This is a genomic window from Deltaproteobacteria bacterium, from assembly GCA_020848905.1.
GTDB lineage: Bacteria > Myxococcota_A > Polyangia.
Map to the genome: position 1 here is coordinate 1 of JADLHG010000005.1, position 230,686 is coordinate 230,686.

174 protein-coding genes and 1 pseudogene are annotated in these 230,686 nt (G+C 71.0%); 93 read left to right on the top strand and 82 right to left on the bottom strand.

The window, feature by feature from the left end:
* Positions 1 to 422: 422 nt before the first annotated feature.
* Entirely contained in the window at positions 423 to 878 is a 456-nt protein-coding gene (locus IT371_03055) for a DUF2059 domain-containing protein (protein MCC6746608.1), read from the bottom strand.
* A gap of 193 nt (positions 879 to 1,071) precedes the next feature.
* On the opposite strand from IT371_03055, the gene IT371_03060 reads away from it, so the two are divergent.
* The 11 genes from IT371_03060 to IT371_03110 all read left to right on the top strand — a co-directional run bounded on the left by IT371_03060 (position 1,072) and on the right by IT371_03110 (position 15,966).
* Positions 1,072 to 2,283, top strand: coding sequence for an esterase (locus IT371_03060; protein ID MCC6746609.1), 1,212 nt, complete (start codon positions 1,072 to 1,074; stop codon positions 2,281 to 2,283).
* Positions 2,284 to 2,392: 109 nt separating this feature from the next.
* Positions 2,393 to 4,522, top strand: a complete 2,130-nt coding sequence (locus IT371_03065; protein MCC6746610.1) for a putative metal-binding motif-containing protein — start codon at positions 2,393 to 2,395, stop codon at positions 4,520 to 4,522.
* A gap of 109 nt (positions 4,523 to 4,631) precedes the next feature.
* Entirely contained in the window at positions 4,632 to 5,540 is a 909-nt protein-coding gene (locus tag IT371_03070) for an AAA family ATPase (GenBank protein MCC6746611.1), read from the top strand.
* On the top strand, positions 5,537 to 6,772 hold the full coding sequence (locus IT371_03075) for an ArsA family ATPase (protein ID MCC6746612.1): 1,236 nt from the start codon (positions 5,537 to 5,539) through the stop codon (positions 6,770 to 6,772). Before IT371_03070 ends, IT371_03075 begins: the two co-directional genes overlap by 4 nt.
* Positions 6,769 to 7,830: a 3-oxoacyl-ACP synthase gene (locus IT371_03080; protein ID MCC6746613.1), complete on the top strand. Its 1,062-nt coding sequence runs from the start codon at positions 6,769 to 6,771 to the stop codon at positions 7,828 to 7,830. The genes IT371_03075 and IT371_03080 overlap by 4 nt, the downstream gene beginning before the upstream one ends.
* 1 nt (position 7,831) lies before the next feature.
* Positions 7,832 to 8,713 carry a hypothetical protein gene (locus IT371_03085; protein ID MCC6746614.1) on the top strand — a complete coding sequence of 294 codons (882 nt, stop codon included), beginning with the start codon at positions 7,832 to 7,834 and terminating at the stop codon, positions 8,711 to 8,713.
* An 86-nt stretch (positions 8,714 to 8,799) separates the two neighbouring features.
* Positions 8,800 to 10,941, top strand: a complete 2,142-nt coding sequence (locus tag IT371_03090; GenBank protein MCC6746615.1) for a thioredoxin domain-containing protein — start codon at positions 8,800 to 8,802, stop codon at positions 10,939 to 10,941.
* A gap of 470 nt (positions 10,942 to 11,411) precedes the next feature.
* On the top strand, positions 11,412 to 13,217 hold the full coding sequence (locus IT371_03095) for a long-chain fatty acid--CoA ligase (protein ID MCC6746616.1): 1,806 nt from the start codon (positions 11,412 to 11,414) through the stop codon (positions 13,215 to 13,217).
* 3 nt (positions 13,218 to 13,220) lie between these two features.
* Positions 13,221 to 14,276, top strand: coding sequence for a M23 family metallopeptidase (locus IT371_03100; GenBank protein ID MCC6746617.1), 1,056 nt, complete (start codon positions 13,221 to 13,223; stop codon positions 14,274 to 14,276).
* The gene (locus tag IT371_03105) at positions 14,273 to 14,896 is read left to right on the top strand and encodes a hypothetical protein (protein MCC6746618.1); all 624 of its coding nucleotides are present in this window, start codon (positions 14,273 to 14,275) and stop codon (positions 14,894 to 14,896) included. Before IT371_03100 ends, IT371_03105 begins: the two co-directional genes overlap by 4 nt.
* Before the next feature lie 194 nt (positions 14,897 to 15,090).
* Positions 15,091 to 15,966, top strand: a complete 876-nt coding sequence (locus IT371_03110; GenBank protein ID MCC6746619.1) for a hypothetical protein — start codon at positions 15,091 to 15,093, stop codon at positions 15,964 to 15,966.
* 18 nt (positions 15,967 to 15,984) lie between these two features.
* On the opposite strand, the gene IT371_03115 is transcribed toward IT371_03110, so the two are convergent.
* From IT371_03115 to IT371_03150, 8 genes are all read right to left on the bottom strand, one after another.
* Positions 15,985 to 17,307 (bottom strand): outer membrane protein transport protein, encoded by a 1,323-nt coding sequence (locus tag IT371_03115; GenBank protein ID MCC6746620.1) that lies wholly within the window; start codon positions 17,305 to 17,307, stop codon positions 15,985 to 15,987.
* 11 nt (positions 17,308 to 17,318) lie between these two features.
* On the bottom strand, positions 17,319 to 18,065 hold the full coding sequence (locus IT371_03120) for a hypothetical protein (GenBank protein ID MCC6746621.1): 747 nt from the start codon (positions 18,063 to 18,065) through the stop codon (positions 17,319 to 17,321).
* Between the two features lie 37 nt (positions 18,066 to 18,102).
* On the bottom strand, positions 18,103 to 20,019 hold the full coding sequence (locus tag IT371_03125; GenBank protein MCC6746622.1) for a hypothetical protein: 1,917 nt from the start codon (positions 20,017 to 20,019) through the stop codon (positions 18,103 to 18,105).
* Positions 20,016 to 20,966 (bottom strand): diguanylate cyclase, encoded by a 951-nt coding sequence (locus IT371_03130; GenBank protein MCC6746623.1) that lies wholly within the window; start codon positions 20,964 to 20,966, stop codon positions 20,016 to 20,018. The genes IT371_03125 and IT371_03130 overlap by 4 nt, the downstream gene beginning before the upstream one ends.
* Before the next feature lie 106 nt (positions 20,967 to 21,072).
* Positions 21,073 to 22,005 carry an SDR family NAD(P)-dependent oxidoreductase gene (locus IT371_03135; protein MCC6746624.1) on the bottom strand — a complete coding sequence of 311 codons (933 nt, stop codon included), beginning with the start codon at positions 22,003 to 22,005 and terminating at the stop codon, positions 21,073 to 21,075.
* On the bottom strand, positions 22,002 to 23,600 hold the full coding sequence (gene xseA, locus IT371_03140; GenBank protein MCC6746625.1) for an exodeoxyribonuclease VII large subunit: 1,599 nt from the start codon (positions 23,598 to 23,600) through the stop codon (positions 22,002 to 22,004). Before xseA ends, IT371_03135 begins: the two co-directional genes overlap by 4 nt.
* A 12-nt stretch (positions 23,601 to 23,612) precedes the next feature.
* Positions 23,613 to 24,674, bottom strand: coding sequence for an isocitrate/isopropylmalate dehydrogenase family protein (locus tag IT371_03145; protein ID MCC6746626.1), 1,062 nt, complete (start codon positions 24,672 to 24,674; stop codon positions 23,613 to 23,615).
* 5 nt (positions 24,675 to 24,679) lie between these two features.
* Positions 24,680 to 25,234 (bottom strand): hypothetical protein, encoded by a 555-nt coding sequence (locus tag IT371_03150; GenBank protein MCC6746627.1) that lies wholly within the window; start codon positions 25,232 to 25,234, stop codon positions 24,680 to 24,682.
* Between the two features lie 84 nt (positions 25,235 to 25,318).
* Here IT371_03150 and ispD point away from each other — a divergent pair, with 84 nt between their 5' ends.
* The 4 genes from ispD (at position 25,319) to IT371_03170 (ending at position 30,769) form a co-directional block, all read left to right on the top strand.
* Entirely contained in the window at positions 25,319 to 26,482 is a 1,164-nt protein-coding gene (ispD, locus tag IT371_03155) for a 2-C-methyl-D-erythritol 4-phosphate cytidylyltransferase (protein MCC6746628.1), read from the top strand.
* A gap of 98 nt (positions 26,483 to 26,580) precedes the next feature.
* A complete protein-coding gene (locus IT371_03160; protein MCC6746629.1) occupies positions 26,581 to 27,807 on the top strand; it encodes a hypothetical protein in 1,227 nt (408 codons plus the stop codon).
* On the top strand, positions 27,804 to 29,312 hold the full coding sequence (locus tag IT371_03165) for a cysteine--tRNA ligase (GenBank protein MCC6746630.1): 1,509 nt from the start codon (positions 27,804 to 27,806) through the stop codon (positions 29,310 to 29,312). Before IT371_03160 ends, IT371_03165 begins: the two co-directional genes overlap by 4 nt.
* 146 nt (positions 29,313 to 29,458) lie before the next feature.
* On the top strand, positions 29,459 to 30,769 hold the full coding sequence (locus IT371_03170; GenBank protein ID MCC6746631.1) for a hypothetical protein: 1,311 nt from the start codon (positions 29,459 to 29,461) through the stop codon (positions 30,767 to 30,769).
* Between the two features lie 116 nt (positions 30,770 to 30,885).
* Here IT371_03170 and IT371_03175 read toward each other — a convergent pair whose 3' ends face one another.
* Positions 30,886 to 33,279, bottom strand: a complete 2,394-nt coding sequence (locus tag IT371_03175) for a hypothetical protein (protein MCC6746632.1) — start codon at positions 33,277 to 33,279, stop codon at positions 30,886 to 30,888.
* A gap of 131 nt (positions 33,280 to 33,410) precedes the next feature.
* Here IT371_03175 and IT371_03180 point away from each other — a divergent pair, with 131 nt between their 5' ends.
* From IT371_03180 to IT371_03210, 7 genes are all read left to right on the top strand, one after another.
* Complete coding sequence (locus IT371_03180; GenBank protein ID MCC6746633.1) at positions 33,411 to 33,998, top strand: DUF1232 domain-containing protein; 588 nt, start codon at positions 33,411 to 33,413, stop codon at positions 33,996 to 33,998.
* Positions 33,999 to 34,006: 8 nt separating this feature from the next.
* Positions 34,007 to 34,831, top strand: a complete 825-nt coding sequence (locus IT371_03185) for a glutamate racemase (GenBank protein ID MCC6746634.1) — start codon at positions 34,007 to 34,009, stop codon at positions 34,829 to 34,831.
* Positions 34,832 to 35,132: 301 nt separating this feature from the next.
* Entirely contained in the window at positions 35,133 to 35,294 is a 162-nt protein-coding gene (locus IT371_03190; protein MCC6746635.1) for a hypothetical protein, read from the top strand.
* Positions 35,295 to 35,339: 45 nt separating this feature from the next.
* A complete protein-coding gene (locus IT371_03195; GenBank protein MCC6746636.1) occupies positions 35,340 to 36,293 on the top strand; it encodes an HD domain-containing protein in 954 nt (317 codons plus the stop codon).
* Complete coding sequence (locus IT371_03200) at positions 36,290 to 37,009, top strand: single-stranded DNA-binding protein (protein ID MCC6746637.1); 720 nt, start codon at positions 36,290 to 36,292, stop codon at positions 37,007 to 37,009. Before IT371_03195 ends, IT371_03200 begins: the two co-directional genes overlap by 4 nt.
* A 9-nt stretch (positions 37,010 to 37,018) precedes the next feature.
* Entirely contained in the window at positions 37,019 to 39,106 is a 2,088-nt protein-coding gene (gene ligA / locus IT371_03205) for an NAD-dependent DNA ligase LigA (GenBank protein ID MCC6746638.1), read from the top strand.
* A 74-nt stretch (positions 39,107 to 39,180) separates the two neighbouring features.
* Positions 39,181 to 40,371 carry an SPFH domain-containing protein gene (locus IT371_03210; protein ID MCC6746639.1) on the top strand — a complete coding sequence of 397 codons (1,191 nt, stop codon included), beginning with the start codon at positions 39,181 to 39,183 and terminating at the stop codon, positions 40,369 to 40,371.
* Between the two features lie 145 nt (positions 40,372 to 40,516).
* Here the strand turns inward: IT371_03210 and IT371_03215 are convergent, their stop codons facing one another.
* Positions 40,517 to 43,018, bottom strand: coding sequence for a hypothetical protein (locus IT371_03215; GenBank protein MCC6746640.1), 2,502 nt, complete (start codon positions 43,016 to 43,018; stop codon positions 40,517 to 40,519).
* Between the two features lie 364 nt (positions 43,019 to 43,382).
* Between IT371_03215 and IT371_03220 the strand changes: the two genes are divergently transcribed.
* Both IT371_03220 and IT371_03225 read left to right on the top strand, forming a co-directional pair.
* Positions 43,383 to 43,793, top strand: coding sequence for a (deoxy)nucleoside triphosphate pyrophosphohydrolase (locus IT371_03220; protein ID MCC6746641.1), 411 nt, complete (start codon positions 43,383 to 43,385; stop codon positions 43,791 to 43,793).
* A 69-nt stretch (positions 43,794 to 43,862) separates the two neighbouring features.
* Entirely contained in the window at positions 43,863 to 48,437 is a 4,575-nt protein-coding gene (locus tag IT371_03225) for a tetratricopeptide repeat protein (GenBank protein ID MCC6746642.1), read from the top strand.
* 8 nt (positions 48,438 to 48,445) lie between these two features.
* On the opposite strand, the gene IT371_03230 is transcribed toward IT371_03225, so the two are convergent.
* From IT371_03230 to IT371_03265, 8 genes are all read right to left on the bottom strand, one after another.
* Positions 48,446 to 49,015 carry a DUF4178 domain-containing protein gene (locus tag IT371_03230; protein ID MCC6746643.1) on the bottom strand — a complete coding sequence of 190 codons (570 nt, stop codon included), beginning with the start codon at positions 49,013 to 49,015 and terminating at the stop codon, positions 48,446 to 48,448.
* A 9-nt stretch (positions 49,016 to 49,024) separates the two neighbouring features.
* Complete coding sequence (locus IT371_03235) at positions 49,025 to 49,612, bottom strand: J domain-containing protein (GenBank protein MCC6746644.1); 588 nt, start codon at positions 49,610 to 49,612, stop codon at positions 49,025 to 49,027.
* On the bottom strand, positions 49,609 to 49,914 hold the full coding sequence (locus tag IT371_03240) for a PilZ domain-containing protein (protein MCC6746645.1): 306 nt from the start codon (positions 49,912 to 49,914) through the stop codon (positions 49,609 to 49,611). The genes IT371_03235 and IT371_03240 overlap by 4 nt, the downstream gene beginning before the upstream one ends.
* A gap of 57 nt (positions 49,915 to 49,971) precedes the next feature.
* Positions 49,972 to 51,486: an Rne/Rng family ribonuclease gene (locus IT371_03245; GenBank protein MCC6746646.1), complete on the bottom strand. Its 1,515-nt coding sequence runs from the start codon at positions 51,484 to 51,486 to the stop codon at positions 49,972 to 49,974.
* A 550-nt stretch (positions 51,487 to 52,036) separates the two neighbouring features.
* Entirely contained in the window at positions 52,037 to 53,284 is a 1,248-nt protein-coding gene (locus IT371_03250) for a hypothetical protein (protein ID MCC6746647.1), read from the bottom strand.
* A gap of 18 nt (positions 53,285 to 53,302) precedes the next feature.
* Entirely contained in the window at positions 53,303 to 54,388 is a 1,086-nt protein-coding gene (locus tag IT371_03255) for a hypothetical protein (GenBank protein ID MCC6746648.1), read from the bottom strand.
* 13 nt (positions 54,389 to 54,401) lie between these two features.
* Positions 54,402 to 55,658 carry a hypothetical protein gene (locus IT371_03260; GenBank protein MCC6746649.1) on the bottom strand — a complete coding sequence of 419 codons (1,257 nt, stop codon included), beginning with the start codon at positions 55,656 to 55,658 and terminating at the stop codon, positions 54,402 to 54,404.
* Positions 55,659 to 55,705: 47 nt separating this feature from the next.
* Positions 55,706 to 57,676 (bottom strand): 3-isopropylmalate dehydratase, encoded by a 1,971-nt coding sequence (locus IT371_03265; GenBank protein ID MCC6746650.1) that lies wholly within the window; start codon positions 57,674 to 57,676, stop codon positions 55,706 to 55,708.
* Positions 57,677 to 57,868: 192 nt separating this feature from the next.
* Between IT371_03265 and IT371_03270 the strand changes: the two genes are divergently transcribed.
* Positions 57,869 to 59,032: a methionine adenosyltransferase gene (locus IT371_03270; protein MCC6746651.1), complete on the top strand. Its 1,164-nt coding sequence runs from the start codon at positions 57,869 to 57,871 to the stop codon at positions 59,030 to 59,032.
* Between the two features lie 113 nt (positions 59,033 to 59,145).
* Complete coding sequence (locus IT371_03275; protein MCC6746652.1) at positions 59,146 to 61,020, top strand: hypothetical protein; 1,875 nt, start codon at positions 59,146 to 59,148, stop codon at positions 61,018 to 61,020.
* Here the strand turns inward: IT371_03275 and IT371_03280 are convergent.
* Positions 61,010 to 61,786: a Crp/Fnr family transcriptional regulator gene (locus tag IT371_03280; GenBank protein MCC6746653.1), complete on the bottom strand. Its 777-nt coding sequence runs from the start codon at positions 61,784 to 61,786 to the stop codon at positions 61,010 to 61,012. The two genes, IT371_03275 and IT371_03280, sit on opposite strands and share 11 nt — an antisense overlap.
* A 342-nt stretch (positions 61,787 to 62,128) precedes the next feature.
* On the opposite strand from IT371_03280, the gene IT371_03285 reads away from it, so the two are divergent.
* The gene (locus IT371_03285) at positions 62,129 to 62,566 is read left to right on the top strand and encodes a hypothetical protein (protein ID MCC6746654.1); all 438 of its coding nucleotides are present in this window, start codon (positions 62,129 to 62,131) and stop codon (positions 62,564 to 62,566) included.
* 6 nt (positions 62,567 to 62,572) lie between these two features.
* Here the strand turns inward: IT371_03285 and IT371_03290 are convergent, their stop codons facing one another.
* The gene (locus IT371_03290; GenBank protein MCC6746655.1) at positions 62,573 to 63,829 is read right to left on the bottom strand and encodes an adenosylhomocysteinase; all 1,257 of its coding nucleotides are present in this window, start codon (positions 63,827 to 63,829) and stop codon (positions 62,573 to 62,575) included.
* A gap of 72 nt (positions 63,830 to 63,901) precedes the next feature.
* Here IT371_03290 and IT371_03295 point away from each other — a divergent pair, with 72 nt between their 5' ends.
* Together IT371_03295 and IT371_03300 are read left to right on the top strand one after the other, a co-directional pair.
* Complete coding sequence (locus tag IT371_03295) at positions 63,902 to 64,993, top strand: LptF/LptG family permease (protein ID MCC6746656.1); 1,092 nt, start codon at positions 63,902 to 63,904, stop codon at positions 64,991 to 64,993.
* Positions 64,994 to 65,086: 93 nt separating this feature from the next.
* Positions 65,087 to 66,784 (top strand): FHA domain-containing protein, encoded by a 1,698-nt coding sequence (locus IT371_03300; GenBank protein MCC6746657.1) that lies wholly within the window; start codon positions 65,087 to 65,089, stop codon positions 66,782 to 66,784.
* Between the two features lie 21 nt (positions 66,785 to 66,805).
* On the opposite strand, the gene lysA is transcribed toward IT371_03300, so the two are convergent.
* Positions 66,806 to 68,083 (bottom strand): diaminopimelate decarboxylase, encoded by a 1,278-nt coding sequence (gene lysA / locus IT371_03305; GenBank protein MCC6746658.1) that lies wholly within the window; start codon positions 68,081 to 68,083, stop codon positions 66,806 to 66,808.
* Between the two features lie 79 nt (positions 68,084 to 68,162).
* Positions 68,163 to 68,969 (bottom strand): Fic family protein, encoded by an 807-nt coding sequence (locus IT371_03310; protein ID MCC6746659.1) that lies wholly within the window; start codon positions 68,967 to 68,969, stop codon positions 68,163 to 68,165.
* A gap of 437 nt (positions 68,970 to 69,406) precedes the next feature.
* Here IT371_03310 and IT371_03315 point away from each other — a divergent pair, with 437 nt between their 5' ends.
* The 3 genes from IT371_03315 to IT371_03325 are packed head-to-tail and all read left to right on the top strand — an operon-like array spanning position 69,407 to position 73,403.
* Entirely contained in the window at positions 69,407 to 71,077 is a 1,671-nt protein-coding gene (locus IT371_03315) for a hypothetical protein (protein MCC6746660.1), read from the top strand.
* A complete protein-coding gene (locus tag IT371_03320) occupies positions 71,074 to 72,675 on the top strand; it encodes a hypothetical protein (protein MCC6746661.1) in 1,602 nt (533 codons plus the stop codon). The genes IT371_03315 and IT371_03320 overlap by 4 nt, the downstream gene beginning before the upstream one ends.
* A gap of 2 nt (positions 72,676 to 72,677) precedes the next feature.
* Complete coding sequence (locus tag IT371_03325; protein ID MCC6746662.1) at positions 72,678 to 73,403, top strand: hypothetical protein; 726 nt, start codon at positions 72,678 to 72,680, stop codon at positions 73,401 to 73,403.
* A gap of 6 nt (positions 73,404 to 73,409) precedes the next feature.
* Here the strand turns inward: IT371_03325 and IT371_03330 are convergent, their stop codons facing one another.
* The gene (locus IT371_03330) at positions 73,410 to 73,730 is read right to left on the bottom strand and encodes a hypothetical protein (protein ID MCC6746663.1); all 321 of its coding nucleotides are present in this window, start codon (positions 73,728 to 73,730) and stop codon (positions 73,410 to 73,412) included.
* Between the two features lie 130 nt (positions 73,731 to 73,860).
* On the opposite strand from IT371_03330, the gene IT371_03335 reads away from it, so the two are divergent.
* Positions 73,861 to 74,754: an SAM-dependent methyltransferase gene (locus IT371_03335; GenBank protein MCC6746664.1), complete on the top strand. Its 894-nt coding sequence runs from the start codon at positions 73,861 to 73,863 to the stop codon at positions 74,752 to 74,754.
* Positions 74,755 to 74,839: 85 nt separating this feature from the next.
* Here IT371_03335 and IT371_03340 read toward each other — a convergent pair whose 3' ends face one another.
* Positions 74,840 to 79,273: a hypothetical protein gene (locus IT371_03340; GenBank protein MCC6746665.1), complete on the bottom strand. Its 4,434-nt coding sequence runs from the start codon at positions 79,271 to 79,273 to the stop codon at positions 74,840 to 74,842.
* A 121-nt stretch (positions 79,274 to 79,394) separates the two neighbouring features.
* Positions 79,395 to 80,462, bottom strand: coding sequence for a hypothetical protein (locus tag IT371_03345; protein MCC6746666.1), 1,068 nt, complete (start codon positions 80,460 to 80,462; stop codon positions 79,395 to 79,397).
* 626 nt (positions 80,463 to 81,088) lie between these two features.
* Here IT371_03345 and mraZ point away from each other — a divergent pair.
* The 15 genes and pseudogenes from mraZ to ftsZ all read left to right on the top strand — a co-directional run bounded on the left by mraZ (position 81,089) and on the right by ftsZ (position 98,992).
* The gene (gene mraZ, locus IT371_03350) at positions 81,089 to 81,541 is read left to right on the top strand and encodes a division/cell wall cluster transcriptional repressor MraZ (GenBank protein ID MCC6746667.1); all 453 of its coding nucleotides are present in this window, start codon (positions 81,089 to 81,091) and stop codon (positions 81,539 to 81,541) included.
* The gene (gene rsmH / locus IT371_03355; protein MCC6746668.1) at positions 81,538 to 82,476 is read left to right on the top strand and encodes a 16S rRNA (cytosine(1402)-N(4))-methyltransferase RsmH; all 939 of its coding nucleotides are present in this window, start codon (positions 81,538 to 81,540) and stop codon (positions 82,474 to 82,476) included. The genes mraZ and rsmH overlap by 4 nt, the downstream gene beginning before the upstream one ends.
* Positions 82,473 to 82,874, top strand: coding sequence for a cell division protein FtsL (locus IT371_03360; protein MCC6746669.1), 402 nt, complete (start codon positions 82,473 to 82,475; stop codon positions 82,872 to 82,874). The genes rsmH and IT371_03360 overlap by 4 nt, the downstream gene beginning before the upstream one ends.
* On the top strand, positions 82,871 to 84,937 hold the full coding sequence (locus tag IT371_03365) for a transpeptidase family protein (GenBank protein MCC6746670.1): 2,067 nt from the start codon (positions 82,871 to 82,873) through the stop codon (positions 84,935 to 84,937). The genes IT371_03360 and IT371_03365 overlap by 4 nt, the downstream gene beginning before the upstream one ends.
* A gap of 24 nt (positions 84,938 to 84,961) precedes the next feature.
* Positions 84,962 to 86,479, top strand: a complete 1,518-nt coding sequence (locus tag IT371_03370) for a UDP-N-acetylmuramoyl-L-alanyl-D-glutamate--2,6-diaminopimelate ligase (GenBank protein MCC6746671.1) — start codon at positions 84,962 to 84,964, stop codon at positions 86,477 to 86,479.
* Positions 86,476 to 87,915 (top strand): UDP-N-acetylmuramoyl-tripeptide--D-alanyl-D-alanine ligase, encoded by a 1,440-nt coding sequence (locus IT371_03375; protein ID MCC6746672.1) that lies wholly within the window; start codon positions 86,476 to 86,478, stop codon positions 87,913 to 87,915. Before IT371_03370 ends, IT371_03375 begins: the two co-directional genes overlap by 4 nt.
* 25 nt (positions 87,916 to 87,940) lie before the next feature.
* Positions 87,941 to 89,056 carry a phospho-N-acetylmuramoyl-pentapeptide-transferase gene (locus IT371_03380; protein ID MCC6746673.1) on the top strand — a complete coding sequence of 372 codons (1,116 nt, stop codon included), beginning with the start codon at positions 87,941 to 87,943 and terminating at the stop codon, positions 89,054 to 89,056.
* Positions 89,057 to 89,060: 4 nt separating this feature from the next.
* Positions 89,061 to 90,419, top strand: coding sequence for a UDP-N-acetylmuramoyl-L-alanine--D-glutamate ligase (murD, locus tag IT371_03385; protein MCC6746674.1), 1,359 nt, complete (start codon positions 89,061 to 89,063; stop codon positions 90,417 to 90,419).
* 65 nt (positions 90,420 to 90,484) lie between these two features.
* Positions 90,485 to 91,837, top strand: coding sequence for a putative lipid II flippase FtsW (gene ftsW / locus IT371_03390; GenBank protein ID MCC6746675.1), 1,353 nt, complete (start codon positions 90,485 to 90,487; stop codon positions 91,835 to 91,837).
* 22 nt (positions 91,838 to 91,859) lie between these two features.
* Positions 91,860 to 92,951 (top strand): undecaprenyldiphospho-muramoylpentapeptide beta-N-acetylglucosaminyltransferase, encoded by a 1,092-nt coding sequence (murG, locus tag IT371_03395; protein ID MCC6746676.1) that lies wholly within the window; start codon positions 91,860 to 91,862, stop codon positions 92,949 to 92,951.
* 8 nt (positions 92,952 to 92,959) lie between these two features.
* Positions 92,960 to 94,342 (top strand): UDP-N-acetylmuramate--L-alanine ligase, encoded by a 1,383-nt coding sequence (locus IT371_03400; GenBank protein ID MCC6746677.1) that lies wholly within the window; start codon positions 92,960 to 92,962, stop codon positions 94,340 to 94,342.
* 233 nt (positions 94,343 to 94,575) lie between these two features.
* The gene (locus IT371_03405) at positions 94,576 to 95,490 is read left to right on the top strand and encodes a D-alanine--D-alanine ligase (protein ID MCC6746678.1); all 915 of its coding nucleotides are present in this window, start codon (positions 94,576 to 94,578) and stop codon (positions 95,488 to 95,490) included.
* Positions 95,487 to 96,455 carry an FtsQ-type POTRA domain-containing protein gene (locus tag IT371_03410; GenBank protein ID MCC6746679.1) on the top strand — a complete coding sequence of 323 codons (969 nt, stop codon included), beginning with the start codon at positions 95,487 to 95,489 and terminating at the stop codon, positions 96,453 to 96,455. Before IT371_03405 ends, IT371_03410 begins: the two co-directional genes overlap by 4 nt.
* Positions 96,456 to 96,468: 13 nt before the next feature.
* Positions 96,469 to 97,692, top strand: a complete 1,224-nt coding sequence (gene ftsA, locus IT371_03415) for a cell division protein FtsA (protein MCC6746680.1) — start codon at positions 96,469 to 96,471, stop codon at positions 97,690 to 97,692.
* 145 nt (positions 97,693 to 97,837) lie between these two features.
* Positions 97,838 to 98,992 (top strand): annotated as a pseudogene (gene ftsZ / locus IT371_03420) (cell division protein FtsZ).
* 988 nt (positions 98,993 to 99,980) lie between these two features.
* Here ftsZ and IT371_03425 read toward each other — a convergent pair.
* The 6 genes from IT371_03425 to IT371_03450 form a co-directional block, all read right to left on the bottom strand.
* Positions 99,981 to 101,372 (bottom strand): sigma-54-dependent Fis family transcriptional regulator, encoded by a 1,392-nt coding sequence (locus IT371_03425; protein MCC6746681.1) that lies wholly within the window; start codon positions 101,370 to 101,372, stop codon positions 99,981 to 99,983.
* On the bottom strand, positions 101,369 to 103,057 hold the full coding sequence (locus IT371_03430) for a sensor histidine kinase (GenBank protein MCC6746682.1): 1,689 nt from the start codon (positions 103,055 to 103,057) through the stop codon (positions 101,369 to 101,371). Before IT371_03430 ends, IT371_03425 begins: the two co-directional genes overlap by 4 nt.
* A gap of 16 nt (positions 103,058 to 103,073) precedes the next feature.
* A complete protein-coding gene (locus IT371_03435) occupies positions 103,074 to 106,196 on the bottom strand; it encodes an efflux RND transporter permease subunit (protein MCC6746683.1) in 3,123 nt (1,040 codons plus the stop codon).
* A 28-nt stretch (positions 106,197 to 106,224) separates the two neighbouring features.
* The gene (locus IT371_03440; protein MCC6746684.1) at positions 106,225 to 107,430 is read right to left on the bottom strand and encodes an efflux RND transporter periplasmic adaptor subunit; all 1,206 of its coding nucleotides are present in this window, start codon (positions 107,428 to 107,430) and stop codon (positions 106,225 to 106,227) included.
* 1 nt (position 107,431) lies between these two features.
* A complete protein-coding gene (locus tag IT371_03445; protein ID MCC6746685.1) occupies positions 107,432 to 108,778 on the bottom strand; it encodes a TolC family protein in 1,347 nt (448 codons plus the stop codon).
* 318 nt (positions 108,779 to 109,096) lie between these two features.
* Entirely contained in the window at positions 109,097 to 110,176 is a 1,080-nt protein-coding gene (locus IT371_03450; GenBank protein MCC6746686.1) for a PD40 domain-containing protein, read from the bottom strand.
* A gap of 52 nt (positions 110,177 to 110,228) precedes the next feature.
* On the opposite strand from IT371_03450, the gene IT371_03455 reads away from it, so the two are divergent.
* From IT371_03455 to IT371_03485, 7 genes are all read left to right on the top strand, one after another.
* Complete coding sequence (locus IT371_03455; protein ID MCC6746687.1) at positions 110,229 to 112,082, top strand: S9 family peptidase; 1,854 nt, start codon at positions 110,229 to 110,231, stop codon at positions 112,080 to 112,082.
* The gene (locus IT371_03460; GenBank protein MCC6746688.1) at positions 112,079 to 113,398 is read left to right on the top strand and encodes a hypothetical protein; all 1,320 of its coding nucleotides are present in this window, start codon (positions 112,079 to 112,081) and stop codon (positions 113,396 to 113,398) included. The genes IT371_03455 and IT371_03460 overlap by 4 nt, the downstream gene beginning before the upstream one ends.
* Before the next feature lie 88 nt (positions 113,399 to 113,486).
* On the top strand, positions 113,487 to 114,416 hold the full coding sequence (locus IT371_03465; GenBank protein MCC6746689.1) for a cysteine synthase family protein: 930 nt from the start codon (positions 113,487 to 113,489) through the stop codon (positions 114,414 to 114,416).
* Positions 114,413 to 114,859: a M67 family metallopeptidase gene (locus tag IT371_03470; protein MCC6746690.1), complete on the top strand. Its 447-nt coding sequence runs from the start codon at positions 114,413 to 114,415 to the stop codon at positions 114,857 to 114,859. The genes IT371_03465 and IT371_03470 overlap by 4 nt, the downstream gene beginning before the upstream one ends.
* A gap of 37 nt (positions 114,860 to 114,896) precedes the next feature.
* A complete protein-coding gene (moeB, locus tag IT371_03475; protein MCC6746691.1) occupies positions 114,897 to 116,330 on the top strand; it encodes a molybdopterin-synthase adenylyltransferase MoeB in 1,434 nt (477 codons plus the stop codon).
* Positions 116,331 to 116,399: 69 nt separating this feature from the next.
* The gene (locus IT371_03480; protein MCC6746692.1) at positions 116,400 to 117,338 is read left to right on the top strand and encodes a hypothetical protein; all 939 of its coding nucleotides are present in this window, start codon (positions 116,400 to 116,402) and stop codon (positions 117,336 to 117,338) included.
* On the top strand, positions 117,338 to 118,936 hold the full coding sequence (locus tag IT371_03485; protein MCC6746693.1) for a cysteine desulfurase: 1,599 nt from the start codon (positions 117,338 to 117,340) through the stop codon (positions 118,934 to 118,936). Before IT371_03480 ends, IT371_03485 begins: the two co-directional genes overlap by 1 nt.
* Before the next feature lie 19 nt (positions 118,937 to 118,955).
* On the opposite strand, the gene IT371_03490 is transcribed toward IT371_03485, so the two are convergent.
* Positions 118,956 to 119,690, bottom strand: a complete 735-nt coding sequence (locus tag IT371_03490; GenBank protein ID MCC6746694.1) for a hypothetical protein — start codon at positions 119,688 to 119,690, stop codon at positions 118,956 to 118,958.
* Positions 119,691 to 119,888: 198 nt separating this feature from the next.
* On the opposite strand from IT371_03490, the gene IT371_03495 reads away from it, so the two are divergent.
* The gene (locus IT371_03495; GenBank protein MCC6746695.1) at positions 119,889 to 120,974 is read left to right on the top strand and encodes a hypothetical protein; all 1,086 of its coding nucleotides are present in this window, start codon (positions 119,889 to 119,891) and stop codon (positions 120,972 to 120,974) included.
* A gap of 37 nt (positions 120,975 to 121,011) precedes the next feature.
* On the opposite strand, the gene IT371_03500 is transcribed toward IT371_03495, so the two are convergent.
* The 12 genes from IT371_03500 to IT371_03555 all read right to left on the bottom strand — a co-directional run bounded on the left by IT371_03500 (position 121,012) and on the right by IT371_03555 (position 137,250).
* Complete coding sequence (locus IT371_03500; protein ID MCC6746696.1) at positions 121,012 to 121,827, bottom strand: DUF4105 domain-containing protein; 816 nt, start codon at positions 121,825 to 121,827, stop codon at positions 121,012 to 121,014.
* 193 nt (positions 121,828 to 122,020) lie between these two features.
* Positions 122,021 to 123,115, bottom strand: coding sequence for a quinone-dependent dihydroorotate dehydrogenase (locus IT371_03505; protein MCC6746697.1), 1,095 nt, complete (start codon positions 123,113 to 123,115; stop codon positions 122,021 to 122,023).
* A gap of 13 nt (positions 123,116 to 123,128) precedes the next feature.
* The gene (gene eutL, locus IT371_03510; GenBank protein ID MCC6746698.1) at positions 123,129 to 123,791 is read right to left on the bottom strand and encodes an ethanolamine utilization microcompartment protein EutL; all 663 of its coding nucleotides are present in this window, start codon (positions 123,789 to 123,791) and stop codon (positions 123,129 to 123,131) included.
* Between the two features lie 61 nt (positions 123,792 to 123,852).
* Positions 123,853 to 124,782: an ethanolamine ammonia-lyase subunit EutC gene (gene eutC / locus IT371_03515; GenBank protein MCC6746699.1), complete on the bottom strand. Its 930-nt coding sequence runs from the start codon at positions 124,780 to 124,782 to the stop codon at positions 123,853 to 123,855.
* Positions 124,779 to 126,140, bottom strand: a complete 1,362-nt coding sequence (locus tag IT371_03520) for an ethanolamine ammonia-lyase subunit EutB (GenBank protein ID MCC6746700.1) — start codon at positions 126,138 to 126,140, stop codon at positions 124,779 to 124,781. Before IT371_03520 ends, eutC begins: the two co-directional genes overlap by 4 nt.
* An 82-nt stretch (positions 126,141 to 126,222) precedes the next feature.
* Positions 126,223 to 128,430, bottom strand: a complete 2,208-nt coding sequence (locus IT371_03525) for a hypothetical protein (protein ID MCC6746701.1) — start codon at positions 128,428 to 128,430, stop codon at positions 126,223 to 126,225.
* Positions 128,431 to 128,587: 157 nt separating this feature from the next.
* Positions 128,588 to 129,406: a matrixin family metalloprotease gene (locus tag IT371_03530; protein ID MCC6746702.1), complete on the bottom strand. Its 819-nt coding sequence runs from the start codon at positions 129,404 to 129,406 to the stop codon at positions 128,588 to 128,590.
* Positions 129,407 to 129,464: 58 nt separating this feature from the next.
* On the bottom strand, positions 129,465 to 130,898 hold the full coding sequence (locus IT371_03535) for a hypothetical protein (GenBank protein MCC6746703.1): 1,434 nt from the start codon (positions 130,896 to 130,898) through the stop codon (positions 129,465 to 129,467).
* A gap of 367 nt (positions 130,899 to 131,265) precedes the next feature.
* A complete protein-coding gene (locus tag IT371_03540; GenBank protein ID MCC6746704.1) occupies positions 131,266 to 132,015 on the bottom strand; it encodes a hypothetical protein in 750 nt (249 codons plus the stop codon).
* Between the two features lie 40 nt (positions 132,016 to 132,055).
* On the bottom strand, positions 132,056 to 135,478 hold the full coding sequence (locus tag IT371_03545; GenBank protein MCC6746705.1) for a protein kinase: 3,423 nt from the start codon (positions 135,476 to 135,478) through the stop codon (positions 132,056 to 132,058).
* 409 nt (positions 135,479 to 135,887) lie between these two features.
* Positions 135,888 to 136,370, bottom strand: coding sequence for a hypothetical protein (locus tag IT371_03550; protein ID MCC6746706.1), 483 nt, complete (start codon positions 136,368 to 136,370; stop codon positions 135,888 to 135,890).
* Positions 136,371 to 136,656: 286 nt separating this feature from the next.
* Entirely contained in the window at positions 136,657 to 137,250 is a 594-nt protein-coding gene (locus tag IT371_03555) for a DUF938 domain-containing protein (protein ID MCC6746707.1), read from the bottom strand.
* 158 nt (positions 137,251 to 137,408) lie between these two features.
* On the opposite strand from IT371_03555, the gene IT371_03560 reads away from it, so the two are divergent.
* Both IT371_03560 and IT371_03565 read left to right on the top strand, forming a co-directional pair.
* Positions 137,409 to 137,939, top strand: coding sequence for a hypothetical protein (locus IT371_03560; GenBank protein ID MCC6746708.1), 531 nt, complete (start codon positions 137,409 to 137,411; stop codon positions 137,937 to 137,939).
* A gap of 131 nt (positions 137,940 to 138,070) precedes the next feature.
* The gene (locus IT371_03565; protein ID MCC6746709.1) at positions 138,071 to 139,783 is read left to right on the top strand and encodes an ADP-ribosylglycohydrolase family protein; all 1,713 of its coding nucleotides are present in this window, start codon (positions 138,071 to 138,073) and stop codon (positions 139,781 to 139,783) included.
* On the opposite strand, the gene IT371_03570 is transcribed toward IT371_03565, so the two are convergent.
* On the bottom strand, positions 139,757 to 141,061 hold the full coding sequence (locus tag IT371_03570; protein MCC6746710.1) for a hypothetical protein: 1,305 nt from the start codon (positions 141,059 to 141,061) through the stop codon (positions 139,757 to 139,759). The two genes, IT371_03565 and IT371_03570, sit on opposite strands and share 27 nt — an antisense overlap.
* A 189-nt stretch (positions 141,062 to 141,250) precedes the next feature.
* Here IT371_03570 and IT371_03575 point away from each other — a divergent pair, with 189 nt between their 5' ends.
* Complete coding sequence (locus tag IT371_03575; GenBank protein ID MCC6746711.1) at positions 141,251 to 141,748, top strand: hypothetical protein; 498 nt, start codon at positions 141,251 to 141,253, stop codon at positions 141,746 to 141,748.
* A gap of 69 nt (positions 141,749 to 141,817) precedes the next feature.
* On the opposite strand, the gene IT371_03580 is transcribed toward IT371_03575, so the two are convergent.
* The 4 genes from IT371_03580 to IT371_03595 all read right to left on the bottom strand — a co-directional run bounded on the left by IT371_03580 (position 141,818) and on the right by IT371_03595 (position 145,977).
* A complete protein-coding gene (locus IT371_03580) occupies positions 141,818 to 142,267 on the bottom strand; it encodes a hypothetical protein (GenBank protein MCC6746712.1) in 450 nt (149 codons plus the stop codon).
* Positions 142,268 to 142,272: 5 nt separating this feature from the next.
* Positions 142,273 to 143,505 carry a M48 family metallopeptidase gene (locus IT371_03585; GenBank protein MCC6746713.1) on the bottom strand — a complete coding sequence of 411 codons (1,233 nt, stop codon included), beginning with the start codon at positions 143,503 to 143,505 and terminating at the stop codon, positions 142,273 to 142,275.
* A 103-nt stretch (positions 143,506 to 143,608) separates the two neighbouring features.
* Positions 143,609 to 144,667, bottom strand: coding sequence for a hypothetical protein (locus tag IT371_03590; GenBank protein ID MCC6746714.1), 1,059 nt, complete (start codon positions 144,665 to 144,667; stop codon positions 143,609 to 143,611).
* 260 nt (positions 144,668 to 144,927) lie between these two features.
* Positions 144,928 to 145,977, bottom strand: coding sequence for a hypothetical protein (locus IT371_03595; GenBank protein ID MCC6746715.1), 1,050 nt, complete (start codon positions 145,975 to 145,977; stop codon positions 144,928 to 144,930).
* Positions 145,978 to 146,169: 192 nt separating this feature from the next.
* Between IT371_03595 and IT371_03600 the strand changes: the two genes are divergently transcribed.
* From IT371_03600 to IT371_03675, 16 genes are all read left to right on the top strand, one after another.
* A complete protein-coding gene (locus IT371_03600) occupies positions 146,170 to 146,622 on the top strand; it encodes a hypothetical protein (GenBank protein ID MCC6746716.1) in 453 nt (150 codons plus the stop codon).
* A gap of 120 nt (positions 146,623 to 146,742) precedes the next feature.
* Positions 146,743 to 147,096, top strand: a complete 354-nt coding sequence (locus IT371_03605; GenBank protein MCC6746717.1) for a nucleotidyltransferase domain-containing protein — start codon at positions 146,743 to 146,745, stop codon at positions 147,094 to 147,096.
* 188 nt (positions 147,097 to 147,284) lie between these two features.
* Positions 147,285 to 149,066, top strand: a complete 1,782-nt coding sequence (locus IT371_03610; protein MCC6746718.1) for a phosphoenolpyruvate carboxykinase (GTP) — start codon at positions 147,285 to 147,287, stop codon at positions 149,064 to 149,066.
* Between the two features lie 101 nt (positions 149,067 to 149,167).
* A complete protein-coding gene (locus tag IT371_03615; protein ID MCC6746719.1) occupies positions 149,168 to 150,247 on the top strand; it encodes a hypothetical protein in 1,080 nt (359 codons plus the stop codon).
* A 298-nt stretch (positions 150,248 to 150,545) separates the two neighbouring features.
* Positions 150,546 to 151,142 (top strand): prepilin peptidase, encoded by a 597-nt coding sequence (locus tag IT371_03620; protein ID MCC6746720.1) that lies wholly within the window; start codon positions 150,546 to 150,548, stop codon positions 151,140 to 151,142.
* Entirely contained in the window at positions 151,132 to 151,572 is a 441-nt protein-coding gene (locus IT371_03625) for a pilus assembly protein (protein ID MCC6746721.1), read from the top strand. The genes IT371_03620 and IT371_03625 overlap by 11 nt, the downstream gene beginning before the upstream one ends.
* A 10-nt stretch (positions 151,573 to 151,582) precedes the next feature.
* A complete protein-coding gene (gene cpaB / locus IT371_03630) occupies positions 151,583 to 152,602 on the top strand; it encodes a Flp pilus assembly protein CpaB (GenBank protein MCC6746722.1) in 1,020 nt (339 codons plus the stop codon).
* Complete coding sequence (locus tag IT371_03635; protein MCC6746723.1) at positions 152,580 to 154,073, top strand: type II and III secretion system protein family protein; 1,494 nt, start codon at positions 152,580 to 152,582, stop codon at positions 154,071 to 154,073. Before cpaB ends, IT371_03635 begins: the two co-directional genes overlap by 23 nt.
* Positions 154,070 to 155,017, top strand: a complete 948-nt coding sequence (locus IT371_03640) for a hypothetical protein (GenBank protein MCC6746724.1) — start codon at positions 154,070 to 154,072, stop codon at positions 155,015 to 155,017. The genes IT371_03635 and IT371_03640 overlap by 4 nt, the downstream gene beginning before the upstream one ends.
* Positions 155,017 to 156,378, top strand: a complete 1,362-nt coding sequence (locus IT371_03645) for a CpaF family protein (GenBank protein ID MCC6746725.1) — start codon at positions 155,017 to 155,019, stop codon at positions 156,376 to 156,378. Before IT371_03640 ends, IT371_03645 begins: the two co-directional genes overlap by 1 nt.
* Positions 156,375 to 157,322, top strand: a complete 948-nt coding sequence (locus tag IT371_03650) for a type II secretion system F family protein (GenBank protein ID MCC6746726.1) — start codon at positions 156,375 to 156,377, stop codon at positions 157,320 to 157,322. Before IT371_03645 ends, IT371_03650 begins: the two co-directional genes overlap by 4 nt.
* Positions 157,323 to 157,332: 10 nt before the next feature.
* Positions 157,333 to 158,184, top strand: coding sequence for a type II secretion system F family protein (locus IT371_03655; protein ID MCC6746727.1), 852 nt, complete (start codon positions 157,333 to 157,335; stop codon positions 158,182 to 158,184).
* Between the two features lie 11 nt (positions 158,185 to 158,195).
* Positions 158,196 to 159,020, top strand: a complete 825-nt coding sequence (locus IT371_03660) for a tetratricopeptide repeat protein (protein MCC6746728.1) — start codon at positions 158,196 to 158,198, stop codon at positions 159,018 to 159,020.
* Positions 159,017 to 159,373 (top strand): hypothetical protein, encoded by a 357-nt coding sequence (locus IT371_03665; protein ID MCC6746729.1) that lies wholly within the window; start codon positions 159,017 to 159,019, stop codon positions 159,371 to 159,373. The genes IT371_03660 and IT371_03665 overlap by 4 nt, the downstream gene beginning before the upstream one ends.
* A gap of 10 nt (positions 159,374 to 159,383) precedes the next feature.
* On the top strand, positions 159,384 to 160,799 hold the full coding sequence (locus IT371_03670; GenBank protein ID MCC6746730.1) for a VWA domain-containing protein: 1,416 nt from the start codon (positions 159,384 to 159,386) through the stop codon (positions 160,797 to 160,799).
* Positions 160,800 to 160,821: 22 nt separating this feature from the next.
* Entirely contained in the window at positions 160,822 to 161,022 is a 201-nt protein-coding gene (locus IT371_03675; protein MCC6746731.1) for a Flp family type IVb pilin, read from the top strand.
* 2 nt (positions 161,023 to 161,024) lie between these two features.
* Here the strand turns inward: IT371_03675 and IT371_03680 are convergent, their stop codons facing one another.
* Both IT371_03680 and IT371_03685 read right to left on the bottom strand, forming a co-directional pair.
* A complete protein-coding gene (locus tag IT371_03680; GenBank protein ID MCC6746732.1) occupies positions 161,025 to 161,663 on the bottom strand; it encodes a hypothetical protein in 639 nt (212 codons plus the stop codon).
* An 82-nt stretch (positions 161,664 to 161,745) separates the two neighbouring features.
* Positions 161,746 to 164,052 (bottom strand): DPP IV N-terminal domain-containing protein, encoded by a 2,307-nt coding sequence (locus IT371_03685; protein ID MCC6746733.1) that lies wholly within the window; start codon positions 164,050 to 164,052, stop codon positions 161,746 to 161,748.
* Between the two features lie 71 nt (positions 164,053 to 164,123).
* Between IT371_03685 and IT371_03690 the strand changes: the two genes are divergently transcribed.
* The 3 genes from IT371_03690 to IT371_03700 are packed head-to-tail and all read left to right on the top strand — an operon-like array spanning position 164,124 to position 166,816.
* A complete protein-coding gene (locus IT371_03690) occupies positions 164,124 to 165,149 on the top strand; it encodes a zinc ABC transporter substrate-binding protein (GenBank protein ID MCC6746734.1) in 1,026 nt (341 codons plus the stop codon).
* The gene (locus IT371_03695) at positions 165,146 to 165,985 is read left to right on the top strand and encodes an ABC transporter ATP-binding protein (protein ID MCC6746735.1); all 840 of its coding nucleotides are present in this window, start codon (positions 165,146 to 165,148) and stop codon (positions 165,983 to 165,985) included. The genes IT371_03690 and IT371_03695 overlap by 4 nt, the downstream gene beginning before the upstream one ends.
* Positions 165,986 to 166,027: 42 nt before the next feature.
* Positions 166,028 to 166,816, top strand: a complete 789-nt coding sequence (locus tag IT371_03700) for a metal ABC transporter permease (protein MCC6746736.1) — start codon at positions 166,028 to 166,030, stop codon at positions 166,814 to 166,816.
* Between the two features lie 44 nt (positions 166,817 to 166,860).
* Here the strand turns inward: IT371_03700 and IT371_03705 are convergent, their stop codons facing one another.
* The 5 genes from IT371_03705 to IT371_03725 form a co-directional block, all read right to left on the bottom strand.
* On the bottom strand, positions 166,861 to 167,508 hold the full coding sequence (locus IT371_03705; protein MCC6746737.1) for a hypothetical protein: 648 nt from the start codon (positions 167,506 to 167,508) through the stop codon (positions 166,861 to 166,863).
* Between the two features lie 104 nt (positions 167,509 to 167,612).
* Entirely contained in the window at positions 167,613 to 168,587 is a 975-nt protein-coding gene (locus IT371_03710; protein MCC6746738.1) for a thermonuclease family protein, read from the bottom strand.
* Positions 168,588 to 168,629: 42 nt separating this feature from the next.
* Positions 168,630 to 170,105 (bottom strand): CapA family protein, encoded by a 1,476-nt coding sequence (locus tag IT371_03715; GenBank protein ID MCC6746739.1) that lies wholly within the window; start codon positions 170,103 to 170,105, stop codon positions 168,630 to 168,632.
* A 209-nt stretch (positions 170,106 to 170,314) separates the two neighbouring features.
* Entirely contained in the window at positions 170,315 to 170,749 is a 435-nt protein-coding gene (locus tag IT371_03720; protein MCC6746740.1) for a hypothetical protein, read from the bottom strand.
* A gap of 72 nt (positions 170,750 to 170,821) precedes the next feature.
* On the bottom strand, positions 170,822 to 172,438 hold the full coding sequence (locus IT371_03725) for a hypothetical protein (protein ID MCC6746741.1): 1,617 nt from the start codon (positions 172,436 to 172,438) through the stop codon (positions 170,822 to 170,824).
* 204 nt (positions 172,439 to 172,642) lie between these two features.
* Here IT371_03725 and IT371_03730 point away from each other — a divergent pair, with 204 nt between their 5' ends.
* Positions 172,643 to 173,032 (top strand): hypothetical protein, encoded by a 390-nt coding sequence (locus IT371_03730; GenBank protein MCC6746742.1) that lies wholly within the window; start codon positions 172,643 to 172,645, stop codon positions 173,030 to 173,032.
* Between the two features lie 83 nt (positions 173,033 to 173,115).
* Here IT371_03730 and IT371_03735 read toward each other — a convergent pair whose 3' ends face one another.
* On the bottom strand, positions 173,116 to 173,676 hold the full coding sequence (locus IT371_03735; GenBank protein ID MCC6746743.1) for a hypothetical protein: 561 nt from the start codon (positions 173,674 to 173,676) through the stop codon (positions 173,116 to 173,118).
* A gap of 174 nt (positions 173,677 to 173,850) precedes the next feature.
* Positions 173,851 to 175,803, bottom strand: coding sequence for an excinuclease ABC subunit UvrC (gene uvrC, locus IT371_03740; protein ID MCC6746744.1), 1,953 nt, complete (start codon positions 175,801 to 175,803; stop codon positions 173,851 to 173,853).
* Positions 175,804 to 175,845: 42 nt separating this feature from the next.
* Here uvrC and IT371_03745 point away from each other — a divergent pair, with 42 nt between their 5' ends.
* On the top strand, positions 175,846 to 176,565 hold the full coding sequence (locus IT371_03745; protein ID MCC6746745.1) for a hypothetical protein: 720 nt from the start codon (positions 175,846 to 175,848) through the stop codon (positions 176,563 to 176,565).
* Between the two features lie 19 nt (positions 176,566 to 176,584).
* The gene (locus IT371_03750; GenBank protein MCC6746746.1) at positions 176,585 to 176,992 is read left to right on the top strand and encodes a cyclic nucleotide-binding domain-containing protein; all 408 of its coding nucleotides are present in this window, start codon (positions 176,585 to 176,587) and stop codon (positions 176,990 to 176,992) included.
* Positions 176,993 to 177,013: 21 nt separating this feature from the next.
* Here the strand turns inward: IT371_03750 and IT371_03755 are convergent, their stop codons facing one another.
* Positions 177,014 to 179,329 carry a hypothetical protein gene (locus IT371_03755; protein MCC6746747.1) on the bottom strand — a complete coding sequence of 772 codons (2,316 nt, stop codon included), beginning with the start codon at positions 179,327 to 179,329 and terminating at the stop codon, positions 177,014 to 177,016.
* A gap of 76 nt (positions 179,330 to 179,405) precedes the next feature.
* Here IT371_03755 and IT371_03760 point away from each other — a divergent pair, with 76 nt between their 5' ends.
* On the top strand, positions 179,406 to 182,426 hold the full coding sequence (locus tag IT371_03760; protein ID MCC6746748.1) for a cyclic nucleotide-binding domain-containing protein: 3,021 nt from the start codon (positions 179,406 to 179,408) through the stop codon (positions 182,424 to 182,426).
* On the opposite strand, the gene IT371_03765 is transcribed toward IT371_03760, so the two are convergent.
* From IT371_03765 to IT371_03775, 3 genes are all read right to left on the bottom strand, one after another.
* The gene (locus IT371_03765) at positions 182,392 to 183,012 is read right to left on the bottom strand and encodes a thiamine phosphate synthase (GenBank protein ID MCC6746749.1); all 621 of its coding nucleotides are present in this window, start codon (positions 183,010 to 183,012) and stop codon (positions 182,392 to 182,394) included. The genes IT371_03760 and IT371_03765 overlap by 35 nt on opposite strands.
* 77 nt (positions 183,013 to 183,089) lie before the next feature.
* Entirely contained in the window at positions 183,090 to 185,075 is a 1,986-nt protein-coding gene (locus IT371_03770; GenBank protein MCC6746750.1) for a protein kinase, read from the bottom strand.
* Positions 185,076 to 185,098: 23 nt separating this feature from the next.
* Positions 185,099 to 187,405: a PAS domain-containing protein gene (locus IT371_03775; GenBank protein ID MCC6746751.1), complete on the bottom strand. Its 2,307-nt coding sequence runs from the start codon at positions 187,403 to 187,405 to the stop codon at positions 185,099 to 185,101.
* 165 nt (positions 187,406 to 187,570) lie between these two features.
* On the opposite strand from IT371_03775, the gene corA reads away from it, so the two are divergent.
* Positions 187,571 to 188,719, top strand: coding sequence for a magnesium/cobalt transporter CorA (corA, locus tag IT371_03780; GenBank protein ID MCC6746752.1), 1,149 nt, complete (start codon positions 187,571 to 187,573; stop codon positions 188,717 to 188,719).
* Between the two features lie 46 nt (positions 188,720 to 188,765).
* On the opposite strand, the gene IT371_03785 is transcribed toward corA, so the two are convergent.
* The 9 genes from IT371_03785 to IT371_03825 form a co-directional block, all read right to left on the bottom strand.
* On the bottom strand, positions 188,766 to 189,065 hold the full coding sequence (locus IT371_03785; protein MCC6746753.1) for a hypothetical protein: 300 nt from the start codon (positions 189,063 to 189,065) through the stop codon (positions 188,766 to 188,768).
* A gap of 231 nt (positions 189,066 to 189,296) precedes the next feature.
* On the bottom strand, positions 189,297 to 192,836 hold the full coding sequence (locus IT371_03790) for a UvrD-helicase domain-containing protein (GenBank protein ID MCC6746754.1): 3,540 nt from the start codon (positions 192,834 to 192,836) through the stop codon (positions 189,297 to 189,299).
* Positions 192,826 to 195,588, bottom strand: coding sequence for a PD-(D/E)XK nuclease family protein (locus IT371_03795; GenBank protein ID MCC6746755.1), 2,763 nt, complete (start codon positions 195,586 to 195,588; stop codon positions 192,826 to 192,828). Before IT371_03795 ends, IT371_03790 begins: the two co-directional genes overlap by 11 nt.
* A 77-nt stretch (positions 195,589 to 195,665) precedes the next feature.
* Complete coding sequence (locus IT371_03800) at positions 195,666 to 196,823, bottom strand: hypothetical protein (protein MCC6746756.1); 1,158 nt, start codon at positions 196,821 to 196,823, stop codon at positions 195,666 to 195,668.
* Between the two features lie 195 nt (positions 196,824 to 197,018).
* Positions 197,019 to 198,128, bottom strand: coding sequence for a putative metal-binding motif-containing protein (locus tag IT371_03805; protein ID MCC6746757.1), 1,110 nt, complete (start codon positions 198,126 to 198,128; stop codon positions 197,019 to 197,021).
* Complete coding sequence (locus IT371_03810) at positions 198,128 to 198,937, bottom strand: tetratricopeptide repeat protein (GenBank protein ID MCC6746758.1); 810 nt, start codon at positions 198,935 to 198,937, stop codon at positions 198,128 to 198,130. The genes IT371_03805 and IT371_03810 overlap by 1 nt, the downstream gene beginning before the upstream one ends.
* A 6-nt stretch (positions 198,938 to 198,943) precedes the next feature.
* A complete protein-coding gene (locus tag IT371_03815) occupies positions 198,944 to 200,686 on the bottom strand; it encodes a hypothetical protein (GenBank protein MCC6746759.1) in 1,743 nt (580 codons plus the stop codon).
* Between the two features lie 138 nt (positions 200,687 to 200,824).
* Positions 200,825 to 201,526 carry an O-methyltransferase gene (locus tag IT371_03820; protein MCC6746760.1) on the bottom strand — a complete coding sequence of 234 codons (702 nt, stop codon included), beginning with the start codon at positions 201,524 to 201,526 and terminating at the stop codon, positions 200,825 to 200,827.
* A gap of 48 nt (positions 201,527 to 201,574) precedes the next feature.
* Positions 201,575 to 202,315 carry an OmpA family protein gene (locus IT371_03825; protein MCC6746761.1) on the bottom strand — a complete coding sequence of 247 codons (741 nt, stop codon included), beginning with the start codon at positions 202,313 to 202,315 and terminating at the stop codon, positions 201,575 to 201,577.
* A 251-nt stretch (positions 202,316 to 202,566) separates the two neighbouring features.
* Between IT371_03825 and IT371_03830 the strand changes: the two genes are divergently transcribed.
* Positions 202,567 to 205,488, top strand: coding sequence for a DNA translocase FtsK 4TM domain-containing protein (locus IT371_03830; protein ID MCC6746762.1), 2,922 nt, complete (start codon positions 202,567 to 202,569; stop codon positions 205,486 to 205,488).
* A gap of 50 nt (positions 205,489 to 205,538) precedes the next feature.
* Positions 205,539 to 206,216, top strand: a complete 678-nt coding sequence (locus IT371_03835; GenBank protein ID MCC6746763.1) for an outer membrane lipoprotein carrier protein LolA — start codon at positions 205,539 to 205,541, stop codon at positions 206,214 to 206,216.
* Positions 206,217 to 206,225: 9 nt separating this feature from the next.
* Here IT371_03835 and IT371_03840 read toward each other — a convergent pair whose 3' ends face one another.
* From IT371_03840 to IT371_03850, 3 genes are all read right to left on the bottom strand, one after another.
* The gene (locus IT371_03840) at positions 206,226 to 206,816 is read right to left on the bottom strand and encodes a DNA-3-methyladenine glycosylase (protein MCC6746764.1); all 591 of its coding nucleotides are present in this window, start codon (positions 206,814 to 206,816) and stop codon (positions 206,226 to 206,228) included.
* 29 nt (positions 206,817 to 206,845) lie between these two features.
* Positions 206,846 to 207,820 (bottom strand): serine/threonine protein kinase, encoded by a 975-nt coding sequence (locus IT371_03845; GenBank protein ID MCC6746765.1) that lies wholly within the window; start codon positions 207,818 to 207,820, stop codon positions 206,846 to 206,848.
* 94 nt (positions 207,821 to 207,914) lie between these two features.
* On the bottom strand, positions 207,915 to 209,876 hold the full coding sequence (locus tag IT371_03850) for a TonB-dependent receptor (GenBank protein ID MCC6746766.1): 1,962 nt from the start codon (positions 209,874 to 209,876) through the stop codon (positions 207,915 to 207,917).
* Between the two features lie 284 nt (positions 209,877 to 210,160).
* On the opposite strand from IT371_03850, the gene IT371_03855 reads away from it, so the two are divergent.
* The 5 genes from IT371_03855 to IT371_03875 are packed head-to-tail and all read left to right on the top strand — an operon-like array spanning position 210,161 to position 217,048.
* Positions 210,161 to 210,667: a DUF4154 domain-containing protein gene (locus IT371_03855; GenBank protein MCC6746767.1), complete on the top strand. Its 507-nt coding sequence runs from the start codon at positions 210,161 to 210,163 to the stop codon at positions 210,665 to 210,667.
* On the top strand, positions 210,657 to 212,534 hold the full coding sequence (locus IT371_03860; GenBank protein MCC6746768.1) for a HAMP domain-containing protein: 1,878 nt from the start codon (positions 210,657 to 210,659) through the stop codon (positions 212,532 to 212,534). Before IT371_03855 ends, IT371_03860 begins: the two co-directional genes overlap by 11 nt.
* Before the next feature lie 7 nt (positions 212,535 to 212,541).
* Positions 212,542 to 214,839 (top strand): response regulator, encoded by a 2,298-nt coding sequence (locus IT371_03865; protein MCC6746769.1) that lies wholly within the window; start codon positions 212,542 to 212,544, stop codon positions 214,837 to 214,839.
* A gap of 3 nt (positions 214,840 to 214,842) precedes the next feature.
* Positions 214,843 to 216,060, top strand: a complete 1,218-nt coding sequence (locus IT371_03870) for a YkgJ family cysteine cluster protein (protein ID MCC6746770.1) — start codon at positions 214,843 to 214,845, stop codon at positions 216,058 to 216,060.
* Positions 216,053 to 217,048, top strand: a complete 996-nt coding sequence (locus tag IT371_03875) for a D-cysteine desulfhydrase family protein (GenBank protein ID MCC6746771.1) — start codon at positions 216,053 to 216,055, stop codon at positions 217,046 to 217,048. Before IT371_03870 ends, IT371_03875 begins: the two co-directional genes overlap by 8 nt.
* 16 nt (positions 217,049 to 217,064) lie before the next feature.
* On the opposite strand, the gene IT371_03880 is transcribed toward IT371_03875, so the two are convergent.
* The 4 genes from IT371_03880 to IT371_03895 all read right to left on the bottom strand — a co-directional run bounded on the left by IT371_03880 (position 217,065) and on the right by IT371_03895 (position 223,868).
* Positions 217,065 to 218,804 carry a fibronectin type III domain-containing protein gene (locus tag IT371_03880; protein ID MCC6746772.1) on the bottom strand — a complete coding sequence of 580 codons (1,740 nt, stop codon included), beginning with the start codon at positions 218,802 to 218,804 and terminating at the stop codon, positions 217,065 to 217,067.
* Positions 218,805 to 218,838: 34 nt separating this feature from the next.
* A complete protein-coding gene (locus tag IT371_03885) occupies positions 218,839 to 221,040 on the bottom strand; it encodes a serine/threonine protein kinase (GenBank protein ID MCC6746773.1) in 2,202 nt (733 codons plus the stop codon).
* A 217-nt stretch (positions 221,041 to 221,257) separates the two neighbouring features.
* Positions 221,258 to 222,490, bottom strand: a complete 1,233-nt coding sequence (locus IT371_03890; GenBank protein MCC6746774.1) for a hypothetical protein — start codon at positions 222,488 to 222,490, stop codon at positions 221,258 to 221,260.
* 295 nt (positions 222,491 to 222,785) lie between these two features.
* Positions 222,786 to 223,868: a hypothetical protein gene (locus IT371_03895; GenBank protein MCC6746775.1), complete on the bottom strand. Its 1,083-nt coding sequence runs from the start codon at positions 223,866 to 223,868 to the stop codon at positions 222,786 to 222,788.
* 432 nt (positions 223,869 to 224,300) lie between these two features.
* Here IT371_03895 and IT371_03900 point away from each other — a divergent pair, with 432 nt between their 5' ends.
* The gene (locus IT371_03900; GenBank protein MCC6746776.1) at positions 224,301 to 225,293 is read left to right on the top strand and encodes an acyl-CoA thioesterase; all 993 of its coding nucleotides are present in this window, start codon (positions 224,301 to 224,303) and stop codon (positions 225,291 to 225,293) included.
* Positions 225,294 to 225,299: 6 nt separating this feature from the next.
* On the opposite strand, the gene IT371_03905 is transcribed toward IT371_03900, so the two are convergent.
* Together IT371_03905 and IT371_03910 are read right to left on the bottom strand one after the other, a co-directional pair.
* Positions 225,300 to 226,709 (bottom strand): hypothetical protein, encoded by a 1,410-nt coding sequence (locus IT371_03905; GenBank protein ID MCC6746777.1) that lies wholly within the window; start codon positions 226,707 to 226,709, stop codon positions 225,300 to 225,302.
* Between the two features lie 13 nt (positions 226,710 to 226,722).
* A complete protein-coding gene (locus IT371_03910; GenBank protein MCC6746778.1) occupies positions 226,723 to 228,618 on the bottom strand; it encodes a M2 family metallopeptidase in 1,896 nt (631 codons plus the stop codon).
* Positions 228,619 to 228,804: 186 nt separating this feature from the next.
* Between IT371_03910 and IT371_03915 the strand changes: the two genes are divergently transcribed.
* Both IT371_03915 and arsS read left to right on the top strand, forming a co-directional pair.
* The gene (locus tag IT371_03915) at positions 228,805 to 229,137 is read left to right on the top strand and encodes a carboxymuconolactone decarboxylase family protein (GenBank protein ID MCC6746779.1); all 333 of its coding nucleotides are present in this window, start codon (positions 228,805 to 228,807) and stop codon (positions 229,135 to 229,137) included.
* A gap of 8 nt (positions 229,138 to 229,145) precedes the next feature.
* Positions 229,146 to 230,156 (top strand): arsenosugar biosynthesis radical SAM protein ArsS, encoded by a 1,011-nt coding sequence (gene arsS / locus IT371_03920; protein MCC6746780.1) that lies wholly within the window; start codon positions 229,146 to 229,148, stop codon positions 230,154 to 230,156.
* 66 nt (positions 230,157 to 230,222) lie between these two features.
* On the opposite strand, the gene IT371_03925 is transcribed toward arsS, so the two are convergent.
* Entirely contained in the window at positions 230,223 to 230,651 is a 429-nt protein-coding gene (locus IT371_03925) for a hypothetical protein (GenBank protein ID MCC6746781.1), read from the bottom strand.
* Positions 230,652 to 230,686 lie beyond the last annotated feature (35 nt).

The following is a 230,686-nucleotide window of genomic DNA, read 5'->3' on the forward strand; positions in this document are numbered from 1 at the left end:
GCAGCGGAGCACACCGGGGAAGCGCTCGTCGACGCAGACAAGAACCTCGCGGCCGTGCAGCGGATGCCACCGATAGTGGACGACCCGCACCTCGGTACGACGCGCATTGTGACGTGTTTGTGCTTCAGAATTCGCGGCATCACAGCGTCGCGCGGGGCAAGTGGGTCCCGCGGCGCGACCTGGACGCGTGCAGCTCGGCTCGCTATTTCAACGGCTGGAAGGACCTCACGCCCGTGCCCCCTGACGGAGACCCGCCCGTGCTCGAGCCGCGGACCTGGCTGCTCAGGACGGGGTGGAAGCTGCGGGGGTTGATTGCTACGAGCGTGGTGCCGGGAACCCGAACATGGTCACCTTGGCCGCGATCCATCCCGTCAGGCGGCCAATGCGACCATGTTTTATCACGCAACAACGTGTTGCGGACGCTACTTGATGTGGCCCTTCTTCTTCAGGTCGCCCATGACCTGCGTGGCCAGTTTCTGGCCCCACGAGCGGCCCACCTCCATCGACTCCGCCACGAGCTGCGGCTGCACCGCGACGAACTTCTTCCCGACGGGGCTCGTGTAGAACGTGATCAGCCCCTTGATGTCGGCGAGCGAGAGGTGCTTGTCGTAGACGGGCACGATCTGCTCGAAGAGGTCCTCGGTCTTGGCCTTCTTCAGGAAGTCGGTCCAGAACTTCTCGGGCACCTTGGGGAAGGACTGCTTAAAGTTGGCCAGCATCTGCTCCATGATCTGGCGCCCGAGCTTGGCCGCGCCCGTGAGTTGGAGCAGCTTGCGGATCTCCTTCAACTTGGCCGCATCGGCGGAGGCCGGCGCCGGCGCGAGGGCCAGCCCCATAACAGCCACCACCCCCAGCACACCCAGCTTCGCTTTCGTCATCGTCTCGTCACTTTCGTCGTAGGGGGGTTCAACAGTGCGTCTCCCCGCGGATGATGGACCGCCGGGCGGCGCAGATATACCAAATGACGCCCCGCGCCGCCAGCGGGGCGGAAGGAGGGGGCCAGCCGAAGGCCACGGCTTGCGCCGAGGCGCCCTCTCGTCGGACGATGGAGGCCCCTTGGGAGGAGCATCGATGGCGCGGCTCTGGTGGACGACGGCAGCGATCCTGGCCCTCGTCGGCGGATGCACCGCCGACTTGACCGTCAGGCCCGACGGAGCGCCGCCGCGCGCCGACCAGGGCGGGCCGCCGCGCGTCGACCAGGGCGGGCCGCCGGACGGAGCGCCACCGCGCGACCTGCCTCCGCCAGCGCCGGACGCCTCCACCGCCCCGGACCAGCGTCACGACGCGCCGCCGCCGGACAGCGGACTCCCGCTCGGTACGCCGATCTCCGCTCCGCGCCGCCAATGGACCTGGGTGGACTTTCCGGACGCGGTCTGCGACGACGGCTCGCCCACGGGGCTCGGTGTGAACCCCGGCGACGGCTCGGCACTCTACGTCTTCCTGCAAGGCGGCGGCGCGTGCTGGGACTACCAGACCTGCTACACGCTCAACATCGCGGTCCACGGCCCCTACGGCAGCCTCCAGTTCGACCAGGCGAAGAAGAGCTTCGCCGGGCCCTTCGACCGAACCGACGCGGCGAACCCCTTCAAGGACTGGAACCAGGCCTACATCCCCTACTGCACGGGGGACTTTCACGGGGGCGACAAGGTGGCGGACTACGTGAGCGGCGCGACCACCAAGCGCCACCATCACAAGGGACACGCGAACATCGTCGCCTTCCTGAAGCGGCTCGCGGCCACCTTTCCCGCGGCGTCGAAGGTCGTGGTAGCGGGCAGCAGCGCGGGAGGCGTCGGCGCGCTCCTCACCTACGACACCTTCCACCGCTACTTCCCGCGGGCCAAGCTGTACCTCATCGACGACAGCGGCCCGCTCTTCGCGGGCAACAGCATCTCGACGGCGCAACGCCAGGCCTGGTACCAGAACTGGAATCTTGGCGCGCTGCTCGACGGGCCGTGCCCCAAGTGCCGCAACGACCTCGGAGAGCTCTACAGCTACCTCGGTCAGCGCTGGGCGACCGACCGCCTGGCGCTCATCTCATCGGTGATGGACGGCATTCTGCGCGGCTACTACAGCCTGAACAAGACGACCTACGAAGCGGCGGTCACCTACCTCTCGCAGACGATCTTCCCCACGCGCCCGGCCTGGCGCGCCTTCCTGCTCCCGGGGGTGCTGCACGTCTTTCTCCCGACGTGGGACAAGACCACCGTCGCGGGCGTCGACCTGCGCACCTGGCTGAACAAGATGGTCGCGGACGACCCTACGTGGTCCTCCGTCGGGCCCTGAGCGCGCGACCGCGCCCCGGCGGATCTCGGTCTGGGGCCTCGACCCCCAGGTTTCTCGCCCCTCTCCGGGCGGTATAGTTGATCCATGGGGCGACCCAGGGAGGTGAGACGTGCGCGTACACCGTGTCGGACTCGTCAGAGGCCTCGTGCTGGGCGGCCTCGTGCTGGGCGGCCTCGGCAGCGTCGGCATCTACCTCGGCTGCCGGGGCTCGGTGGAGGTGGACAACGTCGAGACGCCCCAGTGCACCGCGGGCGACGACAAGGACGGGGACCAGTACGGCAAGGGATGCAAGGCGGGACCCGACTGCGACGACAATAACCCCCTCGTGCACCCCTACGCCCCCGAGCAGTGCAACGGGCGCGACGACAACTGCGACGGCCAGCTCGACGAGGGCCTGCCCAAGAACCCCTGCGGCACGTGCGACCCGAACTGCGGCTGGGTGGGCAAGGAGGCGGCCTTCCCGATGGATCCGGCCAAGGACCCGAACGTCCGCGAGAGCGGCGGGGTGACCCTCGACCCGAACGGCGACCTGAAGCTCGACGGCAAGCGCGTCGACTTCCACTACCTCTGGGTCGCGAACACCTACGACCCGGCCGGCCAGAAGAGCTGCGACGACCGACCCCGGGGGGACCCGCGCTGCCGCGGCACGATCTCCAAGGTGGACACGGTGCGCCTGAAGGAGGTGGCGCGCTACTTCACCGTCACCTGCAAGTCGAAGGAAGGCGCCCAGGGCTGCCTCGACGCCAACGGGCAGCGCATCGCCCGCGACCACAACCACACGCCCTCGCGCACCGCGGTGGACTACAACTTCGACGTCTGGGTGGCGAACCGCAGCGTGCACGGCGGCCAGCCCTCGGCGACCAAGATCGCCAACGACCCGGCCGACTGCATCGACCGCAACAAGAACGGCAAGATCGACACCTCCAAGGACCAGAACGACGACGGCAAGATCTCGCTCGACTGCAACGGCGACGGCAAGGCCGACGATGGCGCGACGGTGTGCGGCGGCGCGCTCGCGGGCAAGCCGCCCGAGTTCCTCGGCGACGACGACGAGTGCATCCTCTTCACCACGAACTACGCCGAGGACAACGACCTCGGGCGGAGCATCTGCCTCGACGGTGGCAAGGCGAACGTGGGGGCCAGCGCGGCGTGGGTCGGGACCTTCAACCGCGAGAAGAATCGCCGCGGCGCGAACCTCTTCTACAAGATCAACGGCGAGAGCGGAAAGATCGAGGCCTCGGTCACGATGCCCGCGGGGCACAAGTCCTACGGCTGCATGGCCGATTCGAACCACATCATCTGGTCCACCGACATCTACGGCTCGCTGGCCTTCCTCTCCACGATCACCAACCAGGCGGGGCCGCTCCTCAAGGCGCCGTGGGTCCCCAAGGCCGGACGCGAGTACCACCACTACGGCATCACCGTCGACGGCGACCAGCGCGTCTGGCTCGGCGGGTACCACTCGTCGTGGGTCCTCCGGTACGCGCCCAAGCGGGACAACTTCGACGCGCTCAGCAAGGGTGTCTGGACGCGCATCGACGTTCCCGACGGCTGGGTCACGCGCGGCATCGCGGCCGACAACCGCGGCAAGGTCTGGGTCGCCATCGAGTCGGGCGCGATTCTGCGGCTGGAGCAGAGCATCCCCGACGGCGTGCACGACATGACCGGCGTGAAGGAGGGCAAGGACTACTGGCCCATCGCGGCGCGCGAGGTGATCGGCGCGGGCATCGACCTGGCGGGTCACATCTGGGGGGTGGGCAAGGACAACGACACCGCCGCGCGGCTCGACGTGGACGCGCAGGGCAACGTCGTCACGCCGGCGACGGGGAACACGAACAAGGTCACCCTCGGACGCAACCCGTACACCTACAGCGACTTCACCGGCTACGGCCTGATGACCTTCCTCCGCCCGAACGGGCGATACGTCTACCACCACCAGCCGTGCAAGGCCGGCGAGAAGGCGATCTGGCAGTCGGTGACCTGGAACGCCACCGCGCCTGCGGGCACCTCCGTCTCGGTGCGCGTGCGCACCGGGGACTCCGAGGCCAGCATGGGCCCCTGGTCCGCGCCGTTCACCAGCTCGCCCGCCTTCTTCGGACCGGGCTCGCCGCGCGCGATCAGCCCGAATCCGTCGGCCGTCATGCACGTGGAGGTGAACCTCGCCAGCCAGATCAAGGACGTGACCCCCATCGTGCACGACTACACGGTCGGGTTCGTCTGCGTGGCCAAGACGGGCTAACGGCCCCGCCCGCTCGACGCCGCCGCGCAACGCCGCGCTTGTCATCGCCTGCCCGAGGGACCACAATCGGCCTCGCTTGGCCGCCGCACCCGCGCCCCACGGAAGAGGAATGCCGAAGAGCCTCCCCCCGGAGACCGATCCGTTCAGCCAGATGTTCGACCGCCGTGACCTGATCCTCGTCACGGGCAAGGGGGGTACGGGCAAGAGCACCCTCGTCGCCGCGCTGGCCGAGCTCGCCGCCCGGCGACGCGGCTCGGCGGTGGCCGTCGAGATGTCCGTGCACCCCCACCTGCCGGAGCTCCTCGGACCGAGCACCCAGGTCCAGACGGTCTGCGTCGACCTGGAGCAGGCCGTCCCGGCGGCGATGGGGCGTCTCCTCCGGCTGCCCGCGCTCGTCACGCGGGTCTTCAACAACCGCTTCATCCGGCTCTTCATTCGCACCTCGCCCGCGGTCCGCGAGATGATCCTGCTCGACGAGCTGCACCACCTCGTGGAGGTGAACTCGCGCCGCAGAACACCGGTGATCGTGGACCTCCCGGCCTCGGGCCACGCGCTCTCCTTCCTCGACACCCCGCGCGCCGTCAACCGCATGCTGCGCGTCGGACCGCTGGCTCAGGTGGCGGCGCGCGTCGAGGCGCTGATTCTGGACAGCTCTCGCTGCGAGCTCGTGATCGTCGCGCTCCCCGAGGAGCTGCCGATCAACGAGACCATCGAGCTCGTCCGCCGCGCCACCGAGATCGGGCTCGCCAGCCGGACCGTGATCGTGAACCAGGTGCCCTCGCCGTCGGTGGATCCCGAGGACCGCCCGCTGCTCGACCTCCTCCATCGAGAGGGAGACGCGCAGATCGGCCACTTCGCGAGCATCGCGCGCAGCGGGCTGGACGGCCTGGACCAAGCGCGCGCGCAGATCGAGCGGCTCCGCTCGGCGCTCGACGACGCCGTGATCGAGCTCCCCTTCCACCTCGACACCGACCCGCGTCGCCGGGTGGCCGCGCTCATCCGGGCGCTCGTCCCATGACGGCCGCCGGCCTCAAGCAGGTGATCGACGGCGCGCCGCTCGTGGTTTGCGTCGGCCCCGGGGGCGTGGGCAAGACGACGCTCTCGGCCGTGCTCGCCCTGCACCAGGCGGCCACCGGCGCGCGCTCGCTCGTCCTCACCATCGACCCGGCCCGCCGGCTGGCGGACGCGCTCGACGTGCCCGGCCTGACCAACGACCCGGTCGCGATCAGCTCCTTCGGCAAGATGCACCCCGGCGGCACGCTCAGCGCGCTGATGCTCGACCCGTCGGCGACCTTCGACCATCTGATCGCGCTGCTGGTCGCGGACCCCGACCGGCGACGCGCCCTGCTGGAAAACCGGACCTACCAGTACGTCTCGCGCTACCTCGCCGGAACGCTCGAATACATGGCCGTGGAGCGCCTGCACGCGCTGACCCAGGGCGGCGCCTACGACCGGATCGTCCTCGACACGCCGCCCACGAGCAACGCCATCGACTTCCTCGAGGCCCCGGACCGCCTGGCGACCTTCTTCAGCGACCAGGTGATCAGCCGCTTCATGCCCAAGCAGCAGACCTCGTGGACCTCGCGGCTTCTCAACCGGGCCAGCTCATCGGTGCTCTCGCTCCTCAACCGCGTCGCCGGAGACACCTTCGTCGAGGACGTCGTCAACTTCGTCTCCACCTTCGGCGACCTCTTCGGCCAGTTCCGCGAGCGCGGCATCGCGGTGGGCAAGACCCTCCGCGACCCGCGCACGGCCTTCGTCATCGTCTGCGCCCCCGACCAGAACCGGCTCGCCGAGGCGCGTTCGATCGACGAGCGGCTCCAGCAGGCCGGCTGCCGGGCGCACGCCTTCATCGTCAACCGGGTCGACGCGCCCTTCCTCTCCACCCCCGGGGACGACGCGCTCGCCCGCGCCACGGTCCTCCTCGGGGGAGCGGCGGAGCGTCCGCGCGTCCAGGCCTTCATCGAGCGCCTCGAGCAGCTGCGACGTAGCTACGACTCCTCCGCCGCGACGCACGCGCAGGCGGTCGAGTCGCTCCGGGCCTACGCGGCGCCGCGGCCCGTCTTCACGGCCCCCCGCGTCCCCCCCGGCGAGAGCCCTCGCGCCGCGCTCCTGGCCCTCTACCTCGGCCTCTTCGCCGACACGACCGACACGACCGACGCGACCGCGGCGGGCGCGCCCCCCCCGCTCCCGCCCGACGACGGAGCGCGCCGCTCGATTTTCGGTCGCCGTCGAACGGACCGGCCGTGACCCTCTCGGCCAAGATCGAGAGCCTCGGCGTCTACCTGCCCGACAAGTCGCTCACCACCGAGGAGCTCCTCGGCGCCTGCCGGCACCGGCCGCGGCTCGACTTCGAGCGCATCACGGGCATCCACGAGCGCCGGGTCGCCGAGGGCGAGTACTCGATCGACCTCGCGGTCAAGGCGGCCCAGCGCGCGCTGAAGATGTCGCGATACTCGGCCGAGGACCTCGACCTCTTGATCTGCACCAGCATCTCGAAGCACCACCGGCAAGACGAGTTCACCTTCGAACCGGCCACGGCCGTGCTGGTGCGCCGAGCCATCGGGGCCCGCAGAGCCCTCTGCTTCGACGTCGTGAACGCCTGCGCCGGCATGCTCAACGGCATCTACGTGCTGCAGGGGATGCTGCGCAGCGGCGCCATCCGCTGCGGCATGGTCGTGAGCGGGGAGCAGAACATGCCGCTCGCCTGGACGGCCACGCGGGAGATCCGGCACCGCCTCGACCGGCAGCTCGCCTCGCTGTCGCTGGGCGACTGCGGCGCCGCGCTCATCCTCGACGGTGCGGAGGACGACGCGCGCGGCTTCCGTCACCTGGAGCTGATCACCGGGGCCAAGCACTCGCACTACTGCCACTCGCAGCCCTCGTCGCGCGGCTCCGGCGGCGTGCTGATCACCAAGGCCATCGGCCTGCAGCGCAAAGGGGCCGAGCACTTCCCCTTCTACTTCAAGGAGGCCGTGCACAAGAGCGGCTGGGGCCTGGAGGAGCTGGACCACATCATCCCGCACCAGGTCTCGGTGCGCGCCATCCGGCGCGGGATCAAGGAGGTCAGTCGCTTCATGGGCTGCGAGCTGCCCGACCGCTACCTCTGCTGCGCCGAGAAGTACGGCAACACGACCACCACCAGCCACTTCCTCGTGCTGCACGAGTTCATCCTCCGCGGCCAGATCCAGCCGGGGCACAAGCTCCTCTTCGTCAGCGGCGCCTCGGGGATCGTGATCACCCATGCGACCTACGCCATGGACGACCTCCCCGACCGCTATCGCCGCGCGCAGGAAGCGGAGAGCTAAGATGCTCCGTTGCCGCATGGCCAGCCTCGGGGCGAGCCTGCCGGGGCCCCGCTGGCGCCGCCGGGGCTCCCTCTGGCACGCACAGAAGGCGGGAAAGGAGTGCCTGGCCCGCTCGCCGTACCGACCCTCCGACGTCGAGGTGCTGATCAACACCGGCGTGAACCGCGACGGCCACACCTGCGAGCCGGCCATCGCGACCTACGTGCTCAAGGCCCTGGGCATCAACACCGACTTCCGCGGGAGCCGGACGCTCGGCTTCGACCTGCTCAACGGCGGCTGCGGGATGCTGAACGCCGCCCAGGTCCTCGCGACGTTGATGCAGAGCGGCCAGGCCCGGGTCGGGATGGTCGTCTCCAGCGAGGCGAACAGCGACCGCGACCCCGACCCTGCCTATCGCTACCCGCCGAGCGGCGCGGCGGTGCTCCTCGACATCGCGCCCCTCTCCGGAACGGGCTTCGGCGCCTTCGCCTTCCGCACCCTCGACGAGCACGCGGACCTCTACTCCTCGGTGGTCAACATGACCGGGAAGCACGGACGCCTGCTGCTCCGTCGAAAGGACGAGCTCGACGCGGCCTATCGCCAGGGCGCCGCCGAGGTGGTCGAGGAGGTGCTCTCCCAGGGCCACCTGGCGCGAGATGACCTGGACCTCGTCATCCCCGCCCAGCTCTCGGGGCCCTTCCTCGCCGAGCTCCCGGCCGCCATCGGCCTGCCGCGCGAGAAGGTGCTCGACCTCTCCAGCGTCCTCGAGGACACCCTGACCACCTCGGTCTTTCTCGCCACGCACCACGCCCTCGAGACGGGCCGGGCGGGCCCCGGAAAGACCGCCCTGCTCCTGGCCTTCGGCTCCGGCGTGACGGTGGGAGCCGCCACCTACCGCTTCTGAGCGGCCCCCGGGTCGCCAAGGGGTGTGGTCGCCTGGCCCTCTCCGTGCTACCTCGTCCGGTGTAAACGCGGCGGACGGAGGGCTAGATGAGCGACAGGACGGGGAGCGACCGCGCACCGAATCGCCTGATCCACGAGAAGAGCCCCTACCTCCTGCAGCACGCGCACAACCCGGTGGACTGGTACCCGTGGAGCGAGGAGGCCTTCGCGCGCGCCCGCGCCGAGCAGCGCCCGATCTTCCTCTCCATCGGGTACTCGACCTGCCACTGGTGCCACGTGATGGAGCGGGAGAGCTTCGAGAACCCCGAGATCGCCGAGCTGATGAACCGCGGCTTCGTGAACGTGAAGGTGGACCGCGAGGAACGCCCCGACGTGGACCGGGTCTACATGACCTTCGTGCAGGCCACGACCGGGAACGGGGGGTGGCCGCTCTCGGTCTTCCTCACCCCCGAGCTCGAGCCGATCGTCGGAGGCACCTACTTCGCGCCGTTCGGGCGCCACGGCCAGCCCGGCTTCATCCAGCTCCTGCAGCACATGACCCTGGCCTGGGAGAAGCAGCGCGATCAGATCCGCAAGGCGGCGACCGAGATCCTCGACCAGCTCCGCGCGGCCGTCGCGCGTCCCGACGAGCCCGAGATGCTCGACACCGAGACGGTCTTTCGCGGCTTCAAGGCCTTCCAGGGGCTCTACGACCGCCACAACGGCGGCTTCGGTCGCGCGCCGAAGTTCCCCCGCCCCGTGGCGCACAACTTCCTGCTGCGCTACTTCGCCCGCACCGGCGACGAGGAAGCCGCGCGCATGGTGCTCGCCACGCTGCGCAAGATGGCCGACGGCGGGATCCACGACCACCTCGCGGGAGGCTTCCACCGCTACTCCGTCGACGGCGAGTGGCACGTGCCGCACTTCGAGAAGATGCTCTACGACCAGGCGCAGCTGGCGCGAAGCTACGTGGAGGGCTACCAGCTCTCGCGCGACGAGCGCCTCGCCGACGTGGCGCGCGCCACCCTCGACTACGTGCTGCGTGACCTCACCGACCCGGAGACGGGCGCCTTCTACTCGGCGGAGGACGCGGACAGCCTGATCGCCACGGGCGGAACCGAGAAGGCCGAAGGGGCCTTCTACGTCTGGACCGAGGCGGAGCTGCGCGCGGCGCTCGGGCCCCGCGCCGAGGCCTTCTGCCGCCACTACGGGGTGCGCGCCGAGGGCAACGCGCACGACCCGCACGGCGAACTCGTCGGCCAGAACGTGCTGCACGTGGTGCAATCGCTCGACGACACCGCGCGGCAGGTGGGGCGAACCGCGCTGGAGGTGGCCGCGCTCCTCGAGGAGGCCCGTGCCATCCTCCGCGAGCGACGCGCGCTCCGCCCCCGCCCCCACCTTGACGACAAGGTACTCTGCGCCTGGAACGGCATGATGATCTCGGCCCTGGCCCACGCCGCGGTCGTGCTCGACGAGCCGCGCTACCTCGCCGCCGCGCAGCGCGCCGCGCGCTTCCTCACCACCACGCTGTGCGACTGCGCCGGGCCCACCTGTTACCGACGCTACCGCGCGGGGGAACGCGCCGTGGAAGGCTACCTCGAGGACTACGTGCACCTCACCGAGGGCCTCCTCGACCTCTATCAGGCCGACTTCGACCTCGCCTGGCTGCTCCTCGCCGAGCGTCTCACCGAGCACCAGCTCGATCTCTTCAGCGCCCCCGAGGAGCAGGGCTTCTACTCCACCAAGGGCGACGACCCGTCGGTGTTGCTCCGGGTGAAGGAGGACTACGACGGCGCGGAGCCCTCTCCCAACTCGATCGCCGCGCAGAACCTGCTCCGCCTCGGTCAGCTCCTCGACCGCCCCGAGTGGCGCCAGCGCGCCGAGCACACGGTGCGGGCCTTCTCGGCCCGACTGAACGAGGTCCCCGAGGTGATGCCTCAGATGCTCGTGGCGAGCGACGAGATGCGCCACCCCGCTGTTCACGTCGTGCTCACCGGCGAGCGCGGCGACCCGCGACTCCTCACGCTCCTCGAGGCCGTGCACCGTGGCTTCCTGCCCCACAAGCTCGTCTTTCTCGCCGACGAGGGAGCGAAGCGCGAGCTCGGCCCGCGGCTGCCGTTCATCCTGCCGATGGCGCTCGACGACGGACGACCGATGGCCTACGTCTGTCTCGAGCAGCGCTGCGAACGACCGACGTCTGACGCGGGCGATCTCCTCGTGCTCCTCGGTGCGCGCACGCTCACTGCGTGAGCTCCGAAAAGGAACGCGCACTTCTTCTTTTGAATGGCCACGCGCATCGAGAGTGCGCGCGCGACGTCTCGATCCGCGAGCCATCTCCCCCGATTCGTGCGAGCGAAGCCGTTGTCACCGCCTGGCATGCTTGGTGCACCTAATCTTCCTGTTCTTGGGCAAGGGGAGTGCGGTGACCTTCAACCAGAGCGTTGCGTAAGTTCGTTGGCAGTTGATTCGATGATGGTCCTTCCCAAACTCGGAACGCTCGCGTTCCCCCTCCATACCCCGACACTCACTCTCTATCGAGAGTAAACAACCGGTGCCTCCTCGCCGGAGCTGCCAACGAACTTATGCAGCGCTCTGCTTCGCAGGGCGCTGCCGCGTCCGGAGGGGTGACCTCGTCTCGGGGACCCGCTCGCCCGGACCCCCTCCCGCGCAATCCCGATCGGCTATACTGCCTGCCACTTGAGAGACGAAGTGCGCACGCCATGACCACCCGCAAGACCATCACCCAGCTCCTTCACGACCAGGCCGAGCGCTACGGCGATCGCGTGAGCCACTACCACTGGGAGCGCGGCCAGTGGCGCAGCATGACCTGGAGGCAGGTGCGCCAGGTCTCGCGCGAGGTGGCCTTCGGGCTCTGGAGCCTGGGCTGCCGCAAGGGGGACAAGGTCGGACTCGTCAGCGAGACCCGCTGGGAGTGGACCTGCATCGACGGCGGGTGCCTCGGCTTCGGCGCGGTCGTGGTGGGCATCTACCCGACGAGCACCCCCGAGCAGGTGGCCTACATCCTCGCGCACAGCGAAGCGAAGGTGGTCTTCGTCGAGAACGCGGCCCAGCTCGCCAAGCTGAACGAGCTCCGCGATCGCTTCCCCGCGCTCCAGGCCGTGGTGGTGATCGATCCGCCCGACGGCGGCAAGCCCGACGGGTGGTTGACCCTCGAGGGCCTGCGCGAGAAGGGACGCGCGCTGGAAGGACAGGAGCCGGCGCTCCTCGACCGCGCGCGCGAGGCCGTGCTCCCCGAGGACGTGGCCACGCTGGTCTACACCAGCGGCACGACGGGCCCGCCCAAGGGGGTCGTCTGCACCCATCGCGCCTTCTTCGACATCGCGGACCTGAGCGTGCGGCACCTCGGCTTCGGCGACGAGGACGTGAGCGTGGTCTTTCTGCCCCTCGCCCACTCGCTCCAGCGCGTCAGCCTCTACGGCGGGGTGCGCGCGGGGATGACCGGCTACTACGCGCCGAGCCTCGACCGCCTGATGGAGACAGTCCAGGCCGCGCGGCCCACCACCATGGCCAGCGTGCCGCGCATCTTCGAGAAGGTGCACAGCCGGATCGTGACCGGGCTGGCTCAGCAGCCCGAGCGGCGGCGCAAGCTCTTCACGGCCGCGATGAAGGTCGGTCGAGCCCGGAGCCGCTGTCTGCAAGAGAGGCGCCCCGTCCCCCTGCACCTGCGCCTCGGCTACGCGCTCTTCGACCGGCTGGTCTTCAGCAAAGTCCGCGCGCGCCTCTTCGGCCCGCGCCTGCGCTTCCTCGTCTCGGGGGGCGCGCCGATCAGCCGCGAGCTGCTCGAGTTCTTCCACGCCATGGGGATCCTGATCCTCGAGGGCTACGGCCTGACCGAGACGAGCGCCCCGGCCACCGTGAATCACCCCGACGACTTCCGCTTCGGGACGGTGGGCAAGGCGCTCAAGGGGGTGGGGATCAAGATCGCCCCCGACGGGGAGATTCTGATCAACGGTCCCGGACTCTTCCGCGAGTACTACAAGGATCCGGCCGCCACGCGCGAGGCGATCGACGAAGAGGGGTGGTTCCACTCGGGCGACATCGGCGAGCTGGACGCCGACGGCTTCTTGCGCATCACCGACCGCAAGAAGGACCTGATCATCACCGCGGCCGGCAAGAACGTGGCCCCGCAGAACATCGAGAACCTGATCAAGACCGACCGCCACATCAGCCAGGTGATGGTGCACGGCGACCGCCGGAACTACCTCGTAGCGCTCGTGACCCTCGACGCCGACGAGCTGGCCGCCTGGGCCAAGTCGAACGGCAAGGCCGGGGCGCGCCTCGAGCAGCTCGCAGCAGACCCGGCGGTCCAGGGACTCGTGGCGAAGATCATCGACGAGAAGAACGCGCAGCTCGCCCGGTACGAGACGGTGAAGAAGTTCCGCGTGCTGGCGGAGGACTTCACCGTCGAGAACGGCATGCTCACGCCGACCATGAAGGTCAAGCGCCGGGTGATCGAGAAGAGGTACCGGAGCCTGCTCGACGAAATGTACGGGGAAGGAGGGTAGACGATGCTTCACCTGACGACCTTGACCTCGTTCCGGCGGGCCCGGACCCTCGCGGCCCAGCTGCCCCCCTTGGGCGCGCGCTTCGGCGTGCGCGGCTGGGAGCAGGTCCAGCGGGACCTCGCGACCGTGGTCCGCGGCTGGCTCCACGGCGAGCACTTCCAGTTCGACGTGCGCTCGGCCGGACTCATTCGCCCGGACCTCTCGCTCCCTACCTACGCCGGCCTGGTGCCCGAAGGGGGGCTCGCGCCGATCTACAACCTCCTCGACCGCACGGGCGGCGCCACGCTCTACACCACCCGCGTCAGTCGAGGTCGCGCCCGCGACTTCCGCGGCGGTCGCCTCTCGTACGACGACCACCGTGGGACGGACTTCGTGACCCCCGTGGGCATGCCCATCGTGGCGGCGGCGCCGGGGATCGTGGCGCTCGTGCGCGACCGCTGGCTGCGCGGCGGGCTCACGCTCTCCGTCGACCACGGCCACGGCGTCGTGACGCAGTACTCGCATCTGTCGCAATCGCTGGTCGAGCTCGGCCAGATCGTGCGCCGCGGCGAGCCCATCGCGCTCGGCGGCGCGTCGGGCTACGACCTCGTGCAGTTCTTCCCCTACGTCCCGCCGCACGTGCACTTCATGGTCTGGATGGACGGCCAGCCGGTGGATCCCTTCCTCGCCCCCGGCGAAGCGCCCCGCCCCGGCTGCTGGTGCGAGGAGAACCGGCCGCTCCCCAGCGGGCCGCTCCCCGACGACCCCCTCCCCGAGGCGAGCCCGGTGGACGAGCTCGCGCTCGAACGCATTACTTCCGCCTGCATCGACCCGCTGCTGCGCGAGGAGCTCGCGCAGGCCGCCGCGAGCCCGGTTTCCCTCGCGGCGCTGCTCGAGGACGCGCTGCACCACCAGTTCGAGTCCTGGCCGCAGGCCTTCTGGCACGAGCGGGTGCGACCGCCGCTCGACCCCGACCGGGCCGCGCGCGCGCTGCGAGTGCGGATCAGCCTGCCGCTACCGTCGAGCGAGTACACGGGGGCCCGCTTTGCCGACGCCCCCTGGACGGCACCTCCCGCGTGAGGCGCGCGCCGGCGCTGGCCCTCGCGCCCCTCGCCCTCCTGCCGCTCCCCGCCGCGGCTCGACCGCTCCTCGAGCTGCCGCTCCGCGTGCGCGTGGCCGAGTGCGCCGGTCAGGCCGTGAAGCCACCCGGCTGGATCGCCGCCCACGTGGCTGCCGCAAATCAGGTCTTGCGCCCCCACGGGGTGCGGCTGGCGGCGCGACTGGACCGCTTCCGGCCTCCGCGCTGCGGCCTGACGGACAGGGACGATCGCCACGCCCTCGCCCGCTTCGTCGACCCGCAGGAGGTGACGGTGCTGGTGCTCGAGCGCGTGCGCGACCTGGACCTGACGACCTACGATCTGATGGGCGTGCACTGGCGCTACGAGGGGTCCGACGCCGCCCTCGCGGGTCGCCGGTGGATCTTCCTCACGGCCCGCGCCGAGCCGCCCGTCCTGGCCCACGAACTCGGACACTACCTCGGCCTCGCGCACGACCCGCGCGGCGGCAACCTGATGACTCCCGGACCCTCGGCCCCGATCTGGCGCCGCCCGGGGAGAAAGCCCCTCCCCTTCGCGCCGCGCTTCACCGCGGCCCAGGGTCGCCGCGTGCGCAAGGCGGTGGCCGCGCTGCTCGGCCGCTGACTGACCTGGCACCCTGCGGACCGGTCAGCGGAGACGCCACCTCGAGCCCCCCGAGGAGCCGTTTTCAGCACTTGTTGTAAGCAAGATCCATAACTTACACGGCATCTTGGCGTGGCATGGGCAGTGCAAACGGGAGGCGTCAGTCCGCAGCCGCGCCGGCGCGCACGCGCGCCGACGCCAGGAGGAGGTCGTTCATGAGCCGTCACGCCGTCGCATGCCTCGGGATCTCCGCCTGCCTCCTGGCAGGCGCCACGAGCACCGCCTGGGCCGCCGACAGGACTCGCGCCGTAGCGGACGCCCGCGTGGTTCGGGACTACGGCAACATCCGGCGCTACGTCGGCAAGCTCGGCAGCGGCCGGATGAGCCACGAAGCCAAGCAGCGCTTCCTCGCTACCGTCGAGGTCCTCTACAAGAACCGGGACGGCTCGTTCAAGGATCGCGACCACGCCCCGACCGTGCGCTTCGCGGGCGGCTCCGGGATCGGCCTGATGGGGATGCTGAAGAAGATCGTCTTCGGCGCACCGAGCAAGATGGAGATCTCCTCGCACGAGAACCGCGTGCGCGCCGAGGGACCGTTCCCCGCCTTCATCGGCACGGAGCCCCAGATGGCCGCGGTCGACGGAACGCTCGCGCAGCTCGCCGAGCGCGTGGGTCGCGCGGCCGCTCCGGATCAGCGCTCGCGCATGGGCCTCGTCATCGGCGATGCCCTTCGCGCGGCTCGCGTGAACGGTCCTCTCGCCGGGCTGGCGGCCGCCTACGCCACGGCCGCGACGATTCGCTCCACCCAGGACGGCGCCTCCCTCATCGGCGTCATCGAGGTGCAGGATGCCGGTCGTCGCGGGGCGCTCGGCGCCGCGATGAAGGTCCTCGAGCGCGAGCATCGCGGCTTCGTGGACCCGAAGGCCGCGCTCACCGTGGTCGAGACGACCTGGCTGTGGAAGAACACCGCCATCGGACGGCCCAGCATCGGCACTCAGGACGTGACCCTGAAGGACGGCACCACGCACTCCACCTTCCAGTACTACAGTGCCGGCGCGGACGGCGCGCTCTTCTGGACGAACGGCCGCTGACCCCCCGGCCACGCCCCCTCAGAGCAGGATCAGCTCGATCCCCGAGAACATACCAAAGACGTGTCCCCCGACGTCGCTCCCCTGCACCGAGCGCGTCACGTACCAGAGCTCCTGTACCGAGAGGTCGAGGTGGAGCCAGCCCGGGATGACCCCCCAGGGGCGCAGGAAGCTCGCGCGCGCGCCGAGCGCGAAGGTGTGGCGGTCGCAGTCGTAGGTCGGCAGGTCGGTCGATCGGATCGGCGAGCGCTCGAAGGAGTACCCCGCGCGCCCCGTGAGCCACGAGACGAGCTTGTACTCGGCACCGACGCGCGGGACGAGCATGTCGGTCCAGCGGATCTGCGGCTTGAGCGGGTCGAGGAGCTTCGCGTTGGGGCCGAGGAAGAGCCGGAGCCCGGGGTCCTTGGCGAGCTGCTCGATGTCGAGCGAGATCTTGGGGTACGGGATCTCGAAGTTGGTGTAGTCCACCCAGGTCAGATCGGCCGAGACGAGGAGCCGCCGCCCGCGATACGACACCCCGAGGCTGACCTGCTGCGGATGGTACTTCGAACGGATCGTCGCCTTCGCCTTGACGGGCATGTTGATCTTCGTCGTGTCGGAGACCGAGAGCCGCGTGTACAGATCGAGGGGGAGCTCGACGGAGACGAACTGCGGACCGCGGTAGGTCGCGCCGATGCGGAAGCGCCCGAGGAAGGCCATCGCCCCGCCGGTGAAGAAGGCGTCGGTCGGCACGTCGGCGTTCATCCAGGCTTCGAGCCGCAGGTCGGGGTCGGCCGCGCCTCCCCCTCCGCCACCCGGCTGGAAGGGGGCGTAGAAGCTGACCGCGCCGTAGACCGCTCCGGCGAGCTGGAGTCCGGCGCCGAACGCCAGCCAGCGCAGGGGTCGCCACGGAACGCGGCCCCCGAAACCCACGCGCAGCTGAAAGACCTGCACCGCCGAGTCGTACATCACGAAGTAGGGCTCGCTCTTCTGATAGAGCCGCGACTCGAAGAGCTTGCCGGTGGGCAGGTTCAGCGAGAAGCCGAAGGCCAGGTACTCCTTGAGTCGGCCCGAGAGGGGCAAGCCGAGGTGCAGGTAGGTCGAGGTCTCGGTGGGCATCCCGACGCTCGCCCCGTTCTCGACGAGCCGCGGAGCCCCGAGGAGAAAGCCCGCCCCGATGGTCATCCCCTGGAGCTGCACCAGCCCGGCGGGGTTGTAGTAGAGCGCCGCGACGTCCTCGGCCACGGCGGTGTACGCGCCCCCGAGCCCCATCGAGCGCGGGTGCATGCCGAAGTGGCTCGCCAGGTCGGCCCGGGCGGTATGGGCCGCGAAGAGCAGCCCCAGAACGACGGGTACACGACGCACGGGAACCTCCCTCACTTGCCCTTGGCGGGTACGTACTGGACCTCGTCGCTGAGCTCGCTCTGCGTCGCTCGACGAAAGGCCTGTACGGCGAAGTAATAGGTGCGGCCCGGAACCAGGCCTTGCAGACGAAGTCGCGGGCGCATGGCCGGCGTCGGAGAGGGGACGTCGCCCGCGTCGGTGTAGCTCGGTACCCGATCCAGACACCAGGCCTCGGGGACCTCGAGCGGCGACGCGGCGGGCATACCGGGCAGTCGCCCCGGCTGCGCAGCGGAGCTGTCCTTCGCTCCCGCATCCCGGGGTGTTCCATCGGAGCGAGCGTCGCTTGCACCGAGGTCCACGCGGCCATCGCGCGCTCCGCCGTCCTGCGACCGCCCGTCGCGCGACGTGCCGTCTCGGGGTCCCGCGTCGCGCGGGCCGTCCGGCAGCCGCAGATCGGCCGCGATGGTCGTCGTGGGGCCGATGCTGCCGTCGAAGTCGCCGCAGCCCGTCGGCCACGCTACCCAGGAGAGTCCGCGCCCCTCGTAGGGGACCCCCGCGCGATCGTCGTCGAAATGCAGCCGATAGCCGTCCACGCGCACCACGAGCTTCCAGGAGAGCTCCACCGTTCCCGGCGCCGCCCCTACGACCGGCGCCACCACCAGCTCCGTGGGTTTGGGCAAGGGGATCGTCTCGCTGCATCCCGCGATCCCGACGAGCGCGAGCAAGACCGCGCCTCCGGCTGCCTCGCGAGCTCCCCCGCTTGCTGCGTGTCTTTTCATGCGACGTGCTCGTTCCAGGCCGCGAAGGCCCTCTGTCCTATTTCACCTGGCGAAGCGCGAGCTGATACCGCCCCGCCCCGTCGGCTCCATCCACCACGACGAAGTACGGCCCGGGCTTGGGCGAGGGGACCGACAGCACGAGCGGGGCCCCGGCCGCGCCGACCTTGCACGCGAGCTCGGTCTTTCTGTCGGCGCAGCTCCCCTGACGCACGTAGGCCACCGGCGCGAAGCCGACGGCGTTCACCGTCACCTCGAGCGCCTTGAGCCCGGCGGTCTCCAGCCGATAGAGGTGCACGCGCTCGCCGCGCTGGCCGCCCCCGCAGCTCCCCGCGAGGGCCGACGCCGCCTCGAGCGTCCCCGTGGCGAAGCCCCGCGAGGCGTCCACGCCGAAGATCCCCTTGCCGCACACGTCCGGGTAGAGCGATTGCGCGAGCCAGGGGCTGGCCCGCAGGATGCGCACCTGCCCCTCGGTGAGGCTGAGCGGGTCGCTCGTCGGAAAGAAAGGAAACATCAGGTTCCGGTAGTCCGGGCAGTCCTTGATCTGCGTCCCGGTCGGACAGCTCGGCGTGTCGCTCACGGGGTCGCTCGCGCCGTTCGACTCGGTCGTGTGCCAGAGCCCGAGGAAGTGTCCGACCTCGTGCGCGGCGAGCGTCCCGGTCCCCTGCGGCGTCCCCTGCTTCTTGAGCACGATCCCGCTCCCCGGCCCGCCGAAGACTCCGGGGGCGCCGGGGATCCCCCCCGCGAAGCCCCCCGCGAAGGTCAGGTTCCCGACGAGGTAGAGGTTCACCGACAGGCCGCGCGGCCCGGGCTTCGAGTACTTGGAGCAGATGGCCTGCGCCTGCGCGCCGCTCGACACCTCGTTCTCCGCCGCCGTGAGGTCGCCGTAGGAGACCTCTCCGAGCGCGAGGCCGGCGAGCTGTCGGTAGAGCTGATCGAAGCGCGACAGGAGCTGCTGCACCTGCGGGTCGCTCTCGGCCGTGGCGGCCTTGAGCCCCGTGCTCGGGGCGAAGTGCAGCGCCAGGTCCACCGTTCCTCCGTCGAGGAGCCGCGGTCTGAGCACCACCGCCACGCGCTCGAGCTGTCCGGCGACCGGCGCGAGCTTGTCCGGCTGCGCCGGGTCGTAGGTGGCGAAGGTGGCCTGGTAGCGCCCGGCTCGCAGCTGGGCCTTCGGGTGGTCCGTCCCGGGGACGAGCACCGTGCCGACGCTCACGTCGATCGACGGCCGCGCGAGCGACTGGGCCGCGTTCTCGGCATCCACCACCACCGTGCCGTCGGGCCCCACGAGCCTCTTCACCGCCACCCGCAGCCCCTGCTTGTCCTCGCCGAAGAGGATGAAGGCGCCGTGGCGCGCACTCACCTCGAAGGTCACGGGAGCGCTCCCGCCGACGGGCGTCGGCACCGCGCCGAGCTCCAGCACCTCGCCCGAGGTCGAGAAGCGGCAGAGGCCCGCCCTGACGGTCAGCTGACTGCGCGTGACGGTTCGCTGCTCGCAGAGCCCCGGCTCCGGACAGGTCCCGCAGGCCTCCGTGCAGCGCCCTCCCTCGCAGAGGCCGCTCGCGCACTGGGCGTCGCCCGCACACGCCTCGTCGAGAAAACGCTCGCCCGGCGTCCCCTTCTGGCAGACGAAGCGCAGCGTCTTCTCCGCGGACCCCTGCACCGGCGACGGAAGACAGAGTCGCCCCTCACCACAGCTCGCGCTCGCCTCGCACGCGAGCAGGCAGACCTTCCCCGCCCCGACGTCCCCGCAGAGCTTCGTCTTGCACGCCGCGTCCCCCGCGCAGCTCTTCCCCTCGTCGAGGAGCTCGCTCGGCGCGACGCAGCGCCCGTCGGCGGCGCAGATCGCCGGGGCCTGGCACTGCTCGTTCGTCGTGCACCGCTGCCCGCTCGGCGTCTCGCCGCAGCCGAGGAGGAGGAGTATCGCGCCGCAGGTCGCGAGCCGTGGGAGGAACGTCACGACTGGATCGACGGAGAGGACGTGCGCTTCATGACCTTGTCGCCGCCCTTGAGGTGCGCCGCCTTCAGGGCCGCCGTGGCGTTGCGGATGAGCTTCGAGAAGGTCAGGTCGTCCCCTGCCGTGACGCCCGCGATCCCCACGCTCGCGGTGAGCTGGGCCGTCCCGTGCTCGCCCCGATAGGTGATGCGCTTGATGCGCCGCTTGATGCGCCGCCCGACCTCCACCGCGCCGTCCAGCTCGGTGTGCGGCAGGAAGACGAGGATCTTGTCGTCGGCGTAGTGGATCGGCAGATCGATGACCCGGATCGACTGGGCGATGGCCACCGCGAGCCCGGCGGTGATCTCGCGCTGCAGCTCGGAGGGCCGGTCGGGCTGGCCCTCGGCGGTGGGGTCGAGTCCGACGAGCAGCACGGAGAGCGGATACCCGTAGCGCTTGGCCCGCCGCACCTCCACCACGAGCAGGTCCTTGATCTCGTCGAAGCGCCGGAAGCCGGTGCGCGTGTTGGCCGGCGCCGCGCGCGAGGCCTGGGCCTGCACGAGCACGAGCGACTGCTCGGCCTGCGCGAGCTTGTTGCGCGTCGCGATCAGCGTCTTGCCGAGGGTGACGAAAGCCTCGAGCGCTCGCGGGTCGAGCGGCTGCCTGAGCACCGCGTCGGCCCCCATCTCCTCCTGGGCCGCCGCGGGCGCGCTCTCGTCCTCGGCCACGAGCACCGCCAGCGGAGCCCGCAGGTTCGTGAAGTCCCGCACGTAGCGCGCGAGCTCGATCCCCGCCGCGCTCTGCGCCACGACCAGCGCCTCGAGGCGCCCCTCCTCCTCCAGCATGCCCGTAGCCTCTTCGATCGTGGCCGCGGGCAGCGGGACGCACCCGGCCTTCTCCACCACCTGCACGTGTCGCTTCAGCGCCGCCGCTACGGAATCGAAAATGAAGACGCCAGGCCCGGTTGCCATGGGCACCCCACCACGCAAACTGCCCTTTTAGCCCCGCCTCCCGGGGCGGTCAAGGCCCGCGAAGACCGAACACCAAGGCAGCGGCGACCGGGCGAGGTCGATACCCTCACCCTGGCGTCTGGTACGGCATCTTCGCCCAGTAGGCGTAGAAGCCGTCGTCCGCCTTCCTCCAGCCGGCCGCCACCTCCGGCAGGTTCTCCTCGAGCCACCGCACGAAGTGCGGCCGGGTTCCGTCTGCGTCGTTGACGCCGTACTCCTCGGCGAGGTCCCAAGACGCGAACACCCGACCATTCTTCTGCGCCACGTCCGGGTCACCGGCGAGGGCAGCTACGCACCGGCCGACGAAGAGCGGCGTCTCCGAGGCGATGAACTCCTTCACCTTCGTCGCGGCGTCGCGCCAGTTCGCTTCGGTGACGCCGAAGTGATCGAGCATCCACTCCGAGCGGAGGAAGCCCGGCGTCACGGCCACCGCGGGGATGCCGCGCTCCTTCAGCTCCTGCGAGAGCGCGAAGGCCATGCGGATGACCGTGGTCTTCACGAGGTCGTAGAAGAAGTGCCCCCGGTAGAAGAAGGCGTCGCCGTCGGTGATCTCGACGACGAGACCGCCCGGCCGCAGGCGCGGCAGCCCGTAGTAGCTAGTGATGATGTGCGTCTTGATCGCGCGGTCGATGAGCAGGAGACCATCCTCGAGCTTCGTCTCCCAGAGCTTCTTGCCCCACTCGACGAGATCGTCGCCGCCCCAGATGTCGTTCACGAGGATGTCGAACTCGCCGACGCGCTCGAACAGACTCGCAACCTCTGCCGGAACCGTGTGGTCGACCCGGAGGGCGATCCCGCGGCCGCCACGCGCGGTCACGAGCTCGGCCGTCTCGTTGATCGTCTCCGGACGGTTCCTCATGCCCGGGCTGCCGGGAACGCTCCGGCCGGTGCAGTAGACCGTCGCCCCAGCCTCACCGAGTGCGGTGGCGATCCCACGCCCGGCTCCGCGGGTCGCGCCGGCGACGACGGCAACCTTCCCTTCGAGGTGCAAGGAGGTCATGTGTCCGCGCCAGCCCCCTCGTCCTCGTCGGCCGCATGGACCTCCGTCACCGTGCAACCCAGTCGACCTCGGTGCAGCCGCACCGTCAGCGCTTCCCCCACCGCCAGCGAACCGGCCTCGCGCACCACAGTGCCTCGCGCATCCTGCACCACGCTGTAGCCGCGCCCGAGCACGGCGAGGGGACTCAGCGCGTCCAGACTCGCCGCGAGCTGGCCGAGGCGCCGCCGACGGGGCTCGAGCAGTCTTTCCCCCATGAGCTCCAGCGCCGCGACGAGCTGCTCGAGGCGTCTCCGGCGCGGCTCGAGCGCGCGTTCGGCCGCGGCCTCGAGGCGCGCCGCGACCTCCACCAGCGTCGCGCGGTCCCGGGCGAGTCGCACCCGCGGCTGCTGCGCCTCGAGCCGCAGACGCAGGCCCCCGAGCTCCCCCTTCTGCCGCGCGAGGCGGCGGGTGAGCAGCGTCTCGAGCCGCCCCGCGAGCTCGTCGAGGAGCTGTCGCTCGCGATTCAGTCGCTGCGCCGGAGTGCCGAGCCGCCGCAGCGCCCGCTCGAGCGCGAAGTTCGCGTCCGTCAGGCGCTGGCGCAGCGCGCGCCCGAGGCGCACCCCCAGGACCTCGAGCTGCGCCTCGAGCTCCGCGAGCACCGGCACCGCCATCTCCGCCGCCGCCGACGGCGTGGGGGCCCGCAGGTCGGCCACCCAGTCGGAGATGGTCACGTCCACCTCGTGCCCCACCGCCGAGATGCACGGGGTGCGCAGCGCGAAGATCGCGCGCGCCACCTCCTCGGTGTTGAAGGCCCAGAGGTCCTCGAGGCTCCCCCCACCGCGCCCGCAGATGATGAGGTCCGCGCCGAGCGCATCCGCGCGCCCGAGCGCCGCCACGAGCTCGGCCGGCGCCTCGACCCCCTGCACGGCCGTCGGGCAGACCACCACCCGCACCGGGCAGCGCGTGTGCAGGACGCGCAGGATGTCCTGCAGCGCCGCTCCCGTCGGCGAGGTGACCACCGCGATGGTCCGCGGCAGGAGCGGCAGGGGCTTCTTGTGCCGCGCCTCGAAGAGCCCCTCGGCCTCGAGCCGCCGCTTGAGCTGCTCGAAGGCCAGCTGGAGCGCACCGAGTCCGCACGGCTCCGCCAGGTCCGCTAGGAGCTGAAACTTCCCCTGCGCCTCGTAGATGCTGAGCCTCCCGCGGAGCCTCAGGCTCTGGCCGTCCTCGAGCTTGAAACGCAGCCGCGAGATCGCCGACCGGAACATGGTCACCGAGAGCTGCGCCCCCGCGTCCTTCAGGGTGAAGTAGGCGTGCCCCGAGCTCGGCACGCGCAGGTTCGAGACCTCCCCCTCGACCCAGACCTGCGGGTACTCGCGCTCGAGCTGCCGCGAGACGCGCTGCACGAGCTCGCTGACGGTGTAGATGTGCGGCTCGGCTGGCGCCTCCACGGGCTCGGCTTGGACCGCGACGACCTCGGAGTGCGCCTCCACGGGCTCGGCTGGCGCGACCGCCGGCGCCGAGAGCTCCGGCGACGGCACCCTCACCCGCTCGAACCCGAACGCGCCCTGCGCCGGTCCCTCGGAGTCCGCCCCCTTGCCGCGCCCCCGCCCCGCCATCGTCCGGACGCCCTACGCCGCCCCGCCGTCGTCGCGCAGCCGCGCCGCGACCCGGTCGCCCACCTCCCGCGTGCTCAGGTGTCCCCCGAGGTCCGCCGTCGTCTCCCCCGCCAGCAGCGCGCGCCGCACTGCCGCCTCGATGCGCCGCGCCTCCGCCGCGTGGCCAAGGTACTCGAGCAGCATCCCCGCCGCGAGGATGGCCCCCATCGGATTCGCCTGCCCCTTGCCCGCGAGGTCCGGGGCCGAGCCGTGCACCGGCTCGAAGAGCGAGACCTGCCCCGGATGGATATTCGCCGACGCGGCCAGCCCGAGTCCCCCGACGAGTCCGGCCCCGAGGTCCGTGATGAGGTCGCCGAAGAGGTTCGAGGTCACGATGACCTGGAAGCGCTCGGGCTGCTGCACCATGCGCATCGCCAGCACGTCGGCGTAGAGGTGCTCGGCCTCCACCTCGGGGTACTCGCGGCGCAGCTCGGCGAAGACCCGCCGCCACAGGCCGTGGGCGTACTCCATGGCGTTGCTCTTGTCGCTCATGCAGAGGCGCAGCCCGTGGGCGCGCGCGTGCCCGAAGGCGGCCCGCTGGATCCGCTCCACCCCCTTGCGCGTGTTCAGATCCTCGTTGATCGCCACCTCGTCGGCCGTGCCAACCTTGAAGTTCCCGCCCATCCCCACGTAGACCCCCTCGGTGTTCTCGCGGAAGCAGATCATCCGGATCTGCTCCTCGCTCTTGTCGCGCAGGGGGGTCAGCCGCCGGTCCAGCAGCACGACGGGGCGCAGGTTGATGTAGAGGTCCAGCTTGAAGCGCAGACCGAGCAGGATGTCGCGCGCGTGGCGGTTGTCCGGAACGCGCGGGTCCCCGAGCGCCCCGACGAGGATCGCGCGGTAGTCGCGGCGAAACTCCTCGATCGCCGCGTCGGGCAGCGTCACGCCGTCCCGCAGGAAGCGGTCGGCGCCGTAGTCGAAGGTTCGAAGCTCGAGTCTCACCGCCGAGCTGGCCTGGATCGTCTCCAGCACCTTCGTCGCCTCGGCGGTCACCTCGGTCCCGATGCCATCCCCGGGAATCACGGCCACGCGCATCGTGCTCACTTGCCTCTGAAGGTTTCCACCGCTTCCCGCACGCTCGTGAGGTCGCGAATCGCGCGCAGCTTCTGCTCCTCGAGCTGCTCCCGCCAGCCGCAGTAGACCCACCCGTCCCCTTGCTTGCAGAAGGGCACCGCGCGGTTCCCGGCGCGCATGGTCACGCGCTCCCCGCTCCCCTCGGCCCTGGCTCCCTCGGGGAGACCGGTCAGCGCGGCCAGCGCCCCCGTCTGCTTGACGTACCCGACGAAGAAGACGTTCACGTCCGGCGACTGGCGCGCGAGCTGCACCCGCTCGAGCTCTCGCGCCTGCCGCTCGGCGGGGTAGCCGGAGCGCACCAGCTCCGCGATGCGCCCCTGCGCCTCGAAGATCGACATCACCGCATATTGACTGTCCCGGTCGACGAGCTCGAAGACCCGCACCAGGTTGCCCTTTTTGATCGCCCCCGCCACCTCCCGGTAGGCCTCCTCCGGGCTCTTGGGCAGCTGGAGCTTCCCCCGCGTCCGGCAGCCGACCGGAGCGAGCGCGACGAGCACGACGAGCAGGAGACGCATCCGCATGGTGCCTCGCTCGTAGCAGCAAAGGCCCGCTGTCGTCAACGCGAGCGCCTTGTCTCGCGGCGCGGCGTGGGCTACAACGCGCCCATGCACTGCTCGGGGCTCATCGTCGCCGCGGGGAAGGGACAGCGCATGGGCGGCCCGCTGCCCAAGCAGTTCCTCACCCTCGGCGACCGCCCCGTCCTGGCCTGGACGCTCCAGGCCTTCGAGGCGTGCGACGCGGTCCACTCGGTGGTGCTCGTGGTAGCCCCCGGCTCCGAGGAGGAGGTGCGCGAGCTCCTCCGTCCCTTCGGGCTCACCAAGCTCGTCGCCGTGCGCGCGGGGGGCGCCGAACGCGCCGACTCGGTCCGGCAGGGCCTGGACGCGCTCCCCCAATCGGCCACGCACGTGGCGATCCACGACGCGGCCCGGCCGCTCGTTCGCCCCGAGCAGATCGCGCGCGCGGTCTCCGCCGCCGTCGAGACGGGCGCCGCGCTGCTCGCCTTGCCCGTGCGCGACACCGTGAAGCGGGGCGAGGGCGGCCTCGTCGCGGAGACGCTCGACCGCCGCACGCTCTTCCTCGCCCAGACGCCGCAGGTCTTCGCCCTCCCGCTCCTCCGCCGGGCCTACGCGACCTGGAACGGCGACCCCGTCACCGACGACGTGCAGCTCGTCGAGCGCCTCGGACACCCGGTACGCCTCGTCGAGGGCGACCCGTCGAACCTCAAGATCACCGTGCCCGAGGACCTGCCGCTGGCCCGGGCCTTTCTGCCGGAGAGTGCGATGAAGGAGCGCTGGCCCCGCGTGGGCGTGGGCTACGACGTGCACCAGCTCGTCCCCGGCGGGCCGCTGATCCTGGGTGGCGTGGAGATCCCCTTCTCGCACCACCTCCTCGGCCACTCGGATGCCGACGTGATCTGTCACGCGGCGGGGGACGCGCTCCTCGGCGCGGCGGCCCTCGGCGACCTGGGGAAGTTCTTTCCCCCCGGCGACCCACGCTACAAGGGCGCCTCGAGCCTCGACCTCCTGGCGGAGATTCGCGCGCGCGTGGCGGAGCAGGGCTACCGCGTGGGGAATCTGGATACGATGGTGATCTGCGAGCGCCCGAAGCTCAGCCCCTTCGTGCCGACCATGCGCGAGAGGATCGCCCGGGTGCTCGAGGTGGAGCCCGAGGTCGTGAGCGTGAAAGCCACCACCAACGAGGGGCTCGGCTTCACCGGCCGGGGGGAGGGGATCGCGGCGCACGCGACGGCCCTCCTCGTCCCTAGATAGACGGCGGCGGCAGCCGTGACCAGCGGGCTATGAACCCCACCATTAATGGTATGATGCCGACCGGTCGCCGCCAGAGCATCATGTCCGACTAGAGAATCATGTCCGACGAGCCCCGCCCCACCGACGCCCCACGACCTCCGGACCCGGGCCGCCCCGCCGCCCCGGCCGAGGAGCCCGACGTGGACCCGGAGCTCCTGCTCCTGCCCCGCCGCCGACGCGGGCGGCACCCGATCCTGAGCGTGGCCGTGATCGCGCTCGCAGCCTACCTGCTCTTCATCGTGCGGCTCGAGTTCCTGTACTTCTTCCAGCCCCGCCGGCCGCTCGACCTCGGCGACGTGAGCGAGGCCGTGCAGCGCGGAACCTTCCGGCCGAACACCTACGTCACCGTGAACGGGGCGCCGGACCGCAAGCACGCGCTGCTGCTGCAGGGCCGGCTCACCGGCTACGACAGCTTCTTCCGGCTGCTGCAGAGCCGCAGCCGCCTCTTCGTGCAGCAGCACCGCACGCAGCGCACCACCGACCGGACGGTCTCGGGCTCGCACAGCGGCCGCCTGGTGCAGTTCGCGAGCCTGCCCTACAAGGAGGCCCTCGCCGCGACCTTCGCACAGGCCATCACCACGGCGCACGACCTGGAGCTGGCGACGCTCAAGCAGGTCGCCCCCGGCTCCTCCGCGCGCGTGAAGGATCGCGCCGGCGAGGAGGTGGCGCTCGCCCCCGACACGGTGCTCTGGATCAACGCCACGTACCCCGAAGAGTGGATCGTCCAGGTCCCGAAGCGCACGCACCCCGCGGCCGAGAGCGCGGCCAAGCTGGTCGCCGGCCTCGGGCTCCCCTTCGCGACCGACGACGAGAGCTCGCGCACCTTCCACCGCTTCGTGGTGCTGGCCAGCGACGCGGAGGCCAGCCAGCTCATGGCGCGCTTCAAGGGCCCCGACGCGGCGGCGGGCGTGGTACGCCGCCAGGTGAGCTACACCGCACGCTGGGACCAGGTGCGCTTCGAGAAGGACGCGCTCGTCGTCACCTCCGAGGATGCGTCGACCTCCCCGCGCTACCGGCGGCGGCCCGGCGACAAGACGAGGCTCGAGGCGGTGAAGGAGAAGACGGTCTCCATCCCGGCGGCGTCGGTGCTCTACCTCAGCGTCGGGGCGAAGTTCGTCGTCCCCGAGGACGCCCTGGTGATCGTCGCCGGCGAGGAGCCGGCCGATTACTGGCACTACGTCTTGCTCTACGTCGTGCTCGCCACCTTCATGCTGATCAACGTGCTCGCCCTCGCGGCACGGTGGCGCGAGCACGCCGCCAGCCGCCGGAGCTCCGCCGCTCGATGATTCGCATCTACGACACCCTCCAGCGCCAGAAGGCCCCGCTCGAGCCGCTCGAACCCGGCAAGCTCTCGATCTACGTCTGCGGCCCGACGACCTACGACTACTGCCACGTGGGGCACGCCCGCTGCTACGTGGCCTTCGACGTGATCGTGCGCTTCCTGCGCGCCGCCGGCTTCCATGTGAAGTACGTGCGGAACATCACCGACGTGGACGACAAGATCATCGCGCGCGCGAAGGAGGCGGGCGAGGAGCCGCTGGCCCTGTCGGCGCGCTTCACCGAGGAGTTCTGGCGCGACATGGACGCGCTCGGCAACGTCCGCCCCGACGTCGAGCCCAAGGTGAGCGAGCACCTGGCCGAGATCGAGACGCTGATCCAGAAGCTCGTCGCGCGCGGGCACGCCTACCAGGCCGCGGGCGACGTCTACTTCCAGGTGGACACCTTCGCGGCCTACGGCCGGCTGTCGGGGCGCGACACCGACGAGCTCCGCGCGGGTGCGCGCGTGGAGGTGAACGAGCGCAAGCGCAACCCGCTCGACTTCGCGCTCTGGAAGGAGGCCAAGCCCGGCGAGATCGCGTGGTCGAGCCCGTGGGGGACGGGGCGCCCCGGCTGGCACGCCGAGTGCTCCGCGATGAGCCACCGCTACCTGGGAGAGCGCTTCGACCTGCACGGGGGTGGGATGGACCTCGTCTTCCCGCACCACGAGAACGAGCTCGCGCAGTCGCGCGCTGCCGACGGAGAAGGCACCTTCGCCCGCTACTGGCTGCACAACGGCTTCATCAACGTGCGCACGGAGGAGCAGGGGGGCGAGGAGAAGATGTCCAAGTCCCTCGGCAACTTCTTCACCATCCGAGAGGTCTGCCGGCGACACGACCCCGAGGCGCTCCGGCTCTTTCTCCTCGGCACGCACTACCGCAAGCCGATCAGCTTCGAGATCGCGCGCAGCGGCGAGGCGGTGAGCTTTCCGGGGCTCGAGGAGGCCGAGGCGAGGCTGGCGTACGCCTACGCCACGCTGGCGCGCCTCGACGAGCTGCTCTCGACGGGAAAGAGCGCGGGCCCCGGCGAGGTGCTCCCGCCGGTGGACACCTTCGGCGAGCGCTTCACCGAGGCGCTCTCCGACGACTTCAACACGGCCCAGGCGCTCGGCCTCACCTCGGAGCTGCTGAGCCTGGCGAACAAGCTCCTCGACCAGCCGAAGAGCGCGCCGAAGGACGTGCGGCGACGCACGCTCGAACGGCTCCGCGAGGAGGTGGGTCGCGTGAGCTCGGTGCTCGGGATCTGGGCCCAGGCCCCGACGGTGTTCCTGGCCCGCCGCCGCGAGAAGCTCTGCGCCGCGCGTGGAATCGACCCGGCGCAGATCGAGGCGCGCATCGGCGAGCGAAAGGCCGCGCGCCAGGGTGGCGACTACGCCCGGGCCGACGAGATCCGGCAGGAGCTGGCCGAATCGGGGGTGGAGCTCATGGACGGGCCCTCGGGCACGACCTGGTCGGTGTCAGATAAGCCAAGCTGAAACAAGCACTTTCCGCGCATAACGGCACCCCTGCCATCATCGCTCGTATCGCAGATCACAAAAAAGTCAGTGATCGTTCTTGCGTCAGCGACCGTCCTGGCGGATTCTTGATCGGTCCCCCTGGAACGCAGAGCGGAGGGTAGATCATGCAGCTTATTCGGCTAGCTTGCGTCGGCTTTTGCATCCTCGCAGCCGCCTGCGACGGCGCCACGACCGTCTATAACGGTCCCGCGGACGGCGGCGTCGACGGCACCGTGGACGGCTCGGGGGGAACGCGCGACGGCGCGCAGCCCGGCGGCGACGGGATACGCCCCGACGGAGCTTCGCCCACGGACGGAGCCGCCCCCGCGACGGACGGGACCGCGCCCACGGGCGACGGCGCGCAGCCGGGAGGGGACGGCCCGAAGCCCACTGGGGATGGCGCTGCGCCCGGCAAGGACGGAGCCGCACCCATCCCGGATGGCCCGAAGCCCACCGCGGACGGCGCGACGCCGAAACTAGACGCCCCGACTCCGACGCCCGACGGCCCCAAGCCCGTCGTCGACGCGGCGCCCCCCACGCCCGACGCGCCCGTGACGGTGCGCGATAGCGCGGCGCCGGCCCCCGACACCGTACGCATCGGGCCGGACGCGAGCATCACCTGGGGTGAGGCCGGCATCACGGTGAAGGCCGGCCAGTGCTCGGACGGCATCGACAACGACGGCGACGGAAGGATCGACGCGCAGGATCCCGAGTGCTCGGGCCCCGCGGACAACGACGAGTCGAGCTACGCCACGGGCATCCCGGGCGACAACATGGACGGCTGCAAGCAGGACTGCTTCTTCGACGGAAACTCCGGGGCCGGGGACGACAAATGCGAGTGGAACCTGAAGTGCGACAAGACCGGCTGCCCGGCTGTGCCGAACCCGCAGAACTGCGGCCCGGGCGCGCTCCTGCCCAAGCCCTGCCCCTACAACGAAGCCTACGCGACCAACCCGAACGGCAGCATCAATCTGAACAACTGCCCCGCCACGCAGAAGGCCGAGTGCCTCCAGCGCTGCCGCCGCATCACCCCGAACGGCTGCGACTGCTTCGGCTGCTGCGCCTTCCCGTATAACGGCGGCACGGTGAGCGTGATGCTCACGGCCACCTGCAATCCGTCGGTGCTCGGCGACCCGGTGAAGTGCCCCCGGTGCACGCAGGTCGCCGCGTGCCTCAACCCGTGCGACCGCTGCGAGGTTTGCGTGGGCAAGCCGGCTCCCGACCCGAGCTGCTTCAATCGGACCGACGCCGGCACGGTGGTGCTCAAGGACTCGGGCACCGCGACCGGCGATGGCGGAGCTGGAACGACGGACGGCGGCGGCGGAAGCGCGCCCTGCCCCTTCGGCTGGCTCTACTGCGGCCCGGGCGGCATCGACCCGAACCAGTGCCCGGCGCGGACCTACTGCGTGACCGGCTGCTGCGTGCCGACCGAGTAACCCGGCTCCCGGAGTAGACCGCACCTCCGGCTGCATCCCGCCGCGGGGCTCAGCTCATCGAGGCGAGCCCCGCGCGTCCCGCGCGTCCCTCTGCCGTGGCTCGAACGCGTCGCGCGCTACTTCGGTCGGTTCGGGTCCGTGTCCTCGGCCAGGTACTCGAGGATCACCTCGTCCAGGCTGCGCTCGGTGATCAGGTCCGAGCCGAATAGGCTGGGCAGGCTGCGCGAGGCCGCTCGCGGGGCCTGGCGCGCGGACCCGGGAGCCTGCCGCGCAGGAGCTCCGGTCGGCGCCTTCTGCAGCGGGCCGACGACGTCGCGCGGCGGCGGGGTCTCGGAGCGAGGCCGGTCGAGGATCACGGCGGGACGGGCGATCACCGGGGCCTGCCCCCCTTGCTGTCCGGGGCGACGCCGCGCGGGCTGGGCCGCACCGCTGCTCAGGATCGGGTAGACGCCGGACTTGGGAATGTTGCGAGCGGCCGCGGGCGGCGGAGCCACCGCGGGCTGAGGCGGCGGCGTGGGCTCGCCCGGCGCGTAGTCGAGGTCGCCCGGCGAAGGCGTGTACGAGCCCGTCGTCCGCCGCGGCCTGGGCTGCGTCCACGGGTCGGGGGGGGGGTCCACCGCCGGCTTCTTGCGCGTCGGCGCCGTATAGCGCTGCGGCGTCGACGCCTGCGGAATGCGCGAGAAGCCCGCCGGACCCGCCAAAGGTCCCTTGGCGCGCACGCGCGGGTCCGGATGCGCCGCCCGCCCCGGACCTCCCCCCGTCACCTGGAACACTCCCGAGGAGCGCTGCCGCGCCGGATGCCCCACGGCGGGAAGCATCTCGTCCGGGGTAGGAAGCTGGGCCTCCTTCGGGAGCGGCTTGTCAAAGATCCCCGACGACTGCCGCTTCGGCCTGTCCAGCGCAATGGAGCCCAGCGGCTCGGGGACCGGCATCGCCGTGGGGGCCTGAGGCCCGATCGTGCCCGTGCTGGCGGAGCCGGTCCCGCTGTACCGACTCGGATCGATGGGCCCCTCGGCCACGATGGGCACCATGACGCGGGGCGGGGACTTGTCGGGCGCGCCGGGCCAGCGCGTCGCCGGCGGGGGTGAGGGCTCCGGCGGCACGGTGGTCCGCAAGGTGTCCTCGACGTCGTGCAGCCCGGGAATCGGCGAGGCGGCCGCGCTGATCCGTCCGCGCGAGGGCGTCGACGGTGCGAGCGGCTCGGGCGCGAAGTCGGGCGGAAGATCGACGCGGTCGGTGCGGTCCTCCTCCTCGGGCGCGAGCGGCAGCTCAGGAGACGAGACGGAGGCCAGCAGGGCAGCGAAGCCCGGCGGCGGCTCGGCGGTCTTCTGAACCGACGGCGCCGACGGCGTGCTTGGCGAGGCCTCGGCGGAACGCGCTACCGGCGCACTCGGCAAGGACGCGCTCGGTCGTGCGCTCGGCAGCGGCGCGCTCGGCCGTGCGGTCGTCGCGCTCGCCGGCGCCTCCGTGGATCGTGCGCTCGGCAGCGGCGCGCTCGGCCGTGCGGTCGGCACGCTCGCCGGCGCCTCCGTGGATCGTGCGCTCGGCAGCGGCGCGCTGGGTCGTGCGCTCGTCGCGCTCGCCGGCGCCTCTGTGGATCGTGCGCTCGGAACGCTCGGCAGGGGCGCGCTGGGTCGTGCAGTCGGCACGCTCGCCGGCGCCTCCGTGGATCGTGCGCTCGGCAGCGGCGCGCTCGGCCGTGCGCTCGCGAGCGGAGCCGCAACCGGAGGAGCCGCAACCGATGGAGCCGCCGCCCTCGGAGCTGCAACCGGCAGCGCCGGAGTAGGTGTCGCGGCCACCGGCGAAGCGTCGGCCTCCGCAAGAGGCGCCTCGCGCAGGGCACCGGTCGCCGCGGCGCGCTTGACCACGTCCTCGTCGGTGTCCTCGGGCGCGCTCTCCTCTCCGTCCCCGAGCTCGAGGTCCTCCACCTCGGCGAGCTGCAGGTCGATGCGCTCTTCCAGGCTCAGCATCGCCCGAGGCAGCGGCGTTCGGCCCGCTGCGCTCGCCCCCCCCGCTTCGGCCAGAGCAGCGGCCGCGGATGACGCGCTGACGGCCTCCGTCGCGGCCAGCACCCCCGGCCCGGCCCCTTCGTCGGCGCCGGCTCCAGCGCCACGTCCCTCCTCGAGGAGGGAGGACTCCGGCGGCTCCAGCACGCCCAGCCGGACCGTGATCTTCTCGTCCAGGTCGCCGCGCTTGAGCTGACGCATCAGCTCCTTGTGCTGCGCCTGCATCACCTTGCGAACCTGGACCTGATGGTCCGGCAGCTCGATGAGGTGGGTGTAGTCGCTCTTCGCGCTCGCGAGAATCACGCCGCCGTGGAACAGGTGCGTGTAGATGTGCGGATTGTCGACGCCCGAGTCCTCGGTCTGGACGTGATAGATCCGGTTGCGGTAGCGAACGTTGTGGTTGTAGCCGTGGAGCGGCGCCCGGGAGGCCATAATCCCCTTGCCCGCGGCCGGCGTCCCACGACCGCCCGCGACGACCATCTTCACTGATCGACTTGCGATCATGGTATCATCGAGAACCAGAGGTCGCCAATAGACGCGCACCACGGCCGGCACTGGCGATCCGTCAGCGTGCGGTTGCTTTTGCAGCGTCCCTGTGCCTACAAGGGTTGCTCTTTTTTTCGGAGAAGGAGGAGATGGCCGCAGCGGTCGATGAGAAGCAGTTTATTGAGCGATTACGGGAACTTCTTGTCACTTTGCCGTACGACTTGAAGGTCCTGCACGAGATCCTGTGCGATGAGGATCTCCCGAAGGAGGCGCGCAGGCTGGCCGCGGGAGCGGTCGTCTACTGCCTTTCTCCGTCGGATCCAATCCCCGATCAGACGGGCCTCGTGGGCTTCGTGGACGACGTCGTGCTCGTCCGGTCCGTGCTGCATCGGGTGCTCGAGATGGGGGGCGACGACGCTGCGGACTACCCGGCGCGCTTCGGCGACCAGTTCAACGGCCTCGCGGAGGATCTGTCCCTCTTCCGCTCACAGCTTGGAAGCAGCATGAACTGGATCGACGCGCGCCTCGAGCGCCTCACCGAGCCCAAGTACAAGGGCAAAACGATCGCCATGCTGGTGGACGACGACGAGGCGCGTGAACTCCTCTACGAGGACAGCCTCGCCTTCGGCACCGAGTACGAGATCGACGACGAGAAGGCGCGCCGACTCGCGAGCGCGAAGCCCGTCGTGGACGCCTTTCGCAAGCGCCAAGAAACGGAAGACCTCCGACGGCGCTGACGCGCGACATGTCTGACCTTCGAGCAGCGCCGATCGGCGTCTTCGACTCCGGTCTCGGCGGTCTCACGGTCGTGCGCGCGCTCGAGAGGGCCCTTCCCGACGAGAGCATCTGCTACCTCGGGGACACGGCGCGCGTCCCCTACGGCACCAAGTCCCCCGCCACCGTGGTGCGCTACAGCCTGCAGGTGGCGCACTTCCTCCTCGACCGCGGGGTGAAGTACCTCATCATCGCGTGCAACACCGCCTCGGCGCATGCGCTCGAGGCGCTGCAGCGCGAGCTCCCGCTCCCCGTGATGGGCGTCGTCGAACCGGGCGCGCGCCTCGCGGCGCACCTCACGCGCAGCGGCCAGGTGGGGGTCATCGGCACGCTCGGCACGGTGGCCTCCGGCGCCTACCAGCGGGCGCTGCAGGCCCTCGACCCGAGCCTCGTCGTCTTCACCCAGGCCTGCCCGCTCCTCGTCCCCCTCGCCGAGGAGGGCTGGATAGACCACCCCGTCACGACGCAGGTGGTGCGGCACTACCTGCTCGAGCTCCAGGCCGTGGCCGGGGACCTCGACACACTGGTCCTCGGCTGCACGCACTACCCGCTTCTGCGTGGCGCGCTCACCCGGCAGGCCGCCGAGATCTTCGGGCACCCGGTCGAGCTCGTGGACTCGGGCGAGGCGGTCGCCGCCGCTGTGGCCGAGGACCTCGCGGCCCGTGGGCTCCGCCGTACGACCCCCGCACCGCCTGAAGAGGACCGCTTCCACTTCACGGACGTGAGTCGCTTCTCGGAGCTCGCCACGCGCTTTCTAGGCCGCCCGATCGGCCACCCCGAGCTGGCCGACCTCTGACGAGGAACCAGGCCCTCGGGGCCCCCCAACGCCCGCTGCGCCGCCCGGCCCCACCTTTTTTCGCCGCACGATCTTGACTTTGTACCAATACCCTTTATAAGGCTCCCTGACTGTCGATGGGGAGAGGGTAGTGGGGAGTCATTGGTCGCAGAGGGAGTGGATGGATTCGGACGATACGAAACCTCCGTTGTGTAGCTCACAACCCTAATCCCCCGCACGCCGGCCCAGGCATCGCCCCCGGTCGCGGGGCTTGATGACCGAGGAGAAGTCCCTTGGGGAGTACCGGCGTAGTACCCAAACTGTGATTTTTTTCGGCAAGGACCGCGTAGACACCAAGCGGCGGGCGCTGGACTACTGGTACCGTGCGCCGCGGCGCGCCGGTGTCACGCTGCGCGAGTTCCTCGAGCACTGCCGCATGGCGCCGAGCGAGCGCGAGATCACCTTCTACCCGCTGGGTAGGTAGGCGGAGGCGCGAGCGGCGCATCGGGCTTCGAGGCCCACGGTCGCCATGGAACAGATCATCGCCCAGCGGCGCGAGGCCGAGGAGGCGCTCAGGTTCGCCGCCACCGTGGCCCACGGCGGGGCATCTCCGTCGGAGGAGCTGGCCCGTCGCGCCCGCGAGGTGGCGGCCGACGCGGGCTCGCTGCCCGGTCCCCTGGCGCAGGGGCTGCTCGAGCAGCTCCTCCTCGGACCGCGCGTGGACGAGGGCCTGGAATGGCTGCAGCAGGCGGGGCTGCTCGCCGTGCTCCTCCCCGAGCTCGAGGCCACCGTCGGCTTCACCCAGGAGATGGGGCGGCGGCACAAGGACGTCTGGAAGCACACCAAGCAGGTCGTCGCGCAGTCCGCACCCCTGCCGGCGGTGCGCTGGGCCGCGCTGCTCCACGACGTCGGCAAGGTCCCCACGCGGGGCAGCACTCCCGACGGAAAGGTGACCTTCCACGGCCACCCGGAGGTCGGCGCGCGCATGTTCGACCGACTGACGAAACGCCTGCCCTTCCCGTCGGCGCTGCGGACGCGCGTGCGCTTCCTCATCCTGCACCACCAGCGCGCGAACAGCTACGCGAGCGGGTGGACGGACTCCGCGGTGCGGCGCTTCGCCCGCGAGATGGGCGAGTCCCTCGACGAGCTGGTCCTGCTCGCCCGCGCGGACATCACCTCCGCCCGGCAAGAGAAGCGCGACCAGGCGGCGCGCCAGATCGACGAGCTCGTGGAACGCATCCGCGTGATCCGCGAGCTCGACGCGCAGCGGCCGCCGCTGCCGTCGGGGATCGGCGACGTGCTGATGGAGAAGTACGCGCTCCCTCCCGGCCGCTGGATCGGCGACCTGAAGCGCGAGCTCGAAGCGGCGATCGACCGCGACGAACTCGAGCCGCACCAGGAAGCCAGCTACTACGTCGAGCACCTCGAGCGCACCGGTCGCGCGGAGGCCCTGCGCGCCGACGCCGCGAAGGCTCCGCGGTGACCCTGGCTCACGCCGCGCGCGAGCTCTGTCGGGAGGTGGCGCGGCTTCGCTTCGCCCCCCCCGTGACGCACGTCTACAACCCGCTCGCCTACGCCACCGAGCTCCACGAGGCCTACCTCGCGCGCTACGGCGCGGGCCCCAAGGAGGTGGTGCTCCTCGGCATGAACCCGGGCCCCTTCGGCATGGCCCAGAGCGGCGTCCCCTTCGGCGACGTGCGCCTGGTGCGGGAGTTCCTCGGCCTCGACGGCAAGGTGGGCCGTCCCGCGGTCGAGCACCCGGAGCGACCGGTCACGGGGCTCGCCTGCCCGCGCAGCGAGGTGAGCGGCACCCGCCTCTGGGGAGCGGTGAGGGACCACTTCCGCACCCCCGAGGCCTTCTTCGCGCGCTTCTTCGTGGCCAACTACTGCCCGCTCGCCTTCATGGAGGCCTCGGGCCGAAATCGCACGCCCGACAAGCTGCCGACCGAGGAGCGCGACGCGCTCTACGCCGCGTGCGACCGACACCTCGTGCGCGTGGTCGAGACGCTCGCGCCCCGACACGTCGTCGGCGTGGGCGCCTTCGCCGAGCAGCGCGCCCGCGCCGCCCTCTCGGGGCACGACCTCCGCGTCGGCCGCATTCCGCACCCGAGCCCGGCAAGCCCGGCGGCCAACCAGGACTGGGCCGGCGCCGCCCGCCGCGCGCTCGAGCAGCTGGGCATCTGCGGCGAGAAACGATAATTTCGGCGCATGGTGCGCCCCCGCCCCCCGATCCCCGAGGCCGAGCTCGAGGCGATGGACCTTCCCGCGCTCGAGGCGGCGATCCGGCATCACAACCACCTCTACTGGGACCTCGACCGCCCCGAGATCTCGGACACCGACTACGACCGCCTGGTCGAGCGGCTCCGGAAGCTGGCTCCTGCTTCCCCGCTCCTCGAGAAGCTCGGCCCCGCCGAGGAGGAACGCTACGGCCAGCCCGTCCCGCACAGCTCGCCGATGCTCTCGCTCGACAAGTGCTACACCGACGGCGACCTCGAGGAGTGGGCGGGCAAGTTCGCCGGGGAGGTGCTCGTCACGCCCAAGATGGACGGCATCGCCGCGGCCCTCCGGTACGATCGCCAGGGACGGCTCGTCCTCGCCGCCACGCGCGGCCGCGGGCACGAAGGGGACGACATCACGGCCAACGCAAAGACGATCGCCGACATCCCACACCGCATCTCTCTGGGCCTGCTCGCGCCGGGTCTCCTCGCAGCGAAGGGGCAGCGCTCGCTCTTCGAGCCCGCCGCCGGCACGCCCGAGCTGCTCGAGGTGCGGGGCGAGATCTACCTGCGTCTGAGCGTCTTCCGCGTCACGAAGAAGGACCCCGACTCCGACGAGAGCTTCGCCAACCCGAGGAACCTGGCGGCGGGCGCCATCAAGCAGAAGAGGCCCGAGGGGTGCGCGCGCTACCAGCTCTCCTTCTTCGCGTACGACCTGCTCTACGCCGGACTCCCCACCGAGCAGGCGAAGCTGGACGCGCTCCACGCCCTCGGCTTCCCCGAGCTCGAGCACCGGCTGGTGGAGCGCTCCGCGCTGCGAGAGGCCTACGCCCACTACGCCGCGAAGCGCGACAGCCTCGACTTCGAGATCGACGGCGTGGTCTTCAAGGCCAATCGCGTCGACGAGCAGGAGCGACTCGGGAGCACCGCGCACCACCCGCGCTACGCCATCGCCTACAAGTTCCAGGGGGAGTCGGGGACCACGACCCTCGAGGCCGTGGAGTGGAGCGTGGCGCGCACCGGAGCGGTCACCCCCGTGGCGCTGATCCGGCCGATCACGCTCTCGGGGGCGCAGCTTTCGCGCGCGTCGCTGCACAACGCGGGCTTCATCGACAAGCTCGGACTCACCCTCGGCGCCGAGGTCGTCGTCACCCGGCGCGGCGGAGTGATCCCCAAGATCGAGGAGGTCGCCAAGCCCGGGCACACGAGCGTGACGCTCCCCGAACGCTGCCCCTCCTGCGGCGGCCCGCTCGAGCGCCGCAAGGACGTCCTCTACTGCGTGCGCCCCAGCGCGTGCCGGCAGGCCCAGATCGGCGTCGTCGCCGACTACTGCCGCGCGCTCGACCTCGACGGTCTCGGCGACGTGCTCCTCGGCGTCTGCTACGACAGCGGCATCCTGCGCACGCCCGCCGACCTCTATGCGCTCGAGCCCGCGGCGCTCGCACCGCTCAAGACGGGCAAGAAGTCCAAGACCGGCAAGGACCTCACCGTCGGCGCGAAGGTCGCGGAAAAGATCGTGGCCGACATCCGGAGCAAGCGCACCGTCTCCCTCCCCGTCTTCTTGCGGGCCCTCGGCATCGACGACCTCGGCCCGCAGGTCTCGCTCGCCCTCGCGCGCCACTACGGCACCTTCGAGCGGCTCGCCGAGGCGCGCCCCGAGGAGATCGAGGCCCTCCACGGCTTCGGCGCGATCATGGCCCAGTCGATCGTCGAGGGGCTGCGCGAGAAGGCCGAGCTCGTGGGCGCGCTGCGACGGCACGTCACGGTCGCGAGCGAGGAACCGGCCGGCGCGGCGGCGGAGGGGCCGCTCGCGGGGCAGAGCTTCGTCTTCACCGGCGCCCTCACGACGTGCGACCGCAAGACCGCGCAGCGCAAGGTCCAGGCGCTCGGCGGAGAGACCCCGTCGGGAGTCAGCCGCGAGCTCACCTACCTCGTGGTCGGAGACGGCAAGGGGGAGGGGGAGAAGGGGGAGGGCACGAAGGGGAGCAAGCTCACCAAGGCGGAGAAGCTCGTGGCCGACGGCGCCGCGCTGCGAATCATCTCGGAGAGCGAGTTCCTGGCCTTGCTCGGGGAGAAATGACCCCCTCGCGTTGACGCCCCTTTGGGCCGCGTCTACACTCTCTGGGCTTCGGCACAGCAAAGGAGAGTCCGCACATGGGCATTGGCGATTTCCTCAAGCGCGGCGTCGCGGAGATGATGGTGGCCCGTCCCGACGAGGCCAAGAACCAGATCATCTACAAGCACCCGGACCGCACCATTCCGACCAAGGCCCAGCTCACCGTCGACTCCGACGAGGTGGCCCTCTTCTTCAAGGACGGCAAGATCGTCGGGCTCGTGCAGCCCGGGCGCCACACCCTCGAGACCTCGAACATCCCGTTCCTCTCGAACCTCATCGACAAGTTCACCGGCGGCAACGTGCTGATGGCCGAGGTGTTCTTCGTCACGCTGCGCGAGATGACGGACTTCAAGTTCGGCGGGCGCATCGGTTCGATGGAGGATCCGAAGTCGGGCGTACCGGTCGAGACGATGGTGCACGGCACCTACTCGCTCAAGGTGAGCGACCCTCAGAAGCTGCTCCTCGGCCTGGTGGGGATGCAGAAGGCCGACAACGCCACCTTCACCGGCTGGTTTCGGGATCTGCTGCTGAAGGTGATCCGCGACCGCATCGCCGAGCTGCTGGTGAAGAAGAAGTGGCCGCTGCTCGACGTCACCTCGGGGGCCTACACCGAGGAGGTGGAGGAAGAGGTCCTCACCGGCTGCAAGCGGCACATCGACGACTACGGCCTGACGATCATGCGGCTCGGCAACTTCGTCGTCTCCATCAAGGAGGAGGACGAGGCGAACCTGAAGAAGCTCTACACCGACGCGGCGTACATCCGCATGGCGGGCGGGATGCAGGGCTACCAGCAGTTCGCGGCGGGCAAGGCCATGATGGGCGCCGGGGAAGGGATGGCCAAGGGCGGGGATGGCGGCGGAGGTGGCGGTGGTCTCCTCGGCGGTGCGGGGCTCGGCGTGGGTTTCGGCCTGGCCTCGATGTTCCAGCAGAACATGGGCGGTCACGGCCAGGCGGCCCCCAGTGGGCCGGGCGGCGGGTTTCCGCAGGGGAGCGCGGGGGGCGGCCCGGGTCAGGTCCAGGGCTCCGCAGGAATGCCCGCGCCGGGCGGCGGAGTCGCAGGCTCCGGCGTGGCCTGCGCGGCCTGCGGTGCCACCGTCGCGCCGGGTCGCTTCTGCTCCGAGTGCGGCCAGACGCTCGCCGCGCCCAAGAAGTTCTGCACCAACTGCGGCGGCGAGCTGGCCAGCGCGGCGAAGTTCTGCGCCGGCTGCGGCACCGCGGCTCCTCGGTAGCTCGCCCCGACGCGAGATCCTTCCCCGCGGACAGTCGTCCGCCCTTCATTCGACGCTGAGACCAGAACCAAGCAGGGAGCTACGAGCGAGGAGGGGAGAACGACGCCCCCCGGCGAACCGAGGGGCGTCTCTCGTCGAGGCGACCTTAGCTCCGGCGACGCCGGCGGCCGAAGAGGAAGAAGAGGCCCAGCACGAGCCCGAAGGTGGACGCCGAACCGGTGTCCGCCACCTCGCAGCCGCAGCCGCCGGAATCCGTCGGCGCCACGTCGCCCGCCGGCGGAGGACCATCGGTCACGCCTGCGTCGCTCGTCGGCCCGGCCTCGGCCCCCGGCCCGGCATCGACCGCCCTGGCGTCTGGCTTGCCGGCATCCGCCTTCCGCGCGTCAGAGCCCGCATCTGCCTTCCGCGCGTCGGGCTGAACGGCGTCCACGATCCGCGCATCCGCCGGCCGGGCATCCGCCGGCCGAGCGTCCGCCACCCGCGCATCCGCCACTCGCGCGTCGGGGGTCGGCGGCGCGCTCACCGTGTAGGCCGCCGAGCGGCTGTTGTTGGTCTCCGTGCTCTCGGAGACGCCGCACTGCGAATCGGCCAGCGCGTGCGCCGTATAGGTCCCCGGCGGTACCGTGACCTGCGTCCAGGTCTTCGTCTCGCAGCCCTGCACGAAGAGCTGGCCCACGCTGGCCGTCACGTCGGGCGTGTCGAGGCAGGTGGTCGACGGCGCGGTCGTGCGGGAGTACCAGAGACCCACCTGCGACGCCGGCGAGAGCGCCGTGCCCTCGTTGCAGACCTGCGCCGAGTAAGTGACCGTGCTGCCCGTCACGGTGGCCGTCAGGTTGCGGACGACGAGGTCCGGATTCGTCGGAGGCAGGACCGTGTAGTAGTCCGAGGCCGTGTTGTTCACCTCGCTGAACTCGGTCACAGCGCAGCCGCGGTCCACCATGGCCCAGGCCTGATAGCTTCCCGACGTAGCGCCGGTTCGCACGTGCGTGAGAGTCCGGCACGCCCCCTGGCCCAGGCCGCCCGTCACCGTATCCGCGTGGTCGAAGGTCGTCACGCAGCCCGGCACCGACGAGCCGTTGAAGAGCAGCCCCACGCTGAAGTCGGAGCTCACCGCCGTGCCCGCGTTGCAGACCATCGTGGTGTAGGTGACCTGGCTCCCCACCACGACCGCGTTGATCGACGCCACGAAGAGGTCCGGCTGCGACGGAGCGATCCCGTAGGCCGAGAAGTCGGTGTTGTTCGCCTCGTCCGCCTCGGAGACGGCGCAACCGCTGTCCGCCAGGATCCACGCCGTGTAGCTCCCCTGCGGCGCGGCGTTTCGCACCCAGCTCAGCGTGGTGCAGCCGCCGTTCGAGAGGCCGGAGACGGCCCAGGTGTGGTCCGGCGTGAGACCGCAGACGGGAGCGGAGCTCCCCGAGTAGTAGAGCCCCACGAGGAACGAGAGCGTCGTGTCCGAGCCCTGGTTGCAGACGGTCACGTCGTAGGTCACGTCGGTGCCCGATACGGTCGAGGTGAACGACTGGACGTAGAAGTCGGCCCGCGGCACGGCGTAGGACTTGGAGCGCACGTTGTCCCCCTCGTTAGCCTCGGTGACGGCGCAGTCCGAATCGGCATAGACCCAGGCCAGGTAGCCGCCGCCCACCGCGTTGGTCCGCGTATGGGTCAGGGTCGTGCAGCTCGTCGCCGGCGTCGTGCCGAGGCTGCCCACGGTCCAGGTGTGGTCGGGCGCCGTGCTCATCGAACAGGTCGGCCCGGTGGCCATGTTGTACCAGAGCGCGGTCTTGAACGAGCCCGTGCTGGTGCTCCCGAGGTTACACACCGAGACGGTGTAGTTCACGGTGCTGCCGTTCACCGACACGATCACGTCGGGGGAGACCCAGATGTTCGGTCCCACGCCGTAGGCCGACGAGGCCTGATTGTCCCCCTCGTCGCTCTCGGTGAGCGCGCAGCCCGAATCGGCAAAGGCACGGGCGGTGTACTGCCCCGCCGCCACGCCAGTACGCGTGATCGTGAAGTCCTGCGTGGCCTGAGGCGCGAGGCTGGAGATGGTCCAGCTCTGGTCGGCCGCAGCACCGCACGCAGGCGCGCTCGCCGCGTCGAAGTAGAGACCCACGCCCACGGAGGAGGTGATGGCGGAGCCGAGGTTTCGCACCCGGAAGCTGTGCGTCACCGTCGTGCCGCTCACGGTGGTCGTGAAGTTCTGCACCTGGAGGTTCGGCCGCACGCGGTAGTAGGCGCTGACGTTGTTATTAGCCTCGTTCTCCTCTACGACGGCGCAGTTCCAGTCCGCGCGGGCCCAGTTGGTGTAGTCCCCCGGGGCCACGCCTCCGAGCGAGAAGGCCAGCGTGGAGGAGCAGGCCCCCGGGGCCAGCGCGCCAATCGTCGCGGTCTGCGCAGGCGTGTCGCTGCAGCCCGGCGCGGTCCAGGTGTTGAAGTAGATGCCGAGCGTGGAGGAGGGAGCCGAGGCCACGGAGCTGCCGTTGCAGACGCGCGCCGTGACGGTCACCGTATTGCTGCCGCCGGCACCGTAATTCACGCTGGTCCCCAGGATCTCCGCCCGGAGGTCCTGCGCCAGCGCGCGTGCAGGCAACGCCCCAAGCGCCCCGATGATGCACAGCTTCAACCACCTGCTCCCGTTGTGGCTCATTCTGTCCCTCCTTCTACATAAGCCAAGCTTCAGGCTCGTCAGGCCCCCGTGCGCGGGTGCCGGCAAGACCTCAGGTCCAACGTCGATGGACTAAGGCGTAGACGACTTTATCCCCATTCCTCTTCCCGCGCGCAAGAGAAAGGCCCGCATTTTTTGTGTACTCTGCCTGACTGGTGGTGCGTGTACCCGATCAGCACCGCCCACCCTACATCCGAGGGGGCAGACCAGCGGCGCCCGGCCCGTGGGGCAGAAACGCGCTCCAAAGGCGTCACCGGGGCCGTGCGAGAAGCGACCCGGCTTGACGCCCCGGTGCCCCCGGCGGCAAGCTACGCCGCGTTCGTCCCCCCCCGCGGAGCTCGAGGAAATGCCCAAGTCCATCCGAGTGGTAGCCGCCGTGATCGAGCGAGACGGACAGTTCCTCATCACCCAGCGACGCCCCGAGGCCGTCCTGCCCCTCCTCTGGGAGTTTCCGGGAGGCCGCGTGGAAGAGGGTGAAACCGACCAGGGAGCCCTCGTCCGCGAGCTGCGCGAACGGCTCGACGCGGAGGCCGAGGTGGGAGACCAGCTGGCCAGCATGGTGCACGACTACGACGGCTACTCGGTGACCCTCGTGATCTTCAAGACGCAGCTCGGCACGGGCGACCTCCGGCCGGTACGGGTGAACGACTTCCGCTGGGTGGCCTCCGGCGACTTCGAGAGCTACCAGTTTCCGCCCGCGGACCAGGCGACGATGGACAAGCTCCTCGGCTTCCCCGCGGAAAAGATGACCTCATGACCCGCAAGCGCCGGCCGCCTCGGTTCCCACGCGCCTCCCGGCGGTCCATCCGGTCTATGATGGGAGTCGATGTCGGCGTCGGCTGAAGGAGCGCGCGGGGTCCAAGACGACGGCGCGGAGCACCTCGGGCGCGTCGAACGCGGGATCGCACACCACGCCGCGGGAGGCGACCCCACCGTCCTGGCGAGCCTCCACTTCCAGGCGGCGCAGCTCATGCTTGCGCGTCGCCGCGATGGGGACATCGACACCGCGATTCGGCACCTCTGGGAGGCCTGGCGCGCGCAGCCGGGGAACCTGGACACCCGTCTGCTCCTCCACCACTGCCTTGCCGAGGCCGGTCAGGCGCGACCCCTGGCGGAGCTCCAGGTGCAAGCGGCCGAGCTGGCGACGGACGGCGAAGAGCGCGGAGCCCTGTTCCTGAGCGCCGCCGAGCTGCTCGCGGCGACCGGCGACCCCGACGGAGCGGTTCGCCTCTACCAGCGCACCATGGGCCTGCGCGGCGAGGCGCTCCGCCGGATGCGCGTCACCGCGGCCCGCCGTGCAGAGGCCCTGCTCGACGACGGCGGGAGCCTCGAGGGGCAGGTATGGACCCTCTCGCTGGTCTTGCCGGACCTGCAGGACGACGACCCCCTCGAGTGCGCGCTGCGCATGGCCGAGCTCCAGCACCGCCTGGGCCGGGAGTCGGACGCCTACGCCTCGTACCGGCTCGCGCTCTCCTTGCAGCCCGGCGCCCCGCGCGCCCTCGCCGCCGCCCGACGCCACCTCGAGACGCACGAGCAGTGGGAGGAGCTGGCCGAGCTCCTCGCCACGAGCGCCCCGGCCGCCGCGTCCTCCACAGAGAGAGCTGCCCTCTGGCGCGAGCTCGCGCGCCTTTCGGAGCTGCGCCTCGGAGACCGCGAGCGCGCCTGCCAGGCCTGGTGGCACGCGTGGGACGAGGAGCAGCTCGGAGAGGAGCCGACCGAGCTCAAGCGGCTCTACGCGCAGGGAGAGGACTGGGGGCGCTACCTGCAGGTCCTCCAGCGCGAGACACTGCGGGCCGTGGAGGTCCCGCGCAAGCTCGCCGTCTATCGCGAGCTGGCCACGTTTCAGCGCGAGATGCTCGAGGACGAGCTGGCCGCCGCCGAGACGTACGGGCTGATGCTTCAGCTCGACCCCGACGACCTCGCCGCGTTGCGCGAGCGGGTCGAGATCTTCGAGCGCAGCGGGCGCACCGAGCAAGCGGTGATCGCCCTGCGGCGCTACGCGAACCAGCAGGTGGTCCCCGAGCACCGCGACGAGGCGCTGCGCCGGCTGGTGGAGCTCGAGCGCACGCGCGGACGGCTCGACCAGCTCGAACGCCTCGTAGCCCGTCTGGACCCCACGAATCCAGCGAATCACGCCTTCGCCGCGGCGCTGCTCGCCCGTCTCGACCCGGCGTCCCGAGAGCGCCACGCCATCGGCCTGCGCCTCATGAGCATGCGGCAGGCGGCGGGACTTCCGGCCGGCGAGTACCTGGAGCTGCTGCGCGACCTCGCCGAGCAGTCCCGGGAGCGTGGCGAGACGGGGGCGGCCGCCGAGCTCTACCGCCGGGTGCTCGCGGAGCGGCCCGAGGACCCCGCGGCGCTCGCGGCTCTCGCCGGCTTGCGGGCCTCGGAGCGCGTCGAGGACCCCGGGGTGGCCGAGCTTTCGGGCCGCGCGGAGGCGCTCGCTGCCGCCCATCCGGAACAGGCGGTGCGGCTCCTCATCCAGGCCGCGCACCGCGCCGACGCCGAGGCCGACGACGCGCAGGCCGGACGCAACGAGCTGCTGAAACGCGCGCTCGACCTGTGCCCGCCGTCGGCCACCGCCGAGCTGCGGCTCCTCGAGGACGCGCTCCGCGAGGCGGGCCTACGCCTCGAGCTCGGAGAGCTGCTCGCCACGGCCGCGCGCCACGAGTCGCGCGCCGACCGCAAGAAGGACCTGCTCCAGGCGCTCGCGCACCTCTTACGCGACGAACTCGGCGATCCGGTGCGCGCCGTCGAGGCCTTCGAGCAGGCGCTCACGCTCGATCCGCGCGACACCGCCGTGGCGCAGGAAGTCCGACGGCTGCATCGCGTACTCGACAACCACGCGGCCCTCGCCCGGACGCTCGAGGACCTGCTCCCGCGCACCACCGACCGCGAGCGCATCCAGCTGCTCGAGGAGCTCGGGGGGCTCTACGCCGGGCCGCTGCGGGACGCGGCGGGCGCGCTCCGGCACTACGGCGACCTCCTCTCGCTCGTCCCGGATCACGACGAGGCCCTCGCCTACTGCCGCGCCCACGACGAGGCGAGCGGCGACTACCGCTCGGTGGCCGTGTTGCTCAGCCGCGCGGCGGAGGCCGCCGACGACCCCGTGTCGCGCGCCGAGCTTCACCGCAACATCGCGCAGCTCGCCGAGCAGCACCTGCACGACCTCGATTTCGCCGCGGCGCAGTGGCGTCGCGTGGTCGAGCTCTGCCCGACCGACGGCGCCCCGCGGAGCGAGCTGAGGCGGCTCCTTTCGGCCCTGGGCCGCCTTCGAGAGCTCGAGGCTCTCCTCCTGAACGACATCTCCCGCTCGCTGAAGCCCGAGGAGAAGATCCCGGTCTACCTCGACCTGGCGCGGCTCGCCGCGGACCAGATGCAGGACCTCCGCACGGCGGCCGGGTACCTGCGCAACGCCCTGCAGCTCGCCCCACAGCACCGCGAGGTGCTCGGCCGCCTCGTGGAGGTCTACGAGAAGCTCTCCCAGTGGCGCGAGCTCGCCGCGATCCTGCGGCGCTGCGCCGAGCTGGAGCCAGACCTGGAGCGGAGGAGCCGGCACCTCACCCGCGCGGCGCGCGTCCTTGCCGCGCACCTCGGGCGGGACGACGACGCGCTGGCTCTCTGTCAGAAGGTGCGCGAAGCCCGCCCCGGCGATCGCGCCGCGGCCACACTCCTCGCGGAGATCTTCGCGCGACGTGGAGCGTGGCGCGAGCTCGCGCTTCTCATCGGCGAACAGATCGGCGTAGAGAGCGATCCGCTCGAGCTCGCCCGGCTGCACCTCGACATGGGTCGCCTGCTCCTCGAGCGGCTGAACGACCCGGAAACCGCGGCCACGCACTTCGAGCAGGCGCTCGAGCTCGACGCAGGTCGCGGAGACATCCTCCCGCTGCTCCGTCGGCTCTACACGGCCCTCGGCCGCTGGGACCTGCTCGTCGCGCTGATCCGCCGCCGCGCGAGCGCCGACGAGCTGCCCCCTCTCGAGCGGGCGGCCGCGCTCTGCGAGATCGGCCGCATCTGCGCCGAGCAGCAGTCCGACGTCGAGGGGGCCAAAGAGGCCTTCGAGCGCGCCGTGCACCTCGCCCCCACCTATCGCCCGGCCGTTACCGCGGTGCGGCAGCTCGCTCTGGCCCAGCAGCAGTGGCGGGACGCCGTGGCCGCCGCGCGCCTCGAGCTCAAGCTGATCGAGGACCCCGCCGAGCGCACGGAGCTCCTGCTCCAGACCGCCGACATCCTCCTCAAGCAGCTCAACCGGCCGAGCGCCGCCGCGGAGGCCCTCGAGGAGGCGCTCCAGGCCGACCCCAAGAACGCCCAGGCGGCGGAGCGCCTCTCGGCCATCTACTTCGAGGCCGGCGACTATCAGCGCGCGGGAGACCTCCTCGAACAGGTCGTCAGCTCGGGGGCAGAGCTGCCCGACCTGCACGACTACTTCTACCGGCTGGGCTTCGCGAGCGAGCAGCTTGGCGACGAGGACCAGGCCTTCTCCTATTACGTGAAGTCCTTTGGTCGCGAGCCGATGTACCTGCCGACGTTGAACCGGCTGGTGGAGCTCTGCTACCGCAGGCGGCAATGGGACAACACCCTGCGCATCGCCGAGGCGTTGATCGAGACCTACACCGATCAGAAGTCCCCCGAGGAGATGGCGGAGCTCTGGCTGAAGGTGGGACTCTGCCACCTGCACCTCGCGCAGCGCGACGTGGCCGTGCGGCGTCTGCAGGAGCTCGTGCTCCGCCCCGGCGAGGTGCCGCGCACGCCGCTGCAGGCCTGGCAGGACGTGGCCGAATCCTGGGCCTCGACGCCGCTCGAACCGCAGCTCCTCGGCCAGGTGGATACCAGCGTCCTGTCTCGCGTGATCAAGGCCATGGAGCAGGTGCTCGTGTCCGTCCCGCAGCACGGAGGAGCGCTGCAGGTGCTTGCCGCGCTGACCCTCTCGCGGGCCGACTGGGACCGGAGCCTCCGCTACCTCGAGCGCGCCGCGGAGGTGCCGCGCCTCGACCGCAAGACGCAGGCCGCCCTGCTCCTGTCGGCGGGGGACGTCGCCGCGCGCCGCCTGCTCTCGGCGCAGCGCGCGGAGGGCTACTACCGTCGCGCGCTGGCCCTCCTGCCCGGCTCGGTGCGAGTCAGAGAACGGCTCGAGCAGCTCACCGAGGGTCGTCGTGCACCGGGCCGACCCGCAGCCGGAGGTCTCGGGGCGGTCTCGACGCTGCGGCGCGAGCTCGGGCCGCGCCCCGGGCCTTTGCCCCCGTCGCCGGTTCCGCTCGCACGGCGCGCGCCACCGCCGCCCCCTCCGCCCCTACCCATGCCGCCGGTCCCCGCCGCCGAGCCCGAGGACGAGGACGCGACGCGCCCGAAGCTGGACGCCCGCTCGTCGCAGCCCCGCATTCGCCGCCCGCCCGAGGATTGAGCTGCCGATCACGCGGGCAGGATCTCGAAGAGGTGCCGCGCCACGCGCTCCCCCGCGAAGCACCGATAGTAGCGGCCGAAGCGCCGGATCCAGATGCGAGAGGCCCCGACGCGCGCGTACTCCCAGTAGGCCCCTTCCCCCGCCGAGAAGCCGACGGCTCCGGCCACCTCCACCTCGGCGTGGCCGCTCCGCTGCAAGCGGTAGACAGCCCCCTCGTGCTCCAGCATCTCGGGCGGCTCTCCCGCCGCCACCAGGCCTGCCACGAGCCGCCCGACGAGAGCACCGTCCTGATCTTCGGCGTGCACGACCACCCAGCTCTCGCCCGAGCCGTCGTCGGCGCGCACCTCGCACCAGTGTCGCGTGCCGTCGCGCAGCACGGCCACGCCCTTCACGATCAGGTCCCGCCCGTCGAGGACCAGCACGTCCTCGGGCTTCAGCGCCGCCAGCGAGGGCTCAGAGGGCTCCGCAACCACCGCGACCGCCTGAACCTGGGTCCCGCCGCGTCCCCGTCGTCGCGCGAGGTGCACGCCGAGCGACAGGCACCCTCCGGCGAGGAGCATGGCGACCAACACTTCCATGCGTTCAGCTTAGCGCGTGGAGAGGAGGCGGCGCAGCTCGTTGTAGGCCGTCGTCAGGCGCTGGCTCAGGTCGGTCGCCAGGCGCTGCTTCTCGGGGTCCCCCGAATGCATATCGGGGTGGTACTTCCGCATCAGGACCCGGTACTGCTTGCGCACCGCCTCCTGGTCCGCGCCGTAGGGGCATTCGAGCTGCGCGTAGAGCCGCGCGATGCGCTCGTCCTGTCCCGCCGGCCGGGGACGCGCCGCCGCCTGCGGCCCCCCGGCTCCCCCGCGACCTGCGCTCGCCGTGCTCCCGGCGTTCCCGGTGCTCCGGGGCTGCGGCCCGGCCTCGCGCCGGGTCTCCGCGCCCGGTCGGCGGCCGGGCTGCCGTAGGGCCTCCTCGACCTCGTCACGCGCTTGAGCGTCCACCGATCGCGCCGCCCCTCGCTCGGCTGCCTCGCGCCGCTGCCGCCGCCGCGCCATCTCGGCCTCCAGCTCGCGGTCCGAGAGCTCCTCGAGAGCTCGCCCACCCGGGGCGTGGCCCCCATCCCCCGCGCGGTCGAGGAGCGCGTTCAGGTTCGAGCGCATCAGGTCGACGAAGCGCTTGCCGATGCTCACGGCTTCCTCGCGAGCAGCCGCTCGATGAGCCGCTGGCTGTAGGAGGTCAGCTCGACGAAGGCCACGCCCATCCCCGGCGGGTTGTGCGAGACGCGAACCACCTCGCCGATCCCCTCGATGGTCTCGATCTCCTCGATGATCACGCTGAACCGCAGGTTGACCTTCGTCCCGGGAGGGAGCGGGTCTTTCGAGCGGATGAAGACCCCGCTGCGCGAGATGTTCGTGACGTACTCGCTGATGAACTGCTCCACGCTCGCGAACTCGTGGTTGATGGTCACGCGCTGGTCCCGGGGCACCCTCATCGCACCACCCCGCCGCGGCCAAACATCAGAAAGCTGATTAATCCCAGGCACATGATTCTACTTAACATGGATCTCGAATTGCTCAAGGTGAAAGTTCTGCTGCGCCTCCACCTGCAGCGCCTTGCCGTAGCGCCGCTCGAGCACGAGCAGGTGATCCTGCTCGGATTCGGCGAGCAGGTCGGCCACGTCCGGATGCACGCAGACCAGCACCCCCTGCCCCGGCAAGGTCGGGGCCTGCCGACGGATCTCGCGCAGGACCTCGTAGCAGACGGTGAGGGCGCTCTTCACGAATCCGCGCCCCTCGCAGTACGGACAGGCCTCGGTGAGCTGCCGGCTCAGGCTCTCGCGCACGCGCTTGCGCGTCATCTCCACCAGGCCTAGGGCCGAGATCTCGAGCACGTTGGACTTCACCCGGTCGGCCTGCAGGGCCTGCTCGAGCGACCGGCCCACCTTCTGGCGGTTGGCCTCCCGGTCCATGTCGATGAAGTCGATCACGATCAGGCCGCCGATGTTGCGCAGCCGGAGCTGCGCCACGACCTCCTTCACCGCCTCGAGGTTGGTCTTGGTGATCGTGTCCTCGAGGTTGCGCCGCCCGACGAAGCGCCCGGTGTTGACGTCGATCGCGGTGAGCGCCTCGCCCTGGTCTATGATCAGGTACCCCCCCGACTTGAGCCACACCTTGCGGTCGATGGCGCGATCCAGCTCGAGCTCCACCCCGTACGCGTCGAAGAGCGGCTCGTTGCCCTGGTAGAGCTCGAGCGCGGGCAGCCTTTGCGGCAGAAACGCCGAGACGAAGTCCGTCACGCGCGCGTACTCGCCCTGGTCGTCGATGATCAGCCGCTCGACGGCGTCGGAGAAGAGGTCCCGCACCGCCCGCAGCGAGAGGTCGAGGTCGCTGTAGAGCAAGGCGGGCGCCTTCGCCCCTTCGGCCCGGCGCTGGGTCTCCTCCCAGAGCTTCACGAGCAGCTCCATGTCGGCGCGCAGGCTCTCCTCGGAAGCTCCCTCGGCGACCGTCCGGACGATGGCCCCCGTCCCCGGCGGTCGCATCCCCTCGACGAGCTCCTTGAGCCGCCGCCGCTCCGCCTCGCTCGTGATGCGGCGCGAGATGCCCACGTGGTCCACGGTGGGCATGTAGACCAGGTGCCGCCCCGGCAGCGAGATGTAGCTCGTGACCCGCGCTCCCTTGGTGCCGATCGGCTCCTTGGCCACCTGGACGAGCAGCTCCTGCCCTTCGCGCACGCGGTGCTGGATCGGCACCTGCTCGACGACCTCGCGCTCGAGCTCCTCTCCCTCGGGCGCGCTGTCGGAGCCGACCGACGAGCGTCCCTTGCGCGGCTCGTCCTCGCCACCGGGGGCGTCCCCGGCGTAGAGGAAGGCCGCCTTGCTGAGCCCGATGTCGACGAACGCGGCCTGCATCCCCGGAAGGACGCGCACCACGCGCCCCTTGTAGACGTTCCCCACGATCCCGCGGTCCCGGCTCCGTTCGACGTAGACCTCCGTGAGGTCCCCGTTCTCGAGGAGCGCCACGCGCTTCTCGGGCCCGTCGGCGTTGATGAGGAGGAGGCAGCTCATGGTGCGTGTGGCCTGTCGGTTCGGCGGCGCAGGGGCTCTGCTGGAGGAGACGGGCTCCCCGCCGCAGAGGTACTCCGTCGGCGGCGAGACGTCTACGACCTTTCGCGCAGGGCGCCCGGTGGGAACGCAGGGGGGGCGCGCCAGCGCGTCACACAACGCAATACAGTGTTAATTCAACACTATAAACAGTAATCCGCGTCCTCTCCGGGCCTCACCCGACCCCGGGTGGCTGACACGGATGTCGCGCTCCGGCCGGCCCCGACCTGCCCCCTCGCCGGCGTTAGTTTTTTAACTGTGGGGACTTAGCGAACCGGCGCCCCTGTGGCACATCCGTTGCTAATTTGTTGCCCCGTCAACACGGTACGGTACGCTCCCTTACGACCCATACTGAGCGACCGGCCGTGTCCGTGGGACGGGTTGACGGCTTAGACTTTGGATAGACTAGCTTTTTCTTAGACTTCTCGCTTAGCTAAATCTTCAGGTGTTGGTGAACCCCCCAGGACAAGAGCCGGGGGGTTCCGCTTTTTTGGGGGCTAGCGCCAGGCGCGGGCTACGACGGTGAGGCGACGCTGCCGTGGGCGTGCGGGGCGTCGGCCGTGCGCGCCACGATCCCCTCGAGCCAGACCGTTCCGGCCGCCACGCACTCCTCGCTGAACCCCGCCACACGCTCGAGGTAGCTCGTCGCGCTCCCCTGCTCGAGTGCGCGACGAAAGCGCTCGAAGGCAGGGCGGTCGTGCTCGCCGCGCTCGACGTAGGCCTCGAGGTGCGCCCCGAGGGCCGGCCACGCCGCGGCGAAGGCACGCTGCTCGCCGAGCTCGGTCTGGCCCCGACCGGTGTCGGCCTCCAGCTCGGCCATCGACTCCCCCATCCCGTCGGCCAGATCGGCGAGGCGCTTGATGCGCTCCTTGATGCCGCTCGCGATGGCCGCCTGCGCCCGCCGGTACAGCGCGCGGCGCAGCGCGTCTCCCCCGGCGAGGGGGAGACGGACGGCTTCGTACCAGTGCCAGAGCGCCGCCAGGTTGCCGATGTAGCGCAGGTTCTTCTCCACCTTGGCGCGCACGCGCCCGTAGCGCTTGGGAGAGAAGGCCCGCTTCATGACGGGCAGCGATTCGCCGACCACGAGCTCGTTCGGGCCGTAGTCCCGCCGATAGACGAACCCGGCGGCCAGGACCGTGCCGTAGTCGATCGTCAGCGGACCCACGAGGCCCCCCTGCCCGCCGAGAAAGACCCGAGGCGAGCGGAGCATCACCCCCCGCGGAACATCCCCGATGAGCGACGCCGTCGCCTTGTCGCCGTGCTTGCCGAACGGCGTGTAGTTGAAGTGAATGAACGAGCTCCCGACCTCGCTGTGGTCCTTGCGGCTCGTGCCGCCGGCCATGAGCGCGTCGCAGAAGTTGATGAGGCTGCCGAGCGTCACGAAGGGCAAGAGCACCGTCTGCTTGAGCCCCACGGTGTGCGCGCCGTTCGCCTGCTCCTCGAGCAGCGTTCCCCCGCGCACGTGCGCCCCCGACCCCATCGACGCCCCGTCGAGGAAGACCGCCTCGGAGAAGTACCCGCCGTGCAGCGAGACCCCGGGACCCACGGCGCAGTTCTCCACCGTCGCGGGCGCCTCGAAGCCGATCCGCGCCCCCGGGCAGATGAGCAGGTCCTTGCCGAAGAGCTTGGTGCCGGCGTGCAGCACCGTGCCCGGCCCATGGAGCTGTTCGAGCCGCACCTCGGGGCCGAGCTCCACCGCCTCCGGCGCCGGCAGCTCCACGCCCTGCGCCCTGAGCTGCGCCACTCTCTCGGTGTGTTGCATCCCTCCCCACCTCCATGCTCAGAAATAGATCTGCGCTCCGTGTTGGCGCTCGCGTCGCGCCACATGTTCCAGCAGGCGCCGCTTCTGCGCCAGGACGATCGCCACGTGCTCCCGCTCGACGAGCCAGCCTCTGTTCGGCCGGTGCCAGAGCGTCACGAGCTGCTCCTCGGTCAGGTGCCGGATCCGCTCCACGAGCGTGCGTCGGAAGAGCCCGAGCTCGGCGAGGAGCGCCTTGCACAAGCGCTTCTTGCGCGGGCTGGCCGACAGGCCGTCCCCGAAGTCGATGGCGAAGAGCCGGACGCCGTCCGGAGCGTGTCGCACGCTGCCGAGGTTACGCCGCCGGTCGTTGTTGTAGACCAGGAAGTCGAGGACGAACACGTCGGCGATCTCCTGCAGCAGGGCGCTCCTTCGCACCTCCTCGCGCCGCGCAGGGGCGAGGAAGGAGGCGAGCGCGAGGAGGTTCTGGCGGGTCGCGCGGTGCGTCCCGAGCCGGTCCACGTAGGCGGGAGCCCAGACGCGGAAGAAGCCGTAGAGGCTCGGCCCCTCGGGGCCCTCCTCCCAGAGCAGGTTCTCGCGCAGCTGCTCGGGGACCCGGGGGAGGGCCGCCTCGAGCGCCTTCCGGGGGACCACCCGCTCGTGGCAGGGGGCGATGCGCACCCTGAGGTGGCGCGCGAGACGGCAGACGGCCGTCTCCGTGGCCCAGTCGCGGTACCCGCGCTGTCGCGGCTTGAAGAACACCTCCACCGGGGGATGAGGTGGAAGCTGCACGCCGAGCCGGAACATCACCGACGGCTCGGTGGGCTTCTTGCGCACGAGAGCCTTCACCGCCGGCCTCCCGGGGGGTCTCACGAGCTTGCCGCGCGCGAGCACCTCCTCGGCCAGGCCGGGGTCGTCCATCAGCCGCAGCACGAAGGGGTTCTCGAGCGGCTGCTCGCTGCCGGGACGAAAGCTCGGCGGTCGCGTGGCGGAAATGGTGGCGGGCGGGTCCGGCTCCTCCGCGCGCACCCCCGGCGGCGCGACGAGCGGCGCGCCCAGCAGAACGACGGCGATTACGAGAATGGCAGGGCGGAACGAGCACTGCCCCTGGGGGCATCGGCGAGGCACGGCGCGGCGCGGACTAGTGCTCGTCCTTGTACTTCGCCACCTCATCCAGCACCGCCTTGCGCGCCTCGCGGTACTTGACCCACGCCTGCCCGACCTCGTTCAGATCCTTGTCGAAGAAGCCCTTGTTGGCCCGCTTGAAGCAGTCCTCGAGAGCCGAGCGGTCGCGGTCGTCGCCGGCCATCTTCTTGTGGACCGCCGCGTGAGCCGGGTGCTTCTTGCCCCCCTCGAGGCCGGCGTAGCACTCCTTGCGCAGCTTGTCGGCGTAGCTCGGCTCGGCCTTGCAGGTCTTGAAGATGTGCTCGATGAGCAGCTGCGTGTCGGGCGCCTTCTGCACCTTGGCGGCCATCTTCGGCAGGTCGGGCACGGCGCAGGCGAGGAGACTCACGTAGCCCCACGACTTGGTCTGATCCGACTGCTGCGCATCGTGGAAGGCCGCGCTCGCCGCGAGGATCGCCTGCTCGTTCGCCGCGAGCTGCTTGCGGCTGTCGAGCTTGTTCGCGTAACCGTCGAAGACGCTCTTCACGGCCGGAAAGACCGCCTTCAGGGCATCCAGTCGGGCCGCGAAGCCCGACGGCGGCTTGACCTGGCCGAAGCTCGCCGCGATGGTGTCGAGGAGCGGCAGGCACTTCTTCTTCAGGTGGTCGGGCTGGCTCTTCGGGAAGGACTTGAAGGCCTGTTCGAGCCCGTTCGTGAGGAGCATGTTGTCGGGCGCGAGCCGCACGTCCACGCCCTTCGACCGCACCACGCACTTCCAGAACTCGTCCACCTCGCCGTCGTCCACCTTGCGGAAGGCCGCGACGAACTGGCCGACCTCCTCGCGCAGCGCCTTCTTCTGCGAGCTGCGGTAGCCGAGGAAGCCGAGCACCGCCACCACCAGACCGACCGCCACCACCCAGACCATCGCCTTGTTGCGCTTCTTGGCCTTCTGCGCCTGCATGAAGGCGCTCACGTCGGCGGACCCGGCGTCCAGGCCCACCATCCCCCCGAGGCCACCGGCCGGCGCGTAGCCGAACGACCCGTCCGGTGAACCGAGGGCCGACGCGTCGCCGTAGGCCCCTTGCCCCAGCGTCGGGGCAGGGGAGGCCGGGAGGTCGGAGGGCGCGGGGGCGTAGGCCATCGGCGCGGCCGACGGTGACGCCTGCGGCGCGGCGGGCGCCTGCGCCCGGTCGAGCGCCTGCGCGAACTGCTGCGCCGCGAGCGCGGTGCCGCAGGCCATGCACGCGGCGCTGCCATCCGGATTGGGAACGAGACACTTGGGACAGGTGATCATGCGAGGCACCCTATCATAGTCCGCGCGCGCGTCGCCACGACGGCGGGCTACGCGCTCTGCCCTCCCTGAAGGCGGGAGAAGGTCTCGGGGCCGTGGCGCCTGATGGCCTCCACGATCCCTCCGTGTTGCGCCAGCGCCTGGACCATCGGCGAGAGCGGCCGCGCGCGGAAGACCTCGCCCGTCGCGAGGGCCGTGACCGTCCCCGCGCCGAGATCTAGCTCGAGCTCGGCCCCCTCGGTGGCGAGGGCGTAGAAGCGGTCGTCGGTGACGACCATGTACGGAAGCGCTTCGTTGACCAGGTTCCGCTTGTGGATGAAGGCGAAGGATCGCGCCACTACCGCGCGGATGCCGGCTCCCTTGAGGGCCCACACCGCCTGCTCGCGCGAGCTGCCCGACCCCCACCCTTCCCCGGCCACGACGATCGCCCGTCCGCCACGCGCGCGTTCGGCGAACTCCGGACGCACGTGATGGAAGCAGCGCGCTCCGAGCTCGGCCACGTCGGTGAGGTGGCAGAACTCGCCGGGGATGATGGCGTCCGTATCGACGTGGTCGCCGAACCGCTGTACGGCGCCGCGGAGCCTCGCGGGTGCAGCGTCGCCGCCGAGGGTGGCCGCGCCGACCGCCCCCGTCACTGCCGTCGCCGACGGAGCAGGCTGGTCGCGACGCACCTCCGGAAGCGCCGCGCCGGTCCGGCCGAGGAGCCGGTCGTAGCGCGCCCGATCCACGCGTTCGAGTACGGGGCGCGGGTCGGCCACGCGCAGCTCCAGCGCCGAGGCTGCCACGGTCGCCGCCGAGGAGAGCCAGGCCAGCGACCCGCGGCCCATGCGGTTCTCGAAGTTGCGGTTCTGCGAGCTGAGCCAGACCTCGCCCTCGCCCGCGCGGTCCGACGCCACGCCGAGGCACATGCTGCAGCCGGGCGGCCCCACGCGAAAACCGGCCTGCTCGTACGCGGCAAGCAGCCCCGCCTCGCGCAGCCGACCGGCGATCTCCAGGTTCCCCGGCACAACGAGCCGCTTCCCTTCGGCCGGCACGGGCCGCTTCCCGTCGGCGAGCAGCCGCTCGAGCACGAGCGCCCCCAGCACCAGCTCCTCCTCGGTCGTGGTGCACGCGCCGATGAACGCGCCGTGGAGGGCGGTCCCCGCCACCTCCTCGACGGCGGCCACGTTGTCCGGCGCGAAAGGCTTCGCCACCTGGGGCCCGAGCCGCGCGAGGTCGATCGGGTAGCGCGCCACGTACGGCGCGTCGGGGTCCGCCGCGAAGAAGAGCCCGTCGCGATGCTCGGCGCGCCGGCCGAGCAGCTCGCCCACTCTGCCGTCGGGGGCGAAGATGCCGTTGAGCCCGCCGAACTCGGCCGTCATGTTGCAGATCGTGAAGCGCATGTCGGTGGAGAAGCCCCGCGCCGCGTCGCCGCCGAACTCCACCGTGCGCTCGAGGGCCACGGTGTTGCGGCCGAGCTCACCGAGGGTCCGCAGGATCACGTCCTTGCCCCCGATGCCGAAGGGGAGGCTGCCGCGGTAATCCACGGCGATCGCCTCGGGGACCTCGATCCAGGTCTCGCCGAGCACCATGGCCACCGCCACGTCGGCGCCGCCGAGTCCGATGGCAAAAGCGCCCACCCCACCATGCGAGCTGGTGTGCGAGTCGGCCCCGAGCACCAGGTCCCCGGGACGCACCAGGTCGCGGTAGAACGTGGTGTGCATGATCGTGACGTTGGCGTCGTAGAAGTAGCGGAGCTTCGCCTCCTTCGCGAAGTCGCGGGCCAGCTGGGCGAGCCGCTGCGTGCGCGGATCCCGCGCCAGGGTCACCGGATCCACCGTGTGGTCGAGGGCCAGATAGAAGCGGTCGGGGTCGGCTAGCGTGGGCCGGCCGAGCTCCTCGTAGGTCCGATTCATACCGTTCCAGGCCAGCTCGCTCGCGATGGTCCAGTCCACGCGCACGCGCAGGAGGTCCCCCGCTTCGACCCAGGGCCGACGGGGCGCGATGGCGTGGTGGTAGAGGATCTTGCCGGTCAGGGTCATGGGGGGGATAGGCGTCGTCATGCGCGGCGTACATTAGCCGCCCCGCGCCGCCCGATCAACGAGTGGCGACAGGCCACGCGCGAGGCGGCCCGGAGCCCCAGCACGGGCGCGCGGCGCCTCGTCGGGTCACAATTGACAAATTCGCGGCCCACGCTATCTAATGCCGCGTCTCAACCACGGAGAAGCACCATCATGGCGAATTTTCTGTTCACTTCGGAGTCAGTGACCGAAGGCCATCCCGATAAGATCTGCGACCAAATCTCGGATGCGGTCCTCGACGCGATCATCGCCAAGGATCCCACCTGCCGCGTGGCCTGCGAGACGCTGGTGAAGACCGGCTTCGTGCTCCTCGCCGGCGAGATCACGACCTCCGCCGCCATCGAGACGCAGGAGCTCGTGCGCAAGGCCGTGCTCGGCATCGGCTACAACGACAGCGCCATGGGCTTCGACGGCAAGAGCTGCGCGATCCTGACGGCCCTCGAGCGACAGAGCCCCGACATCGCGCAGGGCGTGGACGGCAAGGGCGCCTACACCAAGGACGACCAGGGCGCCGGCGACCAGGGAATGATGTTCGGCTACGCCTGCGACCAGACGACCGAGCTGATGCCGCTGCCGATCATGCTCGCGCACCAGCTCGCGCGCCGGCTGACCGACGCCCGCAAGAGCGGCCAGCTCCCCTTCCTGCGCCCCGACGGCAAGAGCCAGGTCACCGTCCGCTACGTCGACGACAAGGCGGCCATGGTGGACACGGTGGTCATCTCCACCCAGCACGCCGAGGAGGTCTCCCACGAGCGGCTCAAGGAAGCCGTGATGGAGGACGTGGTCCGCAAGGTGGTGCCGGCGCAGCTCGTGACGAAGGAGACCAAGTTCTTCATCAACCCGACGGGCCGGTTCGTCGTCGGTGGCCCCCAGGGGGATTCGGGCCTCACGGGCCGCAAGATCATCGTGGACACCTACGGTGGCTGGAGCCGCCACGGTGGCGGCGCGTTCAGCGGCAAGGACCCGAGCAAGGTGGACCGCTCGGCCTGCTACTACGCGCGTTACATCGCGAAGAACATCGTGGCGGCCAAGCTGGCCAAGGAGGCCGAGGTGCAGCTCGCCTACGCCATCGGCGTGGCGGAGCCGGTCTCGGTGCTCGTGCAGACCTTCGGCACGGCCGCCGTCTCCGAGGAGAAGCTCACCGCCGCCGTGCGACGCGTCTTCGATTGCCGCCCGCGGGCGCTCGTGCGCGAGCTGAACCTGCTCCAGCCGATCTACCAGGCCACCGCCGCCTACGGGCACTTCGGGCGCAACGAGCCGGGCTTCACCTGGGAGCGCACCGACAAGGTGGACGCTCTCAAGGACGCCGCGAAGTAGCCTCGCGCCTCCGCTCTCCTCGGCCGCAGACGGTGCGGCCGCCCCAGTGATCGTTTTCCCGTCCTCGACCCACCTCCTCCGTGCGAGGCCCAGCTCGGCCCGATGGAGGACGGATGATGCGCGGCTCCCTGTACGCCCTCGTGGCTCTCTCTTTGTCCCTCCTCGGCTGCTCGCCGCCCTCTGCGCCGTCCGCTGAAGAAGGGGGGACGCGGGGCCGCTTCCTGCGAACCTCCGGGATCGTGGTCGACCACACCACCGTGGCCCTCTTCGATCAGATCCCCCCCGAGTATCTGGCTGCCGCGAGCGCCCTGCGAATGCACTTTTTCGACCGCTCGGTGGGGGACAACATCAGCAACGCGCTGAACTGCTTCCCCTACCCGAGCTACGAGGCCGCCCCCTCTCGGTGCAAACGGAACCTGGCCGAGGTGGGCGAGACCTTCCGGCCCAGCCTGGCCTACGACCGCTCGCGCTGGGCCTATTCCTTCTCGGGCGGTAGCTACTGGCACGAGAAACTCGCGGACTTCATCGCGGTCACGACCGCCGAGGCGGCGAGCTACGACGTCTTCAACCTGCAGCTCAGCTACCTCGAGGTCTCCGAGCAGGACGACATCGCGAGCCCCACCACGGGCTACTTCGTTGACCAGCCGAACCGGCCGGACGTGCACGACCTGGTCGCGCACGAGGCGCGCCTCCCCGGCAAGGTCTTCATCTATTCGACGAGCAGCCTCTCCCGCGGGATCGGAACCCAGGTCTCGGAGCGCTTCAATAGCGACCTGCGCGCCTGGGCCCGCGCGAACGACAAGATCCTCTTCGACATTGCGGACATCGAATCCCACGCCCCCGACGGACGCCCCTGCTACGACAACCGCGACGGGGTCTACTACTCGAACGGCAACGCCTGGGAGAACCACCCCGACGACGGGCTCGACCTGGCCGCGATCTGCCCCGAGTACACGAGCGAGGCCGACGGCGGACACCTCGGGAACCAGGCCACGGGTGGCATTCGCCTGGCGAAGGCCTTCTGGGTGGTCATGGCGCAGATCGCCGGGTGGACTCCCGGCGGCGGGCCGGCGGCCAACCAGGCGCCGGTCGTGAACGCCGGCTCGGACGCCTCGGCCCAGCTCCCGAGCGCGACGCTGCGCCTCGCGGGCGCGGCGAGCGACGACGGACGCCCCACCGGCACGCTCACCACCACCTGGAGCGTCTCTTCGGCCCCCGCCGGCGGCAGCGCCGTCTTCTCGAACGCAGGGCTCCTCGACGCGACGGTGACCTTCGGCGCGGCCGGAACCTACGTCCTGCGCCTCGCCGCGAGCGACGGCGCGCTGACCAGCCACGACGAGCTGACCGTCACGGTGCACCTCGCCGGGAGCGGCGGCGGCACGCTCACGCCGAGCGCGCACTGGCCCTTCGAGAGCGGTTCGGTGGCCGACGTCATCTCGGGCTGCGCCGACTGCCAGAATCGGGGCGCCACGCCGCTCTCGGCCGGCAAGGTCGGCGGGGCCTTCGACCTCGACGGCGTGAGCTCGTACCTGGACCTCGCCGCGCAGAGTCGGCTCGAGGGGCGCAGCGCCTTCACCTTCGTGGCGTGGATCAAGCCGGCCTTCGGCACGACGGCGTCCCGTCGGCACCACCTCCTCGCGGATGGCGACGCGATCCAGCTCTTCTACCTGGACGCAACGCGAGGCTGGCGCGGCGCGGTGCGGACGCCCACGGGCACCTACCGCGTGGATGCCACCGGAGCGAGCTGGACGGCGGAGACCTGGCACCAGGTGGCGCTCGTCTTCTCGAGCTCGGGGCTCAGCATCTACTTCGACGGCGTGCGACGCGCGACGCGCGCCTCCTCGGGCGCCGCGGTGACGCACAACCTGCACGTCAGCCTCGGGCGCTCGGGGGCCGGGGGGGACTACTTCGACGGTGCGGTGGACGAGGTCAAGATCTTCGACAGGGCGCTCACCGACGCGGAGGTCGCGTCGCTCTTCACTCCGTGAACGCCATGTCCGACCGGTAGGTGAGCGACAGCTCGGAGCTGGCCTCGCGCTCGAGGCGCCCGAGGTCGCTCACCACGTAGAGGTCTCCCTCGCGGGCGACGAGCCCCTGGGCCCGCCAGAGCCGCATCGTCTTGGCCACCGCCCGCCGCGTCACACCGAGAGCCCCGGCCATCTCGTCCTGCGTCACCGGTAGGCGCGCCGCGTCCCCCTCGCGCGCGAGCCCGTAGAAGTGCGCGTACGAGACGAGGAAGGTGGCCAGGCGCTTCGGCACGTCGTAGAAGGCGAGCGCCTTCTCGTTCGCGCCCGAGATGCAGAAGCGGTGACACACGTCGCGGAGCAGGGCGAGCGCGAAGCCGTGGCAGCTCTCGAGCGCCTCGAGGAAGGCCGCGCGCGGGAGCAAGAGCAGCGTCGCCGGCTCGAGCGCCGAGACGTGCTCGAGATGCCGAAGGCCCGCGAGGAGCTCCATCTCGCCGAAGACGGCCGGGGGCCCGAAGAGCTTCGCCAGGACCTCGAGCCCGTCGTCGTCGAGGTGGTAGACCCGCACGCTCCCCGCGAGGAGGACGTAGAACCAGTCCGCCGCGTCGCCCTCTTGCAGGATGCGCTCGCCCGAGGCGTAGAGGCGAACCTTGCCCTGCGCGGAGAGCCGGCGCCGGGCCTCGGCGTCGAGCGCCGAGAAGACCGGGTTCCCGCGCAGGGGGTCGCCGAACGGAGGCCGCACGGGGAGGTTACGTTCGGCGGGTCGCTTCGGGTTGAGCTGCGGAGCCACGGCGGTACCTCGGGCTAGACCGGGGCCGTGGAGGTGCAAGGTCGGTGCCCGGGCCAGGGCGCGAGGCTACCCGCAGGACTGGAAGGCCCGCCGAGCCGTGGCCCCTCGGCCTGCGTTCCCGCAGCCGGACCTTGGTTGTCGCCCCTGGCGCCTCGGGCCGCCTGGCCTTCGATTTGCGGAGGGGACGCCGAGACTACAACGGTTGATGGGCTCCGCTCTCGCGCCGGCCCCTGCGATCCAGCGCCCCTGGCGATCGGCACGACGCGTGCTTCGCTCCGCCCGGTTCACGCAATCGTCACGCGGTACAACATCCCGGTCAGGGAACAACGAGGGAGGATGGTCATGGTGCGGTTTGGGATCGCAATGCTCACGGGCGTCGCCTTGCTGGCGGTGGTGGGGCTGGGTTCGGCGGAGGCCACGGGCCGCCTGTCGGATAATGCACAGCGCACGGCGAAGGCCGCGGCGCTCAAGGGCGCGGCGTTCTACCTCAACCACGGAAAGTACGGCAACGTCCTGCGGGCGTACTTCGGCCGGGAGATCCACGCCAGCCAGCTCGTGAGCGTGAAGGTCCTCTCGACCTCCGCCACCGGCGTTCAGCGCTGGCTGATCAAGACCCAGCGTCAGATCCCCGGCCAGAACGTGGCAGTGGCCAAGGTGCAGGTGAGCGTGAAGCAGCTCGCGAACGGCAAGTGGGCGGCGTACACGGGCGGCACCGGCAGCAAGAACGTCACGATCGGGCTGCCGTTCGGCGGCGTGGGCCAGGGACTGCAGGGATCGTAGTGCGGCCTAGGTGCCCGCGGAGTAGTCCGTGGCGTACTTCACCTGCTCGGCGGTCAGCTTGTCGATCGCGACCCCCATCGTGCCGAGCTTGATCGCCGCCACGTCCTGGTCGAGCTGCTCCGGCAGCACGTAGACCTCGTTCTTCAGCTTCTTGCCCTCCTCGGCGAGCGTCTTCAGCGCGAAGAACTGGTTCGCGAAAGACATGTCCATCACCTCGGAGGGATGGCCCTCGGCCGCCGCCAGATTCACGAGCCGTCCCTTGGCGAGGACGTAGACCCGACGCCCGTCGGAGAGCGAGTACTCCTCGTTGTTCGGCCGCATCTCGCGAACCCGCCCCTTGCAGAGATCCTCGAGGTCCTTGAGGTTGATCTCGCAGTCGTAGTGACCCGTGTTGCAGACCACGGCGCCCTCTTTCATGGTCTCGAAGTGCCGCTTGACGATGATGTCCTTCATGCCCGTCGCGGTGATGAAGATGTCGCCGAGCTTCGCGGCCTCGTCCATCGGCATGACCTCGAACCCGTCGAGCACGGCCTTGAGCGCGGTCGTAGCTTTCACCTCGGTCACGATCACGCGAGACCCCGCGCCACGGGCGCGCATCGCACAGCCGCGGCCGCAGTGGCCGTAGCCGGCGACGACGAAGGTCTTGCCGGCGAAGAGAATGCTCGTCGCGCGCAGGATCCCGTCGAGCGAGCTCTGCCCGGTGCCGTAGACGTTGTCGAAGTCGCACTTGGTGATCGAATCGTTCACGGCGTAGACCGGGTAGAGCAGCGCGCCGTCCGACGCCATGGCGCGGAGCCGCTTCACTCCCGTGGTCGTTTCTTCCGTCCCGCCGATCACCGTCTTGGCGAGCTCCTTATGCTTGCTGTGGACGGTGAAGATCAGGTCCGCGCCGTCGTCGAGCGTCAGCGTGGGCTTGAACTCGAGCGTCTTCTCGATGCACCAGTAGAACTCCTCGCTGTTCATACCGTGCCAGGCGTAGATCGAGGTCCCCTCGGCAGCCAGCGCCGCGGCCACGTCGTCCTGCGTGGAGAGCGGGTTGCAGCCCGACCAGCTCACCTCGGCCCCCGCGGCCTTCAGGGTCCGCACGAGCACCGCGGTCTCCTTGGTGACGTGCAGGCACCCGGCGATGCGCATCCCCGCCAGCGGTTTGGTCTGGGCGTACTTCTCGCGGATCGCCATCAGCACCGGCATCCGGGATTCGGCCCATTCGATGCGACGTCGGCCCGCGTCGGCCAGCCCGAGGTTCGCCACCTTGTAGTTCATCTCTCGCTCCTTCGCCTCAAAGAGCCTGGTGAGTACAGCGGATCGAATTCGCAAGTCAAGGCGTTGATCCCTGTGCGGATCTTGGCTACACCGGCAGGCGTGGTGCTCGCACGTTATCTCGCGGCGCTGGTGCTCGTGCGGCTCGCGCTCGCCTGGCCGGTGCTCACCGCGATCTACCTGGCCTTCGACCTCGGAGATCAAGGGCGGCGGCTCGCCTCCGAGGTGGGCTGGCCCGCGGTGCTCCGGGCCGCCCTGCTCCACCTGCCACACATCGCCGTCCAGCTTCTACCGGCCGCGCTGCTGCTCGCCATCGTGCTGGCCCTAGGCACCCTGCGCCGACGCCACGAGCTCCTGAGCCTCTACGCGGCCGGGGCCTCTCCGCTCCGCCTCGGGCTACCGCTCCTCGGCATCGGCCTCGGGTGCGCCGCGCTGGCCTACCTCGTCCTCGAGTTCGCCGTACCGCCGGCCGAGCGCCGCGCCGACGCCCACTACGCCGGACGGCGCGCCTCCGCCCTCCTCGGAGCGCACCCCTCCTCGACCTGGACGCGCTCGGGATCCTGGCTCGTGCAGCTCACCCGCCGCGCAAACGAGCTCCACCTGCTCGCCCTCGAGCGCGACCCCCGCGGAGCCATCGGCCGCCGCCTCGAGGGACGCGTCTCCCCGTCGGACCCGACCCGCGTGCTCGAAGCGCGCGAGCTCCGCCCGTCCCCCTCCGGGGGCTGGACCGTGGCCCACGCGCGCGAACGGCGCTGGCCGCTCCTCGCCGAGCTCGGGCCCCTCGTCGTCGCCGCCCCGCCGCGCCCCGAAGCCCTCACCTCGCGCGAGCTGGCGCAGCTCATCGCCCGCGCTCGAGCCGCAGACCGGCCTAGCGCCGCGCTCGCGGTACTCCTTCACACCCGCGTCTCCTTTCCCCTCTTCGCGCTCGTCGCCGCGCTCCTCGGCTGGAGCTTCGGCCTCGGCGGCGCAGCCCGACCGCTCCTGCGCGACCTGACCCTCGCGGTCGGCTTCATCGTGGGGCTCTGGCTACTTCTCGCGACCGGGTGGCTGCTCGCGCGCGCAGGCACGATCCCACCACCGCTCGGCGCGTGGCTGCCCGTCGGCCTGGCCCTCTCCGGCGCGATCCTCGTGCTGCGTCGTCGCTGGCCACGCCTGACTGCCAGCTAGGCCAGCTAGGCCAGCTAGGCCAGCGTTGCCGTCCGCCCGAGGGCGCTGCTATCCTTCCACCTCGGATCCTCGACATCCCGCGAGCGAGTGGACGTGCCTTTCCTGCTCTCGATCACCGGACCGGACGGCAAGACCCGCGAGTTCAAGCTCGTCGAGGGTGAGACCACCGTCGGCCGGGATGCGACCAACGCCCTCGTGCTGGACGGTCGCGGCGTCTCGCGGCACCACGCCACGCTGGTCGTGGACAGCGACCGGGTAGCCATCGTGGACCTGGGTTCGACCTACGGCACCAAGGTGAACGAGCTCCCCGCGGTACGCCGCGAGCTCTCGACGGGCGACCGCGTGAAGATCGGCATGCACCAGCTCACGATCCGCCGCGTGGAGCGCACGAGCTCGGCGGAGCTGCGTCCCGGCGCGCTGGCGCCGACGGGCTACTCCGTGGACGACGTCACGCTCGACCCCGCGCCGAGCATCCACGAACGCAAGACCGTGCAGGTCAACCGCGCGGCGGTCCAGTTCGTGCTCGACAACCCCGACACCAAGGGGCACGCCGTGACGGTCCTCTCCCGGCGAGAGAGCTCGCTCGTCGAGGCCGTCGAGCGGCTCGGAGCCGACCGTCCGACCCCCGTGGTCGGGATCCCCATCTCCGGCCTCGAGACCCCCACCGCCGACTACCAGGCGCTGATCCTGATGTATCGCGTCAGCCAGCAGCTCGCCGCGGCGGCCGACCTCGACGGCTTCCTGGCTCCGGTGGCCGACATGGTGATGGAGGAGGTGGGCGCCGACACCGTGGTCGTGCTGCTCGTCGACCGAGCGGGCGAGCTCAAGCCGCGCGTCGTGCGGCACCGGGGCGAGCTCGGCCCCGACGAGCTCCCGGTGAGTCGCACGGTCGTGGACCTCGTGCTGCGCGAGAAGGAGACGGTGCTGAGCACCGACGTCGGCCACGACCGCCGCATCAACGCCGGCGACAGCCTCGCGCTCTACAACATCCGCTCGGTGGTCGCGTCGCCGATCCTGGTCCACGGCACGGTCCGCGGCGTGCTCTACCTGAATCGCGCGGGTGGCGTCCCGTTCGCCAGCACGGAAGGCGACCTCGTCACGGCGCTCGCCTCGCTCCTCTCGAGCGGCGCCGACCGCGCCGAACTCAAGGAGAGCATCGCCGCCGAGAGCCTGCGGCGAAAGGCGCTCGAGCGCTTTCACCCGCCCGAGGTGGTGGACCGCATCTTCCAGCGCGGGGGTCGCGTGGGCGACATGGAGGAACACCACGCCACGGCGCTGGTCTGCGACCTCCAGGGCTTCGACGCGCTGGTCGGGCAGGTGGACCCCCAGGAGCTGGCCACCGTCCTGCACGACTACTACGGCATGGTCTACGAGCAGGTCTTCGCCAACGGGGGCAGTCTGGTCAAGCTCCACGGCGGCTACGCGCTCGCGCTCTTCGGCGCCCCCGAGTCGCGCGACCGCGACGCCGTCTGGGCGGCGGAGGCGGCGCTGCGCCTCTGCGAGGAGCTCACCTCGGCGGCCGCGCTCTGGCCCCGCGGCCAAAGCCTGGCTCTCCGCTGCAGCCTCGATACCGGCTCGCTCGTGGCCGGCATTCTCGGCCCCGCGGACCGCCTCGAGTACGTGGCCATGGGCGGCCCCATCGCGCTGGCCTCGGAGCTCGCGCGCCGGCACAGCGGCACGGCGGTGCTTGTCACGGAAGCCACCCTGCGGCAGCTCCCCTCCGCCCGCTACCACGGCGACGAGCTCGCCCTGCTGCCCGACCGGCGGACCTATAGGCTGCTTCAGCGGTAGGGGTGTTTCCGACGACGCGAATCAGGCGGGGTCGCGGACCCAGGCCGGCACGTGCTCGCCGCGCGTCAGGTCCTCGAGGGATTCGCGCTCGCGCACCACCGCGAACTCCTCTCCCTTGACCATCACCTCCGCGGCCCGGGGGCGCGAGTTGTAGTTCGACGACATGACGTAGCCGTAGGCCCCGGCGGACATCACCGAGAGCAGATCGCCCACCTCGACCGCCGGCAGGGGCCGGTCCTGCGCGAGGAAGTCGCCGCTCTCGCAGATCGGGCCCACCACGTCGACCACCACGTTCTCCGCCCCGGCGCGCCGCCGCACCGGCCGAATGCTGTGAAACGAACCGTAGAGCGCGGGACGGATGAGGTCGTTCATCGCGCCGTCGATGATCGCGAAGCGCTTCTGCTCGTTGTGCTTCTCCCCGATGACGCGCGTGAGCAGCACCCCGGCGTTGCCCACGATGACCCGCCCCGGCTCGCAGATCAGCGTCACGCCGAGCCCCTTGAGCTCGCCCACCACCTCGGCCAGCGCTCGCCCGTACTGCTCCGGGGAGGGAGGCGTCTCCTCGGAGTAGCGGATGCCGAGCCCGCCCCCCACGTCCAGGTAGCGCAGCGCCACGCCCTTCTGCTTCAGCTCCTCGGCCAGCCGCACCAAGCTGCCGAGCGAGTCCACGAAGGGCGAGACCGAGGTGAGCTGCGAGCCGATGTGGCAATCGATCCCCCGCACCTCCACCGACGGGAGCGCGAGCGCGCGTTCGTAGACCGCCCGCGCGCGGCCGAGCGGGACGCCGAACTTGCTCTTCCGCAGCCCCGTCGCGATGTACGGGTGCGTGCCCGGATCCACGTCGGGATTCACCCGCAGCGAGATGGGGGCGCGCTTCCCCATGCGGTCCGCCACCTGCGCCAGGAGCTCGAGTTCCCCCTCGCTCTCGACGTTGAACATCAGGATGCCCGCCTCGAGCGCCCGCTCCAGCTCGAAGGCCTGCTTACCCACCCCGGAGAAGACGATGCGGTCGGCGGGTATCCCGGCCCGGAGCGCCCGCACGAGCTCCCCCGCGCTCACGATGTCGGCCCCCGCGCCGAGCGCTCCCAGCGCGGCGAGGATCGCGCCGTTCGTGTTGGCCTTCACGCTGTAGCAGATGAGGTGGGGCATCTCCGACAGCGCGTCGGCGAAGACCCGATAGTGCCGCACCAGCGTCGCGTGGCTGTAGACGTAGCACGGCGTCCCCACGCTCTCGGCGATGCGCGCCAGCGAAACGCCGTCGCAGAAGAGCTCCTCGCCACGGTAATGGAAGTGGTCCATGGGAAACCTGCTCCGAGAAGAAAGGGGGCGAAACGGGCCCGCGCAGGCCGCGAGGGCTCAACCCAAGCGAGCTCTGGGCCTAGGACGCGGCGCGCAGCCCTTGCGCATCCACCTCTTCGAGGTAACGCAAGGCGGCGTCCAGGGTGCTGTTGAGGCTCTCGGCCACGAGGGTCGTCAGCGCTCCCGGCGGATGGCGGAGCACCTCGTAGTAGCGCTGCCGCTCGATAGCGTGGATCACCGCCGGCAGGTACCCGTCGCGCAGGAGCATCGCGTTCATCAAAAGCCGCGCGATGCGCCCCGAGTGCTTGGGCCACGGATAGATCCCGATCAGCTTGTGATGGGCCTGCGCCGCGCGCCGCACCGGATGCAGGCGCCGCACCTCCTCGGTCGCCAGCCACTGCCCGAGCTTTCGCATGTGGTACCCGATCTTCTCGGGCGGCGCGATCTCGTGGAAGTAGAGTCGATGAAGCGGGTTGTCGCGGCGGTAAAGCCCCACGGTCTGGACCGCGCTCGGCGCCTTGGCCTTCTCCTTCGTCGCCTTCGGCACCGGCTCGTCGTTCAGGAGCTGGTAGATGCGCTTGAGGAACTCGAGCCCGATCGGCGGCTTGCGCTTCGCCGCGGACTGCCGCACGAACTCGATGGACGCCTTGTGGTGCTTCACGTCCTCGTACGACGGGATCAGCGTGGCATCGCTGATGATCTCCTCGTCGATGGAGGCCCGGAGCTCGTGGTAGGTCAGTACGACCCCCTCCAAGGCGTTGTCATGGTAGATCCACGACACGTCGAGTCGGCTGTTGAAGTCCTGGAGCAGATTCTCATCGCGCTCGAGCCGAGCGCGAATGAGCTCCATCTTCCGATCGATATCGCTGTAGACTGCAGAACTCATGGCATGCAACTCCGCCAGTTGAACGTCCCCGAGCGGCTCCCGTACGACGCGCCGCTTCGGCCCACGCCCCTTACCCCGATCCGCAACGGGCGGGGCACCTTAGCTCCACCAAGGACGTTAGTCAATGGAAATTAACATGTTAGGGCTCTCGGCGCGGCGCCCGGCGCAAACCTCCTGGCCCTTATCCCTGGCGCCTTCGCGAGCCTCACCCCTCTCAATACGATCCGTCGGCGCGGTATTCCCCGCCTCGCTTCGTACGTCGGCGTGAGCCTGGCCCAAGTCTGACATGAATGTCCGGTGGCGGCCCGCCCGGGGAGCGGCGAAAAACCACCGGCCCACCCGCCGCATGCGATCTTTTACCTAGCGATATAAGTGGCTTAGTCGAAGCGCCACGGGCCGGCGCGCCCCTTGCTACTCGCCGAGCTGGAGGAAAGCTGATGCGACTCGTGATCCTGACGTCCATCCTGATGACCTGCGGAGCGGGCTGCGGCGCCGCCAAGAGCGCAGAATCCTTTGGAGGCGACCGCGCGGCCTCGCCGGACAGCGGGACCACCCGGGGGAGGCAGTGCGTCGCGCCGAACGATTGCCCGCCGGGCCAGACCTGCAACCAGTTCGGGTTTTGCATGGCCCCCTCACGGCAGGGGGATGGGGGCGCCGGGGACGGGGGAGCGCCGCCTCCCCCCGAGGTGGAGGTGAAGCGCGAGTCCCCCGCCAGCGGCAAGCGCTACGTCTACGTGGCCATCGCCGCGCAGGACACGGTGGTGAAGATCGACTCGCAGACCCTCGGCGTGCGGACGGTGAAGGTGGGCGAGAATCCCGGCGCCCTGCGCACGGCCCCCGGCGAGGACCTGGCCGTGGTCCTGAACCGGGCCGCGGGCAGCGCGTCGATCCTGCGCTCGCGAGCGGACGGAACGGACGAGGTGCTCACCCTCCGTACCGCTGCGGGACTGAACCAGCTCGCCATGGCCCCCGACGGACGGCACGCCGTGGCCTTCTTCGACGTGAGCCTCACGCAGGGGCAGTTCGGCTCGCAGGTGACCTTTCAGGAGGTGACGCTGCTGCGCCTCGTGGCCGGCCAGGAGCAGGCGGTGGATCTGTCGGTGGGCTTCAACCCCCGCGAGGTCCAGTTCGCGGCCGACGGCTCGCGCGCCTACGTCGTCACGGACCACGGTGTCTCCACGCTCGACCTGACGAAGAAGCTGGAGCCGAGCATCGTCCCCGCGATTCCGCTCGTGCGGGACCTCCTGACCGAGGCGCGCCCGTCGGAGGTGGCCATCACCCCGGACGGAAAGCTGGCCCTGGCGCGCATCCCCGGCCTCAAGGCGCTGCGCGTGGTGAACCTGGAGACGCGGGCGCTGACCGACCTGCCGCTCGGCGCGGAGCCCACCGACCTGGACATCGCCCCCGACGGCGCGCTGGCCCTGGCCGTATTGCGCGACGCGAAGGAGGTCGCCTTCATCGACCTGCCCGCGGACCTGACCGACCCGAGCGGCGTGCAGCGACTCTCGACCGGCAGCTACACCGCCGGGCAGGCCGCCCTCACCCCGGACGGTCAACGCGCGCTCCTCTTCACCAACGCCACCAATCAGGAGGTCCTGCTGGTGGCCGAGCTGAAGAGCCGCGAGCTGCGCACCGTGCGCCTCGAGAAGGGGGTGCGGACGGTGCTCCCCGCGCCGGACAGCACGACCGCGCTGGTGCTGCACAACCGCCTGCCGGGCTCCCTCTCGCCGGCCGACCCCGTGGAGGTCCAGCTCGACAAGCGCTCCGGCTACAGCGTGCTGCGACTCCTCGACGGCTACGTGAAGCTCCAGCTCACGGCGGTGGACCCGGGCCCCGTGGCCTTCACCGGCGACGGTGGCGCGGCGTATCTGCTCCTCAGCGGCTCGGCAGGCGCCATTCGCCTCGCCGAGGCGATCGACCTGCGGTCGTTCCTCACGCGCGCCATCCCCCTCGGCTCGCCGCCCGTGTCGGTGGGCGTGGTTCCCGCCACGAAGCAGGTCTACGTGGCCCAGGAACATCCCCTCGGGCGCGTGACCTTCATCGACACGCAGTCGAGCAGCCTCCGCACTCTCACGGGCTTCGCCCTCAACAGCCAGGTGATCGAATGAGCGCCCTCTTTGCGCGAAGAACCTTCTTGCTGGGCGTCGCGACCCTCCTCGCGAGCGGCTGCCCCGCCCGACCCGACCTCTGGTCCACCGACCTGAAGGTCGACGGCCCCTACAAGCTCAAGGAGCGCGTGGTCTGGGTGGACAGCACCCGCGGGCTGGCCTTCGGCCTCGACCCCACCGCCGCGCCTCCCACCGTCGGGAGCGTACCGATCGGCCGCAACGCGACCTTCGTCACGCCCACCGCGGACCGCCAGCGCCTGCTCGTGCTGACGGCGGGGAAGGAGGCCCTGAAGAAGGAGCAGCTCACCGAGGAGCCCGCCCTGTTCGTGCTCCGCGCCGCGCCCGGCGGGCTCGAGGTGGTCCGCCGCTACGCGCTGCCCGCCCCGTTCGACCGCATCGCCGTCTCCGCCGACGGCGCGCTCGCCCTGGCGCACTTCAGCGAGGACGCCTCGGGCAAGAACACGAGCGAGTCCTTCCTGCGCAACCCGAACCAGGTGGCGCTCCTGCGGCTCGATCAGGATGCCGGCCCCACGAACCCCGCCCCCCGCACCGTGCGGTCGTTCGGCTCGTCCCCCATCGGCGTGGTCTTCTCGCAGCCGCTCGCGATCCCGGCGAAGAGCGGCCCGAAGCGCACGCTCGCGGTGCTCCTCTCCCGCGGCTACCTGACGCTCCTCGACGCCACGAACCCCGGGCGCCGCGAGATCACCGTCCCCTTGAGCGGGGCCGGCCAGCCGAGCAGCGTCACCCCGCGCCAGGTCCTCTTCGTGGACGAGCCGCCCACCATCTTCGTGCGCGCCGACGGAGCCGCCGACGTGTTCGCCCTCACGCTCGAGCCCAAGGCCGCCGCGGGCGCGGGCGACAACGACTTCGTGCCCCGCATCAACCAGCCCAGCACGGGCCGCGCGATCCTGGACATGCAGCTCTACCAGGAAGAGGGGAAGACCTTCCTCCTCGCGGCCACCGGCAGCCAGGAGGCGGCGGTGATCGATCCCTCCACGAGCCAGTACGGGATCGTCCCGCTCGGAGCGAGCGTCGACACCGTCGTCGGGATCCCCCAGGCGAAGCCGACCACCGCGCTCCTCTACAGCCGCACGCTCCCCCAGGGCCGCGTGCACTTCCTCAAGCTGGAGCGACTGAGCCAGCTCCTCGGCCAGAACCACTCGCAGGTGGTGCTGGAGCAGCCCGTGCGCGAGCTCCTCGTCGCCCCCGGCGACCGCAAGGCCCTCGTGGTGCACAACAGCAGCCGCACCGTGATCTCGGTGCTCGACCTCGTCGGCAAGTACCGCACCGAGACCCCGATTCACGGGCAGGTCGGGCTGACGAGCTACGACTTCGTCGGCGAGACGCACCTCGTCGGGGTCGCCCCCGGCGTGGACCGCCTCGGGATCCTGGACCTCGAGACGCTCAGCCCCGTCGCGCTGCGCCTCGACTTCGCACCGCGACAGGTGATGACGGTGGGCGAGCGCGTGATCGTGGACCACGGACAGCAGCACGGGCTGGTGACCGTCCTGCCGAAGGCGCTGGCCCGCCGCGACGAGGCGCTCCTCCTCTGGGGCTTTCTGCTGCGCGACCTGCTCGACACGGAAATGAGGGACTGACCATGCAGCGATCCAGCCAGCGACGATGGAACGTAAGACTCCTGCGGTTCGCCCTCGTGGCGGCGGCGCTCGCCCAGGCCGGCTCGGCGCGCGCGCACAACGAGGTCTCCGTGCGGCTCAGCACCACGCGGGTGCTCGATGCGAGCTACGGCGGCTTCTCGAAGAGCGCCGGGCTCCTCCAGGCCGAGCTCGGCTACGCCCGCTCGCTCGTCGAGCTGGGCCGCGGGGCGCTCTGGGTCGAGGGGAGCTGGACCGTGGGGGCGAGCCGCACCGAGCTCTTCGGCGGCGAGGCCAAGGTGGACGCCCTCTTTCACTCGGTGACCGTCGGCGCCCGCTACGCGGTCCCGATCTGGCCGTGGCTCGTGCCGCACCTGCGCCTCGGCGCCGGCGCGCTCTTCGGGGCCGCGCGTCTGCAGCCCGCCGCGTCGGGCGTGGGGAGCAGCCTCACCGTGACCGAGGCGGACACCGACCGCACCGCCGGGTTCGCCGGCTATGCGCTAGCGGGGATCTCAGCGCTCGTCCCGCGACGGTGGATGCGCCAGGGCGGCAGCGGCTTCACGGCCGGCATCGTGATCGAAGGCGGGATGAGTCTCGCCTCGGCGCTGCGTTTCGAAGCGCGCCCCAAGACCGACCCCGAGCTGCTGGCTATACCGCGGGTCGCCTCGCCTCTCGGCGGCGTCTCGCTCTCCGGACCCGTGTTGCGTCTCGGCGCCGTCGTGCGCTTCTAGACCGCGCTACTGGTACGCCGCCACGTCGGTCTTCTTGATGCAGCGGGGCTTCGCCGACGTCCCCTTGAAGGTCACGCACTCGTAGTCCGCGGGACAGACGTCCGGCCCGCTCTCGCAGGTCTTCGTGCAGTACTTCTCCGGCAGCGTCGAGAGCGGACGCTCCTGACAGACGCCTTCGCCGTCGCACTGGCCATCGTGCCCGCAAGCCTTGCCAAACTCGAACCCACCGCACCCGAGACCCCACCCGGCAAGCACGACCAAGAGCGCCGCCGCGGACCACCGACGGCCGATGACTACGAGCTTCTCGAACATGGAAATGGGTCGCATGGTGTTCACCTCAGGGTGAGGCAGTTACAAGATAACCGCCGGTGAGTCAACGCAAAAGGCCGCTGGCCCGGCCCGCGCCGTGTAGTAGTCTGGGCCAAGCCCCCCATTCACGAGAGCCCCCGGCTACCCCATGAGCAAGCAGGCCAAGAGCCGCCCCCGAGACGCCGCCTTCCGGACCACCCTGTCGCCGCTGGAGCTGCGAAAGAGCCTCCAGCCGGGCCAGTCCGTCGAGCTGCTGCAAGAACTCGGGCTCGTCAACCGCGACGGCAGCGCCACCGCCAGCGCCAACCGCAAGCTCAAGCAGATCTCGCATTTCCTTCGCCTGCTGGAGCCCGCGCTCGCGGACCTCTTCGAACGCCACCCGGACCCCGTCCTCGTCGACGCCGCGGCGGGGAAGAGCTACCTCGGCTTCGCGCTCTACGACCTGCTCCTTCGCGACCGGGAGACGGGCCAGGTCAAGGCCATCGAGAGCCGCGCGGAGCTCGCCACGCGCGCGACGGCCTTGCGCGACCGGAACGGCTACGCCCGCCTCGAGGTGCTGCAGAGCTCCATTCTGGAGGCCACGCTGCCCGAGCGGACCCACCTCGTCCTCGCGCTCCACGCCTGTGACACGGCCACCGACGAGGCGATCGTGCGCGCGGTCCGCACCAACGCCGATCACGTGGCCCTCGTCCCCTGCTGTCAGGCGGAGCTCGCCCGCCAGCTCGGCGCGCTCTCCGCGCCGGCCCTTCCCGCCCCGCCCCTGTCCGTACTGTGGCGCCACGCATGGCACCGCCGCGAGTTCGGGTCGCACCTGACCAACGTCCTCCGCGCGCTGCTTCTGCAGGCCCACGGCTATGCGATCAGCGTGACCGAGCTCGCCGGCTGGGAGCACAGCGTGAAGAACGAGCTGATCCTCGGGCGGCGCGTGGGCCGGTACCACGACCCCGCCCGGAAGGAGCTGGCGGAGCTGCTGCGGCAGATCCCGGTGCGGCCGTGGCTGGTGGAGCAGCTCCTCCCGGAGCTCCTGCCGGAGGCGGCCTGAACGAATCGTAGTTGGAGAGGGGGAAGGGAGGAGACTGGCCCGCCGGAGCCGACGATGCGGTCGGCGGGCCTCTCAGCGCGGAGCCCTACGGGTGGTAGGGGTTCCACTCCCAGTTGGAGGAGACCTTCACGTACTGCGTGACCTTCAGCACGACGTCCATCAGCTGGCGGTACTCGTAGAGCGCCTGCTCGGCCCGCGGGTCGGCGGCCACGCACGCATCCGGACCCGTCCCACCCTTGTCGCAGTACTTGGACTTCGACTTGAGCGTGTTCGCGTACTTGATCATGCGCTGGGCGATGCCCCGGTTGTCGCGGTACGCGATGGCAGCGTAGGTCGTCCCGTTGAACGGATCCTCGAAAGTCGTGAGGCCCGACGCCTTCTCGTTCGGCTTGATGTCCCAGCCCTCGCCAGCTCCCACCTTCCACATCAGGCTGCGCTCGGTGAAGTCGTTGTCGTAGTTCTCCTGGAAGAGCAGCATGCCCATCACGGCCATGTACAGCTGCACCGTGAACTTGGTAGCCGGCTCCACCGGGCCGCCGTTGGCCGGACGCGGCGCGTCGTGCGCCGGCGTGGCGTAGTTGCGGAACGCCAGGCCGTTGACCCACTCGGTCGTGACCTGCCGTCCGTCCTTGAAGGCCCGCGCCACCTGGGTCTTGTCCTTCGGCTTGTCCGCGTCGTACCAGGGGGCGTACTTCTCGTAATCGTGTGCGAGCACGGAGCCGAAGAAGTCCACGAGCTGCGTCTGGTAGTTGTCGAAGAAGCTGATCTTCCAGAGCCGGATGTCCTCCGCCGTGTCACGCGCCACGAAGTAGGTATTCGCGTCGGTGATGGTGAAGAGGGCCATGATCTTGTCCAGGTAGAAGCCCATGTGGTGCAGGCACTCCCACCAGTACAGGCCGCAGCTACGACCGAAGTTCGTGTCGTTCCACGAGGTCGTGAAGTAGCGCGCGTTCACGAGGTCCGTCGAGAACTTGCTCGAGAACACCGCCTCCGTGTAGAGGTCCTGACCGCCGACCTGCGTCTTCTTGTCCTCGAAGCCCTTCAGGTCCGGCATGGCGATGGTCCGCAGAGCCATGTTGAAGGCGTCCTGCATCGCCACCGTGTACGCACCGTAGCCGAAGACCGGATCGGTGTAGAAGTCGCCGATCTGCTTGTCGTCGTACCACTGACGGAAGAGCGTCTGGTAGAGCGCGTAGGTGTTGTTGAAGTCCTTCAGCTTGCGATACATGCGGCTGTGATTCCGCCGCACGTACCCGTCCGGCGACGAACCGAACTGGTAGCGCGTGAAGGCTCGCATCGGGTACCAGGTGCCCCAGTTGTCGATGTGCCCCTTCATGCGTTCGTACTGATCGGCACCGAAGTCACGCGTGTTGCAGCTGTCCGAGATGTCGCCCTTGGTGAAGCTGCAGAAGATGTAGGGCACGCGCGGGTACTTCTTGTTTCCCTCGGTGTAGAAGTAACCGACGCTGCGGTTGCTCTCCTTCACGTCCTTGACCTTGTCCACGTGGACGAGCATGCGGTTGCTCTCGTTGAACAGGTCCTTGCCCATCTGATTGAACCACGCCGTGTAGTGGTACGACGACGGCCCCAGGTTGAAGAGGAAGAGGATGTCGCCCTGGGTGCTGAACCACTCGTCGAAGAGGTCCTCGCGCTGGACCCCCTTCATGCTCTTGAAGACCTCCACCTTGTCGGCGTGCCCGTACATGACGGCTGCCTTGTCGTACTTGCCGAGGCCGTTGCCGTCCAGCGTGTACTGACCCGCGTAGTCCATCACCGAGGTGTACGAGTACTCGTACATCGCCTTCACGTTCTGCTGGGCGTTCTGCGCCGACCGGCCGAGCTGGTAGTCGTTCATCGGTTTGACGAAGAAGGGGCAGAGCTGGTCCTTCTGCGGATTCGTCGAGTCGCAGAGGGCCGTCTCGGTGTAGTTGTTCGTCCGCAGACGCCAGTACTCCTCGGGGAAGTTCAGGGCGTCCTGCGACCCGCCCCAGTTGTGGTGCAGGCCGAAGGTGTGGCCGAGCTCGTGCGTCAGCACGGCGCGGATGATGATGTCGCGCGCCTTGTACCAGATCTGCTCCGGGTTCTGGTCCTTCAGGCGGTGGGCCAGACCCACGAGGGCGTCGTCCGCCATCTCGATGAAGTAGGCGTTGCGGCGGTTGGCCAGGTCGAAGCGCCACCGCGCCGCCGCGTCGAGCATGGTGATGAAGCCGCCGCGCGCGAGCGAAGCCCGGTTGAGCACGTCCTCGTTGAGGCCCGAGACCGAGCCGGGAGCGAAGCCCGACGCGAGCAAGACCTCGTTGTTCATCATCTGCTTCTCGACCGGCGTCCCCTTGAGGACCGAGAGGCCGAGCCCCGACCGCGTCGGATCGAAGTACCCCGCCTTCGCCACCTCGCCGATGAGCATGCGCTTGAGCTGACGGTTGTTGATGGGGTTACCCATCGAGTCCTTCATCTCGGCCATGGCTTCGGGCGAGCCGAGCTTCTTGATGCGCTTCATCCACGGCTGGACCGTCGCGCCGTAGATCTCGCGGAGCTGGGTCCGGTTGTAGGTCGGCTGGTGCGACTCGGTCGTGGCCTGGCTGTTGGCCCGGCGAATCCAGTTCTGCAGGTTCACGCCGTCCACGTAGTCCTTGGAGCTGATGCTGCCGTTGAGGAGCTGCACCATCTCCTGGACGTTCGTCGCGGCCCAGTCGTTGAGGGCGTAGATGTTGGCCACGCCGGCCAGGTTCTCGCCCGTGCGCGGGTCGGTGTGGCTCGGCCCGAGGCCGAGGAGCCCCATCCCCGCGTAGTAGTCCTTCACGTAGTGCACCTGGCTGAAGCGGAGGTCACCCGCGCGGATGTACGGCCGCGCCTCGGGCTTGTCCTTCCCCGCTTCCATCAGCTTCTTCGCCTCGGCGAAGGACTTGCGGTTGAAGCGGCAGGGCCACGGGTCGGTGTCGAGCACCGGGTTGTTCGGGCAGATCGTGTAGGCGTAGTAACCTTCCTTGGAGTCGCCGAACTTGCCCAGGACGGCCTGCTGGTCGGCGCTGAACTTGCTCGGGTCCTTCGTGTTGATCCACTTCTGGTAGTCCTCTTCGGACCAGTTGTAGCCGCCGCGGAGGAAGACCTTCCAGAAGAGCTCGTCGTAGTCGTTGGAGACGTGGTGCGTTGCGGACCACTTGTCCTCGCGCTGCTTCTTGTCGGCGAGCCACTGCCAGGGCTTGCAGGCCCCCGTGCCCTTGTCCTCCTTGTCGCAGAGGATGTCGCGCGGAAAGTCGCCCGGGTTGAAGTACGCCACGGGGACCGGGTCGCGCTTTTCGGTCGGGATCGTGCAGCGGGTCTCTTTGCTCTTGCCGATCCAGACGTAGTAGTCGAACAGGTCCGGCTGGCCGTTCTTGTCGCCGTCGTCGTAGGCGTCGACCGTCCCGTCCTGGTCGCTGTCCGCGGTCTTCGCGTCGAGCGGCGTCTCCGGCGCCTTCTGGGCCATCGCGGCCTCGAAGCTATCGGGCAAGCCGTCCGCGTCGGTGTCGGTCCAGACGTCGTTCTTGTGGAAGCCCATCAGCTTGTCGCAGCGCGAGCCGGCTTCCTTGCAGTCCTTGTCGGTGGAGCAGGGCTGGTCCTCGTAGTGGTGCTTGGCCCAGATGTTGTGCTTGTTGATCAGTTTCTGCCGCGTCTTCTGGGTCACGCCGTAGTGGCTCTCCCAGGTCAGCTTGTCGGTGACGAAGTAGCCGAACCACTCCGACTGGTCGCCCTCGTGCCGACGGGGCTCGAAGTCCCGGTTCGGATGGCGACGCATGAAGGAGTTACGGATCTTGATGATCTCCGTGTTGCACTCGGCGTTCTCGCTGTGCGAGAGCCAGCACACGGGGTAGCTCTTCTGGATCTCGGGGAAGTAGTGCATGCCGGGGCGGATCGCCATCGCCGTGACGAAGTCGATGTAGCCGCTCGACGGGTCGAAGATCGGCTTCCACTTCGGGTCCTGCGGGTCCTGCGGCTCGAAGGGCACGGCCTCCTTCTGCATGTCCTCCTCGGCGTCGAGGAACATGAAGTCGGTGGCGTTGTTCTTCGACCAGTCCACGCGGATGTACTTGCAGTCGTACCACTTGCAGTCCCCGGCGTTCTCTTCGAGGACGTTGCTCTCCTCGCCCGTGCTGGGGTTGTAGCCGCGCTTCACGTCGAAGTGATTCGTGATGCGCCAGGCGCCGACGATCGCGCCCTTGTACTCGCCGCTGTCCGGGTCGGTGTTCTTGGCCCCCTCGACGAGCTCGTACGCCTTGCGGGCGTACAGGTAGTTCTCCTGCACGTCCCAGCGCACGCGATACGCGCCCGTGTAGTTGGTGTTGCCCACCATCGTGACGGTGAGCGTGCCGGGCACGTCCACGACCGTCTGGGTGTAGTACCACTCCCCGGTAAAGAGTGACTTGGGAAGGGCGTAGGCTTCCGTTCGATCGATCGGAGCCCGTTGCTCGGCGCAGCTCGTGCCTATCGCCACAAGTCCGGCGAGCACGAGCAGCGATCCCAGTGAACGGCGGCGATGCATTCCTCTCCTCCTCTTCCGCGAGTGTTCCGCGAGTGCTGCTGCTTTCGGAAACCCTGAGGGCCCACCGCGGCGAGCCCCATCCATTACGTTGTGTCGGTCTTCCCTGCCGTCGGACCCGCTCTCAGGTCCCCTGCCGGCCCTTACCCGACCAGGCCTTCACCTGGTCCACGAAGCCATCGATCGGAATCGTCATGTCGAAGTAGAACGTCGTGTGACGGTTGAAAAACGGCGTGTAGTACGACGAGTCGGGCGCGAGCTGCGGATGGTAGGTGGACGCGCCGAGGGAGAGGCTGAGCCAGCTCATCACCTCGTAGCTCACGTCGAAAACGGCCCAGAGCGCCGCCTTGTGGTTCACCTCGGAGGCCGGCAGCGTGACCACCACGCCCCCGTTGGTCGGCACCGTCTGCTCGGGCAGCCCGTAGAGCAGGTCGTTCATCACCGAGAAGCTCGCCGTGAAGGAGAGCTTGGGGTGCACGTGCAAGAGCGCGGAGAACATGTTGGTGAAGCGCCAGTTCACGTTACGCAGCCCGCTGTGCTGGCACTCGGGGCGGTCCACACCCACGCAGCCGAAGCGGTCGCTGTCCACCGAGGCCTGCGCGTACCGGTGGAAGTTCTTGGCGACGCGGAGGCCGTACATGAGCTCGATCTTCTTCAGCCAGGTCCCCTTGCGCAGGTCGAAGCCCCGCTTGAGGTTCACGCCCGGGGTGAAGCCGAGGATGAGGCTCCGCCCCTGCGACACGAGGCTGGTGGGGGCCGAGAGGCGGATGCTCGGCGTGACCTTGATGTCGAGCAGGGGGATCTTCATCCACTTGGGCTCGTACACCGCGTCGAAGAGCAGGTCGCTGATCACCCACTGCCGGGCGTAGTCGGTGGTGTCGGACTTGGTGAGCTCGATCTCCACGTCGAAGCGCGCGCGGAAGCTCAGGTCGTCCGTCGGGTAGAAGCGCGGCTGGAAGGAGAAGCGTTGGGAGTAGTAGGGATTGAACTGCGGCTCGGCGGCCTTGGAGAGCGAGACGGCGCTCAGGCTATTCGAGTAGACGAACGCGCTCCCCCGATAGAACGGCTTCTTCTCGCTGGGGGCGGCCACCTCGGAGATCTGGGGGGTCTTCGCCGTGGATCCTTGCGCGCGCACCGTCGCCGGAGCGACCAGCATTCCCAGGAGCCCGACCAGGATCGGAATACGCCTCACGTTGCACCTCGACACGTCAGCCGTGCGGTTGTCGTCTGGCGCGGCAGATTCACACACACGAAAGAAAAAATGCAAGGGGCACATGCCTTGGTCCCAGGCCGTTTGTGGGCGCAGAATTCGCCGCAGCTGTCGCGGCGGCGAAACAAACTTCCGGCTTAACGGGCTAGGTCTCCCTAGGGCTCCGGGCGCAGGTCTCCCAGGTCGAGAGGAATTGCGACCTGGTTGTTGCGATGCGCCTCTGAGCTACGTGGTTGATGCTGCTGCTGCTCTCCGTGTAGCAGACCTCCGCTCCCCTGAGAAGCATTTTTTTCACACCGATCATTATTCGTAGAAGACTGGGCCCCGCGGCCCGCGAATCCCCGGCGGCGGAGGTCGGGCGCGTATCCCGGCCGGCTCGGAGCCGCGCCCCACGTTTCCCCACTGCGAGGATGCCGCAATATCTTGTAGGTAGGACAAGAGCCTTCACCTATTTGTAGTGAGCATCCCGATATCCTCAACGCATTCTGAAGGTTAAACTTGACCGACCCATCGGCCGGTGCTCTATTGGTGGGGTGGAGTGGAGGAAAATGGGGACCGGTGGGGGCCGCGGCACGGCCTCGGATCACGACCTGCGGAAGTAAATCAACGTGTTCCTCGGGACCTACGAGCACAACCTGGACGATAAGGGGCGCGTCAACCTGCCGGCGCGCTACCGGGAGATCCTCTCGGCCCAGGGGGAAAGTCGGCTGATCGTCACCACGAACGTGGATCCGGCCGGACGCTGCCTGGTGGCCTACCCGCCCAAGGAGTGGCAGGCCTTCCAGGAACGCATCGCGGGCCTGCCGCAGTTCGACGAGAACGTGATCCGACTGAAGCGCCTCCACATCGCCGGCGCGGCCGAGTGCACCCCCGATCGGCAGGGGCGGATCCTGATTCCGCCCACGCTCCGGGAGTACGCCGCCCTCGGAGGCGCGCTGATCTTCGCCGGACTCGGCAACAGCATCGAGCTCTGGGGGAAGGCGCACTGGGAGGAGGAACGTCAGCGGGCGAAGGAAGCGCTCCCCGAGATCAACGACGCCCTGGCGCGGCTCGGGCTATGAGCGAGACCTACCGCCACACCTCGGTGCTCCTCGAGGAGACGCTCGACCTCTTGCGCGTGGTGCCCGGCGGCACGTATTGCGACGCCACGCTCGGCGGAAGCGGCCACGCGCGGGCCATCCTCGAACGCTCGGCCCCGGACGGGCGGCTCGTCGGCATCGACCGCGACCCGGCCGCGCTGGCGCACGGGCGACAGGCGCTCGCCTCCTTTGGCGAGCGGGTGGTGCTCGAGCAGGGGAACTTCGCCGACGTGGTGCAGATCCTGCGCCACCTCGGCCTGAGCCCCGTGGACGGCCTGCTCGTGGACCTCGGCGTCTCGTCGCACCAGCTCGACACGGCCGACCGGGGGTTCAGCTTCAGCGCCGAGGGGCCGCTCGACATGCGCATGGACCCCACGCAGGGCCCGTCAGCGGCGGAGCTCATCGCCACGCTCTCCGAGGCGGAGCTCGCGCGCGTGATTCGAAACTTCGGCGAGGAGCCCGCCAGCCGGCGCATCGCGCGGGCCATCAAGCGCGCTCAACTGGGCCAGGCGCTCGGCAGCACGCGCGAGCTCGCGCGCGTCGTCGCCGGTGCGGTAGGGGGGGAGAAGCGCGGTCGCATCCACCCCGCGACGCGCACCTTCATGGCGCTGCGCATGGCGGTCAACGACGAGCTCGGCTGCCTCGAGCGCTTCCTCGAGACCTTCACCGAAGCGGTGCGCCCCGGAGGGCGGGTGGCGGTGATCGCGTTCCACTCGCTCGAGGACCGGGCCGTGAAGCGGCGGTTCGGCGCGCTCGCCAGCACCTGCGTCTGCCCGCCGGGCCTACCCATCTGCGCCTGCGGGCGGGTCCCCGAGGTCACGCTGGTCGCCCGCAAGGCGGTGCAGGCCTCCGAGAGCGAGGTGAACGAGAACCCTCGGGCGCGGAGCGCCCGGTTGCGCGTGGTGGAGCGACGATGAAGCTCGTGCGCGGCATGTTGCGAGAAGGGACGCGGCGAAGGCTCCTCGGCCTGATGGCGGTGCTGCTGGTCGTCGGGACGGGCGCGTCCGTGGCGCAGGTGTGGACCAACCTTCGCGCGATCGAGCTCGGCTACAAGATCTCCGAGGCCACGCGGCGGCACGGCCAGCTCGTCGAGACGAATCGGCGGCTACGGATCGAGATCGCGGTGCTCAAGGATCCGGCGCGTATCGCGCGTCTGGCAGGGGAGGAGCTGGGGTTGCGACCGCCCGAACCGGAGCAGATCCGTCGCCTTCGCAAACCCGGCGGCGGGGGACTGCCGTCGCCCGGACGCCCGTCGCTCTCCGGGCGCGGGACAGAGCACCCGACGGGAGGTCCCCTGGCGAGCCGCGTTCCATGAAGCAGGAGACGAGCCTGCCCGCGACGGGCGAGCGCGCCGATGACGGCGCAGCCCCGGTACCCTTCAGCCTGCGCTGGCACCGGGTGCGGATCGGCATCACGGTCCTGCTCACGCTCGGCGCGTTCGCGCTCGTCGGGCGGCGAGCCTACCGGCTGCAAGTCGAAGAGACCGGACGGCTGCGCGGCATGGCCGAGCAGCAGTACCTGAAGGAGATCGAGCTCCCTCCGCGACGCGGGACGATCCTGGACCGGCACGGGGCGCCGCTCGCGGTGAGCGTCGACGTGGACTCGATTTACGCCAACCCGCGCATGGTGGGCGAGCAGGCGCCGGTGGTGGCGAAGAAGCTGGCCGAGCTCCTCGAGCTTCCCACGAGCACGGTGGCGACGCAGCTCGCGTCCCCGCGCTTCTTCGCCTGGATCAAGCGCCGCGTCCCGCCGCAGGTTGCGAAGCGGGTCCGCGAGGCGAAGCTGCGCGGCGTGTTCCTCACCCAGGAGAGCCGACGCTACTACCCTAACCACGGGCTGGGGAGCACGGTGGTCGGCTTCGCGGGCGCCGACGCGCGCGGCCTCGAGGGGGTGGAGCTGGCCTACGACGCCTGGCTGCGGGGCAGCCGGCTGCGCGTGGCGGGGCTGCGCGACGCGCTCGGTCGTCGCGTCTTCTCGGAGGGGACCACCGAGCAGTCCACGGGGGGCCACGACGTGGTGCTCACGCTGGACAAGCTGATCCAGTTCGAGACCGAGCGCGCGCTCGCGGTGGCGGTGAAGGACGTGCGCCCGAACACGGGGTGGGTCGCGGCCGTGGTGATGGACCCGGCGACGGGGGACCTGCTGGCCATGAGCAGCATGCCCTCGTACGACCCGAATCGCTACGCGCAGGCGAAGCCCGGCGAGCGGCGTAACCGCACCGTGGCCGACGCCTTCGAGCCCGGCTCGACGATGAAGGCCTTCAGCCTCACGAGCGTGGTCCAGGCGGGGCTGACGCGCGAGGAGGAGCGCATCCACTGCGAGAACGGCCGCTACCGCGTGGGCCGCTACACGATCCACGACGCGCATCCGCACGGGATCCTCTCGATGGCCGAGGTGTTCCAGAAGTCCTCGAACATCGGCACGGCCAAGCTGGCCTTCCGCCTGGGCAAGCAGCGGCTCTACGACGCGCTCAAGGGCTTCGGCTTCGGCGAGCGGACCGGCCTCGACCTCCCTGGCGAGCGGGTGGGGATCCTGCGCCCCCCCACGCGCTGGGCCAACATCACGCTGACCAACGTGGCGTTCGGGCAGGGGGTCACCACCACGATGCTGCACCTCGCGCGAGCGCTCTCGGCGCTGGGCAACGACGGCAAGCTGATGCGACCCCGGCTGGTGACGCGCATCCGCCACGGCAAGGGGCACACGGTGCGCGAGTTCCCCGTCGAGGGACGGCAGATCCTGGCCCCCGCGGTGGCGCAGCGCATGCGTCGCATCATGGTGGGGGTCACCGAGAAGGGCGGCACCGGGACCGACGCGGCGCTCGAGCGCTACACCGTCGCCGGCAAGACGGGGACGGCGCAGAAGGTGGACCCCGTCACGGGGACCTACTCCTCGGACCGCTGGGTCTCGTCGTTCATGGGGCTCGTTCCCGCGTCCAGGCCACGCCTGGCCATCGTGGTCGTGATCAACGAGCCGGCCGGGGTCAAGCACTACGGCGGCGAGGTGGCGGGGCCGGTCTTCAAACAGATCGCGCAGCAGGCCCTCCACTACCTGGGCGTGCAACCCGACAAGGACGCCGCGGTGGCGAAGAAGGACCGGTCGAAGGATCCGGCGAAGCAGAAGCCGACCGCGAAGGAGGCGCCGACGCCGGAGGGGCCCGCCGAGGAGGAGAGCGACTCCCCGGAGGGGGCGGCGGAGGGCCCACAGGTCACGGTGCCGGACTTCACCGGGTTGAGCCTGGCGGAGACGATCCGCCTGGCGCGGCAGAGCGGGCTGCGCCTCGAGGTACGCGGCGGGGGCAGGGCCACGGCGCAGAGCCCGGGACCCGGTCCGGCGCCCCGACAGACGGTCTGTCGCGTTTCCTTCCGGCCGCCGGGGTAGTAAGAAGAGGAAGGAAGCGCCCCGATGTCTGAACGCCCAGCCGCCACCCGCACGCTCGGCTCGCTGCTCCCCGAATGGACGGCGGCGGGGGCGCCTTTTGCGCAGCTGCCCATCTCGGGCGTCACCGACGACTCGCGCGCCGTGAAGCCGGGGCATTGCTTCGTCGCGCTCAAGGGGCTGACGGTGGACGGGCACGCCTTCGCCGAGGCCGCGGTGGCCGCCGGCGCGGTGGCGGTCGTCGCGTCGCGCCCCCTCGAGCTCGGCGTGCCGTGCGTCGTGGTCCAGGACCCGGCGCGGGCGCTCGGGCTCGCGGCGAGTCGCCTCCTCGGAGAGCCGGCGCGCAAGCTGACCCTCGTCGGCATCACGGGGACGAACGGCAAGACCACCACGACGTATCTGCTCGAGGCGATCCTGGCCGCGGCGGGCCGGCGACCCGGCGTGGTGGGGACGGTGAGCTACCGCTTCGGCGGCACGGTCGAGCCGGCCCCCTTCACGACGCCGACTCCCGTCGCGCTCCACGGCGTCCTCGGGCGCATGGTCGAGGCCGGCTGCACCGACGCGGTGATGGAGGTGTCGTCGCACGCGCTCGACCTCGGTCGCGTCTGGGGGTGCGAGTTCCAGGTGGCCGCCTTCACGCACCTGACCCAGGACCATCTGGACCTGCACGGCAACATGGAGGCCTATCTGGCCGCGAAGGCGCTCCTCTTCCGCAGACACCTGCGCGCCGGAGGCACGGCGGTGGTGAACGTGGACGGCGGCGGCGCCGAGAGCATCGTGCGCGAGGTACGGAGCCGCGCGGACGTGACGCTCCTCCGCTGCAGCACGCGCGGGGCTGAGGCCGAGGCGACGCTCGAGGACCTGCGCTACGACGTGGACGGCCTGTCGGCGCGCCTGGTCGTGCGGGGCACATCGGTCCCGCTGAGATCCCCCCTCGTCGGCACGTACAACGCGGAGAACGTGCTGCTCGCGGCGGCGTGCGCGCAGGCGCTCGGCGTCTCGCTCGAGACGATCGCGCGCGGGGTCGCCGCGCTGAAGGGCGTCCCCGGGCGACTCGAACGCGTCGAGGGAGCCCCGGGCTTCGCGATCCTCGTGGACTACGCGCACACGCCGGACGCCCTCGAGCGCGCGATGGCCGTGCTGCGCCCGCTCTGCGCGGGGCGCCTGATCGTCGTCTTCGGCTGCGGCGGAGACCGCGACCGCACCAAGCGCCCGCTCATGGGCCGAGCCGCCGCGCGCGACGCCGACCTCGCCGTCGTGACCTCCGACAACCCGCGCACCGAGGACCCGCTGGCGATCGTCGAGGAGGTCCTCGGCGGCGTGCGCCGCGAACCGATCCCGGCGCTCTCCTCGCTCGAGGGGAGGCGCGGCTATCTCGTCGAGCCGGACCGCCGCAAGGCCATCTTCGCCGCGGTGACCGCGGCGCGTGAGGGCGACATCGTGCTCATCGCCGGCAAGGGGCACGAGGACTACCAGATCCTCGGCAAGCAGAAGATCCACTTCGACGACCGGGAAGAGGCCCGCGAGGCCTTGAAGGCGCGATGAGCTGCATTCGCTTCACGCTCGCCGAGGCGGCGCGCAGCTGCGGGGGGACCCTCGTGGGGGCCGAGGGGCGCGAGGGAGAGACCTTCCGGGGTCTCTCCACCGACACCCGCTCACTCGAGCGCGGGCAGGCCTTTGTCGCGCTCGTCGGCGACCGCTTCGACGGGCACGACTACCTGCCGCGGGCGGTCGAGCTGGGCGCCGCGCTGCTGGTCGTCGAGAAGGAGGTCGCGCCGCCGTCGCACGCTCCCGTCCCGCTGCTGCGCGTCGCGAACACGCGCCTCGCGCTGGGTTCCCTGGCGCGCGCCTGGCGCGACGCGGTGGGCCGCACGGTGGTGGCGATCACCGGCTCGATGGGCAAGACGACCACCAAGGAGCTGACGCGGCAGGTCGTCGCCACCCTCGGCGCGACCCAGGCCACGGCCGGCAACCTGAACAACGACATCGGCCTGCCGCTGACCCTCTGCGGCCTGGAGCAGGAGACGCGCTACCTGGTCGTGGAGCTCGGGATGAACGCCCCGGGCGAGATCGCGTACCTCACGGGCCTCTGCCGCCCCGACGTCGCGGTCGTGACCAATGTGGCTCCCGTGCACGTGGAAGGGCTCGGCAGCCTCGAGGCGATCGGCCGCGAGAAGGGGGCCATCTTCGGCGGTCTCACGGCGTCGGAGGGAGCCCGGCCGGAGTGGGCCATCCTCCCCGCCGGAGAGGGCCTGCTCACCGCGTCGGTAGCGAGCGTCCCGCGCGCGCGCCAGCTCCGCTTCGGCACCGCGACCGAGGCCGACGTGCGCCTGGTCTCGACGGAGAGCGCGGGCGTGGCGGGGACCCGGGTTGCGCTCGAGGTGCGGGGGGAGCGCCTCGAGTTCCTGCTCCCACTCGCCGGGCGGCACAACGCGCTGAACGCTGCTGCCGCAGCCGCGGTCGGAGTCGCCCTCGGCGCGCCGACGGAGGCCATCGGTCGCGCGCTGGCCGAGGCGCCGCGGCTCCACCACCGGTCGGTGCTCGCCCGCATCGGCCCGTGGCAGGTCCTCGACGACTGCTACAACGCGAACCCGGAGGCGATGAAGGCCGCGCTCGGGACCTTGGCCGAGCTGGCACAAGAAGCGCCGGCCTTCGCCGTGCTCGGCGAAATGCGCGAGCTCGGGGACGAGGCCGAGGCGTTCCATCACGAGGTGGGACGTCACGCCGCCGGGTGCGGGCTCGCGGGCCTCGTGACCGTCGGGCCCCGCGCCCACGCCCTCGCGGAAGGGGCGCGCCAGGCCGGCATGCCCGCCGCGCGCATCGTGGAGGCGGCCGACGCGGAGGAGGCGGCCCGCGTCGTGACCGAACGCCTCTCCCCGAACGGGTGGCTCCTCGTGAAGGCATCCCGTGGCGCCCAGCTCGAACGCGTGATCGACGCCCTCCGCCGCACCGTCGGCGAAGACGTCGTCGCCCCATCGTAGTAGGACGAAGAGAGACCGCGCGCGCATGCTGCTGCACCTGCTCTATCCGCTTCGTCGCTTCCGGGGGCTGAGCTGGCTCAACGTCGTGCGCTATCCGTCGACGCGCATCATCGCCTCGACGCTGACCGCGATGCTCATGAGCTTTCTCCTCGGGCCGTGGTTCATCCGCAAGCTCCAGTCGCGCCAGATCGGCCAGACGATCCGCGAGGACGGGCCCCAGACGCACAAGAAGAAGGCCGGCACCCCCACCATGGGCGGGAGCCTCATCCTCCTCTCGCTCGTCATTCCGACCTTCCTCTGGTGCGACCTGCACGACCGGCTGGTCTGGCTCACCCTGGCGGTCACGGTGGGCTACGGCGCGATCGGCTTTCTCGACGACTCGCTGAAGCTCCGCTTCAAGAACAGCAAGGGCCTCCCCGGCAAGCTCAAGATGCTCGGCCAGTTCGTGATCGGCGGCGCCGCGGTGGCCTACATGATCTACGGCGACGCGCTCCCCGAGGCCGTGCGGCTGCGCTTCGCCCTGCCGTTCGTCAACTTCGACCGGCACCCGCTCGTGCTCCCCGCCGCGCTCTACTTCGTCCTCGGCCTGATCGTGGTGGTGGGCAGCTCGAACGCGGTGAACCTCACCGACGGGCTGGACGGCCTCGCCATCGGTCCGGTGATCATCTGCGCCGCGACCTTCCTCGTCCTCTCCTACGCGGCGGGCACCGTGCTCGACAAGTTCAACATCGCCGACTACCTCAACATCCCCCACATCGCCGGCGCCTCGGAGCTGGCCATCTACTGCGGCGCGATGGTCGGCTCGGGGGTGGGCTTCCTCTGGTACAACACCTACCCGGCCTCGGTCTTCATGGGAGACGTGGGGTCGCTCTCCCTCGGCGGCGGCCTCGGCATGCTGGCCCTGCTCACCAAGAACGAGCTGGTCTGGGTCGTGCTCGGCGGGGTCTTCGTCCTCGAGGCCGTCTCCGTGATGGTGCAGGTGCTGTCGTTCAAGCTCACCGGGAAGCGCGTCTTCAAGATGGCCCCGATCCACCACCACTTCGAGCTCAAGGGGTGGGCCGAGCCCAAGGTGATCGTCCGCTTCTGGATCATCTCGATCATGCTGGCCCTCGTCGCGCTGGCGACGCTCAAGCTGAGGTAGCGTCATGGAGCTCACGGGTAAACGCGTGCTCGTCGTCGGTCTCGGCCGCTCCGGCACGGCTGCCGCACGCCTCTGCGCGAGGAGGGGCGCCCGGGTCACGGTCACCGACCAGCGGAGCGAGGGGGCGCTCTCCGACGCGGTCGCCGCGCTCGGCGGCTGCGCCACGCTCGAGCTCGGCGGACACCGCGAAGCGAGCTTCACGGGAGCCGAGCTGATCGTGCTCAGCCCCGGGGTCCCGCCCATCCCCGAGCTCGAGGCCGCGCGCCGCGCCGGAGTCCCCGTGATCGGCGAGATCGAGCTCGCCTATCGCTTCGTCCGCGGCCGCGTGGTGGCCATCACCGGCACGAACGGCAAGTCCACCACCACGAGCCTCCTCGGCGCCATGGCGGAGGCCTCCGGCGCCCCCACCTTCTGCGGCGGCAACCTCGGGCAGCCGTTCTGCGAGGCCGTGGACACGCCGGCGGCAGGTCCGGACGGGCTGCTCGTCCTCGAGCTCTCGAGCTTCCAGCTCGAGACGGTGGAGACCTTCCACGCCCGGGTGGCGCTCCTCCTGAACCTCACCGAGGACCACCTGGACCGCTACGCCACCTTCGCCGAGTACCAGGCCGCGAAGGCCCGCATCTTCGAGCGCCAGACGGCGACCGACTTCGCGGTGGTGAACGGCGCGCCGGACCAGGAGCTCTGCCGCACGCTCGCCCGCGCCTCGAGGGCCCAGCTCCTGACCTTCCGCCTCGACGACGGGCGGGAACCCGGCGCCTGGCCCGAGGAGGACGCGCTCTGCGTGCGGCTCCCCCGGGGAGAGGTCGAACGCTACCCGCGCTCGCTCCTCGCCCTCGCGGGGCAGCACAACCTGCAGAACGCGCTCGCGGCGCTGCTCGGCGCGCGGCTCGCCGGGGTGCCGGCCGACGCGTGCACCCGGGCGCTCGAGACCTTCCGCGGGCTGCCGCACCGCATGCAGCTCGTCGGGGAGACCCGCGGCGTGCGCTACTACAACGACTCGAAGGCCACGAACGTGGGCTCGGTCATCGGCTCGCTCACCGGCTTCGAGCGGCCCGTGGTCCTCATCGCCGGCGGCAAGGACAAAGGGGGGGACTACGCCCCGCTCGTCCCCGTGCTCGCGGAGGTCTGCCGGCACGCCGTGCTCATCGGCGCCGCGGCGCCGCTCATCGAGCGCACCCTGGCCGGGCACCTCCCCTTGCACCACGCGGGGACACTCCCCGAGGCGGTACGCCTCGCCGCGAGCCTGGCCCGGACCGGCGACGCGGTGATCCTGTCGCCGGCCTGCTCGAGCTACGACATGTTCACGAACTACGAGGAGCGGGGACGCGTCTTCGCCTCCGCCGTGGCGGCCCTTCCCGACTGATTTTCCACCGCGCTCGCGTAGCGAAAAATTCGCCTCCGTCCCTCGGTGCCGCCAAGATGGGCTCGATGGGAAATCGGCGCATCTCCCCCACGCGCGCACTGCTCCAGCGGGCCGGTGACCGCCTGCGCGGCCTCCGCCTGCCCAGGCTCCGTCTGCCCGCGCTTCGCCTGCCGCCCCTGCGCCTCCCCTGGCAGAAGGCGCCGTCGGTGCTCACCGCGGCCCCCCCCGAGGGCGCCCCGCGAGGGCTCGACCTGGTGCTCCTCGGCGCGGCCCTCCTCCTGGTCTGTTTCGGCGCGGTGATGGTCTACAGCTCGAGCGCGCTCTTCGCCTCGGCCAACTACGGCAACGGGACGTACTTCCTGCGCCGCCACCTGATCTACGCCTTCGCCGGACTGGTGGCGCTCTACGCCGGCTGGCGCATCGACTACCGGCGCTACGCCCGCTGGGTCTACCCCATCCTCGGGCTCAGCCTCCTGTCGTTGCTCCTCGTCGTGATCCCGGGGATCGGCACGCGCGTGGACGGCGCCGTGCGGTGGTTTCGCCTCGGGGGCATCTCGGTCCAGCCCTCCGAGCCGGCCAAGATCGCGCTCGTGATCTACCTCGCCTACTCGCTGGCGAAGAAGCGCGCGACGATGCGCATCTTCTCGGTCGGCTTTCTACCCCACCTCTGCGTGGCCGGGATGATGGCGCTCCTCATCCTCAAGCAGCCCGACCTGGGGAGCGCGGGGATCCTGGTGCTCGTGACCCTGCTCCTGCTTTTCGTGGCCGGCACCAAGCTCTCGTACCTGCTCATCTCGCTGCTCGTCTGCGCCCCGGTGGTCTACCAGCTCATCGTCGGCACCCCGTGGCGCATGCGACGCCTGCTCGCCTTTCTCGACCCGTGGGCCTACCGCCAGGACGCGGGCTATCAGGTGAGCGAGTCGCTCATCAGCGTCGGCTCCGGGGGGCTCTTCGGACTCGGGCTCGGCGACGGCAAGCAGAAGCTGTTCTTTCTCCCCGCGGCGCACACGGACTTCATCTTCGCCATCACGGGCGAGGAGCTCGGGCTCCTCGGCGTCCTCGGCGTGATCCTCGCCTTCCTGGTCATCCTGTGGCGCGGCGTCCGCGCGGCCGTGGGCGCCGCCGACCTCTTCGGCACCTACCTGGCCTTCGGCATCACGGCCATCTTCTCGCTGCAGGCGCTCCTGCACATGACGGTGGTGCTCGGCATGGTGCCCACCAAGGGGATCACGCTCCCGCTCGTGAGCTACGGCGGGTCGGCCCTGGTCGTGGCCATGTACGGCATGGGGATCCTGCTCAACGTGGCGGCCCGACACCCCGCCCCGGTCGCGGAGCCTTCACCCGCACAGCCGTCGAGCGCTCGCGGCAGCTCCAACCGTCGTCGTCCGCAGCGCGTCGTCGTCGCCGATGGGGGTTGACCCGGAAGGAGGGAGTCCGCCCTTGCGGGTGGCGATCGCGGGGGGCGGGACCGGGGGGCACGTCTTCCCCGCGCTCGCCGTGGCCGAGGAGCTCCTGGCCCGCGCTCCCGGCAGCGAGGTGCTCTTCGTGGGCAGCTCCGGGGGACTCGAGGAGCGCCTGATCCCGGCGCACGGCTACCGCCTCGAGCTGCTGAAGGTCGGCAAGCTGAAGGGAGCGAGCTCGGTCGTCCGGATGCGCACGCTGGCCGGGCTTCCCGGCGCGCTCGCGCGAGCGCTCGGCATCCTGCGACGCTTCGACCCGCAGGTGCTGGTCGGCGTGGGGGGCTTCGCCTCGGGGCCCATGGCTCTGGCCGCGTGGCTCCGCCACTGTCCCGTGGTGCTCCTCGAGCAGAACGCCATCCCGGGGCTGACCAACCGCGTCCTGGCGCGGCTCGCGAGCCGCGTGGTGGTCAGCTTCGCCGAGGCCACGGCACGCTTTCCCCGAGGCAGGGCCGTGCTCCTCGGCAATCCGCTCCGGCGCCCCCTCGTCGCGGCGCTCGCGCGCTCGGGTCCGCCCCACGGCGCGCCGCGCAGCCTGCTCGTGCTCGGCGGGAGCCAGGGGGCCCGCCGCGTCAACGAGCTGATGGTCGCCGCTGCGCCGGCCATCTTCCGGGTCCACCCGGGGCTCCGCCTGGTGCATCAGACCGGGGCCGCTGACGAGACCTGGGTCGCCGAGCGCTACCGAGAGGCGAAGCTCTCGGTCGAGGTGCGCCCCTTCATCGACGACGTCGCCGCCGCCTACCGCGAGGCAAATCTGGTAATCAGTCGCGCGGGGGCCACGACCTGCGCCGAGCTCTGCCTCGCCGGCAAGCCGGCGCTGCTCGTCCCCTACCCCTTCGCCGCCGACGACCACCAGCGCGCCAACGCCCGCGCGCTCGAGAGCACCGGCGGCGCCCTGGTCCTGTCGCAGCAGGAGCTCGAGCCGGCGCAGCTCGCGGACGAAGTGATCCGCCTCTTCAGCGACCCGCAGCTCCTTCTGCGGATGGGCGCGGCCCTGCGCACCGCCGCCCGGCCCGACGCGGCGGCCCGCGTGGTGGCCCTCCTCGAGGAGCTGGTCTATCATCCCGCGCCATGATGCGCGGAATGTTCAAGGGCCGCATGCACCAGATCCACTTCGTGGGGATCGGGGGCATCGGCATGAGTGGAATTGCCGAGGTGCTGCTGAACCTGGGCTACGGAGTGAGCGGCTCCGACCTGAAGGAGAGCGAGACCACGCGGCGCCTGGCCAGCTTCGGCGGCCGCATCGCGGTGGGACACGCGGCGGCGAACCTAGGCGCGACCGACGTGGTCGTCATCTCGAGCGCCGTGCGCCGGGACAACCCCGAAGTGGTCGAGGCGCGGCGGCGCGGCATCCCGGTGATCCCTCGCGCGGAGATGCTCGCCGAGCTGATGCGCCTCAAGGTGGGCGTGGCGGTGGCCGGGAGTCACGGCAAGACCACCACGACCTCGATGGTCGCCACGCTCCTCGACCAGGCGGGGCTCGACCCCACGGTGGTGATCGGCGGGAAGGTGAACAGCCTGGGCAGCAACGCCCGGCTCGGCCAGGGAGACTACCTGGTCGCCGAGGCCGACGAGAGCGACGGGTCCTTTCTGAGCCTCACGCCGACCCTGGCGGTGGTGACGAACATCGATCCGGAGCACATGGATCACTACGGCAGCCTCGAGCACCTGAAGGAGACCTTCCTGGCCTTCGTGAACAAGGTCCCGTTTTACGGACTTTCCGTTCTTTGCCTCGATTGCGAGAATGTCCAGAGTCTCTTGCCGCGGGTCGAGAAGCGGCACGTGACCTACGGTGGCCGCCCGCAGGCCGACTACAGCCTCCAGGACGTGGAGGTCCGCGGCTTCACCACCTCCTTCCGGCCGGTCCGTCGCGGCAAGGTGGGCGAGCGCGTCACGCTGCAGATGGTGGGCCGTCACAACGTGCTCAACGCCCTCGCGGCGCTGGCCATCGCGGACGAGCTGGAGATCCCTCTCGACGCCGCGGCGAAGGCCCTCTCCAGCTTCGGCGGCGTGCAGCGACGCTTCACCGTGCGCGGCGAGGTCGGAGGCGTCACCGTCGTGGACGACTACGGGCACCACCCGACGGAGATCAAGGCCACCCTCTCCGGCGCGCGCGAGGCCTTCGGCCGCCGGGTCGTGGCGGTCTTCCAGCCGCACCGCTACAGTCGCGTGCAGCACCTGTTCGACCAGTTCGCCACCGCCTTCTACGACGCCGAGGTGGTGCTCGTGTCGCCGATCTACGCCGCCGGCGAGGAGCCGCTCGACGGGATCACCGGAGACCGCCTCGCGGAGGCGATCCGGGCGCACGGGCACCACGACGTGACCTTCGCCGCCTCGCGCGAGGAGCTCCAGGCCGCGCTGGGGGGCCGCGTTCGGGCCGGGGACCTGGTCGTGACCCTGGGCGCGGGAGACATCTGGCAGGTGGGCGAGACCCTGCTTCGCGAGCTGTCGCAATCTCCACGCTAGAGCGCGTGGGGTGATCGCCCCGCCGCATTCCCGCGCGCCGATCCCGTAAACCTCCTCACCAAAACGTCTTACGATTTGGGGCCTTGGCCGGGCCCCGCGCGGGGCCCGCTCGCCGGCCAATTTCCCGAGAAAATTCCGGCCAAAAAGTTGCCCACGCGATCGTGGGCTGGCTCTATGGAACCGCACACTCGACGAGGCGCGGGAGCGAGCGCGTGACAGGCACCGTAGCGGAGCTGAAGCGTCAACGAATCGGCGTGCTCTTGGGCGGGCTCTCCGCCGAGCGGGAGGTCTCGCTGGAGACCGGCCGCGCCGCCCTGGGCGCCCTGACCGAGCGGGGCTACGCCACCGTGGCCATCGACGTGGACCTGGACGTCGCGGCACGTCTCCGCGCCGAGGGGGTGCAGGTGGCCTTCCTCGCGCTGCACGGACGCTGGGGCGAGGACGGCTGCATCCAGGGCCTGCTCGAGTCCCTGCGCATCCCGTACACCGGCTCGGGCGTGCTGGCCTCGGCCCTGGCGATGGACAAGGTGGTCAGCAAGCGCATGTTCGTGGCCGCCGGGCTCCCGACCGCGGCGTACGGCTTCCCCGCGACCGTCGAGGAGGCGCTCGGCCTCGGCCTCCCGGTGGTCGTGAAGCCGCGCGCGGAGGGGAGCAGCGTGGGCGTCACCGTGGTCCACGACGAGGCGCAGCTCGAGGCTGCGATCGCCCGGGCCAACCAGGGAACCCGCGGTGGCGCGCTCGTCGAACGCTACGTCCCCGGGCGCGAGCTCTCGGTGGCCGTGATGGGCTCCGGCGACAGCGCCCGCGCGCTCGGCTCGGTCGAGATCCGCGCCGCCGTCGGTCACTACGACTACGAGGCGAAGTACCAGCGCGACGACACGAGCTACTTCGTCCCCGCCCCCCTCGACGACGGGCCCCGGCGACGCCTCGAGGAGATCGCCGTCGAGGCCCACCGGCTGCTCGACTGCGCCGGCGCGACGCGGGTGGACCTGCGCTGGGACGGCCTGAACGACCCGGTCATCCTGGAGGTCAACACCCTCCCCGGCATGACCAGCCACAGCCTGCTGCCCAAGATCGCCGCGCACCTCGGCTGGAGCTACGGCGAGCTCGTGGAACGCATCCTTCTCGACGCGGCGCTCAAGGCATGAAGCGGAGCAACCGGCGCAAGACCCTCGAGCGTCCCGGCGGCCTGACCGGCCTGCTGCGGCGCCTGCGCTCGGGCAAGGGGAACCGTCGGGTGGCCCCCGCCAAGCCTCCCCGCGCCGTCGCCCCGACCTCGACCCCCGTCGAGAGCGCGCCGCTCCCGCGTCCGGCCCGTCCCCCGCGTCCTCCGCGCGACTGGCGCGCCGCGGGCAGGCGAGCCCTCGCCGTCGGTCTCACCGGCCTCAAGGTGCTCGGCGTGGTCGTCCTCGTCGGGGGCCTGGGGACCGGCGGCTTCTTCGGGTACCGCAAGGTCATGGCCTCGACCTACTTCCGCGTGAAGGAGCTGCGCCTGGAGGGGACCTCCCGCGCGCCGACCGCCGAGCTGCTCCGCCTGGTCGAGGGCGCTCGCGGTCAGAGCATCTTCCGCGTCTCGCTCAACGAGCTGGCCCGGACCCTCGTCAGCCACCCCTGGATCCGGGAGGCGCGCGTCGAGCGGCAGCTCCCGAGCACCCTGAAGGTCCGGCTGGTCGAGGAAGAGCCCAGGGCGCTGCTGGCCCTCGGGCACCTCTACCTCGTCAACGCCGAGGGCCAGGTCTTCAAGAAGGCCACCACCGAGGAGGCCGACGGGCTGGTCGCCATCACCGGCATCTCCCGGCTGACCTATCTGAACGAGCCGGCCACGGCGCAGGCCCGTATGCGGACCGCCCTCTCTGCGCTCGCCCAGTACCAGACCGGGCCGCGCCCCCCGCTCAGCGAGGTGCGCGTGAGCGCCACCGGCGAGGTCAGCTTCTTCCTCACGGAGCGCGGCGCCGCGCTCCGGTTCGGGACCCACTTCTCCGACGAGCGGCTGCGTCGCCTGGACGCGGTCCTCGCGGCGCTCGGCCCCGACGTTCGACGCATGCAATCGCTGTATCTCGACAACGACGTGCGGCCCGACCGAGCGGTCGTCCGCATGGCCAGCCAGGAATAGGGCGAAGAGACGGATGCCAAAGCGCGACGAGCTGATCGTAGGACTCGACATCGGCACGACCAAGATCGCCGCCATCGTCGGAGAGGTCTCCGACGAGGGGATCGACATCATCGGCATCGGCACCGCCCCCTCGCGCGGCCTGCGCAAGGGCGTGGTGACGCACATCGATCACACCGTCGCCTCCATCAAGCGCGCCATCGAGGAGGCGGAGCTGATGGCGGGGTGCGAGATCTCCAGCGTCTACGCCGGCATCGCGGGCGGACACATCAAGGGCTTCAACAGCCACGGCATCGTAGCGGTCAAGGACGGCGAGGTCCGCACCTCCGACGTGGGGCGCGTGATCGACGCGGCGAAGGCCGTGGCGATCCCGATGGACAAGGAGATCATCCACGTCCTGCCCCAGGACTTCGTCGTCGACGGTCAGGACGGCATCAAGGAGCCCCTCGGCATGAGCGGCGTGCGCCTCGAGGCGCGAGTGCACATCGTCACCGCCGCCGTGACCAGCGCGCAGAACATCGTGAAGTGCTGCCAGCGCTGCGACCTCCAGGTGGCGGACCTGGTGCTCCAGCCCCTCGCGAGCGGCCACGCCGTGCTGCACGAGGACGAGATGGAGCTCGGCGTGGCGCTGATCGACATCGGCGGCGGCACGACCGACATCACGATCTTCTCCGAGGGGTCGATCGTGCACACCTCGGTCGTCGCGGCGGGCGGAAACCACATCACGAACGACATCGCCGTGGGCCTGCGCACCCCGTCGATCGAGGCCGAGAAGATCAAGCAGCGCTGGGGCTGCGCGATGACCTCGATGGTCGACGCCGACGAGGAGATCGAGGTGCCGAGCGTCGGCGGTCGTGCCCCGCGCCGCGTACCGCGCCGGGTCCTCTGCGAGGTCATCGAACCCCGCGTCGAGGAGATGTTCATGCTCGTCCAGCGCGAGGTGGCCAAGACCGGTTACGAGGAGCTCCTGGCCTCGGGCGCGGTGATCACCGGCGGCACGACGATCATGGAAGGGATGCCGGAGCTGGCCGAGGAGGTGCTCGGACTCCCCGTGCGTCGGGGGGCCCCGCGCGGCATCGGCGGGCTCGTGGACGTGGTGCGGAGCCCCAAGTTCGCCACGGGCGTCGGGCTCGTGCTCTACGGCGCGAAGCAGCTCGAATCGGCCGGCGCCCACCGCGCGCGCCCCGAGAAGGTGAGCCTGGGGCACCGCGTGAAGGATTGGTTCTCGAAGGTGTTCTAGAACGTTCTTTCTAGAGCGGGCGGGACCCCGCTCTGGAAGATAACCCGCGCGCACCGGAGGCGCGCTTTCACGGGCGACGCGTGGTGGCAACTCGGTGAGGCCCGAGTGGGGACCACGCGACGCGAAAACGAGGAGGGACCGGAACATGCCATTGATCGAACTCGCGGACGACACCCCGAACCAGGCACGCATCAAGGTCATCGGCGTGGGAGGTGGCGGAGGAAACGCCATCAACACCATGATCGCGGGCGGCCTCGAGGGTGTGGACTTCATTGCCGCCAACACCGACCTGCAGGCGCTCGAGAGCAACCTGGCGCCGACCAAGGTCCAGCTCGGAGCCGCTCTCACCCGCGGACTCGGCGCCGGGGCCAACCCCGACGTGGGGCGCAACTCGGCGCTCGAGGACACCGCCCGCATCCAGGAGGCGCTGCAGGGGGCCGACATGGTCTTCGTCACCGCCGGGATGGGGGGCGGGACCGGGACGGGCGCCGCGCCGGTGATCGCCCAGGTGGCGAAGGACCTGGGAGCGCTCACCGTGGGCGTGGTGACCAAGCCCTTCCGCTTCGAGGGGAAGCGCCGCATGCGGCAGGCCGACGTCGGGATGGACGCGCTCGAGCAGGCGGTGGACACGCTGATCGCCATTCCGAACGAGCGGCTGCTCACCGTCGCGGGGCAGGCCACGAGCATGCTCGACGCCTTCCGCAAGGTTGACGACGTCCTGCTCAACGCGGTGCAGGGGATCTCCGACCTGGTCGTGATCCACGGCTTCATCAACGTGGACTTCGCCGACGTGCGCACCGTGATGAGCGAGAAGGGCCACGCCCTGATGGGCTCCGGCTACGCCCTCGGCGACCGCAAGGCGCTCGAGGCCGCCAAGCAAGCCATCAACAGCCCACTCCTCGAGGACGTGAGCATCGACGGCGCCACCGGCATCCTGATCAACATCACCGGCGGACCGGACCTCACCCTGGCCGAGATCAACGAGGCCGCGATGCTGATCCAGGAGGCGGCGCACGAGGACGCCAACATCATCTTCGGCTCCGTCGTGGACGCGAACATGGAGGACCAGGTCCGGATCACCGTCATCGCCACCGGTTTCGACGGCCGACTCCGTGTGCAGGAGAGCCCGCGATCGACGCACGCGGCCCGTCCGCGGACCCAGACCGGCAGCACCAGCACCTCGCATCACAGCGCCATGCAGGAGACCCGTCGGGGCCCCGCCGAGCCCGCGTACGCCCTGGCTTCCAACCCGGGTGGAGGGGGACGGGCGGCGGCTTTCGGCGCGGCCGAGCCCCCCGCGCGGCAATACCCTGCCACGAACATGATGCCGCCTCCGACCCCGCAGGCCGCGGCGCCCCTGCCACAGACCTCCCCGTACGGGGTCTTCCCGACGGCGCCCGCCCCGCTCCCGCTGGCGGCCAGCGCTTCGCAGGAGACCTACGCACCCGCTCCGCTCCAGGCTCGGCCGGTGCAGGCGCCCTACTACGCTCCCGCGCCCGTCGCGCCGCCGGCGATGACGGCGCAGGCCCCGAACCCCTACGCCCCTTCGGCGCCGCTCGCCGCCCCGGAGGCCGCCGTCTACTACACCGACGAGCCGGAGGCGCTGCTCGTCGAGGAGCCGCAGTACGCCCCCGCGCAGAGCATCGCCGCGGCCTTCGAGGCCGAGGCGGGGTACGCGGGTCAATCCGACGGTGCGGGCTACGACGGTGCAGGCTACGGCAGCTCCCCCTACACCGCCGCTGGAACCCCCGGGACGGCCTTCGTGCATCCGACGCCCTTCGCGCCGGCCGCCCCCGTGGCTCCGAACCTGGGGGAGGCGACCGCGTCGCCGGCGCCGGCCGCTCCCTCCGCCACCGAGATCGCGCGTCAGCACCAGCAGCGCCTGGCGCAGCTCCCCGCACCCGCGCCGCAGACGAGCTTTCCGTATTCCGAGGCCCCGACGGCCGTGAGCGACCCCGGTGACCCGACCCTCTCGGCGCGCCCGCGTCGGATGAGCGGCCAGCACGCCTCCGTGCCGCGCCTCCATCCGAGCCTGCAGGTGCCCGAGGAGAGCGAGATCGACACCCCCGCCTTCCTGCGGCGTGGGCGTCACCCGCTCGTGTCGGACTAGCGACGTGCTTCGGGCGGCGCTCCAGCGGCGGCCTCACCCGACGGCGAAGTCGGCCGCACGGAGGAGAGTAGCTGCGGCGGGCGCGTCCTCCCCCTCCTCGGGGGTGCGTCTCGCGTCGCTTCCGCCTTCGGCGACCGCTGTCGGCGTCTGCTGGAGCGCCGCCCGTCTTTTTCTCCCGCTACCCCTTATCCTCTCGCTCTAGCCCCAGCTCCCGCAGCCGCTTCAAGAAAGTGGGGTACGAGACGCCGAGCGCCTGCGCCGCGGCCATCCGCCGGCCCCCGAGGTGTCCGAGCACTCGGCCCACGTACTCACGCTCGACCTGCTCCAGCTCCGGCGGTGCGCCCCCCTCCCCGAGCTCGACCACGAAGAAGCCCGGCCGCGCGGGAGACGCCGCCGCGCTACCCGGCAAGACCAGATCGTCCTCGGTGATCAGGGGTCCTCGGGCGAGGATCATGGCCCGCTCGATGATGTTGCGCAGCTCGCGAACCTGCCCGGGGTACCCGTAGTGCGCCAGGGCCGCGCGAGCCCCCGTGGTGAGCCCCCGCACGTTCTTGCGCAGGCGCCCGGCGAAGAACTCCACGAAAGAATCCGTCAGCTCCGCGATGTCCTCGCCGCGCTCCGCAAGCGACGGGATCGCGACCACGAAGACCGCGAGCCGGTGGAAGAGATCCTCCCGTAGCCGCTCGGCCCGCCCCGCGTCGTGCAGGTTACGATTCGTCGCCGCGACCACGCGTAGTCGTACGCTTCGCTCGCGTTCGCTGCCCAGTCGCCGGAAGGTCATCGTGTCGAGAAACTTCAGCAGCTTGGCCTGCGAACGCAGCGGCAACTCGGTGACCTCGTCGAGAAAGAGGGTCCCGCCGTCGGCGAGCTCGACCAGCCCCCGGCGCGCGGTCTTGGCGTCGGTGAAGGCGCCCTTCTCGTGACCGAAGAGCTCGCTCTCGAGGAGCTCCTCCGGAATCGCGGCGCAGTTCAGCTCGACGAAGGGGGCGTCCGCGTCCGTGGCCTGGTAGGTGAGCGCGTGCAGCAACTCCGCGGCGTATTGCTTCCCCGCCCCCGAGGGGCCCGTCAGAAAGACTGGCGTGGTCGGGCTCTGGGCCACGCTCGAGATGCGCGACACGACCTCGCGCATGGCCGCGCTGCGAGGCTCCACGCGCGAGGGCTGGGCCGCGCTGCTCTTGGCCAGGGCCAGACGGTCGCGCAATCCCCGGGCCTCGATCGCCTTGCGCAGCTTCACCACCAGATCCGTGAGCTGCACCGGCTTGGTCAGGTAGTCCCAGGCCCCCGCCCGCAGCGCGTCCACAGCGTTCTCGACGTCGCCGTAGGCCGTCACGACGATCACCAGGGGTGCGGACGAGCCCGAGGCGCGAAGCACCGGCAGAAAATCGATCCCGTCCCCGTCCGGAAGACGCCGATCCAGGATCACGACGTCGGGGGCTGTACGATCGACCTCGCTGCGGGCCCTCGCCAGAGTAGAGGCGGTGCGCACGTCGAAGCCGTCCGCAGAGAGCGCCTCTTCCGCCATCACGCGAAAGACCGGTTCGTCGTCCACGACCAGAACGCTCGCGCTCATGGTGACTCCTTCGGCACCGTCAGAAGAAACGTCGCGCCCGCGCTTCCTCCCTCGAGCACCAGATCGCCGCCGTGCGCCCTCGCGATCTTGCGCGAGAGCGCGAGGCCGATTCCCACCCCGTTCGGCTTGCCCGTGACGAAGGGCTCGAAGAGCCTTTCGCGCACCGGCGCCGGCACTCCCGGTCCGTTGTCCGTCACCCGCAGCTCCACGAGGCCCTGCCGGCACTCCAGGCGCACCACCACGCGCGGGTGGTCGTGCCCGCCGCCCGAGACCGCGTCCAGAGCATTCCCCACCAGGTTCGTGACCACCAGATGCAGCAACGTCGGGTCGGCTGTCGCGCGAAGGTCATCGGAGGGAACCTCCACCGCCAGCTCGACCCCCAGCTCGCGCGCCTGCTCCTCCGCCAGACTCGTCACCTTGCGCACGAAGTCGCTCAGGTCGAGCGCCACCGGTCGCGGGGCGATCCCCTTGGAGAAGATCAGCAGCTCGGAGGTGAACTCCGTGAGGCGCTCAATCTGCTTGCGCAGCGCCGCTGCCACCCGCTCCTGGTTCGGCGCCGGCGCTCCCGGCCTGGCCCCGAGGAGCACATCCAGACCGAGCCGCAGACCGTTGAGCGCATTCTTGACCTCGTGCGCGATCACGTTCGTCGCCTCGCCGAGGAGGCGCAGACGATCCTCGCGCACCGCGAGCTCCTCGGTCTGCCGAAAGACGCGCAGCGACCGCCGCAGGAAGAGGACCAGGAGCGCGAGCGGCGCGAGAGCCAGCACGAGTCCCCCCGCCAGGCGGCCGTACATGCGCTGCCTCGCGGGTCCGTAGATCTGCCCGCGCTCCGCGAGAGACAGGAGCACCAGTCCACGCGACATGGGCGCAACCGCTACCACCGTGGACCGTCCGTCCAGCCGCACCTCGCGCACCTCGGCCTGCGCCCGCGGCCGCGAGCCGAAGAGCTCCTTCCACGCGCCCTCACGCGCGAACGAGGGCGGACGCGCGGGATGCACCACCGAGCCCTCGCGGGTAGCGAGAATGGTCGCAGCTCGACTGCTGCCGCTTCCCGCGACCGTCACGCCGCCGATGCGCGTGAGGTCGATCGCGCCGAGAAGCGCTCCATCGAAGCGCCCCTCACGCTCCACCGGACACACCATGAATAAGATCGCGTCATCCCGATCGGGCACCACCGGAACCAGACTCACCCGCCGGCGAATGTGCAGCTGGCGAAACCAGCTTCTTCCTGCGAACGACCGCTCGAGTCCGACGATCTCCGGAGGATCCGCCCAGAGGAGGTCTCCCGACGCCGCGAGCACTGCCACCCCGGCGGTGAAGAACGGACTTCGCCGATGCGCTTGCTGTAGCAACGTCCGCTCTGGCTCCAGGTTCCCGTCGGTCAAGTTCACCTCCGCCCGCTGACTTAGGCGTCGGAGCTCCTGCGACAGGAGCTTGAGGTGTTCCGCGACGCCCTGGGCGCGCACCTCCGTCTCCAGGAGCAGCGTCTCGCGCGCCTGCTGCTCGTCGTGGCTCCGATCGGTAGTCAACGCCACGACGAGGAGCGCTCCCGCCACGACGGCGGCGGCGCCATAGATCAGGAGCGCCGCCCGCGCGAACCGGGCGTGCGCGCCGGAAAGGCTCCGCGGCCCCCGGCCGAGAAAGTGCGATTCCGCCTCCGCTCCCCCACGTGCTGCCGCACCCATGAAGTGCCCTCGCCGTTTACGCCTGCTCCGCCGCTCCTTGCCTGACCGGCGCTCCGCCGCGCCAGCGGGCCCTGAGCCAACACGCCCAATAATAGGTCACCGGCAGCACGACAAGGGTCAGCGCCGCCGCCGAGATCGTGCCCCCCACGACGACCACGGCGATCGGTCGCTGCGTCTCGCTGCCGATAGCGTGCGACAGCGCCGCCGGTAGGAGGCCGAGCGACGCGAGCAGCGCGGTGACGAGGACGGCCCGCAGACGATCTTGCACGCCGCCCGTTACCGCCTGATAGAGACCCTCTCCCCGGTCGAGCCGGCTCCGGATGGCCGCCACGACGAGGACGCCGTTGAGCACGGCCTGCCCGAGGAGGGCGATGAAGCCGACCGCGGCGGAGACCGAGAGCGTCAGACCCGCCACGGCCAGCCCGAGAATCCCCCCGACGAGCGCGAAGGGGACATTGAGCAGGATCAACGTCGAATCGAACACAGATCCAAAGGCCGAGAAGAGCAGCAGGAAGGTGATCGCCAGGGCCAGCGGAATCACCAGCTGCAACCGCTTCATCGCCCGCTGCTGGTTCTCGAACTCTCCCCCCCACGTGAGCTCGTAGCCCGGCGGGAGCTTCGTCGTCGAGGCGACCTTGTCTCGCGCTTCGGCCACGAACGAACCGAGGTCCCGGTTGCGCACGTTCATACGCACGCCGACGTAGCGGCGACCGTTCTCGCGCGTGATCGCCGCGCGCCCGAGCCCCATATCGACCCTCGCCACGGCGGTCAGGGGAATGAGCGCACCATCCTTGAGCGGCAGCATGATCCGTCGAATGCTCCCCACGTCCTCGCGCGTGGCCTTCGGTAGCCGCACCGTCACGTCGAAGCGGCGCTCCCCTTCCCACAGCTCGCTGGCGACGTGTCCGCCCATGGCCGTCTCGAGGTAGTCCTGCACCTCCGCCAGGTCCAAGTCGTAGCGCGCCAGGGCGTCGCGGTCGAGCCTCACCGCCAGCTGCGGGGATTCGCCGGCCTTGACGATGCCCACGTCGGCCGCACCCGGCACCTCCTGAATCACGGCCTTCGCCTTCTCCGCCGCCTGCTGCAACGCCTCGAGGTCGTCGCCGTAGATCTTCAGCGCGATTTGCCCGAACTGGCCAGCGATGTTTTCCGCCACGTTGTCCCGGATCGGTTGGGAGAAGTTGTACTCGAGACCCGGGAGCACCTTCAGGTTGCGATCCATCTCGGCGATCAGCTCGTTCAGTCCATGAATGCCCTCGCGCCACTCCTCCGGCGGCTTGAGCTGCACGAAGACCTCGAGGTTGTTCGGCAGCGTCGGGTCCGTGCCGTCCTCGGGGCGACCGAGCTGGCTCAGCGTCGCCGTCACCTCGGGGGTGAGCGCGAGGCGCTGCTTGATGCGTGGCACGAGCCGCCGCCCTTCCGTCAGCGACAGGTTGCTTGGCATCGAGAAGGTGACGTAGAGCGCGCCTTCGTTGAGCTCGGGCAAGAACTCCGAGCCGAGCTTCGGGGTCAAGACCAGCGTCGCGATCATCGCCCCGGTGGCGAGGGTCATCACGGTCCAGGGGTTCTGCATGGCGAAGCGCAGAGTCGGGGTGAAGGCCCGTCGCGACCACCTGAGCAGCGGGGATTCGCGATGCTTCCCCGGCTTGCGCAGGGCGTAGTAGGCGAGCACGGGGACCAGGGTGAAGCTCACGAGGAGCGCCCCGACGAGCGCCGACACCACGGTATTGGCCATCGGCGCGAAGATGCGCCCTTCGACCCGCTGCAGCGAGAAGATTGGGATGTAGGCCGCGATGATGATGAGCAGCGAAAAGAGCGTCGGGCGAGCCACCTCTCGCGCGGCGTCGTAGATGCGATCCACGAACGGCCGATCCACGGGAGCGGCGCCCTGCTCCTCCTGCTCGAACCGGTGGAAGAGGTGCTCCACAAGGATTACCGCGCCGTCGACGATGATGCCGAAGTCGACCGCCCCCATCGAGAGCAGGTTCGCGCTCATCCCGCGCGCGTAGAGGTAGACGAACGACGCGGCCAGCGAGAGCGGGATGACGGCGGCCACGATCAACGAACCTCGCACCGACAGCAGGAAGGCGAAGAGCACGAGGGTGACCAGCGCCGCCCCCTCGGCCAGGTTCTTGAACACCGTCTTCAGGGTCGTGCTGACGAGCTTCGTGCGGTCGTAGAACGCGTCGACGCGCACCCCCTTCGGCAGGATGCGCCCGTTGAGGTCGTCGATGCGCGACCGCAGCGCCTCGAGCACCACGGTGGGGTTCTCGCCGCGCCGCATGAGCACGATCCCCTCCACGGCGTCCTCGTCGTGCTCGCGGGTCACGATCCCCTGCCGCGGCGCATAGCCCACCGCGACCTGCGCCACGTCCTTCAGCCGCACCGGCACGCCGGCGTGAAACCCGACGCGGACCTGTTCGATGTCCTTCTCCGACTTGAAGATGCCGAGGCTGCGGATCACGAACATCTCGGCACCACGCTCGACGTAGCCGCCGGTGGCGTTGGCGCTCGCTTTCTTGAGCGCCTCGAAGAGGGAGGAGAGGCCCACGCTGAGGGCCGCCATGCGCGCCGGTTCGGGCTGGACGTGGATCTCCTTGAGCAGACCGCCGTACGACACCACCTCCGCCACGCCCTGCACCCGCAGGAGCTGCGGCCGGACGACCCAGTCCTGCAAGGTGCGCAAGGTCATGGGGTCCGCGCCGCCGCCCGTGAGGGTGTAGCGGTACACCTCCCCGATGGGCGTCGCCATCGGACCGAGCGCTGGCTGCACTCCCTCGGGAAGCTCGGCCTGCCGCATGCGCTCGAGCACCTGCTGGCGCGCCGGCAAGGCCTCCACACCGTCGTTGAAGGTCAGCGTCACGAACGACAGGCCGAAGAGCGAGATGCTCCTCAGTCTGAAGAGGCCAGGCGTGCCGTTGAGCGCCCTCTCGAGCGGAAGCGAGATGCGGCGCTCCACCTCCTCGGCGGGCTGCCCGGAGAAGATGGTGATCACCTGAACCTGCGTGTCGGTGGGGTCGGGGAAGGCCTCGACCGTGAGGTTCACGTAGCAGTAGTAGCCCGCGCCGAGGAGCGTGACGGCCACCACGAACGCCGCGAGGCGGTTCTTCAGAGCGAAGTGGAGAAGGCGGTCGAGCATCGTCTCGGGCTCGCGCGTACGGGCCGCGCTAGCGCATCAGCGCGAGCTGGTTGTCGAGCAGGACGGCCCCTTCTTCCACCACGGTCTCGCCCGCCTTGAGCCCGCTCAGCACGGGAACCAGGCCGGCGCGGGCCGAGCCCGCCACGACCTTGCGCTTCTCGAACCGCCCTCGGGAGGGCTGGACGTACACGTACTGGCTCGCCCCGTCCGAGACGATGGCCGAGGCGGGGAGCTCCACGATCCCTGCCTGCGCCTTGAGAGTGAACGTGACCTGCGCGTACATGTTGGGCCGGAGCTGATGGCGGCGGTTCTCGAGTCGCGCACGGATCGGCACGGTGTGGCGCTCCGGATCCACCACCGACGAGACCATCTCGACCGTGGCGCGCAGTCGCGCCAGCGGCAGCGACGGTGAGGTGAGCCAGGCCTCGCTGCCGGTCTCGATCTCCATCGCGTCCGCCTCCGGGAGGTCCGCCACGACCCAGACCGCGTCGAGGTCGGCGATCATGATCAGTGGCTTGGCGGTGTCGGGACCCACCTCCTGGCCGGGTAGGACGTTCTTCTCGACCACCACGCCGTCGCGCGTGGCCATGGCGACGAACTCGTTCTCCCCGCTCGGGGCGACGCGCAAGGAGGCCAGCTTCGCCCGCGCCAACGACACGGAGAGCTCGGCCTGCCGCACCTTCTGCGTGGCCATCACCTCGTCCTTCGCCGGCACGGCTCGGGCGGTCACCATGGCTCGCACGCGGTCCAGGTTGGACTTCGCGAGACTCAGGTCCATCTCCGCCCGCGCGCGGTCGGCCTTGAGCCCCGCGAGCTCGGGGCTCGAGACGGCGAAGAGCGGGGCCCCCTTCTTCACGCGCTGCCCGAGCTCCACGAGGACGCGCGTCATCCGCCCTGCCAGCGGCGAGCCCACGCGGGCCGCCCGCGTCTCGTCGATACGCACGCGGGCGGGCAGCGGATCGGTCTGCCTCGCGCCCGCGGTGCGCGCGAGACAGAGCTTGATCAGCTTCCACTGCGGTGCGTCCGCCGCAAGCGCGAGCGCGTCTCCCTGCAGGGTGACCCCAGGGGCCACCGCGACGGGAGGCGGGGCCTTGCGCGTGAAGAGCCGGGCAGCGGCCCAGACGGCGAGCCCCGACAGGAGCAGCGCCGCGACGAGGGCGGCGATGCGCACCCGGCGGGGGAAGCCTGCGTAGAGCTGGCCGTCCGCGGACGGGAGGGTCTCTTCCGAGGTCATGTCACGGCCCCTTTCTGGCGAGCGCCTGCCGGGCCAGCGACGCGTCGAGCCCCAGCACCCGGCGGAGCTCGCTGCGCGCAGTGAACAGGTCGAAGCGCAGATCCATCGTGTTCAGCCGCAACGCGAGGTGCGCGCGGCGCGCGAGCAGGAGGTCGGTCAGGCTCACCTGGCCCCGACGAAACGCCGTGAGCGTGGTGGCCAGCACGCCCGCCGAACGCGGCACCGCCTGGCGAAGCAGCCTGTCCAGGGTGCGCTCGAGGAGCGCGCTCCTGCGCGTGAGCCCCTCCAGGTCTGCCACGGCGCGGTGACGAAGCGCGTCCGCAGCCGCCTCCAGCTCGCGCTGACGCCCGTGGGCGCGTGCGGCGTCGTGCTGGCCGCGATCGAAGACGGGGAGCGTCAGGGCGAGGCCGAAAAAGAAGCTGTTCGCCTGATTGCCCGCCACGGTGAGCTGGTCCCGCGTGAAACCTACCGTCAGCGTGGGGTCGGGGACGGCGCGTCGTCGGGCGAGGAGCGCGTCCCAGCGCGCGGCCTCGCGGGCCTGCGCCACGGCGCGAAGATCTGGCCTTCGGTCGAGGAAGGCGCTCCCCCCTTCCGCAGAAGCGGAAGCGGGGACGGACGCGGCGAGGTCGAGGTCCTCGGCCTGGGTGCCGGTGACGGGACAGCTAACCGCCGCCAGGGTGGCACGACAGCTTCCCCGGACCGCCTCGGTCTCGGCCTGGGCCCGAGCCAGGTCGGCCTCGATCCCCATGGTGTCCAGGTTCAGCCGATCGAAGTCGTTGCCCGAGATGTAGCCCTGGTCGAGCCGGGTGCGCTCGATCGAGACCACCTGACGGGCAGAGGCCAGACTCTCCCCCAGCAGGCGTTCGCGGGCCGCGAGGTGCACGAGTCGCCCCAGCACCTGCCGAGCCTCGGCCACGCGCTGCACCAGCCCATCGACGCCTTCCTCCATCGAGGAGGCGTGGCGGGCCATCGCCGCGTCGATCCGCGGGCCGCGCTTGCTGAGGTCGAGCGGCTGCGAAAGCCCGACGGTGTAGTTCGCGGTGTCGCCGAAGCCGAGGCCCGGGGGATTCGTGGTCCCCGCGGTGACCGTCCCCAGGCTGAACGAGAGCTGCGGATTCGGGAGGAGCCGGCTGGCGGCGAGCTCCGCGGCTACCTGCTCGGAGCGCGCGCGCGCCGCGGCGACGTCGGGGCTGCGACCGGCGAGCCAGCGCGCCAGGGCCCCCGGATCGGCGAGAAGCTGTCGGACGGGTGCCACGTGCGCCGTCTCGCCGCGAACCGCCGGGGCGAGCGACAGGACCCCCACGGCGAGCAGGGCGGCGGCGAGGCGTGAGGAGGGTTCAAGGACCATCGGGCACAGCGTCCGATCAGCGAAAGTGGCGCGCCGTCGCCAGCCAGGGCTAAGGCGTTTCCGCGTGGCGTGTAAGCACCGGGCGTGCCACATGTGGGGGGCGACGTGGCCCCCAATGATCTTTGCCGTCTATCGGCCCGTGCGTCGGGCGTCAGGCCGGTCGCCACCCCCAAGGCGCGGAAGCGCTGAAGAGATCTTGCAGCGCCATGAAAGCTTCTTGCGCCGCTCCGGTCGGCCGCATGGCTGCGACCCGGACCGGTTCGTTCTATCTAGGGTTCCTGGCGGCGGGGGCCTTCGACCACCCGCGGCGCTGAGCGGTCAGTACCGCGCCCAGAAGAGATCGGACCCCGCCGAGGATGCGCGGCTGAAGAGAAGCAGCCGCTGCGGGGCGCAGACCATCGGATCTTGATCGTCGCTCGCGGTGGCCAAGGCCGCGAGCCGCACGGGCGCGCCAAGAGCCGGGCTATTGGGCACCCGGTAGGACACGTACAGGTCCAGTCCCCCCGCTCCGCCGGCGCGGTTCGAGGAGAAGACGAGGCCGTCCGCCCCGAAGAGGGCCGGGTTGCGCTCGTCCGCGGCGGTGTTCACCCCTTCCAGCGGGGCGGGCGCGTCGAAGGGGGACGTTCGGTTCACCCGGCGGCTCGTCCAGAGGTCCATCCCACCACCCCCTGCCCAGGCGCGTCGCGTCGCGAACACGAGCGTCAGACCGTCGCCGGAGATCCCCGGCTCGAAACCGTCGTCCTTGACGGTGAGCTCTCCCACAGGCCTCGGAGCTCCGAAGGGCAGCCCGCGTTGCGACCTGTTGGCCAGGTACAGGCGCCGATCGCCGCGGGCATCCGGCCGGTCGAAGACGATCGTGAGCTCGTCCTCCGTCAAGGTGGGAGCCGCGTCCGCCTCGTCCGTGTTCAGCTCCTTCAGCGCCTCGACCTGCCACACCGTGGCGGTGGCCGACGCGCGGCTCGCGACCCAGAGGTTCAGCTCGGCCGTCCCGGTGGGGCGGTAGCTCGCGAAGTAGAGTCGGAGCCCGTCGCTGCTCAGGTGTGGATCGTAATCCCCCACGGCGACGTTCACCCCGGGGATCGGCTGCGCGCTGGCGAAGGCGAGCGGCAGTTGCGCTGCGCCCCAGTCCGGGCCGGCCGCATCCCGTGGCGCGTCGGGGCGACCGTCCCCGAGGCGCCCCCTCTCTCCGGCCACGCCTCCGTCAGCCACCGGCGTCGCGTCGGAGACGGGCCCATCGCCTCCTCGCCCCGCGTCCCCCGCGCCAGCTCCCGCCGGTGCGTACCGCGCAATCCGGTGACACCCCGCCGCCAACAGCAGGAGCGCGCAGCCCGCGGTCACGAAGCCCGCCCCGCGATTCACCGATGCGCCGGCGCGCGCCCGCCGATAGACTGGCCCCATGACCGCCATCGCTCCATATGGTACCTGGACTTCTCCCCTCGCTGCAGATCTCGTGGCCGGCGTCTCGACGCGCCTCGGCTTTCCCACGGCCACCGACGACGGGTCGCTCTGGTGGCTCGAGAGCCGTCCGTCCGAAGGCGGTCGCGGAGTCGTCGTGCGCCGCGACCCCGGCGGGCGCACGGAGGACGCGCTGCCGCCACCTCACAGCGCGCGCAGCCGCGTACACGAATACGGCGGCCGCCCCTACCTCGTCGACGGCGCGACCTTCTACTTCGTGCAGGACCGGGACCAGCAGCTCTGGCGGAAGCGGCCCGGCGAGGAACCCACGCGCCTGACCGATGCCACCGGCTATCGCTTCGCCGAGCCGATCCTGGACCGCGAACGCGGCCGGCTCATCGCGGTCGCCGAGCGCCACGCGCCCGAGGACCAGCCGGAGCCGCCCGAGGCCGAGAACCTCCTCGTGGCCATCTCCCTGGCGGACGGAGCCGTGACGCCGCTCGCCCGAGGCCGCGACTTCTACGCCGCGCCGGCGCTCTCCCCCGACGGGGGACGCCTGGCCTTCCTGGCGTGGGACCACCCCCACATGCCCTGGGATGCCGCGGAGCTCCACCTCGCGGAGCTCGACGGGGACGGCGCCTGTCGCGCCGTGAAGCGCGTCGCGGGAGACACGCGCGGCTCCGCCTTCCAGCCCGTCTGGTCTCCGGCGGGCGACCTCTATTTCAGCCTCGAGGTGGACGGGTACTGGACGCTCCACGTCGCAGCGGCGGAGGGCCCCCGGCTGCTGCTCCGCACGGACGCGGAGTTTGGCGCTCCGCTCTGGCAGCTCGGGACCGAGCTCTTCGCCTTCTCGGGCCCGCGCGAGCTCGTGGCCGCCTGCTTCGAACGCGGCCTCTCGCGCGTGGGACGCATCCTGCTCGACCCGCCGCGCTTCGAGCCGCTCGTCGAAGACCTCCTGCACGTCGGCCAGCTCGCGTGCCACGGCCCCCACGCCGCGCTGCTCGTCGGCTGGGCGGGCAGCGGCACGCGCCTTCTGCACCTGGACCTGCGCGGAGGCGCCATCGAGATCGCGCGCGACACCGTGCCCGACGCCCTGGGAGAGGCGGACATCTCGTCCCCCGAGGCGGTCTCCTTCCCCACCCTCGACGGCGAGACCGCGCACGGCTTCTTCTTCGCCCCGAGGCATCGCGAGTTCGTGGCCCCTCCGGGCGAGCGCCCGCCGCTGCTCGTGATGGCGCACGGCGGACCGACGGCCTGCACCTCCCCCACGTTGAACCTCGGCGTGCAGTACTGGACGAGTCGCGGCTTCGCCGTCCTCGACGTGAACTACCGCGGCTCGACGGGGTACGGTCGGGCCTACCGGGAGCGCCTCCGGGGGGAGTGGGGGATCCTCGACGTCGGAGACTGCGTGGCCGGCGCGCGGCACCTGGCGGACACGGGGCGCGTGGACGGGCGCCGCATGGTGATCCGCGGCGGGAGCGCGGGCGGCTACACCGTCCTTCAGGCCCTGGCGAACCACGACGTCTTCGCCGCCGGCTCTTGCCTCTACGGCGTCACCGATCTCGAGGGCCTCGCGCGCGACACGCACAAGTTCGAGTCGCGCTACGACCGCTTTCTCGTCGACGGGCCTGGCGATCGGGGCGAGCTCCTGCGCTCCCGCTCGCCGCGCAGCTACCCCGAACGCATCCGCCGCCCCGTGATCTTCTTCCAGGGCATGGAGGACAAGGCCGTCCCGCCCGAGCAGGCGGACACCATGGTGGACGCGTTGCAGCGCGCCGGGGTGACGGTCGAATACCACCTCTACGCGGGAGAGCAACACGGCTTCCGTCGGCGCGAGACCCTGCGCCACGTGCTCGAGGCCGAGCTCGCCTTCTTCCAGCGCGTCCTGGGCCTGGCAGAAGGGAGATGAAGGGGCGCGCGGCACGCGGACGACCGCGCGGCACTGCCACGCGACCCGCGACCCTCCTCGCGCTCCTCGGGTTGGCCTCCGCGCTCGGGGGGTGTGACCGCCTCTTCTCGTACGCCTCGCGTCGCCCTTCGGGGGCGGACGGCAACCTCCTTCTCGACGCGAGCGCGGACCTGCGCTCGCAGGAGACGCGCGGCCCCGAGCTGCGTCCGCCGGATGCGCGGCGCCACGACGCCAGCCCCTGCCGCGGACCCACGCTGGGCCTCGCCGTAGCGGCGAACTACGCCCACGCCTGCTCCGTCGCGATCGACCGGCGGCTCTATTGCTGGGGCAACAACGACAACGGCCAGCTGGGCCTCGGGGATGCCACGTCGCGCGCAGTCCCCAGCCCTGTCGGCACGGCCACCTGGTCGCGCACCTCCCTCGGCTGGTGGCACACGTGCGGCATTCAGTCCGACGGAAGCCTCTGGTGCTGGGGCGCCAACGACGACGGTCGCCTCGGCCTCGGGGACACACAAGACCGCAGGCTGCCTGTCCGCGTGAACGGCGGGCCGTGGCTCGTCGTCACCGCCTCGAACGCGCACACCTGCGGCCTCCGGACCGGCGGGGCGCTCTCCTGCTGGGGGGGCAACACCGAGGGGCAGCTCGGACTCGGCCACCTCAAGAACGTCTCGGCCCCCACCCCCGTCGGGACGACGACCTATGCCTCTGTCGCCGCGGGGGCCCACCACACCTGTGCCGTCGCGTCGGACGGCTCGCTCTCCTGCTGGGGCTTGAACAACGCGGGGCAGCTGGGCCGGGAGGGCAGCGCCACGGAGCCCGCTCCGCGCCGGGTCGGTGACGCGCGCGATTGGGCCACCGTCTCGGCCGGGGCCTACCATAGCTGCGCGCTCACGACCTCGCGGGCCCTCTATTGCTGGGGTTCCGACAGCAGCGGCCAGACGGGTCTCGGCGTCGGCACCACCGTGAGCGCGCCCCAGCAGGTTTCGCCGGGCACCCGGTGGCTCGCCGTCTCGGCGGGCAGCTTCCACACCTGCGCGCTGCGCGACGACGGCGGGCTCTACTGCTGGGGTCGGAACACCCGCGGAGCGCTCGGCACGGGTGACCTGGTCGACCGCCCTGCCCCGACGCTGGCGAACAACTCGCGCGCCTGGCTGGCGGTAGCCGCCGGCTCGGACCACACCTGCGCCACGGTGGCCGACCTGGTCTATTGCTGGGGCGCCAACGAACTCGGACAGCTCGGTCTGGGGGACTCCCTGGACCGCCCGCGACCCGTCCCGATCTGCCCGGTCGCGCCGCCCCCCTCCCCGGCCCCCTGACCGCAGAACGGGGGGGGCGACATCGGGACTGGTGCGAGACCCTCCCGATTACCTATACTCTGGTCCCTTTCGCACGGAGCAGACGCGGCTGGCCACGGAATCGCCACAGCTCGCCGTCGCACGACCTGGCGCTGCGCCAGGCGGCACGCCCCTCGTGCGCCTGCGGCGCGTCCCCGGGCCAGAGGTGCGCGCCGCGGTACACGTGAAGTGCGAGTGGACGAACCCCGCCGGGTCGGTGAAGGACCGGGCGGCGTACTGGATGATCCGGGACGTGGAGACGCGCGGGCTGCTCGACGGCACACGGGCCATCCTCGACTCCACGAGCGGCAACACGGGGATCGCGCTCGCGCAGATCGGCGCTTCCCGTGGCCACCACGTGACGCTCTGCTTGCCCGCCAACGCGAGCGCCGGCCGCAAGCGCCTGCTCAAGCTGCTCGGGGCCGAGCTGATCCTCACCGACCCGCTCGAGGGGGCCGACGGCGCGCGCGCGGTGGCCCGGCAGATGGCCGCCGATGCGCCCGAGCGCTTCGTCTACCTCGATCAATACAGCAACCCGATGAACTGGCGGGCCCACTACGAGAGCACCTCGCTCGAGCTCTGGGAACAGACGCGCGGCAAGCTCACCCACTTCGTGGCCATCATGGGGACGAGCGGCACCTTCACCGGCGTCAGCCGCCGGCTCCAGGAGCTCGACCCCGCCATCCAGCGCATCTGCGTGCAACCCGACGCGGCCTACCACGGGATCGAGGGAACGAAACACTACGCCTCGACCGAGGTGCCGCCCATCTTCGACGCGAGCCTCGTGCACCGCCAGATAGAGGTCTCGACCGAGGAGGCCCAGGAGATGGCGCGTCGGCTGGCCCGGGAGGAGGGGCTCCCCACCGGCACGAGCGGTGGCGCCGCGGTCGTCGCCGCGCTGCGCGTCGCTGCCGAGCTCTCCGAGGGGCTCGTCGTGACCATCCTTCCCGACAACGTGATGAAGTCGATCGGCGAATCGGCCTGGGACGAGAAGCCATGAAACCACCATCTATGGATAGGCTCGCCCCAGAGCTGGAGGGCCGCCTGCGGCGCCACTGCGAAGCGCAGTATCCGAACGAGGCCTGCGGCGCGCTTTTCGGCGCCGGCGACGGAACGCTCTCCGCGTGGCAAATCACCGAGGTCCTCGAGGCGCCCAACACCCACGGCGACGATCAACGGCGGCGCTACCTCGTGCCCCCCGACTTCCAGCTCCAGGCGGAAAGGCACGCCCGCGCCACCGGGCAGGACGTGGTCGGCTACTACCACAGCCACCCCGACCACCCCGCGCGGCCGTCAGAATACGATCGCGCCCACGCCTGGTTCGGCTATCTTTATCTCATCTGCTCGGTCCAGCAGGGTCGGTCGACCGAGCTCAACGCCTTCACGCTGGACGAACAACCCGGCGGGGCGTTTCGGGACGTAACGCTTCACGACGCGTCCTAGCCGACCAGGCACTGTCAACCCGAACGGAGTCTCATCGATGGCCGTCTCGATTCTGATCCCCACTCCCCTGCGACGCTTCGTCGGGGGGGCCAACAGCGTCGAGGTCGAAGCGCAGACCGTGGAGGGCGCCCTGGCCGCCCTCTCCGCGAGGAGCCCCGAGCTGAAGCGCCAGCTCTTCGACGACGCGGGCAAGCTGCGGAGCTTCGTCAGCCTCTACCTCGGAGATACGAACGTCCGGGACCTCGCCGCGACGCTCGATGCGATCCCGGTGAAGGCGGGAGACGTGCTCACGATCATCCCGGCCATCGCGGGGGGCGCCTCGACGACCTCGTTCTCGCGCGAGGAGATCCTGCGCTACAGCCGCCACCTGATCATGCCCGAGGTGACGCTCGAGGGGCAGAAGCGGCTCAAGAGCGCGCGCGTCCTCTGCATCGGCGCCGGCGGGCTCGGCTCGCCGCTGTCGCTCTACCTCGCGGCGGCGGGGGTCGGGACCCTCGGCCTCGTGGACTTCGACACCGTCGACCTGACGAACATCCAGCGGCAGGTGCTGTACTCCACCGCCGACGTGGGACGCCCGAAGCTCGAGGCGGCGCGCCAGCGACTGACCGAGCTGAATCCGGAGATCGAGATCGTCCCGCACGCGATGCACCTCGCCAGCTGGAACGTGCTCGACCTCTTCAAGGACTACGACATCGTCGCCGACGGGACCGACAACTTCCCCACCCGTTACCTGGTCAGCGACGCCTGCGCGCTCCTCGGCAAGCCCAACGTCTACGCCAGCATCTTCCGCTTCGAGGGCCAGGTCAGCGTCTTCGACGCGCGTCGCGGACCCTGCTATCGGTGCCTCTTTCCCGAGCCGCCCCCTCCGGGCCTCGTCCCCTCGTGCGCCGAGGGCGGAGTGCTCGGCGTTCTACCCGGCATCGTCGGTACGCTGCAGGCGCTCGAGGTGCTGAAGCTGATCCTCGGCGTGGGCGACCCGCTCGTCGGACGGCTGCTCATGTTCGACGCGCTGGCCATGCGCTTCCGCGAGCTGCCCATCCGCAAGGACGCGAGCTGCGCGGTGTGCGGCAAGTCCCCCACCGTCACCGCGCCGGTCGACTACAACGAGTTCTGCCAGATCCGCGGCGCCGAGGCGGAGGTGGACGCGCAGGGGGTCCCGACCCTCACGGTGGAGGAGTTCCACGCGCGGCGGCAAGCCGGCGAGGCCTTCCAGCTCCTCGACGTGCGAGAGGCGCACGAGTACCAGATCGTGCAGATCCCGGGGTCGCGGCTCCTGCCGCTGAGCGAGCTGCCGGCGCGCATACACGAGCTGGACTCGACGCACACCTATACGCTGCACTGCAAGCTGACCGGTCGCAGCCTGCAGGCCTATCATCTGATGCGCAAAGCGGGCTTCGGGCGGCTTCAGGTCCTGGCCGGCGGAGTCGACGCCTGGGCCGAGCGGATCGACAAGGCCCTGCCCCGCTATTGACCGAGTACCGAGCACAATTCGCGTGGAGTAGACACTCGTCAACAGTCGTTACGGGAGGAGAGGAAGAGCATGGCTGAGGGGACCACGGGCCGTAGAACGCTCGGCGACGCAGCAGCGCGCCAGCTTGCGAACACCACCAAGACCATCGTCCAGACCCCGATCATCACGCCTCGGTGGCTACCGCGCCTGCTGTCCTGGGTGCCGGTAGAGGCCGGGACGTACCGGGTCAACCGCGCGAAGGCCACCGATACGGCCGTCGCCGTCGTCTGCTCGCAGAAGGGCGAACAGGAGATCCCGACCTCATTCGTGGACTACGTCGAGAAACCGCGCGAGTACACGCTGAGCTCGATCAAGTCGGTGCTGGGCGTGCACACGCGCGTCTCCGACCTCTACAGCCAGCCGCACGACCAGATCAAAGAGCAGCTCCGCCTGACCATCGAGAACCTGAAGGAGCGCCAGGAGCACGAGCTCCTGCACAACGCGGACTACGGGCTCTTGAAGAACGCCGCCCCGTCGATGCGCTTCCCGACGCGCGGCGGCGCGCCGACCCCCGACGACCTGGACGAGCTGCTGGCTCGCGTCTGGAAGGAACCGGCCTTTTTCCTCGCGCACCCGCGCGCCATCGCGGCCTTCGGGCGGGAGTGCACGCGCCGAGGCGTCCCGCCACCCACGGCGATGATGTTCGGCTGCCCGTTTCTGACCTGGCGGGGCGTGCCGCTCGTGCCGAGCGACAAGCTCCCCGTGAGCGGCGACAAGGCCGGCGCCAAGACGAGCATCCTGCTCCTCCGCACCGGAGAGGCGAAACAGGGGGTGGTGGGCCTCTTCCAGCCAGGGCTCGCGGGCGAGCAGGCGCCGGGGCTGTCGGTGCGGTTCATGGGGATCGACAACACCTCGATCGCCTCCTACCTCATCTCGCTCTACTGCTCCGCGGCCGTGCTCACGGAGGACGCGCTCGGGGTGCTCGAGAACGTGGTGGTCGACGCCTACCACGACTACAAGTGGCCCTAATGGACACGCCGAACGCAGGGCTCTTCGATCCCGCGTGGCTCTCCGAGCTGGCCAACGGCTACTTCCGCGCCCCTCCCGGCGCGGAGGTGCCGTCCCCGGCGCACGCGCAGCCGATAGCACCGACGGCGATGGCACCGGCGGCGATGCCAGCGACGGCGCCCATCGCACCGGCGGCGATGCCAGCGACGGCGTCCATCGCACCCGCAGCCCCTGTCGCACCCACGGCGTCCGCCGCGGGCTTCTATTTTCTCGACGAGGCGGCGTCGAGCGCGACCGCCTCGCCGCCCACTCCTCTCGTCGCCGCGCCGAGCCTCGAGTTCCTCGAGGTGCGCCCCGAGGTCGTTCCGCAGCTCGATCGCGCCGGCGGCCCGTTCGACGTCTGGGCCATCCGGCGCGACTTTCCGATCCTCGCCGAGCGCATCCACGGCCAGCCGCTCGTCTGGCTGGACAACGCCGCGACCACGCAGAAGCCGCAGAGCGTGATCGACCGCATGTCGCGCTTCTACGAGCACGAGTACTCGAACATCCATCGGGCAGCGCACACGCTAGCGGCCCGCTCGACCGACGCCTACGAGGCGGCACGCGCGAAGGTGCAGCGCTTCCTCAACGCGCCGTCGGTGCGGGACATCGTCTTCGTGCGCGGCGCGACCGAGGCGATCAACCTGGTCGCGCAGGCCTGGGGGCGACGCCACGTCGGCGAGGGCGACGAGATCGTCATCACCTGGCTCGAGCACCATTCGAACATCGTGCCCTGGCAGCAGCTCGCGGCCGAGAAGGGGGCGCGGCTCCGCGTCGCGCCGATCGACGACCGCGGCCAGGTGCTGCTCGACGAGTACGAGAAGCTCTTGAACCCCCGGACGCGGCTCGTCTCGCTGACCCACGTCTCCAACGCGCTCGGGACCGTGAACCCCGTGGGCGAGATGGTCGCGATGGCACACCGCCACGGCGCGCGCGTGCTCGTCGACGGGGCGCAGGCGGTCTCGCACCTGCGGGTCGACGTGCAGGCGCTGGCGGCCGACTTCTACGCCTTCTCGGGGCACAAGGTCTTCGGACCGACCGGGATCGGCGTGCTCTACGGGCGCTCGGAGCTGCTCGACACCACCCCGCCCTGGCAAGGGGGCGGGAACATGATCGCGGACGTGACCTTCGAGCGCACGGTCTACGAGGCGGCGCCGGCCCGCTTCGAGGCCGGCACCGGGAGCATCGTGGACGCGGTCGGGCTCGGGGCGGCCATCGACTACCTGAGCCGCATCGGCCTCGAGAACGTGGCGCGCTACGAGCACGAGCTGCTGGAATATGCGACCTGCGAGCTGTCACGGGTCCCGGGCCTGACCCTCGTTGGGACGGCGCAGGAGAAGACCAGCGTGCTCTCCTTCGTGCTCGACGGCTTCCGGTCGCAGGACGTGGGCGCCGCGCTCGACCGCGAGGGGATCGCCGCGCGATCGGGGCACCACTGCGCCCAGCCCGCTCTCCGGCGCTACGGCCTGGAATCCACCGTCCGCCCGTCGCTCGCGCTCTACAACACGCGCGACGAGGTGGACCGGCTGGTCCAGGCGCTGCTCCGACTCCGCGGGGGACAGGTCGTTCCGCCGCTGTAGAGCGCAGCCCGCCTCGCGCCTACCTTTCGAGAGCCAGCCACACGTACCAGTCGGCCGCCTCGGGGTCGAACTCGCCGATCGCCGGCGAGTAGCTCACGACGAGCGCCTGATACGGCTGGCCCGCCGTGAAGCGCGAGGTCAGGTTCAGCCCGCGCACGAGCTCCCAGGCCTCGGCCGCGGTCGAGGGCGGCGCGCTGCCGAGCGGCACGCCGGTGTTGAGCAGCCGCTTCTGCGTCGGCTCGGCGGCCGGCGCCTCGCACCCTAGCGGCGCGGGGTCCAGAAAGCCCGCCGGGAGCGGGGGGTCGTGTCCGCGCGTGGCGTCGTCGGCCCAGGTCTCCTTGCCGGCGAAGAGCACGTGCCCCGTCGGCGCGTGGAGCACCACCACCCAGCCGTCGCTGTTGCGATAGCCGAGGAAGCAGGCGAAGAAGTCCCCGGCCCGCACCACATCGGTCAGCTCGGGAGCCGGCGCCTTGAGCACCTCCGTGACATGGCGGAGCGCCGCGGCCTCGGCACTGGCCTTGTCGGGGATCGCCCGACCGTCCAGCGTGAAGACCCGATAGCCCCGCGGGACGAGGCGCTTGTAGTCCACAGCCACCGCGGCCACGCAGTAGGGGCCCGCGCAGTCGAGCTCGAGCGGCCCTTCGGCCTTGCACCAGGCGGGCGGAAGGGCGGCCGGGGGAGGCTCGCAGGCTGCAAGGAGCCCGGCCAGGAGCAGGCCCGGACCGAACTGACGACCGATCATCGCGTAACGCATCGACAGATCATAGCAAAGCCCGGCCGCGGGCGCGCCGACGGAGGTCGGGGCGCGGCCTTTGCCGCCTGCGGGTCCCCCGGCCAGGCCCGGAGGGGCTTTGTGGCGCCGCCGGACTGTGGTATGCCCCGCCCACCCTAAGCCGGTTGGGCCAAGAGGGCGACCGGACGGGGTTCAACCTCTCGCGGTACGAGGTGCCACATGGGTCAGGGATGGATCGCGCGACGCACGGGGTTCGGGCTGGGGACGTTCCTCGCGCTCACCCTCGTCGGTTGCACGAGCGACAACAACGCGTATCAAGCGGACGGCGGCGTAGCGGACGGAGCCGCCGCGAGCGGCAGCGACGGCGCCAGGCCGGGTAGCGACGGAAGCCGCCCCAAGGGGGACGGCAACGTGGTGCGCTCCGACAGCGGCGCGCCGGTTTCCGACGGCAGCCCGACGAGCCCCGACAGTCAGCCGTGGCCTACCAAGCCCTGCGGCTTCAAGCTCGGCGACAACCCGGCCTTCACCATCGGCGGCGTGAGCCGGCGCTTCTTCGTCGAGATGATCAACGTGCCCGCGGGCTACCAGGGCAAGCTGCCCATCTACTTCGCGTACCACGGGCTCGGCAGCTCGGCGTACAGCTTTCGCGGCTGGATCGACGCCGTGGCGCAGAACAAGCCCTTCATCAAGGTCACGCCGCACGCTCTGACGCCGAGCCAGTACCCCGTCTGGGACTTCAAGACCGACCCCTCGAAGAGCGTGGACATCAAATTCTTCGACGAGATGATCGGCTGCCTGAACGCCGAGTACAAGGTGGACCTGAATCGCATCCACGCCCTCGGCTTTTCGATGGGCGGCCACTGGGTGGATTATCTCGCCACGCACCGCGGGAACGTGCTCGCCTCGTTCGCGCAGGCGTCGGGCGGCTTCTTCGGCTTCGAGAAGGGCTCGCCGCTCTACTTCGAGTGGCCCGCGATGGACCTCATCGGCAAGCTGACCAACCGACCCGCGGCGCTCGTGGCCTGGGGCGGGATCAACGACAACCCGACGGGGCAGTTCTCGTTCCACGACGCGGCGCTCGAGACGATCAAGGTCTTCCGGGCCGGCAAGCTCTTCGTGCTCGCGTGCATGCACGACAAGGGGCACAAGTGGCCACCCGATGGGATCGCCAAGTTCATGTTCATGTTCTTCGAGGACCACCCGAAGGGCGTGAACCCGGAGCCCTACGCCAAGGGCCCGCCCAGCACGACGCCCTTCACGGGCACCTCGAAGGCGTGGCCGACCTGGTGCTCGGTCGCGCCGTAGACCCCGCCCGCCGTCGGTCCCGCCTTCGGCCTCCCGGTCAGTCTCGCTCGAGCAATCCCTTCAGACCCAGCAGCACCGGCGCCGCCGGCGGCAGCCAGGCGAGCGGACTCGGCAGCAGCCCGCCCAGGACGCTCCGACGGAGCTGCTGCGCCTCGGGGAGCACGCGGTTGAGGAGCGCGAGCTGGTTCGAGTAGCAGTTGTTGGTCAGCGTACTGAACCGCTCGCCCGACCGGTCGGCGACGGCGCCGGCCACGGCCTCCCGCAGCAGACCGTGCTTCTGCGCTGGGGTGAGGCGCAGCCGATGGCGGGTCAGGCGTCCGTGGTGGCGCTCGGCCTGCTGCTCGGCGTCCTGCCAGCTCGTGAGCTGATAGACCAGGCCGTAGCTGCGGCGAAAGACCCCGTCGAAGAGGGTGAAGCGTCCCCCCTTCGGCAACCGCGCGTCCACCGAGAGCACGAGCCCGGGGCTCGCCTCGCGGCCGGCGCGAACGGGTGCCGTAGGCGCGAACTCGAAGTAGAGCTGGGCGTGCGCCGCGAGCCCGAAGGGGCCCTTCCCTTCGAGGACGAAGTACACGTCCCCGAGCGCGCGTTCGGAGAACTCCGCCTCGCGGAAGATCGCCTCGCGCCGCCCGTCGGCGAGGGGGCGAAAGCCCCACCGGACATTGCCGAGGCGCAGCGTGCCGCCCGGTCCCCCGGACACGACGTAGGTCCGTTGCTGGGACGGGTGCCAGCGCGCGGCCTCGGCGGGGGATTCCCGACCGGCCGTCTCGGCCCACCCCCGCGCCGCGCCGAGCAGGCAGAGCGCGAGAGCCGCGAGGCGTAGAGGCCGCGGAAGGGTGCGCACGGTCGACCGCATGGGTAGCCCGCCCTCGCAAGCCCCGTGCCCCACGCCCCTCCGCAAGCGGACTCGCTAGTGCCGGGCCAACCGGGCGTAAGGACGAGGACCGCCCGGAAGAGGGCCCCGCGCTCGCGAGACCTCCTCCTCCGAGAATCGGGGACACGGCCAGCCGGGTCGCCCCACCCGCGCGCAGGCGGGCCGCGTCCCGTCCTCAGGCGTCGCGACCGACGAGCTCGCCGATCGAGGTCCACCCCTCGCGATCCGCGATCGCGGAGAGGTCGCGCAGGAGTCGCGCGGGGAGGCCCGGTCCTTCGTAGATCATCGAGGTGTAGAGCTGGACCAGCGAGGCCCCGGCACGCACACGCCGCACGAGCTCCTCCGCGCTACCGACGCCCCCCGCAGCCACGATAGGGAGCGCTCCGTCGAGCCGCCGGTAGAGGAGCCGCACGGCTTCCGTCGCGCGCGCCGCGAGGGGCGGCCCGCTGAGCCCGCCGGGGAGCGCCACCGCCTCGGCCCCGAGTCCCGCGCGCGAGGTCGTGGTGTTGGTCGCGACGATCCCCGCGGCCCCTGCGCCGCGCGCGACTTCGGCCACCGCCTCGAGCTCGGCGTTGGTCAGGTCCGGCGACACCTTCACGAGGAGCGGCCGCGGCTGCGACCCCGTCCGAGCCGCGACGCGCTCGGCCTGGTGACGCGCCCGCTCGAGAAGCCGCCCGAGCTGGTCGCCGAGCTGCAGGCTGCGCAGCCCCGGGGTGTTCGGCGACGAAACGTTGATCGTCAGGTAGTCCGCGAGCTCGGCGAAGCGTTCCACGAGCACCGCGTAGTCCTCGCCCGCCCGCTCGAGCGGCGTATCCCGGTTCTTGCCGAGGTTCACGCCGAGCACGCCGCGCCGCTTCAGCCCGCGGCACCGCTCGGCCACCTTCTCCGCCCCCTGGCTCGGAAAGCCGAGGGCGTTGACCACCGCGCGCTGCTCGACGAGTCGCCAGACACGCGGCCGCGGATTGCCGGGCTGCGCGCGGGGCGTGACGGTCCCCACCTCCACGTGCCCGAAGCCGAGGGCCCAGAGAGCGGGCACGGCCTGCCCCTCCTTGTCGAGCCCCGCCGCCGCCCCGAGCGGATTCTCGAAGGCGAGGCCGAAGACGTTCACGCGTAGCCGCGGGTCGGGGCGCGGGCGAAGGCGCCGAAGCGCCTCGAGCGCCGGCGGCAGGTGCGACGAGAGAGAGAGCCAGCGCACGGCCATGCCGTGGGCCGCCTCGGGGTCACGGCGCGAGATGAGCGTGCGGAAGAGGAGCGGGTAGATGCCGGGCATTGGACGGGTCGTTCTAGAACAAACGTTTCGGTTGAGCGGCGATCTGCACCACCGCCTGCGCGAAGGCCTGCGCGGCCGCCTCGCACGCCTCGAGCGTCCCCGTCAGGTAGGCCCCCGCGTAGTTCGTCTCCGTCGGCGGCGGGAAGTTCCGGACCAGCCGGACGTCGGCGGCCTTCAGCGCCGAATCCACCCCGTAGATCGCCTCGAGCGGCGTGGCGATGAGGTAGGCCATCGACTCGCCCACGGACAGATCGGCCTCCTTCGACAGGTAGTAGCCGAGCGAGGAGATCACGTGCGGAAAGAAGGTGAGCTTCCCCTCGGGGTCGGCCTGGTAGAAATGCGCCTCGCGCTCGAGACACCCGATGCACGCCGACAGGCCGCGCTCCACGTCGGCCGGGTCGCGCGCCGCGAACATCCCCAGGATCTCCCCCGAGGTGGGGCCCGAGGCGCTCGCCGCCCCCGCGTAGAACGAGCGCGCGAAGACCACCTCCACGGGCGCCTGCTTGGTGGCCTCGTCGAGCGCGGTGTAGAGCGCGTCGTCCAGGTCGCAGGTGATGAGCCCCACGGCGGGGAGCTCGTCGCCGTCGAAGCCGTACGCGCGCGCGAGGCTCGCGTCCACGCGCGGGATGATGCGCGTCGCGAGCACCTGCGGGATCACCGGGTCCAGCACCGCCATCGTCGTCTCCCTCTCCCTAGAAAGTGCGCCAGACCGGGGGGGCCTACCGGGCCCGACCGGCCTACCGGGCTCGCCCGGCCGTCGGGCTCTCCAGTCGAGTCAGGTCGAGCTTCACGCCGGAGGTCCGCTGCTCGAGGATGGCCTGGATCACACGGGCCGCGTGGAGCGCCGCCTCCTCGGGCGCGATCCCGCGCGCGTGGATGTTGCTCACCGCCTGCTTCTCCGCGTCGGTGCGCGCCACGTGGGGGTCATGGACCAGGTAGGCGCTCATCCCGTCGCCGGTGCCGAGCCCCGGTCGCTCGCCGATCAGGATCACCCCCACCCTGGCGCCGACCGCCTGCCCCACCACATCCACCAGCCGAGACCGCGCGTGGCGCACGAAGACCAGCGTGCCGACCTTCAGGCCGCGGCGCTCGAGCTCCGGCACGAGCCGCGCCAGCATCGCGGGGGCGTTCAGCATCACCGCGTTGGCCGAGAGGCCGTCTCCGACGACGAGCTGCACGTCGGGCTGCTTCGCGCACCTCTCGGCCACCGCACGCATCGACGCCGCCGAGAGCTTGCGGCCGAGGTCCGGGCGCGCGAGGAACTGCTCCGGCGTCTCGGCCTCCGTCTCGAGCGGCAGCATCCCGTGCTGCTCCGCCCAGCCCGCCGGCACCTGGCTCTCGACCGCCGCCTTGGCCACCGCGAAGCGCGTGAGGAAATCGAGGAGCGTCTCGGTCCGGTAGCGCAGGCCTGCGCGCCCCACCCCGACCAGCGCGGGGGTCGCGCGCCTCAGCTCCGCGAGCGCCGCCGCGTTCTTCACCGGCAGCGGGGGGGGCAAGACGAAGCGCGCGGCGGAGTCGCCCTTCCGCACGGTGTCCCGCGCCAGGCGGCTCCCGGGCGCGAGCGGCCGGTGCACGAGCGGCGCGGGCGGCGGGACGGCCCCCGGCGTGGGTCGCCCGTCGATGCGCGCGCGGAGCTCCTTCATCAGCCGCGAGGTGGTGGAGCTCATCCGAGCACCGTCGGGTCCCCGAAAGCCGCCGTCGGCTGCCCGTCACGCAAGAGCCCCAGGCGCTCCATCCACTGCTCGAACTCGGGGGCGGGCCGGTAGCCGAAGACCGACCGCACGGTGGCGTTGTCGTGAAAGCTCGACGAGTTGTAGTTGAGCATGATGTCGTCGCCCATCGGCAGGCCCATGTAGAAGTGGCACCCCGCCGCGGCCAGCACCACCGCCAGGTTCTCGAGCTCGTTCTGATCGCACTTCGCGTGGTTCGTGTAACAGACGTCGCAGCCCATCGGCAGGCCCGCCAGCTTCCCCGCGAAGACGTCCTCGAGGCCGGCGCGCGTGATCTGCGGCCCGTCGTAGAGGTACTCGGGGCCGATGAAGCCCACCACGGTGTTCACGAGAAAGGGCTTCCAGCGCCGCGCCAGCGTGTAGTTGCGCACCTCGAGGGTCTGCTGGTCGCCGCCGTGGTGCGCGTCCGACGAGAGCGCGGACCCCTGCCCCGTCTCGAAGTACATGCGGTTCGGCCCCGTCGCCGCACCGAGCTCCTGGACCATCTGGGCCGCCTCGTCCATCAGCTTGACGTCGATGCCGAAGGCGCGGCAGCCCTTCTCGGAGCCGCAGAGCGACTGGAAGAGCAGGTCGAGCGGCGCGCGGCGCCGGAGCGCCTCCATCTGGATCGTGACGTGCGAGAGGAGGCAGTTCTGCGTCGGCACCTCCCAGCGGCGCATGTGCTCCTTGGTCACGGTGAGCAGCTCGACCGTGCGCTCCACCGTGTCCGTCGCGGGGTTGATGCCGATCACCGCGTCTCCCGTGCCGTAGACCAGCCCCTCGCGGATCGAGGCCACGATCCCCGCCGGATCGTCGGTGGTGTGGTTCGGCTGCAGGCGGAAGGACATGCGCCCCGGCAACCCGACCGTGTTATTGCAGCGCACCACGAGCTGGATCTTCTTCGCCGCCACGACCAGGTCGAGGTTCGACATCAGCTTGGCCACGCCGGCGATGATCTCGGCGGTCAGCCCCGGGGAGAGAGCGCGCAGGTCCTCCCCGCGCGTGCGGTCGTCGAGGATCCATTCGCGGAGCTGGCCCACGGTCCAGCTGCCGACCTGACGGAAGGCCTCCTCGTCGAGGTTGTCCTCCGTCTGACGCGTGACCTCGTCGAGCTCGTACGGCACGACCGGGTGCTCGCGCAGCTCCTTCAGCGTGAGCCCCGCCAGCACGGACTTCGCCGCCACGCGCTCTTTCGGGTCCCGCGCCGCGACCCCCGCGAGCTCGTCGCCCGACTTCTTCTCGCTCGCCTTGGCCAGCACCTCCTTCACGTCGGAGAAGAGGTACCGCTCGCCGAGCAACGTGGTGGATAGCGCCATCGCGGGCGCAGTCTAGCTCGCGCGGCGCAAAGGGATCAAATCACAAACGCCGAGGCCGTCACGGGGAAGGGTCTCTCGAACACTACCGCCGGCGCCTTCCGCTCCGCAGGAGGGCGCACGCCGCGAGCAGGAGCAGCGTGACGCCGCGCAGCCCCGGCCTTCGCCCGCCCGCGCTGCAACCTCCGGCCTCACCGCTGTCGTCCTGCGCGGCCGAATCGGGCGTAAGAGGCGGAGCCTCCGGCGTGGGTCCGTCGGGGATCGGGCCGAGCCCCTCGGCCCGGAAGGTCAGGGTCACCGGCTTCGACACGTTCCCGGCCTCGTCCCTGGCCACGAGCGTGACCGTGTACTCCCCGTCGCCGGGGACCGGGATCATGAGGGGACTCTCGGCGGGGGCGCGCGGGGTGTCCTTCACCAGCCGCGCCGGACGCCCGTCGGCGGGCTTCGCCTCGGCCTTCACCTCGAGACTCAGCTCCGTCCCCTTGCTGCGGTCGTCTTCCGCCTCGAAGCCGATGCGGACCTCGCGCTCGGTCACCACCGGCGGCGGAGCGCTGGTCACCCGCAGCGTCGGCGCCACCCCGTCGACCTCGACGACCGACACCGCAGGGGTCCCGTCCACGTTGCCCGCCAGGTCGTGCGCGCGCACGGCCACCTTGTAGCGCCCCTCCTTCAGCTCCACCGAGCGCATGCGGCCGAAGCTCACCTCGGACCAGGCGCCGTCGTTCACGCTCCAGCTGTAGCGGAGCAGCTCGGTCGGGATCTGGCCGTCCCTCCCGGTCGCCTCGTAGAAGAAGCGACCGGGCTGCACCACGCGCCCGGGTTGCTTGGAGAGGTCCGTCGAGGGTGCGCTCGTGTCCTGGACGGGCGCGCGGTGGAGCTTGGTGTAGAGCGTCAGGTAGTCGCCCTGCACGGCGCTCCGAGCGATGTAGATGTAGTACGGGTCGAGGATTCCCCCCTGCTTGTGGAGGATCTGCGGCAAGAGCTCCATCTGGCCCAGCTTCGCCTGGAGCAGCGGCATCACGACGCTCTGCAAGAGCGCCTTGATCGCCGTGGTGTCGAGGTTGAGCCCCGCCGGGTCGGTGGCCTTGGCTTCGAGCGCCGTGATCTCACCCGAGGTCATCGCGAGCTTCACCTCGCTCGTCCCGGGGTCGAGCTCGAGGCGGATCTTCAGGGCGGCCTGCACGGTGAGCGTCACGGTGGTGGGCCCGTTCTGCCCCTCCGCCTGGATCGTCGCCTGGTAGTCCTTGACCTTCAGCTCGAGCTCCGGCGTGCTCCCCGGCAGGAAGCGCATCTCCGGCGCGCGGTGCCCGTGGGCGTCCACGCGCTGCACCGACCGCATCCCGAGGAGCGAACACCCGGCCGCTACGTTCGCCTGGTTGTTGTCCTTCTTGATCTCCTCGTAGGTCACGCAGAAGCGTCCCGACTTCCACGCGGCGACCACCGCCTCGCCCACCGTCTTGGACGAGATCCCGAGGCCCAGGTGCTCTCCCGTCGCCCAGCTGAAGCTCGGCGCGCTCGCAGCGGGCGTGAAGGCGGGTGCCGCCTGGAACGTGCACTCCTTCGTCTCGGGACCCTTGACCCCCACGTCGGCGCCGAGGAGCAGCCCGTTCGACTGGGCCTGCACCTGGCTCAGGGTCCCCGTCACGAAGAAGCCGTTCCCCGACCCGCTGAACTGCGTGAAGCTGCCGAGCGCGCTCTCGACCTCGGGGGGGATGCTGCGCTGCGCCAGCCCTTCCAGGTGGCCCGACACGGCCTTCACGATCTGCCCCTTCGCGTGCGGCAGGATCACGTTCGCCACCGTGCCGACGAAGCCGCAGGAGGGGACCTCGAGCTGCACCTGGCTCTCGGGCACCTCGATCTTGGCCTGGGTGTTCTTGAGCTTCACCTTCCCCGCTTCGAGCTGCGGCGTGAAGGTCACCCGGAGCTGCCCCTCGGCCACCGAGTAGTTCACCCGGCACGCCACCGACGGACCGACGCAGGGGACGGCCTTCGCGTCGAGGCTCCCCTTCACCGACACCTTCGCGGTCACCACGAGCTGGGAGCTCGCGCTGGAGAGCGTCATCGACCGGACCTGCACGTCTCCCTTGATGTTCGTGGCCGAACCCGAGAGGCAAGGCCAGCTCCCCGAGCCGCCCGGCATGGTGAAGCTCTTCGGCAGGTGCGGCGGAAGCTGGCTCGCGACGAAGTTCAGCCCCTCGGGGGAGACCTGCGCCGCCGCGTCCTTGGCGTGCGCGTTTCCGGCAAACCCGGACAAGAGCAGTACCGCCAGCAAGCGTGTGGTCAGGCGGCGCATGTGCACAGGGCTCCCACGATGGAGCCGAGTACATCCAAGAATCGTTCCTACTCGCGGCCCACTGGTACCACGCACTTGGGCCGTGCCGGTGGTGTGTGCCGGCCCCACGTGGCCCCAGACAGCGGCACAGCTGTCCCCAGAAGAAGGGGCCGCCCTTCTACGCGCCGAGCCGCGCCAGGCGACGCAGGCCGACCCCGAGCAGGCTCAGCAGCGCGAAGAGCGCGAGCAGCATCCCCCAGGGAGGAGCCTGGCCACCGACCGCGCAGCCCCCTTGCACGTCGATGGACGGGACCTGTTGGCCCTTGCCCGTGGGGGTCGTCCCCGCGAAGGGATAGACGAAGCACACGCCCGCGACGTCATCCGCCTCGAGGCTGCGCTTGTCCGTCTCCCCTTGCGGCGTCTTCGTGTACATCGTGGCCTTGTCGTCGTCCACGTGCCCGAGACCCAGGATGTGCCCCACCTCGTGCGTCACCACGTTCTGGATGTCCGTGGTGATCTTGGTCTTGTCCTCCGTCGAGGACCAGAAGAAGTTGTAGCCGTTCAGATCCATGTCCGCGTCGACGAGCTCGCCGGTGTCGTTGTTGTAGATGAGGATCGTGATCGCGGCCATCTCGGTCGTCACCGAGGCATCGGTGACTCCGGTGGGGGGCCAGCGCTCCTCGCGCCAGACGAGCACGTTCTTCATGTCCGGCTTCTCCCCCTTGCCGAGAGAGATGTTGGTCCGGTTGAGGGGCGTCGTGCCGCCGAAGTCGAAGGTGATGTCGGTGCATGAGGGGCTGGCCCAGGCGTAGAACGACCGTTTCACGGCCCCGAGGGTCTCGCGCAGCGGGACATCACCCGAGCCCTTCTCGTGGACGTAGTAGGTCAGGCGGCGCGCGGGCCAGTACAGGAAGACGTTGGGCTTGCCATCCACCGCCGCGCGAACGAAGGCCGCCGCGGGGGCCGAAACCCCCGCGGCGCCGAGAGCAACCACCATGAGAAGGAACGGACGGACCCGCGGATCACCAAGGAAGGAGCGAAAGCTCAGCACCCAGTTACTTTACCACCGAGAAGCCCTTTGCAATGGAGTCGTCGATCTTCGTCGGGTCGATCGGGTGGCTCGAGCTGTTGTTCACGTTCAGGTCGAGCAGCGAGGTGCCCGGCACGTAGATCAGGCGGTTCGTGTCCTTCTGGTTGGGGAGGAACACGATATCGAAGTCCTTCACGTCGGCGCCGTTCTTGTCCACAGCGCGCGAGGTGGCGTTGAGCAGGCCCACCGGGGGCGCGTTCATGCAGCCCGGCTGCGCCGGCACCACGAAGTCGCCCGTTCCGCCGCCGGAGGTCACGCTGTAGGGCGTCAGGTCGCGAGAGCCCCGCACGTTCGGGTCGGCGTCGAGCGCGGGGTCCGGGTTGTTCCAGAAGTTCGTCCAGCTCTGGTGCTTGATCAGCACGTAGATGCCGGTCCGGTGGTAGTCGTCGCGGTAGTTGAAGGTCGGCGGGTTGACGTACGCGTAGACCATGCCGGTCGCGTACATGTTCTGGTACTGGCCGTTGTCGCGGCTCGCGTTGTTGAAGGCCAGGTTGACGATGACGTGCTTGCTGGCCTGGCTGCGGAGCCATGCCTGCGAGTACTGCACGGTGAGCCCCACCTTGTTCTCGCCGTCGGCCGCGTCCTTCGTGGAGGCCGACCAGTCGAAGACGCCGTTGCGGTCCACGTCCACGATGATGTCGTAGACGCCCAGGTCCTGGCTCCCCTTGGGGGCGAAGCCCGTGTTCGTCGCGGGGAGGCGCCCCTCGGCGTCGGTCTTCGCGGTCACCGGGCCCGCGAGCAAGTCGGTCTCTCCGCGGGCCGGGAAGGGCCGCCGCTTCCACTGATCGCGGTCGCGCACCACGTAGATGCTGACGGTCGCGTTCCGCGGGAAAGAATCGCCCGCGGCGTAGACGGGCCCGGCCACTTCACCCGGGTCCGCGCCGCCCACCACGAAGGCGTTGATGGCTTTGCCGCTCGCGTCGGCGGCGTACACGTTCGGCGGCGCCACCTCGTCCACGGCGAAGCCGGGACCCTCGAGGAAGAGGTGCCCCTTCACGGCGATGGCGCCGTTGATGCGGTTCGTGCCGTCGTCGAGCGTCACGGTCAGCAGATCGCCGACCTTCACGCCGTCGGAGAAGAGCCCGATGTCGTGGGCCAGCGTCGAGGCGGGCACGCGGCCCGTCGTGTCCGTGAGGAGCCCGCCCACGAACTGGTACGAGGCCCCGTTCGTGACCGTGAGCTGGTACTTGGTGTTCGGGCGCAGCGCGTCGCTGACCGCCTCGCTCTCCACCAGCAGGGCGTCGTTCAGCCGCAGGACGTTCAGCCCCTGGGAGCTGGTCAGGGCCAGCCGCGCCGACTGAAAGGTCACGTCGCCGGCCCGCCCGTACTGGGTGCCGTCCGAACCGCAGGCCGCGATGCCGAGCGTGGTGAGAATGACACCAAGGGTTCGACGATACATGGGCAATGCTCCCTCGCTGGTAACAGGCCGAAGAGTAGCAAGTCCAATACCAACTGTGGGCATCGTTCTGGATCCACGGTTTATCTCGTAATCGCAGCCACTTGTGGGCCAAGTGAGGCGATGTGCGTGCGTTCATCACGGAAACGGCTGACCCTAGCGCGACGCGGAGAGCCTCCGCTGCGTCGCGCTACACATTTGTGATTATTTAGTAAAACGAGAGGGAGGGACGTGCCTCGGCCGTCCCCCCCTGGGGTCCCGTCCCCCGCCGGATCTCGCCTCTGCCTGGGGCCAACTGTCCTTTGCGGCCCGTCGTCCGGACGAGGATCCGGCGCCGGGCCGAAGGTAGGGGACCGCCCCCGGAAAGCCGCTACTGCGGGCGATGCAGGCCGATGGTCAGGTAGCCCGCGCCGAGGGGCGCCACGAGGTAGGGGAACTGCAGCCCCTTCGCGGCGGCCGCGATGGTGTAGTCCTGCAGGTCCGGCTTGGTGATCACGATGAACTGGCCGAAGACCCCCGTCGCCGCGCGCGCCGACTCGAAGAGGGTTTGCTGGCCGGCGTTGAAGCGCGGGTTATCGCGCACGTAACGCACCGTGGACCCGGGATTGGTGCGCGCCGACGCCCCTTCGAGGGCCTTCATCGTCCCCTCCTTCAGCGCCACCACCTGTCCGAGGTAGAGCGCGTGCGTCTCGACCCGCGCCTTGGCCTCGGCGACGACGCCGTCGTAGAGGCCGCCGCGCATGGAGAGCGCGAAGGCCTCCACCCCGAACACGTCCCCAGCATCGGTGCGTACCGGCTGCGCCTGCAGCGCCGAGAGGTACTTGAACTCGCCCGACGCGTCGCTGATGAAGACGTACCCCGGGCCGCCGACCGGCACGCCCTTCAGCGTGAAGCCGCCGTCGGGGCCGGTCTTCTCGGACGCGACCGCGGTGTCGTAGAAGAGGGCCACCTTCATGTTGGGCGCACCCTTGCACCCGGCCGCGCTCAGGCAGCTCTCGAAGTCCACCACGCGCCCCTTGACGGTGAGGGTCGGCTTGGTGCCCGGAGTCGTGCCTCCCGTGGAATCCACGCAGCCCACCATGGCGGCGGCGAGGAGCCCGAGGGTGCAGAACGCGCGCATGCTCGTCCTCTGGACCACGCCGGTCTCCCGCGACGCAACGTCAGGGAGCGACCGGTAGAATCTGTGCCAGCTTGCTGGTCTGTCCCGGCCTGATCTCGACGGTGAAATGAAACCGCTGGGTCCCGACCACGAGAGTGATCTTGTGCCGGCCCGGTGCGAGTTTCAAGGGGCTCACCGGCGGCACGGGGGTCTTGAGTCCCGTCGCGCGGCCGTCCACGAGCACCTTCGCCGAGGGACGCGAGGCGACGATCAGGTACCCGGGCTTGCCCTTCGCGGCGGTCCCATCGCCCGAGGCGGCGTCCTTCTTTTTTCCCTTCGCCGAGGTCCCGGCAGGGCGCGAGCTCTTGGGCGAGGTCCCCTTGGGCTTCTTGCCGGACCCCGAGGCCGCGCCCTTTGCCGTCGCGGCCCCCTTGGGCTCGGCGCTCTTCGTGGCCTTCTTGGTGGCGACCGCGGGCTGGGCCTTCGGCTTGCGCAGCTTCACCGTCGCCGCCGCATCGGGTGTCGCCGTCGCAGGCTCGGTGGCCGAACCCGCGTCGCGCGCATCGTCTGGCTCGTCGCTGGCCGCCGCCGTGCCCTCTGCGTCTCGGGCCGTCTTCGGGGCCGCGTCGAGAGACGCGACCCGCGCGTCGGGTGCGCTCGACGGGCGTGTGGCTCCATCCGCCGAGCGAGCCAGCGCAGCCACCCCCACCGCGCTGCCAGCCGTCGTGGTCCGCGGCTCCGCGGAGCGTCGGCCGAGCACAACGTACAGCGCGGCGGCGGCCGCGGCGAGCGCCAGCAGCACGGTCGAGAGGACGACGGGTAGCACCCAGACCGGCCGGCGCGACGGAACAGCGGCCGGGCGGCCCGAGAGAGGCACGGCCGGAAGCTCCACCCCCCACGGCGTGACGGGGCGGTCGATCACCGCCTCGGGCTCCTCCTGGCTGTCGGACGCGAGCGGCACCGGCACACCTCGCGGTCGCGAAGGAAGTCGCGGCCGACGGCGCTCGTCCACCGTGTGCTCCTCGGCGGAGAGGCTAGCGAACTCGAGCCCGGCGGCGCTCGGCTCTTCGAAGCCGGCCCGCCCGTCCTCGCGCGACCCCGTCGGCGCGTCCACCTCGGCCGTGTGCTGCTCCTCCTCGGGCTCCACGCTCTCCGACAGCCGGCGCCGGGGCAGCGCCAGGCTTTCCTTCGTCGGACCCTCCACGCTCGGACTCGTCCGTGCGCTCTGCGCCCCACGTGGGCCGCCAGCCACCGCCGTCGGCTCCGTGTCCCGCTTCCGGGAGCGCGTCGCCAGCAGAGAGATGCGCTCCTGCGCCTCGACGGTGTTGGCGTCCGGATCGTACGGCTCGCCGACGTCGCCCGTGTCGAACTCGGGCAGGCTGTCCATGCTCGAGGAGGCGACGCTCTCGGCCGTTTCCGCGCGGTCCACCGCCGCTGCGTCGTCCTCCGCGCCGCCGGAAAGACCGCCACCGAGCGAGCCGGCCAGCGGATCGATCGTGGTCGGATCGTCCTCCGCGTCCTCCCCGGCGCGGGGGCTCGAGTCCTCGGCGCTCGGGCGCGGCAGCTCCTTCTCGCGTGGGGCGCCCGACGCGGTCGAAGTCCCCAGCCGCGCGAGCAGCGCCGGATCGGTCGGCAGCTCGTCGGTGGAGAGCGAGACGGGCCCGGCCTCCGGGTTGGCGGCCTGAAAACCCATCAGCGTGCGCCGGTTGCCTGCCGGGCGCAGCTCCTCGAGCTCCGCGAGCCCCCACCCCTGGATCGCGCTCGGCAGGCCACGCGGGACCTCCTTGGCCATCGCCACGGGGTCGGTGCGCTGCGCAACGGTGGCCACGGACGAGATCCCGGGATCGCCGCCGGTCGCCTTGCCGACGTCCTTCTCCTTCGCCTTGTCGGCGGCGCGCTCCTTGTCGGCGGCGCGAGCCCGCGCGCTCGAGTCGGCCGCCGTCGCCGCGGAGGGAAGCTGTCCGGGGCTCGAAGCGACTGGCCGCGCTGCTCCGGGGCCACCGCTCGGCGGAAAGAGGGTGCGAGCCTGGGGGTCGATCTTCGCCTGCGCGTCCTTCGGCGCGACGACCATCCCCGACGGACGAGCGGCAGGCATGGCCTTTCCTGACGGCGCGGCGACCACGATCGCGGCCCCCGGCGGTCGCTCGTCGAGCACGGTGTTCGACGCGTCGTCGAGCTCGGCCGCGGTCGGCGCTTCGGCCAGGGCCACGGGGGAAAGCGCCTCGGCCTTGGCACGGCCGGCAAACGGCTCCAGACGCCCGCGCGGGCGACCGCTCGACGGCAGCGCCGCGTCTCCGCGAGCCGGAGGCGCGGAGGGTGCGGCGGCGGGGCCCGCGGGAGCCGCGACCGGCGTGCGCGGGGAGGGCGTGACCGGCGTGCGCGGGGAGGCTGCGACCGGCGTGCGCGGGGCGGGCGCGACCGGCGGGCGTGGGGCAGGCGCGACCGGCGTGCGTGGGGCAGGCGCGACCGGCGTGCGCAGGGACTCCAGCGCCAGCTCCCGCTGGACCGGCGCGCCCCGCGGGGGCGAACTATCTCCGTCGACAGGCTCTCCATCGGGCCCGGCCAGGTCCGTCGCGAAGGTGGACTTCATCCAGCGCGCGAGCTGCATCGCGCTGAAGGTGAGCTTGTGCGCCTGCGCGAACTCCTCGAGCGCCTCGTGGAGCTCGGAGGCCGTCTGGTAGCGCTTCGCCGGATCTCGCGCGAGCGCCTTGAGCAGGATGGCCTCGAGGGGCTTGGGCACGAACGGGTTGACCTTCGTCGGGGGCGGAACCGCGGCCCTTCGCACCTTGTCCAGGATGGCGAGCTCGTTATCCCCGTCGAAGAGGCGCTGCCCCGTAACGCACTCGTAGAGCACGATGCCGAGCGAGAAGAGATCGGTGCGGGGGTCGACCGCCTTCCCCTCCACCTGCTCCGGGGACATGTAGGGGTACTTGCCCTCGAAGCCCGTGTTCTTGCGGCTCGACCGGTTCAGCGCGCGCGCGATGCCGAAGTCGATGAGCTTCACCTCCCCTTCGTAGGAGAGGAGCACGTTCTGCGGGCTCACGTCGCAGTGCACGATGCGCAGAAGGTTGCCCGCCGCGTCGCGCTGGTTGTGCCCGTACTCGAGCGCGCCGCAGACGCCCGAGGCCACGAACACGGCGAGCGGCACGGGCAAGGTCTTCCGGCTGGCCTTGATCTGCCGCTGGATGCGCCGCAGATCCTTGCCCCGGATGAACTCCATGGCCAGGAAGTACGTCTCCTCGATCCGGCCGAAGTCGATGACCTGCGCGATGTTCGCGTGGGAGAGGTTGGCCGAGATGCGGGCCTCCTCGACGAACATGGAGACGAACTCGGCGTCGTCGGCGACCTGCGGCAGGACGCGCTTGATAGCGACGATCTTCTCGAAGCCCGCGAGGCCCGAGGCTCGGGCTTTGAATACCTCGGCCATCCCCCCGCCGCCGATGCGTTCGAGGAGCTCGTACTGACCGAATCGTACCGGACTCATCTCTAAAACACCGAACGGGTTGGAAAGCCTACTGCAACGCGACCTTGCGGCCTGCGCCGGGCAGCCTCGTCGCTGCGCTGCTCAAGATACCGCAAGTATCTCTCCGCTGCTCGCTCCTCGGGTGCCCGGCTCGTCACGCAATCTCGCGTCTCGTTACGACTTCCAACCCGTTCGGTGTTCTAGGCTGCGGTCGCTCGTCGTTGATCGGCCCTCGCACGTCCTCGCGAGGCAGGCGCGGAATCCATCAATGGTAGCCCAAGGCGTCCGAGCGCAGCAAGTTGACGCCTCGCGCGGCGCCAGGAGCGGCACCCGCACGAAGCCCTCCGGCTCCTAGGTCGGTGCGCCCCGGCTCCTTCCTCGATGGCGTCAGGTAGGCGCGAAGTGTACTGGGCGTTCCGGAGGCAGGGTCTCACCGAGCGGAGGCAGGGCGCCCCGTCCGCGGGAGTCTCCGGAAGGCGTAGCCGTCGCGCTGTTTGACGAGCGTCAGCCCGAGCTCGTGCAGCGCACTACGGATCTGCGGAGTCACCTTCGCGCTCCTGAGGTGCGATTTCCCCCCGAAGTAGCTCGCTCCGACGCGTCCGTTCTGCTTCCAGTGCACCATCTTGTTTCCGGTGGCCGCGTAGACCCTGTCGTTGAGGTCGCCGATCTTCAGCTGGAAACGCGCCTGGGGGCCCGCCGACACGTCGAGGGTGGCGGCCGGCGAGGCGTCGAGGACCCTCTGCTGCGCCTCCAGTCGCTTCGACGCACGAAGCTGCGCCGCTGTGGGATTCCCTTCCAGCGCGACCATGCCGCTGCCGCCGCGTGCCCAGGCCGCGGCCGGAAGCATCCCCACGAGAAGCGCCACGATCACGCGCGCAACGTGCACGCCCTTCCCGCTTGCTGGACGAAACATGACGAACCTCCGCGCGTGCTGCCCGGTTATCTGTCCTACACGACGCGCAGCGACAGATGGTTGCATCGCCCGTGCCACGATGAGGCTCGGCCCGAGACGGGGCGCGGGCGCCACCTCGAGGAAGCAAGGGCCTGGGATCAATGACAGTCCCGAGCTCCCGGGACGCGCGGCAGCTCCGCCCCTCTCCGCAGCGTCGGCACGCCGCGTGGCAACGGCTGGCGCGGTGACCGGAACAGGAAACCCCAGCGCGGGCGGCCGCCGACCTGCACGCGCCGTGGGCCCGGCCTCACGCGCGCCGGAAGATGAGGGAGAAGTTGTTCGCCGGCATGGGGACGCGCTCGACGAGGTGAAGGCCGTTCGCCTCGGCCGCGGTCGCGACCTCGGCCAGATCGCGCAGGCCCCAGAGGGGGTTCTCGCCCCGCAGATGAGCATCGAAGGCGGCGTTGCTCTCGGCGGTGAAGGCGCCGTCCACGTTGTAGGGGCCGTAGAGAAAGAGCAGCCCCGCGGCGGGGAGCGTGCGGCCGGCACCGGCCATCAGCGCGAGGGTGGTCTCCCACGGGGAGATGTGGACCATGTTGATGCAGAGGAGCGCGTCCGCCGCCGCGATCGGCCAGAGCGGCGCGGTGACGTCGAGGGGGATCGGGGGCAGCAGGTTCGGCAGACCCGCCTCGAGGCGCCAGGCCTCGATGCTGGCGAGCGCCTCCGGTCGCAGGTCCGAGGGCTGCCACCGCAGCCTCGGCCAGCGCGCCGCGAAGAACGCCGCGTGCTGACCCGTGCCGGAGGCGAGCTCGAGCACGAGACCGGCCTCGGGGAGATGACGACCGAGCACCTCGGCGATGGGCTCGCGATTGCGCTCCGTGGCGGCGGCGTGCTGCTTCATCCCACGGACCGTAGCAGGGTTCGCAAGCGGCGCGCGAGGAGGTTCGGGCCGGCGGCGGCGTATGAGGATGCATCAGACACTCCCGCAACCAGGTCCTCCTCACGCTCCTCGTCGCCGGCGCGAGCTCTGTCGCGCTCACCTCGAGCCCGCGGGCCGAGGTGCGACAAACGGCCACCTCCGTCCCGCGCGGTGACGGCACCTGCGGTGTGCTCTTCGGCGACGCGGTTCAGCGCGCGACGAACGGCCGGCAGCGTAGCGCCTCGCTCTACTGGATCGACACCCGCGGAGCGCGCGTGCTGGTGGCCCACGGCCACGAGCGCTGGGACACGCCGAGGCGGCTCGAGCTAGCCGGGCTGACGCTGCTCAGCGTAGCGCCCGAGCGCGGCGACGCGACGGTCGTCGTCTCGACGGAGCTGGCGCGACGGGCCGGCTGCACCGCGGGACGCTACCGGGTGGCCATCGACCACGCGCTCGGGCAGGGCACCGCCGTGCTGTCCGTGCTCCCCTCAGGACTCCTGGTCTCGCGGGGCGACCGCGTGCACTTCCTCGCCGCGGCGGGCCGACGCGCCCCCGAGTGGATGATGGTCTGGGGCTCGCCCTTCGAGCTCAAGCCCCTCTCGGAGGGCGGAAGCGGAGACGCCTACGCCCGCTACGGTCGGCACTACCTGCGGCACGCCAGCATCGACTAACCCGGCGGGCGCCTCCGCCAGCCTGTCACGCGCCAGCCATCCTGCCCCGACAATCCGTCCCTCGCGCCCGTAGCGCCGCGAGCAACCGCGGGGTTCTCCGTCGCGGCACCGTCCTTGCACTCTCCCCCGGCATGCCCCCGTCGTGGTTCTTCACTGCCCTCGCCGTAAGCTGCGCGAGCTACCTCGCGTGGCGCGGCCTGCTCGTCCTGCTCCGCGTTCGCCGCGCGCGGCACGCGTATCTCTCGCCAGGCGCCGGGGCGCCATCGACTGAGGCAGCATTCACCGACGCACCGTCTTCCGGCGCACCGTGGGCGCAGGCACCCTCCGCGTTTCACGACCGCTGCCGCGGAGCCCTCGTCGGAGGCGCGATCGGTGACGCGCTCGGCCTGCCCGCCGAGTCGCTCCCCCGCTGGCTCGTCCGCCTCCGCTACCCGGGAGCACCTCGCTTCCGCCGCGGCCTCGTCCGCTTCCTCCGCCGGGCCGGAGACATCTCCGACGACACCCAGCTCACCCTCTGCGTGGCGCGCAGCATCGATCCCGCGGGAAGCTACCTGCACGGGCGCTTTCTCGACGAGCTTCGCCTGTGGCACGGACACCGCATCGGGGCTGGCCGGGCCTCGAGCGTGGCGGCAGGTCGCCTGCGTCGCGACCCGACGACAGCCTCTGGCGTGCCGAGCGAGGGCAACGGCGCCGCCATGCGCGTCGCGCCCCTGGCCATCGCCCACGCGAGCGACGCCACCCCCGAGGCGCTCCTCGACGCGGTCGAAAAGAACGCCCGCTCCACGCACACCGCCCCCGCGGCCATGGGCGGCGCGAAGCTCGTGGCGCTGCTCGTCTGGCACGCGCTCCGGACGCCCCCGGGCACGCTCTCCGCACTCCCCCTTCGCGAGCTCCTGCCGACGCTCTGCGCGCAGGCCGGCTTCACCCCGCCGCCGGAAGTCGCGCCTCCCGGTCCCCCCTCCGGCCACGTCGCGAGCTCGCTCGGCGCAGTGCTGCGCGTCCTCTCAGCTGCCCGCGGGAACTTCGCGACCGCCATGGCCCTCGCGGTGCAAGGCGGGGGCGACACCGACACCGTGGCAGCCATCGCAGGCACGATCCTCGGTGCCCAGCTCGGGCTGCGCCAGCTCCCGGCCGAATGGGCCACGCGCGTGCAGCACCGCGAGACGCTGATCGCGCACGCCGATCGCCTGGCCTCGCCCCGCGCGACGCCGTGCTCCGCCCCTCGCGTGAGGTTGCCCGAAAGGCGCGCCCTCGAGATTGCCGAACCCGAGGGTGCCGCGCTCGAGCGAGCCGCGCCCGAGGCTGCCGTCATCGAGATCATGGGCGACGTCGCGCTCCGCGAGGTGGACATGGTCGTGAACGCGTGGAACCGCAACGTCGTGCCCCCCTGGCTGCTCCTGCCCCAGGGAGTCTCCCGCGCCATCCGGCGCGCCGGCGGAAGCGCCGCGATCCGCGACGTCTCCCGGCGCGGCCCCATGCCCCTCGGCTCCGCCTGGGAGACCCCCGCCTACGGCCTTCGCGCCCGCTTCGTCATCCACGTCGCCGGCATCGACCTGCTCTGGCGCGCCTCCGAGCGCTCCGTGCGCTGGTCCACCCGCCACGCGCTCCTCCTCGCCCGCACCCTCGGCGCCTCGAGCATCGCCCTGCCCCTCGTCGGCGCCGGCAGCGGCGGTCTCGACCCGGCGTGCGTCCGGCGCTGGATGCTCGAGGAAATCGTCGCCCAGGCCCACGCCTTCGACCGCGTGGAGCTGGTGGTACCGGGGGTGCGCCAGCAAGACGAAAAGCTGACCGGCGATGGCTCCGGCGACAACCCGCACTCAGCCGACGGCGGGTGCCGGCGCTGACGGCCCGGCAAGATACGCGTTAGCAATCTCCTCCAGCCAGGGGTGGCTTCCCTCATCGCGAAGCAGGAACTCGACGAAGAAGTCCTCGACCGCGGGCGAGCGCACGGTGGCGAGGAGGCGGAAGGCGTCGGTCCAGAGCTTCGGCAGGTACGCGCGTCCGATGCGCAGGGCCAGCTCCACGGCACGAGGGCTCTGCTCCGCGACGAGAGCGTGCAGCACGAGCCACAGGTTCCCCGCGGCCTCTTCGCCTCGCGCGAGGAGGAGTTCGACGCGGGCATTGCTCAGGTCGCCCGCGACCTGCCGCGCCGCCACGCCGCGAACGTCGGAGAACCGGGAGCTCGCCGCCTCGAGCTCGGCCCAGCTCGGAGCGCTCGTACGTTCACGCGTGGTCCCCTCGCTGGCGGGCAGGACCAGCGCGCGCCGCGGGGGCTCCACCCACCTGCCGGGACCCTCGAGTATCCGGACCGCTTCGCGCGGCAGCGTCGCGAAGGGCACGACCGCGTCCCAGACGCGGAGCGACTTCTGGCCGTCCAGGCTACCGACAACCGCCTGCCGCATCACCGTGAGACAAGGGAGCGGCACGCCCTCGAGCAGCGCGGCCGTGGCGCGGTGGTGGCCATCGAGGAGCGCCGAGAGGAACCCGTCGGTCCAGAGCGCGAGGCCGCCGAGAAGAGTGCCCTCCCGCAGCGCCATGCGGTATTCGTCCACGCGGTCCCCATCGCAGCATTCGAGCCCTTGCGTGGGCAAGAGGAACGCGGGGTAGCCCGTGGCGTGCCGATAGAGGTCGGTCTCCGTGAAGAGCCAGTCCTTCGAGGCCTCGAGTCGCGCGAAGCGTCGGGATAGCGCCCAGAAGGGTCGTCCTTGGCCGTCCGTCGGAACGTGTGGGACCCAGGAGACGAGGTAGAGCCCCTCCTCGAGCAGCCGCAGCACGGGCTCTAGGTCGGCCACCCGCGAGGCGAGCGGCGCCGGCGACGGATTCGAGACCCGCCGCAGCGTCTCGAGGACCGCGCTGTCTACGTTCTCGCGGCCATCGGCCAGGGCGACGAGCTTCTCGCAGGTCGGGCACCAGTACTCTTCGGCCTGCGCGTAGAGGAGCGGCGTCTCACCGCAGAGCAGCGTGCGGGTGAGCACCTCGTCCTCGCCCCGCACGGCCGCCCACCGCAGCGTGCCCAGCCCGCGCTCGACGAGCACGAGCACGCCCTCGCCGCGCCAGGGAAGCCCCTGCGCCTCGATCGTCGTGAGGATGCGGACGCTCGAGGTCCCCCGGTTGCCTGCCATCCGGAAAGCCTACGGAGCCTGTTGCCGCGTGTCGAGCGCCCTTGGTCAGAGGTCGTCATTCCCACCCGACCGTCCGGCAATGGACCTACGGCGCGGGAAGCGGGCGAGCGGCATGGTGATCGCGGCCGCTACAGGCTATGGTGACGGAAAGTGGACGCCGCTAACCGAATACCACTTGAGGTTACGGAGATGAAGCCATTGCCGAGCCATACCTTCCTAGCAGCTATGGTCGCTCTTCTCGTCGCCCTCCCGTCACACGCCGCTTATCCAGCAGATCCTGACGCTGCCGTCGTTCGGCTCCTCGCGGAGCTGAAGAAGCAGGGGCTCGAGTTCTCTGCCCTCAAGGACAACCGGCGGTCCATCGAACTTGCCGTGCCCAACGCCACGAACAGGACGCACGTGGTGTATCTTTTTGCGCCTCGAGCCGCCGTTATCTTCGGACAGCGGTATATTACGTTGTATGGGTTCGCCGCCCCTTCCAAAGGAGTCGACACGCTGAAAGCCTTGAACCAGGCCAACGCTTCCACCGTGCTTGGAACGTGGTTCGTGGGCCAGAACGGGCTACTCACCTACAAGATGGTCGTGCCGGACAGCATCCAGCCCGCAGGCTTCAAGAACTTGGTACTTCTGGTGGCGGGAGCCAGCGACGCCAAGGAAAAGGAAATGAGCGCGAAGGACCAGTACTGAACGAGGGCGCCTCCCCTCTTCGAGCACTGAGGCGCCGATGGGGCAGCCGCTTTAAGGAAACCGTCCCGGTCAGTAGTCGTCCTTGCCGTGTTCCTTCTCGTAGCTGTCGGCGGCGACGGCGACGAAGAACATGCTGGCCTTCAGCTCGGCGGGGTCGAGGGTGTCGAGGAGGTGATCGACGCTGGCGACGATCATCTCTTCCTTGTCGGAGGTCCAGAGGCCGTAGCGGGCGAAGAGCATGCGCTCGTTGCGCATGAGCAGGTCGGTCGCCTGCTGCTTCGATATGCCGCTAAACATGCCTTTCTTTAGCCGCAAACAGGGCGAAAAGAGCGTCACGACCGGATTGCCTTCCGGGTCCTTGGCCGTGAAGCGCATGTAGACCGCCTGGCTGCGTCCTCCGTCGAGTCCGCAGACGGCCTCGACACGCATGGCCTCCTCGTTCACGTGCACCTTGAGGCCGGCCAGGGTCGCCACCTGCGACAGACGCTCGAGCTGCTCCAGCTGTTCGCGAACCGACATGTTCGTCACCGTCCCTTGAGGAAGTTGGACATCAAGAGGTCACAGGCCTCCGGCGAGACCTTGAGCTCCTTGGCCACGGCCTTGACCGCGACGAGCTCCCTTTCGTCGATCCGATTCTCGGCGTGGGCCACCAGGAAGAGCGCCTCGAGAATCCGATGCGTCTCCATGGACGAGAGCTTGCGGTGCCGCCGCCCGAGGCATTCACGAAATCGGCCGAGGCAGGCCTCGGCCTGAAGCTGGAGCGTGCCGAGCGCCCCCTGGACCTTCTCGAGCGAGGTGAGCTTCACGAGCTGCTCCACCTCGGCCGGCGAGAGCGTCCCGTCGGCGAGCGCCACGTACAGGCCACCCCAGAGGTGGAAATCGACAAGCAGAGGGTCCGCCGCGCCCGGGGTCTTGCGCGCCAGCGGGTCCATGAGCGCGAGCAGGGTCGAGACCTGGCCGTCGAGCCCGCGCCGCTGCTCCGAGGGAGGAGCTCCGGGCGCCTCTCCGAGCTCCCGGTAGCGGGGCGATTCCCAGAAGAGCTTGAGCGCGCGCATGCGGAGCGGCGGAAACGGGTGCGAGAAGTCCCAGTCCTCGAGGCCCCCACCGTCGATGAGCTCGGAGGAGAGGAAGTCCCACTGCTCGGCGAAGACGGCCGGGTCGATCTTCGCGCCGGGAAGCCGCAGCCCCGAGAGGGTCTTGTAGAGCGCCGAGGCCGCCGTGTCGAGCGACCCGCAGCAGACGAGGCCGCAGCGGTCGGCCGAGATCTCCGACGCGCGCTGCCAGGCGCGGATCTGCATCGACTGCCGTTGCTCGAGCTCGTTCGACTCCACAAGCCTCCCCGCCCCCACGTCGAGGTGGCCGAAGACCGCGTGGCCGAGCTCGTGGCCGATCACGAACTGGAGCTCGTCCTCCTCGAGGGTGTTCACGGCCGCGCTCGAGAGCACCACCAGCGTGTGCGTGCGCCCCTTGGTGACGAAGGCGTTGATGGCAGCCTCTTCGTGGACGTAGGCCTCGAGCGGATCGCCGAGCCCCGCCCGCTGGCGCACCTCCTCGAGGCATCGCGCGATGGCGGGCATCAGCCGCGGCTCGACGCGTACCGCGGTGGAGAGGAGCTGCGCGCGGATCCAGTTGCGTCCTGCGCCGCCGGCCTGCGCCGTGAGCTTGGCCGCGAGCTGCGGCTCGGCCTTCAGGCGCTCCAGCAGCTCGAGGTCGGGGAGAAAGCGACTTGCCAGAAGCTTCGATGACGACGGAAGCACGCGCTGCCCCTCCCTTCGTGACCCTCAGCCTGGTGCGTGAACGCCCGTCAGTATGCGGCCAGCGGGGGTTAGGGGTCAACGGCGCCCGCGGTTCACCTCGCCCTCAGTTCACCGGCCCCCATTCGAAGACGGAGCCATGGGTGCCGAGGACGATGGCCGTGCCGAAGTCCAGGCGCACGATGCGCTGCGGCTTGCCGAGGTGGGTCACGCCGTTGGTGCTGGCGGTGTCGAGGGCGTAGAGCGCGCCGGCGAGCTCGAGGAGCAGCAGGTGCACGCGCGAGACGGTGTAGTCGGCGTGGAAGAGCCCGCGGCCGTCGCAGCGCTCGTAGCGCCCGAAGAGGAGGCCCCGACGGAGGACGGAGGCGCCGAGGACGAGCTCGCCCCGCTGCCCCGGCGAGAGGAACCGCAGCCGCCCGGCGGGCTCCTCGCCGTCGGCGACCAGGTTCTCGAAGGCCTCGACGGGGGGCTCGATCGGCGTGATGAACGTGCTGTTGCGCGACGACGACAGGGGAACGCCACCCACGGGTGTGCGCACGTTGCGGCGCGGGGCCCCTCTGCCCACGGGAGCGACCGGGCGCGCCCCGGCCTCCTGCTCGCCGAAGTAGATCCGCTCAGGGAGGCAGCTCCAGGCCTCGGCCGCGTCGTCCGGCCACAGGCCGCCGAAGCTGTCGGAGGTGAGAAGGAAGAGGGCGTAGCGGCCGCAGGAGACGAACATCGGCCCCTCGGCCTCGAGCGCCTGCATCTTCCGGCCGTGTTCGTCGAGAAAGCCGATGCCGGTGCGCAGGTCCATCAGGCGAAAGCGGAGGTCGCCCCCCTCGGGCCGGGGCAGAAGGACGGCGAGGAGGTGCCGGAGCGAGAGCGAGGGATCGGCGCCAAGGAGGATGTCGGCCTGCGAGTGCCGGCCGAGGACCACGGAGGTCACCGTGTCGCGCTTGACCTTCAGGTAGGCGGTCGCCACGAGGCCGGTGCCATCCACGGCGGCGACGGCCAGACCCGGCACCCCTGCCTGCGCCGTCAGGTGCCGCAGCCCCTCGTAGGCGGACGCGAAGGCCTCGGGAAAGGGAGGTGGGCAGAGCCCGAGGGGCAGGATCTCGGTGCACGCGTCCTCGGGCTCCCCGCCCTTGGCGACCTGGGGTCCGTAGATGATGGTCCGGTTGTTCAATCGTTCCTCCCGCGCTGGTTCGTGCATCCCATGGACGCGCCGCTCGCCTCGAATCTGACAGGCCCCCCGGACCTCGCCCGCCCGCCCGCGGCCCGCGTGCCGTCCCCGACGGGCACACGCGTACCTTCCGCGGGGGAACGACCACCCCCGAGCTTCACCACACATAACTGGGTCTTAAGGATTCAGATAGCAGGCCGCGCGGGAAGTGCCAGGGGGGGTATGCGAAATGATCGAGGCCGCGCCCGCCGAGCGGGTCGGCCTCAGTCCTTGCAGCAGACGACGCCGGTCATGCGCTTGTCGTAGTTGCAGCCCACGCCGTCGTTCTCGCTCGAATCGATCCGGCCGTCGGCCAGGCACGAGGCGTAGCCGCTCGCGAACTTGTAGGGGCAGCCGCTGCCCATCCCGGCCATGTCGATGTTGCCGGCCGTGTCGACGCCCGCCGTGACCGCCTTGGAGCAGCCTTCGTAGCAGGCGCCGTTGTCCTGCGCGGCGTCGAAGGCGAAGCAGCCGGCGAAGGCCGAGGCGGCGGCGTAGGTGACCTTCTTCACGGCCGGCTCCTTCCCGCGGCAGACGTGCCAGCCCGCGGCGCAGATCGAGCCCGCCGTGGAGACGTCACCGGTCCACGTCCCGCTGCAGGCCGCGATGGCCGGGTAGATCACGGGATCGGTGAGGCCGTCGCGGGTCCCGTCGGCGCAGCCGATGGGCGAGACGCCCTGGTCTGGCTTCGGCGCGTCGGGCTTCAGCGTATCGGGCACGACCGCGTCGGGGATTTGCGCATCGGGACGCGCCGCGTCGGGAACGCCAGCGTCCGGCCGAGGCACCGCGGCGTCCGGCGAGCCGCCACAGGCCGTGGTCCCGCCCGTCAGACTCCAGCTCGAGACGACCGCGCGGTAGCAGGTCCCGGCCGAGCTCTGCTCGAGGTGGTAGCTCGAGAAGGTGAAGGGGGCCTCGCAGAGCCCGCTGACCTTCAACGTGCCGCTCGCCTCGACGGTGGTGCGGCCGGAGCTGCGCACGACGCCCGCGGTGATCGTGCCCTCGAGCGTGACCCTCCCGATCTTGCAGGCGGAGAAGCTCGCCTTCCCCGCGGCGAGGTCGATCGTCGCCGTACCCCCGGCCGGGCAGCTCTGGGCCGGCACGTCATCCTTGCCGGCGGCCTCGAAGAGCTTGCCGACGTCGATGCTCACCTCGTCGAGGATGGTCTTCGCCAGGTCCTGGTTGTCGATCGCCGAGCAGACCTTCTGCGTCGTGGAATCGTTGCAGGCCCCCGCCGCGAGCAGCACCACCCCCACCAGCCACCGTCTCGTTCGCATCGTTCGCCTCCCGAAGGTTGAAAGGTCGGCTAGGGTAACCGCGACCGACGCCGGCGACAATCGCCTGGGTCGGACACCGCCTGCGTCGAAGGTCCGCTCTCGAACCGCCGGAACGCCGCCGGCGAGCCCTCGAGTCCGACGCCCTGTGCTACGTTCCTGTGGACGAGCGACGCGCCAGCCAAGGAGCACCCCGTGGACGACTTCGACGATCTGGATGCCGAGCGAGAATCCCGCCGCGCTCACCTCGAGGCCCGCTTCCGCGAGCTCGAGGAGCAGGCCGAGCTCGACGAGCTGCGCCGCCGAGCCGGCATGCCGCCCGGCGAGCGCCCGGCCCGCTCGTCGCCTCCGCCGCAGGGCGCGTCGCAGGCCCCCTCCCCCGACGAGACCTCCGACCCCGGCGCCGACCCGCTCCACGAGCTGAAGTCGCGCGTGGCCGGCGCGAAGGCCAAGAAGGCGCACGACCCGAGCGCGCCCGCCCCGGAACCCCCGGCCTCCTCGGAACACCCCGGCTCCGCCCCGCGCATCGAGCGCTTCCTGCTCGTCGTCTGCCCCCACTGCGAGGCCAAGAACCGGACCCGCCTCTCGCGCCTGCGCACGCAGCTCCCCGTCTGCGGAGCCTGCAAACGGGACCTGGCCTTCGAATAGGCGAATCGGGGCTCGGACACCCAAGGGCCCGTTTGCCGCAACCCACCCACCGGCAGTAGACTCTTTCATAGATCTGGTTGCGCCGCCGACGGGGCGCGCACGGAGAAGTCGACAGCGCCGATGACGGTCACCGCCGAACAGACCCTGGCGCACCTCCGGGCCCGACACGCGGCCGCGGCCGAAGCCGCGCGCCTCAGAGCGGATCGCCTCACCTCCCTCTTGCCGCAGGCCGGCGCGCTCCTGCGGTCGCGCTACGGAGCCCGCGAGGTGATCCTCTTCGGCTCTCTGGCCAGCGGCGCGTCGAGTCCGACGAGTGACGTGGATCTCGCCGTCCGCGGTCTCGCCCCCGCGAGCTACTTCCCGGCGCTGGCCGACCTGATGGAGCTCTTCTCGGCTCCCGTGGACCTGGTCGAACTCGAGAGCGCCGGCGAAAGCCTCCGCGACCGCGTGGCCGAGGAAGGCGTGCCGCTATGAACGGGGCACTGCAACGCCTGCGCGCCGACGCGGCCGCACTCGACGTCTTCCTGCGAACCCTCCTCTCCCCCGCGAAATAGCCCATATCTACGCATCGTTCGCGAGCCGCGGCGCCGCCCGCCATTGCCCTTTCCTCTCTTTTTCGCGGTGCTATAGTCCGCCCGGCCGCAACGAAGGAGCCGAGGACCATGACGAACAATCAGCAGCTCATCGCGTGGGTCAAGGAGATGGCCTCTCTCTGCAAGCCGGAGAAGGTCCACTGGTGCGACGGCACGCAGGGGGAGTTCGACACCCTCTGCCGACAGATGGTCGAGGCCGGCACACTCATCAAGCTGAGCGAGGAGAAGCGGCCCGGCAGCTACTACTGCCGCTCCGACCCCGCGGACGTGGCGCGCGTCGAGGACCGCACCTTCATCTGCGCCAAGAACAAGGACGACGCCGGGCCCACGAACAACTGGCGCGACCCCGAGGAGATGAAGGGCCTGCTGCGCAAGCTCTTCGACGGGGCGATGCGCGGCCGCACGATGTACGTGGTTCCCTTCAGCATGGGCCCGCTCGGCTCGCACATCGCGCATATCGGCGTGCAGCTGACCGACTCGCCGTACGTGGCGGCCTCGATGCGCGTGATGACCCGCATGGGGCGCGCGGTGCTCGACACGCTCGGCGAGGGGCACTTCGTCCCCTGCCTGCACTCGGTCGGCGCGCCGCTCGACAGCGGCAAGCGCGACGTGCCGTGGCCCTGTAACGCGGAAAACAAGTATATCGTTCATTTCCCGGAAGAGCGGGCCATCTGGTCCTACGGCTCGGGCTACGGCGGAAACGCGCTCCTCGGCAAGAAGTGCTTCGCGCTGCGCATCGCCTCGGTGATGGCGCGCGAGGAGGGCTGGCTCGCCGAGCACATGTTGATCGTGGGGATCACCTCGCCCGCCGGCGTGAAGCGCTACGTCGCGGCCGCCTTCCCGAGCGCCTGCGGCAAGACGAACCTGGCCATGCTCTCGCCGACGCTCCCGGGCTGGAAGGTGGAGTGCGTGGGCGACGACATCGCCTGGATGAAGTTCGGCGCCGACGGTCGGCTCTACGCCGTGAACCCCGAGGCGGGCTTCTTCGGCGTGGCCCCCGGCACCTCGATGGACTCGAACAAGAACGCCATGCTGGCCATGACGCGAAACAGCATGTTCACCAACGTGGCGCTCACCGCCGACGGGGACGTCTGGTGGGAGGGGATGACCAGCCAGCCGCCGGCGAACCTGACGAGCTGGCTCGGCACGCCGTGGAGCCCCGACTCGGGCAAGCCCTCGGCGCACCCGAACGCGCGCTTCACGACCCCCGCGTCGCAGTGCCCGGTCATCGACCCGGCCTGGGAAGACCCAAAGGGGGTTCCCATCTCGGCCATCCTCTTCGGCGGCCGCCGCCCGACGGTGGTGCCGCTCGTGACGGAGGCCTTCAACTGGCAGCACGGCACCTTCCTGGGCGCGACGGTGGCCTCCGAGACGACGGCCGCGGCGGCCGGCGCGGTGGGCCAGCTCCGGCGTGACCCCTTCGCCATGCTCCCCTTCTGCGGCTACAATATGGGGGACTACTTCGCGCACTGGCTGAAGACCGGTCAGCGCACGGGGGTTCAGCTCCCGCGCATCTATTACGTCAACTGGTTCCGCAAGGACGACAAGGGGCGTTTCCTCTGGCCTGGCTACGGCGACAACATCCGCGTGCTGAAGTGGGTCTTCGAGCGACTCGAAGGGATGGAGCACGCCACGAAGACGCCGATCGGGATGGTCCCCTCCGAGGGCGCGATCGACGTGAGCGGCCTCGACCTGCAGCGGGACGCCATGACGGAGCTCCTGAACGTGGACCCGGCCGCCTGGCGCAAGGAGCTGCCGGGGATGCGGGAGTACTTCGGTCAGTTCGGCTCGCGCCTCCCCGCCGGTCTCTCCGACGAGGTGAACGCCCTCGAGGCACGCCTCGGCGGCTGACGCGCGCACCGCGTCCGCGCCGTTTCCACCCCGCTCTCGTCCTCTTCGCGCTCGCCCTCGCGGCCTTTCTCGCCTCCGGCTGCGCCCCGAAGGCCTCGACGGTGCTCCTGCACCTCGAGGGGGCGCCGGGCCTCGCGCCGCCGGAACTCCTCCGCCTGAACGTCTACGACGAGGACGGCCTCACCGTGGACGGGCAGACGGTCGAGCTGAAGAGCGCGGGCGAGTGGAAGAAGCTCCCGCAGTCGATGGTCCTCACCCCGGCCCGTCGCGAGGGGCGGCTGCGCCTCCTCGTGCGCGCCGCGGCGGGGGGAAAGACCGTGGGCGAAGGGGCGACGGAGGTGGCGCTGATCGCGGGGGCCGAGACCCCCTCGCTCCTCACGATCGTGCCCGGTGCGCTCGCCGACACCGACCGGGACGGCGTCCCCGACGTGATCGATCGATGCGTGGACCGCCCGAACCCGCGCCAGGGGGCGTGCACCGAGCGCGACGGAGGCAAGCCGACCGATGGAGGGCCTCCGGACGGCGCACCCCGCGACGGCGCCCGCCCGGATGCGCCGCGACTCGACGGCGCGCTGCCCCCGGACGGGCCGCGTCCGCCCGACCCGATCCGCATCATCACCTTTGAAGACGGGCAGCTCGTGCACCCGCTCACCGGCGTCGAGAGCACCTCCGGGACGGTGGACCTCGAGTCCACCAAGCCCCTCCGCGGGAAGTTCTCGGCCCTCGTCCCCGGCAACAAGGACAGCTACCTGCACCAGAGCCTCGCCCCGGCGAAGGACCTCTACGTCACCTTCACCATGCGGCTCGAGGAGCTGCCGCCGGGGACGACGCGCTTTCTGAACGTGAGCGCGAGCGGCTCCAGCCTCGGAAACCTCCAGCTCCGCAGCTCGGGCAAGATCGTGCTGCGGCTCTCCTCGGACACCGTCGGATACGAGGTGGGCCCGCTCGTGGTCGGGACGCTCTACCGGCTGGGCCTGCACCAGCGCGCCGGGAGCGGCAAGGACGGCGTGCTCGAGGCCTACCTGGCCGTCGGGGACGCCCCCTTCGGCGCCCCCTTCGCGGGGCTCAAGGACGGCAAGTGGACCTCCGCTGCGGACGGGGTCCGCCTCGGAGCCACCTCCGGGGACGAGATCGACGCCACGTTCGACGACCTCACGCTGGACCGCGCGGCGCTGCACTGAGCTGCGCAGGAGCCCGTGCCGCGGCCGGCGCCCCCTCGCGCGTCGCCGTGGTTCTCCTTGCCGACCCCCAAATTTGAGATTAGTCTTGAAGTATTAGGATCGTCAGTCCACAGGCGCGACCGGTAGCAGGAGGGAGGGGGGCCGGTTGTCCCCGCCCCGAAGCTCCCGTGCGCGCGGCGAGCCCGGACGTGGGATCCATGATTCCCGTGGCCTGGACGCCGCGCCCCGCGCCGGACCCCCTGGCACAGGTTCTGCTTCGACACGACCGCATGTGGTGGCCTGGCCGTGGATCCTTCCGATGCGCTCCGCGGCCCTCGACCGGCCCGTTCGCACGCTCCCGGGAAGGTGTCCCTGCCGGAGGAGCCAGGTGCTGAAGCTCTCCATCGCCGCGCAGCTCTGCTTCTTCGGAGGGCTCGGCGCCGCGTGCCTGTTCGACCTGCGGAACCGGCGCGTGCCGAACGCCCTGACCGTGGGCCTGGCCGCGGCCGGGCTGGTGGCGCGCGGGCTGGAGCTCGGGCTGGGGTCAATCGTCCCCGGCCTCGGCGGCGCCGCGGCGGGACTCGCCCTGCTCTTTCTCCCTTTTCACCGGGGCTGGGTCGGCGGCGGAGACGTGAAGCTCCTGGCCGCGATCGGCGCCTGGCTCGGCCCGCTGGCCCTCCTTCGCGCCTGGCTCGCCGCGGCGGTCCTCGGCGGCCTCCTCGCCGGTGTCTACTGGCTGCGCAGCCGCCCCGAGGAGCGGCGCACGATCGGGCTCAACGTCCGCCTCTCCCTGGCCCTGGGGAGCGTGGTGGCCGAGACCGACCGCCCCCGCCAGGCCTGCCCGCCCTACGCGCTGGCCCTCGCCGGAGGCGCGCTCGTGCAGGTCTTCTTTTTCGGAGGGGGCCATGCCCTCTAGAACGCCCCGGCAGACGCACCGCCGGGGCCTTCGCCGCGAGGACGGCTCCGTGGCGGTCGAGGTGGCGATCGGCATGCCGATATTGCTCATGGTGCTCATCGGGATCACCATGGTGGCCCATGGGCTCACCGTGCGCTTCGTGATCACCGGCGCCGCCTACGACGCCGCCCGGGCCTGCGGCCTGGCCAAGACGCCGACGGTGGACTGCGCGCAGGCCGTCGTGGACGCCAAGCTCGGGGGCACGAGCAACCGCTGGTGCAACGCGACGGCGGTGAGCGTGCGACAGAACGCCATCCCCGACGTGCCCCTCGTGCAGAGCCTGCAGGTCTTCGTGGTCTGCGAGCTGAAGGCCACGCTCGGCACGGAGATGCTCCGGCCGTACAACGCAGAGATCACCCAGGTGCGCGCGAGCGCAGAGCTGCCCTACTAGGAGACCGGCCATGGAGCTCGACCTTCAGAAATCCAGGCGCCGCCCGAGCGGGCTCGCGACCGTGGGCTTCATGGTGGGCGCGGTGCTCTTCGCCGCGCTGGCCGGCGTGCTCGTCTCGTCGATGCTCGGCAAGAAGTACGCGACCGAGCCCGTGGCGCCGGTGGTGGTGGCGCTCCGCGACCTTCCCTCCGGCCGGCCACTCACGGCGCAGGATCTGAGCCTCGCGAACTGGCCCATCTCCGCCATGCCGCGCGGGACCGCGTCGTCGGTGGCCGGGCTCCTCCGCACCGCGGGCGTGACGCTCGTGCCCCTCGCCAAGGGGCAGCCGGTCCTCGCCAGCCAGCTCGCCGAGAAAGGGAGCGGCCTCGGCGTGGCCTCGATGATCCCGCCCAGCATGCGCGCCATGGCCATCCGCACCGACGACCCCGTCGCCCTCGGCTCGCTCCTCTATCCGGGCGCCGTGGTGGACGTGATCGTCACCCTGCAACGCTCGTCGATGCGCGAGGAGAACTCGGTGACCACGCGCACGGTGCTGCAGCAGGTGAAGGTGCTCGCCGTGGGCGAGGACACCGACCCGGTCACCTCGGCCCAGCGGCTGCTCGCGCGCCGCACCGCGACGCAGGGCAACATGTCCATGCTCAGCTCGTCCGCGAACGACATGAAGGGGGTCGTCACGTTGCTGGTGAAGCCCGACGAGGCCGAACGTCTCGCGCTCGCCTCGCGGCAGGGGCGCGTGAACCTCGTGATGCGGAGCCCGGACGACCGCAACCGGGTCGACACGCAGGGGGCGACGCCGGGGGTCCTGATGGGGCAGAATCCCCAGGCCCAGGTGGATGGCCAGCCGGACGGCCCCGGCGCCATGGCCTCGGGCGCCGCGGCGCACCCCGAGCCGAAGTCGCGGCGGAGCAGCAAGCCCGTGCGGCGGGTGAGCCGGCGCATCATCACGCCCCCGCCCACGGCCAAGACTCCGGAGCAACCCAAGAGCTCGAGCGGAATGGTGATCTATCGTGGATCGGCTCCTCAGCAGTGAGCGCGTGCGCGCTCGCGTGGCAACCGTGAGTCGGAGCGCGCTCGTCCGGAGCGCGGTCGGGCTCCTGCTGCTCCTCGTCAGCGGCCCGGCGCAGGCCCTCAACATCGACGTGTCGCTGCGCGGGACGCGCGTGGTGCGCCTGCGCCAGCCCGCCACGCAGCTCAGCCTCGGGGACGTGGAGGTGGCCGAGGTGAAGCTCGTCGCCCCGACGCAGCTCCTCATCAGCGGGCGCAAGCTCGGACAGACCGTGCTCACCATCTGGCAGGGAAACCGGCCCACGAACCACGTGATCCGCGTGACCGTGCCCATCGACGGGGTCGAGGAGAAGCTCGCCGCCATCCTGCCCAACGAGCAGATCAAGCTCGAGGCGATGGGGCGCACCATCGTGCTCACGGGCCGCGTGAGCGACCCGGTGGTCTCCGAGCGCGCGCAGAAGCTCGTGGACGCGCACCTGCAGGGGATGGGGCAGCAGGCCCGCGTGCTGAACTTCCTCACCATCCGCGGGCGCCAGCAGGTGCAGCTCCGGGTGAAGATCGCCGAGGTCTCGAGGCAGGCGCTGCGCCAGATGGGGGTGAACCTCTGGGGGCGCCGCGGGGACTACTCGGGGGGGCTCACCTCGCCGGGTAACCGGCTCGCGACCGAGCTCGCCCCCGACCTCGGGCCGCGCGGGAATCAGCTCCAGGTGGGCGGCGCGAGCGTCCCCGGCACCCCCCAGGCCGCGGCGCAGGCCTCGGACACGCTGCCGCTCCTCATCGCCCCTTTCGCGGCCGACTCCTTCGGCCTCTTCTTCGCCGCGGGCGGGGCGCTCCCGCTCTCGGTCGCGGTCAGCCTGCTCCAGGGCTACGGCCTGGCCAAGATCCTCTCCGAGCCGACGCTCGTGACCTACTCCGGGCAACAGGCGCAGTTTCTCGCCGGCGGCGAGTTCCCGGTCCCGGTCCCGCAGGCGCTCGGCCAGACCTCCATCGAGTACAAGAAATTCGGTGTGCAGCTTTCTTTCTCACCGACCGTGCTGGGGGGCGAGCAGATCCACCTCAAGGTCTCCGTCTCGGTGAGCGAGCGCGACCAGGGCGGGGCCGTGCTGCTGAACGGCGTGAGCGTACCGTCGCTGACCACGCGCCACACGGAGACCACCGTGCGCATGAAGAACGGCCAGGCCTTCGCCATCGCCGGGCTGCTCCAGGACCGCATCGAGGCGCAGAACTCGAAGATCCCGCTCCTCGGCGACCTCCCCATCCTGGGCATGTTCTTCCGCAGCAAGAGCTTCGTGCGCCGCGAGGCGGAGCTCGTGATTCTCGTGCGCGCGCAGCTCGTGCAGCCGCTCAACCCCGGAGAGGTCCCGCCGCTCCCCGGCGACGACGAGATCTCCGACCCGGGGGCGCTGGCCTTCTTCCTGCTCGGCAGCATCGATCCGCGCATCAAGGTCGAAAAGAAGGAGACGGGCCCGGCGGGGCCCTATGGGTATTCGCAATGAACGCATCGAAACCACGTCGCGGCGGCAGCCGCCAGGACTCCGGTCGCATCTCGCTGGCGAAGACGAGCATCGTCTCGCCGGAGCAGGTCAAGCAGCTCCGCTCGAAGCGCGGCCTGCGGCCGGTGCCGACCTCCGAGAACCGCGGCATGCTGGTGGTCTTCTTCTCCGCCCACGGCGGGACGGGGAGCACGACCCTCGCGACCAACGTGGGGGCGATCCACGCGGCGGCCGGTCGTCCCACCTGCATGGTGGACTTCGACCTGCAGTTCGGGCACGTGCTGACGCACCTCGGGCTGCACGGGCACCGGCCGCTCTCGCACTTCGCCGGGCTCATGCAGGGCGAGGACGACGAGATGGCCACCGCCACCTTCCCGCGCCACCACTCGGGCCTCTGCGCCCTCTCGCAGGTGGGGCACATGGAGGAGCTCGGCCAGCTCGACGCGCAGATCATCGAGGGGCTCGTCAACAAGCTGACGAACAGCTTCGAGCTGACGATCATCGACGGCATCCGCGACTTCTCCGACCACGCGCTGGCCGTGCTCGACCGCGCCGACCGCATCGTGCTCGTCGCCACGCAGGACGTCCCCGCGATCCGCGGCGTGCAGATGCGGCTGAAGATCCTGCGCCAGCTCAACTACGACACCTCGAAGGTCATGCTGGTGCTCAACCGCTACAGCAAGGGGAATCAGGTCACCCTGAGCGCGATCGAGGAAGCCCTCGGCATCGCCCCGAGCATGACCATCGTGAACGACTTCAAGCGCGTGCACGGGGCGATCAACGGGGGTCAGCTCCTCGCCGAGGTGAGCCGGACGGCGCCCGTCACGCGGCAGGTCGAGCGGCTGGCCCAGCTCTTCCTCGTAGCCGACGCGCCGATCCCCGCGCCGCGCAGCGCCCGCGGCAAGGATCGCTCGCTCTGGTCCCGCATCGTCAGGAGGCATAAGTAATGAAGGTCGCAGGGCGGCTCTCGGGCCGCGGTGGGGCCGGCGGAGGCCCCACGGACCGCGAGAAGGGGGGGGCCGAGCGGGGGCTCGCGCCGGGGGTCGTCGCCGACCTCGACGCCGTCCTGGCCAGCCTGCACGACGAGGTGGTGGACCGCCTCGACGTGGCGAGCCTCCGGCACCTGGAGCCCGCGCAGCTGCGCGAGCGCGTGAGTCAGCTCGTCCGCCAGCTCCTGCAGTCGCGGCACACCGTGCTCTCGGAGCGCCAGCAGGATCAGATCACCACCTCGATCGTGGACGAGATCACGGGGCTCGGGCCGCTCGAGCCCTTGCTCGCGGACCCGTCGGTGAGCGACATCCTGGTCAACACCTTCGCCGCCGTCTTCGTCGAGCGCGGCGGAAACCTCGAACGCACCAACGTGCGCTTTCGCGACAACGAGCACCTGATCCACACCATCAACCGCATCGTGGGGCGCGTCGGGCGTCGTATCGACGAGGCCTCGCCGATGGTCGACGCGCGGCTCCCCGACGGCTCCCGCGTCAACGCGATCATTCCGCCGCTGGCGCTCGATGGGCCGCTGCTCTCCATCCGGCGCTTCGGCAAGCACCTCGTCTCGGTCAAGGAGCTCCACCAGCACGGGAGCCTGACCCGCAACATGGCGCTCTACCTGAAGAGCGCCGTGCGCGCGCGCTGCAACATCCTGATCAGCGGCGGGACGGGGGCCGGCAAGACCACGCTGCTGAACGCGCTCTCGGGCTTCATCCCCTCGCGCGAGCGCATCGTGACCATCGAGGACTCGGCGGAGCTCAAGCTGCAGCAGGAGCACGTCGCGCGGCTCGAGACGCGTCCGCCGAACATCGAGGGGAAGGGCGAGATTGGGATCCGCGAGCTCGTTCGCAACGCGCTGCGCATGCGTCCCGACCGCATCATCGTGGGCGAGGTGCGCGGCGCCGAGGTGCTGGACATGGTCCAGGCCATGAACACCGGCCACGAGGGCTCCCTCGCGACGATCCACGCCAACGCGCCGTCGGACGTCTCGACGCGCCTGCTCTCGATGTTCGGCTTCGCCGCCACCAACATCTCGGAGCCGATGGTGCTGCAGATGGTGGCGCGCGCGATCCACCTCGTGGTCCAGGTCAGCCGCATGACCGACGGACGGCGGCGCGTCACCTCGATCAGCGAGGTGGCCGGGATCAAGAACGGCGAGATGGCCCTCAACGAGGTCTTCAGCTACGAGCAATGGGGGGTGGACCCCAACGGGCGCGTGCAGGGGGACTTCGCCTGCTCGGGGCACTCGATCCTGGCGGCGCGTTTCCGTGCGGCGGGGGTCCCCTTCGACCTCGAGGAGGGAGGGCCCCCCCGATGACGCTGGCGCAGGCCATCGGACTTCTCGCCGCGCTCGCGCTCTTTTGCGCGCTGCAGGCCCTCTTCTGGATCTGGCGCGGCCAGCGCAGCCAGCGCAACTGGCTCATCCGCGAGCGGCTGCAGGGGGCCGCCGAGGAAGACGTCTCGCTGCTGCGCCAGGAGCGCGCGCACGTGAAGGGCCTCCTCGGCCGGCTCGACGCCATGCACCGCCTGCAACGGGCGCTGATCCAGGCTGGCATGACCATCTCCGTGGGGAGCTTCCTCGTCGCGGGCGGAGTCGCCGTGGTGACCGTGGGGCTGCTCGCGACGCTCATCTCCGGCAGCGGTCTTTCGGGGTTCGTCTTCTCGCTGCTCGTGGTGCTGCTCACCTGGCTCTACCTCGTGCGCGCCCGCACCCAGCGCCTCGAGCTGCTCGAGACGCAGCTCCCGCGCGCCCTCGAGCTCATGATCTACTCCCTGCGCGCCGGCCACAGCCTCGAGGAATCGATCCGCTTCTCGTCGCTCGAGCTTCCCGACCCGCTCGGCGCCGAGCTCCAGCGCGTGGCCGAGCAACAGCACCTCGGGCGTCCCGTCGAGCAGGCGCTGCTCCAGTTCGGCGCGCGGTACCCGCGAAGCGATGCGCTCCGCACGCTCGTCGAGGCGGTGCTGGTGCTCAAGCAGGCCGGCGGCAACGTGGTCTACGTGATGGAGCAGCTCATCCTGACGCTGCGTTCGCAGGCGGCGTACCAGGCGCGCTACCGCGCCCTCACCGCCGAGGGGCGCACCTCGGGCGCGATCCTCGGCCTGCTCCCCGTGATCATCGCGCTGACCGTGCTCCTGATTCAGCCCAACTATCTGGACGCGCTCGTAGCCGACAGCTCCGGGCGCTCGGTACTCATGGTGGCCGTGTCCCTGTGGCTCGTCGGGGTGCTCTGGCTCCGCCAGCTCGTACGTCCGGCGCTGTAGAGGAGAAGCCGTGCCGACCTTCGTCACCGTCGCTGCCTTCGCCGCCTGCGGGATCAGCGCCCTGCTCTTCCTCCTGCTCGGCGTGCGCCACTACCTGCGCCAGCCACGCGAGGAGAAGGAGGAGGCCCCGAGCGTCGCGCTGCGCGCCGTGGCCGGAGGCGGCAAGCCCGGCAGCACGGCGAAGCAGCTACAGGACCGGCTGGTGCGCGCTGGCATCTACACGCAGGAGTCGGTGGACCTCTTCTACACCGTGCGGATGACCGTCCTCGGCGTCGGCGTGGTCCTCGCCGCGATCGCCGGCTTCGTGGTCGGCAACGTCGGCGGCGCTGCGCTGCTCTGCTCGGCCGTCGTCGCCCTCGCGGTCCTGGCCCCCGGCTGGTGGCTCGACCAGCGCTCCGCCGCCCGGCAGCTTGCCCTCTCGCGAGCTCTGCCGAACTTTCTCGACCTGCTCGTGATCTGCCTCGACGCGGGGCTCTCGCTCGAGCAGTCGCTCCTGCGCATCGTCTCGCGCGCCACCGCCGAGGGGGACGTCCTGCGCAGCGAGCTGGCCATCACGCTCGGCGAGATGCAGGCGGGCGTGCCGACGGCCACCGCGTTTCGCAAGTTCGCCGCGCGGGTGGGGAGCGAGGACGCCAACAGCCTGGCCGTGGCCATCGCGGGTGCGACCCAGCTCGGCGCCAGCATCACCGAGGTCCTGCGCGGCTACGCGCTCAACCTGCGGCAGAGCCGCCTGACCCAGCTCGACGAAGGGGCCGGCAAGGCCAGCGCGCGGATCAGTCTGCCGCTCGCGGTGTGCCTCTTGCCGGCGATCCTGATCTTGCTCGTGGGGCCCGCGGGGCTCCTTCTTTACCGCTCGTTCTAGAAGGAAGCGTCATGATCGTTCTCTCGCCACGCACGCTCCGTCTCTTCTCCGCCCGCGGCGTGGCGCTCGCGGCCTTGCTCGGCGGCTGCGCCTCGAGCACGACCCAGGGCCCGCGCGAGGCGACGGCCCAAGAGGTGCGCGACATGCGGCAGACCATGGCCGAGTCGCTCGTGGCCCAGCGCTACTACGACCAGGCGCTGCCCTACCTGAAGGAGCTCGTGACGCGCACCCCCCGGCAACCGCGCGTCCACCTGCTCCTCGGCATCGTGCTGCGCGAGAAGGGGATGCTGGCCCCGGCGGAGGTCGAGCTCCGGCAGGCGCTGGCCCTCGCCCCGCAGAGCGCCGCGGTGCACGCCGCGCTCGGCAACCTCTACAGCCGTCAGCGGCGGCTCCTCCAGGCCGAACGGTCGCATCGGCAGGCGGTCAAGCTCGCCCCCGGTGAGGCGCAGTACCACAACGACCTCGGCTTCTGTCTCATTCTAGAACGAAGGTTCGCCGACGCCCGGGCGGTCCTGCTCGAGGCCATTCGCCTGGACCCGGGGCTGCGGCGGGCCTACAACAACCTCGGCCTCGCGCACGGACTCGAGGGGGACCTCGAGGCGGCCCTCAAGGCCTTCAGTCAGGCGGGGAGCCGGGCCATGGCGCTCACGAACCTCGGCTTCATCGAAGAGATGCGGGGCCGGCCGATGTCGGCCCGTCGGTACTACGAGCGCGCGCTCCAGACCCAGGCGGGCTACGGCCCGGCGCTGAAGAACCTGCGGGCCCTCGAACGGAGCGCGGCGGCACCCCCGGCCGAGCAGCCCGAGCGGCCACGCGAAGAGGAGATGGAACTATGAGACGTGGACTTCTCTGGCTCGGCGCGGCGGGGCTTCTCGCGGCCTCGGGCTGCGGCACGACCCATCTCGCCCCCGACACGGGGGAGGCGTTCAAGGCCGTCTTCGCCAAGCAGAGCAAGCACCGCGAGAAGGACGACGCGGAGGGCGGCATGGAGGCGGAGCTAGGGCAGGTCGCGGCCACGAACCTGTTGCGGCCGGCTCGCGGCGCAGGCGCCGGCCTGACGGGCGGCGGCGGGGGCGGGATGCAGGGCTTCCTCCCCACGCCGACCCTGCCTCAACCGGGCGCCCCAGCCACCTCGGCGCCCCCCTCCACGGCCACCACGCCCGACCTCGGGCTGCCGATCATGAGGTAGCGGCGAACGCATGCAGCAGCCCACGCCCCACGCCGCGCGACGCTCTCGACGACGACCCGACCTCGCCGTCGACGGGGAGCGCGGGGCCGCTCTGGCGGTGATCGCGGTGTGGATCTCCGTCAGCGTGGGCTTCACCGTCGCCATATCGGTGCTCGGACGCGTGATGGCCGAGCGGCGCGCGCTCCAGTCGGTGGCCGACGGCATGGCGCTGACGGGAGCGCACCTCTTGCAGAACGTGCCCGGCCCCTTGAATGCCGAGGCCATGATGGCGATCGCGCAGCGGAACCTGAGCTTCCCGGTCACTCCGCTCTACAACGTCTCGCGCGACACGACGAACCACACCGTCTCGATCCAGGTAGATCTCGTGGGCCAGATCCAGGCCGGCGGGGCGTGGCTCCCCGAGCCGCTCGTGCGAAGCTGGTTCCCGGCGGGGATTCCGCGCATCACCGCCAACGCGCGGGCTCAGTTCAACGAGGTGGAGGTCTTCGAGGACTGGCCCGCGGTGGTGCTGGTGATCGACTCGTCCTCGTCGATGGCCATGCAGGTCGCGGGCGACGACACCCGCTCGACCTTCGAGGTCCTGAAGCAGCTCGTGGTGGCCTACGTCGGCGCCACGCTCCCCGTGCGCAACGGACTCGTGATCTTCAACGAGGGGGTGCGGCGGACGGTCGAGGTCTCGGCGGAGCACGCGAACAACGTGGCCGCCGTGCAAGAGGCCATGGACAGCGTTTCGCCGGGCGGGAGCACGAACACGAAGGAGGCGCTCAACCGGGCACGCGAGCTGCTCTCGGGGGTGCAGGGGGGCCGAAACATCATTCTCATGACCGACGGCGATCCGACCGACGGAGGCGGCATCCTCGGCAGCTTCATCTGCTGGCCCTGGGACTGGGACTGCCACTACCGCGCGGCACGCGAATCGGGAAGGAACGTGCGCCAGATGCCCCCCAACGGCGCGGCGCTCTTTGCCGTGGAGACCGCTCGCGAGGGGGCCCCGGCCGACGCCTCGCGCCTGCTCCAGCAGATCGGCGGGTGGGCCATGAGCGAGGGAAGCGACCCCAGCATGTACTTTCGGCTGACCAACTACGCCGACATCGCCGGGTTCATTCGCGCGCTGACCCGCGCCATCTGCGCCTTCGGTCCGCTAACTGCGGGTCCGAACCCGGCCGACCTCGAAGGCCCGAACCCCAAGGTCACCGTGGCCATCAAGGACTCGACGGGAGCCGAGATCCTGCTGCCAAAGATCGAAGACCGCAACACCGTGCCCGACACGACGCCGGGCTACCAATACGTCATCACCGCCGAGGGAGCGCGCGTCTTGCTCACGCTGAAGTCCTGCGGCGAACTCGGGGCGGATCCGGCGCGGCGCCTGATGGTGCGCTGGAACTCGCCTCACATCGTAGCCCCCCAACTCGTCACAGCACCCTGACCGGGGAAGAGGAGGAGACCGAATGCTTCGCAGCTTGAAGCGCCTGTGGAAGAACGAAGACGCGGCCTCGGCGACCGAATACGGCGTCGTGGTGGCCATCGTGGCCCTCGGCCTGATCATCACGCTCATCGCCTTCCGCGACAAGCTGGCGGCGATGTTCACCCGGGCAGGTAACGCGGTGGACGGAGTCGGGCCAGAGGGAGGGGGCGGCGGCGGCAGCTAGCGCTACTTGCTCGCGAACTGGTCTTCCTTGTCGCGAAAGAGCACGTTGAAGGTGGTGAGCGTGCCGTAGCACTTCGAGATGTACTGCTGCAGCTCGACCTTCTCCTGGTCGGTGAGCTTGTCGTGGGCGTTCAGCTTCGCCTCGAGCACGCGCAGGCGGTCTCGGAGCATCACCACCTTGTGGAAGAAGGACTCGAGCGGCACCTCCTTCGCCTGTAGCGACGGGTCGGCTGGCTTCATCACGAGCGAGCCCCCCTCCCATCGGCCGCCCATCGGCGGGTAACCAAAGAGCGTCTCCTCTTCGAGGAGCTCGCGCAGCACTTGCTTCAGGCCGTTACGGTCCACGCTGATCTCTCCGTCGGTGTCTCCGGTAGTGGGGCGCGCGAGGGTCGCGCGCGCGGGGCCAGCCGATTTCTGCACGGCCCGCGGTTGCCGCGCCGAACGCGCCTTCTGGTCCGGGACGCGCACCTGCTGCGCCCGGCTGCTCCGCACCTGGAAGACGTGGCAGTAGGGGAGCGATTCGGGGATGAGGCCGAGCTCGGGGCGGAAGCGGCAGCGGCCGAGGATCTGGCCGTCTGCGTCGCGTCCTTCCCCGGAGAAGGAGATGCAGTCGGCGCACACGGCTTCGGGTAGGTCGCTCATCGGGCCGGAGCATAGCGGCACCCTCGGGGGCAGGGCAAGGAGCGCGGCGGACAGGAGCGCGGCGGGGCTTGTCGGGCGACGCTCACCGCGGCTGGGGCTCGCCGAGCTGCGCGCGGAAGAAGTCCACCACCGCGCTGTAGAGGCGCACGGTGAAGAGCGCGTCGGGCACGAGGTGGGTGAAGTTGAGCAGCGGCAGAAAGGCGTGCGGGCGCGCCGCGCGAAAGAGCGCGTCCGAGAGGCGCAGGCTGTGGCTAAAGGTCACGTTGTCGTCGCTCGTGCCGTGGACGAGCAGGAGCGGCCGGGAGAGCCTCGGCGCATGCGTGAGAAGCGACGCCTCGCGATAGACGGCGGGGGCCTCGGCGGGGAGGCCGAGGTAGCGCTCGGTGTAGTGCGTGTCGTAGTCGAGCCAGTCCGCGACGGCCGCCACGGCCACGCCGGCGCGATAGACCTCCGGCCGCTTCAGCACCGCAAGCGCCGCGAGGTAGCCGCCGAAGGACCAGCCGAAGACGCCGACCCGAGCGAGGTCGAGCTCGGGGTAGCGCGCCCCGAGGGCCCGTAGCCCCGCCGCCTGGTCCTCGAGCGGGAGCGTGCCGAAGGCCCCCTTGAGCGCCCGCTCGAAGGCGCGTCCGCGTGCCGGAGTCCCGCGCCCGTCCAGACAGACCACCACGAAGCCCTGGTCCGCAACCCATTGATAGAGCAGGTAGCGCGACGGCGAGGCGGTGACGGTCTGGTGGTGCGGGCCGCCGTAGACGTAGGCCACGACCGGATACCGGAGCGCGGGGTCGAAGGCGCGGGGTCGGACGAGCGCAGTGTGGAAGCGATGCGGACCCACGGTCACCGAGGTCAGCTCGAGCCGCGGGGCGAAGGGAGGTCGCTCTGCCACGGAGCGAAGCCGGCCCCGCTCGCCCCCCTCGGGGGAAAGGACGGTGATTCGCCGGGGAAGCTCCGGCCCCTCGCCCGTCACGACGAGCGTGCCGCTCTCCTCGCTCACCGTGGCGCCGTGCTCTCCCGGCTCGCGGGTGAGCCGCCGTACCTCCCGCGTCTCGCCGTCGAGCGGAACCGCGTAGAGGTGCTGCTCGGTGGGCGTGGGGCTGGCCTGGACGAACGCCACGCGCCGGCGCCGGTCGAGACCGAGGAGCTGGCGATAGCCGAGCTCGGCGGGCACGAGGGTGCGCAGCCGGGCCCCTTTGCCATCGCGGAGCTCGAGCGTCCAGGCCCCGTCCCGTTCGGTCGACCAGAGGAAGGCGCGTCCCCCGTCGATCCAGCGGGGGACCGAGGGGTCGAGGTTGAGCCAGGCCGGGTCGCGCTCCTCGAGGAGGAGCTCCGTCGCGCCGGTCGTCGCATCGACCGTGAGCACGCGGAGCTCGGTCTGGCGCCGGCTCTGCACGACCAGCGTCAGGGGGGCGCCCTTCTCCCAGCGCGCGGCGGCGAGGTAGGGGAAGCGCGCGCGGTCCCAGCTCACCCAGCGGAGGGTCCCGCCGTGCGTGGGCAGGATGCCGAGCCGGACCTCCGCGTTCTTTCGTCCGGCCCGCGGATAGGCCGCGCGATGCGGCTCCTGCGTCGGCGCTCCGAGGTCCCCGAGGTGCACGGCCTCCATCCCGTCGGTGCGCGTCTCTTGCACCGCGAGGGCCTTGCCGTCGGGGGACCACCAGAAGCCGCGCATCCGGCCCATCTCTTCCTGGGCCACGAACTCGGCCAGGCCGTAGGTCACCGACGGCTTCTCCCGCGTGGTGAGGCGCAGCTCGAGCCGTCGCGCCACGTCGTAGACGTAGACGTCTCCGCCGCGGACGTAGGCCACGCGCTCTCCGTCGGGCGAGAAGCGCGGGTCGAGCCGGACGCCCCGCGGACCGGCGAGCTCTTCGACGCGACCGGTAGCCCGCTCGACCAGAAAGAGCCGGTTCGAGAGCGGCACGAGGAGGCGCTTGCCGTCGGACGAGAGCTGGAAGCCGACGATCCCGCGCGTCACGAGGCGCATGCGCTCACGTCGAGACCGCTCCTCGGCGCTGAGCGCCTCGTCGGCGCCGCGAAGCAGCTGTTCGGCGGTCAGGAGCACCCGCTCGCGCCCGATCGAGAGGTCGTGCTCGTAGAGGCTCTGCACGAGACTCCGCGCCGGCGCGCGCAGAAAGAGCACGGCCCTTCCGTCGGGGGTCACGGCGAAGCTCGTCGGGTGCCCCTGGCGGAAGCGAAAGGTCGCCGCGTACTGGGCGAGAAAGCCGACGTCGCGAGGGGTGACGGGTGACGGACTCGACGCGCGCACCGAGGCCGCGTGCTGCACGCCGGGAGGTCGGCAGGCGAAGAGCGCCGGAGCGCAGGCGAGGCAGAGCGCGACCACGGTCCGGAACAGGTGGAGCGCGCGACGGGCTTGCGATGGCAGAGCTACGCGATTCATGGGGGCTGCGGCTCTCCCTCGAGGTGCTGGCGTATCGTGTATCATGGGTGGGTCCGTTCAAGGAGGATCGGGTGAGCGACGGCGGGCGTAGCAGGCAGCACCTCGGGTTCGCCGCGGCGGTGGCCCTCCTCGCCCTCGGAGGGTGCAAGACCCAGCCGACCACCGCGAAGCCCCAGGTCGCCGCATCCATCTTTCCGATCTACGACCTCGCGCGACAGGTGGCCGGGGACCGGCTGGAGGTGGCCCTGATCCTGCCGGCGGGGCGCTCGGAGCACAGCTACGACCCGTCGCCGAAGGAGATGGCCCGGCTCGCGCGCTCGAAGCTCGTCGTGGCGGTGGGCCTCGAGCTGGACCGCTGGCTGGAGCGCCTGGTGGGGAGCGCGGCCGACCACGCGGTCCCCGTGCTGGAGCTCGGGCCCCGGGCCGAACCGCGGCGGTTCACGCACGCGGAGGTCAGCGCCGAGGAGCCGGCCGGGAAGGCGGGCACCGAGGAGGAGGGCCACGAGCACGGCGAGAAGCACGCGCACGGCGAGAAGCACGCGCACGGCGAGAAGCACGCGCACGGCGAGAAGCACGCGCACCATCACGGGGCGGTCGACCCGCACTTCTGGCTGGACCCCGTGCGGGCCAGGCAGGTGCTGCCCGCTCTGGCCGAGGCCTTCGCGAAGCTCGATCCCCAGGGCGCCGCGGGCTTTCGCGAACGCGCGCGGTCCGTCGGCGCTCGGCTGGAGGCGCTGCACCAGCGCATTCTTGTAAAGGCCAAGAGCTGGAAGCACCGCACCATCGTCACCTTCCACGGCTCGATGGGCTACTACGCGGCCCGCTACGGCCTGACCATCGCCGCGGTGATCGAGCCTCTGCCCGGCCGCGAGCCGACCCCGCGCTATCTCGCGGCGGTCCTCGGAGCCATCTCGCGCAGCAAGGCCGCCGCGCTCTTCTCGGAGCCGCAGCTCGACCGCCGCCCGGCCGAGGTCATCGCCAAACAGGCGCGCGTGCCGCTCTTCGAGCTCGACCCCGTCGGCGGCTCGGGCGCACGCGACAGCTACGAGAAGCTCCTCGACCACGACACCGACGTGCTGTCGCGAGCCCTCCAGTGAGCCACGCGAGCGCCTCGTGCCGCTGCTTCACCCTCCCCGAGGCCAGCCAGCCCAAGGTCTTCGAAGCGCGCGCCGTGACGGTGGAGCTCGGAGGGCGCCGCATCCTGGACGACATCTCGTTCTGGATCCCGAAGGGGGAATTCGTCTGCCTCTGCGGCCCGAACGGCGCGGGCAAGAGCACGCTCCTCAAGACCATCCTGGGGCTCATCCAGCCCCTCCGCGGATCGATCCACGTCCTCGGCGAGCCGCCGCACCGAGGCAGTCGCCAGGTGGGCTACGTCCCCCAGCGCAAGAGCTTCGACCGCGACTTTCCGGCGACCGCGCTCGACCTGATCGTGGCCAACCTGCGCGGCACCTGGCCCTGGCGCGTGCGACCGGCGGAGCGCGAGCGTGCCGTGCAGGTGCTCCGTCGCGTCGGCGGCGAGAAGCTGCTGGAGCGCCGGCTCTGCGACCTCTCGGGGGGCGAGGCCCAGCGCGTCTTCCTGGCCCGCGCGCTCGTGACCGACCCCGCGCTGATGATCCTCGACGAGCCCACCGCCGGGGTGGACGTGCGCGGACGCGCCGAGTTCCTCGAGCTGCTCGCCGAGATCTCCGCCTCCGACGAGCTCGCCGCCATCCTGGTCACGCACAACCTGGCCGCCGTCTCCCGCTGCGCCGAACGCGTGGTCTATCTCGAGGGCAAGCTCCTGGCCTGGGGCCTGCCGCACGAGCTCCTCGGCGACCAGAGCTACGCGGGGCTGACCCATCCGAGCTCGCCCGGGACGAGCCAGCCGGGCGTGCAGCCCGCGCGCGAGCCGAGCGCCCCGAACGCCCTCGCCTACCCCGACGAGGACTGAGCGCCCGTGACCTGGCTCCTCGAACCGCTGTCGCAGGGCTTCATGGTGCGCGCGCTCGTGGCGGGCATGCTCGTGGGCGGGCTCTGCGCCACCATCGGCGTCTTCGTCGTGCAGCGCGGAATGGCCTTCATCGGGGACGGCCTGGCCCACGCGGCCTTCGGCGGCATCGCTCTCGGCCTCGTCCTGCAGCTCGCCCCCGAACGCGCGACCTGGATCGCCCTGCCCTTCACGGTGCTCATCGCCCTCGGCATCGGCTACGTGCTCCGCCGCGGCAAGCTCCGCGGCGACGTGGCCACGGGCGTCTTCTTCTCCGTCTCGTTCGCGCTCGGCGTGCTCCTCCTCGGGCTTCGCCCCACCGACGCGCCGCCGGTGAACGTGGAGAGCGTGCTCTTCGGCAGCATCCTGGCCATCTCGCGCCAGGACCTGTGGGTCATCGGCGGGGTCGCCGCCGCCACCGCCCTCGCACTCCTCGCGCTCTGGAGCCGCCTGGCCTATGCCACCTTCGACCCCGAGCTCGCCTCGCTCTCGGGGGTCCCGGTGGCCGCGCTCGACTACACGCTCCTCGCGCTCACCGCCGTCGTGACCGTCGTGTCGGTCAAGACCGTGGGGATCGCCCTCGTCAGCTCGTTCGTGGTGATCCCGGCGGCGACCGCACGCATGCTGGGGCGCAGCATCGGCCGCGTAGCGCTGCTCGCCGTGCTCGTCGGCGTCCTCGGCGCGGCGGCGGGCCTCGTCCTCTCGTACCACCTGAACGTGGCCAGCGGCGCGACGATCATCCTCACGCTCGGCGCCGTCTTCGGCCTGGTGCTGGCGACGCGCCGGGGGGGGTGAACTGCGGCCCGGAGCCCTCGAGCAGCCACTCCCCCTGCGCCCTGCTACGGCAGATGCATGCGCTTACCCGCCGTGTGGCAGGAGTTGCAGGAGCCGTCGTTGGCGGCCTGCTTCATGGTCGAGATCTCCGGGCACTTGCTCGCGAGGATGGTGATCGGGAAGGTCACGGCCGTCAGCGTGTGAAAGCTCCCGTCCGCGGCCGTCACGAGGTCTAGCTGCTTCTTGGCCGCGTCCACGATCCGGATCGTCGCTCCGCCCACGGGTTTCGTTCCGTTCGCGTCATTGTAGAGGTTGCCCGCGATGGTCCAGCGGCGACTCGCCGGCTGACTCTTGTGGCAGCTCAGGCAGTCCTGGCCGGCCTTGTGCGAGCTCTTCGTCGCGGTCTTGCCCGGCAGGCACGCCCCGGCATCGGCGTTGGTCCCGCCGCCGTCGGCCTTGGTCCCGCCGCCGTCGGCCTTAGTCCCGCCGCCGTCGGCCCTTGGCCCGCCACTGTCGGAAGTCGGCGCCTGACCGTCGGAGGTCGGCGCCTTGCCATCGGCCGCGGGGCCCGCGCCGTCGGCCATCGCCGACTGGTCCCCACCGGCCGCGCCATCGGTGGCCGCGCCCCCGTCGCCGGTGGTGCTGCTCGACCCGCCACACGCGGCCAGAAAGAGCACGGCAACTCCAGCCGTGATGCCTCGCACGAACGTCATGTCTATGGTCCCTCCGTAGTGATACTTCACCATCGCACTCCGCCCGGCGACGGAACAACCCGGGGGTGGAGGCCCCAGGAGTGCCGACCCCAGGCGCCAGGGTGTCACTTGGTGGTGCACTGTCCCGAAACGCAGACCGCCGCGTCTCCCACGGTCTGACTCAGGCACCGTGGACACCCCAGGGCGCGGCACGCACCTCGCGCGGCCTGGCGTTTCAAGATCGCCGCGTAGGCCGCGCGATTCACGGCCCCTCGGCGGTGCACTCCGCAGGGCGGGCAACGGCACGCGTCGAGCGGCTCGAGCACGCAGTCCACGTCCACGCGACACGCGGTCTCCGGACCGCGTCGACCCGCCGGGCGCGCCCCCCGGCCGCACTGGCCACACGCGCGGTAGCCGGCCTTCACGGCCTCGGCCTCGTCGCGAAAGAGCACCGTGCAGTGCTTGCAGGCGTAGGCCGAGCACCCCGGGCGATGAAAGACCTTCGCCCGCGTGTTCCCGTGCAGGGGGCCCACCGCGCTCGGCACCGGGGTGCGCGTCGGGTCCGCACCCGACCGACCCGGCCTCGTCGCGGGAGTCGCCTCGGGCGCCGGACCCTGTCCCCGCTTCGCCCGCCGGAAGTTCCAGGGAGGCGTGGGACTCGCGTCCGCCCACAGCCCGCGCCGGGCGGCCTTCGCTTCCGCCTCCAGCCGCGCCAGCGCCGGGCTCTTGTTGTAATGGGTGTAGTGCCAGGCCAGCCCGGCCCTGAGGAGCGCCTCGTTCACGCTCTTGCCCTCTACGAAGACCCAGCCCACCGTACGCCCGTACTTGTCGGTCGTCGCGACGCGCACGGTGACGCTCTTGGCGAAGACCAGCCCCGAGGTGAAGAGCTTCGCCTGCGTGCCGAAGGGCTGGTCCTTCTCGGGGGCGTCCACCGCCTCGAATCGAATCTTCACCGGCCGTTGATCCCGGAGCACGGTGATCGTGTCCCCGTCGGCCACGCCCACCACCTTGCCCTGGAATTCCTCGGCGCGTGCGCTGGTGGCGCAGCCTACGCCGAGGAGCGCGGCGACGAACCCGAGGTACCTTGGATGGGGAGACATGACCTCGAGAGTACCACGGCGAGGGCTCCCCTCAGAGAGATGCTACCGGGGCGACGGCGTCTTCGCCGCCCCCGCATCGCGGCGCACATCGCGACTTCCGGCATCGCGCGCCCCCGCCTCGGGTGCGGCCACGCCCCCATCGCGACCCCCGTCCATCCCCGCGCCAGCGTCCGTGCGCCGCGGCTCGCTGCACCCGCCCTCCGCCTCCGGTCGCCGCGCCGTGACCACCGGCTCGTCGGGCTGCACGAGGTTCGTGACGCCGCCCATCAGGTTCGTGATGAAGGGACGCAGGTGCTCGAGCTTCTTGTCGCGGTCGACGGCCACCGCCTTGCGGAGCCAGCGCTTATAGGTCTCGTCGTAGACGGTGTTCACGTAGACGGGCAGGTACCGCACGCCGTTCAGGAAGGCGCGCCCCGCCACCGGCTTGGTGACCCCGAGGTAGAGGATCACCGTCGAGCGCTTGGCCGTCCCCACCTGTCCCGAGAAGAAGTTCCCGAGGCTGTAGATCACGAAGGTCTCGCGTCCGTCGGCGGTCACGTGGCGCTCCATGGGCTGGAGCACGTGCGGATGTCCGCCGATCACCGCGTCGGCGCCGGCCTCGAGCGCCTCGAGAGCCAGGGTGCGCTGCGCCTTGGTGGGCGCCGTCATGTACTCGATCCCCCAGTGCGGGGCGACGATCACGAGGTCCACGTCGGGGCGTGCGCGCCAGGCGGCGACGTCGGCGAGGATCGTCTCGCGGTCGAGGAGCGAGACCTGCCGGTAGGGATCCTCGAGCCCGTTCGTGTCGTAGGTGTACGCGAGAACCGCGATCCGGATGCCGTGGCTCTCGAGCAGCACGCCGCGATGCGCGCTGTCCAGGGTTTCGCCCTTCACCACCGTCCCCACGTGCGCCAGCCCGACCGCGTCCAGCGCGGCGATCGTCGCGTCCGCCCCCGCCGAGCGCCGGTCGAGCGCGTGGTTGTTCGCCGTGGTCACGACGTCGATCCCCAGGGACTTCACCGTGCGCGCGAACGAGGGGTGGGCGTTGAACATCGGCCAGCCCGAGTAGACGGAGCCGTCGTAGAGGTCTTTCTCCTTCAGCACCTGCTCCTTGCCAGCCGAGTTCAGGTTGCGCGCGAGCGGCACCTCGAGGTTGGCCAGCGTCAGATCCGCCTCGGCCAGGTCACCCTCGATCTCGCCGAAGAAGACGCGGTACGCCGCGGCGCCTCGCGCCTCCGCATCCGGCTCTTCCGGGTCGGCCAGCGCCTCCGCCATGGTCTGGATCGAATCGTGGAGCAGGAGGTCGCCGACCGCGGCCAGCGTGATGCGTCGCCCCGGCTCGCAGGCCCGGTCGAAGAAGATCGGCCCCACCGTCAGCCCGTCGGCCTTCCCACGCGCGAGCGCGTCGATGACCTCGCCCCCCTGCTCGTCATCGCGACTCGGGCCGCTCCGACCGAGGCCGTCCTCTACCGCGCGACAGCCAGCCCCTACGAGCGCGAGGCCCAGCACCAGCCCGCGCAGACTCCATCGTCGCCGCACCGCTCGTCGCATCCGCCTGGCAGGCCTCCCGTACGGCGAGCCCTACTCAAGCTTCGTGCCACGGCGCCGCACCCCCTAAGTCCTCGGCGACCCTCGACTGTGGTGTGCGACGCGCGCGGCTGGGTGCCGCAAATGCGATGGTCGGGGCCCCGCCCCTCTCGATCCCGGACACCCCGTCGCTCTCTCGGGCCCGGCGGCGCGCCGTGCGATCAGGGGAGCGGCTCGGCGGCGGGTAGCTCCTCCCCTCCGAGGGACCGGACCCGCGTGAGGAGCTCCTCCTCGGTCAGCTCGTCGACCCAGACGTTCTCGTCCTGTTCGTTGAAGCCGTGGGTGATGCCGAGCAGCAGATGGACCGCGCGCTCCCACTGCTTGTCGCTCGACGAGAAGCGCTGGACCTCGAGCCCCCCCGCTGGTGTCGGAAAGATGACCACCGGCACGCCGTCCACGAGAAGAAAACGCGCCCGCCGTCGATCCGCTGCCTCCTCGGCGGCGGAGCTGGCCGGAGCGCCGTTTCCCTGCCCCGGCAGCCCGCTTGGCAGCGCGAAGGAGGGCGGCCTCGGACGCCCGGGTGCAGGCTCTCGTCGCTCCGAGGCTGCGTCGTGGTTTGCTGGTCTGGCGATCGCCTTCTTGGGAGCCTGCTTCACCGTCGTCGACCTCCACCGCTCTCGCTCTACGGTATCACAGGTCCGACCCGGGCCGGGGGCAACGCTCGGCCCCTAGCGCTCGCTGAGCGCGTCGCGGATCGCGTCCGGGAACTGGTCCAGGTCGAAGGCCAGCCCGTAGAGGAAGCGGAAGTCGCGCGGAACGCGGTCGCCCTTGCCGTCCGCCGTGAGCCTGAGCTTGCCGCGGTAGCTCGTGCCGTCGAAGAGGAGCGCCTCGACGGCGCCTTGGTCGAGCGAGCGCAGAGGCACCACGACCGCGCGCCCGCCGGCATGATCCTCGTGGATCAGCAAGGGGCCCTTGCCGGAGACGAGCGTGCGTAGCTGCTCCCGGTCGTTCTCCACCTGGTAGCGGTCCCCGATGCTGAGCGTGTCGTCGTAGTCACCGAGGGAGATGGGCTCCCCGGCCTTCCGCACCGACGCCACGACGGAGCGGAAGTAGCCGAGCACATCCTTGCTCCGCAGGAAGCGGACCGCCAGGTCCCGGTGCTGCTTGCGCCAGCGCGCGTAGTGCGACCGAATCGCCTTCGCGTCGCGACCGGCGTTGAGCGCCAGGTCCGTGACGCGAGCCAGCTCGGCCACGAGACCCCAGTCGGTGCCGCGTTGGAAACGATCGTTGACCTCCTTGGCGCTCGGACCGGGCTGCTTCTTCGTGCCGCCCAGCCGCGCCTGCGCCTCCGGCAGGTCGTCGGCGTAGATCTCCTTGAACACGCGGAGGCGCCCCGCCAGCCGGGGGTCCGCCTTGGCCTGGGCCTTGAGCTCCTTCCAGGCCTCCGCGTTGCGGGCGAAGATGCTCAGGCGCTCGTACTGCACGCCGTCGTAGCGGCCCCCGATGAGGAGCTCGTTCGCGTCTCCGACGACCTCGAAGCCGTTCCCCCGCCCCTTGCTGATCCGCACTCCCGTGCGCCGCCCGTCGGCGTCCTGGACTTTCTCGAGGCGCGTCCCGTCGGCGAGCACCCGCGGCCCGTCGGCGACGAGGGCCACGAGCTGCGGCAAGCGCTCGAGGAGCTTCCACCGCTCGATCGCCCCGTGGTGCGCCCGCTTGCGCACCATGGGCAGCGAGCGCTCGAAGAAGAGGTAGTGCTCCGTCGATCCCTCGGGGAAGGCGGTCTCGAGCGCGGCGTCGTAGTACCGGCTGGACCGCGCCCTGTCGCGAGCCTTGCGCCATACGTAGCGCGCACCCGCGGGCAGCGACTTCGCCGCGACGCGGGTGACCCACTTCTTGCCGCCCGCCGCCTGCGCGAGGCGCTCGGTCGTATCGGCCCGGTACGCCTCGAGGAGCTCACCGCGGCCGACCTCGCCCCCCTCGGGGCGAAGTCGCCGGTAGGTCGCCTGCACGTCGGCGGGCAGCGTGGCGAGCTCCTCGGCGGTCACGGTCTCTTTGCCCGACGGGAGGTGCAGCTCGGCCCGGACGTAGGCCTGCGCCAGGCCCACCGGCACTCGCACGGGGCGGCGGCGGGTGGTCATCGGGGTCAGCCCCCACAGCGGGCCGCCAGCGGGACGCAGGGTGACGGGCGCGCCGTTTCTTCCCGGCGCGAGCGGCACCTCGACCACGCCTTCTCGGCGGGACGCGCGCGGCCTCGGCTCGGCGGCCTGCGCCGCGGCCCCGGCCAGCGTGGCCATCACGGCGGCAACGATCCCTGCCCAACTCAGCTGTCCCCGACGTGACCACATGGCGGCCTCCTGCGGCTGGCCAACTGCACCGCTTGTGCCACGGCAAACGTTCATCATCACTGCTAGTTGTGTAATTCGTGGGCCATCGAGATCCGCATACCGGGCTGGCTTGCGGGGTCGCCATCGCCCACAAGACACCCCTCCCGTCGCCCGCCTTGCACCCACCGGGAGCGGCCAGTACCATGCCGCCCCAGGAGAAGAGACATGCCGCCCAAGCTGAAGATCGAAGTCATCCACGCCGCATCGCACCCGGACAAGCTGAACGAGGAGTGGATCGAGCTGCACAACGAGGGGGACGCCCCGTTCAACGGCGAGGGCTGCTCCATTACCGTAGCGCGCGGCAACGGCCGCCCCCGCGTGGTCACGACGATGAAGGCGGGCCTCATCATCAAGCCGCAGGAGCGGGTGCGCATCGTCACCGGCAGCTCGGGCAAGAAGACCCACGGCGAGGCCCCGGGGGGCGACGTGCGAAACTTCCACCTGTTCCTGAAGGCGCCCTACGTGGAGAGCAGCGACGTGACCGTGCGCGTCGTGAACCGGCAGCTCGAGATCTGCAAGGCCAGCTCGGCGACTGAAGCCGCTTCAGCCGGTTGAAGGTCGTTCGAGGGGGAGGCTCGGCGGAGACGCCGTAGCCGTGAGAGAGGGGCCCCGGACCGAGGCCCCTCGAACCAGCGTCTCTAGCAGCCGCTGCCTTGCGAGAAGCTGTACCCGCCGACGGTGCCGCACATCGAGTAGGCGCCCGCGCCGCTGTACTTGATCGTCAGGTCGTAGGTCGCCGTGCCGCTGACCGCGCCGGTGACCGAGACGTCGCCCACGTACTTCACGGTCCCGTTCGGGGGCGCGAGGCTCGCGAGGTCATAGGAGAGCTTCAGCGTCCCGTCGAGGGTGATCTGCTGCGCCTGGTCCTTCCAGCCCTTGAAGGTGAAGTCGATGTCCCACTTCCAGGAGTTCGTGGTCCGGCTCCCGCTGCCCTTCACGTCGACCGAGCCGCCGGCCGGGCTGTTCACCGTACCGTTGATGGTGAAGCTGCTCTGCGTACCGGAGACCAGACCGCCCGAGGGGGTGTCGGACTTGAGCGTCATGACCTGCGACATGACCTGGCCCTGCACGGTGCCGGCCGCGGTCATGGCCGCGCCCATGGCCTTGCTCGCGCCGGCTTGATCGAGCGAACCGCCGCTGCCGCCGCACGCGGCGAGGAAAAGACCGAGCGAGAGAAATCCAACACGCTTCATGTTCATCACGTCTCTTACTCCTAGGCTTAGGGTTGAACCCTCTTTTGGTACACGCGGCGGGAGGGGTCGGGCAAGGTTTTTGTCGCCTCGGCGCGGCAGATCCCGACGCGCGAGTTGATCGCGCGCACACTCTCCCACCCGCGCCACGCGCGCCGACGGAGAGCGCGCCTCGCTCACCGGCTAACTGTCCTCGTCGGGGTGTGGCGGCGTCGCGCCTGCGAAGTGGAGCAGCACCGCCTCTGCCGCACGCGCCGTGATCCCCGGCACCGCCAGGAGCTCCTCGCGGCTCGCCGCGCGCACGCGCTTCACGCTGCCGAGGGTGCGCAGGAGCTGTCGCCGCCGCTCGGGACCTATCCCCGGGATGTCGTCGAGCTCCGAATGCAGCGCGCGACGTCTCCGCCGGTGCTTGTGATAGGTGATCGCAAAGCGGTGGGCCTCGTCGCGGATACGCGAGAGCAGAAAGAGCTCCGCCGTGTTGGCCCGCAGCCGGATCGGGTCCTTGACCCCGGCGAGGAAGACCCGGTCCGGACGGTCGGGCTCCCCGCGCGGACCGGCCGAGGAGCCCGCCCCCTCGGACGCCTCGGGGCTCTCCTCCGTCGCCCGCTCCTTGGCCAGCGCCACGAGGTCGGGGAGCGTGACCTCCGGCGGGAAGGAGGCGTCGCGAAAGGCGGCCTGCGCGACGGAGAGCTGCCCCTTGCCTCCGTCCACGACAACGAGCTCCGGCAGCGCCCAGCCGGCGTCACCCTGCCGCGCGCGTCGCAGCCGACGCGCGAGCACCTCGTAGAGCGCGGCGAAGTCGTCCTTCGCCCCACGCACGGCGAAGTGACGGTAGCTCTTCGGCTCGGGGACGCCGTCCTGCAGCACCACGAGCGACGCCACCACCTCCTGCCCCTGGAGCTGCGAGACGTCGTAACACTCCACCCGCCGCGGAAGGCGCGCGAGCTGGAGCCGCTGCTGGAGCTTCGCGAGCGCGGCCTCGAGGTCCGCGTTCCGCTCCCGCCGGCTGTGGAAGTTGCTCGCGGCGTTGCGCTGCGCGAGCTCCAGGAGCCGCCGCTTGTCGCCGCGCTGCGGGACGAGGATCTCCACCTTCGCCCCGCGGAGCTCCTCGAGCCACTGCGCCTTCGCCGGCGCGTCCTCGAGCGCGACCGGCACCAGCACCTGCTCGGGCACCGCCTCTCCGCGATCGTAGTAGAGGTTCACGAACGAGCTCAGCAGCTCCTCGTCGGGGAACTCCTGCCCCGAGAAGGAGAAGGGCTGCCGCCCGACGAGCCGGCCGCGCCGCAGGTTCAGCACGACGAAGTCCACCGCCGTCCCCTCGCGGTGGAAGCCGAACACGTCCTGGTCGCGGAGCTCGGTCCCCACCGCCTGCTGGCCGACCAGGCTGCGACGGATCGCCTCGAGCTGGTCGCGCAGGCGCGCCGCGACCTCGAAGTGCAGCTCGGCGGCGGCCGCGCGCATCCGCGCCTCGAGCGCGGCGAGGAGCTCGTCTCCGCGCCCCTTGAGGAAGAGGCTCACGTCCTCCACCTGCTCGGCGTACTCGGTCGGGTCGACCTCGAGGACGCACGGCGCGGGGCAGCGGCCGATCTGGTACTGCAGGCAGGGTCGCGTGCGGCTCTCCATCACGCGGTCCGTGCAGGTGCGCAGGCGGAAGTACCGATTCACCACGCGCAACGTCTCGCGGCACGCCGAGGCCGAGTGGAAGGGCCCGAAGTAGCGCGCCCCGTCGGAGGCCATGCGCCGCGTGACCTCGAGCCGCGGGAAGCGGGCCCGCGGGTCGATCCGCAGCACCAGGTAGCTCTTGTCGTCGCGCAACATGACGTTGAAGCGCGGCCGGTGCCGCTTGATCAGGTTGTTCTCGAGGAGCAGGGCCTCCTTCTCGTTGCGCGTGACGATCGTCTCGACGTCTCCGAGGAGTCGATCGAGGAGCGCCACGAAGGCCCGGCTGTCCCCCGACCGCGTGAAGTAGGAGCGCACGCGACTGTGCAGGTTCTTGGCCTTCCCCACGTAGAGGATGACCCCCTGGCGGTCCTTGAGCAGGTAGACCCCCGGCTCCCGAGGCAGCCGCTCGAGGATCGCGCGGCGCTCGTCATCGAGGGTTTCCAGCGCCGAGGGGAGGTCGCGGGGACGCGCCATCGAGGGGAGTGTAGCGCACGCCGTACGTGCTAGGATGCGGCCATGTGGCGCTCCTGGCCGGTCTTCGTGGTCGCGATGGCGCTCGGCGGCTTCTCCTCGGCCCGCGCGCAGGAAGCGCCGGAGCCCGACATCCCGCCCCCTCCCGATGCACCCGGCGCCCGGGCCAAGCCCGCGCCCCCTTCGGCCGCACCTCGTGTCGCACCTCGCGTCGCGCCCCCCGTGGCGTCGACCAAATCCGCCGCACCTCCGCGCGTATCTCCCGCGCCTTCGACGGCCCCCGCGCCGGGCGACGCCTCCCCATCGGTACGCTGGCTCGCGGGCGCGAATCGCCGGCCCAACTACGTCTACCTGCAAGGGGGCGGCACCGGCCTCTTCTACGGCGTGGGCTACGAGCGCACGATCCTCGGCCACCTGGGTCTGGGCGCGAGCTTCTCGGCCCTGCCGAGCGTTTCCCTGGGACAGCCGGGGGCGGCGATCCTCTTCATCGCCCCGCACGTCACGGGACAGGTGGGGGTCGAAGCCTTCGGGATCCTCCACTCCGCGGTGCTGCAGGCCGGCCCCGAGATCGTCGTCTTCGCCGCCAGCGAGACCTTCGCCAAGACCTTTGGCCTTCTCGGCACGGACAAGACCACCGTCGGCTTTCACTGGTCCGTGGGCTACGAGCTCCGCTGGGCCGTGACGGTGCGCGCGCTCTTCACCTCGTTCTACATCAGCGGGAGCTACCAGCCCTGGTTCACCCTCTCTCTCGGCTGGGCCTTCTGACCCGCCTCGTGCGGCACGCGTGATCGGGACCCTCGAAAAGACCGCGCTGCTCCGCGGCGTCCTCTTCTTCGCTTCGCTCGAGGAGGAGCAGCTTCGCGCGGTCGCGCAGCTCGCCGAGCCGCTGCACGTCGAGGCCGAAACGACGGTCTTCGCGCAGGGGGACCCCGGAGAGCACCTGTTCGTCGTCGTGGCGGGGCGGCTGCGCGTGCTCGTGGACGGCCGATCCACGGCGGAGCTCGGCGAGAAGGAGATCTTCGGCGAGCTCGCGCTGCTCGACCACCAACCGCGCACGGCGACGGTCGTGGCCCTGACCTCGGTGGACCTGCTCCGCCTGAGCCACGACGCCTTCGAGGAGCTCCTCGACGAGCACCCCAATCTGGCCGCGGCGCTCATCCCCGCGGTGCTACGCTACGTGCGCCGGAGCTGACGCGCGGTTCCGGCTCTGCCTTCAGCGTGGCGTCGTCGGGGTTGACGGCGTCGCCGGGGCGAGGAAGACCTCCGCCCCGCGCAGCGCTCCGGGGAGCAGGCGCCCCGTGAGCGGATCCCCGAAGCCGCGCAGCCGCTTCTCGACCACCCACACCGCGACCGGCGCGTCGCGATCCACGGCCGCCACGGGGATCATCGGCAGGTCCTCGAGCAGCCGGCGCTCGAGCCGCCGGTAGAGTCTCACGCGCTCGTCGGCGTTCAGCTCCCAGGCCACGCGCTCGACGAGCGCGGAGACGGCCGGGTTCTCGTAGCCGAACTGCCGGAAGGCCGCGCCGAACATCCCGAGCAGGAAGAAGGGGTCCCACCCGACCAGGCTGCCGCTCAGATGACCGAACAGGGCGTCGAAGGTGGGCCGCTTCAACGAGTCCTCCACCATCTGCGTGGACAGCTCGACCAGCCGCACCTTGAAGCCGACGGCGCCCAGCTCGCGCTTCAGCTCGAGCGCGAGCTCGTCCAAGCGCTCGACCCCGATCGCGAGCTCCGGCAGGCCGCGCCCCCCGGGGTGCCCCGCTGCCGCTAGGAGCGCCGCCGCACGCTCGTGGGAAGAGGCGAGCTCGGGGAGCTCCGGGTCGTAGCCGAGGAGGTGGGGCTGGAGGATCCGGCCGCTCGGCGAGGCGCGTACGGGGCAGAGCTTCGCCAGGCGGTCGCGGGCGAGGGCGTAGGAGACCGCGCGACGCACCGCGGGCCGGTCGAGCGCACCGCCCTTGCGGTGATAGACGACGAGCCCGTAGAGCCCCGCCACCCGCTGGTGTCCCTCGGCCACCACACTCGCCCCGACGTGCGAGAAGCGCGCCTTGAGGGCCGGGCTGGTCTTCGGCTGGTCGAGCAGCGTGGCCGCGTGCCCCCGCTCGAGCGGCAGGAGCTGCAGCTCTCCCCGGGCGAGCTGCGCGAAGGCCTCGAGGGGGTCGGGACGGTAGACGTACTCCACCCCGTCGAGGTAGGGGAGCCTCTCGCCGTGCGCGTCCCGCCGCCAGTACTCGGCGAAGCGGTCGAGGCGCACCGTCCCCCCTTTCTGGCGCACGAAGCGAAAGGGCCCCGTCCCCACGGGGTGCTTCAGGTTGCGCAGGTCCTCGCACCCTTCGAGCTCCCGGGGCACAAGCCGCACGCCGGTCAGGAGCTCGGCGGCGTAGGGCAACGCTCGCTCGAGTGCGATGACGACGCTCCGCGGCCCCGCTTCGCGCAGCCCCGCGAGGTGCGCGCTCCGGCGGTCGCGAAAGGCCGCCGCCCCGAGCGCGGGCAGGTCCGCCATGCGGTGGCGCATGGCGACCTCGATCGAGTAGCGCAGGTCGGCGGCGGTCGCCTCGCGGCCACGCCCGCCGGCGAAGCAGGGGTGGTCGTGAAAGCGCAGCCCGGCGCGAAGCGTCAGCGCGAGGGCGCGTCCGCCCTCCGACTCCTCGAGCCGCTCGAGCGGACCCGGCGCCTCTCCCTCTCGCTGGGCCGTCAGCCGCTCGGAGAGGAGCGCCATCACCTCGCGGCTCGGCTTGCCGACGATCGCGAAGAGGTCGAAGGTGCCGAGCTGCTCGGCGTAGGCCACGCGAAGGACGCCTCCGCGCGCCGGGCGTAACAGGTTCGCCTCCCGCGACGCGCTCCTCTCGGTGATCGGGCGCGCGGGTCCCCGCCTGCCGCGGAGCCAGAGAAACCCTCCCGCCGCCAGCGCGAGGGCCACGAGCAGCGCCGCTCCCGCCCAGAACACGGAGCGCCGACCTCCCCGAGGCGCGTGGGCGTCGCCGGCCACCGTCGGCTCCTTCGGCCCGCCGGTAACCGTCGGGCCGACCTGATAGAGGTGCAGCGCGTAGGGAAGGTTCTTGAGCTCCCGCGGGCCCAGGCTCGTCACGGGCCGCGTCAGCTTGCCTCGGACCTGGCTGTAGACCTCCTGGGTCAGGCAGATACCTCCGGGCTCGGCGAGCGGCTCGACGCGGGCCGCGATGTTCACGCCGTCGCCGTAGACGTGACCCTCGTCGACGAGGATGTCCCCGAGGTGGATGCCGATGCGCAGCAGGAGCTCGTCCCCGGGAGCCCGCTCCGCGTTGCGCGCCGCGAGCTCGTCCTGCAGCTCGACCGCGCACGCGACGGCGTCCACGGCCGAATCGAAGAGCACCATGAAGGCGTCCCCCGCCGTGTCGTGCTCTCGCCCACCGTGCCGGGCCAGCGCCCGACGCACGATCTCGCGGTGCTCCTTCACCGACGCCACCGTCGCCGCCTCGTCGCGCGCCATCATGCGCGAGAAGCCCGCGATGTCGGTGAACACGATCGCCTTGAGCTCGCGATGACCGGCCATGACCGGCGGACCTTAGCCCGACCGGCCGGCACGGGGTAGTGGCCTCGGGCGGGCGGAGGTGGTACGCCTGCCCGCGATGCGGCGTCGCCTCTCCGAGCTCCTCGGCGTGCTCCCCGAGGAGGGAACCCTGGCCGCCGTCGCCACCACCTTCGCCGCGCTCACGCTGCTCCTCGGGGTGGTCCTCCGAAGCACGCACACGGCGCTGCTCCTCGGCGCCGTGCGGCCCACCGCTCTCGGCTCGTTCTACGTCGCGACGGGCCTCGCGCTGATGCTCGTCTCGCTGCTCTACGCGCGCAGCTCCCCGGCGCACCGCGGCCGCATCGACGCGCTGCTGCTCCTCGGCGCGGCGGGGGCACTGCTCCTCGGACGCGTGGGCCTGCTGCTCGTGCCGCACGCCGCCATGGCCTTCGCGGTCAGCGGACTGGCCTTGCTCGTAGCCCAGTTCAGCATGCTGCTCTGTTTCTCTGCCGTCCTCGAGCCGCTCGACAGCCGGCAGGTGCGCCGGCTCCTCCCCCTCGTGGGCGCCGCATCCACCGTCGGCAGCCTCGCGGGTGGCGGGCTCGTCAGCGTGCTCCTCCTCTGGCTCCCGAATGACGACCTGCTCTGGGTGGCCGCCGCCCTGCTCGCCCTGGCCGCCCTCTTCCCGCCCCTGCTCGCGCGTCACGGCAGCGCGGTCGCTCATGAGGGGAAGCCGGTCGAGGCCACGCCCTGGCGCACCGGGATGATCGATGGGCTCTCCACGCTCGTGCACCATCGGCACCTCGGGCGCATCGCCCTCCTCACGGTGCTCGTGACCGGCGTGGCGCTGCTCGTCGACTTCTCCTTCAAGGTCAGCCTCCAGGCGCGCTACGACAAGCAGGCCCTGGCCCACTTCGTCGGGCGGTACTACCTGCTCTCGAACGCGGCCCTGCTCCCCGTCCAGCTCTTCATCGTGCGCTGGCTGACCCAGCGCCTGCGTCACGGGCCTCTCCACCTGCTCACCCCGCTCGCGCTCGCCGCGGCCGCGACGCTGGCCGCCGTTCTCGGTCTGCTCGGCCAGCCGTCGCTCTGGGCCTTCGTCGCCCTGCGCGGGCTGGCCGACCTGCTCGTTCCCACGATCCTGAGCCAGGCGCGGGACGCCTCCTACGCGGTCGTGCCCCCTGCCTCCCGACGCCGCGCCAACGTGCTCGTGAAGGGCGTGCTCCGACCTGGCGCCACCCTCGGCGCGGCGCTCTGCATCGCCGGACTCGCGCACCTGCCGCTCTGGGCCACCTCCGCGGCGATCCTGCTCCTGTGTCTCCTCTGGCTCCCCGTCGCGCGCTCCCTGGGCCGCTCCTATCTCGACGAGCTGAAGGGAGCGCTCAAGCGGCGTCAGCTCGACCCCGAACCGGCCGACGACCCCGTGCTCGACCGCGATGGCCGGCGCTTCTTCGTCGAGCAGCTCCGCCAGGAGGAGCCGACGGCGGCCTCCTTCGCGCTGGAGGTGCTCGCGCGGGGAGCCCCCGAGCTCGCGCACGCCGAGGCGGAGAGGCTCCTCACACGTCCCGAGGCGGAGTTCGTGCGCATCGGCGCGAGACACCTCGCCACCCACTCTCCTCACGACGCCGAACGGCTGGCTCCGCTGCTCTCCCATCCCGACGCGGGGGTTCGCGCCGAAGCCGCCGCCGGTGTGACCGACGGGGCCTCCGCCCGCCTCGCCGCCGACGGAGCGCGGGTCCTGGCAACGCTCGCCCGAGAGCGCGATCCGGTTGCTCGACGTGCGGCGAGCGTAGCCCTCGCTCGCCTCTCGAGCGCCTCGAGCGCGGCGTTGCTCGTCGAGCTGTGCGGCGACCCGGACCCCCTCGTGTTGCGCGAGGCCCTCCTCGCGGCCGGCGCGCGGCGGCTCGAGGAGGCGATCCCCGCCCTGCACGCCGCCCTCGACCACCCCCACCTGGCCTCCGAGGCTGCTACGGCGCTCCTCGCCTTCGACGACCGTTTCGCGGCCGAGCTCGCCCGACGCGCCGCCGGCCCCCTCGCCACCGCCCTTTCCGTCGTCGGAGCGCTCGGACGCGCGCCCGGTGCGGTGCCGGCCTCGGCGCTCGCCCACGCCCTCGCCACGACCGACTCCCCCACGCTCCTCGACCGCCTGCTCCGCGCGCTGCACGAACGCGCCCGCCGCGGGGAGGCGCCACCTCGTGACGTCGTGACGTCGCGCCTCGGGCGCGAATGCGACCGCGCGCTGCTCCTCACCCAGGCCCAGACCTCTTGCGCCGACGACGAACGAGGCCGCGTGCTCCGCTTCGAGCTCGACCACCAGCTCGAGGGCTGTCGGAGACGGATCCTGCTCCTGCTCGCCCTCCGCGGCGAACGGCAGACGCTGCTCCGCGTGGAGCGCAGCTATCGCAGCGGCGAGCCCCACCTTCGCGCGGCCGCCCTCGAGACTCTGGAGGCGCTTCTGCCTCCCGCCGACCGCGAGGTGTTCCTGTCGCTCCTCGAGGAGAACGACCCCGCCCGTCGACTCGACCGCGCGCTCGACGCGCTCGACCGGCGGCCCCTGCCGCAAGACGCCCTGGACGACGCGCTCGACGCGACGGCGGGCCCCTGGCTCTCCTCTCTCCTCGCCTCGGCTCGAGAGAGCCACGCCCCGGCCGGCGACCACGCGAGCGACGTGCCGTGGTCTCGCCTCGATCAGCTGGCCGGTGTCCCGCTCCTCTCGCAGCTCTCGGGCCCGGCCCTCGCTGCCGTGGCGCAGATCGCCGAGGACGCGCGCTTCCCCGAGGGCGCGGTGGTCTGCCGCGAGGGCGAGGCGGGGGACTGCCTCTTTCTGCTCCTGCGTGGGCGCGCGGCGGTTCACGTCCGCTCCTCGTTCGTCTGCGAGCTCGGTCCTGGCGAGCTCTTCGGCGAGATCGCGCTGCTCGACGGCTCACCCCGCACGGCCACGGTGATCGCCCGCGAGGAGCTGGGAGCCCTCCGCATCCGGCGCCAGGCCTTTCAGGAGCTGCTCGTCGCGGAGCCGCTCGTGGCCCGCGGGGTCCTGTCCGGTCTCGTGAGGTACCTGCGCCAGCGCGCGAGCCGCCCTGCCCCACCACACCGCGGGGCCCTCATCAACTTGCCGCCACGCCCCCAAGAGCCGCGTTGAACTCCCGGACCGCTCGTCCAACGTCCGGGGCGAGCAGAATGCCGCGACTCACGGCCACGCCGTGGGCCCCGAGCGACCGCAGCTCCGCCGTCTGCTCGGGGCTCACGCCGCCGATCGCGTAGACCGGCACCGGGCAGCGCCGGCAGAGCTCGCGCACGAGCCAGGGCCCAGCGCCAGGGTGGCCGGGCTTGCTCCTCGACGGAAAGATCGTGCCGAGCTCCAGGTAGTGCGTCCCCGCGGCCAGGGCCTGCGCCGCCTCCTCGAGGGTGTGCACCGACCGCCCGACCAGACCGATCCCCGAGGCGTCCGCGCCGAGGAGGCGCATCGGCAGGTGGACCCCTACGCCGAGCTTGCGCGCGAGGGTCGGCCGGCCGTTGAGCGTGACGAGGAGCTCGGGGGCCTTCGCGCACAGCTCGCCGACCAGCGCCGCGACGTGGTGCTCCGCCAGCTCCGGCTCGCGGAACTGCACGAACCGGAGCCCCGCTGCCGCCGCCTCGAGCACCGTGTCCATCAGGTCCACCTCGGGGCAGAGGCGCTGATCGGCCACGAGCAGAAGCCGAGGGAGCAGGGTCTCGAGCGACGACATGGACCGGAGGACCTCCGACGACGCGCCTGCCTCTGACTATGCAGCCGTTGGCAGCGCCGTCAATGGCTCGTCCCTCGTCACGGTCTCGCGCCGCGCGCTAGTACCCGGCGCGCGTCCTTGCCCACGCAAGGCTGCGCGGCCAGGTACGAGACGAGCACCTGCACCGCCGGGTGCTCCGCGTGCGCCTCGAGCGTCGCCACCGCCGCCCTGCGCTCGGGACAGCGGCGCGCTGTCGAGAGGGCCCACAGTCGCCGGCTCACCTCGTCGCGCGGTCGGCCTCGACGCTCCGCCTCCTGCCGGAGCGCTGCCCGCAGGCGATCGTCGCGAATCGCCGCCGCGGCCACGAGGAGCGCCTGACCCACCTGCTTCGCCTCGTGGCGCTTGAAGATCGCGCGCGCGCGGACCTGCGTCGCCGGCCGCAGGGCGAAGGCCACCGCCACCAGGTGGTCGAGCTCCAGACGCCGCTCGGGAGCCAGACGCAGGCCGCGCTCCACCAGGCGCAGCCCGTCGGCCGCCCACTGCGCGCGCAGGAAGAGCTCCCCCACGAACAGATGCGCCGCGGCGTCCTGGGGATGGGCCTGCAGGTAGCTGAGAAACGCCTTTCCCGCGCGCCGTCGCCCCGCCGCCCCCTGGCTCCAGAGCCGGCGTCCCACCACCAGCTCCGAGGCCAGCTCGGGGGCGCGGGGCGTTCGCCTCGGCGGCGTCGTGGTCGTCGAGCGAGCCCGCTCCCCTCCTCGCGCCGGGTCGGTCGTTCCTCCCCTGTCGGAAAGACCTCCGTCGGGCGCTCCGCGGTCCGGTTCGCCGACCTTCGCATCGGGCGCCGCCACCGCAACCGTGCCCACCCCGCCCGGTCGCGCCACCTGCACCGGTCGCCGCAGGTGCAGGTAGAGCGCACCGCCGAGCACGACCCCCACCGCGACCAGGCCGAGCGGAAACCACGCCGCACGCACGCCGCCCCTGTGCGGGGACGGCACCCCCGACGGCTCCGCCCGCGCTCCAGACGACGACGACGGCACCCGCTGCTCCGTCGGCCGAACCGAGGAGGGCGTTCCCGGCGGAGCTCCTCCCGCGCGCGGGGGCCGTTCCTCGGCGAGCTCGTCGGGGAGGGGCAGGATCGCCTGGAGCGCCTCGCGAAAGGCCTCCGCCGAGGGATACCGATCCTGCGGGCGCTTGCTCAGGGCTCGCAGCAGGATCACCTCGAGCGCGGGCGGCAGCGTCGGCCGTAGCTCGCGCGGCGGCGGAGGATGCTCGCTCCGATGCTGGTCCAGGTAGTCGAGCGCCGTCGGCCCGAGGAAGGGCCGCCGCCCGCAGCAGAGCTCGTAGAGCATCACCCCGACGGAGTAGAGGTCCGCCGTGGCCTCCACCGGCGCCGCGCCGCTCAGCAGGACCTGCTCGGGCGCCATGTAGGCCGGCGTGCCGATCACGATCCCCTTGCTCGTGAGCGCGGTGGTTCCGCCCCCCGAGGCCCATCCGGCGCGAAACGCGGCCAGCCCGAAGTCGAGGATCTTGGGCATCAGACCCGCGCGCACCGCGGGGCTCGGCACGAGCATCACGTTCTCCGGCTTCAGGTCGCGATGGACGATCCCCTGCGCGTGCGCGTGCTTCAGTCCGGTCAGCACGTGGCTCATCACGTCGATCGCCTGGGCCAGCGGCATGCCGGCCTTCCGCGTATAGCTCGCGAGCGCGCGCCCCTCGACGAGCTCCATCACGATGTAGGGCCCCTCTGCGGTGTGCCCGAAGTCCGTGACCGAGACGCAGCAGGGATGGTGCAGCCGCGAGAGCGCCCGCGCCTCGCGCTCGAAGCGGGCCACGAACTGCGGCTGAGCGATCAGGTTGCGGTGGAGCACCTTGATCGCGAAGGGCTTGCCCATCTTGACGTGATGGGCGCGGTAGACCTCGCCGAGCCCGCCGGAGCCGATCCGCTCCTCGAGCGCGTAGCGGTCGTCGAGGACGACTCCGGCGAGGTTACCGCGCTCCTCCGGCGTCGCCAGGCTGACCCCGTCGTGGGGGCAGTGCGTGACCTCCTCGGGTAGGTTCTCGCCGCATTCGGCGCAGACGCGCATGCTGTAACGACGCCCGAGCTACCCTACGACGCCTGTCTCAGGATCGACGCCACAAAGGCCCGGATGCGCCCCACTTCGAACGGCTTCTCGAGGCATCGCGCCCTCACGCTCCGCAGGAACTCGTGCGCGCTGGGGGCGAAGGCGCCCCCGGTCATGAAGGCCATGCGCGCCGCGAGCGCGGGCCTACGAGCGAGGACCGCGGCGTAGAGCTCGGCCCCGCTCATCTCGGGCATCATCACGTCGCACAGGATGAGGTCGTACTCCTCCGTCTCGAGCTTCTCGAGCGCGTCCGTCGCGCGCGTGGTGCACCAGACCTCGTGGTCGTCACCGAGCACGCGCTGCACCGTCAGCCCCACCGCCTCCTCGTCGTCTACGACCAGGATCCGCGCGCGCCTCGGCTGGTCCACCGACGGGTCGCTCGCGCGCCGCGGGTCCTCGGGGCGCCGCTCGCTGGCCATCGTCGGACGCTCGTCCGCCGCGCTCGGCAGCTCGATCCGGTAGGCCGGTCCCTGGTCCGGACGGCTCTCGGCGACCACCGCGCCCCCGAGGGCCTCGACGATGGCGCGGCAGACGCCGAGCCCCATCGTGGCCGTATCGCCCCCGTCCGGCACGTCGAAGAGGCGTGCCCGCTGCTCCGGGGCGAGCGGCGGACCGCTGCTCTGCACCTCGATCACCACGTTCCCTCGGCTGTCGGTCCGCGTGCTCACCCGCAGCGCGGTGCGCGTCGCCTGGCCTTCGGGGATGCTCTGCGCGGCGTTCAAGAGCAGGTTGAGGAAGGCCTGCCCGAGCTGCGCCTCGCTCCCCGCGACACGCGGCACCGGTCCGTAGTTCAGCACGATCTGCGCGCGGTGGCGGACCTCGTTGCTGACCATGTTGACCGCCATCTCGAGGATCGGCACGACGTCCAGCAACATCTGTTCGCGGTCGTCCCCCCAGGCAAACGACTTGAGGTCGCGCACGATCTGCCGCACGCGCCGCGCCCCTTCCAGCGCCTCGCGAAGCCCCTGCTTGAGCTCGGCCCCCGCCGGCCCCAGCCCCTCGGCACCCAGTCGATCGATGGTCTTCGCCAGGTACCCCAGGTTTCCGATCACGCACGAGAGCGGGTCGCTGATCTGGTGCGTCACCGCGCGCGCCAGCGAGCCCATGGCCGTCAGGCGGTTGGCCTGGAGCTGCCGGTCGTGCACCTGCCGGCGGTCGCTCACGTCGAGCATGGACCCGATCATGCGCTGCGGCTCGTCGCGCTCGTCGCGCAGCAAGTAGGCCCGGTCGATCACGGTCGCGTAGCGTCCATCTTTCACGCGAAATCGATACTCGGCGGACCAGGACTGGCCGCCGCCCTGAACGACCGCCTGGCGACTCGCCACGATCCGCTCGCGGTCGTCGGGATGAACGCGCTCGCTCCACCACTGCGGCGTCCGGCCCACGTCGCCCGGGCCGTAGCCGAAGACGGTGCGCAGCCCGTCGTTCCAGGTCATGAGGTCGGCGAGCAGGTCCCAATCCCAGATCGCATCGTTCGTCACGCGCGCCAGCAGCTCGTAACGCTGCTCGATCGCTCGCAGGGCCGATTCGGCGCGCTTCTGCTCGGTCACGTTCCGGCTCACGCCGAGCTCGCCGATGAGATGGCCCTGGTCGTCGAAGATCGGCCGCGAGCGCGTCTCGGTCCAGTAGGGTTGGCCGTCCGCGGTGATCCAGCGGGCCACGAGCGGCTTATCGCGGTGGCTCGAGCTCCGCATCAGCTCGGCTACCCGTGGCAGGTCGTCGGGGTGCGCGAGCTTCAGCGGCATCATCGGGTCGCCGTAGAACTGCTCGAGCGGGTATCCGCTCTGCTCGGTCGCGGCACGATTGACGTACTCGAACCCGGGCGTGGGAGCGATGCGGTAGCGGTAGATCACGTCCGGGGCGTCGTCGAGGATCTGGCGGAAGCGTCGGGCCTCGATCCGGGCGAGCTCCTCGGCCTGATGGCGCTCGGTGATGTCCACCCACAGGCCCACCAGCTCGAGACCCGCGCCCGTCGCGGCCTCCGCGGAGCGCGCGGCGTCTCGCACCACGCGGTAGACGCCGTCGCCGCCGCGCAGCCGGTATTCGGCGGGTCCGCTCGGCTCTCTCGCGACGCGTCGGCGCCAGGCCAGGGCGCGCTCGCGATCCTCCGGGTGCACGCGGTCGATCCACGCCGTTCGCGACCCCGTGAGCTCGTCGGGAGCGCAGCCGAGGAGCGATCGCACCCCCCGACTCACATACGTCAGGGCGAAGCCGTCGTCGGGGCGACACCGGTAGATGACCCAAGGGCCCGCGTCGATCTGCTCTGCCGTGGGCGGAGTTGCCGTCCCCATCCGTCACCCACATCCAAGGGAGTCTCGACTCCCGCACGGAGAAGATTAGACGCCCGTGGACCGGATCAGGTCAAGGGCGCGCGCCGCGAGGAGCGGCGTGTTACGCTCCGGCCTCCACCGCGAGGGTCGTTGATGTCACGCACCAGGGCGCCTACCACTGCTCCCGTGGACCAGCTGCATCGCCGCGTGCCGCCCGGGTCCCCTCCGGGCACGCTCGCCCCCGACCCCGAGGCCTCGCGTCCCGAGATCCGCGTCTTCGCCTACGGCCCGGAGCGTCTGCTCGAACAGGTGCTCACCGACCCGGCCGAGCTCGGCGCAATTCTCGCCGCCTGGCCCATGGTCTGGGTCGACGTGGACGGTCTCGGGGACGCCCACGTGATCAGCGAGATCGGCAAGGTCTTCGGGCTGCACCCGCTGGCCATCGAAGACGTGATCAGCGGCCACCAGCGCGCCAAGGTGGAGCCCTACGGCGAGCACTTCTTCGTCGTGGCCCGCATGGCGATGTACGAGGAAGCGCTCTACACCGAGCAGGTGAGCCTCTTTCTCGGCCAGAACTTCGTCGTGACCTTTCAGGAGATCCCAGGAGACTGCCTGGAACCGGTGCGCATCCGGCTCCGCAAGGGGAGCGGGCAGATCCGGTCGAGCGGCTCCAGCTACCTGGCCTACGCCCTGCTCGACGCGATCGTGGACGGCTACTTTCCGGTGCTCGAACGCTACAGCGAACGCCTCGAGAACCTCGAGGACGAGGTGGTCAGCCAGCCCTCGGCCCACGTGGTGCCGCGCATCCACCAGGCGAAACGAGATCTGCTGCACCTGCGGCGGTCGATCTGGCCGCTGCGCGAGTCGCTCAACTCGCTGGTCCGCGACCCCACGGAGCTGATCTCCGAGCACACGCGCGTCCACCTGCGCGACTGCTACGACCACACCGTGCAGATCATCGACCTCGTCGAGACCTATCGCGAGATCGGCTCCGGCCTCCTCGACGTCTACCTGTCCAGCATCAGCAACCGCACGAACGACGTGATGAAGGTGCTCACCATCATCTCGACGATCTTCATCCCGTTGACCTTCATCGCCGGGGTGTACGGAATGAACTTCGACCGGTCCAGGTCGCCGTTCAGCATGCCCGAGCTGGGCTGGTACTGGGGCTATCCCGCCTGTCTCGGCCTGATGGCGATCATCGCGGCGGGGCTGGTGGCGTTCTTCTGGCGGAAGGGCTGGATCGGCGGCGGCGGACGGCCAGAGGAGGCCGACCGCGAGACGGAGGCGACCAACAGGTCACCGGCAGAGGAAGCGCGGCGCCGAAACGTCTGAGGGACGGGACCTCTCGCCCGGTAACTGAGAGCGGGCGAGCGGAGGACTAGTCGTCCTCTTCCTCCTCCTCCTCTTCCTCGTCGTCGTCGTCATCGTCCTCGTCGTCGTCCAAGTCGTCCTCGTCGTCGAAGTCGTCGTCTTCCTCGTCGTCGTCGAAGTCCTCGTCGTCGTCTTCCTCGTCGTCGTCGAAGTCCTCGTCGTCGTCCAGGTCGTCGTCCTCCTCGTCGACTTCCTCCTCTTCGTCCTCATCCTTCGGGCCTTCGAAATCTGCCTCGAGGAATCTGGCGTCGTCATCGGCCGCCGGGTGCCAGCCGCTCTGGTTTTCCGTCCGCAGTTGTCGACTCATAGCGTCCTCCGCTCGGATGGATGATGTCGTGGGTCTACCGCCAACGTGCGGCGGAAAGGGCCTTATTCGTCAGGTCTCGCGCCGTCGCTTGCGCGAGTCAATCGCCTTCGCCCGCGCCCGCAGTGAATTCTCAGCGCGTCGTAGCGTCGAATTACACCGGGCAGCGGGAGGCTCGTCAAGCCAAAATCAAGACGCCCGTCGCACCGGAACGCCCGGCGTCGCGATGGCGAATCACCCGGCGGAGCGTTCCCCGTCGCGGCCCCCGAAGGCCCACTCCCTCCAGCCTCCAAGCAGCGGAAAGTACAGCCCCAAGCGGATGGGGCGCGCCTCGACCAGGCGCAGGAGCTCCGCGTACCGTTCGAGCTGCGGACGGTAGAGCGCTTGCTCGTTGTCGAGGAAGGCCTCGCGGTCCCCGCCCCTGTGCTCGCTGGTCTTGTAGTCCACGATCCAGCGCACCCCGTCGCGATCCACGAAGGTGCGATCGATGATCGCCCGTTCGAGCTTGCCCTCCGCGACGGCCACGAGCTCCAGCTCGTTTTCGGCCTCGGCGTGGGCGCCATCCAGTACCCAGCTTCCGCGCTCGTCCTCGAGGGTCAAGGTCAGCGCGGCCTCCACGCGCACCGCAGCCTCGGCGCAGGCCTCCGGGCTGAGCCCCTCCTGGAGGAGCGCCGCGCGAAACGAGGGGCGGAGCTCCTGCACGCGGCCTGCGCTCCACGCCGCGCGACCGTCGCGCCCGACCAGTCGCAGGTACCGGTGCACCACGGTCCCTACCCGACGGGCCCGCTCCCCGGCCCAGTCGAAGCGCCGCTCGACGAGCTTCCGTTGCGACGCTCCCCCGACCGCGGAGGCACCCGGCACGGGCGCGGCCTCGGGCAGGGGCGGAAGCGTCCACGTCGCGGGGAGCCGCACAAGCGGTGGGCGTTCCGGCGCCGCCGGCTGCACGAGCGCCGCCCCGGACGCGCGCGCGTCGAGGAGCCCCTGCTCGTCGAGCGCCGCCGCAAAGCGCGGCTCCACCGCGTGCCAGAGCAGCGCGAGGAGGGAGCCGTTGGCGGGACGGCCGAGCGCGCGCTCCCCCGCCTTGTCGACAGTCGCGCCGACGTGACCGAGGAGGTGCAGCGACGCCTTCGCGCGCGTCGTGGCGACGTAGAGCAGTCGCCCCGCCTCTCGCTCCCCGCGCTCGCGCTCCACCGCGGCGAGGTAACGATAGATGGCCTCCTCGGCCTGGTCGGCAGCCCGCACCGGCGCCAGCAGGAGCTCTCCGGGCGCACGTCGTCCCGGCCGCTCGAGCCAGCGCAGGAGCTGCGGCGATTCGCTCCGCGGCGTGCGCCCGAGGCCGGGCACGATCACCGTGTCGAACTCGAGCCCCTTGGCCTTGTGGATCGTCATCACCTGCAACGCGGGGCTCGCCGCGGCGTCGGGTCCCGCGTACAGCCGCCGCATCCCCTCCTCGAGCGGATCGAGGTCGGGGAGGTCCCCACCGACCTCGTGTTCGGCCAGCAGCCCGAGGTAGGCCTCGGCGTCCTCGAGGGGGGCCGGGCCGCCGAGCGCCTCGTCGCCCCCCAGACAGGCCGGGCCGCCGAGCGCGATCCAGGTCCCCTCCACCCAGCGACGCAGGGAGCCGCGCCGCGCGTCGGCCACCCGGGGCTCGAGCACCTCCCAGAGTCGCGACAGGCGGCGGCGACCGTCGTCGGTGAGCGCGGCCCGACGCTCGGGGTCGGCGAGGAGCGTGCACACGGGCACGCCCGTCGCGCCCGCCACCAGCGCGTGCAGGTCCCCGAGCGAGAGGCCACAGGTGGGTCCCCTCAGCAACGCGAGCCAGGCCACGCGGTCCGCCGGGTGGAGCAGCGCCCGCGTGAGGGCGTAGAGGTCCTGCACCACCGGGCGCTCGCCGAGCTGGTCGATCTCCACGGCCTGGAAGCGGAGCTGCGCGGCCTTCAGCGCGGGGACGATCTCCGCGAGGTGCGTGCGCGCGCGCACCAGGATGGCCACCGTGCGCGGCGTGCCGTCGCCCCCGCTCGGCCTCTCGAGGCTCTCGCGCACGAGCCGCACCACGAGAGCGGCTTCGCGCGCGGGGTCGTCCTCGAGAAACGGGTGCACGACCGGGGAGACGAGCGACGTGGCGGGGCGCGCGAGCGAGGCGCTGTAGGAGACCGCGCCGGCCTGCGGATCGTCCTCGGCGGCCAGCACCCCGGGGAAGGTGTCGTTGACCCAGCCCACGATGCCGGCCGAGCAGCGGAAGTTCTGCTCGAGACGCAGGCTCTCGAGCGCCACCGACTCGACCCCCGTGCGCTGCGCGCGCAGGAAGAGGCCGACCTCGGCCTCTCGGAAGCGATAGATGGACTGCATCGGATCGCCGACGAGAAAGAGCGTGCGACCGTCGCCTGGCTCCCAGCCGGCGACGAGCTGCTCGAGGAGGTGGTACTGACTCCACGAGGTGTCCTGAAATTCGTCGACGAGGACGTGACGGAGCCGGTAATCGAGGGCCAAAGCCAGATCTGTGGGGTGGTCGGGATCGCCGAGCGCCCGGCGCGCCGCCAGGCCGAGCTCGATGAAGTCCACCTGCCCCCTCTCGCGGAAGAGCTCGGTGAGCTCCGCCGCCGCGCGGGGCAAGACGCCGAGCAGGACGCGGAGCACGGCCCACTGCTCGTCGGTGTAGGTCGAAGGCGGCAGCGTGCGCACCGCCGCGAGCCGGGTCAGAAAGGGCTCTTCGTCCTCGAGCGCGGCGAGCAGGGCCACGGCGCGCGCCTTGCGGTCCTCGCGGCGCGCCTTCTCCTCCGGGTCCTTGGTGCTCGACGCCGCCGGAAAGCCGACACGCTTGTCCACCTGCTTGCGACGGGAGCCGTCCAGGATCAGGAAGAGCGCCGCGAGCCCGCGCCACGCGGGAAGGCCGGCCGGTGTCGGCTCGGGGACGGCGGTCAGCCCCGCGCAAGCGCAGAGCGGGTGCCCCGGGTTCTCGGCTGCGAGCTGGGCCGCGGCCTCCCGCGCGAGCGGAACCGCCTGCTCGAGGAGCTGGCGCGGGGCGCACGCGAGCACGAGGCCGAGAGAGGCCTCCACCTCGTGGGCCAGCGCCGCTTCGAGCTCGGCGCGCAGCGGGTCCCCGGCCAGCACCCGACCGGAGGCGCGCGTCGCGTCGGTCGCCGCGCCGAGCTGCGCCAGGTGCCGGAGCCACTGGTCCCGGCGGGCCAGGATGTCGGCGAGAAGTCCCTCCAGCCGGAGGAGGTCGTTGTCCACGTGCAGGAGCAAGGGCTCCGCGGCCAGCGACAGCTCGTCCTCCTGCTCGAGCCGGGCGAGGGTCCTCGCCGCGGCCTCGCGATAGAGCGGCGCGGCGTTCTGAGTAAGGTCCGGCTCGGCGCCGAGTCGCGAGAGGAGCGGCGTCCGCTGCGTGAGCGCCCGACAGAGCGCGTCGAGCGTGAGGATGCGCAGCCGGCTCGGGTGGGAGAGGAGCGACCAGCCGGCCGCGGCGTCGCGCGCGAGCACCGCCCGCGCGAGGTCGTAGCTCCGGCGCTCGTGCGCGGCCTCCGGCGGGGTGGGGTCCCCCCCGCGACGCAGAGCCTTGCTGATGCGGCCCCGCATCTCCGCCGCCGCCTTCCGCGTGAAGGTGATGGCCAGCAGCTCCTCGGGGTGCTCGACCGTGGCGAGGAGCGCCAGGAAGCGCTGCGCGAGCAGCTCGGTCTTCCCCGACCCGGCCGGCGCCTGGACGACGAAGGAGCGGTCGGTCTCGAGCGCCCGCGCCCGCTCTGCCGCGTCGGTCGGGGCAAAGCTATCCTTCACGGCGCCCCCCGTTCTCCTCGTCCGGCCCGTCGTCGGTCTCCGCACGCAGGGCGATGGCCGTGCGTTCGTGCAGCCGGCAGAGCGAAAGAAGCTCGCAGTACTCGCAGGTCGAGGGGGGCCGCTTCGGGTCCACCGCCGCTTCCCCGCCGAGGAAGGCGCGCGCCAGCCGTTCGAGCGCGGTCCTCCAACCCGTCGTGAGCGCGTCCCAGTCCGCGGGCCGCGTCCGGTGGCGGAGCTCCTCGAGCCGGGCGATCCCCTCGCCCAGTCCGTCGCGCGCGGCGACCCCGTCGAACCGCAGGCCGTCGGGGCGGAGCTGCGCGAAGGTCACGGCCACGATCGGCTCGTCGCGCGCGGCGAGCCAGTAGAGCGGAAGCTGCGGCTCGTCGGGCCGCTCCCCGAACCATGCCGCGGCGCTCACCTTGGCCGTCTTGTAATCGACGATCACCTCGCCTCCGTCGGGCAGCCGGTCCTTGCGGTCGAGGCGCGCCTCCACGGCCAGCCCCGCCACCTCGAAGCGCAGGGTCCCCTCGATGCGCTCGACGGTGAAGTCGGAGCGGCCGAGCTCCACCTCGAGCCAGCGGTCGAGGAGTCGCTCGAGTCGCCGCGCCTCCCGTCGCAGAAAGGCACGCCCGGGGCGCACGGCCTGCCGCGCGAGCCCGCGCGCGAGCCCGCGCTCCACGGCCTCGCGCACCGCTCGCTGTCGCTCCTCCGCCGACAACGATCGGAGCTGCGCCGAGGAGCGGACCGCGTCCCAGAACTCCTCGAGGACCGCGTGCACGAGGCCCCCCCGCAGCCGGCCGTCGGGCGCCGCGGTGGGCCGGGCCAGGTCCGCGGCTCCCAGCCGGTGGCGCGCAAAAGCGCGAAACGGGCAAGCCGCCTGGTCCCGAAAGACCTCCGTTCCCCCTTTGATCGGGGTAGCGGCCGGGTGCGGCGGGCCGAGCTCGTCGGCGATGCGCTCGAGCGGGGCCTGTCCGCAGAGCTCTTCGACCGCACGTCGGACGTCGCTTCGGCGCGGCGCCTCTCGCAGCGGTTCGGGAGGCGCGGCGATCAGCGGACTCGGCCGCAGGTCCTGGTCGTCGGCGCGGCGCGGCCAGGAGAGGACGACCTCCGGCGCGGAGGCGAGCAGCCGCTCGGTCGTTCGCCGCGCGGCCCAAAGCTCCCGCTCGGGGGAAGCGTGCGGCAGGTCGAGCTCGCGCTGCAGGGCGAGGGGCAAGAGCGCGTTCGGGCGCGGGGGCGGCGGCCAGGCCTGATCGTGCAGCCCCGTCACCCAGAGCCCCGCGAAGGTCAGCCCCGCGGCCTCGAGCAGCCCCAGAAGCTGCACCGGCGCGTCGGCCGCCTCGGGGGCGAAGGTTCGCTCCTCGGCGAGGTCGCGGAGCTGCGCGAGCGCCTCCTCGCGGTCGAGCACGCCCGTCACGGCATCCAGCCCCGCGAAGTCGGTGAGCAGGTCCTGCCACGCCTCGAGCGTCTGTTGCTCGACGCTGGTCCGGCTACGCTCTCCGGGCCAGCCGAGGGCATCGAGCAGCGCGGCGAACGACGCGGCCCACGAGCTCGCGGCCTGGCGCGCGGGGAGCGTCTCGAAGGCAGCCGTCCATTCCGCCACCCGCGGGCCAAGGAGCGGGCAGGCGAAGGCCTGCGAGCCCGCTCGCCCCACCTCCGGCACCACGGCGGGGAGGTCCACCACGAAGCGTCCCGTGCGACGCAGCTCCGCCTCCAGCGCGGCTCGCGAGGCGCCTTCGAGCGCGGCTCCCCCGACGAAGGGAGAGCGCAAGAGCCCCCCCGTCGCCTCCAGCGGGGCCGCGTGCGGCTCGAGCCCGAGGAGGCCGAGCGCCGTGGCTACCAGCGGCGCGTCCGCGAGCGACTCCCCGAGCGAGACGTCGAAGAGCCCCTCTCCGGCGCGGCGCGCGGCGAGAGCCCAGCCGGGATCGAGGAGGTCGGCAAAGGTCCACTCCACCTCGCGCCGGCGCTCGACGAGGTCTGGCACCACGATTCCGAAGGGACCGGCCTCGCCGGCCTCGAGCCGTGCCCGCGCCCAGCGCGCCGCCTCTTCGAGCTCGCCGCGAGGGTCGGCAGCGGCGACGTACTCCACGCTGGCCCGCCCCGCGGACGCACCGTCGAGGCGGGAGACGCGCACCCCCCGCGTCTCGAGCGCGCCGAGGAGCTCGAGCTCCGCCGGGGTCAGCTCGTCGAAGCCCGCCAGGCCGAGCTCGGCCGGGAAGCGGAGCGCACCCGTACGCACGCGCTCGGTCAGAGCCCCGCAGAGCCGCGCGCGATCCAGCCAGCCTCCCTTCCGGCAGGCCGCCTCGAAGGCCTCCGCCCAGCCCGCGAAGGCCACCCCCTCCTCGTCGGCCAGGCGCCGCACGCGGGGCAGCGATACCTGATGGTGCTGCACGAGGTGCCAGGCCTCCGCCGCCACCTTCGCCGTGGCCCGCCGGCCGAGGAGCTCGGGGCCGAGCGCACTCCTTCGGATCGCGCGTTCCCAGAGCGCGAGCTCGGCCGCCGCCGAAAGCCGCGCGAGCGGCGCCGCTCCCCCGCTCCCCTCCTCGAGGAGGGCGCTCCAGAGCCCCTCGAGCCAGCCGCTGAGCGAGCGAAGCTGCGGCCGCGTCCAGAGCCTTCGCCCCGCCGCCCGCTGCGCCTCGTTGAACTGCCGTTCGAGCTCTCGGGCCAGCCTCTCCGTGGCCGTGACGATCGCCGCGTCTCCGCGCGCAAGCGCGGCAAAGAGCTCGGGTCGGGTCTCGAAGAACGTCGAACGCATGGTCTAGGTGGATGCCGCGCCATGGTGCAGCAGATGGCGCTCGGTTGTCGAGCGCGGGCGGGGACGGAAGAAAGGGTCTAGCGGCCGTCGGCGAAGGCCAGACCGAGGAAGCGGTTCACCTCGCCAGCGATCCCGTCGAAGGTCGAACGGATGCGCAGGTAGGCGTCCTGCTGCTGGCTCAGCGCCTCGTTGCCGGTGAGCGCGAAGAAGCGGTCCAGGCTCGCCGCGAGCTGGGCCGTCGCCGCACGCTGCTCCTTGCGGGCCCCGACCTGCCAGACCTTCAGCTCGCGCTCTGCGGCAGCGAACTGCACGTCGATCGTCTCCAACAGGCTCCGCACCTCTTTGAGCGTCGTGTGGTAGCGGTGCGTGTAGCGCTCGTCGAAGGCGTACTGGCGGCCGCGCTCGTAGCGGAAGGGCTGCCCCAGGTCGAGTCCCGCCGTGGCGAGCCCCCGCTGCACCAGCCCGAAGAAGGTGTCCCTCGCCGCCGTCTCCTCGGACTGGGCGCGCTGCACGGCCCGGCTGGTCTCGCCCTTCTTCGTCTCGATCTGTCGCGCGTAGCGCGCGCGAATCGGCGCCGCGTGCTGACGCTCCCAGCGGTCCCAGCGGTTCGCCTCGTCGGAGAGCGCGGCGATGGCGCCCTCGAGGCGCCCTACCTCGCGGCTGGACTCTCGAATGATGCGCGGCGCCACCGTCTCGGCCGTCTCCTCGTCGGCGTAGTACGCCTGCCAGGCGATGCCGCTCTTCTTCTGCCAGGCGCGCGACTCCTTCGTGCGCGCCCAGTCGTCGATCACCCACTCGGCCTTCTTGACCTTCTCCTCGGCCTTCTCCTTGTCGCTCCGCAGCGCGGAGACCTTGCGCTCGAAGGCGCGCCAGGCTCCGTACCCCTCGAGCGCGGCGATCTCCTGGGAGCACCGCGCCTCGAGCTCGACCACGGCGCGATCCCCTTGTCGCCGCAGCTCCACGACCTGCGCCTTGGCCTGCTTGGCCTGCGTACCGAGCTCCACCGTCCGCTCGGCCCCCGGCATGCGGTACGCCGGGGCGACCGGCTGCCGCTCCTGGTGCGCCTTGAAGAGCTCGCGCGCCGCCGCGACGCGCGCCCGCTCGCCCTCGCCGATCGCCGGCGCGGCCACGAGGAAGCCCTTGCGCCCCGCGGCCCGGGCCTCCCCGCGAACGACGCCGAGCGTGGCCACACCGAGTACCGCCACCCCCATCAAGACCGCGCGCTGTCGTCTCATGCCTCGTGCTCCTCGCAGGGCGGCAAGTGCAGCCGCCGTGCCGCGCAAAGGGCCCGCCCCGACGCAGGTATTACACGTATTTCCACGGCTTTGGATTCGCCTGGACCGCCATGGGCCAAGACATTGGCCGGCGTCTCGGGGCGAGCCGTTCAGGAATCGGTGGGGGCTACCCGAGGGCGCCCCCAGAGCGCTGCTCTACCTGCATTCCTGCGTGCGATTGGAGGAGTTGGTCTGGCAGCTCCCCGCGTTCCAGTTGCACGACAGCCAGGTGGCCCGAACGCCGCACCCCGCCACGGCGGTCTGCCAACCCGACGAGGTGTTGTTGCACCTGCTGGGTGGCTGCCCCGCGCAGGTGGCCACCACGGGCCAGCGCTGCTCGACGGTGGTGTTGCAGTTGTAGTCGAAGGTGCCGGTCCCGTTGCTCCCCGAATCGAAGTAGCTGGACTGGCCCGGGTGCGCGTCGCGGTCTCCGTCGTCGCAGTCGTCCTTGTTCGGGACGTAGCCTTGCGGGGCCGTGCAGGCGAGGGTCGTCTTGGTCGCGTCGCCGTACCCGTCGCGGTCGGAGTCCCGGTAGAACGTGGACTGCACGCCTTCGTCCTTCGTGCCGTCGCAGTTGTCGTCGGCCGTGTTGCAGACCTCGACCCCCCCGGGGTGGATGTTGCCGTTGCTGTCGTTGCAGTCGGGTCCCTTGCACGCGGGACCCACGCCGTAGCCGTCGCCGTCGCCGTCGAGGCAGCCCGAGCACGCGTTCCCCACGCAGCCGAGCGAGCACGGCGTGGCCTGTAACAGGCCATCGGAGGTGCAGGCCATCAGGTTGCTGCCAGAACAATAGGGGGCAGCCGCCGGGTCGCACTGGCTGCAGCGCTTCGCCGTCGCGTTGCAGCCCGAGGCCCCACAATCCACTGTGAGCGTGCCGGTGCCGAGCGTGTTGCACCGCACGAGCAGATTCCCCTGGCAGCCGAGCGCCGCGCCCGGAGTACAGCCGGTATCGGGCGTCCCGACGTCCGCCGGTCCGCGGTCGGCTGGCAGGGACCCATCGGCCACGCCCACGTCGCGCGACCCTCCATCGCCTGGCCAGGCATCCCTTGGCCGTCCGTCCGGCCGCGGCCCGTCGAACCGGGCCCCGTCGGTGCCGACGGCCCCATCCGCGCGCGGCCCGTCCCCTCCCGGCTGGGCCACGTCCTGCACGCCGCCGTCCGCCTGCGAGGGCGCCCCATCTCCCTGGAGCAGCCCCTCGGGCCAGGACATGAAGCATCCGCTCGCCCCGAGGGCGAGGGCGAAGAAACTCGCTGCGACCGCGCGCATCAGAACGCTCCACTCAGGCTGAGCGCCGCGCCGCCGCCGTAGAGCGGTGTGGCGGACACCTCGGTTCGGCTCCGTCCCTTGAAGTCCGTGAAGAAGGCGAGCACCACGGCGGTCACCGCCATCGCTCCGCCCGCGATCAACGTCCCGGTGCAAATCGTGGACAGGGTGCGCCCCGAATCCCTGAGCTCGAGCCGCCGCGCGACGGAGGTCGTGGGCGCTTTGTACTCGTTGTTGCGCGACAGGGCCATCGCGCCGGTGACCGCGCCCGCGCCGAGCAGGGCCACGCCGAGGCTCGCCGTGGTCCAGAACCACGCCTGGTGCACCTTGCCCCCTTTCGTAGGACGGTCGTCGCCATCCTCCCCGTCCTCGTCGCCGGACCGCCGCGGCACGCGTGCCCGCAGGGCGGGTTTCTCGGCTGCGCGGGCTCCCACCGCGCGCTGCGTGGCCTCCTGGTCGGCCAGCGCCTTCTCGCTCACCTCGATCAGCTCGAGCACCTTCTCCCGCTGGGGCGAGCCGGGTGCGCGCGCCAGAAACTGCCGGTAGTGGAAGACCGCCTGCCGATGATCCCCGAGCTGGCGATGGCACTGCCCCATGTTGAACTGGAAGGCCGCCATGGGCAGCGTCCGGTACGCCTGCTGGTAGAGCTCCAGCGCGCGGCGGAACTCCCCGAGGCCGTAATGCGCCTCGGCCTGCTTGAACAAGGCCTTCGCGCGCTCCATGGTGGCGAGGTCCGGCTCCGCACCGAGCGCCACGTGCGCGACGAGCTGAAGAGCTGCGGCGAAGACGAGCGCTACCAGACGTCTGGGCATGGCTTCCTACTTGGCAAAGGGGTCCATCGTCGTATCGAGATCCGCCGCGCGCTCCTTGCTTCCCTTCGCTGGCCGTCGGGAGGGCGTCGCGCGCCGGGGACTCGTCGCCGCAGCACCCTGCGGCTCGGGCTTCGCTCTCGGCGGCGACGGGGCCTCGCGCACCGCCCCGGCCGTCACAGCAGGAGACGGCCGACCGACGGGGCTCGGAGCGCCACGCCGCGCCGAACGACGATGCTGGAAGCGACGCGAGCTCCGCTTGCCGTGCGCCTTGTTCCGATCCGGCGAGGGCGCCTCCGCCGACGGCGTGGGCGCGGACTCCGGATCGGGCGGTTGCGGCGGCTCCGCGGCGCGCGCGGGCTCTTTCGCCGGCTCGGGCGCCGACCGGGCTTCGGCCGCGGGCTTCGGTTCGGGCTTCGGTTCGGGCTTCGGTTCGAGCTTCGGTTCGAGCTTCGGTTCGAGCTTCGGTTCGGGCTTCGGTTCGGGCTTCTGGGACTCCGCAACCGCCGGCTTCGCCACGTGAACGGGGCCGGCTGACGAGCGCGTGAAGTGCCACGTTGCGAAGGCACCGCCGCCGAGCACGACCACCGCCCCCCCCACGAGCAGCCAGCGCAGCCGTCTCAGCCCCGAGAACGGCGTCTCGAGCCACCCGTCGAAGTCGTCGTCTCCTCGGGCGCTCGCTCCGGCGCGTCGGGGCGTGCGGCGAGGCGCCCCCGCGGCCGGCCCGTCCTCCGCCGCCTCGTCGAGAGGTGGAGCGGAGGCGAGCGTCGAGGGCGAAGGCGCCCGAAGTCCCACCGCACCGCTCAGCGACAACATGGGAGCCACGACCACCGACGGAGGCGGGGCGGCCCGCGCAGGGTCGGCCGCTCGCGCTGTCCGCGCGTCGTCGCCACCGCGATCCGGCGCGGGCGCCGTCGGCGCGCCGCTCCCTGCCGCCGCCTGCGGAGCCACCACCACGCCCACCGGAGCCGTCGTGCGACCGATCGCCGGGGCCTCCCTGGAACCCTCGGTTCGCGCGGGCGGACCCAGCGCGGCGATGGGGGCTGTCCCGCGCGGAGCAGGATCCTTGGGCACCGGTGGCGCCGGCGCCTTGGGGATCGCCGGCGGCGACGCCACCCCGCCCACGCTCTGCGTCGAACGACGGAACGGGTGCCGGGGAACGCCGTCGAGGGGCACCTTCGGCAACCGTGGAAGGGACTTCGCGCCGACCCGTCCGGCGTCGGCCTCGTCGGCCCTGTCGCCGAAACCCTGTGTCGCCTGCCTTCGCCGCGCGGGCAGCGGCGCCTCCCCGGTCCTGGGCACCGGAGCTGGCGCTTCTGGCACCGTCGGCACCGGGGGCGGGACCGCGCCCGTTGGTGGGCGGGGGCTCGTCTCCGTCGCCGCATAGCGCCGGTCGCTGCGCGCGAACAGGGCGGAGGCCTGCTGCGTCGTGCGCGCCACCGGAGCCGAGGGGCCCGGAGCCGCGGCCCCCGGAGCCGCGTTCCGGGGCGGAGCCGGATCCTTCGCCGCCCGCGCGCCCGTCGCCGCGTCGGGAACGGCCATCATCTGCGCCGCGTCGACGGTCGTCTCCACCGTCTTCGCGCGGGATGGGCTATCGAACTCGAACTCGAGCGGCGCCTCGTCGTCGGAGGCCGCCGCGGGCGCACCGGCAGAGGGCGGATCGGTCAGTTCGGGCCGCAGCCAGGACCCTGGCCGCTCCTCCAGCCCGCGCGTCACCGGCCGCCGGCGCTCGTCTTGAGGGGTCTTGCTCATCGTGGGGCGGACTTCCTTCCACGATATCACAGCGGCAGCGTTTCGGCCTGCCTCGCCCTCGGATCTTCTGCAGGATCGTCGACGGTGCGGGCGTGGCGTGGGCTACGAACCGCCCTTTCCCCACATCGCGCCGGGCTCTCAGTCCGCGTCCTCGCTCGAGTCGGACGGCAGGGGCCCCGTGGGGGTGCGACGCGCAGCGAGCGGATGCCGAAGCGAGAGCCCCACGCCGTCGCGCACCGGCAGGAGGCTCGACAGGTACTCGGGGTCGGCCCACATGAGCCGGATGTACTCGCGAACACCCTCGGTGTCGGCGTCGGTTTCCCCGGCCGCCACGCGCCCGCTCCAGACCAGGTTGTCCACGATCACCGCTCCGCCGACCCGCACGCGTCCGCGAAAGAGCTCGTACGCCGAGGGGTACTGCTCCTTGTCGATGTCGCAGAAGACGATGTCGAACTGCCCCGTGGCCTGGGTCAGGTGCTCACGCGCGTCGCCGGTGAGAAACATGACCCGGTCGGCGAGGCCCGCACGCGTGAGGAAGTCCTTCGCGAGGCGCGTATTCTCGGGGTCGCCGTCGGTGTGGTAGACGCGCCCGTTCGGCCCCACCGCCCGCGCGAACCAGAGCGTGCTGTAGCCGAAGCCCGAGCCCATCTCGAAGACGCGCCGCGCTCCGGTCATCGTCGTGACCTGCGCGAGCAGGCGCCCGACCTCCGGCCCCACGATGGGAAACCGGCGCGCCGCCGCGAGCGCGTGCATCTCCGTCAGGATCGGGTCGTCGGGGAGCTCGGCGAGGCCGCGTAGCCAAGCGGCCACGTCGGGGCGAAGGGGAGGAGCGTGGGTCACGGGGATCACGACGCGGCGCGCGCCGCGTGGCTGGACGTGGGTCGAGGCCTACTGCTCGAAGGCCGGCAGCTCTTCGATGTTGGGCATGAGAACGATCTCGATGCGGCGGTTCGTGCGCTTGCCGTCGTCGGTGCTGTTGTCACCCACGGGGTCGTACTCGGAGTAGCCCGACGCGCCGAGGTGCTTGGGGTCCACGCCCTGCTCCTGCAGGAACTTCACGACCTCCACCGCACGCGCCGTGGAGAGCTCCCAGTTCGAGCGAAAGACCTTGGTCTTGATCGGAACGTTGTCGGTGTGGCCCGCGACGAGGAAGTCGCGGTTCGAGATGTCCTTGAGCACGCCCGCGAGCTGCTCGAGCGCCGACTTGCCGTCGTCCTTCAGCTTGGTCTTTCCGGGGTCGAAGAGGATCTTGTCGCTCATCTTGACCAGCATGCGGCCCTTGCGGACCTCCACCTGCAGCTTGCCCGCGTCGATCATGGACCGCAGCCGGCTGAGGAGCTGCTTGAAGACCTTCGCGCGCGCCTCGGACGCGGTCTGCGCGGCCCGGAGTTTCTCGAGCTCCTTCTTCGTCGCGCCGAGCGACCGCGCGAGCTGATCCTTGCTCCCGCCGAGCTGCGCGATCTTCTGCTTCAGGTCGGCCTCAGTGCTGGCCAGCGAGGTCTTCGTGTCGGCCAGGTCCTTCTTGCACTTCTCCATGTCCTTGATGACGGCGTTGTGCTGCTCTTCCGGAATGCCGCAGGCGCCCAGTAGTGAAATGGTAAGGGCGGCGGCCATCAGCGCTCGGTGCATCTGGGCCTCCTTGGTCTGAGCCCCCGAACTCCTCGGGAGCTATCGCCTTACTGCAGGGTAACGGCCGGGGACGTTACCGAAAACTGCCTTGCAGTTCAAGTGCTTTACAGCTTGGGAACGCCGTTTTGACAGGGCCGACCTGGCCCCGTATGATGATGTCGTACCAGTCGTTCAATGTGAACATATGTAGGCTCACAACCTACCGAAGGCGCGACGTGGCCCAACCGAATATCAAGCGCAAGAAACGATTAGTGAAAAAGGCAGCACGCCCCGCCTCCCCCGAGGAGACGCGCGAACCGGACAACGGCTCCGAGGCTCCGCACCGCCGCACCCACGAGGTCTTCGGCATCCTGGTCCTCGCTGCCGGCCTGCTCCTCGGCCCGAGCCTGGCCTCGGTGCAGTTCGGCGGGGGGCGCCTCATGGGCCCCTTCGGTCAGGCCCTCGGCAGCGCCCTCAACTGGGCGCTCGGCCTCTTCGGCTACCTGGCGGTGGCCGGGTTGCTCGCGGTGGCGGTCCGCATCTTCGCCGCGGCGCTCGGCCGCGGGCGCGAGCTGCGGGCCGCGGCCCATCGCTGGCGCACGCGGATCGGCGCCACCCTCGGGACGATCTTCGGCGCCGCGCTGCTGCACCTCGCGCTGCATCCACGCCGCCTCGCCGGAGCGTCGGCAGGCGGCCTACTCGGTGAGACCGCGGCCGAGCTCTTTCGCGGACTGCTCTCCACCATCGGGGCCTGGCTCCTCTGCCTCCTGGCGCTGGCGCTCGGCGTGGTGCTCGCCACCGACCTCTCGTGGGCCCGCATCGCAGTGAGCATGTGGCAGACGATCCGTCGAGCGGGCGCGGCCCTGCGCGAGCTCGGGGCCCGCACCGGCGAGCGCCTCCGGGGCCTCGCCGAGGGAGCACGAGAGGTGATGGCCCAGCTCCGCACCCAGCCCGAGGTGAGCGCCTCGGGCACGGCGGCCATGCCCCCCGTGGTGCGGCTCGACCTCTCGAAGCCCCGCGAGCGCGCCTCCGCACCACCGCCGAGGGAGATCGCGCCCATGCCGGCCGACCTCGAGATCGGTCGCGTCGCCGAGCCGAACCCGCTCTGCGCGGAGAGCTCCGCGCCTCCTGCGGTGGGCGAGGCGGCAGGGCCTCGTCGCCGTCGCCGCGCCACGCGGTCGCTTCCGGTCGAGGCGGCCGTCGCGGCCTGGATGACCGACGCCGTGCCCGAGACGGCGCGCCCCGCCGAGGAGGTCGAAGAGCCCGCCGAGGAGATCGAGGAGCTCACCGCCGAGGACATCATCTCCGACGAGCCGCTCGGCCTCGCGACCGAGGACGCGACGGAGGTCCTCAGCGATGGTGCTCGCGCGACCCGCGACGGCTCCGCGAGCCCCGACGCGCTGACCATCGTGGAGTCGCAGTTCCGCCGGCAGCTCGAGCTCCCCGAGATGACCGAGGCGCCGCACTCCAAGGAGGTCGAGGCCCCCGACGGTCCCGGCTTCGTTCTCAAGGGAGACGCGTACACGCTCCCGCCCCTCTCGCTCCTCGAGCTCCACGACACCGAGCAGGCCAAGGTGGACCACGACGCGATCCACGAGCAGGCCAAGCAGCTCGAGAGAGCGCTCGCGAACTACAAGGTCGTCGGCAAGGTGACCAAGGTGCACCCGGGGCCCGTGGTCACGATGTACGAGTTCGTCCCGGCCCCGGGCACCCGCGTGAACAAGGTGGCGAACCTCTCGAGCGACCTGGCCATGTCCCTCGAGGTGCAGCGGGTGCGCATCGTGGCTCCCATCCCGGGAACGGGCGCGATCGGCATCGAGGTGCCGAACGAGCGCCGCGAGACGGTCTCCTTCAAGGAGATCATCGCCGACGAGTCGTTCCGCGCGCACAAGTCGCGCCTCGCGCTGGCCCTCGGCAAGAACATCTTCGGCGCCCCGGTGGTGATGGACCTGCAGAAGATGCCGCACCTGCTGGTAGCCGGAACCACCGGCGCCGGCAAGAGCGTCAGCATCAACGGCATGATCTGCAGCCTGCTCTACAAGAGCACCCCGGAAGAGGTGCGGCTGATCATGGTGGACCCGAAGCACATCGAGCTCGTCGGGTACAACGACATCCCGCACCTGCTCCTCCCCGTGGTGACCGACCCGAAGAAGGCGAACCTCGCCCTCCGCTGGGCCGTGGCCGAGATGGAGCGGCGCTACCAGCTCCTCGCGGACGCGCGCGTGCGCGACATCTCGGCCTACAACCGCAAGGTGGAGCAGCAGCGTGGCGAGACGGAGGGCGGCGAGGTGGAGAGCGCGGGCGTCGAGCGCGCGGCGGTACACGCGGCGGAGCCGACGCAGGTGCTCGTGGTGCGCAAGAACGCCGACGGCAGCGAGGTGGCGCTCGTCGGCGCCACGGGCCTCTCCGACGACGGCGCGGCGGACGGCATCCCGATCGACGTCGAAGCCGACGAGGAGCTCGCGGCGGAGCGCGCGACGGAGAAGGCGAGTGCGCGCCGGCCGCGCCGTGGGTCGGGCAAGGAGCAGAACCTCAAGCGGCTCCCCTACATTGTAGTGATCATCGATGAGTTCGCCGACCTCATGACCGTGGCCTCGAAGGAGGTGGAGACCTCGGTGGCCCGGCTGGCGCAGAAGGCCCGCGCGGCGGGGATCCACCTCATCCTGGCCACGCAGCGGCCGTCGGTGGACGTGATCACCGGGCTCATCAAGGCCAACTTCCCCTCGCGCATGGCCTTCTACGTGCGCACGGGCCACGACTCGCGCACCATCCTCGACGCGCAGGGGGCGGAGCACCTCCTCGGCTGCGGCGACATGCTGGTCGTGGACCGCGGGGTGGCGATGGATCGCGTCCACGGCGCGTACATATCCGACGAGGAGATCCACGGCGTGGTGGAGTGGCTGCGCGAGCAGGGGCGGCCGGTCTACGACATGGACATCCTCAAGCCCCCCGAGGACGAGGAGGACGCCGAGGGGGGCGGAGCCGCCGAGGACGAATGGAACGACCCGGTCTACGACCAGGCGGTGGCGCTGGTGGCCGAAACGCGCAGCGCCTCGATCTCGATGGTGCAGCGCCGGCTGCGGGTCGGCTACAACCGCGCCGCGCGCATGGTGGAGCGCATGGAGCGGGAAGGGATCGTGGGCCCCGCCGACGGCGTCCGGGGGCGCGAGGTGCTGATCCAGGACCACGGGTAGCGCGTCGATCCGATCTGCGGTATCAGCAAAGGATCGACCCGAGAGCCCCGATGCGACGACTCGCTCTGCCCCTCCTGCTGCTCGCCCTCTGCGGTCCCACCCTCGCCCGGGCCGCGGCTCCCCAGCCCCCGGTGACCGAGGTGGTGGCGAAGATGCAGGCCTTCTACGCCAAGACGAAGGACCTCAAGTCGGCCTTCAAGCAGGTCTACACCGACACGCTCTACAACCGGAAGCGCACCAGCTACGGCTACCTCTACGTGAAGAAGCCGGGGATGATGCGCTGGAACTACGTCCAGCCGGAGAAGAAGGCCTTCATCGCCGACGGGAAGGAGCTCTGGGTCTGGGAGCCCGAGGACCGGCAGGCCTTCCGCAACCCGCTGAACACCCAGAACCTCTCCACGGGGCTGACCTTCCTCCTCGGTACCGGCGACCTGCTGAAGGAGTTTCGCGTGGCGTATGCGACGGACAAGGCCGAGCTCCTCGGGGGACCCGACGACCTGGTGGTCAAGCTCACCCCGCGCAAGCCCACGGCGCAGTACACGCACCTCGTGCTGGCGCTCCGGCCCGCCGACTTCGCCGTGGTGGAGTCCATGGTGGTGAGCAAGCACAGCCAGAACCATTTCGTGTTTACCAAGATGGAGGTGAACACGCGGGTGCAGAAGAGCCGCTTCGCCTTCGCGCCGCCGCCCGGGACCAAGGTCGTGGACGGGGCGAAAATCAAGCGCTAGCGAACGCCTTCAGCGCAGCGGCCGAAGCTCCTTGCGCGCGCTGACCCAGAGGCTGTTCGCGACGGCGAGGCGCCACGGGGCCCGTCGGTGGCGCGGCTCGGCGTAGTCGATGCCGACGCGCGGACCGGCAAGCACCGCGGCCGGAGGCTCCCCGACCACTACCTCCAGGTTCCCCGGCTCGTAGACCGGGTGGTGGTTGAAGGCGAGGTCGAGGCCCAGCGCGGCGGCGACCTTTCCCGGGCCTGTGAGGAGCACCGGCCCGGCCTTGCCACCGCGGCGCGCGCGCACGACCTCGAGCCCCAGGACGGGCTCCGCCGCTCGAACGAGCACCGCCGCCGCCTCCCCCTCCTCGCCCGTGACCAGATTCAGAAGGTGATGCATCCCGTAGCAGAGGTAGACGTAGGCGCGCCCGGGAGGCCCCCACATCGGGGCGTTGCGGGCCGTACGTCCGACGCGCGCGTGGTTCGCGGAGTCCTCGGGGAAGCGGTAGGCCTCGACCTCGGTGATGCGCAGGGTTACCTCACCGTGGCGGAGGTGCGCGCCGAGCAGGTCGCGCGCGACCTCGAGCGCGTCCCGCGCGTAGAAGGCCTGCGGCAGCAGGGACGCGGCCGAGCTCCGTCGCGGTCGCCTCAGCCCCACCCCTCTTCCTCGGCGAGAAGGGCGAGCTGTTCCTGCAGGTCGACGTACTGCCCCTCCCAGTAGCTCTCGGTGCCAAACTGGGGGAAGGCGCGCGGGAAGGAGGGGTCTTCCCAGCGCGCCGCGATCCACGCCGCGTAGCGCACGTAGCGCAGGCCGCGCAGCACCTCGATGAGCCGCAGCTCGCGCCGGTCGAAGGGGCGGAACTGCTCGTAGCCCCTGAGCAGCGCGTCGACGTCGGCGGGACAGTGCACGGGGCGCGCGGGGAGCACGAGCCAGAAATCCTGCACCGCGGGCCCCCGACCCATGTCGTCGAAGTCGAGGAAGAAGAAGCCTTCCCGGCCGCGCAGCAGGTTGCCTCGATGGCAGTCCCCGTGGACCACGAAGGTCGTGAGCTCCTGCCATCGCCGCTCGCCGTGCTCCACGAGGCGCTTCACCGCGTCGGCGTAGCGCGCGCGCAGCCCGGCGGGCATTTGCGTTCGCTCCTCGATCACCGCCAACGCCTTGCGGCCGTAGACCTCGGGCGAGATGTCCGGACGATTCCGGAGCACGAGGTGCGCCGAGACGTTGTGGATGCGGCCGAGGAGGCGCCCTATCTGCTCGAGATCGCCCTCCGGCAGCTCGTCGGGGCAGCGTCCCCCCGTGCGGGGAAAGAGCGCGAAGAAGATCCCTTCCGGGGTGGTGCGGAGCGTCCCGCCGTCCTCGAAGGCCGTCGGCGCGCACACCGGGATCTCGGCCTCGACGAGCGCGGCCAGGAGCCGGTGCTCGTCGAGAATCGTCTCGCGACTCCAGCGCCCGGGCCGGTAGAACTTGCCCACCAGGCGCCGGCGGTCCTCGAGCTCCACCTCGTAGACTCGGTTCTCGAGGCTGTTGAGCGCGTAGCAGAGTCCGGTCGTGGCGTGCCCCGATTGCTCCACGGCCTCGAGCACGCGCTCGGGGGTCAGGCTGAAGAACTGTCCGTTTTCCATGTTCCGGCAACCTAGCACGGAACGGCGCCCCGCGAGGGCCGGCGCCTCGAGGGGGCGCACCGCCGACCCGCGCGCGACTTCACCAGAGGCGACTTCACCAGAGGCGGTAATCGGCCTTGAGCCAGAAGGTCCGGCCGTTCTGCTCGAGCATGGACTGCACGTGCTCGGCGCCGCCGAGGTGAAAATACCGCGCGTCGAGCAGGTTCCTCACGCAGGCCGTGATCACGAGTCCCTTCGGCAGCTCGCGCGAGAGGAGCGTGAGGTCGACGAGCGAGTGGCCGAGGACCACCGTCTGCTCCTTGCCGGTCCGGCGCGAGACGTACCGCGCGGCGAGCGACACGAAGAGGTTGTCGCGATAGAGGGGCACCGACAGGTTCAGCTGCGCGAGGTGCGCGGGCGAGTTCTCGAGCGGCCTCTCGGTGGCCACGTCGTGGGTCCGCTGCGCGGCGTAGCTGACACGCAGGTGCACCCCGCGGATCCGCCCCTCGAGCTCCGCCTCGAGACCGTAGGCGTGCACCGTGTCCAGATTGGTGAAGCGCACGTTTCGAAGGGCGTCGAGCGTGGCGAGCCGGATCAGCTCGTGCGCGCGGTAGTAGTAGCCCCCGAGCTGCCCGCGCAGGTAGCGCCCGAGGTGCTGCTCCAGCACCGCCTCGTAGGTCTGGATGCGCTCCGGCCCGAGGTCCGGGTTCCCAAGCTGGGCGTCTCCCTGGGCCGGGTCGCCGGCCGCGTAGAAGCGTTCGTAGGCGCTCGGCGCGCGAAAGGCGGAGCCCACCAGCAGCTTGAGATGCGCCCGCGACCAGGGGCTCACGATCACCGCGCCGCGCGGGCTCAGGCTGCCGCCGATCGGTCCGACGTAATGATCGTAGCGCACGCCTCCCGTTACGCTCACCCGCCGGTGCGGCGTCAGGTCTGCCTGCGCGAAGGCCCCGAAGAGGGTGGTGGAGTCCCTCCGCTCGAGCTGCACGACCCGCGGCTCGGCGTCGTAGTTGTCCTGGTTCTGGCGGAACTCGTGGCGCAGCTCGCCCCCCCCGCTCAGCTTGAGCCAGCGCGTGACGGGGTGGCTGACGAGGACGTCGGTCCCCCACCAGCTCCCCGACCCGGTGTCGCGGTTGATCGCCCGTAGCGGCGGGTCGGTCTCGGAGGCGCGGCGGTCGTAGGGGTAGTCCCCATCGTAAAACGAATGATTGAACGAGGCCCGCGCGTCGAGCTCGAACCCGTTTCGGAACCGCTTCTGGTAGCGCAGCGCCGCGTACCCCTGGGCGTCGATGGTGGCGAGGCTCGGGTCGCCGAAGATCGTGCCGAACGAAGCGGTGGGTACCCGCTTCCTGCGCCAGCCGAAGGCCCCGGTCGCCGAGAGCCCCGCCACGCGCGTCGAGGCGAAGAGCTGCGCCCAGTCCTCCGCGTCCTGCTTCTCGACCATCCCGTTCCGGGTGCTGGGGTCGTCGAACTCGCGGTAGTAGAGCCACCGCTGGCCGTCTCGGTGCCCGTAGGTGGCGGAGACGAGGAGGTCGACCGGACCCACCCGCCGGCCGAAGCGCGCCGCGGCGCGGTACGTCCCGAGGCTACCGAGCCCCACCGACGCGCTCGCGCCGACCGACGCGGCGGGTTTCGTGAGCACATTGATCACGCCGAAGAACGCGTTGCTCCCGTAGAGCGAGGAGCTCGGGCCGCGCACGAGCTCGACGCGCTCGATGAGGTCCAGGTCCACGGGGAAGTCGAGGCCGACGGAGGCCGAGTCGTAGACGCTCGTGTTCGCGCGCTGCCCGTCCACGAGGAGCAGGGCGCGCGTGTTGTAGTCGCCGGTCAGCCCGAAGCCGCGCATGCCGAGGTAGCTGTAGTTGCGATCGTCGGTGACGTAGACGCCTCGCAGGCTGGCCAGGAGCTCGCCCAGCGTCAGGTAGCCGTAACGCTGGATCTCGTCCGCCATCACCAGGCTGACCGCCGACGGCGCGTCCTGCTGCCGCTGCTCGTAGCGCGACGCGGTGACGACGGGTTGAAGCAGCTCCTCGAGCGAGACGTCTTCGATGCGCTTCGCAGCGGGGCGGGCCGATGCCACGGTGACTGCGGTCAGAACGAGGGCGCAGCCGAGGAGGCCGGTCGGACCTCGCAGCGCGCCGAAAACACCGTCGGCACGTCCCCCGCGTCGAGAGAAAACGAGCGTTCTATTCAACGTCCCGACCCGCCGTGTGCGGCGGCCCCGAAGATGACAGTGCCGGGGCCGCGAAGTATCCTGATCATGCATCGTTCGTCGCGCGAGAGGAAGAAATCCTGCTGCGTCGCTTCACCGGACTCGTCTGCCTGGCCGCGTGCCTCCGCTGCACCGCCGCGCACGCCGAGCCGATGCTCCCCGCGGATCGGCAAGCCCTGCTGCTCCTGAAGGTGCTGTCGTACGACTACCGGCTCCCGCAGCGCGCCAAGAAGACGGTCCAGATCCTCGTCCTCTATCGGCCGGAAGAGCGCGCCTCCCGTCAGGCGGGCGACAGCCTCCTCCGCGCCCTGCAGGCCCTCTCGGGCTACACGGTGCACCGCCTTCCCGTGCGGGCGACGCTCGTGGCCTATCGCGGGACTGCCGCGCTCGACGCGCAGCTCGCCCCGCTGCAGGCCAGCGTCATCTACCTGGCCCCCGGGCTCGACGCCGCGCTGCCGGACATCCTCGCCCTCACGCGCAAGCGCTCGCTGGTCCCCGTCACCGGCCTTCGGAGCTACGTGGTCTCGGGGGTCCCCGTTGGTGCCATCCTGGCCGGGTCCCTGCCCCGGATCGCGATCAACCAGCGCGCCGCGCAGCTCCACGGCATGCAGCTCTCGTCGCAGCTCTTCAAGGTCGCAGAGCTCGTGCATGGACCGTAGCCCGGCATCGAGACGCGCGGGGCCGTCGCTCCGTGCGCGGCTCTATACGGCCTTCGCGAGCGTGGTGCTGCTGGTCGTCGCCTTCGTCGCCACGTACTACCCCGCTCGCCTGGCGCGCGAATTCGATCAGCGCCTCGAGGCCGAGACGAGCGCCGCGGCGACGCTCCTCTCGCACCACCTCTCGCCGGCGGTGGAGTTCGAGGACCCGAAGGCCGCGCGCCAGGGCCTTCAAGGGGTGGGGCACCTGCGAGACGTGACCTACGTCGCCGTAGTGGCCGGCCGCGGGGAGCTCCTCGCGGAGCGCGGGGAACGAGCCGTCGCGCTCCGACCGGGCCCTCCCCAGCCACGCGCCTGGCGCGAACGCGACCGACTCGTCGTGGAGCAACCCCTCCGCGGCGTCGAGGGGCGCGTGATCGGGTTGCTCCACCTCGAGAGCTCGCTCGCGCGGCTGCGCGAAAAGCGCCGGGAGGACCTGCGCGCCACGGTCGCGGTGGGCATCGGCATTCTCGCGCTCGGTGTGCTCGCGGCGTACGTGCTGCAGCGCCTCCTCGTGCGGCCAGTGCTGGACGTCACTGCGGGCGTCGAGCGCATCACCCGGGGAGAGCGGGACGCGCCCGACGTTCCCGTGACCTCCAACGACGAGGTGGGGCGGCTGGCGCGGGCCTTCAACGCCATGCGCCACGAGCTACGACGCACCACCGTCTCGCGCGACTTCCTCGACCATACGGTAGACGCCCTGGCCGACCCGTTGCTCGTGGTGACTCCCGCCGGCCGCGTCGAATCCATGAACCGCGCGCTCTTCGACCTGCTCGGCAGCCCCGAGGTGCCCATCGTCGGCCAGCCGCTCGAAGGCACCCCCCTCGCCCCGCTCGGGACGGCATGGCGGCGCGTCCTCGAGGCGCATCGCGTGCAGGACGTCGAGGTGGCGCTCCGCGACGGCCACGGGGAAACGATCCCGATGGTGGTCAACGGCTCCCGGGTGCTCAACGCACAGGGAGAGGTGGAAGCGGTCCTGCTCCTCGGGCGAGACGTGCGCGAGACGCGACGTCTCCTCGCCGCCGCGGCCCGCGCAGAGGTCGAGGCCCGCCGCGCCGAGGAGCTGGACCGGGCCTACCGTCAGCTCGACGAGGCGCACCGCGAGCTCCAGAGCACGCAGGCCCAGCTCGTGCAACAGGGACGCCTCGCGGCCGTGGGCGAGCTCGCCGCCGGCGTGGCTCACGAGCTGAACAACCCGCTCACCGCGGTGCTGACCTACGCCGTGCTCCTCGGACGCAAACTGGAGACGCTCCCCCCCGAGCTCTCGGCCAAGGTCCCGGAGTTCCACCGGCAGCTCTCGCTCATCCAGACCGGCGCGAAGCGGTGCAAGACCATCTCGGACAACCTGCTCAACTTCGCCCGCAGCGCCCCCGCGGAGCTCGGTCCGGTGAAGCTCCAGCCCGTGGTCGACGCGACCTTCGACCTCATCGGTACGCTGCTCGAGCGCCGGCGCACCGAGGTCGTGAGCCAGGTACCGGCGGAGCTCTCGGTCTGGGGAGCCGAGGGGGAGCTACAGCAGGTCTTCACGAACCTGGCCATGAACGCCTGCCAGGCCATGTCCGACGGTGGCACGCTGACCGTCGTCGCCGAGCGCGCCGGTGAAGACCGGGTGCGGATCTCCTTTCGCGATACGGGCCAGGGGATCCCCCCGGACGTGCTCCAGCGGGTCTTCGACCCCTTCTTCACCACCAAGCCGATCGGCGAGGGAACGGGCTTGGGCCTTTCCATCGTTCATGGCATCGTGAAGCGCCACCGCGGCGAGATCAGGTTGCGTTCGGAGGTCGGCGTCGGCACCACGGTGGAGATCCTCCTGCCCACCGGCAGGGAGTAGCGCAACGATGCCTCTAGCTTCGCGACTCGCGATCTTGCTCGTCGGCACCGACGAGGCCCTTGCGTCCCTCGCGGCCCGGACCTTCGCGCCGCTCGGGCTGGACGTGGAGCGTGCCGACGAGGGGGCGGGCGCGCTCCAGCGGTTGCGGAGCCAACCCTTCGGGCTCCTCATCGTCGGGGAGCTCGTCGCGGGCCCGGTGCTGCAGGACCTCGTGCGCGCCGCCCGCATGTCCCACCCGGGAACCCTGGTCGCCGTGGCCGGCGAGCGCCCCTCGGCCCCCGGAGAGCTCTCGCCCGCGCTCTGGGCCGATGCCTGCTTTCCCTCCCTCCCTTCGACCGCGGACCTCCTGGCGCTGTGGGAGCGGCGCGGTCAGCGGAGCGCGTTCACCGAGATCCCCGAACGCCCCCGCATCCTGGTCGTGGACGACGACGCCCTGGTGCTCGAGTCGGTCACCGACGTGCTCGCCGAGGCCTACGAGGTGCGCTCCGAGCGATCGCCCCGGCAGGCTCTCGAGGCCCTGAAGCAGTTTCCGCACCAGGTGCTCCTCACGGACGTGATGATGGACGAGCTCCGCGGCACCGACCTCGTGCGCGCCGCGAAGAACATCCACCCGCCGCTCGTGGCGATGGTCATGACCGGCTACGGCAGCAAGGAAGTGGCCGTGGAGGCGCTCCGCGAGGGGGCCGACGAGTTTCTCGAGAAGCCCCTCACCCCCGACTCCATCCTGCGCGCCGTCGCGCGAGCCTGGCACGGCGTACGACGCGAGCTCGAGATCAGTCGACTGCTCCAGGAGCTGCGCCGCGCAAACGAGGCCCTCCGCGAGGCGAACGAGGAGCTCACCGTGCTGGCCTCCTTCGCCGACCTCGACCCGGCCCCGCTGCTACGCGTGGACCGCGGCGGCCGCATCGTGAGCGGCAACCGCGCCGCGATCGAGATTCTCGACGGCGATAGCCTCGCGGGGCGGTCACTGCACGAGGTCTTCCCCGAGCTCGGCGAGCTGGACCTCGCGAGCTGCATCGACGAAGGACGACACGTGACGCGCGAGGCGCGCCTCGCCGACCGCGACTACCAGTTCCTTCTGCGCGGCGTCCCCGAGCTGGGGCTCGCGCACCTCTACAGCAGCGACGTCACGGAGCTGAACCGCACGCGGCAGCAGCTCCACCTCTCGCAGCGCCTCGAGGCGGTGGGAAAGCTCGCCGGAGGGGTGGCGCACGACTTCAACAACCTCCTCACGGTGATCTCCCTCTCGATCAACAACCTCGCCGAGCGCGTCCGGGATCAGGATGCCCTCGAGGACGTGGGGCAGATCCAGGACGCCACCGAGCGCGCCATCCGGCTCACCCGCCAGCTCCTCGCCTTCAGCCGCAAAGAGCTGATCCGGCCGCGGGTGCTACAGGTCAACGAGGTGGTGGCCGAGATGCACCAGCTGCTGCGCCGGACCGTGGGCGAGGACATCGAGATGCGGCTGGTGCTGGGCGGCGCCCGCACGTCGGTCTACATGGACCAGGGGCAGCTCGAGCAGGTGCTGCTCAATCTCGTGGTGAACGCGCGCGACGCCATGCCCCACGGCGGCAAGCTGACCATCGAGACCTCCGAGGTCACGCTCGACGAGGTCTACAACGCGCAGCACGCGGGTGTGCCGCCCGGGCGCTACGTCCTGCTCGCCGTGAGCGACAGCGGGGTGGGGATGCCTCCCGACGTCGTCAGTCGCGCCTTCGAGCCCTTCTTCACCACGAAGGAGCAGGGGAAGGGGACCGGGATGGGGCTCGCCACGGTCTACGGGGTGGTGAAGCGCGCCGAGGGGGCGGTGTGGCTCTACTCGGAGGTGAGCAAGGGGACCACGGCGAAGGTCTACCTGCCCGTCACGACGCGGCCCGGCTCGTACGACTTCCCGTCGCTGCAGCCGCGCCCCCGGGACGGCAAGGGCGAGGTGATCCTGCTCGTCGAGGACGACGAAGGGGTGCGCAGCGTGGCGCGGAGGCTCCTCCGCGACCACGGCTACACCGTCCTCGACGCGCCGCGCGGAGACGAGGCGCTCGCGGTGGAGGCGCAGTACAGCGGGCCGATCGACCTGCTCCTCACCGACGTGGTGATGCCGGGACTTTCGGGCAAGGACCTCGCGGATCACCTGACGGCGCGCCGACCGTCCCTCAAGGTGGTCTACATGTCCGGCTACACCGAGACGGCGGTGACCCACCGCGGGGTTCTCCTCGAGGGGGTCAGCTTCGTCCACAAGCCCTTCACCCGGGACGCGCTCCTCGTCAAGGTGCGCGAGGTCCTCGACGGCGACCGGCGTTCGAGCTGACCCGTGGCCAAGGACGTCGTACTCCCCGACGCGCGTTACACCTGTCAGAGCTGCGGTCGCTGCTGTCGCATGTGGACCGTCACGGTCGACGCCGCGAAGGTCGAAGCTCTTCGCCGGCACGCCTGGGGGAGCGACCCGTTCTTGCCCAACCGCGGAGCCGGCGACTCCTTCCGCATCCGGATGGTGGACGGCCGCTGCTTCTTCCTCGCCGAGGACAACCGCTGCCGCATCCACACGGAGCTCGGCTACGAGGCCAAGCCGGAGGGGTGCAAGGCCTTTCCGCTGCACCTGGCCGAGGTCGGCGGCACGACCTACGCGCGGCTCAGCTTCTACTGCCCGACGGTCACGCGAAACGAGGGAAAGCCCCTGCGCGAGCAGAGCCGGTGGGTAAACGCCACGCGCAAGGCGGCCGGAGAGCTCGCCCGCAAGGCCCCCGTCACGCTCGACGGCACGCTCGAGCTCTCGACGCAAGAGCTCGCGGCGATCGAGCAGGCCCTCCTCGCCTCGCTCGAGCGGAGGGAGGCGCCCGTCGCCGACCGGCTCGCCGCGGGGTCGGCGCTCCTCCGGAGGCTCGCCAACGCAGCGGGCGCGGCGGGCAAGAGCGGCCTCCGCCCCGCCCTCGCGGAAGCGCAGGCCTTGGAGTTCAGCTCGCTCGCCGCGGAGGGACGCCGCGGCGGTCGCCCCTCGAGAGCCGGGCCGGTGCTCTCGCTGCTCCTCGGCCAGGATTGCCGACCCACCAAGCTCTCCCGCTTCGCGCGCTTCTTCGGCGTGCGCCTCGCAGGCCTCGGCCTGACGCCCCTCCGCTCGCACCACGTCGCGGCGCGAGCCCGCTTCGGCGCGCTGCGCAAGGTGGCCTTCGATCCGCCGACCGAGCAGGAGGAGCTCCTCACGCGCTACCTGACGCACAAGCTGCGCGCCCGGCGCCACCTGGTAGGCGATGCGAGCCTGTTCGGCGGCTTCAACCTGCTCGTCGCGGCCTACGCGGTGGTCAACGTGCTGGCCCGCCTCCAGGCCGCGCAGGCCGGGCGGGGGCGCTGCGCGGCGGAGGATGTGACCCGGGCCGTCGAGGCTGCAGACCTGCTGGTCCTCGAGCACTCGACGCTCTATCATAGCGACCTGTTTGCCGCCTTGACCCAATCGGTGCTGGCCAGCCCGACCCTCTGCTCCGACCTGCTCGCGCGGCTCGGGGGCGGAGCTGGCGAGGGAGGACGCGATGAGTAACCTTGAATACCCCTCCTCCGTGGAGCTGGCTCACCTGCCCACGCCCCTCACGCCCCTCGAGCGCCTCTCCGCGCGACTGGGCGCGGAGGTCTTGTGCAAGCGGGACGACCTGACCGGCGCTCCGCTCTCGGGCAACAAGGTCCGCAAGCTCGAGTTCCTGATGGCCGACGCGCTCGACCGTTCCAGCCCCGGGGTCGTCACCTGCGGCGGCGAGCAGAGCAACCACGCCCGCGCCACCGCCATCGCCGCGGCGCGCCTCGGCCTGAAGAGCCACCTGCTCCTGCGCACGGCCGACCCGAAAAACCCGCCCGCTCTCGAGGGGAACATCCTCCTCGACCGGCTCGTGGGGGCCTCGATCCGCTGGATCAGTCGCGAACAGTGGAAGGAGCGCGACGCGCTGATGGCGTCCGACGCGCAGGGCCTCGCCGCGTCGTGGGGCGGGGCGCCGTACGTGATCCCCGAGGGAGGATCGGACGCGGTCGGCGCGTGGGGCTACGTACGGTGCGTCGCCGAGCTCGCCGAGCAACTGGGCGCGGTGCCCGCCACGATCGTCTACGCCACCGGGTCGGGGGGCACGGGGGCAGGCCTCATCGCGGGGTGCCGGTTGCTCGACCTGCCGTATCGCCTCGTCGGCGTCTGCGTCTGCGACGGCCGCGCCTACTTCCAGCGCCGCATCACGGAGATCCTCGCGCAGATGTCCGCCCGCTACGGGGTGGACGTCACCACCGACGCGGAAGGGATCGAGATCTGGGAGAACTACGTGGGCCGGGGCTACGCGCTGAGCCGCGAGGAGGAGCTGCGCTGCCTGATCGACGCGGCCCGCCTCGAGGGGCTGCTCCTCGATCCGGTCTACACGGGGAAGGCCTTCTACGGGCTGCTCACCGAGCTGAAGAACGGCCGCGCGCTCGGCGGCCCGGTGGTCTTTCTCCACACGGGCGGCATCTACGGCCTCTTTCCGAAGGCCGCGGAGCTCGCACCGCTCCTCTGAGCGTCCGCCGCGGACCTCACGGCACGTAGTAGAGCGCGCTCGACCGGCCGAGGCTCGGGTAGACCGTCTTCGTCGGCGCGACGTTGCCGGTCACCGTGCGCGCCGAGCTCCAGGTGCGGATCTCCGCCGCGCTGTCCCGCAGGAAGAAGAGCGTGTCGTTCACGACCTGGATGTTCATCGCCTCGGCGGCGTTCGACCCCGTGAGTGACGTCGCCGGGAGCTGCGGCCCGTCGAGCTTCGTCGCGTCGGCCACCGAGTAGACCGTGCCCGTCGCGTCGCGCGAGGAGACGTAGAGGCGGTTGTAGGTCGGGTCGACCCAGACGCCGTGGTTCGACAGACCTCCGCTCGAACCGAGGGCGAGCAGGCTGATCGTCCGCGACGGCGCGAGGCCGTGCGTTCCGGCCAGGCCCCCGAGACCCCTGAAGACCAGCACGTTGCCGTAGTTCGACACGTAGAGCTCGTCGGCGGCCTCGTCGAGGTAGAGCTGCGCCAGATTCCCCCCGAGCCCGGTGCTGGACCCCGTCACCACGACCGTCGGGGCCGTGTTTCCGTTCACCACCGACGCGTTGCTCCACCCCATCAGCCGGCCATTGCGGTTCACCACGTACAGACGGTTTCGCTGCCGGTCGATCGCCACGCCCGTGGGCTGGGAGAGCGTGGTCGCGGCTCCCTCGAGCACCCGCGCGGGAGCGGCGTTCCCGTTCACCGCGCCCGCGCGGTTCCAGATCGTCACGATGTTTCCGCCGAAGTTCGTGGAGTAGATCGTGCCCCCCTTCGGGTCCACGGCGAGGGACGCATACCAGGGCGCGCCGATCCGCGTGGCCGCGCCACGGATGACGCGCGTGCCACCGCGCGCTCCCGTCGGCAGCGCCGCAAAGCAGTCGAAGATCTCGATCGCGTTGTCCCACATGCTCGAGACGAAGAGCGTGTCGCGCAGCTCCACCGTCGGGCGAGCCGCCACCTCGTTCGACGGATTCGACTCCCACCCGTTCGCCCCCACGGCCACGACGACCGCATAGTACGGGGTGCCGTTCGTCAGCCCCGTATGCACGTAGGGGCTGGTCACGGCCGCCACCCGCTGCGCCGTGGTCTTGCTCACGCCCGGAGCGGTTTGCCAGTAGAGGTCGTGGCGCGTGGCGCCCGGCGTCGGGACGAACGCGAGGCGCACGAGCCCGTCACCCGCGCAGGCGGAGAGCCCCGTGGGCGCCGCCGGGGCGTCCTGCACGACCACCGCCGCGGAGGGGACCGAGGGGGGTCCCTCACCCGCCGCGTTGCGGGCCGTCACGGTGAAGGTGTAGGCCGTTCCCACCTGCAGCGACGGAAAGGTCGCGCGGAGCGTGGATGGATCGCGCACGTCCAGGAACAGGTTCCCCGGGCTCCCCCGCACGCCGTAGCCCCCGATCGGGCTCGACCCGCCGTTCGCGGGGGGGATCCAGGTGACCACGAGCGTCCGGGGCGCACCCGGTGCGGCGGTCACCTTCTCCGGAGGCCCTGGTGGCGTCCCTCCCCCAGCCTCGCGCGGCGGCGGCAAGGGACCGTCCGGCTGGAGCAGCCCGTCGACGGGATGCGCGCCCCCGTCGGCGAGGCCCGCCTCACCACCGCGATCTCCGGCTCGTCCGTCGGTCACGGCCCCGTCGGTCGCGGCCCCGTCGGTCACCGAGGCGCCGTCGCCGGTCGGAGGAAGCGCCGGTAGGCTCGAGCAACCCCCGAGCAGGGCCAGCACGCAGAGGCCATTCGGCCAGCGCGAAAGACGCATGCGTCATCTCCCATCCCATCGTTCGGACACCGCGCTACCCGTCCTTGGCGTTCGCGGCGAGGTATTCGAGCGCCGAACCGAGCTCCTTGCGGATGCAGGCGTGCCGATACCGGTTGCGGAAGAACCCCGTGCGCGCCTCCCGGGCCGCCTTGAGTACGGGGATCGCACGTCGGTCTCTGGTCTGCCTGAGCCGCGCGACGACCTGGCCCCGCGCGGCGCAGCTCTGCAGCTGCTCCAGGTCGAGCGAGAGCGTGCGGACCCAATCGATGCGTCGTCCGGCGTTGAGCGCCAGCACCATCTCCACGGCCTTCTGTCGCGAGGTGAAATCCCGGCTGGCCGTGGCGCGGAGCAGCGTCTCGAGCGCCGGCGTGCCCACCCGCTTGCCGAGAAACTCGAGCGCCGCAACCCGGACCTTCCGGACCTCGACGAGGGCGCGCGCATCCTCGAGCACGCGCGCATCGTGGCGATAGCGCCCGTCGAGCTCGATGGCCCGCGCGTAGGCCGCGAGGCCCTCGGCGTGCAGCTTGCGGCAGATCTGGGCCGCCCCGAGGAGGTAGTGCGCGTAGGCCAGCGACGGCTGCTCGCGCACCAGATTCAACAGATCGAGGCTCGCCTCCCGGCAGTACTGCCGCGCGAGGAACATGCGCACGCGCTCGATGCGCGCCGCCGCCGAGGCCGGAATGGCGCCACGGGGCTGCGCCGCAGGCTCGGCGACGCGCGGGCTGGCCTTCGCTCCGCTCCCCTTGCCGACGCCCGCGCTCCTCGCCCCGCCCGCGCCTCTCGTGCGGGGCGTCTCTCCAGCGGGCAGCGTCGCGTGCGTAGCGACTGCCTCCCTGTTCCCCGCACGCCCCGTCGCCTTCGCGACGTCCCCTCCGGGCAGAGCCAGCGCCACCACCAGCGCCAGGAGCGCGACCCCGCCCACCCCCGAGCCCAGCACGATCCGACCCGGCCCGGTTGCCACGAGTCCGCGCGCCCGAAGCGCCCAGGTGGGCCTGCGTCCGAGCCCCTCGCAGCGGTACCACCCGCCGTAGAGGCCCGTCGCGCGCCGCGCGAGCTGAGTCACCTTGGTCGTCCACGGCGCAGCGACGGCGAGGCCACCTCCCGCCGCGCGCTGGACGCGCCCGAGCGCGTCGAGGAACTCCTCGGCCGACTGAAAGCGATCCCGCGGGTTCTTCTCGAGCGCCCGCGCCACCACCCGCTCGAGCTCCACGGAAAAGACCCCCGGCGCGACGCGACCGAGCGACGGCGCGCGGGTCGACAGCTTGATTCCGAGCAGCTCGACGTGGTTCTCGGCCTCGAAGAGCGCGCGCCCCGTGAGGAGGTTCCAGAGGATTACGCCCACGGCATAGAGGTCGGCGCGACCGTCCACGTCGTCGCCCACGGCCTGTTCGGGGGCCATGTACTCGGGGGTGCCGAAGACCACGCCGGCCTCGGTGAGCCGCTCTCCGCGCGAGCCGCCCGTGCGCGGGAGCTTCGCGATGCCGAAGTCGAGCACCTTGACCAGCCAGCCCCCGTCGGGAGCCTCGAGGAGCATCACGTTCTCGGGCTTCACGTCGCGGTGGATCACCCCGGCCTGGTGCGCGTGCTGCAGTCCGAGCAGGGTCTGCCGCACGATGTCGAGCGCCTTGCCCACCGGCAAGGGCTGGCCGCGCAACGAATGGAGCGATTTCCCCTCGAGGAACTCCATCACGAGGTAGAGCTCGCCCGACCCCGCGTGGCCGAAGTCCGTCACGGCGATGCAGTTCGGGTGCTCGAGCCGACTCGTGGAAAGGGCCTCGCGTTCGAAGCGCGCGGCGAACTCGGCCGTCTGCGCCAGCTCGCCGCGGATCACCTTCATCGCGAAGCGCTTGCCGAGCCGCAGGTGGCGCACCTCGTAAACCGCGCCCATGGCCCCCGCCCCGAGGCGGCGGATCACCGCGTAGCGGTCGTCCAGGTTCTTGCCCACGAGCGGGTCGGGCCCGGCCGGGGTGCCGCACGCGGTGCAGAACGAGAGTGCGGGGTCGAGCAGCTCGTCGCAGTTGTAGCAGCGCGGCCCCTCCGAGCCGTCCCCCTCCGTGGCAGCGTCGGCGCTCCCGGGGTCGGACCCCCGCGCGGGTCGGGGCTGGCGCGGCAGCGGCCCGGTCATCACCGGCTGCAGCGGGCCCGCCGCGGGGGCCGGACGCGCCGCCGTGCGCTCGTTCACCGTCGCGTCCTCGTCGCGGGAGGGCCTCGCCCCGCCGGGGACGGGATGGCTCACGGTCGGAGCGACCTCCTGAGCGGAGGCGTCGCGTCCTGCGCGCGGCAGGCTGCCTTCGCGCTCGTGGTCGCGCTCCCCGTTGGCTCGAGATTCCGGCACGGCACTTTAGGGTCGCACTCTTGCCAGTCGCTTTCAACCGAAGGCTCGGCGAGCGCTGGATGTGGGATGCGGAGGGACGAGGGAGGGACGAACCGGGCGAAGACCGACGCGTGGAACGCTACCGCAGGGCGTCGGCGAAGGCGTCGAGGCGCATGCGCTCAGCCGCCACACCACCCATGGTCTCACCCGGCGCGAGGTCGGGGATGGTGTAGGGGAAGCCCGCTCCGATCCAGCCCTTCTTGTTGCGGTCGCGATAGACCTTGCCCGAGCCCGGGCTCTTGTAGCGCGCGTTCGAACGGTTCCACTTGAGCGACGTGAACGGATCCTCGTGCACCTCGCCGAAGACCGTGACCATGTCGGCCTTGATGCTGTGCGTGCGCACGAGCGCGTGCGGATCCGCCTGGTGCGACAGCCCCCGCTCCTTCTGGAAGTCGAGGAGCACCTGGGGGAGGTTCGGCGCGGCGTCGATGATGAACTGGAGCTCGCTGCGCTGCGCCTCGTAGGCCTTCAGGTTTTGCTCGTAATAGTAGCTGCCAGGCTCCGGGGCGACGAGCGCGGCGAGCTTGGCCTGCGCCCGCGCCTTGATGCCCGCGTACTGCTTCTTGAACTGATTGCCCCAGATGGAGCCCGCGCCGGAAGAGGACAGCGCCGCACAGCCCTCCTGACCACCGGGGTACCTGCAGCTCGCCGGAGGTTTCGGGTTGAAGCCGTAGATGATCGGCCCGTGCGCCTCGAAGTTCGGGCTATACGTCTCGCCCTTGCCGTTCAGGAAGAGCTTGTAATGGCGCGCGTAGTAGAAGGCCAGGAAGGCGTTCATCTGCTGCTCGTTCACCATGAAGGTGGCCTCGGTACCGCTGAACCTGTAGGTCCGCATGTCACTGAGGCTGCTGCTACCGTCCACCCAGTTGTAGGGCACGAACTTGTCCCCGAGCCGCAGATACCCGCTCGTCGAGCCCATGCTCGCCGGACCCACGGCCGCCATGAAACCGATGCTGTGCTTCCCGATGGCCTCCACCCACGCGGCCTGCGTGCTGAGCGGCTGCCCGCCCGAGCTCTCGGAAGCCACGGCGCCGGGAACCACGGTCCCCGTGTTCACGGCCGCGACGACCATCGCCCCGCCGAACGACTTCGTCCCGCGGCTCTGATAGACCGCGGCGTAGGCCCAGCGGCCGAGGTTCGCCTGCTGCAGCCGGGTCACCACGTCGGTGACGGCCGCGAGGCGCGCCTGCGGGACGACCCCCGAGGTGCCGCCCGCCACCACGCTCCGCGCATGCGCGGCGCCCACCGCCGAGAGGACCCCCACGGCGATCAGCGCGGCCAGAAACGACCGAGGTGTTCTGCTTGCTCTCATGTGCGAACCGCTCCCTTCTCGAAGTGCGAGGACCGAGGCCAGCCCTCGGGCGCGCCAACCACGTCGGCAGCGGAAACCGGAGGTGAGGGGCATCCCCGCTCGACCGGCGCCGCGACGGACGGCAGATGAGCAAGGCATGTGCCACGCCGGATACGTGAAAAATACTTATATGTACAGAAGGTTACTTTTGATGCGGGCTGGCCCCGCGAGGATCCCGGAAGGTGCGGTCAGTGGCTGCCCGAGTGGCCGCCCGAGGGGGAGCGCTGACCCCGGTGCGCAGTCGCGCGACGACGTTTCAGTTCGCGCTGCGGAGCTGCGCGGCGAGGCCCGAGAGAGGCAGACGCTCGTTCACGAAGGCCCCGCTGCGCTTGCCGGCCGGCAGATCCGGGATGGTCTTGGCCCCGCCCCCGATCGTCCGGTACTCGCTGGACCAGACGATGTCGCTGATCGCGTCCATGACCGGCTTCTCGTCGTAGTTCGTGTCGTAGGAGTAGGCGTTGAAGGCGGTGATCATTGCCACGGTCGAGAGCGCGTAGTTCTTCGTAGTGAGATACTTGGGGCTCGTCCACTGCCGCGCGCCGATGCGCGTGGCGAAGGCGTCCAGGGCATCCACCGTGGCGGAGCTGATCCCGTGGAGCTCTGCGATCTCCGGGTGCTCGGCGGCGAAGGCCTGGATGCCGGGCAGGCTCCGGCGGAAGGCCTCGCGCCAGGCCGGAGAGAGCATCGAGGAGGCCGCGCCGGCGCACCCCTCGGTCTTGAAGCCGCTGCGATTCCAACTGTCGAACGAGGGCGCGATCGTGCCCCCGCGCTTGTCCTTGAAGAGGTGATAGCTGCGCGCCGTGCAGTACGCCGTGGCGGCCGCGATCTCGGCGGGAGAAGCCTCGAAGGTGGCTTCGGTGTACTCGGAGCTCGTGTTCCATTCCACGTCGCGCGGCATCCCCGACGCGGTGCCGTTGCCCTGGATGGTGCCGTACGGCCAGAATCGCTTGCCGATGCGCAGGTAGCCGCTCCCGCCCGACTCGAAGGGGGTCCCATCGTTCATGAAGCCGATCGAATGCGCGCCGACCTCCTCGAGCCAGCGCCCCATGTTGGTCTGGTTGACGGCACCGACGAGGGTCGCCCCCTCCGCGGCTCCGGCGGCGGCGTTCGTCCACTTGAAGATGTTCAGGTAGGCGCTGACTCCGGCGCGGGCCAGCCGGCCCCGCATCACGTTCAGTCGCGCCACGTGCTGGCCGTCGAGCTCCACCGCCACCTTCGCTCCGCGAATCGTAACGGGAGCGCCCTGCGTCTGCCGGCTCGAGCGAGCCTGAACCACACTAGGTAACGCCGCGACGGCGAGGAGCACACCGATCCAGCCAAGGGCACGACGTGACCTCATGGCAACCTCCTTTTTCTCGTCGAGCAGAGCAGCCCGTGCAGCGAGCCGCTCGAGGGAACCGAACGCTTCTGGCCCTGGACATGAGCAACCGGCGTACCAAGCGTGCCGACGCGGACCGGCCCTCTCTCGTACAGGTCTCTCGCGAACTTGCACGCCTCGCGACACGCCGGCCGGCGATGGTCGCGAACTGAACACCTGGCACCCTGGCCGGTCACTCCTCGACAATCGGTCGAATTCCAAATTACGAAGGGTCGCGCGAGGGGCGACGCGTGGCAGGGCGAGGCCCGCGCCCAACCGCCGCCCCTGGCACCTGCAGCCGCTGCCGCGCAGACGCAGTCGCCACGCTCCGGCGCGTCCGTAGCACGCAACTGGCCGAGATCCCACGACGCGATTGCCGTCCGGCGTAGCACGCCGTTTGCACGAGGAGGCCGCGTGAGCTTCGCGCGCGCGCATCTATTCTTCTCGCTCGGGCTTCTCCTCTGGACTGGCGGCCCCGCCGTGGCCGCCGAGCAGCTCGGCCGGGCGCGCCTCGGGGAACGGCGACTCGCGATTCGCGTGGCCGCCATGCCCGCCCACAACAACTCGCACGGCAACATCTTCGGCGGCTGGTTGCTGTCACAGATGGACCAGGCGGCGAACCTCACCGCCAAGCGCTGGGCCGGCGGCCGTGTGGCCACCGTGGCCATGGACGAGATGACCTTCAAGAAGCCCGTCCGGCAGGGACAGAAGCTCTCCCTGTACACCACCATCGAGCGCGTCGGGCGGAGCTCCATGACGATCAAGGTGGAGGCCTTCAAGCGCGACCCGAACGCCGGAGTGGACGAGAAGGTGACCGAAGGGACCTTCACCCTGGTGGCCCTGAACCTCTTCGGCCGGCCACGTCCGGCGCCCCTCGCCGACGGAGAAGGGAACCCGCGACGCGGACTGCTCGACCGCCTCCTGGCCTACGTGTACCGGCCGCGCGTGGGAGCCGCCGAGCGACGGGCCAGGGCCGAGCGCGAGGCCCGCGAACGTGCGAACCCGCCCCTTCTGCCCGCCGCGGAGCCGGCCGTGCACCTCCCGGTCACCGCGCAGGACGTGGACGCGCGGGGCAAGGCCCTCGGCGGGTGGATCCTCTCGCAGATGGATCTTGCTGCCGGCGGAGTGGCCCAGAGCCGCGCCGGCGGCCGCGCGGTCACCGTGGGCGTGACCGGCATGTCCTTCGAACACCCGGTCCGCGTCGAGGACGAGGTCAGCCTCTTCTCGAAGGTGGTGAAGACAGGGAGCACCTCGCTCACCGTGGACGTGGAGGCCTGGCGCACGACCCCCGGAAAGAGCCGGCCCGTGCGCGTCACCAAGGGCACCTTCACCTTCGTGGCGGTCGACGAGCACGGCGCAAAACGCGCGCTACCGGCGGAGGCGTCCCTGCCGAGCCCTGCCGAATAGAGCGGGTCAGCGTGACGGGGGCGCCTGCGCGCTGCTCGGACGAGCGGGCTCGGCGCTGCGATGCAGGACGCGCACCTGGCGCCGCGCGGGATCGAAATCCAGTTCGAGCTGCTCTCCAGCGGTGAGCTCGAGGGCTCCCAGATAGAGCCGGCCGCCCGCCTCGAGCTGGTAGGCGTGCGTCCCCGGCGGCACCTCCAGCCGCTGCGGCGCACGACCGACCGCTTCGCGTCGGCCGAGCAGGCGAACGCTCCCCCGCTGCTGGCTCTGGACCACGAGCCCCGGCTCGAACTCGGTGCCGATCGGCAGACGTTCGCGCGCGCGCTCGACCTGCATCCCCCAGCGCGCGTCCGGCAGGAGCAACGCGAGCTCGAGGTGGCTCCCGCGCTGCCGGAGGGGGATGAGCACCGGGTCCGCCAGCGAGATGCGGCGCCCGAGGTCGGTCTCGGCCGATGGCGCCGCGGGGCGGTGGCCGAGCACGTAGACCGAAAGCACCTCGGTCGTCGGCGGCAGCAGCCGCGGGATGCCGCGCGGGCCGACGTGATCCTGGCCCCAGATCATAGCGATGCGGTGCGGGGGCTTCACTCGGGCCGTGGCGGTCTTGAGGGCCAGCAGGCAGTGGAGCTCCCGCAGGCGGAGCAGGTCGCTGGCCTTCGCCCCCACCTGGTGCTGCACGCCCCGTGGCATGTCGCAGCCGAGGAGCGGCGCGCCGGCCGCTCGCGCGCGCACCACGAGGTCCATCACCGTCGGGAGATAGCCGTACTTCCACCCGGTGTAGTTGTCTCGGGCCTGCTTCTTCGCGAGAGCTGCGTAGGCGGCGGGCTTGCCGCGCGCCAGGTAGCTCGCGAGGAGCTCGTCGTCGCCCTGCTGTTCCTGCGCCGGAAGTCCGGCCCACTGCCCGTCGGCGTCGAGCTGCTCGACCACCACCGCGCTGAGCTTCGACAGGCCCCCGGGGCCCGTGAGCCGACCGAAGGCCTCCACCTGTCCGCCCGCGTCATGGTACGTGCCGAAGAGGAGGTAGAGCTCCCGCCCGGCCTGCGTGGCGAGATCCAGTCGCTGCTGTAGCCACCGACGAATCGGCTCGTCCCCGGCGATGCGACCCGGCGCCCCCTGCGTGAGCGAGGCGAGCACGGCCCCCGCCAGGTCGAGCGGGTCGGCTTTGGGCGCGGGCCGCCGGCTGTGCCGCTGAAGCAGGGCCGTCGTCGCCTCCGCGCTGCGGGGAAGCTTCGGCCAGGTCGCCGCCTGCGACCGGGGCAGCGCCGCGTCGCGCCGATGGTTGTTCGGGGCGGCGTCCGCGGCCAGCACGGCGACCGTTCCTTGCGGTCCTCGCCCGCACGCCGCAAGCGACGCGACCGCCGAGAGCACCGCCGTGCCCCAGGCTCGCCGCCCCACGCCTCGCCCGCCCGACCGCGCGCTCATGCCGCCACCCTCGTCAATAGCCGCACTTTTTGCCCTTGTTCTGCTCTCGCAGCCAGTCGTGCAGGGGCTTGAAGTAGGCCAGGATGGCGCTCGCGTCCATGCGCTCCTCCCCCGTGAGCGCCTTGAGCGCGTCGGGCCAGGGGCGCGACAGGCCGAGCTCCATCATCTTGCGCAACCGCTCCCCGGCCGGCTTGTTGCCGTAGATCGAGCAGCGGTGCAGCGGCCCCTCGTGCCCCGCCACCTTGCATAGCGCGCGGTGGAACTGGAACTGGAGGATCGCGGCCAGGAAGTAGCGCGCGTAGGGGACTCCCCCCGCGATGTGGAACTTCGCCCCCGGATCGAATTCGCCCTCGCCGCGCTCCGCCGTCGGCGCGACGCCCTGGTAACGCGCGCGCAGCTCCCACCACCTGCGGTTGTAGCTCGCGGGCGCCACGCGGCCCGAGAAGACCTCCCAGCGCCACTTGTCGACGAGGATGCCGAAGGGCAGAAAGGCGATCTTCTCCAGCGCGCGCTCCATCAGCGGCGTGAGCTCGTCGGCGGGCGGCTTATCGGCCAGGCCGAGACGCTTCAAATAGGCCGGCGTCACTGAGAGGGCGATCGTGTCGCCCAGGCCCTCGTGAAAGCCGTCGTTCGCGCTGTTCCGGAAGAGCGGCGCGAGATGCCGGTAGTAGTACTGATAGTAGTTGTGCCCGAGCTCGTGGTGCACGGTGCTGAAGTCCTCGTCGTTGATCTTGATGCACATCTTGATGCGCAGGTCCTTCTCGTAGTCCAGGTCCCACGCGCTGGCGTGGCAGACCACGTCGCGGTCCCGCGGCCGGCTGAACATGGACCGCTGCCAGAAGGTCTCGGGGAGCTTGTCGAGGCCCAGGGAGACGAAGAACGACTCGCCGTAGCGCACGAGCCCACGCTCGTCGACCTTCTTGCGCAGGAGCGCGGCCTCGAGGTCGATTCCTCCCCCGCGCTTGGGCAGCAGCATGCCCTTCAGGTTCCCCCAGTCCTGGGCCCACATGTTGCCGAGGAGGTGCGCCGGCAAGGGCCCCTCGGCGGGGACCTTGCTCGCGCCGTAGAAGGCCCGAAGCTTGCCGCGCGCGTAGCAGTGCAGATCGTCGTAGAGCGGCTTGACTTGCGACCAGAGGCGGTCCACCTCGGCCTCGAAGGCCTGCGGGGTCATGTCGTAGCGCGACTTCCACAGGTCCCCGAGGTTATCGAAGCCGAGCTCCTTCGCCCCTTGATTGCCGAGCTCGACGTAGCGCGTGAAGGCCGGCCGCATCGACGCGGCGAGGCCGTGCCAGCCCTTCCAGGCCTCGAGGAGCTCGTCGTGGTTGCGGCTCTTCGCCAGCACCACCTCGAGGTCGTTCAGCGTGAGACAGTCGCCCGTGCCCCCCTTGGGCCGCCACTTCGCCGCCAGCGTCTTCGAGCAGTACCGGCCCTTGCCGTAGCTGCTCTCGAGCTGGGTCGCGATGTTCGCGAGCTCGGTGCGACGCGCGGCGTCGAGGGGCGCCGGGAGCGTGAGGCTCAGCCGGAGCAGCTTCAGCTTGCGCCGGAGCTCGTCGGGCAACGCGAGCTTCTCGAAGCGCACCGCCTCGGCCGCGCGACGACCGAGGTACTCCATCACCACCTCCTGCGCCTGCGCCTCGAGCGCCGCCGTGTCGTCGGTGATGAAGGTGGACTTGACCCAGCTCGCGCGCTCGGCGGCGATCCAGAGCTTGAGGAGCTCGCGCTCCACCTGCACCACGAAGGCCTGCGCCGCCGCGACCGTCGCCCCTGCCGGGGCCGCCCCCGCCTTCGCCGGAGCGCACGCCGGTTTCGCGACGGCCGGGCAGGTCTGCTGCGTGTGCGCGGGGCAGCCGGCCAGGACGAGGCCGAGGGGTAGCGCGGCGATGGGGAGCAGAAAGCGCACGGGGGTCATGGCGTCCTCCTCGGGCCGGGGGAAAAGGAGTACCGGCGGGCGTCGGCGGGGATGTCGCACGAAATGGCCCCGGCAGGCAAGGTGCGCCGCGGCCGGTGCGGCGCGGCCGGAACGTCGCGACTGGTGCGAGGCGGCAGGGCGCGTATGATGCGTGGACCTGCAACGAGACGAGGACGGCCGGACCGCATGGACAGCTACTACAAGCCAGAGCACCTTCACCGCTTCGGCGACATCGGCCAGGGGCAGGAAACGCTGGCCGCCAAGTTCTTCGACTACTACCGCGCGGTCTTCGCCGAGGGTGCGCTGAGCGCCCGCGAGAAGGCGCTGATCGCCCTGGCGGTAGCGCACGCCGTCCAGTGCCCCTACTGTATCGACGCCTACAGCCAGGAGTGCCTCGAGAAGGGCTCCGACCTGGAGCAGATGACGGAGGCCGTCCACGTCGCCGTGGCCATTCGCGGCGGCGCCTCCCTGGTCCACGGCGTGCAGATGCTCGAGCACGTCCAGAAGAGCGGAATGTGACCGCCGCCATGCGCGTGGCACGTGCGCGCCTCGACGAGGTGCTCGTCGACCCCTCGCCGGACTTCGACGCGGCGCTCGACCGCGCGGGACGCGGGCCGCTCCGGGCCGGGCTCGCCGAGGTGCTCCAGGTAAATCTGGGACGCCTGTGCAACATGACCTGCCGGCACTGCCACGTCGACGCAGGTCCCGATGGACACGACCAGATGATGTCCGCGGAGACCGTGGAGGCCTGCCTGGCGCTGCTCGACCGCGGCGCCTTCCACACCCTGGACGTCACGGGCGGCGCCCCCGAGCTTCATCCCCGCTTCACGTACCTCGTGGAGCAGGCCGCGGCGCGCGGCCGCCACGTGATCGACCGCTGCAACCTGACGGTCCTGCTGCTCCCACGGTGTCGCGACCTTCCCGCCTGGCTGGCCTCGCTCGGGGTGGAGGTGGTCGCCTCGCTGCCGCACTACCGGCCACGCAACACCGACGCGCAGCGCGGCGAGGGCACCTTCAAACGATCGATTGAGGCCCTGCGGCTCCTCAACGCGGTAGGGTACGGGAGCGGAGACCCCCGACGGCGCCTCACCCTGATGAGCAACCCGGCCGGCGCATTCCTCGGCGGCGCACAGTACGCGCTCGAACGCGAATGGCGCGCGTCGCTCGAGAAAGAACACGGGGTGCGCTTCGACCGCCTGCTGGTCCTCAACAACATGCCCATCGCCCGCTTCTTCGACTGGCTCGTCGCCTCGGGCAATCTGGAGGCCTACGTCCGGCGGCTCGTGACGGCCTTCAATCCCGCGGCGGTGCAGGGGCTCATGTGCAAGACCACGCTCTCCGTGGGCTGGGACGGCACGCTCTACGACTGCGACTTCAATCAGATGCTTGAATTGCCTCTCCGCACCGCCGACGGAGCAGGGGCGCGGGTCGCGACCGTGGACCCCGTCGCGCTCTCCGGGCGACGGATCGTGACAGCGCGCCATTGCTTCGGCTGCACCGCGGGCTGCGGGAGCTCCTGCGGGGGCGCCACGAGCTGAGCGAGAGCCATCCCCGAGCGAACGTGCGGCGTGGGTGCCTCGGGCGAAGGCGCGGCTTCAGGGCCCTCAGCGTACCGTCGCCACCACCTCGATGCGCGAGCCGTCCGGCTGGATCAGCTCCGCGAGCGTGACCCGGCGACCTCGCTGCCACGGCGTGCTGGCGCGCACGCGCAGGTCACGCGGTCGCTGGCCGCTCCGATCGAGGCGATTCAGGCTGACGTGCATCACGGGCGCCTGACTCCCGCGGTGATCCCGCTCCACCTCGAGCGCGTAGTCCGCCCCCTCGAGCTGCACCGCGAGCCGCGAGCCGCCCGAGCCCAGGGGCAGCGCGAGCGAGAGGCGGTGGTGACGCGACCGGCCCGACGCCTGCCCCGACTCGCGCACCTCCACCTCTAACCGCTCGGGCACCGGGGAGCCCTCGGCGGCCACGGCGCGGGCAGCTCCCAGGATCACGGCCACTCCGACGGCGGCCCAGTATCTCGATGCAGTATTCATGGTGTCGCTCCTTTCGTCCGGGCTTCCCACTTCAA

Excerpts from the sequence above, each read along its gene's own strand:
- IT371_03770 (MCC6746750.1), bottom strand. The coding sequence starts at position 185,075 with ATGCGCGTCTGCGCCGAATGCGGCGAGAACCTACCCGAGGAGGTCACG.
- IT371_03835 (MCC6746763.1), top strand. The coding sequence starts at position 205,539 with ATGCGACGACTCGCTCTGCCCCTCCTGCTGCTCGCCCTCTGCGGTCCC.
- IT371_03500 (MCC6746696.1), bottom strand. The coding sequence starts at position 121,827 with ATGCGGTCGACCGTGCGCACCCTTCCGCGGCCTCTACGCCTCGCGGCT.
- IT371_03855 (MCC6746767.1), top strand. The coding sequence starts at position 210,161 with ATGCTCCCCGCGGATCGGCAAGCCCTGCTGCTCCTGAAGGTGCTGTCG.
- IT371_03240 (MCC6746645.1), bottom strand. The coding sequence starts at position 49,914 with ATGAGGGTGCCCCGGGACCAGCGCGTGACCATCAACCACGAGTTCGCG.
- IT371_03310 (MCC6746659.1), bottom strand. The coding sequence starts at position 68,969 with ATGAGTTCTGCAGTCTACAGCGATATCGATCGGAAGATGGAGCTCATT.
- IT371_03185 (MCC6746634.1), top strand. The coding sequence starts at position 34,007 with ATGTCTGACCTTCGAGCAGCGCCGATCGGCGTCTTCGACTCCGGTCTC.
- ispD (MCC6746628.1), top strand. The coding sequence starts at position 25,319 with ATGCACTGCTCGGGGCTCATCGTCGCCGCGGGGAAGGGACAGCGCATG.
- IT371_03090 (MCC6746615.1), top strand. The coding sequence starts at position 8,800 with ATGAGCGACAGGACGGGGAGCGACCGCGCACCGAATCGCCTGATCCAC.
- IT371_03170 (MCC6746631.1), top strand. The coding sequence starts at position 29,459 with ATGCAGCTTATTCGGCTAGCTTGCGTCGGCTTTTGCATCCTCGCAGCC.
- IT371_03875 (MCC6746771.1), top strand. The coding sequence starts at position 216,053 with ATGAGTAACCTTGAATACCCCTCCTCCGTGGAGCTGGCTCACCTGCCC.
- IT371_03360 (MCC6746669.1), top strand. The coding sequence starts at position 82,473 with ATGAAGCTCGTGCGCGGCATGTTGCGAGAAGGGACGCGGCGAAGGCTC.
- IT371_03095 (MCC6746616.1), top strand. The coding sequence starts at position 11,412 with ATGACCACCCGCAAGACCATCACCCAGCTCCTTCACGACCAGGCCGAG.
- IT371_03335 (MCC6746664.1), top strand. The coding sequence starts at position 73,861 with ATGAGCAAGCAGGCCAAGAGCCGCCCCCGAGACGCCGCCTTCCGGACC.
- IT371_03225 (MCC6746642.1), top strand. The coding sequence starts at position 43,863 with ATGTCGGCGTCGGCTGAAGGAGCGCGCGGGGTCCAAGACGACGGCGCG.
- arsS (MCC6746780.1), top strand. The coding sequence starts at position 229,146 with ATGCGCGTGGCACGTGCGCGCCTCGACGAGGTGCTCGTCGACCCCTCG.
- IT371_03060 (MCC6746609.1), top strand. The coding sequence starts at position 1,072 with ATGGCGCGGCTCTGGTGGACGACGGCAGCGATCCTGGCCCTCGTCGGC.
- IT371_03860 (MCC6746768.1), top strand. The coding sequence starts at position 210,657 with ATGGACCGTAGCCCGGCATCGAGACGCGCGGGGCCGTCGCTCCGTGCG.
- IT371_03100 (MCC6746617.1), top strand. The coding sequence starts at position 13,221 with ATGCTTCACCTGACGACCTTGACCTCGTTCCGGCGGGCCCGGACCCTC.
- IT371_03160 (MCC6746629.1), top strand. The coding sequence starts at position 26,581 with ATGTCCGACGAGCCCCGCCCCACCGACGCCCCACGACCTCCGGACCCG.
- IT371_03575 (MCC6746711.1), top strand. The coding sequence starts at position 141,251 with ATGAAGCCATTGCCGAGCCATACCTTCCTAGCAGCTATGGTCGCTCTT.
- IT371_03275 (MCC6746652.1), top strand. The coding sequence starts at position 59,146 with ATGATGCGCGGCTCCCTGTACGCCCTCGTGGCTCTCTCTTTGTCCCTC.
- lysA (MCC6746658.1), bottom strand. The coding sequence starts at position 68,083 with ATGGACCACTTCCATTACCGTGGCGAGGAGCTCTTCTGCGACGGCGTT.
- IT371_03265 (MCC6746650.1), bottom strand. The coding sequence starts at position 57,676 with ATGACCCTGACCGGCAAGATCCTCTACCACCACGCCATCGCGCCCCGT.
- IT371_03665 (MCC6746729.1), top strand. The coding sequence starts at position 159,017 with ATGAGACGTGGACTTCTCTGGCTCGGCGCGGCGGGGCTTCTCGCGGCC.
- IT371_03710 (MCC6746738.1), bottom strand. The coding sequence starts at position 168,587 with ATGTCTCCCCATCCAAGGTACCTCGGGTTCGTCGCCGCGCTCCTCGGC.
- IT371_03315 (MCC6746660.1), top strand. The coding sequence starts at position 69,407 with ATGCGACTCGTGATCCTGACGTCCATCCTGATGACCTGCGGAGCGGGC.
- IT371_03110 (MCC6746619.1), top strand. The coding sequence starts at position 15,091 with ATGAGCCGTCACGCCGTCGCATGCCTCGGGATCTCCGCCTGCCTCCTG.
- IT371_03180 (MCC6746633.1), top strand. The coding sequence starts at position 33,411 with ATGGCCGCAGCGGTCGATGAGAAGCAGTTTATTGAGCGATTACGGGAA.
- IT371_03745 (MCC6746745.1), top strand. The coding sequence starts at position 175,846 with ATGTGGCGCTCCTGGCCGGTCTTCGTGGTCGCGATGGCGCTCGGCGGC.
- IT371_03505 (MCC6746697.1), bottom strand. The coding sequence starts at position 123,115 with ATGCCCGGCATCTACCCGCTCCTCTTCCGCACGCTCATCTCGCGCCGT.
- IT371_03730 (MCC6746742.1), top strand. The coding sequence starts at position 172,643 with ATGCCGCCCAAGCTGAAGATCGAAGTCATCCACGCCGCATCGCACCCG.
- IT371_03760 (MCC6746748.1), top strand. The coding sequence starts at position 179,406 with ATGCGGCGTCGCCTCTCCGAGCTCCTCGGCGTGCTCCCCGAGGAGGGA.
- IT371_03670 (MCC6746730.1), top strand. The coding sequence starts at position 159,384 with ATGCAGCAGCCCACGCCCCACGCCGCGCGACGCTCTCGACGACGACCC.
- IT371_03490 (MCC6746694.1), bottom strand. The coding sequence starts at position 119,690 with ATGCGTTACGCGATGATCGGTCGTCAGTTCGGTCCGGGCCTGCTCCTG.
- IT371_03620 (MCC6746720.1), top strand. The coding sequence starts at position 150,546 with ATGCGCTCCGCGGCCCTCGACCGGCCCGTTCGCACGCTCCCGGGAAGG.
- IT371_03230 (MCC6746643.1), bottom strand. The coding sequence starts at position 49,015 with ATGGAAGTGTTGGTCGCCATGCTCCTCGCCGGAGGGTGCCTGTCGCTC.
- IT371_03680 (MCC6746732.1), bottom strand. The coding sequence starts at position 161,663 with ATGAGCGACCTACCCGAAGCCGTGTGCGCCGACTGCATCTCCTTCTCC.
- IT371_03910 (MCC6746778.1), bottom strand. The coding sequence starts at position 228,618 with ATGACCCCCGTGCGCTTTCTGCTCCCCATCGCCGCGCTACCCCTCGGC.
- ftsA (MCC6746680.1), top strand. The coding sequence starts at position 96,469 with ATGCCAAAGCGCGACGAGCTGATCGTAGGACTCGACATCGGCACGACC.
- IT371_03805 (MCC6746757.1), bottom strand. The coding sequence starts at position 198,128 with ATGCGCGCGGTCGCAGCGAGTTTCTTCGCCCTCGCCCTCGGGGCGAGC.
- cpaB (MCC6746722.1), top strand. The coding sequence starts at position 151,583 with ATGGAGCTCGACCTTCAGAAATCCAGGCGCCGCCCGAGCGGGCTCGCG.
- IT371_03700 (MCC6746736.1), top strand. The coding sequence starts at position 166,028 with ATGGTGCGCGCGCTCGTGGCGGGCATGCTCGTGGGCGGGCTCTGCGCC.
- IT371_03290 (MCC6746655.1), bottom strand. The coding sequence starts at position 63,829 with ATGAACTACAAGGTGGCGAACCTCGGGCTGGCCGACGCGGGCCGACGT.
- murD (MCC6746674.1), top strand. The coding sequence starts at position 89,061 with ATGGAGCTCACGGGTAAACGCGTGCTCGTCGTCGGTCTCGGCCGCTCC.
- IT371_03130 (MCC6746623.1), bottom strand. The coding sequence starts at position 20,966 with ATGGCAACCGGGCCTGGCGTCTTCATTTTCGATTCCGTAGCGGCGGCG.
- IT371_03800 (MCC6746756.1), bottom strand. The coding sequence starts at position 196,823 with ATGAGACGACAGCGCGCGGTCTTGATGGGGGTGGCGGTACTCGGTGTG.
- IT371_03210 (MCC6746639.1), top strand. The coding sequence starts at position 39,181 with ATGGGCATTGGCGATTTCCTCAAGCGCGGCGTCGCGGAGATGATGGTG.
- IT371_03775 (MCC6746751.1), bottom strand. The coding sequence starts at position 187,405 with ATGGGGACGGCAACTCCGCCCACGGCAGAGCAGATCGACGCGGGCCCT.
- IT371_03640 (MCC6746724.1), top strand. The coding sequence starts at position 154,070 with ATGAACGCATCGAAACCACGTCGCGGCGGCAGCCGCCAGGACTCCGGT.
- IT371_03250 (MCC6746647.1), bottom strand. The coding sequence starts at position 53,284 with ATGCAACACACCGAGAGAGTGGCGCAGCTCAGGGCGCAGGGCGTGGAG.
- IT371_03545 (MCC6746705.1), bottom strand. The coding sequence starts at position 135,478 with ATGAGTCCGGTACGATTCGGTCAGTACGAGCTCCTCGAACGCATCGGC.
- IT371_03430 (MCC6746682.1), bottom strand. The coding sequence starts at position 103,057 with ATGGGTGCGGCAGCACGTGGGGGAGCGGAGGCGGAATCGCACTTTCTC.
- IT371_03135 (MCC6746624.1), bottom strand. The coding sequence starts at position 22,005 with ATGACCTCCTTGCACCTCGAAGGGAAGGTTGCCGTCGTCGCCGGCGCG.
- IT371_03470 (MCC6746690.1), top strand. The coding sequence starts at position 114,413 with ATGAAACCACCATCTATGGATAGGCTCGCCCCAGAGCTGGAGGGCCGC.
- eutL (MCC6746698.1), bottom strand. The coding sequence starts at position 123,791 with ATGGCGGTGCTGGACCCGGTGATCCCGCAGGTGCTCGCGACGCGCATC.
- IT371_03070 (MCC6746611.1), top strand. The coding sequence starts at position 4,632 with ATGCCGAAGAGCCTCCCCCCGGAGACCGATCCGTTCAGCCAGATGTTC.
- IT371_03435 (MCC6746683.1), bottom strand. The coding sequence starts at position 106,196 with ATGCTCGACCGCCTTCTCCACTTCGCTCTGAAGAACCGCCTCGCGGCG.
- IT371_03625 (MCC6746721.1), top strand. The coding sequence starts at position 151,132 with ATGCCCTCTAGAACGCCCCGGCAGACGCACCGCCGGGGCCTTCGCCGC.
- IT371_03915 (MCC6746779.1), top strand. The coding sequence starts at position 228,805 with ATGGACAGCTACTACAAGCCAGAGCACCTTCACCGCTTCGGCGACATC.
- IT371_03480 (MCC6746692.1), top strand. The coding sequence starts at position 116,400 with ATGGCTGAGGGGACCACGGGCCGTAGAACGCTCGGCGACGCAGCAGCG.
- IT371_03450 (MCC6746686.1), bottom strand. The coding sequence starts at position 110,176 with ATGGGGCCAGTCTATCGGCGGGCGCGCGCCGGCGCATCGGTGAATCGC.
- IT371_03825 (MCC6746761.1), bottom strand. The coding sequence starts at position 202,315 with ATGCACCGAGCGCTGATGGCCGCCGCCCTTACCATTTCACTACTGGGC.
- IT371_03150 (MCC6746627.1), bottom strand. The coding sequence starts at position 25,234 with ATGCGGATGCGTCTCCTGCTCGTCGTGCTCGTCGCGCTCGCTCCGGTC.
- IT371_03595 (MCC6746715.1), bottom strand. The coding sequence starts at position 145,977 with ATGCGAACGAGACGGTGGCTGGTGGGGGTGGTGCTGCTCGCGGCGGGG.
- IT371_03195 (MCC6746636.1), top strand. The coding sequence starts at position 35,340 with ATGGAACAGATCATCGCCCAGCGGCGCGAGGCCGAGGAGGCGCTCAGG.
- IT371_03445 (MCC6746685.1), bottom strand. The coding sequence starts at position 108,778 with ATGGTCCTTGAACCCTCCTCACGCCTCGCCGCCGCCCTGCTCGCCGTG.
- IT371_03905 (MCC6746777.1), bottom strand. The coding sequence starts at position 226,709 with ATGAGCGCGCGGTCGGGCGGGCGAGGCGTGGGGCGGCGAGCCTGGGGC.
- IT371_03605 (MCC6746717.1), top strand. The coding sequence starts at position 146,743 with ATGACGGTCACCGCCGAACAGACCCTGGCGCACCTCCGGGCCCGACAC.
- IT371_03645 (MCC6746725.1), top strand. The coding sequence starts at position 155,017 with ATGAAGGTCGCAGGGCGGCTCTCGGGCCGCGGTGGGGCCGGCGGAGGC.
- IT371_03220 (MCC6746641.1), top strand. The coding sequence starts at position 43,383 with ATGCCCAAGTCCATCCGAGTGGTAGCCGCCGTGATCGAGCGAGACGGA.
- IT371_03330 (MCC6746663.1), bottom strand. The coding sequence starts at position 73,730 with ATGCGACCCATTTCCATGTTCGAGAAGCTCGTAGTCATCGGCCGTCGG.
- IT371_03865 (MCC6746769.1), top strand. The coding sequence starts at position 212,542 with ATGCCTCTAGCTTCGCGACTCGCGATCTTGCTCGTCGGCACCGACGAG.
- IT371_03540 (MCC6746704.1), bottom strand. The coding sequence starts at position 132,015 with ATGCGCGCGTTCTGCACCCTCGGGCTCCTCGCCGCCGCCATGGTGGGC.
- IT371_03755 (MCC6746747.1), bottom strand. The coding sequence starts at position 179,329 with ATGGCCGGTCATCGCGAGCTCAAGGCGATCGTGTTCACCGACATCGCG.
- rsmH (MCC6746668.1), top strand. The coding sequence starts at position 81,538 with ATGAGCGAGACCTACCGCCACACCTCGGTGCTCCTCGAGGAGACGCTC.
- IT371_03145 (MCC6746626.1), bottom strand. The coding sequence starts at position 24,674 with ATGCGCGTGGCCGTGATTCCCGGGGATGGCATCGGGACCGAGGTGACC.
- IT371_03705 (MCC6746737.1), bottom strand. The coding sequence starts at position 167,508 with ATGACGTTCGTGCGAGGCATCACGGCTGGAGTTGCCGTGCTCTTTCTG.
- IT371_03270 (MCC6746651.1), top strand. The coding sequence starts at position 57,869 with ATGGCGAATTTTCTGTTCACTTCGGAGTCAGTGACCGAAGGCCATCCC.
- IT371_03520 (MCC6746700.1), bottom strand. The coding sequence starts at position 126,140 with ATGGCGCTATCCACCACGTTGCTCGGCGAGCGGTACCTCTTCTCCGAC.
- IT371_03400 (MCC6746677.1), top strand. The coding sequence starts at position 92,960 with ATGTTCAAGGGCCGCATGCACCAGATCCACTTCGTGGGGATCGGGGGC.
- IT371_03245 (MCC6746646.1), bottom strand. The coding sequence starts at position 51,486 with ATGAGCTGCCTCCTCCTCATCAACGCCGACGGGCCCGAGAAGCGCGTG.
- IT371_03320 (MCC6746661.1), top strand. The coding sequence starts at position 71,074 with ATGAGCGCCCTCTTTGCGCGAAGAACCTTCTTGCTGGGCGTCGCGACC.
- IT371_03365 (MCC6746670.1), top strand. The coding sequence starts at position 82,871 with ATGAAGCAGGAGACGAGCCTGCCCGCGACGGGCGAGCGCGCCGATGAC.
- IT371_03550 (MCC6746706.1), bottom strand. The coding sequence starts at position 136,370 with ATGTTTCGTCCAGCAAGCGGGAAGGGCGTGCACGTTGCGCGCGTGATC.
- IT371_03815 (MCC6746759.1), bottom strand. The coding sequence starts at position 200,686 with ATGAGCAAGACCCCTCAAGACGAGCGCCGGCGGCCGGTGACGCGCGGG.
- IT371_03650 (MCC6746726.1), top strand. The coding sequence starts at position 156,375 with ATGACGCTGGCGCAGGCCATCGGACTTCTCGCCGCGCTCGCGCTCTTT.
- IT371_03075 (MCC6746612.1), top strand. The coding sequence starts at position 5,537 with ATGACGGCCGCCGGCCTCAAGCAGGTGATCGACGGCGCGCCGCTCGTG.
- IT371_03260 (MCC6746649.1), bottom strand. The coding sequence starts at position 55,658 with ATGATCACCTGTCCCAAGTGTCTCGTTCCCAATCCGGATGGCAGCGCC.
- IT371_03810 (MCC6746758.1), bottom strand. The coding sequence starts at position 198,937 with ATGCCCAGACGTCTGGTAGCGCTCGTCTTCGCCGCAGCTCTTCAGCTC.
- IT371_03570 (MCC6746710.1), bottom strand. The coding sequence starts at position 141,061 with ATGGCAGGCAACCGGGGGACCTCGAGCGTCCGCATCCTCACGACGATC.
- IT371_03610 (MCC6746718.1), top strand. The coding sequence starts at position 147,285 with ATGACGAACAATCAGCAGCTCATCGCGTGGGTCAAGGAGATGGCCTCT.
- IT371_03380 (MCC6746673.1), top strand. The coding sequence starts at position 87,941 with ATGCTGCTGCACCTGCTCTATCCGCTTCGTCGCTTCCGGGGGCTGAGC.
- IT371_03375 (MCC6746672.1), top strand. The coding sequence starts at position 86,476 with ATGAGCTGCATTCGCTTCACGCTCGCCGAGGCGGCGCGCAGCTGCGGG.
- IT371_03725 (MCC6746741.1), bottom strand. The coding sequence starts at position 172,438 with ATGTGGTCACGTCGGGGACAGCTGAGTTGGGCAGGGATCGTTGCCGCC.
- IT371_03660 (MCC6746728.1), top strand. The coding sequence starts at position 158,196 with ATGATCGTTCTCTCGCCACGCACGCTCCGTCTCTTCTCCGCCCGCGGC.
- IT371_03120 (MCC6746621.1), bottom strand. The coding sequence starts at position 18,065 with ATGAAAAGACACGCAGCAAGCGGGGGAGCTCGCGAGGCAGCCGGAGGC.
- IT371_03580 (MCC6746712.1), bottom strand. The coding sequence starts at position 142,267 with ATGTCGGTTCGCGAACAGCTGGAGCAGCTCGAGCGTCTGTCGCAGGTG.
- IT371_03215 (MCC6746640.1), bottom strand. The coding sequence starts at position 43,018 with ATGAGCCACAACGGGAGCAGGTGGTTGAAGCTGTGCATCATCGGGGCG.
- IT371_03370 (MCC6746671.1), top strand. The coding sequence starts at position 84,962 with ATGTCTGAACGCCCAGCCGCCACCCGCACGCTCGGCTCGCTGCTCCCC.
- IT371_03555 (MCC6746707.1), bottom strand. The coding sequence starts at position 137,250 with ATGAAGCAGCACGCCGCCGCCACGGAGCGCAATCGCGAGCCCATCGCC.
- IT371_03675 (MCC6746731.1), top strand. The coding sequence starts at position 160,822 with ATGCTTCGCAGCTTGAAGCGCCTGTGGAAGAACGAAGACGCGGCCTCG.
- IT371_03325 (MCC6746662.1), top strand. The coding sequence starts at position 72,678 with ATGCAGCGATCCAGCCAGCGACGATGGAACGTAAGACTCCTGCGGTTC.
- IT371_03880 (MCC6746772.1), bottom strand. The coding sequence starts at position 218,804 with ATGCGTCTTTCGCGCTGGCCGAATGGCCTCTGCGTGCTGGCCCTGCTC.
- uvrC (MCC6746744.1), bottom strand. The coding sequence starts at position 175,803 with ATGGCGCGTCCCCGCGACCTCCCCTCGGCGCTGGAAACCCTCGATGAC.
- eutC (MCC6746699.1), bottom strand. The coding sequence starts at position 124,782 with ATGAGCTCCACCACCTCGCGGCTGATGAAGGAGCTCCGCGCGCGCATC.
- IT371_03530 (MCC6746702.1), bottom strand. The coding sequence starts at position 129,406 with ATGGTGGTTGCTCTCGGCGCCGCGGGGGTTTCGGCCCCCGCGGCGGCC.
- IT371_03440 (MCC6746684.1), bottom strand. The coding sequence starts at position 107,430 with ATGACCTCGGAAGAGACCCTCCCGTCCGCGGACGGCCAGCTCTACGCA.
- IT371_03785 (MCC6746753.1), bottom strand. The coding sequence starts at position 189,065 with ATGAGTCGACAACTGCGGACGGAAAACCAGAGCGGCTGGCACCCGGCG.
- IT371_03890 (MCC6746774.1), bottom strand. The coding sequence starts at position 222,490 with ATGAGAGCAAGCAGAACACCTCGGTCGTTTCTGGCCGCGCTGATCGCC.
- IT371_03460 (MCC6746688.1), top strand. The coding sequence starts at position 112,079 with ATGAAGGGGCGCGCGGCACGCGGACGACCGCGCGGCACTGCCACGCGA.
- ligA (MCC6746638.1), top strand. The coding sequence starts at position 37,019 with ATGGTGCGCCCCCGCCCCCCGATCCCCGAGGCCGAGCTCGAGGCGATG.
- ftsW (MCC6746675.1), top strand. The coding sequence starts at position 90,485 with ATGGGAAATCGGCGCATCTCCCCCACGCGCGCACTGCTCCAGCGGGCC.
- IT371_03895 (MCC6746775.1), bottom strand. The coding sequence starts at position 223,868 with ATGAGGTCACGTCGTGCCCTTGGCTGGATCGGTGTGCTCCTCGCCGTC.
- IT371_03565 (MCC6746709.1), top strand. The coding sequence starts at position 138,071 with ATGCCCCCGTCGTGGTTCTTCACTGCCCTCGCCGTAAGCTGCGCGAGC.
- IT371_03340 (MCC6746665.1), bottom strand. The coding sequence starts at position 79,273 with ATGCATCGCCGCCGTTCACTGGGATCGCTGCTCGTGCTCGCCGGACTT.
- IT371_03165 (MCC6746630.1), top strand. The coding sequence starts at position 27,804 with ATGATTCGCATCTACGACACCCTCCAGCGCCAGAAGGCCCCGCTCGAG.
- IT371_03055 (MCC6746608.1), bottom strand. The coding sequence starts at position 878 with ATGACGAAAGCGAAGCTGGGTGTGCTGGGGGTGGTGGCTGTTATGGGG.
- IT371_03285 (MCC6746654.1), top strand. The coding sequence starts at position 62,129 with ATGGTGCGGTTTGGGATCGCAATGCTCACGGGCGTCGCCTTGCTGGCG.
- IT371_03795 (MCC6746755.1), bottom strand. The coding sequence starts at position 195,588 with ATGCGTTCGACGTTCTTCGAGACCCGACCCGAGCTCTTTGCCGCGCTT.
- IT371_03845 (MCC6746765.1), bottom strand. The coding sequence starts at position 207,820 with ATGGAAAACGGACAGTTCTTCAGCCTGACCCCCGAGCGCGTGCTCGAG.
- IT371_03410 (MCC6746679.1), top strand. The coding sequence starts at position 95,487 with ATGAAGCGGAGCAACCGGCGCAAGACCCTCGAGCGTCCCGGCGGCCTG.
- IT371_03925 (MCC6746781.1), bottom strand. The coding sequence starts at position 230,651 with ATGAATACTGCATCGAGATACTGGGCCGCCGTCGGAGTGGCCGTGATC.
- IT371_03485 (MCC6746693.1), top strand. The coding sequence starts at position 117,338 with ATGGACACGCCGAACGCAGGGCTCTTCGATCCCGCGTGGCTCTCCGAG.
- IT371_03685 (MCC6746733.1), bottom strand. The coding sequence starts at position 164,052 with ATGAATCGCGTAGCTCTGCCATCGCAAGCCCGTCGCGCGCTCCACCTG.
- moeB (MCC6746691.1), top strand. The coding sequence starts at position 114,897 with ATGGCCGTCTCGATTCTGATCCCCACTCCCCTGCGACGCTTCGTCGGG.
- IT371_03535 (MCC6746703.1), bottom strand. The coding sequence starts at position 130,898 with ATGTATCGTCGAACCCTTGGTGTCATTCTCACCACGCTCGGCATCGCG.
- IT371_03085 (MCC6746614.1), top strand. The coding sequence starts at position 7,832 with ATGCTCCGTTGCCGCATGGCCAGCCTCGGGGCGAGCCTGCCGGGGCCC.
- xseA (MCC6746625.1), bottom strand. The coding sequence starts at position 23,600 with ATGGCGGGGCGGGGGCGCGGCAAGGGGGCGGACTCCGAGGGACCGGCG.
- IT371_03525 (MCC6746701.1), bottom strand. The coding sequence starts at position 128,430 with ATGCGCCGCCTGACCACACGCTTGCTGGCGGTACTGCTCTTGTCCGGG.
- IT371_03175 (MCC6746632.1), bottom strand. The coding sequence starts at position 33,279 with ATGATCGCAAGTCGATCAGTGAAGATGGTCGTCGCGGGCGGTCGTGGG.
- IT371_03765 (MCC6746749.1), bottom strand. The coding sequence starts at position 183,012 with ATGTCGTCGCTCGAGACCCTGCTCCCTCGGCTTCTGCTCGTGGCCGAT.
- IT371_03495 (MCC6746695.1), top strand. The coding sequence starts at position 119,889 with ATGGGTCAGGGATGGATCGCGCGACGCACGGGGTTCGGGCTGGGGACG.
- IT371_03425 (MCC6746681.1), bottom strand. The coding sequence starts at position 101,372 with ATGAGCGCGAGCGTTCTGGTCGTGGACGACGAACCGGTCTTTCGCGTG.
- IT371_03735 (MCC6746743.1), bottom strand. The coding sequence starts at position 173,676 with ATGAACATGAAGCGTGTTGGATTTCTCTCGCTCGGTCTTTTCCTCGCC.